Source organism: Pseudomonas sp. PvP089, assembly GCF_017875165.1.
In the GTDB taxonomy this organism is placed as follows: Bacteria; Pseudomonadota; Gammaproteobacteria; order Pseudomonadales; family Pseudomonadaceae; genus Aquipseudomonas; species Aquipseudomonas fortuita.
The window spans coordinates 3,867,001-4,097,686 of record NZ_JAGGME010000001.1; the positions used below are offsets into that span (position 1 = coordinate 3,867,001).

Below are 230,686 nucleotides of genomic sequence, written 5' to 3' on the forward strand. Positions count from 1 at the left end.
TAGGTCTTGCTGCTCGAAACACTCAGACAGATGACGGGCGGCTTGTCGAAGTGCGCCTTGTACGTGCTTGAATTGATGAAGCACTTGAACAGCTTGCCATGCAGCTCACCAAAATGGTCTGGCGTACTGAATACAGCCTGGTTTGCATTATGCTCACGCAACAGCACACTAAAATCGTAATCCCGCACGTAGGAAGAAAAGTTATTCCCCACCATGCCCGCAAAGCGCTCGCCGGTGGGTCGGTCAATAATGCTTGTTTTCAACATTTCAATCAGGGGTAGCGCCTGATTGCCGCCTTCAGCCTCAATACCCATCTCGACAGAAATAATATCAAGCTCAACAGTGTAACGGTCGCCCTTGGGGTTATCCCAATGCGCCAATGCATTGAAGCGGTTATCGATCATCTGCAAGGTGCTGCGCAAGTTCTCTTGCCGGCTCACACCCCTCGCCAGGTTGGCGAAGTTGGTAGTGAGGCGCGTCTTTTCGGAGGGTTGATAATGCTCGTCAAAGCGGATGCTCTTGATGAAAAAATTGAAGTCGTTACTGGTCATGGCGGGGCGCCCACTCAAATATCCATATGTTCTATAATTGGCCCGTAGTTTAAGTTGGGGTACTGGGCGATGGAACTGAATTGATTTCACAGAACCTTTAGCCACGCTCATGACAAGGCACCCACCTTGAACGGGCTGTACACGCTTCGCTATCCGCCCATTGCAGCCCTCGGTGAACGATAGCTGTCGATCCAGGCAGCACGCGCGTATCATGAGGCTTGCCCTGAACATATGGTAATGCGTATATTCGATTATCCATATGTCCTGGTACAGCCATGATTACCCCGCCCGATGTCTTCAAGAGCCTCTCTGACGAAACCCGCGCTCGCGCCACCCTGCTCATCGCCAGCCTGGGAGAACTCTGTGTTTGCGAGCTGATGTGCGCGCTGGGCGAAAGCCAGCCGAAGATCAGTCGCCATCTGGCGCAACTGCGCAGCAATGGCATGTTGCTGGACCGGCGCCAGGGTCAGTGGGTGTATTACCGCCTTAACCCGGCGCTACCGGCCTGGGTTCACGAGATGCTGCAGGTCACCTTGCAGGCCAATTCGCACTGGCTGGCCGACAACACACGTCGGCTCACGTGCATGGACGACCGCCCCGTGCGCGATGCCGCCTGCTGCTGAATCACCCTTTCGGCTCTGGCCCAAGCGCCGGCGCCTCTGACGTCCGCCACAAGGCGGAGGAGCCCTCCATGCGAGTCCTGTTCATGTGCACGGCCAACAGTTGCCGAAGCATCCTGTGCGAAGCACTTTTCAACCACTTGGCCCCTGCCGGTTTCGAGGCAGTCAGCTCCGGGAGCGTCCCCAAGGGGCAGGTTTTGCCCCGTAGCCTGAGCACGCTGGAGCAGGCCGGTATTTCGGCTGCTGGCCTGAGCAGCAAGGGCAACGACGCATTCGAAAACAGCCCGCCGGACGTCGTTATTACGGTCTGCGACAAGGCCGCCGGCGAAGCCTGCCCGGTCTATTTCGGCCCCGCGCTGAAATCGCATTGGGGGTTGCAGGACCCGTCCGATGTCGTGGGTGACGAGGCGCAAGTCGACGCGGCTTTCCACGCCACGCTGGCCCACATCGCATCGCGCTGCCGCGCTTTCTTCGCCCTTCCCTTCGATCGCCTCGACCGTGATCAGCTCAAGCACGAGCTGGATCGCATCGGCACGCAATAAGCAGGAGTCAAAAATGTCCGAGCATCTCCCTAACCTCGACCTCGCATTGTTCGAGCTGCCCCCAACGGCAACCGTGGCAAGCGAGCACAAACCACGCATCCTGCTGTTGTATGGGTCTACCCGCGAACGCTCTTTCAGCCGCTTGCTGGTGGAGGAAGCCGCGCGTCTGCTGGAACACTTCGGCGCCGAAGCACGAACCTTCGACCCTTCGGGCCTGCCGCTGCCTGACGATGCGCCGGTTGAGCACCCCAAGGTGCAGGAATTGCGTGAACTTGTGCAATGGTCGGAAGGCCAGGTCTGGTGCTCGCCAGAGCGCCATGGGGCGATGTCTGCAGTGTTCAAGGCGCAGATCGACTGGGTTCCCCTGGCGCTGGGCGCCGTGCGCCCCACCCAAGGCAAGACCCTGGCGGTGATGCAGGTGTGTGGCGGCTCGCAGTCGTTCAACGTGGTCAACCAGTTGCGTGTGCTTGGCCGCTGGATGAGGATGTTCACGGTGCCGAACCAGTCCTCGGTACCCAAGGCTTACCTTGAATTCGATGATGCCGGCCGGATGAAGCCTTCGCCGTACTATGACCGCGTTGTTGATGTGATGGAGGAACTGGTGAAATTCACCGTGCTGCTGCGTGATCGTCAGGATTACCTGGTGGATCGCTATTCAGAGCGCAAGGAAACCGCCGAACAGCTATCTGCACGCGTCAATCAGCGCTCAATCTGAAGCCGCCATGCGGCCCGCTTGCACCAGGATGGCTTGCCCACCCTGGTGCGCATCAGCAATGATCAGCGGTCCTGTTCGCCCTGCGGGTTATCGCGTTGCGATTGCTGACCCATGCGGTCTTTATCCGCCGGGTTCTCCTTGTCAGTCATGCTGTCTTCCTGCCGACCGCCCTTGCTTCCGGTATCGCGGCCCCAGTCTTTGTTCATTTTGTCCTCGGGCTTCTGCCCCGGCTGGTTCTGACCTTGTTGCGGGTGGTTGGGCATGCCACCGCCCGAGCCTTGACCACCCTGCTGGCCGGTACCCGCCGTGTTGTTCCCGGCGCCTGCACTGGCATTGCCCTGGTTGGCGCCCTTGTCTTGGTTATTAGCCATGATCGCTTACCTCAAGTCAGACACAGAAAGGCCTGTGTGTTCGTACGACTGCGGCTTGCCTGACGTGGATGTATTTATTCACAGCCTTTCGGATGAGCGATACCAAATGCAGGGGCCTGATACTGAGCTGCGCTAAATACCGATATGCCACAGCATCCGGAATAAGCCGGCATCCTGATGAATGGGGATGCCTCGGCCAGGAAAATTGGCACAATTCATCTGTTTAAGCTGATCTGTGGCGCTGCATGGCATATCCTTATGCCTCGCAATCAACTTCGAAGCAGTGAATTGAACAATGGGTTTTGAACAACTAGCTGAGCTACGTGACCGTCTGCGGGCGGAAAAAGTGCAGGAAAAGGCCGATAGCCCGAAACAACCCAAGCGCAAGTCCCCGCCACAGGCAAAGCCTCGTGAGCAGGACCCGGCGGTGGCAGCGATCTGGCCATTGCAAAAGCACTTTCCATTGGCCTTCCCTGTCAATCCGGCCCCCAAGGTTCCGCTCAAAGAGGGCATTTTCAAGGATGCCGAGCAGCACCTTGAGCTGCTCGGCATCACCCGTGAACAGCTCAAGCTGGGCATTTCTACCTGGTGCCGGGGTACCCGGTACTGGGCAAGCATGGTGGAGAATGCGCCGCGCCTGGACTTGAATGGTCAAGTCGCTGGCACAGTGACAGCGACTCAGGCGATCCATGCCAAGCAACAAGCTGCGCGGCATCGCAGCCAGGAACGTCGCAATCGTGCTAAGGCAAAAGCGCCTGTTGCGGCCCCCGCCGCCGAGATCACGGCGGCGCAGACTCCGGACTGAATTCAATCGCGCTCCCACAGGAAGGTCATCAGCCACCGAGGCCTGCGCTATACCTGTGGGAGCCGGGCTCGCCGGTTCCGGGTGCCTGCTTCGGACACACGGCGGCAGGGCTTCAGCGCAATCAGCCCCAATCTGTCTTGTCATTTGCCAAGGCTTCGGGCAGGGTCGATACCACTGACATCTCTGCCTAGGAGTCGCCCATGTCTACGCTTTATCCCAGTAATGATCCTGAGGGGCTGATCGAGTACTCGGTGGTCTACACCGACCGCTCGCTCAATCACATGTCACAAACCTTTCAAGGCGTGATGCGGAACATTTCCAGCACGCTGAAACAGGTCTATGGCGCCCAGGCTGTTGCGGTAGTGCCGGGCAGCGGTACATTCGGCATGGAATCGGTAGCGCGACAGTTTGCCACCGCTCAGCAATGCCTGGTGATACGCAACGGCTGGTTCAGTTATCGCTGGAGCCAGATCCTTGATATGGGCAACATCCCGGCGGCCACCACGGTACTCAAAGCCCGCCCGGTCGACACAGGGCACCAGGCTGCCTACGCGCCCCCGCCGCTGGAGGAAGTGCTGGCAAGCATCCAGGCGCACAAGCCTCAGATCGTCTTCGCCCCCCACGTTGAAACCTCATCCGGGATCATCCTGCCCGACGATTACCTGCGGGCCGTCGGTGACGCCGTGCATGCGGTGGGTGGCCTGTTCGTGCTGGACTGCATCGCCTCTGGCACGCTGTGGGTTGATATGGAAAAGTGCGCAGTCGACCTGCTGATCAGTGCACCGCAAAAAGGCTGGAGCGCTTCCCCTTGCTGCGCCTTGGTGATGCTCAGCGCCTTGGCCCTGGAGCGCATCGAGCACACGCAGAGCAGCAGCTTTGCCTGCGACCTGAAGAAGTGGCTGCAGATCATGCAGGCCTACGAACAGGGCGGACATGCCTACCATGCAACCATGCCCAGCGATTCGCTTGCCCGCTTCAACGACGTGTTGAACGAGATGCAAGCCTACGGTTTCGACAAGGTGCGCAGCGAACAACAGGCGCTGGGTGATCGGGTGCGCGCCATGTTGACCGCCAAAGGTATCAAGAGCGTGGCCGCAGCCGGCTTTCAGGCCCCAGGCGTCGTGGTGAGCTATACCGATGATGCCGACATCAAGACCGGCAAGAAATTTGCCGATCACGGCCTGCAGATTGCGGCCGGCGTACCGTTGCAATGCGACGAGCCAGCCGACTTCCAGACCTTCCGCATCGGTCTGTTCGGGCTCGAAAAACTGCACAATATCGAGCGTACGGTCAGCACCCTGGAGCAGGCAATCGATGAAGTGATGACGGACTGAGCCGTCATCCCATTACAGCAAGGTCGGGCGCGTTACCCGTGAAACGGGCAGCGCGCTGATGCCACGGGTGGACAACTCATCAGTTATCCAGTTGATCCTTGATGATCTTGCCGTCATGGGGATCGACCTGGAATTCGTACTGTTTGCCGTCAGCTTTCATCCCCTCACCTTCCCAATGCCCATCATCGGCCTCGATCTTGGTGATCTGCGTGTAGCCGGCACCTTTGAGGGTGGCTTCGGCCTGATCCTTGTTCACCTTCCAGTCAGCGCCCGGTTGATCTGCCCAAGCTGTAGTGCTTGCCAATGCGCCAGCCATGGCCAGGCCGGTGAACAGTCGAGTCATCGCTTTCATCGCTAACATCCTTTTTCATGAGGTTAAACGCTCTGACTGGCGCGCCAATGCCACCGTTCAGTTTTTTTCGATTGCAGCCGCGCTCAGCGGTCACACGGTGTGGCCACCTGCATCGGTCAACGCCCGTAACCGCTAGCGGGCTCCTCCCCAAAAGCTTTGGTCGTGGTGGTAATCAGCGCCAGTAAGGGCATTCCGTTCGTCAGTACCGACGCACAATTGGCTGCACGCGCAGGACGAAGAAGAAGTGACCAACGCAAAGAGGTGATTGCACATGAACATCATCAAGCCCCATTCATTGCTGCTCGCCCTGTGCCTCGGTGCCAGCACACCGTTGGTGTTGGCAGCCACCGACATGAACGACCAACGCGCCCCTGGGGCGCAGACACAGGACAACGGCCCGTTGGATGGCACTGGCTCCGGCACGCCTGGGGATGGCATGGGAACCGGGTCTGGCGGTACGGGTACCAATGGCACCGACAATACCGGGGGTGACGGCACCGACAACGCCTCGGGCACGGGCACAGGCGCCGGTAACGGTACGGGTGGCGCCGCAGGGAGCGGCACTGGCCCGGGCGCCGGCAGCGGAGGCTCGGGCGGTTCCGGTTCCGGCGCTGGCGCTGGCGCTGGCGGTAGTGGCGGTGGTTCAGGCGGTTGACCCAACCCATCCAAGTCTGCGTGCGAGCAGCTCAAACTCCGAAAGCTAGCGAGCGCCCTGTGGGTGCGGGCATGCCCGCCCTCATAGAACAACGTATTGAGTTGGCTTCAACTTGTGGGAGCGGGCTTGCCCAGCGAACACCGGCAAAGCCGGTGCCATACACAGCGTTGCCTGCTTCGCGGGACAAGCCCGCTCCCACACCAGCCATTGTTCTCTGCGTGACAGCGCAGCCCACAGGGATGAGTAGCCTCCCACAGGGACTGCGCAAGCTTCGAGACAAGGCACGGGCGGTTTTTGGCCAGTTCGGCTGAACGTTTGCACAGCCGGCCCGGTCGCACCACAGAGATGCAGTCAAGTGCAAGACCGACCGTGAGGACCTCCCATGAGCGCAACAGCCCCCGAGGGTGTCGTAGAACACCCCATCCACCTGACCCTGAATGGTCAGCCTCGATCACTGCAGGTGCAGCCCTGGACCACATTGCTCGACCTGCTGCGTGAGCAGCTAGACCTGATAGGCACCAAAAAGGGCTGCGACCATGGCCAGTGCGGGGCCTGCACCGTGTTGCGCGACGGCAAACGTATCAACGCCTGCCTCACGCTGGCCATCATGTGCGACGGGGCCGAACTGGTGACCATCGAAGGGCTGGCCAGCGACGGTGAACTTCACCCACTGCAGCGCGCCTTCATTCGCCATGATGCGTTCCAATGCGGCTATTGCACACCAGGGCAGATCTGCTCCGCAGTCGGTCTTGTACACGAAGGGCATGCCGACTCCCGTGAGGCCATTCGCGAGCAGATGAGCGGTAACCTCTGCCGCTGTGGTGCCTACGGCAACATTGTCGCCGCAGTAGAGGAAGCCATGCCGTTGATGAAGGACGTGCCCCGGCAGCAAGGCAGGACGACCCCATGACGCCATTCAGTTACCACAAGCCCGCATCAGTCAGCGAAGCCATCAACCTGGCAGATGCCAGCTCGCGCTTCATTGCCGGCGGTACCAACCTCGTCGACCTGATGAAGGAAAACGTGGTCCGCCCCAACCGCCTGATCGACATCTCCGGCCTTGGGCTGAACGGCATTCGGGCCACCTCCGACGGCGGCGTGCTGATCGGTGCGTTGGTGAGCAATGCCGACCTCGCCTGGGACCCGATCATCCAACAGCATTATCCGCTGCTGTCCGAAGCCATTCTGGCCGGGGCATCGCCTCAGTTGCGGAACATGGCCAGCACCGGCGGCAACCTGCTGCAACGCACCCGTTGCTACTACTTCTACGACACCGGCACACCCTGCAACAAGCGCGAACCGGGCAGCGGCTGCCCCGCGCGTACGGGCTTGAACCGTATCCATGCGATTCTCGGCGCCAGCGATGCCTGCGTCGCCACCCACCCCTCGGACATGTGCGTGGCGTTGGCGGCGCTCGAAGCGGTAGTACATGTACAGGGGCCTGCCGCTGAACGCCAGATACCCTTCGCGGCCTTCCACCGCCTGCCCGGCGATGCCCCGGAGCGCGACAATCAACTGGCAACTGATGAACTGGTGGTCGCCATCGAGTTGCCGCCCCCTGCATTCGAACAGCATTACCGTTATCTGAAGATCCGCGACCGCGCCTCCTATGCGTTCGCGCTGGTGTCCGTCGCCGCGGCCTTGAACCTTGATGGCGGCGTGATCCAGCAGGCTCGACTGGCGCTGGGTGGCGTTGCCCACAAGCCTTGGCGGGACACGGCGGTAGAAGGGATGCTGGCCGGCCAGGCGCCTTCGCAAGCGCTTTTCACCCAGGCCGCGCACACCGTGCTGCAAGGGGCCCAACCCCTGAGCCACAACGGTTTCAAGGTAGCACTCGCGCAGCGTGCAATCGTTCGGGCATTGAGCGAGGCAGTGCTCGGTGCCTCAGCCAGAGGGGCAAGACCATGATCGACACCACACCCATTGTCGGCACGCCCCTGGACCGCGTGGACGGCGTCGCCAAGGTCACCGGGCAGGCGCGCTACGCAGGTGAATACCCTCAAGCCGGGCTGCTACACGGCAGCGTCGTGTGCAGTACTATCGCCCGTGGTCGAGTGCTCGCCATCGACAGTACACAGGCAATGCGCGTGCCCGGGGTCATCGCTGTGCTCGACCATGGCCATCGGCCGCACATTTCCAGTTATGACGACGATTACAGTGACGCCGACTCGGCCGAGGGGTCGCCGTTTCGCCCCTTGTTCAACGACCGCGTGCTTTATAGCGGCCAACCGTTGGCCCTGGTGGTCGCCCAAACCCTCGAACTGGCGCGGTACGCAGGTTCGCTGATCAGAATCGACTATGCCGAGCAGGCCCACCAGACAGACCTGGGTGCTACCCGGCAGTCGCATGAGGCCCCCGCCGAAACACCGGCACCACGTGGCGATTTTGCCGGGCAGTTTGCCGCCGCGCCGGTGCAGGTAGATGCCACCTACCTGACGGCCAACGAGCATCACAACCCGATGGAGCCGCATGCTTCCACCGTGCACTACAAGGCCGACGGCAGCCTCGAAATCCACGACAAGACCCAAGGCACGCAAAATTGCCAGGACTACCTGCACAAAGTGTTTGGCCTGCCCAAGGCCAACATACGCGTGCACGCGGCGTTCGTGGGTGGCGCCTTCGGCTCGGGCTTGCGCCCGCAGTACCAGTTACCGCTGGCCGTGATGGCGGCGCTGCATTTACAACGTTCGGTGCGCGTCACACTGACCCGCCAGCAGATGTTCACCTTCGGCTACCGGCCCCGTACCGAGCAGCGCCTGCGCCTGGGTGCGGACGCAAGCGGGCGGTTGCTGGCGATCGCCCACGATGCGCTGGGCCAGACATCACGCTTCGAGGACTTTACCGAACACCTGGTCGAATGGAGCGGCATGCTCTACCAGTGTGACAACGTTGCGCTCAGCTATCACTTGGCGCCGCTCGATGTCTTTACCCCACTGGACATGCGCGCCCCCGGGGCCGCGTCAGGCATGATCGCCCTCGAATGCGCCATGGATGAGCTCGCCTGTGCAGCGCAGATCGACCCGCTCGACCTGCGCCGGCGCAACTTCGCCGCTAACAATGGCAACGAGGGCAAGCCCTACTCCAGCAAGGAGCTGCTGGCGTGCTACCAGCAAGGTGCCGAGCGTTTCGGCTGGCATAACCGCGACCCGCAACCGCGCAGCATGCGCAATGGCCACCAGCTGATCGGCTGGGGAATGGCTGGCGGCGTCTGGGAGGCCCTGCAAATGAAGGCCAGCGCCAAGGCGCACATCGATGCCCAAGGGCGCCTGACCGTCAGCAGCGCCACCACCGATATCGGTACCGGCACCTACACCGTCATGACCCAGATAGCAGCGGATGCGGTGGGCGCCAGGGTTCAGGATGTCACCTTCCTGCTGGGGGACTCCTCCCTGCCGACAGCACCGCTGCAGGGTGGCTCTTTCACAGTGTCGTCGGTGGGCTCGGCCGTGCGCCAGGCCTGCCTGGTGCTGCGCAGCAAGCTGCTGGAACATGCGCGCAAGTCGTACCCTGAAGTGGCCAGCACCCCGACAGAGCAGATTGTCTTCGCCGATGGCTACCTGCATGCGGGCAACCATCGCCTGGCCCTGGCCGAGATCGTCGCCAGCACCCCGGGGCGAAATGTTGAAGCGCAGATAGAAGCCGAGCCAGGTGCCAAACGCCAACCCTTCTCCACCGCCACACATTCGGCGGTTTTTGTGGAGGTGCATGTTGACGAAGACCTTGGCACGATCAAGGTCACCCGTGTGGTCAGCGCCGTGGCAGCCGGACGGGTAGTCAACCCGAAAACCGCGCGTAGCCAGATTCTGGGGGGCGTGGTGTGGGGCGTGGGCATGGCCCTGCACGAAGAAGCATTGACCGATCACCAGTTGGGCCGCATCGTCAACCACAACCTGGCGGAGTATCACATTCCGGTGAACGCCGACAGCGGCGATATCGAGGTGATTTTCGTTGAAGAGAACGATGACATCGTCAACGAGCTGGGCTCCAAGGGGGTGGGCGAGATCGGCGTGGTCGGGGTGGCAGCAGCAGTGGCGAACGCTGTCTACCATGCCACTGGCAAGCGTGTGAGAGCGTTTCCGATCACCCTCGACAAGGTGCTGTAAACGGGCAGCTCAGCGCCTTTGCAAGCAGGCCTCGGTAACCAGCGCGTCGCCCGGGGCCGCTGCGATTGCGGTGTTTCATTTTCCCCGGCAGGGGGCTCATTTGCAGCGTTACGCGGCGCGCTTGAACGCGGTAGAAATCAACTCCTCGTTTTACCGTGCTCATCGATCGCAAACTCATGCCCGGTGGGCCGCGTCGGTGCCTGAGCACTTTCGTTTTTCCGTCAAGTTACCCAACGCCATCACCCATGAGCACCGCTTGCAAGGCTGTGCGGGCCTGCTCGAGCCGTTTCTCGATGAGTGCGGGCATCGCTTGGTCCTCACTCTCTTGGTCGAGGCTCGGGTACCGCGACAGGTTCACGCGCAGCACACCGGCGGTCACCTTGCGCCACTGAAGCCCTCGACCTGAACTTTACAGCGCCCCACGCATTCCCCTGCTTACTCGATGCCTTTGTCCACAACGAAGGTTGAACGCTAGCTGACACACTTCAAAAGGGGTTCTGCACCATGATTGATCAAGCGACAGGCATGAAACCAGGCGAACGCTACTGCGTGGAGAACATCGAACGCGCCCATCAATTTCCCGGTTTCTTTCAGGACGGCAAATATTACCTGGGCCCGGAACTGCTGACTGCAGTCGGCTGGCTCGAAGGCACCAGATTCATCTATGACAGCCTGGATGCGGAGGGCGAGCCCGTGTACGCTGACAGGGTAGCGGGCACTGTCGAGGGCCTGAAACTGGTGCTGGTCGACGGCACCGCCCTTGAACTCTCGATGATAGAAGCCAGCGCCACCCTTGCGCCTGCGCCAGAGGACTTCACGCCACCCCAGGCTGCCGAGCCTGCCCCGCCGGCCGCCGCTGTATCAACACAAGGCCCGTTGCGCGGCAAGGTCGTGGTCATCACTGGCGCTTCAAGTGGCATAGGCAGGGCCGCTGCGCATGCCTTTGCCTGCAAAGGCGCTCGGCTGGTGCTTGCTGCGCGAGATGAGGAAGCGTTGTTCGATGTGCTGGACGAGTGCACTGATTGCGGTACGGACGCCGTAGCAATCGCTACCGATGTCAGCCGCAGCGATCAGGTGCAGGCGCTGGCCGCGCAGGCTGCCGAATTTGGCCATGGGCGAATCGATATCTGGGTCAATAACGCTGGCGTCGGCGCGGTCGGCAATTTTGAGGACACGCCACTGGAGGCGCACGAGCAAGTCATCCAAACCGACCTGATCGGTTACCTTCGTGGCGCCTACGTCGCCCTTCCCTATTTCAAGGCGCAGCGCAGCGGCATCCTGATCAACACGTTGTCACTCGGAAGCTGGATCGCGCAACCCTATGCAGCGGCCTATTCGGCGAGCAAATTCGGCCTGCGTGGCCTGACCGACGCCCTGCGCGGAGAACTGACGGCGTTCCCCGACATTCATGTCTGCGATATCTATCCTGCGGTCATGGACACCCCTGGTTTCAGGGATGGTGGCAACTACACTGGCCACACGCTGACGCCCCCCGGGCCAGTCTATGACCCGGAGTGGGTGGCCAAGGCCATGGTGGCTTGCGCCATCTCCCCGCGCGCGCGCACTACGGTCGGGGCAACCGCTCGCCTTGCACACTTGGCCAGCTACCTCGTGCCGGGGCTACCGCTGCTTTCAGGATGGCTGACCCGTTGGGGCTTGAGCCGTAGCCCAAGCGCCGCAACATCACCGGGGAACCTGTTTGAACCACCGAGTGACCGGCGCAGTGTGGACGGTGGCTGGAGAGCCCGAAAAGACAAGACACTGGTGTTGGTGAGCGCCGCCGTGCTCGGCGCCATTGCCGGGTTTGCGATCACTCACTTGCAGCGCCAGCGCCGCCGAAGCGTTGACCGCTGAGCATCGAAGACAAAGGGCTTGAAGCGCCCTCATGACGTCCGCTGCTTCCACGCTTCGTATCGGGCAAGCAGCGGCTGAACGCTCAACCCATGCAGCAGTATGCTCAACGCCACCACTGACAACACCAGGTTGGTGCTCTGGGCCGCATGACCAGGAGGCAGCCCGTGGTTAAGGGCGTAGAAGAGGTAGTAAAAACTCCCGATACCCCGGATGCCAAACCATCCAAGCAGCCCACGTTCTCGAATACCCAGCATCCCCCGAATCGGAAACAGCAAAATGCTCAAGGGACGAATCACCAGAAACAGTGCTCCGCCGACCAGCAATGCCCGCCAGTCCCAATGCTCCATCAACACCACCCCGAGCAAGGTCACGAGAAAAACCTCCATTGCCCGCTCGATCAAGCTGCCGAAGGCCAGCATGTCCCCGAGCATGATCCCTGCTGCAACCTGGGAATCGTCCAGCCCGCGAACATCACCTTTGACGGCCTGTTCCGGCGCCACATGCTGGTGGCCCACTACCGGCTGCACCAGATGTTCGGCAGCCGGCTGCCCAGGGCTGCTGGAGGTACTGGCCTCCGCCTGGCGCAAGCCCAGCCCAGCGGCGAATACCGCGAGAAACCCATAGGCCTGGATCGTTTCGGCAAACACATAGGCCAGCGCGATCAGTGCCAAGGCCAGGTAATCGTTGGGCGATACAGTGCTGTCGTCGTTGCGCAGGCGCAGGAACAGAGTGAGTTTGCCCAGCCCGCGCCCCATCCAGTAGCCAAGCAGCAGACCCGCACTCACTGCCCAGAGCATGTCCTTGATCAACCAGTCGCCGAGCCAGGCATGCCCGCTGTTCTGTTGCAACAACAGCCCAAGGATGACGAAGGGAAAGGCCACTCCGTCGTTCAGGCCAGCCTCACCGGACAAGCTGAAGCGCACAGGATCATCGTCCTGGGCATCAGCCACCTGCACCAGTGTTGCAAGCACGGGATCTGTGGGTGCAAGAATTGCCCCGATCAGTACTGCAATACCCCATTCAAGGTCCAGGCCGTAGTGCAATAGCAGCGTGACGCCACCTATGCAGAGCATCATCACAGGCCCCGCCAGGTAAAACGCGCTCCCCCATCGGCGGTCGTGCAAGGGCAAGCGCAGTTTCAAGCCGCTGAAGAACAGCGAAAACAACACCGCCACCTCGGTCAGGTGCTCCATCCATCCCTTGGAACCGCTGACATCCAGGTGGAGAAGACCCAACCCGGACGCTCCCAGGCCGATGCCCAAGACCAGACAAACCACCGAGGAAGTCACCGGAATCCAGCGTAAATAGGAGGAAGAGAGCGCCAGCAGCAGCAAGACTGCGCCCAGCATGGCGAACCAGACGATGAAGGTCATCTGCGCAGCAGCCTTGGTAAAGTGCTCGATGATGGTTTGACGTTCAGTGGCGACGGGTCGTTCAGCTGCGATAACCGATTCCCTGTAAACAACCTGTGGAAGCGGGCTTGCGCCCGAAGCAGGCTGCGCGGTGGTTGGCACGGGCTACGCCCGTGTTCGCGGGGCAAGCCCGCTCCCACATGGACCGCATTGCGTGCAACTCATGCGCCGTACCTGTGGGAGCGGGCTTGCCCCGCGAACCCCGGCGCAGCCGGGGCCATATTGACCGGCCTTATGCAGGCAGTTGCTGCAAAGTGCACCTCATGTCGCATGACCCAGTGCCCGGCGTATCTTGACGAGCAGCTCGCTGATCTGGAACGGCTTGATCAGTAGGTCCATCCCGCTGCCCAGGAACGCCTGGCGGTCCAGAGCGGTTTCCGCGTAGCCCGTCATGAACAGTACCGGCAGACCTGGCCGGTAGATCCGCGCCATATCGGCCAGCTCGCGGCCGCTTATGCCTGGCAGGCCAACGTCGGTCAGCAACAACTGAATGCCGCTATCTCCACGCAGATGATCGAGTGCCTGCTCGATGGTTTGGGCCAGGATGCAACGATATCCTGCATCGGTCAGTACTTCTGCCACTGACAGGCGCACCGACGCCATGTCCTCGACCACCAGCACATATTCACCGGCACCTTGCTGGTCGACTTGCGGCCTGTGCGCCTCGCAAGCCTCCTGCTCGTCGCTGGCAGGCAACATCAGGGTGACTTCGGTGCCCACCCCCGGCGCGCTGTGGATCGACACGTGCCCGCCCGACTGGCGGGCAAAACCGTAGATGGTCGATAGCCCAAGACCGGTACCTTGTCCTACCGGCTTGGTAGTAAAAAATGGATCGAAGACCTTTTCCAGCAGCTCCGGCGCGATACCACAGCCATCATCGCGCACCGTCACCGCCACATAAGGGCCATCGCGCAGGTTGGGGTCGCCGAGTGAGAAGGTCGCCGCCGTATTCACCCAGATATGCCCGCCCTTGGCCAAGGCGTCGCGGGCGTTGATCACCAGGTTGAGTACCGCGCTCTCCAGCTGGATCGGGTCGACCAGCGCGGTGGTGGGCTCGCGTGACAGCTGCAGTTGCAGCACGATTCGCTCACCAATGGTGCGATTGATCAGTTCCTCCAGTGAACGAACCCGCTCGTTGATGTCCACTGGCCGCGTGTCCAGAGGTTGCTGCCGTGCGAAGGCGAGCAGACGGTGAGTCAGCGAGGCGGCGCTCATGGCAGAGGTCAAGGCCGCGTCGGCGTAGGCAGGGACCTTTTCGGTCCGGTTCTCTGCTACCCGTTTGCGGATCAGCTCCAGGCTGGTGATGATGCCGGTCAACAGGTTGTTGAAGTCATGGGCAATACCGCCTGTCAGGCTGCCCAGCGCATCCATCTTCTGCAGCTGCAACAGTTGCGCCTCGGTCTGCTCACGCTGGGCCGTCTCCCGCGCCAACTGGGTGTTGGCGTCCTCCAGTCGCGCCAGATGCGAGCGCTCGCGGTGGCGATGCTCGGTGACGACCTCGACAAACACCAGGCACAATCCCGGCTTCCGGTAGGGCGATAGCTGCCATTCGGTATCCCGGGGCATGCCGCCAACGTGCATGGCTAACGTGCCACGCCAGCGCTGCCCCGCAAGCAGGTGCTGACGCAAATCGGCGATGGCGGTCTGCTGGTCATCGGCGAAGCATTCCTGCAACGCATCGGGGTTGCGATTATCCTGGATCAACTGCTCGAAGGCATGGTTGCATTCATGCACCTTCAGCCCTGCATCAACCACGGCGATCGGGGCTGACACATTGGTGAAGATTTCCCGAAAACGGGCCTCGCTTTCCCGCAAGGCCCGTTCGGTGTCCCTCACCCGTAGCAGGGTGCCGAGGGTGGCCACCAGCACATCAGCGTCCACAGGGTGGACCAGATAAGCGTCCGCGCCTGCATCGAGCCCGGTAATGATGTCACCCGTCTGGATCGACGCTGCCGATACATGGATCACCGGCAGCAAGGCCGTTTCCGGCCTGGCACGCAGCAGCCGGACGATGTCGAAGCCGCTCATGTCCGGCAGGTTGACATCCAGGATCAGCGCATCGAACTGCCCGCTGCCGATCAACGCCAGCCCCTCGCCACCGGTGCCTGCCTCCGTCACCGTGTACCCATGCAGTGCCAGGCGGCGGCGCAGCGCATAGCGTGTGGCAACGTTGTCGTCGACGATCAGCAGGCGGATGTCAGCGTTCATCAGCGCTCTCCGGGGCCAGCGCCATCGGCAGGATGACAAAAAAACACGACCCGCTGCCAGGCGTGCTTTCCACCCCTACCTTGCCGCCCAGCAGCGCGGCAAAACGCTTGCACAGCGACAGCCCCAGCCCAGTGCCGCGCAAGCGCTTCTGCAGCGGCGAATCGACCTGGGCAAAGTCTTCGAACAAGCTGCCGAGCAGCTCAGGGGCGATACCGATACCTGTATCGCTCACGGCAAAACGGACCTGGTCAGTACCCAGAAGTTGCGCCGACACGCGTACTTCGCCGCGGGTGGTGAACTTCAAGGCGTTGGAGATGAAGTTGCGAAGGATCTGCGCCAGCTTCTTGTCATCCGTGTACATCTTCGGCAGGCCCTGGGGCTCTTCGAAGATCAAATCCACCGCGCCGGTGTCGACGATCGGGCGGAACATGCCGCGCAAGGCCGCGAACAGGTCGAGCATATCGAACCAGGCCGGCGATATGGTGATGCGGCCGGCCTCGATCTTGGCAAGGTCCAGCAGGTCGTCGACCATGTCGCCCAGCTCACGCGTTGCGGTATTGATAAACGCCACCTGCAACTGCTGCTCCTTGCTCAACGGCCCGTCCACCTCGTCGGCGAGCAGGCTGGTGATGCTCAGGATCGAACCCAGCGGCGTGCGGAACTCGTGGCTCATGTAGGACATAAAGCGGCTTTTCAGGTCCGACGCCTGGCGCAGCTGCTCAGCCTGGCTGTCCAGCTCGGCATACAGTGCCAGCACCCCTTGGTTGGTGTCCTCCAGTTCAGCGCACAACGCCTGGTTTTCGGCCTGCAAGCGGGCGATCAGGTCGGCCTGCTCGACGCTGTTGTTCGATGAGGGTTCAGCCATGCACAGTCTCCAGGTCGATGACCAACACCGTCACATCATCCCGCCCACGGCAGAAATCGCGATGCAATATGGCAGCGATGACCGCCGGGTGGCGGTGAACAAGCCCGGGGTAGGTTTGCAGATTCCAACGGGACTGCAGGCCGTCACTGAACATGATCAACAGATTTCCTTTCACGTGAGCGTAGTCGAACACCTGGCCCTTGCGGTATTGCCCGCCGACGATGCCCGGGTGTGAGGCAAGGCCGCGAGGCCGGTCTGTACCGACCAGGGTTGCGCCGATATTGCCAATACCGATAAACGACAGACGGTCACCCGCGCCGTCGTACTGGGCAATGGCAGCCGCACCGCCACGGGTTCCGGCCATGGCATGGTGCATTTCGCCAAGCACGTGCTCCGGCGCGCTGAATGGCGCCAAAGCAAAAGCCTGGATACCCGCCTTGGCCGCACGCTCGGCCTCTTCGCCATGGCCGAGGCCATCGATCATCACGGCGCTGAAACGCTGCTCGGCAAGCGTCACGTGCCAACTGTCTCCGCAGGCGGGGTCATCGTGCAGCGAATGCTGGGACACGCCGATGCGTATATCCCCGGCCGTATGCTCTTGCCGGTAAATACGCGCGAGTACCACAGCGCCTTTCGCGTCGGCGTGCACGTCAAACACTTGTGCCAGCCGGCTGACCGCCCCTAGCCCGATGCCCTGGGTACCGCCGGTGGAATAACCATCAGCCAGGCAACTGGCCAGGTCGAACCCCTGGGCACGGTCCACCGCCACCAGCTCCATACCCGGGTGGGCGCCATGCGCAAGCACGCGAAGGTGCAATTCGCCACGCTCGGCGTGCTTGAGCACATTGCTGGCAAGCTCGGTGGCAACAATAGCTGCCCGGCCAGCGTCGGCGGCAGAGAAACCCAGCTGCTCGGCCAGTTTCTGGACCACACGCCGGGCATGGCCGACCTGGCTGGCCTCATCAATGTGCAGCACCTGCGTCAAACTCGCTGCCAGGTTCAGGCCCATCGGGTGATCGTTACCCGGGTGCCTTGCCCGGGAGTGGTGTCCAGATCAAATTCGTCTACCAGCCGGCGAGCGCCGGTCAAGCCCAGGCCAAGCCCGCCACCCGACGTCCAGCCATCGGTGAGGGCCAGTTTGACATCGGCGATGCCCGGCCCCTCGTCACGAAACAACAGGCGCAGGCCTACGCGCCCGGCTTCTTCGATGACCGCCCAGTCCATATCCCCGCCCCCCCCCGTATACCACGGTGTTGCGTGCCAGCTCACTGACAGCCGTGACCAGTTTGGTCAGGTCGACCAGCCGCATGCCGCAGTCGGTGGCGAGCTTGCGGGTCAGTTGCCGGGCCAGTACCACGTCCTGCTCCACGCGCACCGGCTGGCTGCCACTCTGGCGGATGCTCATGAGTGGCCTACCCGCTGCCGCAACAGATGCATGCCGCGGTCGACATTCAATGCCGTGCTTACCCCGGGCAAGGTCAGGCCAAGCTCCACGAGGGTGATGGCCACCGCAGGTTGCATGCCGACCAGCACGGTCTCGGCATCCATTATCCGCGAAAGGCCAGAAATACTGGCGATCATGCGGCCAATGAACGAATCGACCATATCCAGCGCGGAAATATCGATCAGCACGCCGCGGGCCGAAGTATGGTCTAAACGCTCAGTAAGATCGTCCTGCAGGCGCAGCGCCAGTTGGTCGTGCATGTCGACCTGGATGGTTACCAGCAGGAATTCACCCATTTGCAGAATGGGAATACGCTCCATCGCCTCACACCTTCTCGCCAGTACTGGTACCCAGACGCGAAAGCGCCAGCTTCAAGGCGTCAGCAAGGTTGGACTTGGTAGTCAGCGTGCCCAGATCGAGGCCCAGGTGCACGATAGTCTGGGCGATCTGCGGACGAATACCGCTGATGATGCAATCGGCGCCCATCAGGCGGATAGCCGTTACCGTCTTGAGCAGGTGTTGCGCGACCAAGGTGTCGACTGTAGGCACCCCGGTAATGTCGATGATGACAATCTCGGAGCCGGTATCAACAATGCGTTGCAGCAGCTACTCCATCACTGTCTGGCTGCGTTGCGAATCCAGTGTGCCGATCAACGGCAGTGCCAGTACACCCTCCCAGAGTTTGACCACCGGGGTGGAAAGCTCGAGCAACTCTTCCTGCTGGCGCTTGATGACGCCTTCGCGGTTTTTCTGATAGGTGCGGATGGTGTGCAGGCCAAATGCATCGAACAGCTGGGAGATTTCCCACAGTTGTTCGGCCAACAGCGCAGGGTGCTCTGCGTAATGGGCTTGCAACAGTCTGAATAGCGGCCCCTTGAGGGCGAAAATGAAATAGGCCGTTTGGTGCGACTCCTGCCCCACCTGGGCACGGCTGGCAGAGAGTTTTTCGAGGAAACGTCGGGCCTCCTCCCAACCTTCTGCGCCAATGTGCGTACCCGCCTCTTTGCGCAGCCCGTCGATCACCAACTGCAGGAAGTCACGGGTTTCCTGGCGCAAGTCATGTTCACGAATGTTGCGCGTCGCGCCGTTGGCCTCCAGGGCGCTGAGCCACTCCGCCAACAACTGCCCCTGACCACCGACAATTGCTTCCAACGTGCTGTTCTGCAGTGCTGCCATATGCGCTTCGCTCCTGAAAAATGCCTGGCCGGCTGAACGACGTTCGTACCGGCGTTGAAAATGACATCTACCGGTGAAAATAGTTGTGCGGCCGGTCAATAATTTCATTGCGCCATCTTTTGTGACGCTAACTGTAGCCAATTTAGCAGGGGGCGTTGCTACCTCATGCAGCTTGCTCGCCATGGCTGGATGACCCGCCGAGCATCTAGCAGGAACTTTGCTCGCTGTTTGTGGGCCCTTATGGAAGGCCTATCAGTACGAGGAAACATATGATGAGTGCACAACTTAACGGCAAGCGCGTGGCCTTTCTGGTCACCGATGGCTTCGAGCAGGTAGAACTGACCGGCCCGCGTGAGGCGCTGCAAAACAGTGGCGCGGTGGTGGATATCCTGGGCGAAAAGGAAGGCACCGTACGGGGCTGGAACCATGACAAACCCGCCGACGAATTCAACGTGGATGCTACCTTCGACAGCGCGCAGCTTGACCTCTACGACGCCCTGGTGCTGCCCGGCGGCGTGCAGAACTCCGACACGATTCGCCTGATCCCCGGCGCGCAAAAGCTGGTAAAAAGCCATGATGCGGCGGGCAAGCCGCTGGCCGTCATCTGTCACGGCGCGTGGCTGTTGGTGTCGAGCGGGTTGGCCAAAGGCAAGCGAATGACCAGCTACAAGACCTTGCAGGACGATATTCGCAATGCCGGCGGCACGTGGGTGGACGAACAGGTGGTCGTGGATGGCAACCTGATCACCAGCCGCCAGCCGGATGATATTCCTGCCTTCAATGAACAATTGATCAAGGCGCTGGCAGGCTGAGTCTGATCATCGTCAGCCCGTCTCCTGGTCGCACCGGTTGCCGACCAGGAGGCGCTGGTCACGCCAGCTGGATGAAAACCGAATAGCTGCCCAGCAAGATCCAGAACCCGAGAAAAATCCAGGGCGTACGCAAGGAAAACAGCAACGACTTGCGGTGGCCCGCCTGAGAAGTTTCAGCCTCGCAGAACAGCGGCGATTCATCATAAGCCAACCCCATCATTGGCTCGCTGCGCAGTAAGTGGCTTTGCTTCAACTGCCAGTGCTCGATGATGCGGAACGCCGCGCGAATGCCTGGCCAGGCGTTCAGTGTACTGAGCACTCCGAGCAGTGCCAGAAAAGCCGGCACCATCAAGGTGAACATCTCGCCCCAGCCCTGGTTCAGGTTATTCATCGCCGAGACGTACGCGATGACCAGAAACGACTGCGCCGTGAGATAGGCATCAGTGCGGTTGGCCAGGATGCTGGTCTCGTACTGAATTTCGCGTCGATAGAAGTCCAGCCGCTCTTTCGGCGTACCGAACATCCTTGCATTTTGCTGATCGATCTCATGTTCAGGTGTGCTGGGCGTGATGATTCGAGGCACTGGGGTACTCCTTGAATGCGTGAGCCTTGCCCGTGACAGCGCAAGACCGGTCAGCGGTAGAGCTGTCCAGGCAACGAAAATTCATTGGCAATGCATGGGACAACCGCCCGTCGCACAAAGCCAGTATCCACTTCAACACCGGCAGCGCTGCCCCCTCGAACGGTAACGAACGTTTCCGACTGCTGGAGTGACCACCATGAGCGACTACCCTACCCCTCCCTTCCCATCCCAACCGCAAAGCGTCCCCGGTTCACAACGCAAGATGGAGCCGTATCCGGACTGTGGCGAGCAGACCTACACCGGCAACAACCGGCTCGAAGGCAAGATCGCCCTGATTACCGGAGCCGACAGCGGCATCGGGCGCGCGGTGGCAATCGCCTATGCGCGTGAGGGTGCTGACGTGGCCATTGCCTATCTGAATGAACACGAAGATGCGCAGGAAACGGCGCGCTGGGTCGAGGCCGCTGGCCGCCAATGCTTGCTGCTACCCGGCGACCTGGCACAGAAACAGCACTGCTACGACATTGTCGACAAGACCGTGGCACAGTTCGGGCGCATCGATATCCTGGTCAACAACGCCGCGTTCCAGATGGCCCACGAGAGCCTGGCCGACATTGACGACGATGAATGGGTGATGACGTTCGACACCAACATCACTGCCATTTTCCGCATTTGCCAGCGCGCTCTGCCCTCCATGCCCAAAGGCGGTTCGATCATCAACACCAGCTCGGTCAACTCCGACGACCCGTCACCCAGCCTGTTGGCCTATGCCGCCACCAAAGGGGCTATTGCCAATTTCACCGCTGGCCTCGCCCAGTTGCTGGGCAAGCAAGGGATTCGAGTGAACAGCGTGGCCCCCGGCCCTATCTGGACACCACTGATCCCGGCCACCATGCCTGATGAAGCGGTGAAGAACTTCGGTTCAGGTTACCCCATGGGGCGGCCGGGGCAACCGGTCGAGGTGGCGCCGATCTATGTATTGCTGGGCTCGGATGAGGCCAGCTACATCTCGGGTTCGCGCTACGGCGTTACAGGGGGCAAACCTATCCTTTGAACCGCACGACGGCCCCAGTTGCTCAAGAGCACAGGTGATAACGCATCGCGCCTGTGCTACCAGACATCAACATCGTTGAACCCTGCCCGCCACTGCCACTCAACACCAAGGAAGCCATTATCCATTCGCCCGCAACGAGGTGACACCATGAATGCTATCGATCTGCTGATTCAAGACCACAAACTGGTCAAGAAGCTGTTGGAAGAGCTCTCCTCGACCACTGAGCGTGCCGTAAAGAAGCGCGCCGATCTGCTCCACCGCATCGAGCAGGAATTGCAGGTTCACACGGCCCTTGAGGAAGACATCCTCTACCCCGCCATCAAGCAGGCCGGTGGCAAGGAGGAAGCCAAGATGTATTACGAAGCCAAGGAAGAACACCGGACTGTCGATGCCCTGGTGCTCCCTGATCTGCTCCATACGGACACCGGCACCCTTGAATTCGCCGGTCGGGTGAAGGTGATGAAGGAGCTGCTCGAACATCACATCGAGGAAGAGGAAGAGGCGCTTTTCCCCACGGCGAAAAAGCTTCTTGGGAAAGACCAACTGGACGAACTGGGGGCTGCCATGGAAGCCCAGAAAAAACTGCTCAAGGGTGAGCAGCGGGCTGCATGAGGAGAAGGCGCCTCGCCAGATCGGGCGCGACCGGAGAAAGGCACAGGGTGGCGCTGATGCCACGTCTTGCAGACCGCTCACTGCAGTGTGCACACCGTTGAAACTTTATCGACGCGTGCCAAGTCCAGACACCTATCAATCACGGAACGGGAGCAGGCAATGACCGGCACGGTAGGCGACTTTATGGTGGAGCGTTTGTATCAATGGGGCGTGCGGCGCATCTTCGGTTACCCCGGCGACGGCATCAACGGCGTGTTCGGCGCGCTGAGCCGGGCCAACGGCAAGATTGAATTCATCCAGGCCCGCCACGAGGAAATGGCCGCCTTCATGGCCAGCGCCCATGCCAAGTTCACCGGCGAGCTCGGTGTTTGCATGGCCACCTCCGGCCCGGGCGCTTCGCACCTGCTTACTGGCCTGTACGATGCGCGTATGGACCATCAGCCGGTGCTGGCCATCGTCGGCCAACAGGCCCGTGCGGCCCTGGGCGGGCATTACCAGCAGGAACTTGACCTGGTGTCCATGTTCAAGGACGTCGCTGGCGCGTTCGTGCAACAGGCTTCGACCCCGGAGCAGGTGCGCCACCTGCTCGACCGCGCGGTGCGTACGGCCGTCGGCGAACGCCGCGTCACCGCCGTGATCCTGCCCAACGACCTGCAGGACCTGCCCTACCACGAACCACCGAGGGCTCACGGTACCGTGCATTCCGGCATCGGCTACAGCAAGCCCCGGGTGTTGCCGTTCGATGAAGACCTGCAGCGCGCCGCCGATGTGCTCAATGCCGGGCGCAAGGTGGCAATCCTGGTGGGCGCTGGCGCCCTGCAGGCGACTGATGAGGTTATTGCGGTGGCCGAAACACTCGGCGCTGGCGTGGCCAAGGCACTGCTGGGCAAGGCTGTTCTACCAGACGACCTGCCGTGGGTTACCGGGTCGATCGGCCTGCTGGGCACCGAACCCAGTTATCAGCTGATGACCGAATGCGACACGTTGCTGATGATCGGCTCCGGCTTCCCCTATTCCGAGTTTTTACCCAAGGAAGGCCAGGCGCGCGGTGTGCAGATCGACCTGCAGCCCGACATGCTCAGCCTGCGCTACCCGATGGAGGTCAACCTGGTCGGCGATGCCAGTGAAACTTTGCGCGCACTGCTGCCACTGCTCGAACACAAGACCGAACGGCGCTGGCGGGACAAGGTCGAGACCTGGCGTGCGCAGTGGGACAAGACCGTGGCCAAACGTGCCCTGGTCAAGGCTGACCCGATCAACCCACAACGCGTGGTCCATGAACTGTCCCCGCGCCTGCCCGAGCACGCCATCATCACCAGCGATTCTGGCTCCTGCGCCAACTGGTTTGCCCGCGACCTGCAGATCCGCCAGGGCATGCAGTGCTCGCTGTCCGGTGGGCTGGCCTGCATGGGCGCGGCCGTGCCCTATGCGATCGCGGCAAAGTTCGCCCACCCGCAGCGCGCGGTGGTTGCCCTGGTAGGTGATGGGGCCATGCAGATGAACAACCTGGCTGAATTGATCACGGTGGCCAAGTACTGGCAGCAGTGGGACAACCCGCAGTGGATCTGCGCAGTGTTCAACAACGAAGACCTCAACCAGGTCACTTGGGAGCAACGGGTGATGGAGGGCGACCCCAAGTTCGAGGCTTCGCAATCCATCCCTGACGTTCCCTACCATTTATTCGCCATTTCCATTGGCCTGCAAGGGATCTACGTAGACCGCGAAGAGGACGTCGCCGAAGCGTGGGAGCGCGCACTGGCCGCTGATCGGCCGGTACTGATCGAGTTCAAGACCGACCCGAACGTGCCACCTCTGCCACCTCACATCAAGCTGGAGCAGGCAAAGAAGTTCGCCAGCACCTTGCTCAAGGGTGACCCGAACCAGGCCGGGGTCATTGTGCAGACGGCCAAGCAAGTGCTCAGCTCAGTGCTGCCCGGCAAAAAATGACGCCCGAACAGAGCCCGCGCAGCTGCGCGGGCCAGGCGTTTTCACACGTTCTTTGATCGGGCGCGACGTGCACCCAGCGCTATCCAGGCGGGTGCATGATCGCTGGCCTTGACCTCGTTGCGCACCCAGGCATCCACCCCCGCCTGCTTCAGGTAGGGGGCCAGTTCGGCGTTCAGCAACAGGTGGTCGATGCGTAACCCGGCATTGCGCGGCCAGTGGTTTCGGAAATAGTCCCAAAAGGTGTAGACACGCTCGTCCGGGTACAGATGGCGTATGGCATCGACCCAGCCCTGGTCCAGCAGTTGCTGGTAACACGCGCGCGACTCAGGCTGGAGCAAGGCGTCCTTCAGCCAGGAGCGGGGGTTGTAGATATCCATGTCGGTGGGCACGACATTGAAATCACCGGCCAGCAGCGTGGGGTGGCCGCTTTGATACAGGCTATGCGCATGCTTGATCAGGCATTCGAACCAGCGCAGCTTGTAATCGAACTTGGGCCCTGGCTGCGGGTTGCCGTTCGGCAAGTAGAGGCACGCTACCAGCACCCCGTGTACCGCCGCTTCCAGATAGCGGCTCTGGCTGTCATCCTCCATGCCTGGCACGCCGCGCCGAACCTCCAGCGGATCGCTGCCCCGCGCCAGGATGGCCACCCCGTTCCAGGAGGGTTGCCCTTGGTAAAGGCAGCCATAACCTGCCGCCTCCAACTGCGCACGAGGGAACTGCTGGTCGGTCGCCTTCAGCTCCTGCAGGCAGGCGATATCGGGCTGCTCGCGCTCCAGCCAGGCCAGCAGCGCAGGCAAGCGGCTGCGGATGCCATTGATATTGAAGGTGGCAATTTTCATCGCTTTCATGCGTCAGGGTCGCTGACATGGGCCTGCACGGCATCTTCCAGGGCGCGGATATGCGCCTCATCGGCCAGCGCCTTGAGCGCCAGCCAGTCATCCCAGTCGATGGTGCCATCGTCGCGCAGGGCCTCTGCGGTACGAACCAGTTCATGGTGGTAGGCATCCGGTGACTCGCGCCGGTAACTGATGTCATCGTACTGGGCGTACCAGGCTTTCAGTTCGGGAATGCTGCGCTCGATGCTCATGAAGGTGGCCTCGCTGTACCCTTTGCTTGTGAGAGCCCTGGCGTGGCGGGACGTTCAATTGCTGTAGCACGTGGCAGGGTTGGCTGCTGTGGGAGCGGCGTGCCCGCGAAGCAGGCTGCGCGCTGGATGGCACGGGCTTCGCCCGTGTTCGCGGGGCAAGCCCGCTCCCACAGTGATCGCGCCAGCTTTTAGAAGTTGAGCAAGACAGTTGCTCCCACCGTGATCGCGCAAGCTTTCAGGCGCTGTGCAAAACAGCTGCTACCACAGGGTGAAGCAGCGCTCGCAGGGGCTGTGGGGGCCGTGGCCCCCCGACAACGGCATCAACGCAGGTAGTCCTGCACCCACTTTACCCAACAATCGGCGCCGATTTTCACCAACGCATCATTGAAATCGTAGTGCGGGTTATGCACCGAGCACCCATGGAACTCGCCTGTACCATTCCCCAGCATGAAGTAACAGCCAGGTCGCGCCTGCAACATGTAGGCAAAGTCTTCGGTGCCCATGACCTTCTTCGGCATCTTGTCCAGTAACGAGCCGTCGGCGAACAATGGCCTCAGGCTTTCACGCAGCAACGCACTTTCGTGATCACTGTTGCACAACGCGGGCGCCAGTTGAGTGAATTGCACATCGATCTCCACGCCAAAGCTTTCGGCATGCCCCCTGGCCAGGGCGTCAATGCGGCTGTTGATCTTTTGCTGGGTCTCGGCCGTGTCGGTGCGCACGCTCAGCAGCATGCTGGCCTCGTCAGGAATGATGTTGTAGACGGTACCGGCCTGGATCATGCCGATGCTGATGACGGCATAGTCCTCGACGCTCAGGTTGCGCGACTTGATGGTCTGGATGCCACTGATCAGGCTGTTCAACGCCATTACCGGGTCCACCGACAGTTCCGGCATCGCCCCGTGGCCACCTTTGCCAGTGATACGAATGCTGACGCGCTCGGAGGACGCCATGGTTGGGCCGGTTTGCACCACGCAGGTGCCCACCGGCATGCCGGGCATGTTGTGCAGCGCGTACACCGAGTCACACGGGAAGCGCTCGAACAGGCCGTCGTCGATCATCGCCCTGGCCCCGGCCAGGCCCTCTTCGTCCGGCTGAAAGATCACGTTCAACGTGCCGTTGAAATTGCGTGTTGCCGCCAGCTGTGCTGCAGCTGCCAACAGGATCGCGGTGTGCCCGTCATGCCCACAGGCATGCATGCGGCCGGGGATTTTGCTGGCATGCGCAAAGGGGTTCTTCTCACTCATGGGCAGTGCGTCCATGTCAGCTCGCAGGCCAATGCTGCGGGGGCTTTCCCCTACCTGCAACACCCCGACAACCCCATGCCCGCCCACGTTGCGATGCACCTCATAACCCCAGGCCTGCAACTTGTCGGCCACCAGCGCCGCCGTGTCAGGCGTGTCGCCACCAAGCTCCGGCGCGGCGTGAATCTGCCGGCGGATCACGACGAACTCATCCAGCTCTGCTGCCGGGGCCTGAGGTTGATCATTCTGGAAGACCGTCATGTTCAAAGTGCCCATGTCATTCGCATCCTGTGTTTTCGGGGAAGTATTTGAGGCAGGCCAGGCTGAGAACGCCGCCAGCCAGCAGGAAGTAGGCCGGCGCCAACGGGGTGCCGAGCGCCGCAATCAGCCAGGTCGCCACCAGCGGCGAAAACCCGCCGAAGATGGTCACCCCCAGGCTGTAGCTGACCGAGGTACCGAAGGAGCGCTGCGCTTTGGGGAAGCCCTCCATCATCAGCGCAAAGAACGCACCGGCACCGATGCAGGTAGGCAAGATCAGCACCGCTACGCACATCATGGCCAGGCCCATGTGTTGCACCTGCCCCAGCAGGTAGAACACCGGCAGGGTCAGCACCACTGGCGTGGCTACCGTCCACGCCAGCAGGCGTTTGCGCAGCTGGTACCTGTCAGCGAACTTGCCCGCCAGCGGGCAGATGATCGCCATGCAGCCGCTGCTGATACAGGCAATGGCCATTGCGCTGCCTGGCGGGTAGTGCAAGGCCGTGGTCAGGTAGGTGGGCATGTAGAACACGAACAGGTACATGCCGATGGTCGAGCTGGCCATCAGGCCGATGCCCTGGGCGATACGTTTGAGCACCTCGGCGTCCAGCGCCGGCTCGGCCTTGTGCGCTGCGGCGGCCTCGTGGGTTTCCGGCAAGCGCGTGCGTATGTACCAACCGACCGGGCCGATCAGCAGGCCAAAGATGAACGGTATGCGCCAGCCCCAGCTTTCCAGGGCAGCGGGGTCGAGCAACTGGCTGAGCGCAAAGCCGAAGCCGGCGCCCAGCAGGGCGGCGTAGCCCTGGCTGGCGGCCTGCCAGCTGACGTTCTGGCAACGCTTGCCAACCGCGCTGGACTCCATCAGGAACACTGACGCAGTACCCACCTCCCCGCCTGCCGACATACCCTGGATGAGCCGGCCGACCACCAGCAGCACCGTGGCAAAAATGCCGATCTGCGAGTAGGTGGGCGCAAACGCGATCAGCGCTGTGCCCAAGGTCATCAGCCCGATGGTAAGGCTAAGCGCCGCCTTGCGCCCGCGCCGGTCGGCATAGCGACCGATGACCATCGCCCCCACCGGGCGCATCAGGAAACCGACGCCGAAGGTGGCCAGCGACATCAACAACGATGCCATTGCCGACTCGGAGGGGAAGAAATGCCTGCCGATCAGCACAGCGAAGAAGCTGTAGATCGTGAAGTCGTACATTTCCAGTGCATTGCCCAGCGAGCAGGCAATCAAGGTTTTACGTGAGGAAGATGCCTGCGCGGCTGAATGCGCGCCCGTCTGCATAAGGGGCGGTGCGGGTAGCGGTGTGGTCATTGTTATCTCCGATGGCAATTCGCGGCGTGCAGCGAATATCGGCCAATCGGGCACCCAACACACTTGCAGTTTCGGCATGTGGCTAACCGATGGTTAATTGACCGACCCGGTCATTGACCAAATTGCCCTAAACTGGCGCGCAGATTGCCCTGCCTCTGCGCGCTGCCCCATCAGTGCTCACTCAACCGGGCAGCAAGCGCGGCCTCGCGCGTGTTCGAAGCCTGTCTAGCGCAGACGTTCTCGCCAACCGTAACGCCCCGCAGGGCCTTGATTAACCATACGGCATGACATGGCCGAATAAGCAATCACGCTGCAACGTGCTGTTCACCGACGCTACAGCCACCACATCACTGTGCTGGCCTGGAGTCGTGAATGAACACTCGCACTACGTCGTTGTTGTTGATGATCCAAGGGGCATGCCTTGCCGTGCAGGCACAGGCCGAGGGCTTTCCGACGCTCGGCCGGATTGCACCGGGTTTTGGCTATTACGGGGTGGATTACGGTTTCGATGACAAGCTCAAGGTCTACGGCACCGTGGATGCATTCGCCAGCTATCACGACTCGCAGCACCACTCGGGCTTTCGCCTGGCCGGCGGCGGCGCCTGGACCAACAAGGTCGGGCTGTATGCCCGCAAGGGGCTTACCCCTGACACCGTACTGGAACTGGACGTCGAGGAAGGCTTCAACGTCAATGGCAAAGCCCTGGAGGGCACCTGGGACACCATTGGCACCCTGCGCCTGGCAACGCTAGCCCTGCGCTCGCGCACCCTGGGCAAGCTTGAGTTCGGCAAGACCTACAGCATGGGCACGCCCACCTACGCCGACCCGTTCCTGGCCACATATGGCTCGCCCTACACCTACCTGGCCCTGCCTGCCGCCGGCAAGGGCGCCTATTACCTGGACCTGCGCCCCAAGCACACCCTGGCCTACACCAGCCCGAACCTGAACGGTTTCAGCATCGGCACCGCGCTAAGCTTCGGCTTCGACGATGCCGCCAGCCAGGGGCGCACCGTGCGCGGTGGTGGCGCCCGGCTGCAGTATCGTAACAGCCGGGTGATGCTGCTGGCCTCCTACAACCTGTACTACAGCGACCCCTGGGACGACGCTGGCACCTCGCGTCAGACCGCCAACTACTACAAGAGCCTGTCGGCGTTTTACGATTTCGGCCCACTGGCCACCAGCCTGACCTGGCAACGCCAGGACGTAGACCAGGCCGGCACGCCCAGTACCACGCTGTACACCTTCGGGGTGATGGCGCCGGTCGGCGAGCGGGACGTGCTGCGCCTGGCCGTGATGCAGCGCCAGGTTACCGCCCGCGACAAGGACGCAGCAGGCGTGATGATTGGCTATGACCATTTCATCAACCCACGCTGGGCCATCTATGGCCGGCTGGGCCTGATTGCCAACCAGCGTGCGTCGTCGGTCACCTACGCTGGCACCCCGGTGGATCAGGTTGGCGACAACCCCAGCAATGTCTCGCTAGGCATGTACTACCACTTCTGAGGCCACGGGACGGGTTTGCCTGAGCACCTGCCCGCGCAAGCTGTGAAACAGCTCCTGGGCAGGCGCTGTAAGGCTGTGGCGGTCGATACAGACCAGGTTGATGGGGTAGTCCGGAATCAACTCCTGCACGGCCATGACCACGTACTCGCCATCCACACTAAAGGTAAACCCTTGGTCCACCGCCAGCTCGCTGATGGTCATCAACGATTCGGTATTCTTCAGCAGCTTGAGCGCCATCATCACCGAGGTGCATTCAACGGTGTTCTGCGGCACCTGGAGGCCGTTGACCTCGAACAGCTGGTGAAACTGCGAAGCCTGGTCCGACAGCTCATCCAGGCTGATCCAGTGGCCGTACTGCAAGGTGCGCAAAGACTTGGAAAACTTTTGTGCATTGGACGCGTGGCAAATCACCCTGCCCTTGATGCTGCCGAGCGCCTCCCAGTCCAGGCTCAGCCGGCTCAGGGGTTGCTGCGAGGTAATGGCAAAGTCCAGGCTGCCGTCGCGCAGGCGTTGCAGGATCTGGCTGGGACGCAAGTCGGTGATGGTGATCTTCACCCGCGGGTACTTGCGCCGGAAGGCCAGGATGCTTTCATCGACACCATCGAGCATCGCCGTCAGCGAGGTCACCCCGATCGACACCGCGCCCAGCGCGGCATCCTGAATGCTCGCCGCTTCGATCTGCAGGCGACGGATGCTCTCCACCACGAGGTTGGCGTGGCGGATGACGCGCTTGCCTTCCTCGGTAAGGGCCATGCCTTTGTGCGACCGCTGCAACAGGCTGAAGCCGACTTCCCGTTCCAGCTCCTTGATCGAACGGCTCAGCGCAGGCTGGGTAATGTGCATGAGCTTGGAAGCCTCAAGGATGCTGCCTGCGTTGTGGATGGCGACCAACGCCTTGAGTTGGTGAAGTTTCAACCGGGTATACCTTGTTGTTATCGGGTCGGATTGAACATATTCTTCGGCGCCCCTGACAGTCCTTGACTGAAAGGCCTGGTGCTTACAACTGACGCAACGCCGCCAGCACGCTCGCTGCATCACTGACCTCGAACTGGCCAGGCGCTTCGACAGCAACGTGCTTGACCACCAGGTTGTCGACAACCATGGCATAACGCAGGGAACGGCGCCCCAATCCACGCGCGGACAGGTCCTGGATCAAGCCCAGTGCGTCGCTGAATTCGCCGTTGCCATCGCCAATCATCCTTACCTTTTCGCCCACCTGCAGGCTGTTGCCCCAGGCATTCATGACAAACGCATCGTTCACGGACACGCAGAGGATTTCGTCAACGCCCGCGGCGAACAACGCTTGTGCCTCAGCCACATAACCTGGGACGTGGCGTTCGGAACAGGTAGGCGTGAACGCGCCGGGCAAACCGAAAACAACCACTTTTTTATGCTTGCAGCGCTCGTGAACGGAAAAGGCATTCGGCCCGATCGCGCAGGCGCCTTCGTCATTGTTGTACGCGTACAGCGTAACGTCGGGCAATAGATCGCCAGTGTTGATCATCGTGGTCTCCTGGGTGCGTTGATGGCCGGGCACGCTATGATGCCGCAGTCCACCAAGCCAGGTACACCATGCCCGCGGCTACATGCGTTCAACGCGCCAATATTGCCTGGGTATGATCGATGGAAGGAACAGGCACCAGCACGCGCCGAGCCGCCAGCCATTCCCGCATGCGCGCCGTATCGAAAATCTGCCCCTCTTCCATCATCACCAGGATGAGCGCTTGTGACATTCGGTAACATCCACACTGGGAGCAATGCCGCTCTTCCCATCCATGGGTGCATTCAACGGATTGCGCCTGCCCTGCGCAAATCAGACAACTCATGTAAGCCCCCTGTTGTTTTTGTCCATGGAGGGTGAACGCAAGGTTACGAAAATCGCATGCCAAGCGCTGTACATGAGATTTTCATGCCAACTTTGAATTCCCTCCCTTTTTTTACCGCGATCAGCGCACAACGCTCAACCGGCAACGACCCGTTCCGCTCACTGCACCTGCTGGTCAGCATGGTAGGACGAACGCACCAGTGGCCCGGACGCCACGTTTCTGAACCCCATTGCCAAGCCCTGCTCGACAAACCAGGCAAAGGTGTCCGGGTGCACAAAGCGCTGCACCGGCAGGTGGCTGCGTGACGGCTGCAAGTACTGCCCCAACGTCAGCATGTCGACCTGATGCTCACGCATGCGCTGCATCACTTCGATCACTTCTTCATCAGTTTCGCCCAGGCCGAGCATCAGCCCGGACTTGGTCGGCACCCTCGGTACCTGTTGCTTGAAGCGCTCCAGCAGGTCCAGCGACCACTCGAAATCCGAGCCCGGCCGGGCCGCCTTGTACAGGCGCGGCACGGTTTCGAGGTTGTGGTTGAACACGTCTGGCGGTTCCTGCCCGGTGATGGCCAGGGCCACCTCCATGCGCCCGCGGTAATCGGGCACCAGGGTTTCCAGCTGAATGCCCGGCGACAGCCTGCGGATCTCGCGCAGGCAATCGGCAAAATGCCCGGCGCCGCCATCGCGCAGGTCGTCACGGTCCACCGAAGTGATCACCACGTACTTCAGGCCCAGGTCGGCGATGGCGATGGCCAGGTTCTTCGGCTCGTCGACGTCCAGCGGCCTGGGCCGACCATGGCCGACGTCGCAGAACGGGCACCGCCGGGTGCAGATGTCGCCCATGATCATGAATGTCGCCGTGCCGCCAGAGAAGCACTCGCCCAGGTTCGGGCAGGCGGCTTCCTCGCACACGCTGTGCAGCTTGTGCTTGCGCAGCAGGGCCTTGACCCGCGCTACCTCAGGCGTGGTAGGGATGGCCACGCGGATCCAGTCGGGCTTGCGTGGCACATCCTCGGTGGGGAGGATTTTCACCGGGATACGCGCCACCTTTTCGGCGCCGCGCAGTTTTACCCCGGCCTGCAACGGCTGCGGGCGCGGTGGTGCGTGTTGCAGTTGTTCGGTTGACATGGCTGGCTCCTGGCTCTGGGCTGATATTGACCGACAGCATCACAGGGGCTGCTTTGCAGCCTTCGCGGGCAAGCCCGCGAAGGGCCGCAGAGCGGCCCCATTTGCTAGGCCGGATATACCGGGAACAGCTTGCACAATTCAGAGACCTGGCCCGCCACATGGGCCTCGACGTCAGCATCACCGAGGTGGTCGAGGATGTCGCAGATCCAGCTCGCCAGGGCACGGCACTCCGCTTCCTTAAAGCCACGGGTCGTCACCGCCGGGGTGCCGATGCGCAGGCCCGAGGTCACGAACGGCGACTGCGGGTCGTTGGGCACGGCGTTCTTGTTCACCGTGATGTGCGCACGCCCCAGCGCAGCATCGGCGTCCTTGCCGGTAATGCCCTGGCGGATCAGGCTGACCAGGAACAGGTGGTTGTCGGTGCCGCCTGAAACCACGTCGAAGCCCCGCTGCATGAACACCTGTGCCATGGCCTGGGCGTTGCTGATGACCTGGCGCTGGTAGTCCCTGAAGCCAGGCTCCAAAGCTTCCTTGAAGCACACCGCCTTGGCCGCGATCACGTGCATCAGCGGCCCGCCCTGCCCGCCCGGGAACACCGCCGAATTGAGCTTTTTCTCAAGCTCCGGGTCCGCCTTGGCCAGAATCAGGCCACCACGTGGCCCGCGCAGGGTCTTGTGGGTGGTGGTGGTGACCACGTCGGCATACGGCAGCGGGTTGGGGTACAACCCCGCCGCTACCAGCCCGGCGACGTGGGCCATGTCGACGAACAGGTAGGCCCCGACCTTGTCGGCGATCTGCCGAAAACGCGGGAAGTCGAGGGTTTTCGAATAGGCCGAGAAGCCCGCCACAATCATCTTCGGCTGGTGCTCGACGGCCAGGCGCTCGACGTCGTCGTAGTCGATCAGGCCGTTGGCATCGATGCCATATTGCACAGCGTTGTACAGCTTGCCCGAGGACGACACCTTGGCACCGTGGGTCAGGTGGCCGCCATGCGCCAGGCTCATGCCCAACAGGGTGTCGCCGGCTTGCAGCAAGGCCAGGTAGACCGCAGCGTTGGCCTGGGAGCCAGAATGCGGCTGGACGTTGGCATAACCCGCACCGAACAGTTGTTTTGCGCGGTCGATGGCCAACTGCTCGACCACGTCGACATGCTCGCAGCCACCGTAATAACGCTTGCCGGGGTAGCCTTCGGCGTACTTGTTGGTCAGTTCGGTCCCTTGGGCCTGCATCACCTGCGGGCTGGTGTAGTTTTCCGAAGCGATCAGCTCGATGTGGTCTTCCTGGCGTTGCACTTCGCGGCGGATGGCCCCGGACAGCGCAGGGTCGAAATCGGACAGGGTCAGGCTTTTATGGAACATGGGTGTGATTCCTTGATTGTCTGGTCGGCAAATATGGCCCGGAGCGGCTCCGGGTCAGCAGGGTCAGGCGTCTTGATAGCTCGACAGCGGCGGGCAGGCGCAGGCCAGGTTGCGGTCGCCGTAAACGTTGTCCACGCGCCCCACCGGCGGCCAATACTTGCTCTCGCGCACGTCGGCAAGCGGGTACACCGCCAGTTCCCGGCTATAGCTGTGGGCCCATTCACCGACCAGTTCGCTGGCAGTGTGCGGGGCGTTCTTCAACGGGTTGTCGAGCGCGTCCAGGGTGCCGTTTTCCACCGCGCGAATTTCTTCTCGGATGCAGATCATCGCGGCGCAGAAGCGGTCAAGTTCCTCCTTGGACTCGCTCTCGGTCGGCTCGACCATCAGCGTGCCGGCCACCGGGAAGGACATGGTCGGGGCATGGAAGCCAAAGTCGATCAGCCGTTTGGCCACATCCTCGACGCCAATGCCGCTGCTGTCCTTGAGCGGGCGCAGGTCAAGAATGCACTCGTGGGCCACCAGGCCGTTCTCGCCGGTGTACAGCACCGGGTAGTGCTCTTCCAGGCGCCGGGCAATGTAGTTGGCACTGAGGATCGCCAGCTGCGAGGCACGCTTGAGCCCTGCCCCGCCCATCATGCGGATGTACATCCAGGTGATCGGCAAGATACTGGCACTGCCATACGGCGCCGCGCTGACCGCACCCTGCTGCTTGGGCAGGTGGCCGTGCCCCGGCAGAAACGGCGCCAGGTGTGCCTTGACGCCGATCGGACCGACGCCGGGGCCGCCGCCACCGTGGGGAATGCAGAAGGTCTTGTGCAGGTTCAGGTGCGACACATCGCCACCGAACTTGCCGGGCGCACACAGCCCGACCATGGCGTTCATGTTCGCGCCGTCCAGGTACACCTGGCCGCCACACGCATGGATGATGTCGCAGATTCGCGTGATGCCGTCTTCGAACACACCATGGGTCGAGGGGTAGGTAATCATCAGGGCCGCCAGCTTGGCCTTGTGTTGCTCGGCCTTGTGCTGCAGGTCGGTCACATCGACATTGCCGCGCTCATCGCAGTTGACCACCACCACCTGCATGCCGGCCATCTGCGCCGTGGCCGGGTTGGTGCCATGGGCCGACGACGGGATCAGGCACACATCACGCCCGGCCTCGCCACGGCTGGCGTGGTAGGCGCGTATGGCCAGCAGGCCGGCGTACTCGCCCTGGGACCCGGCATTGGGCTGCAACGACATGGCGTCATACCCGGTGGCCGCACACAGCATGGCCTCCAGCTCATCGGTCAGTTGGCGGTAGCCCAGCGATTGGCTGGCCGGGGCGAACGGGTGCAGGGCGCCGAACTCGGGCCAGGTTATCGGGATCATCTCGCTGGCAGCGTTGAGCTTCATGGTGCATGAGCCCAGGGCGATCATGCTGCGGTCCAGGGCCAGGTCCTTGTCGCCCAGGCGACGCAGGTAGCGCATCAGCCCGGTTTCAGAGTGATGACGGTTGAACACCGGGTGCTGCAGGTAATGCGTGTCACGCAGCAGCACCGACGGCAGGCAATCGGCACCGTCGGCAGCCAAAGCGGCGAACTCCGGAAGCGCCTGCCCGGCGCCCGCGAACACCTGCCACAGGGCCTCGACGCTCTCCTGCTCGCAGGTTTCATCCAGCGCGACGCCAACCCGAACGTCGTCGATCAGGCGCAGGTTCAGCCGGGCAGCGTTGGCCGCCGCCAGCACATCGGCCAACGGCCTGGCGGTTACCACGCTGACGGTGTCGAAGAAGTGCGCCTGTTCGACATGATGCCCAAGCTGGCGCAACCCCTGCACCAGGATCGCCGTCAGGCGATGCACCCGCCGGGCGATCTGTGCCAGGCCTCGGGGGCCGTGGTAAACCGCATACATGCTGGCGATGTTGGCCAGCAGCACTTGTGCGGTGCAGATGTTGCTGGTGGCTTTCTCGCGGCGGATATGTTGCTCGCGCGTCTGCATGGCCAGGCGCAGTGCCGGTTTGCCGAAGCGGTCGATGGACACGCCGACCAGGCGGCCGGGCATGTCGCGCTTGAACGCATCGCGGGTGGCAAAGTACGCCGCATGCGGGCCACCGAAACCCAGTGGCACACCAAAGCGCTGGGCACTGCCGATGACCACGTCTGCGCCCCACTCCCCCGGGGGCGCCAGCAACGTCAGGGCCAGCAGGTCTGCGGATACCGAAACCAGCGCGCCCGCTGCATGGGCGCGTTGCACCAGGGCGCGGTGATCGACAATTGCACCGGTACTGGCCGGGTACTGCAACAGCAGGCCGAAATAGCCGTCCAGGGGTTGGCCCTCCAGCGCCGCCTCATCACCGATGACCACCTCGATACCCAGTGGCCGCGCACGGGTAAGCAACACATCGAGGGTTTGCGGGTGGCAATGGCGGGAGGCGAAGAACGCCGGGGCTTTGTTCTTCGCCAGGCGCTTGCAGAAGGTCATGGCCTCGGCGGCAGCGGTGGCTTCATCGAGCAACGAGGCGTTGGCGATTTCCATACCGGTCAGGTCGCTGATCAGGGTCTGGAAGTTCAGCAGTGCTTCCAGGCGGCCTTGGGAAATTTCCGGCTGGTACGGGGTATACGCGGTGTACCAGGCCGGGTTCTCCAGCAGGTTGCGCAGAATCGGAGCCGGGGTATGGCAAGGGTAATAGCCCTGGCCGATGTGGTTGCGATACAGCTGGTTGTTCGCGGCAATCGCCTTGAGTGCGGCCAGCGTCTCTGCCTCGCCCTGCCCCGGGGTCAGCGTGAGCACACTGCTGCCTTTTATGCTGGCGGGGATGACGCTGTCGACCAGCGCGTCGAGCGAATCATGGCCGGTCAGCGCCAGCATGGCCGCGATATCGCCTTCGCGCGGGCCAATGTGACGGGCAACAAATTCATCAAGCGTGCCCAGCGGGATACACGGGTTGTTCATGGCGGCCACCCCGGTTCAGGCGTTGTCGGCCAGGAAGCGGTCGTAGCCGTCCTGGTCCATCAGGCTATCGAGGTCAGCAGGGTTGCTGGCCTGGATACGGAAGAACCAGCCGTCCTGCATGGGCGAGGCGTTGATCAGCTCAGGGTCGTCGGCCAGTGCCTGGTTAACCGCCACCACCGTGCCTTTCACCGGCATGGTGATGTTGCTGGCGGCCTTTACCGACTCGAGCACCGCGACTTCATTGCCTTCCCCGTACTCGCCAGGCTCCGGCAGTTGCACGAACACCACGTCACCCAGCGCCTGCTGGGCATAGCTGGTGATGCCGACGGTCAGCTCGCCGGTCGCTTCCAGACGCAGCCATTCGTGTTCGGGCGTAAAACGCAGAGTGCTCATGGACGTTCCTCTCTTGTTATCGGGTGGGTCCCTGTGCGGGACTGCCAGATACAAGAGCAAGGGCGATGCCAACTCAGTATTTTCTATATTTATCAGTAGCTTGGAGCATGCGATCGAACGTTTCGAAGTACCTGCAGCGGAGCGTATTCGCTCCACCGCCAGCGCCCGGCAATCATCGATTGTGGGGGCCGCCACTGGATGCGGGCTCCACAGCAAAACGGAGCGCAATCACTCCAGTGGAGCGCATTCGAACCGGGTCAGCTACGAGACCCGGCTGGCGATGCCGTACTTGCGCAGGCGCTGACCGATGGCCGTGTGGGAAGTCTGCAGCCGCACGGCCAGTTGCCGGGTCGAGGGGTAGCTCTGGTACAAGTTCTCCAGCAAGGCCTTTTCAAAGGCCTGCACGGCGGCCTCCAGGCTGACGATTTCCGCCCCCTCGGCCTGCTGACTGCTCAATGCGGTGCCGGCCAGTTCCAGGTCGTCGCAGTCGATCACCTCGCCTTCGCTGATGGCTGCTGCGCGGAAAATCACGTTCTGCAACTGGCGCACATTGCCTGACCAGCGATTGCCCAACAGCAGCGGATGGGTGGCCAACGCCAGGCGGCAGGGTGAGCGCTGTATCTGCGCACAGGCCTGGCGCAGGAAATGTTCGGCCAGCAGCAGAATGTCCTTGCCGCGCTCGCGCAGGGGCGGCACCTTCAGGTTGAGCACGTTCAGCCGGTAGTACAGGTCTTCGCGAAAACTGCCCTCCATCACCATGTTTTCCAGGTTACGGTGGGTGGCACAGACCACCCGCACATTCACCCGCACCTCGTTGCCACCCCCCACCCGGCGAAAACTGCCGTCGTTGAGAAAGCGCAGCAGCTTGGCCTGCAGGTAGGGCGACATCTCGCCCACTTCATCGAGAAACACCGTACCGCCATCGGCCAGCTCCAACAGGCCCGGCTTGCCACCGCGCTGGGCGCCGGTGAAGGCGCCGGCGGCGTAGCCGAACAGCTCGCTTTCGGCCAGGCTTTCGGGCAGCGCTGCGCAGTTCAGCGCCAGGAATGACGTATCGCGCCGGGCACTGAGCGCATGGCAGGCACGGGCCACCAGCTCCTTGCCCGTACCGGTCTCGCCCTGGATCAGCAACGGCGCCTCCAGGCTCGCCACTTTGTGCAAGCGCGCCTTGAGCGCCTGCAGCGCGGCCGATTCCCCCAGCAACGCCCCAAGCCCTTCACCGTTGTCATGCAGCAGCGAGGCCAGGCGCTCGCCGATGCGGCTGGGTGGGTACAGGGTCAGCAAGCCCCCCACCAGGCCTTCGGCGCCGCCGCTGATGGGCGTGGCCTCCAGCAGCAGGGACTGGTCCTGAAAGCTCACCTCGCACATGGGCAGGCGAAAACCCTTGTCGATCAGGTTCTGCGCCAGGTTCGGCTCGGCAAACAGCTTGCTCAACGGCTCACCCGCCGGCTCGTGGCCCACCAGGCTGACCAGCGTCGGGTTGGCCAGCAGCACATGGCCAGTGGGGTCCACTGCCAGCACCGGGTCGCTCATGGCGGCCAGCAAGGCCTCCAGCTGCAAGCGCCGGCGGTGGCCGGGCAGGAAGTCGACCAGCGACACCTCCTGCACACCGTCCACCCCCAACAAGGCGGCATACAGTTCATCCAGCACGACCGGGGACAGCGTCGGGGCATCGATGTAGACATTCGGCGGAATCATTTCCACCGCGTCCAGGTTGAGGTTGCGCGCCCCGAGCAGCGACAGGATTTCCTGGGTGATGCCGACACGGTCGACAAAATTGACGTGGATTCTCATCTAAGCTCCTCAGCCAAAATCCGTGTTTGGCAACAAGACAACAAGGGGACAGCGCAGCGCGCCGTCCCCTTGGGCAACACATGAATGGGCCGGTCAATCAGCGTCAAACGACAACTGCGCCGTCGCCTGTTTTTTCTGGCGGATGGACCGGTACGCCAGGCCCAGCACGGCAAACCACACCGGCACCAGGTACAACGCCATGCGGGTGTCGGCCTCCAATGCCAGCAATGCCAGGATGCAGGCGAAGAACGCCAGGCATACCCGGCACATCACGGTGCCGCCCGGCATCTTGTACTTCGACGCCTGGTGCAACGGGTCGCGCTGCTTGCGGTACGCCAGGTACGACAGCAGGATGATCGACCAGACAAACATGAACAGCAGTGCCGATACCGTGGTAATCAGGGTGAAGGCATCGAGCATGTTCGGCACCAGGTAGATCACCAGCGCCCCGCCGGTCAGGCACATACACGAGAAGATCAGGCCATTGGAGGGCACGGCACGGCACGGCGGGACAGTGCGCCGAACTTGCCAGGCGCATCACCGTCCATCGCCAGGCCGTAAAGCATGCGGCTGGTCGAGAACACGCCGCTGTTGGCCGACGACATGGCCGAGGTCAGTACCACGAAGTTGATGATGCCTGCGGCTGCCGGCAGGCCGGCCAGCACGAACAACTCGACGAAGGGGATCTTGTTGGCCACCACTTCACGCCACGGGGTAACGGCCATGATGGCGATCAGCGCCAGCACATAGAACACGATGATGCGCACCGGAATCGAGTTGATCGCCCGCGGCAGGTTGCGCTCCGGGTTCTTGGTTTCGGCCGCGGTCGTACCCACCAGCTCGATGCCGACGAAGGCAAACACCGCTATCTGAAAGCCCGCGAAAAAGCCCATGGCGCCGTGGGGGAACATCCCGCCGTCGTTCCACAGGTTGGCCAGCGCTGCGGCATGCCCGGCCGGCGACTGATAGGCCGCCGCCACCATGTAGAAGCCGGTGCAGACCAGCGCGCAAATGGCCACGATCTTGATCATGGCGAACCAGAACTCCATTTCCCCGAACATCTTGACGGTCATCAGGTTCAACGTCAGCAATAGCCCCACGCAGGTCAGCGCCGGTATCCACAATGGCATGTCGGGGAACCAGAATTGTGTATAGGCAGAAATGGCAATCACATCGGCAATGCCGGTGACAATCCAGCAGAACCAGTAGGTCCAGCCGGTAAAGAACCCCGCCCACGGCCCTAGCAGGTCAGCAGCAAAGTCGATGAACGATTTGTATTGCAAGTTGGACAGCAACAGCTCGCCCATTGCGCGCATGACGAAGAACAGCATGAAGCCGATGATCATGTAGACAAAGATGATGGAAGGCCCAGCCAGGCTGATGGTCTTGCCAGAACCCATGAACAGGCCGGTGCCGATGGCACCGCCGATGGCGATCAGCTGGATATGGCGGTTGGACAGGTTGCGTTTGAGTGCGTGTGCGTCACCTTCAGGCGGGCAGTGACCGTGCGGCAAGTTAGTCATTGTTATGTACCTTGCTGGTTTAATTGTTTTTATAACGTCACAAGTTCAACCCTCGGGACCGGATGAACAACGTTCAGTGCCGAGCGAGTGCAAGGTGGGGGAGCAAGGTCTGTGCCAAGCGCAAATACTGCGAGTTAGAGGGGTTCTGGCGAAAAGGGCTGGACCGGCTGTAAAGAAGTCACTCCATCTATTTGCGTCAATCAGGCCGTTGTGCTGCCCCAGGCATCGCCAGCGCTGTACTTGCACCCCCTGTATCGAAATCATTCCAATGGAGCGCATTCAGTCCAATCTCATGGCCTGGACTGGCCTCTGTGGGAGCGGCCTTGTGTCGCGAAAGGGCTGCAAAGCAGCCCCAGCAATTTGTGCTTCTGCGCTGAAATCCTGGGGCTGCTTTGCAGCCCTTTCGCGACACAAGGCCGCTCCCACATTGACCGCGTCAACCGGTAGTTTAACGGACAGGCATCTCGCGCACCGGCTTGCGGCTACGCTGCTCTTCTTCCCAGCCCCCCACCAGCCCAACCGGCACATCAGCCGGTGCCAGCGGCTGGCGCCCGCGCACCAGGTCGGCGGCGCGCTCGGCCAGCATGATGGTCGGGGCGTTGAGGTTGCCATTGGGCTCGCTCGGGAACACCGAGGAGTCGATCACCCGCAGCCCCTGCAAGCCGTGTACACGCAACGCAGAGTCCACCACTGCCATGTCATCCTCGCCCATGCGGCACGAGCCGCACGGGTGCATGGTGCTTTCCATGTTGGCGCGCACGAAGGCGTCGATTTCTTCGTCGGTCTGCACCTGCGGCCCCGGCGCCAGCTCTTCGCCGCGGTAGCGGTCCATGGCCGGCTGGGCGATGATCTCGCGGGTCAGCCGCACACAGCGGCGGAAGCCCTCGCGGTCCTCTTCGCTCGCCAGGTAGTTGAAGCGGATTTGCGGGTGCTGGTAAGGGTCGGCCGACAACGCCCGCACATGGCCCCGGCTCTTGGGCTTGTTGGGCCCGGTCAGCACCATGAAACCATGCCCCTTGAAGGGCTTGTCGCCGTCGTAGCGCATCGCCGCTGGCAGGAAGTGAAACTGGATGTCCGGCCAGCGCAGGCCCTTGGACGAACGGATGAAGCCGCCCGCCTCGAAGTGGTTGCTGGCCCCCAGGCCGTCTTTGAACAGCAACCAGCGCAAGCCGATCAGGGCCTTGCCCAACAGGTTCATCTTGCCGTTGAGGGTTACCGGCTCCTTGCACGCATACTGGATGTAGATTTCCGAGTGGTCCTGCAGGTTCTCGCCCACCCCAGGCAAGTCGTGGCGCACCTCGATACCGGCGTTTTTCAGCACCGCAGCCGGGCCGATGCCGGAGCGCTGCAGCAAGTGCGGCGAACCGATCGGGCCAGACGCCACCAGCACCTCGCGGTTGCACATGACTTTGTGCGTCTGCCCGCCCTGGTCGTACTCCACGCCCACCGCCCGCTTGCCCTCCAGCAAGATGCGCCGGGTCATGGCATGGGTGATCACGGTCAGGTTCGGCCGGCTCATGGCCGGGCGCAGGTAGGCATTGGCGGTGGACCAGCGCACGCCATCCTTCACCGTCATGTGCATGGCACCAAAGCCTTCCTGCATGTAGCCGTTGCAGTCGTCGGTTTTGATGTAGCCGGCCTCGGCACCGGCTTCGATCCAGGCACCGTACAGCGGGTTTTTCATGTTGTTGCCGTTGTTGGTCGACAGCGGCCCCGCCCCGCCCCGGTAGTCGTCACCACCGAATTTGTATTGCTCGGCACGTTTGAAATACGGCAGGCAATTGCGGTAGCTCCAGTTTTTCGCGCCCAGGCTTTCCCACTCATCGAAGTCACAGGCATGGCCCCGGATGTACACCAGGCCATTGATCGACGACGAACCGCCCAGCACCTTGCCCCGTGGGCAGTGCAGGCGCCGGTTGTCGAGGTGCGGCTCGGCCACGGTCTCGTAGTGCCAGTTGTATTTTTTGGTGTTCATCGGCAAGGAGAACGCACTGGGCATCTGGATCAGCACGCTGCGGTCGCTGCCGCCGAACTCCAGTACCAGTACCGAAGTCCCGGCGTCTTCGCTGAGGCGGTTGGCCAACACGCAGCCGGCCGAGCCCGCACCGATGATGATGTAGTCGTATCGCTTGGTCATTGTTCTAGTCCTGTGCGCGAAGGCCTACGGCCTCGATATTGCGTGCGTTACGCTTTGGGTAGCCGCCCCAACCCAGGCGTGCTGCCAGCAGTCGGGTCAGGCCGTAGTGCACCAGCCCGGCCAGCAGGCAGGACGGTAGCGAGGCCGTGGCGAAGGTGAAGAAGTCGGTATGGGCCAGGGTTTGCGGGTTGAACACCACCACGTAGACCGCAAAGCCCGCCACCAGCGCCACCAGCGCGACGGGGTTGAAGCCTTTGCAGTAGCGCAAGGGCGACACGCTCTGTTCGGCGTAGATATGCCGCAGGTTCAGGCGTTGCTTGCGCAGGAAGAAGTAATCGGCGATGCCGATACCGGCCAGGGCGCTGTTAAGGGCGGAGGTCCACACCAGGAAGATGAAGAAGCCATCGTAGATCCCCGGCAGCAATACCACGATAACCACCGGGATGATGCAGAACAGCGCGATCAACACCCCCCAACCCACACTGCGCAGGCGTTCGCCTGCCAGCTGGCGCAAGCCGATCACTGCGGTGTAGAGGATGTTGACCATGCCGGTCAGGTTCGCCAGCGCCAGGAAACTCAAGGCGATGATACCGAAGCCCATGCCACCGGCCAGGCGCATCCACGCCGTGGGGTCGCTGCTGCCCAGGGTGGTGGCCGCGAACAGGCTGACCGACTCACCCAGCGAAGCGGCGCCGAAGATGCCCACCAGGTTGGGCCAGAAGGCCGTACGCTGGTTGCTGCACAGGCGCGACAGGTTGCCGATGTAGGGCCACCACGAAAAGCCCGCAGCAATGTTGATTTCCACCGCGACCATGAAGTTGACGTGCGGGTTCTCGAAGGGTGGCTGCAAGGGCGGCATGGCCAGCAGTTCGTCGAGGCTGTAGCGCCGGGAAATGAAGTACATCAGTGCCAGCATGATCAGGATCAGGCTGGGTGCGATCACCGCACTCAGGCGGCGGATCATGTCCGGCCCGCGCATGGCAACCAGGGCCGCCAGCACAATGGCCAGCAAAGCCCCGGCGGTTACCAGCCAACCGTCTGCGCCGGGCTGGCGCTGTTGCACCAGGGTCTCGAGGTTGTCCAGCGCCCGCCCGCACATCAGCCCAAGCACCGCCAGCCACCCCATGGTCAGCACCACCACCGAGAGGAAGTAGACCAGGCGGCTGCCATTGAGGCCGAACATGCTGCGCAGGAAGGTGAACTGCTCGACGCCGTACTTGCCACAGGGCAGACAGGTGGACGAGGCAGCCAGCACCACGCCGATAATGTTGCCGATGATGATCGCCGCAATCCCTTGCAAGGGCCCGACGAACAGCGCCGTGGCGCCGCCGATCAGGAACACCCAGGTGGCCACCGCCAGCGCCGAGTTGGCGTAGGCAAAGCCCCAGAAGCCCCAAACCCGCTCACCGGGTAGCAAGGGGGTGTCGCCACGTTCCGCACCCAGGCGAAACTCCTGCTCGCGGGAGGCGCTCATGGCTGGCCTCCCAGGTAGTACGCGCCAGCAATCATCACCAGCACCAGCAGGGTAAGTGCAACCACGTCAGCCGCCGTCAAGGCGCCCGGCCACTGCACACGCTTCTCCAATTCCTCGTAGGCGCACAGGCGCCTTTCCAGGTCCTGCGCACGCTCTACATCCACTTGGCTGTTCATCGGCATCACCTCGACAGGTTCTTGTTCTTGAAATTCGATGCTTGATTGAACCTGCGTCGCTCGCCAAACCTCAGCGACGCAGACAGGCCCTGAACCTCAGGGCAAGGTGATCCAGACCGCCTTGGTCTCCAGCAGAAACTCCAGTTGTTCCGCGCCCAGGTCCTTGCCATAGCCCGACTGCTTGTAGCCACCGAACGGCATGGCCGGGTCGAGGGTGCTGTGGGCGTTGACGTACACGGTACCGGCCCGCAACTGCGGGATCAGCCCGTGCACCCTGCCCAGGTCGTTGGAGTAGATCGCCGCGGCCAGGCCGAACAGCGAGTCGTTGGCCAGGGCCAGGGCCTGCTCCTGGGTATCGAACGGCTGGGTGACCAGCACCGGGCCAAAGATTTCCTCGCTGACGATGCGCATGTCGTTGCGGCAGTGGGCGAAGATTGTCGGCTGCACGTAAAAGCCCGGGCCGTCCAGCGGCTCGCCGCCATAGTGCACCTGCGCGCCTTCAGCCTTGCCCAGAGCAATGTAATCCAGCACCCGCTGCTGCTGTTGCTGCGACACCATGGGGCTGATGAAACACTCAGGGTCGAGCCCCGGGGCGATCTTCAACGTCGCGGTGTAGCGCGCCAGCGCTTCGAGAAATGCCGGGTAGACACTGCGCTCGATGTAAGCACGGGTACCGGCGTCGCACACTTGCCCGGAATTGAAGAATACGCCGTTGGCCAAGGCTTGCGCCGCCGCCTCGATGTCCGCGTCGGCAAACACGATCACTGGCGACTTGCCGCCCAGTTCGAGGGTGAGGCGCTTCATCTGGTCCATCGCCGTCTTGCCCACTGTACAACCCACCGGGGTAGAGCCGGTAAAGCTCAGCTTGTCGATGCCCGGGTGGCTGGACATCGCCTGGCCGACCACGCTGCCGCGCCCGGTCACGATGTTAACCACCCCGTCGGGAATTCCTGCCGCCTGTACCAGTTCGGCAAAGCGCAGTGCCGACAGCGAGGTCAGCTCCGCCGGCTTGACCACCACGGTGCAGCCGGTGGCCAGCGCTGCGCCCAGTTTCCAGGCCATGGTTTGCAGCGGGAAATTCCACGGCACGATGGCGCCGACCACCCCTACCGCTTCCTTGCGGGTGTATGCCAGGTAATTGCCTGGTAGCGAAGGCTCGACGGTGCGGCCATGAATCTTGCTGGCCCAACCGGCGAAATAGCGCAGGGTGTCGACCGTGCCCTGAATGTCGACAGCACGCGCCTGCACCACCGACTTGCCCATGTCGATGGCTTCGATCTGCGCCAGTTCGTCGCCGTGGGTTTCGATCAGGTCGGCCAGGCGATGGATCAGGCGTTCGCGCTCCAGCGGTTTCAGCTGGCTCCAGGCGCCACCGTCGAACTGCGCACGCGCGGCGCGCACCGCACGGTCAAGGTCATCTGCGGTACCCATGGGGATGCGCGTCAGTACCCCTTCGGTAGAGGGCTCGACCACCTCGGCGCTGCCACCGTCGCTGGCTTCCAGCCAGGCACCCCCAATGAACATGCGCTGCGGCTTGCTGAGAAAGCGCTGGGTCGCCTCGCTAACACCAAAGGCCTGCAAATAGGCTTTTACCTTGTTGTCCACAGTACAGTCTCCGGGTCAGCGGGCTTTGGCGCGCGCGTGGAAAATGAAGCCGATGCTGTTCATCAGCAGTTGCGCGGCAAGGATCGAGGTCATGCCGGTGGGGTCGTAGGCCGGGGCCACTTCGACCAGGTCCATACCGACAATGCGGCCGTGGCTGCGCTTGGCCAGCGCCTGGATGATTTCCAGTACTTCGTAGTAAAGGAACCCGCCATGGCTCGGCGTGCCGGTGCCAGGGGCAATGGAGGGGTCGAAGCCGTCGATGTCGATGGTGATGTAGTAGTTGCGCCCTTCCGGGATTTTCGCCAGCACCCCCTCGCAGCCCAGGCGGCGTACGTCACGTACCGAAAGAATCTGCGAGCCGGCCTCGCGAGCGGCGTCGTAGTCGTCGCGGTTGGATGACGACACGTTGCGGATACCCATCTGGGTCATGCCGACGATGTGATCCAGCTCCGAGGCGCGGCGCAGTGGGCTGCCGTGGCCATAGCGCACGCCATGGCGCTCGTCGACGAAGTCCAGGTGGGCATCGAAATGCACGATGTGGATCGGCCCGTGGCCTTCGAACGCCTTGATCACCGGGGCATGCACCGAATGGTCACCGCCCAGTACCACCGGCATGGCGCCGGCTGCGAGGATCTGCCTGACGGCCGCCTCGATGTTTGCGTTGCTGCTGACCATGTCGGTGTGCACGATGTCGGCATCGCCCACATCGACCATGCGCACCTGGTCTTCGGTCAGGTAGGTGGCGTCATCCTCGAAGTCGTAGGCACCGGCATGGCCGAAGGAAAACAGGGTGGATGCCTCGCGAATGCCACGCGGCCCGAAACGCGCCCCTGAACGCCACTGGGTGCCCATGTCGTTGGGCGCGCCCAAAATCGCCACGTCGGCGTCGATAGCCTCCCAGTCGGTGCATACCGGCGCCTTGGCGAACGTGCAATGGCCCACGAAGGGCAGGTTCAGGCGGCCGGACTCATAACCGTGTTTTGCCATGTTCTGGTTTCTCCACTTCTTGTTGTATGTCAGGAGACGGGGCGACTGCTCGACCACCGTTGCAGCCACTATGGCAACCACCGGGGCAGGGAAAAATGCGCAAGTGCAGATACATACATCGCCCCTTCCGATGTAACCGAAGGCAATGCGGGCGGGCAACGCCAGGCATTGCAGCGGCCTGGCACTCATGGTTAGCTTGCGCAACAAGAACAATGCACGGGCGCTCATATCAGCACGGGCGATGTGAGGCCCGGCCGGGAGGCTACGGTGATCCAGCTCCACGATGTCGACCTGAAGCTGCTCAGGGTATTCACCACTATCGTCCGGTGCGGCGGCTTTTCTGCCGCGCAGGCGGCACTCAATGCCGGCCAGTCGACCATCAGCGAACAGATGACGCACCTGGAAACCCGCCTGGGGGTCAAGCTGTGCCAACGCGGGCGCAGCGGCTTTCGCCTGACCGAGCAAGGGGTGGCGATCCATGAGGCAACCTTGCGCTTGCTCAGTGCCGTGGAGAGCTTTTGCCTGGACGCCGACGTGCTCAAGCAGCACATCAGCGGCAAGCTCAACCTGGGCATCATCGACTCCACCCTGACCGACCCCGTCTCGCCGCTACCGCGCACCACCCAGCGCTTTGTTTCACGCGGGCACGATGCCCACCTGCACATCTACATCGGTGCCCCGGCAGAACTCGAAGAGCGCGTGCTGGATGGCAGGCTGCACCTGGCCATCGGCCATTTCCCGCTACGGGTGGCTGGCTTGTCCTACCTGCCGCTGTATGACGAGGCCCTGGGGCTTTACTGTGGCCGGCGCCACCCGTTGTTCGCCAGCAATGCAGCCAACGGCCGGCTGATGGAAGACGTGCGCCAGAGCCGTATCGTGGTGCGTGGCTACATGCAGCAGTACGACCTGGAGCAACTGGGCATCGCCAAGGCCGACGCAACGGTGGAGAACATCGAGGCAGCGGCGATCCTGATCATTTCCGGGGCCTACATCGGTTTTTTGCCCGAGCACTTTGCCGAGCAGTGGGTCAAGACGGGCGAAATGCGTCGCCTGGGGGCCAGCACGCTGAACCTCAGCTCACCCTTCGAAGTGGTGACCCGGCGCGGAGTGTCGCGCCCGCCCATCCTGCAGGCCTTTCTGGAGGACCTGGCGGCCTGCACCAGCCAGCCTGGGGTGCCATGAGCCGCAGGCTCAGCCGGATTGGGCCAGCTGCACCTGCAGAAACGCCATCAATGCCCCTGCCGCAGGTGACAAGCTGCGCCCCTTGCGGGTGAGCATGCCGATATGCCGCTCGACCTTGGGCTCCACAAGCGGTACGAACGCCAGCTTTTCGTTCTCCTGCGGAAAGGCGAGGTACGGCAGCGTGCTGATCCCCACCCCCTCCTCCAGCATGGCGATCAACGAAATCATGTTGGAAATGAACAGCCGGCTGTGCGTCAGCAACCCCTCGGCCTCGGTGCCGGCCAGCAGTTGCGAGGTGCCATTGCGAATCATCGGCTCGCCCTGCAACTGCGCCCAGTGCAGGGCATCACCCGCCTGCGCCAACGGGTGGTCACTGCGGCACACGACGCCCACCTGATCATTCACGATCGGGGCGAATTCGAGCTGCTCATCGTCCACCCACAGGCTGCTGATGCCGAAATCCACCTGCCCTTGGGCCAGCAACTGCTGCACACGTTCGGCCGTGCCATCCTGGATGCTGACCTGTACGTTCGGGTGCGCGGCCACGAAGCGGGCCAGCGGCCCTGGCAGCATGCGGCTGGCCACTGAAGGCACGGTGGCGATGCTGACCTGGCCGATTTCATGCCGGGCAAGCAGCGTGGCTTCACGGGCAATGCGGTCATGGTGCTCGATCAAGCCGCGAAACAACGGCAGGCAATGCTCGCCGAATGGCGTCAGCTCTACCCGCCCCCCACCCTTCTCGACCAGTGCCTGCCCCAGCTTTTGCTCCAGCTCACGCACGGCCAGGGATATCGCCGGCTGGGTGCGAAAGGCCTGTCGGGCGGCCGCATGGAAGCTCTTGAGTTCAGCGACCAGTACGAAGTAGCGCAACTGGGCGATCTTCAGCTCGGGCAACATGGTTAGCATTCCTTATCAAAGCATTTTTTTTATTAATTTTTATTTGCTGCATATTGCTCGCATCATGAATGCCATGCAAACAGAGGCGTTCATCCATGTCACACAAGCCCTACAACAACTACATTGATGGCCAGTGGTGCGAAGGCCACACCACCCTGGGCAACTACAGCCCCTCGGACACCGGCGACCTGATCGGGCAGTATCAGCAGGCCAGCGCCGAACAGGTCCGCCAGGCCATCCAGGCCGCCCGTGCCGCACAGCCCCTGTGGGCCGCCAGCGGCCTGGAAGCCCGCCAGCAAGTGCTGATGGCCATCGGCGATGAACTGATTGCGCGCAAGCAGGAGCTCGGCGAGCTGCTCTCGCGAGAAGAAGGCAAGCCCCTGGCCGAAGGCATCGGCGAGGTCAACCGCAGCGGCCAGTTCTTCCATTACTACGCCGCCGAAGTACTGCGCCAGATGGGCGAGACCGCCGCCTCGGTGCGCGCCGGGATCGACATCGAAGTGCATCGCGAACCGGTGGGTGTGGTGGGCATCATTACCCCGTGGAACTTCCCCATGGCCACCGCCGCCTGGAAAATCGCCCCGGCCCTGGCCTTCGGCAACGCCGTGGTGTTCAAGCCGGCCAACCTGGTGCCGGCCAGCGCCTGGGCACTCACCGAGATCATCAGCCGCCAGAGCCTGCCCAGCGGCACCTTCAACCTGGTGATGGGCAGCGGCGCCGACGTCGGCGAGGCGCTGGTGCAGTCCGCTGACATCGATGCCCTGACGTTCACCGGTTCGCTGCAGACTGGCCGGCGCGTGGCGGTCGCCACCGCAGGTAACCTGGTGCGCTGCCAGCTGGAAATGGGCAGCAAGAATGCCTTGGTGGTCATGGATGACGCCGACCTCGAACTGGCCGTGGAATGCGCCCTCAACGGCGCCTTCTTCGGCACCGGGCAGAAGTGCACCGCGTCTTCACGGCTGATCGTGTGCGACGCCATCCACGACCGTTTCGTCGAGGCCCTGCGCCAGCGCATGCGCCAGCTCAAGGTCGGCCATGCCCTGGAGGCCGGCGTGCAGATCGGCCCGGTTGCCGACGCGCGCCAGCTGGAACAGAACCTGGCCTACCTGCAGCTGGCGCAGGCCGAAGGCGCCACCCTGATCGAAGGTGGCGAACGCCTGCAACTGGAGAGCGACGGCTACTACATGCGCCCGGCGCTGTTCATCGACAGCCGCAACGACATGCGCATCAACCGCGAGGAGGTGTTCGGCCCCATCGCCTGCGTGATCCGCGTACGTGACTTCGAAGAGGCGCTGGCCACGCTCAACGACACCGAATACGGCCTTACCGCCGGCATCATCACCCAGTCGCTGCGCCACGCCAGCCACTTCAAGCGCCGTGCCCAGACCGGCTGCGTGATGGTCAATCTCCCGACCGCCGGTACCGACTACCACGTGCCGTTCGGCGGCCGCAAAGCTTCGAGTTTCGGCCCACGGGAGCAGGGCCAGTACGCCCGTGACTTCTACACCTTGGTCAAGACCACCTACCTGCGGCCCTGAAGGAGTACACGCCATGCATGACCTTTTGATGATCGACGGCCTGCAGTACTCCAACTGGAGCCCGGAAATTTTCCAGCAGATGCAGGCCGGTGGCCTGAGCGCGGTACACGCCACCATCGCCTACCACGAAAACGCCCGCGAAACCCTGTCACGCCTGGGTGAATGGAACCGCCGCTTCGAGACCTGGCCCGAGCTGATCCGCCCGGTGCGCACGGCCAGCGACATCCGCCTGGCGCACGAGGAAGGCCGGGTGGGGATTTTCTTCGGTTTCCAGAACTGCTCGCCGATCGAGGACGACATCGCCCTGGTGGAGGTCTTCCGCCAGCTCGGGGTGTTTGTCATGCAACTGACCTACAACAACCAGAGCCTGCTGGCCAGCGGCTGCTATGAGCGCGAAGACAACGGCATCAGCCGCTTTGGCCGCCAGGTGATCGCCGAAATGAACCGGGTCGGCATGCTCATCGACATGTCCCACAGCGCCGAGCGCAGCACCCTGGAGGCCATCGAGCTGTCCAGCCGACCGGTGATCATCTCCCACGCCAACCCGGCCAGCTTCCACGCCGCCAAACGCAACAAGTCCGATGCGGTGCTGCGCGGGATCGCAGCATCAGGTGGGCTGCTGGGCTTCAGCACCTACCCGTTCCACCTCAAGGGTGCTTCGCAGTGCAGCCTGGAAAGCTTCTGCGACATGGTCGCGCGCACCGCCGACCTGATGGGCGTGGAGCATATCGGCATCGGCACCGACTTGTGCCAGGCGCAACCGCTGGCCGTGCTGGAATGGATGCGCAACGGCCGCTGGAGCAAGGACAAGGACTACGGCGAAGGCTCCAAGGACAACGCCAACTGGCCGGCGCCCTTGCAGTGGTTCCGCGACAGCCGCGATTTCGGCAACATCGCCCAGGGCCTGCGCGCCCGTGGCTTTGCCGAACAGGACGTGGCCAACATCATGGGGCTGAACTGGTTGCGCCTGCTGGAAACCGCCACCACGGCACAGGCCTGAGCCCCTTGCACGGACAGCATCAACAATAACAACAATCGCAGGTTCCGGAGGCTTCATGAAAAACCCAACCACCCTGCAGGCTGAAGGCCAGGCCATGGGCCTGCCAATGGCACGCGACATCGACTGGCCATTGTTCCTGATCAGCGGCGGCTTCCTCGGCGCCTTCCTGCTGGCGGCGCTGATCGATATCGACAGCGTGTCGGCGCTGGTCAACACGCTGTTCGCCTGGTCGACCAGGTTCTTTGGCCTCTACTGGCAAGTGCTGATGCTGGCAACCTTCGCCGTCAGCCTGTTCATCGGCTTTTCCAGAAGCGGGCGCGTACGCCTGGGCGGCGTTACCCAACGCCCCGACATCAGCACCTTCAACTGGATCGCCGTCATCATGTGCGCCCTGCTGGCAGGTGGCGGCGCCTTCTGGGCCGCTGCCGAACCCTTGATGCACTTTGCCAGCCCGCCGCCCTTCTTCGCCGGCCTGCAGCCGCACAGCGAAGCTGCAGCGACCGCGGCACTGGCGCAATCGTTCGTGCACTGGGGCTTTCTGGCCTGGGCCGTGCTGGGCAGTCTGCTGGCGATCGTGCTGATGCACCTGCACTACGACAAAGGCCTGCCGCTGGCGCCGCGCACCCTGCTTTACCCGCTGTTCGGCGAGCGGGCGCTCAAAGGCCCGATCGGCACCCTGGCCGACGCCAGCTCGATCATCGCCGTGGTGGCCGGCACCATCGGCCCGATCGGCTTTCTCGGCCTGCAGATCAGCAGCGCCATGCATGCGGTGTGGGGCTTGCCTAACGATATCGTCACCCAGTCGCTGACCATTGTGCTGGTCACGGCCATGTACACCGTCTCGTGCCTGGTGGGCCTCAAAGGCATCCGCTTTGTCAGCGAGATCAACGTCTGGCTGATGATCGGCCTGGCGCTGTTCATGGTGGTGTTCGGGCCGACGCTGTTCATCCTCGGCGGTTTCCCGGCGGCCTTTGCCCTGCATGTGGAACACTTCCTGCCGATGGCAATGTTCCGCGCCGACCCCAAGTGGCTGGACTGGTGGACGGTGTTCTACTGGGGCTGGTTCATCGGCTACGCGCCTATGGTGGCACTGTACGTCGCGCGGATCTCGCGCGGCCGCACCATTCGCGAGATCATCATGACACTGTCGATCATCGCGCCGCTGGTGACCATGTTCTGGTTCACCGTGGTCGGCGGCACCGGTATCGGCCTGGAGCTGCAAACGCCAGGCATCGTCACCGCCCATGGCGCCCAGCCCGAAGACCTGCTGCTGGGGGTGACGCAGAACCTGCCACTGGGAGGCCTGATCAGCGCGTTGTTCCTGTTCCTGAGCTTCATCTCGGTGGCCACCAATGGCGACGCCATGGCCTTCACCGTGGCGCTGGCGATGTCCAGCAACGATAAACCCAAGAAATGGCTGTGCGGTTTCTGGGCCATCGGCATGGGCCTGGCGGCGGTGGTACTGATCACCATCGGCGCAGGCGGTGTGACGGCCCTGCAGTCCTTCATTGTCATTACCGCAGTGCCGGTGTCGCTGGTGATCCTGCCAGCGTTGTGGGATGCAGTGCGCATCGCCCGGCACATGGCCCGCGAACAAGGCGTCTGAACATGATCCATCCAGGTACAACAACAATGTCCGCCAACGTGCCTGCAATACCGGTGTTGCGCCCTGCCAGCCAGGTCATGGACCTGGCCCGGCTGGGCAGCCACTTCCAGAGCCCGCTGAGCTTCGTGCGCAGCAGCATGCGCCGGATGATGCAGCAGCACTGGCGCATCCAGCGCTGTTGCTTCGACCTTGACGGCCAAGGCTTCGGCACCGCGATCTACCGCATCGACACGCCGAATGGCCATTACCACTGCGTGATCTTCTCGGCCTACCTGCCGCCAGAAAAGCGCAGCGACCGGGTGATCGCCGACCAGTGGGACGTCACCTTCGTGCTGGTCAATGGCGATGTCGATGCGGCGCAACTGGCCGACCTGCAGCGCAACGTGCCGCTGCAGGAGGCTGGCCGCTTCGATGCCCGCGTGCTGGTGCTGTCACGGGCCAACCGTAGCTTGCGCAATTTCGACCGGTTTCTGACGGCGCTGGCGCAAGGCCGCCAGCCCGACCCACAGCAACTGGCTGAAGTCGGCTACCTGTATCGCACCACTGCGGTTTACGGCAACGGCAAGTTCGGCATCGCCGACTTTGGCTGCCTGCAAGACAACCCGGACTTCAACCAGCCGTTCAGCGCGCAGATGTTCACGGTCTACCTGTTGCGCCACTTCAGCATCGAGCAGATCAACCACATGGCCCAGGCACTCGACCCACAGCGGGCAGTGCAACTGGCGCCGGCCCTGCAACGCTACCTGGGGGTCGGCAACGCGACCGGGCTGGGCATGGCACCGTTCCTGATCAACCACCCGCAACTGGTGGAACGCTGGATCCACACGCGGGAAACGGCACTGGCCGTGGTGTTGGCGCAGGCGGCCGAACCTGACCAGCTGGCGCGCCTGCAGGGCTTGCTGGCGCGGGCCCGCGTGCACGTGATCCAGACTCAGACCGAAGACCAGCGCCAGCAGGAGCAAAACCGGCAAACCGTGACCGAGCTTGCGTTGGTGGCCACCTGGCTAGACGCGCAAGCCGCCGGCGAGGGCCTTTGGCCGCGTTTGCAGGCCTGGGCGCAGGCGCACACCGGGGTGGGCTGCCAGGAGCTGCTGGCAAGCTTGCTGCTGGAGCTGTACCCGGCGCAGGTCACGCCCCTGGCCGAGCACATGGGTGTCAACGAAAGCTGGCAGCTGGATGCCCAGATGCCCCTTGAGCAACTGCGCCAGCTGATAGAGCAGCAGTACGGCTGGGCGCTGGGCTACGACTTCGGTGCGGTGGATGCCGAGCACTTCTTCTGGTACCGCTCGGCCGAAAAAGAGGAGCCGCGCCTGGGCATGCGCGCCGAGGAACCGGGGGCCGACAAAGAAATGCAGCTGGGCATTGCCCGCAATCTCCAGCAGTGCCATGCCGCGCTGCTGCAACACCTGCTGCTAGAGCCTCAGGCATTGACCGCGCACTTCCTGATCGCGCAACCGGCGTTCAAAGGCACAGTGCGCCGCCTGCAAGGCATGGCACAGACTGCCTACGGTGAAATCCGCGCCAACCTGTTGGCCCGGGACATGCTGCCGATTCACCTGTTGCGCTGCAAACTGGCGTTTTTCGGCGCGGGCAAGTTCGACCCCAAGTCCAGCCGCTGGGTACGTATTACCCTGTTCCAAGGCGCACCGTTGGTGAGTGACATCGGCCAGCCGTTCGCAGACGACTGGAATTTTGCGGTCATGCCGCAAGGGGAGCTTTGACCATGCGCGTATCGCTGAACGAAATACAGGTGATGTGCCGCAAGGCATTCGAAGGCATGGGCTTTGCCGCTGGCGACTGCGAGGATGCCGCCGAGCTGGTGGGCTGGCTGCAACTGCAGGGTCTGGATGGCGTCGGTGCGCTGGAAAAAGCCCTGCTCTACCTGCAAGCCGAAGCTGCCCAGCCGTACACCCTGTGCCATGAGGATAGCGCCCTGCTGGTAATCGACGCCAAAGGCCAGAGCGTGCTGCGCTGCGCTGCGACAGTGGTGGAGCTGGCGGCAGCCAAGGCCATGCGCTGTGGTCAGGCCGAACTGCGCATCCGGCACTGCCACAACCGCTTGCTGCTGCTGGGGTACCTGAGCCGGGCAGCGGTGCTGGGGCTGCACGTGCAAGCCCGCTGGGAAGACGCCCGTCAGTGCCACATGGCCGACTTTACCGCCGGCGTCCAGCGCCCGGACCTGCGCAGCGAAGGCCGGCCCGGCGCCATGGATGCGGCCGAGCAAAGCGTCACGGTGCTGTTCAGCCGGCCTGGCCAGACCGCACCGGCGTGCGCCCCTGCGCAGAGCACCTTGCAGCAAGGCTTTACAGTCAACGAACACACCTGGCAACGGCTCAAGCAGCTGGCCGAAAACATCCTCGTCGAAAGCACCGATACCTCGCGCCGCCATGGCGCAGGCGGCGGCAGCGATGCTGACTGAAGCGGTTCAACACTCAGGAAACCACCCCATGAAAACTGCAATCAAGACCGAGCTGTTCGCCTCCAGAGCCCCTCTGGAATGGGCAGTGGTGGGCAATGGCACGCTCTACACCGCCCAGATACCCATCGATGCACAGGGGCAAGTCGTGGAAGGCGGCATCGAGGCGCAGGCCCGCCAGACACTGGACAACCTGCGCCATACCCTGGAAGCCGCCGGTAGCTCGCTGGATGCCGTGACCCAGGTGCTGATCTACGTGACCGACCGTAAATACCTGGCTACCGTCAACAGCCTGTATACCGACTATTTCCAGGCCCCCTACCCTAACCGCGCGGCGATCGTGGTGGCAGGGTTGGCCCGCGAAGAAATGCTGGTGGAACTGGTGGTTTACGCCTGCCTTTGACGGCGTTGAGATTTTCAGCGTCTGTACGATCGAGCGCCGCGCGGGCGGCGCTCGATATACGCATCACATAAACCCCAAGACATGCATCCGGAACTCTTCCTTTTTTCCCCGCCAGGCACCGGCCCGTGCCCCATCTTGGTTCAAAACCCTCTCCCTGATCAAAACCGCCCTTTTTTGATGCATCGGCCAGAGCCCCCCGACAGCGCCGGTCCGCAATGCCCCTCGCATTTCCCGCATTCCCGGCACTGCCAAGCGTTTTCGGCACTGTCATTGCAAAGGCTGTTTGTGCGCAAGGCACAGGCAATCAAACGCAACAGAGGCTCACACGAGACACAGCGCCCATCAACCAGCAAGGCCACACCCAGAAGACCGCTAGAGAAACGCAATGAGCTGCCGGCGACGGCGGCAAGGAGTGGGTATGTCCCGGGCTTTTTTCAATGAAATGTACGAAGCGAACGGCAGTTGCCGCCCGCATTACCAGGAGTTCGCCCGCTGGCTGGCCAACACCCCGCTGGAGCTGCTGGAACAGCGCCGGCGCGAGGCCGACCTGCTGTTTCACCGTGCAGGTATCACCTTCACTTTGTACGGCGATAGCCAGGACACCGAGCGCCTGATCCCCTTCGATATCATCCCGCGCAGCATCCGCGCCAGCGAGTGGCGCACGGTCGAGCGTGGCTGTATCCAGCGAGTGCAGGCCCTTAACCTGTTCCTGCAGGACATCTACCACGACCAGCGCATCCTCAAGGCCGGCATCATCCCGCCTGAGCAGGTACTGGCCAACGAGGGCTACCAGATCGCCATGCAGGGCCTGGACCTGCACCGTGGGCTGTATGCCCATATCGCCGGTGTCGACCTGGTGCGTGACGGCGATGGCAGCTACTTCGTGCTGGAAGACAACCTGCGGACCCCCAGCGGCGTCAGCTACATGCTCGAAGACCGCAAGATGATGATGCGCCTGTTCCCCGAACTGTTTGCCGCCCAGCGTATCGCGCCCATCGACCACTACCCCAACCTGCTGCTGGACACGCTCAAGAGCGCCAGCCCGCTGGACAACCCCACTGCCGTGCTGCTCACCCCCGGCCGTTTCAACAGCGCCTACTTCGAGCATGCGTTCCTGGCCCGGGAAATGGGCATCGAGCTGGTCGAAGGTGCAGACCTGTTCGTGCGTGACGAGCATGTCTACATGCGCACCACGGCCGGCCCCCAGCAGGTGGACGTGATCTACCGCCGGCTGGACGACGACTACCTCGACCCGCTGTCCTTCAACCCTGACTCGACGCTGGGCGTACCGGGCCTTATCTCGGTTTACCGCGCCGGCAATGTGGTGCTGGCCAACGCCGTCGGCACGGGCGTGGCCGACGACAAGTCGATCTACCCGTATGTGGACGACATGATCCGTTTCTACCTGAGCGAAGAGCCGATCCTCAACAACGTGCCGACCTGGCAGTGCCGCAAACCCGCAGACCTGTCCCATGTGCTGGCCCACCTGCCCGAGCTGGTGGTCAAGGAAACCCAGGGCTCCGGCGGCTATGGCATGTTGGTGGGGCCAGCATCGACCAGCGCCCAGATCGAGGATTTCCGCGCGCGGATCAAAGCCCGCCCGCACGCCTATATCGCGCAACCCACCTTGTGCCTGTCGACCTGCCCCACCTTCGTCGACAGCGGCATCGCGCCGCGCCACATCGACCTGCGCCCGTTCGTGCTGTCGGGCAGCGAAACCCGCCTGGTGCCCGGCGGGCTGACCCGCGTGGCCTTGCAGGAAGGCTCGCTGGTGGTCAACTCGTCGCAGGGCGGCGGCACCAAGGACACCTGGGTGGTGGAGGACTGAACCATGCTTTCGCGAACCGCTTCCGACCTGTACTGGATGTCCCGCTACCTGGAACGTGCAGAAAACCTCGCGCGCATGCTTGAGGTCAGTTATTCGCTGTCACTGATGCCCCAGGCCGGGCGTAGCGACGGCCATGCCGAGCTGGCGATGTCGCTGCTGGCTTCTGGCACGCTGGACGACTACATCCGCCGCCACACCGAGCTCGACACCGAGCGCATGCTGCACTTCTTCGCCCTGGATGCGACCAACCCCAGCAGCATCTATTGCTGCCTGCAGGCCGCCAGGACCAACGCCCATGCGGTGCGTGGCCGGATCACCGCCGACATGTGGGAGAACATCAACGCCACCTGGATCGAAATGCGCAACATCGCCAGCAATGGGCTTGGCCGCTACGGCATCAGCCAGTTCTGCGACTGGGTCAAGGAACGCTCGCACCTGTTCCGCGGCGCGACATCCGGCACCATCATGCGCAACGACGCCTACAGCTTCATTCGCCTGGGCACCTTCCTGGAGCGCGCGGACAACACCCTGCGCCTGCTCGATGCGCGCTACGAAATGTTCGGCGAGGCCTCCGAAGAGGTCAGCGACAGCTCCGCCCGCGGCTACTACCAGTGGAGCGCCTTGCTGCGCGCGCTGACCTCGTACGAAGCCTTCAACGAGCTTTACCGCGCCGCGCCCAGTGCCCGGCCGGTGTCCGAGCTGCTGTTGCTGAGGGTGGACGTGCCGCGTTCACTGCATGCCTGCATCGAGGAGCTGGACCTGATCCTGGCCGGCCTGCCGGGCAGCAGCGGCCGCGCCGCCCAACGCATGGCCGCCGAGCTGAACGCGCGCCTGCGCTACACCGCCATCGACGAAATACTCGACGCAGGCCTCCACCCTTGGCTGAGCGACTTCATCGGCCGCATCAACCAGTTGGGCCAGGCCGTCCATCACTCCTACCTGGAGGTCGTATGAAACTGTCCATCCGCCACGACACCACCTACAGCTACGCCAGCGATGTGAGCAACAGCATTCAGTTTCTGCGCCTGACCCCGCGTAGCAGTGAACGCCAGCGCATCAATGATTGGCAACTGGACCTGCCTTGCAAGGTCAGGAGCCAGATCGACCCCTATGGCAACATCCTGCATGTACTGACCCTGGACAAACCCCATGGCCACCTGGCGCTGACTGCCCGCGGCCAGGTCGAGATCGACCCGGACTGCGAACACGAAGCCGAACAGCAGTCCCCCCTGCCCTTCCTGCGCGGCAGCCACCTGACCCAGGCCGATGGCGCGCTCATCGCATTTGCCGCCAGGCAATGCGGCAGCCACCGCGACCGGGCAGCGCTGATCGGGCTGATGCAAGGCCTGGCCGAGCACATGCCCTACAGCCCTGGGGCGACTTCGGTGGGCACCACGGCCATCGAAGCATTCAGCGGTGGCGCCGGTGTGTGCCAGGATCACACCCACGCCTTCCTGGCCTGCGCCCGCAGCCTTGGGGTACCGGCACGCTATGTGTCTGGTTACCTGTGCACCGAGGACGAACAGCACCTGGCCAGCCATGCCTGGGCCGAAGCCTGGGTTGACCAGGCCTGGTACAGCTTCGACATCACCAACCGCCTGACACGCCCAGAACGTCACCTGAAACTGGCAGTGGGCCTGGACTACCTGGACGCCTGCCCGGTCAGGGGCGTACGCCGCGGCGGTGGCGCCGAAGCGATGCAGGCCAGCGTCCACGTGCACCGCCAGTGACGGGTTTGCTGCAGGCCGATCTTGCCGCGCGTTTGCGGCAAGATCACCCCACACGCAACACAAGGGAAACCCCATGACTTACTGTGTCGCCATGCACCTGGAGGACGGGCTTGTCTTCATCAGCGACTCACGCACCAATGCCGGCATCGACCAGATCTCCACCTTTGCCAAATTGTTCATCTTCAGCGTACCGGGCGAGCGGCTGATCGTGCTGCAGACCGCCGGCAACCTCGCAACCTCGCAATCGGTGGTGAACCTGCTGCGCCAGCGCACCCAAGGCAGCGGCCCCCACCTGCAGAACGTTGCCACGCTGTACGATGCAACGGTGCTGGTTGCCGACACCCTGCGTGAAGTGGTCAGCCGAGACCGCAGCAAGCTGACGGCCGACATCGACCTGAGCAGCTCATTCATTGTCGGCGGCCAGATAGCCGGTGGGCCCATGGCCATCTACAACGTCTACGCGCAAGGCAACTTCTTCCAGGCCACGCCGGATACGCCGTTCCTGCAGCTGGGTGAAAGCAAGTACGGCAGGCCAATACTGGACCGTAACCTGGATTACCGCACGCCGCTTGATGAAGCGCTGCGCTGCGGCCTGATTTCGTTCGACTCCACCATCCGCAGCAACCTGTCGGTGGGCATGCCGCTGGACTTGCTGGTGTACCGCACTAACAGCCTGGAAAGCATGACGCCCAAGCGCATTACCAGCGACGATGCCTATTACCAGCAGATTCGCAGGCAGTGGAGTGACGGTCTGAAAAACCTGCTGGCCGAACTGCCAGCGCCGCCTTATGGCTGAATGAGCAAACTGTTCAGATCCTCTGGTGCCTGTACCGGCCTCTTCGCGGGCTCGCCCGCCCCCACAGGATCATCACAATCTTGAATATTTGCACAGTACCTGTGGGAGCGGGCAAGCCCGCGAAGAGGCCATTACAGGCAACACGTCAGTGAAGCCAATGTGCAATATTCGAGACGCTGTGGGTTATCCTGCCCCCCTCACCCCTGTCACGAGGCTGTCATGTCGTCCGCTGCCACACCGGTGCAAACCCACCGTGCCGACCAAGACTCCCGCAATGCCGCCCAGGTGCTCAGCCTGTGCCTGCCCAGTGACGTTCTGCTCTACCTGCTGCTGCCGATGTACGCAGCCGATTTCGGCGTGACCCTGGCCGAGGCTGGCATTCTGCTGGCGGCCAACCGCCTGGTGCGCATCATCGGCTACGGCTGGGTTGTGCGCTTCTACGCTCGCCATGGTGACCGCGCGGCGTGCAGCCTTGCCGCCTTCGCCGCCGCCGTGTGTGCATTGGGCAATGCGGTGCTGACCGGTTTCGCCGCGCTGCTGGTGCTGCGCCTGGTCTGGGGCCTGTGCTTTGCCACCTTCAACCTCAGCACCCAGACCCTCGCCACCGCTGAAGCACAAGGCGCGGCGCGGCGCGCCGGGCGTTCACGGGCGAGCATTTCCATCGGGCCAATGCTGGCCTTGCCGCTAGGCGCGCTGATGGCTCAGGCCTATGGCCCGCGCAGTGTGTTCTTTGTGCTCTGCATCAGTGCCCTGTTCGGGCTGTGGCGTGCGCGTGCCCTGCCCAGCACCGGCCACCCGGTTGCCAGCCGGGGTGGCCGACGCCTGCGCCTGCCAGACAGCATTGCCACCTGGTCCTTCATCGAAGGGGTGACCCTGGACGGCCTGTTCATTTTTGGCCTTTCGCTGTACGCACAAACCCACCTGGGTGAGTCCGGCGTGCTGGCAGCGGGTGTGCTGATGGCGGTGCGCTACCTGAGCGAAATGCTCTTCAGCCCCTTCGGTGGGCGCCTGGCCGACCGCTTCGGGCCGCTGCGCATGCTGGTAGTGCTGTCACTGGCCACGTCGATGGCGCTGCTGCTGTTTGGCAGCCACTGGCTGTTTATCGGCGCCTTCTTCGTACTGGTGCTGCGTGCCCTGCAACTGCCGCTGGTGATGACACTGGTCGCCCTGCGCAACCCGCAACAACGCATCCAGGCCTTGGCCGGCAATGCCATATGGCGCGACATCGGCGCCGGGCTCGGGCCGATGCTTGCGGGGGTATTGCTGCCCCAGGTACCGGCGATCTGGGCCTATGCCGGGGCGGCACTGGCGGTTGCGGTGGCAGCGTTGAATTGTGGCTTGTCGGCACGGCATTGAGTGCCGGCGCCATGCATGACATGGGCTCACCTATGGGGTGAGGAGTGATCGTTTGAGTCGATCAAATCGCTGAAATCTAATGGGTGCAAACCAACAAGAAGCTCGCACGGAAGCGATCAGCGATAGAGATAACCACACGATGACTCCAACGTGCTCATTACTCGTCCTGGGCACTGCGATACTCCTGATCGTGGTCATGATCAGCAAGCTTAAAGTACACCCCTTTCTGGCCTTGATGGCCGCCAGCCTGGTAGTGGGTGTCGGCACCGGCATGGCACCCACGGCAATCGTGGCCGCCTTCGAGAAAGGCATGGGCAGCACGCTGGGTTTTCTTGCCGGCATCATCGGCCTGGGCAGTATCCTCGGCAAATTGCTGGAGGAATCCGGAGGCGCCAGGCGCATCGCCACCACGCTATTGAACAGGCTGGGTGAACGCAATGCTTCATGGGCAATGATGCTCGTCGGCTTCATCGCCGGCATCCCGGTGTTCTTCGAGGTCGGCTTTGTCCTGCTGATTCCGTTGATCTACGTGGTCGCACGGCAAACCCGCATCAGCATGCTGTACCTCGGCGTGCCGCTGGCCACCTCGCTGATGGTGGTGCACTGCATTCTCCCGCCACACCCGGCCGCCACGGCCATCACCGGCATGCTCAATGCGGATATCGGTACTGTCATCCTGTACGGCCTGATCGTTGGCCTTCCAACCGCTATCATCGCGGGCCCGGTGTGGGTTCGCTTTACCTGTAGACGCGAAGCCAGCGACTCCCAGCAGGCCTTTTTGTCTGCACGCACGGTGACCCCAGCAGAAGAACAGGCAATGCCCGCGTTCGGCATCACACTCACCACCGTACTGCTGCCGCTGGTGTTGATGGTGGGCAAAACATTGGCCGTCACGGTCCTGGACAAGGGCGCTGCACTGTACGAGTGGGTGGCCTTTTTGGGCAGCCCACTGATTGCCCTGACGTTGTCAGTGGTGTTTGCCTACTGGGCCCTGGGCTTGCGTCGCGGCCTTGATATGGCAGACCTGCTGAGCCTGACCCAGCGCTGTTTCCCTCCCCTGGCCGGCATTCTGCTGATCATCGGTGCAGGCGGTGCCTTCAATGACATGCTCGTGGGCAGCGGCATCGGCAAGGCACTGGCCGATGTGCTCAACCAGACGCAGCTCAACCCGATCATCCTCGCCTGGTTGATCGCCGGGATCATGCACTTTGCCGTTGGCTCGGCCACCGTCGCGATGATCAGCGCGGCCGGCATGGTCATGCCGATCCTTGGCCAGCACCCGGAATACAACCGGGAAATCCTGGTGATCGCCATCGGTGCCGGCGCCATAGGCTGGACCCACATCACCGACTCGGCGTTCTGGGTGGTGAAGGAATACCTGGGCCTTTCCCTGAGTGATGCATTGAAAAAATTCACTGCCGCGACAGTGCTGGCCTCGGTAGTCGCCTTGTGCCTGACCCTGCTCCTTTCAAAGATTGTCTGATCTACTCTGCACATACCGCACTACAGGTGAAATCATGATTCACGGAAAAACCCTGGAAGCCTGGCAACAAAGCCACCCGATCATCGCCGAGCTGGTTGCCCTGAAACAAACCAGCTGGTTCAACCCTGGCATCGCCAAGGCAGCAGAAGCCCTGCACGATGTGGGCCTTACAGCGGCCGACGTGCAAGCCACCAGCGCGCGGCTGCAACGGTTCGCGCCTTACCTGGCCACCGTGTTCCCCGAGACGGCAGCGGCCGGCGGGGTCATCGAGTCGCACATTACCCCGCTGCCACAGCTGCGCCAGCTGCTTGTCGAGGAAGGATCGCTGCAGAACGCAGGCAGCCTGTGGCTCAAGGCGGACAGCGACTTGCCGATCTCCGGTTCGATCAAAGCCCGGGGCGGCATCCATGAAGTGCTCAAGCACGCCGAGGACCTGGCCCTGGCTGCCGGCCTGATCACGCCAGCGGATGACTACACGAAACTGGCAAGCGACCAGGCCCGCGCATTCTTCAGCCAGTACAAGATCGCCGTAGGGTCGACCGGCAACCTGGGGCTATCGATTGGCATCATGAGCGCCAAACTGGGCTTCCAGGTGAGCGTGCACATGTCGTCTGACGCCAGGCAATGGAAAAAGGACAAGCTGCGTGCCAACGGCGTCACGGTGGTCGAACACGCCTGCGACTACAGCGTGGCGGTCGAGCAAGGCCGCCAGCAGGCGGCATCAGACCCCAGCTGTTACTTTGTCGACGACGAAAACTCCCCGCAGCTGTTTCTCGGCTATGCCGTGGCCGCCGAACGGTTGGCGCGGCAATTCGAGCAGGCGGGTATCCAGGTGAACGCAGATCACCCGTTGTTCGTGTACCTGCCGTGCGGCGTAGGGGGCGGCCCAGGCGGTGTCGCATTCGGCCTGAAGCTGGTGTTCGGCGATGCGGTGCACTGCGTCTTTGCCGAACCCACCCACTCCCCTTGCATGCTGCTGGGGGTGTACACCGGCCTGCATGATGAAACCAGCGTGCAGGACTTCGGCATCGACAACATCACCGCCGCCGACGGCCTGGCGGTCGGACGCCCATCAGGGTTTGTCGGCAAGGCCATGCAGCGGCTTATCGATGGTTACTACACCGTGACTGACGAAGCCCTGTACCGCTTGATGGTAATTGCCCATGAGCAGGACAAGGTCAAACTCGAACCCTCTGCCCTGGCAGGCGTACCCGGTATGCTACGGGTGCTGCAAGCAGGCGAGTACCTGGCTCGCCAGGGCTTCACGCCAGCCCAGCTGCAGCAGGCTACCCACCTCGTCTGGGGAACGGGTGGCAGCATGGTGCCGGAGGAGGAATTCAACGCTTATCTGGCGAAAGGGCGCAGCACGCAGGCTAGCCTGTAACCGCAATCAGTAAACTGCGCAGGAAGGATTGAACAATGAAAAAGCCCGGCGGCGGCGCCGTGAAACTCAATGGCTCGCACCTGGGCAGCCTGCATGTCTTTCTGGTGGCCGCACGGCACTTGAGCTTCTCACGCGCCGCCGATGAGCTATGCCTGACGGCCAGTGCCGTCAGCCATCGCATCAATCGCCTGGAAGATGAGCTGGCGCTCAAGCTGTTCCACCGCATGCCGCGCAAGGTCCGCCTTAGCGAAGACGGCGAGCGCCTGTTCGCGGTCATGCAGCGGACCATGGATGAGCTCAGCGAGGCCGTGCAGGAACGCGCTCACGCCGAGATCGCCGGCCAGCTGACGTTTTACGTTCGCCCCTCAGTAGCACAGTGCTGGCTGGTGCCGCGGCTGGCGCAGTTCACCGCCCGCTACTCTGATATTCAGCTGGATATCAGGGTGGGCAACGAGAGCATCGATTACCGCACACGCAAGATCGACCTGGTCCTGTGTTATTCGGATGGCCATCATCCCGGCCTGCAGAGCATTCACTTGATGAACGAGCGGATCGCCCCGGTGTGCTCCCCCCGTTACGCAGAAACCCATGCATTGAACGGCGACCTGCAACCGCTGGATCACTGCACCACCCTGCATGACGTAGCAGCCTGGGACAACGCTGCATTCGATGCAGAATGGCAACTCTGGGCGGACACCACAGGCGCTGGCGTCAGCCTTGCGCGCCGGTTCCTCACATTCGATCGCTCCGACCTCTGCACGCTCGCCGCCCTGAATCACGTAGGCATCGCCATCGGCCGGGAACAACTGGTCAAGGATCGCATTGCACGAGGTGAGCTGGTCTTGCCGTTCGGGGGGTTCGTCGACACCCCCCACTATGGCTATTACCTGGTCTACCCGCATCATGACCCGATGCCCAGACGCCTGCAGGTATTGATCGACTGGCTGGTGAAAGAGGCATGCACTGAACTTTAGGCGTGGCCCTGTCGCAATAAAAGGCCGCTCCCGCAAAGCACCAAGCAGGCCTGTGCCATGCCGCATGGGTTTACCCCAGCAACTGGCTCAATACCGCGCGCAATTTCCCAGGCTTGACCGGTTTGTTCAAAAGCGGCGCGCCCAGTTTCTGCAAGCCCCGCCGGCATTGATCGCTGCGGTCGGCGGTGATGATCACCGCAGGTATGGCGGTGGCAAAATACTCACGCAAATACCTGACCACCTCGCAACCCACCACGCCATGGTCCAGGTGGTAGTCGGCCAGGATCAGTTCCGGGGCCTGCCCCTGCAAGGCCAGCAAGGCACCGGCCTGGTCGGTCGCGGTCACCACTTCGCAGCCCCACTGCCCAAGCAGCGCGCCCATGCTCTCGAGGATGCTCACTTCGTTGTCCAGTACCAACAGGCGGCGGCCCGGTAACGGGTTGCCGACGCTTGGCAGCGGCACAGCCTGGTGAGCGGCCAGCGGCACCTCTTTACCCAGCGGGACCTCGATGCTGAACACCGAGCCACGCCCCGGCCACGAACGTACCTCAATCCGGTAGCCGAGAATCTTGGCAATCCGCTCGACGATGGCCAACCCCAGCCCCACGCCCTTGCGATCCGCTGCGCGGCCGACGTCCAGTTGGTTGAACTCAAGGAAGATCGCCTGTAACCGGTCTTCGGCAATACCCCGCCCGGTATCCCACACTTCCAGCCGCAAATGGCCACCCCGGCGCCTTGCCCCCAGCAAGATCCGGCCTTCGTCGGTGTAGCGGCAGGCGTTACTGAGGAAGTTGCGCAGGATACGTGTCATCAGCCGCAGGTCAGTGCTGATGGCGCAGTCCGGGATGCGCGCATGCAGCTTGAGGCCTTGCGCATCGGCCACCGAGCGGAACTCCGAGACCAGGGGTGCGAACAACTCGTCGAGGCGGTACACGGCCACGTCCGGCTTCACCGCTGCCTGGTCGAGCCGGGAAATGTCCAGCAGGTCGGTCAGCAAGTCTTCGGCGCCCTCAAGAGCCTGGTGGGTACGCTCCACCAGCACATGCTCGGCCTCTGGCAATGGCCGCTCGCGCAACGTGGAGATCAGCAGGCGAGCGGCGTTCAGCGGTTGCAGCAGGTCATGGCTGGCGGCAGCGAGGTATTTGTCCTTGCTGCGGTTGGCAGCTTCTGCAGCATCGCGGGCCTCCAGCAATTCATCGGTACGCGCAGCAACCCGTTGCTCCAGCTCGTCATTGAGCTGTTGCAGGCGTTGCTGCGCCAGCTTGCGTTCGGTGATGTCGGCGACAAAACCCTCCACCAGGCCCTCCTGCCCAGGCTTGAGCAGCAGGTTCATCAGCACATCAAGGTGGCTGCCGTCCTTGCGCCGCAAGCGTGTTTCGTAACCGTGCAGGCTGCGCTCACGGGCGAGAACCGCAGTAATCGCCTGCAACTCTTCGGCACCGCCGTCAAACAGGTTGGCGGCCAGGTCGGTCAGGGAAAACAGCACCGCTTGCGGGTCGTCGTAACCGAGCATACGCGCCAGCGCCGGGTTGGCGGCACGCATACCGTCCTGCAGGCTGGCCTGGAAAATCCCGTGCACGGCGTTTTCGAACAGCCATTTGTAACGGTTGCGTTCGGCTTCCAGTTCGTCAAGGCGGGCCGCCAGCTCCGGGTAATGGCTTTTGCGTGCCGAATGGTCACCCAGCCCCAACAGCCCGGCCAGCGCGCGCTGCTGTTCTTCAGAGGGCCTCGCCATAAACCACCTCGACATCACGCTGGCTCGACGCACGGGGGTTGGTCAGGATGCACGGGTCGCCCATCGCATGTTGCGACAGGAACGGAATGTCCGCAGTGCGCACGCCGTGCAGCCCCAGGGTTTCATGGAAACCGATGGCGTGTTTCAGCGCAATCAGGTGCTCCACCAGGCGCCCGCAGATCTGCCGGTGGTTAAGGCCGCGGCAATCAATGCCGAATACCTCGGCAATCACTTTGAAGCGCTCCGGCGCCGAGCTGTAGTTGAACGCCACCACGTGCTCCACCAGCACCGCGTTGCACAAGCCATGAGGCAAGTCGAGGAAGCCGCCCAGGCTGTGGGACATGGCGTGAACCGCACCCAGAATCGCGTTGGAAAACGCCAGCCCCGCCTGCATGCTGCCCAGCATGATCTTCTCGCGCAGGCCGATATCGGCCGGGTTGGCGATCATCTCTACCAGGTTGCCATTGATCAGGCGCATGGCTTCCAGCGCGTGGGGGTCGGTCAGCGGGCCGTGGCCGGTGGAAACAAAGGCTTCGATGGCATGCACCAGCGCATCGATACCGGTGCAGGCCGACAGGAACGGGTCCATGCTCAGGGTGGTTTGCGGGTCAATCAGTGAGACGTCCGGCACCACCGCCTTGCTGACGATGGAGAACTTCATGCGCTCCTGCTGGTTGGAGATGATCACGAACTGCGACACATCCGCCGAGGTGCCGGCCGTGGTCGGGATCAGGATCAGCGGCGGGCTGGGCACGCGAATCATGTCCACGCCTTCGAATTCGAGGATGCTGCGCCCGTGGGCAACCACGATGCCGATGGCCTTGCCGCAATCCATCGGGCTGCCGCCGCCGACGGCGACGATCACGTCACAGTGGTTCTGCCGGTAGATCTCGGCGCCGAGCATCACCTCTTCGACCCGCGGGTTGGGCGACACGGCGGTATACAGGCAGTAATCAATGCCCTGGGCCTGCAAGCTGGCCTCCACGTCCGCCACCCAGCCGGCGGCGATAACGCCCGGGTCACTGACCACCAGCACCTTGCGGGCACCGAAGGTTTTCGCGTAATTGGCGACGTTATGCCGGCAGCCGGCACCAAAGATGATTTCAGGCGATACGAACTTGCGAAGCGGGCTGAAACTCTGGCTCATTGGCAAGCCTGTTCTTATTGTTCTGGAAGGTAACCGCCAGCGTAAAGCATCCCGCAGCGAAAGCAACCAGACCAATGAGCAGCACTGGCTCAGCCACGGGCAGTCAGAGGAACCGGCCACCGTAGTGGCCGGGTGGCACATCAGCGATTGGCGAAGTACATCGTCACTTCAAAGCCGATGCGCAGGTCGGTAAAGGCGGGTTTATTCCACATGGGCAGTCCTCTTGTTGTGCCGGGGGAGTCCGGTAGATGCATTAATGCACGGGGGGCGCCAGGGCCGAATGCTACTTTGGAAGGAGCTTGCGGGGTGCGTTGGTAGGGGAGTTTGTCTCCTGTGCCGGCCTCTTCGCGGGCATGCCCGCGAAGAGGCCGCGACGCGGTCTAGAAAAAGCCCAGCGGGTTGATGTCGTAGCTTACCAACAGGTTCTTGGTCTGCTGGTAGTGATCGAGCATCATCTTGTGGGTTTCACGGCCCACGCCAGACTTCTTGTAGCCGCCAAACGCTGCATGCGCCGGGTACAGGTGGTAGCAGTTGGTCCACACGCGGCCGGCCTTGATGCCGCGCCCCATGCGGTAGGCGCGGTTGATGTCGCGGGTCCACAGGCCGGCGCCCAGGCCAAACTCGGTGTCGTTGGCAATTGCCAGCGCTTCGGCTTCGTCCTTGAAGGTGGTCACGCCCACCACCGGGCCGAAGATTTCTTCCTGGAACACACGCATCTTGTTGTTGCCTTTGAGCAGGGTCGGCTGGATGTAGTAACCGCTGCCCAGGTCGCCCTGCAGCTGCTCGGCACCGCCGCCGGCGAGCAGCTGCGCGCCTTCCTCCTTGGCAATCTGCAGATAGGACAGAATCTTGTCGTATTGCTGCTCCGAGGCCTGGGCACCCACCATGGTTTCGGTGTCCAGCGGGTTGCCCCGCGTTATCTTGGCGATCTTCTTCATCACCTCGGCCATGAATGGCTGGTAGATCGATTCCTGGATCAGCGCCCGGGACGGGCAGGTGCACACTTCGCCCTGGTTGAAGAACGCCAGCACCAGGCCCTCGGCGGCCTTCTCGATGAACGCGGGCTCGGCCTGCATGATGTCTTCGAAGAAGATGTTCGGCGACTTGCCGCCCAGTTCGACGGTGGACGGGATGATGTTCTCGGCCGCGCACTTCATGATGTGCGACCCCACAGGCGTAGAGCCGGTAAAGGCGATCTTGGCGATGCGCTTGCTGGTGGCCAGCGCTTCGCCGGCCTCACGGCCGAAGCCCTGGACGATGTTCAACACGCCCGCCGGCAGCAGGTCGGCGACCAGCTCGGCAAAAATGGTGATCGACAGAGGCGTCTGCTCGGCCGGCTTGAGCACCACACAGTTGCCGGCGGCCAGGGCCGGGGCAAGCTTCCAGGCAGCCATCAGCAGCGGGAAGTTCCAGGGGATGATCTGCCCGACCACGCCCAGCGGCTCATGGATGTGATAAGCCACGGTGCCCTCGTTGATTTCGGCCGCGCCGCCCTCCTGGGCTCGGATGCAACCGGCAAAATAGCGGAAGTGGTCCGCTGCCAGCGGCACGTCGGCATTGAGCGTTTCGCGCACCGCCTTGCCGTTGTCCCAGCTTTCGGTGACGGCCAGCACTTCCAGGTTCTGTTCGATACGGTCGGCAATCTTCAGCAGCACCAGGGCGCGGTCTTGCACCGAGGTCTTGCCCCAGGCTTCGGCGGCTGCGTGCGCGGCGTCCAGGGCGCGGTCGACGTCCTGGGCAGTGGAACGCGGGAACTCGGCAATCGGCTGGCCATTGACCGGCGAGCTGTTGGTGAAGTACTGGCCAGCCAACGGCTGCACGAACTCGCCATTGATGAAGTTGCCATAACGTGGCTTGAAGGACACGACGGCGCCTGGGGTTCCGGGTTGTGCGTAGATCATGCTGAGCCTCTGCGGGTCGATGCCTGTCCCACGACAGGCGATGGACCGATGGTAAAAAGCCCCGCGTGCCAGGCGAATGCATCGTTGGCAGCGGGGCTCTCGTCATTTGGTAGTAGGGCCGCTTGCCTCAGGCCACTGCTCTACGGCTTGGCGCTTGCCGTTTGCTGCAGCTGCCTGGGCAGCTTGAAGGTCCAGAGCATGCCGCCTTGGTTGAAGTCCTTGACCCGCTTGGCCACTTCGCCCCCCCACAGCGGTACCGCGCCCCCCCAGCCAGAGACCACCGACACGTATTGCTCGCCGTCCATTTCCCAGGTCACGGGCGAACCGAGCACGCCGGAGCCCGTCTGGAATTCCCAGACCTTGTCGCCGGTCTTGGCGTTGAAGGCCTGCAGGAAGCCCTCCGGCGTGCCGGTGAACACCAGGTTGCCCTTGGTGGTCAGCACCCCGCCCCACAGCGGCGCGTAGTTCTTGTGCCGCCACACTTCCTTGCCACTGATCGGGTCGATGGCACGCAGTACGCCGATATAGTCTTCGTTGAGCGGCTTGATGGTGAAGCCGGCGCCGAGGAACGCTGCGCCTTTCTTGTAGGCAATGCCTTCGTTCCAGATGTCCATGCCCCACTCGTTGGAAGGCACGTAGAACAGCCCGGTGTCCTTGTTGTAGGCCATCGGCATCCAGTTCTTGGCGCCAAGGAAGGCCGGGGCGACGAACACCGAACTGCCCTTGGCTTCGCTGCCGGGTGCGCCTGGGCGGCTGGCGTCGTTGTAGATCGGCCGGCCGTCCTTGTCCAGGCCGGTGGCCCAGGTGATCTTGTCGACGAAGGGGAAGCCGCGAATGAACTTGCCGTTGGTGCGGTCCAGCACGTAGAAGAAACCGTTGCGGTCGGCCGTGGCGGCAGCCTTGACCTCCTTGCCGCCGTCCTTGTAGTTGAACGAAATCAGTTCGTTGACGCCGTCGAAGTCCCAGCCGTCATGCGGCGTGCTCTGGAAGTGCCACTTGATGGTGCCGTCGTCAGGGTTCAGCGCCAGGCGCGACGAGGAATACAGGTTGTCACCGGGGCGCAGGTGCGAGTTCCACGGTGCCGGGTTGCCGGTGCCGAACAGGATCAGGTTGGTTTCCGGGTCGTAGTAACCGCCCAGCCAGGGCGCAGCGCCGCCGGTTTTCCACAAATCGCCGGGCCAGGTCTTGCCCGCCTCGCCGCCGGAAATACCGTTTTCGATTGCCTTGCCGTCCTTGTACACATAGCCCATGTGCCCTTCGACGGTGGGGCGCATCCACAGCAGCTCGCCGTTCTCGGGGTTGTAGGCCTGGATCTTGCCCACCACGCCGAACTCGCCACCGGCAACGCCGGTGATCAGCTTGCCGTTGACGATCATGGGCGCGGCGCTGATGGAATAGCCTTCCTTGTGGTCGGCCACCTTCTTGCTCCACACCACCTTGCCGGTGTCCTTGTTCAGGGCGACCAGTTTGGCGTCCAGGGTGCCGAAGAACACCAGGTCACCGTACAGCGCCACGCCGCGGTTGATCACGTCGCAGCAAGGGCGGATGTCATCCGGCAGCCGTGCATCGTATTGCCACAGTTTTTTGCCAGTGCGGGCATCCACGGCGAACACCCGCGAGTAGGAACCGGTCAGGTACATCACCCCGTCCTTGATCAGCGGCTGTGCCTGCTGGCCGCGCTGCTTCTCACCGCCGAAGGAGAATGCCCAGACCGGCCGCAGCTCCTTGACGTTGTTGGCATTGAGCATGTCCAGCGGGCTGTAGCGCTGGCCCTGGACGCCCAGGCCATTGGTCACGATCTGCTGCGGGTTCTTCGGGTCCTGGAGGATTTCTTCATTGCTGACAGCGGCGTGAGCCGCGCCGGCAAGCAGCATGGCGCTGAGCACCAGGCTCACGGCAAACAAGGGGCGACGCGGGGATCGGGTCATGACGGCTACCTTTGGTTTTTTTGTTGTGCCCGGGAAAATTTCCCGGTGTGCCGGGAATTCTTGGTCCCGACCCGGTTGCCAACAATTACCCGCAGTGCGGAGTTTTCTAGTTCCTTGGTACGGGGCCGCATCCCCTCGACTTGCGCTCCTGCAGGGGAATGCGTCAGGGGTTGGCGTCGACGCGCTGCAGTTGTTGGCGTTCGTAGCGGGGATACAGATGGCTGACACTGCGGATCAGCTCATAACGGGTCAGGTTGATCCCGGCAAAGCGTTCGGGGATGGGGCTGCGGATCATCTCGGCCATGTCGTCGCCACGCGCCGCGCCGTCGCGCATCAACCCATCCAGCCAGCCCAGGTAATCACGCATCTGTGCAAACGGCCGGGCATCGCTGGCCAGCGGCCCGTGGCCGGGCACAAGCTGCTTCCAGGGCAAGGCTTGCAGGGTGTCCAAGTCCTTTTGCCACACCTGAAGCCCCGGGCTGTTGGGGGTGGTCAGGGCACGCTCGTAGAACACCAGATCGCCCGCGAACAGCACGCCGGTCTTCTCATCCAGAATGGCCAGGTCGGCGCCGGTATGCCCGCTCAACTCCAGCAACCGCAGGCGGTGCCCGCCCACCTCGTGGATACCAGGCTGCAGCACCCGGGTCGGCAGCACCACTTCGGTGCCGCGCATCCAGTCGCCGACCAGCCGGTACATGTTCTCGGCCATGGCCTCGCCCTGCTGACGCAGCAAGTCGCCGGTACCGGCCAAAGCGCCGACAGGTACATCGGCAAACGCCTGGTTACCCAGTACATGGTCAGGGTGATGATGAGTCAGCAGCACTTCAAGCACCGGCTTGTCGGTGGTGGCTGCAATGGCCTGACGCAATGCTTCGCCGTAGCGTTTGGACGGCCCGCTGTCGATCACCACCACGCCGCTGTCGGTGACGATGAACGCGGTATTGACGATATTGCCGCCATTGGCCTTGGCGAAGTTGTCGGTGCTGCCCTCCAGCAGCCAGGTGCCCTCGGCGATCTGCCGAGGCGTGAGACGGTAGTCCAGGTCTGCCCAGGCCGGTAGCCCCAGGCATAGCAGCAACAGCATCATCCAACGCATGAAGGGTGCCTCTGGTCAGGGGTAAAGTGCGGCAGCGCGGTCAGGGCACCGCCGCCTCGAACTGGTTGCCGCTGTTGTCCTGCAACAGCAGCCGGGTCGGCCCGGCACCCTGGATATCGAAGCCCAGGTTGGGGTTTTCGCTGACCGCCGGGTACAGCTCGAGGCTGGCCAGGCGCTGGCCGTTCGCGTCCAGCAACTCGGCATGGTTGAGGAAGAACTCGGGAATACCGCTGACCAGGCCATTGTCCATCGGGTGGGCCACCTGCAGGCGCAAGCGGCTGCTGTCGCCACGCGGGTAGCGCCCGCCCAGCACCTCTCCGAGGTGGTCTTCCCAACCGGGTTGGGTGCGCACCACGCTGGGCGCGGTACATCCGCCACCGGCGGCATCGATCAGGGTTGAGCCGACGTGCCACAGGCCATCGCGTGTCAGCACGGCGGCGCGCAGCGGGGTGGCCTGTTCGATACGGATACGGATCGACAACCAGGGCAACACGCGCTCGCCGGGCTGAAAGTCGACAATGCGCGGCAGCGGGTTGAGTTCGGCCCAGGCAATTATCCGCACCACCTCGCCAGCGAATGCCCGGGCGTCGATCTCCAGCGGGACCTGCCGTGCGTCCTCGGCAAAGGGCGGCGCCAGCAGCTTTACGCGGTCATCGAAGACGAACGCGGCCTGGCCCAGCAGCTGCTTGTGGTAGAAGTCCCACATCACCGAGGGCACCGGGTCCGTCTGGGGGGCTGGGGTGGCAGCTTGGGCTGCACAAGGCATCCAGCAGGCCAGCAGGAAAGTCGCTCGCCAGTTCATGGCCTGCTCCTGATTGAACAACACATAAGCCACTGATTCAGCGAGGCCCTGTGGGAGCGGGCAAGCCCGCGAACACCGGCGAAGCCGGTGCCAGACACCGCGTTGCATTCTTCGCGGGCATGCCCGCTCCCACAGGGAAGGTGTGTGCCCCGCTATTGATACATCTCCGGGACCTCGTAGCGCAGGCCGTAAGCGGCATACATGGCCTTGAGCCGGCCATCGCGGATCATCGCCTCCAGGGCTTCCTCCACGGCATAGGCCAACTGCCGGTTGCTTTCGTGCACGGCCATGCCGATTTCCCAGGCCTGCTTGCCCAGGTTGGGGTAGGCGTTTTCCCCGAGGGCCAGTTGCGGGTCTGCGGCCTGGTGCAACTGCCAGTCAACTTCGCCGCGCATCGCCATCACCGCGTCCACCTGGCCGGCCTGCATGGCGCTGAACGCCTGCTGCACGCCGGGGTAGTGGTGGGTTTTGGCACTGAGCATGCCGTTGAACACCGAAGTGAGGTAGAACGACGGCACGCTGTCCACCTCGACCCCGATCGGGTGCTGCTGGAACACCGCCACACTGGCCACCGCCGTCAGGCGGCGCTGGTCGTAGGCAACTTGCCAGCGCTCTTGCTGATAAGGGCCGAACATCACCACCTGAGCGTTTTCCAGCTCGCCCAGATCGTTGCGCTTTTGCGCGTAGGCCTGGTCGTAAGGCACACGCATCATCAGGTCGGCCAACTGCTGGTGGCGCAGCGGGCTGCCGCGCCAGATGTAGTCACGCAGGTCGTCATCAAGCTTTTCCCCGGGCGGTGCCCAGATCAGTTGCAAACGTACCCCCAAGGCCGAGGCCAACGCCTGCGCCAGTTCAACATCGACGCCGCGGGGCTTGCCGTGGTCTTCGAAACTGTAAGGTGGGAAATCCTTGTACACCGCCACTTTCAGCTCACCGGCGGCGATGATCGCGTCGTAGTTGCGCACCTGCGCCTGGGCCGTCGCGCACCACAGCAGCAGGCTACAAAACAGCACGGCAAACAGACGCATGGCCGTCACTCCTCGACGTGCACGCTGTCCAGGTAGGTGCGCACCGCCCACAGGGCTTCCTGGCTGAGGTAGTCGGCCATCTTCGGCATGTACACACGGCCATCGCGGACCGCGCCATGGCGTACCCGTTCGACAAACCATTCATCCCCGGCGTCACCGGCATCGAGCATGCGCAGGTCTGGGGCGATACCGCCGGACTTGGCCTCCAGGCCATGGCAGGCAGCGCAGTTCTGGTTGTAGGCCGAGGCGCCGATTTCCACGGCCTTGTCGTGCTCGGGCGAGCTGCGGTAAGGGTTTACTGCAGCCCACCCGTCGCCGTCCAGGCTTACGCCGGCGTCCTTGATCGGGGTCAGGCCCTTGGTCTCCACCGCCTGGGGCACCACGTTGCCATGAGCCCAGGCCGTACCGGTCAGCACCGCTGCGGCCAGCAGCCCTGCAGCAAGCAACACATTGCGTTTTGTTGTCATTGTTATGCCCTCACCATTGCACGCAAAGCCTCAACCACAGAGGCCGTGCCGCCATCTTAGAAACAGCCTGCGGACGCTCGAATGCTGCTTTGGTGGCCGGGCCTTACTCCCTTGGTAGTAGGGCTTGTGGCGAAGGGCCAATTGAGGTGCCGTTCGGGAAGTCTTCCCGGCAAGGGCGGGACTTTTTCCGTATCCCGCGACAGCGCCCCCGCCCCACCCTGTGCAGGCCAAAACCTCCACTGGGAACTGCAACCATGACAATAAGATCGCTACCTGCCCTTTCCCCTCTGGCCCTGAGCGTGCGCGTCCTGCTACTGGCCGGTAGCCTGGCCCTGGGCAATGTGGCAACAGCGGCCACCGCACCTGCTGCACCTGCCGGCAAAAGCGTCACCTGGGAAGACATCGCCAACGACCACCTGACCACCCAGGACGTGCTGCAGTACGGCATGGGCACCAATGCCCAGCGCTGGAGCCCGCTGGCCCAGGTCAATGACCAGAACGTGTTCAAGCTGACCCCGGCCTGGTCTTATTCCTTCGGCGACGAAAAGCAGCGCGGCCAGGAATCCCAGGCCATCGTCAGCGACGGCGTGGTCTACGTCACGGGCTCGTACTCGCGGGTATTTGCCCTCGATGCCAAGACCGGCAAACGCCTGTGGACCTACAACCACCGCCTGCCCGACAACATTCGCCCGTGCTGCGACGTGGTCAACCGCGGGGCGGCAATCTACGGCGACAAGATCTACTTCGGCACCCTGGACGCGCGGCTCATCGCCCTCGACAAAAATACCGGCAAGGTGGTGTGGAACAAGAAGTTCGGCGACCACAGCGCCGGCTACACCATGACCGGCGCCCCGGTGCTGATCAAAGACAAGACCAGCGGCAAGGTGCTGTTGATTCACGGCAGCTCCGGCGACGAGTTCGGCGTGGTCGGCCAGCTGTTCGCCCGCGACCCGGACACTGGCGAAGAGGTATGGATGCGGCCCTTCGTCGAAGGCCACATGGGCCGCCTGAACGGCAAGGACAGCACCCCGACCGGCGACGTCAAGGCGCCGTCCTGGCCAGACGACCCGACCACCGAAACCGGCAAGGTCGAAGCCTGGAGCCACGGCGGCGGCGCCCCTTGGCAAAGCGCCAGTTTTGATGCCGAGACCAACACCATCATCGTTGGCGCTGGCAACCCCGGCCCCTGGAACACTTGGGCGCGCACCTCCAAGGATGGCAACCCCCACGACTACGACAGCCTCTACACCTCAGGCCAGGTCGGTGTCGACCCCAGCACCGGCGAGGTGAAGTGGTTCTACCAGCACACGCCAAACGATGCCTGGGACTTCTCCGGCAACAACGAGCTGGTGCTGTTCGACTACAAGGACAAGGACGGCAAGGTGGTCAAGGCCACCGGGCACGCCGACCGCAACGGCTTCTTCTACGTGGTGGACCGCAACAACGGCAAGCTGCAGAACGCCTTCCCCTTCGTCGACAACATCACCTGGGCCAGCCATATCGACCTGAAGACCGGGCGCCCGGTGGAAAACCCCGGCCAACGCCCGGCCAAACCGCTGCCCGGTGAAACCAAGGGCAAGCCGGTGGAAGTCTCGCCGCCGTTCCTGGGTGGCAAAAACTGGAACCCCATGGCCTACAGCCAGGACACCGGCCTGTTCTACATCCCGGGCAACCAGTGGAAAGAGGAATACTGGACCGAGGAAGTGAACTACAAGAAGGGCTCGGCTTACCTGGGCATGGGCTTCCGTATCAAGCGCATGTACGACGACCATGTCGGCACCCTGCGGGCAATGGACCCCACCACCGGCAAGCTGGTGTGGGAGCACAAGGAGCACCTGCCGCTGTGGGCGGGCGTGCTGGCAACCAAGGGCAACCTGGTGTTCACCGGCACTGGCGACGGCTTCTTCAAGGCCTTCGACGCCAAGACGGGCAAGGAGCTGTGGAAGTTCCAGACCGGCAGCGGCATCGTCTCGCCGCCCATCACCTGGGAGCAGGACGGCGAGCAGTACATCGGCGTGACCGTGGGCTACGGCGGCGCGGTGCCGCTGTGGGGCGGCGACATGGCCGAGCTGACCAAGCCGGTGGCTCAGGGCGGCTCGTTCTGGGTGTTCAAGATCCCGAGCTGGGACAACAAGACTGCGCAGCGTTGACTGCCTGAGGTAAAGCGTTATGGGGCCGCGTTGCGGCCCCATAACGCTTATCCCGAATGCATTCAGGTCCGCCCCACAACTGCCCTGTTCCAACTGAGAGCCTTTCACCATGAACTACCTGCCATTTGCCTTGCTGTTGGTACTGTCCCCTGCCTTGGCCGTGAGCGCCGACGACGATGGCAACGATGCCCTGTTGACCATCAACGGCTGCGTCATTGCCGAAGCCAGCCAATGCCCGGGGGCCAACCTGCGCGGTGCCAACCTGGCCAACCAGGACCTGCGCAAGATGAACCTGGCCGGCGCCGACCTGCGTGATGCCGACCTGCGCCATGCCCGGCTCGACCTGGCCAACCTGGAAAAAGCCCGCCTGCAGGGCGCCAACCTGACCCGTGCCAGCCTGCAACAGAGCAACCTGCGTGTGGCGGACCTGAGCAACAGCAAGCTGGTGGCCATTCAGGGCTGGGGCTTGTTCGCCCAAGGGGCACAGTTTGAAAAGGCCGACCTCAGTGCTGCCTTCTTGCAGTTCGCCAGGTTGTCCGGGGCGAAGCTGCAGCAGGCCAACTTGCAGGCGGCGGACCTGGAGATGGCCTGGCTGAGCAAGGCTGATCTGCAAGGGGCCAACCTCAGCGATGCCAACCTGCAGGAGGCCAAGTTTGGCCAGAGCAACCTGGCGCGTGCGGATTTGCGCGGGGCGCGGCAGCATTACGGGAACTTCCAGGAGGCCAACATGGAGGGGTGCAAGGGATGCCCGGATACATGGGACAAATGAGTTCAGTTAGCAGGGGCCGCTTTGCGGCCCATCGCGACACAAGGCCGCTCCCACAATGACCGCGTACATACCAACTGCTGTGTGTACGCGGTCATTGTGGGAGCGGCCTTGTGTCGCGATGGGCTGCGAAGCAGCCCCAGCAAGCGCAGCTGACACACCTCACCCCGCCACCCGCACCACCCCCAGGTTGATGCCCAGGTGCACCAGCTCGGCATGCGAACTGACCTGCAACTTGCTCTTGAGCAAGGTCAAATGATTGGACACAGTCTTGGCGCTGATGCACAGCTGCTCGGCAATCACCCGCATCGGCGTACCTTTGGCCAGCATCGTGAAAATCTCCAGTTCACGCTGGGTCATGCGCTGCAAGCGGGGGTCACTGCTGCCTTGCTGTGACGTGCACGCCAACTGCGTAGCCAAGGGCTGTTCGATGTAGGCATGCCCGGCCAACACCCGCTGCACCGCCTCGATCAACACCTGGGGCGCCGAGTTCTTGGTCAGGTAGCCCGAAGCCCCCGCCTCCAGCGCCTGGCGCACCAGCGGCAGCTCGTCGTGCATGCTGAAAAACAGCACCCGCAGCTGAGGCAGGCGCTGGCGCAGGCGGCGGGTGGTTTCCAGGCCGCTGATACCGGGCAGGCCGAAGTCCATGACCACCAGGTTCGGCACTTGCTCCTGCACACGGGTCAAGGCCTCTTCTCCACTGGCCGCCTCTCGTACCTGCATCGCCGGCAACACCGTCCGCAGCAGGCTGGCATAGCCCTGGCGGACCACGGCATGGTCATCGACCAACAGGATATTCATCACACCTCCTTGGGAATGTTCAGGGCCAGTGCCCAGCCGCTACCCGGCCGGCTCAAGATGCGCAGCTCCCCGCCAAGGCTACGGGCGCGTTCGGCCATCGAGTGCAGGCCTACCCCTGGGCGCTGGGGCGGGTGCGCCCCGCGGCCATTGTCGCGAATGAACAGGCGCAAACCCTTGGCACTGCGCTGCAGGCGCACCCGCACCTGGCTTGCGCCGGCATGCCGAGCGACGTTGGTCAGTGCCTCTTGCAGCAAGCGGTACAAGTGCGTTCTGCTCGCCCCGGGGAGCGCCGGCAAGTGCTCGCCAACCCGCAGCCGGCATTCGATACCCTGGCTGGCCTGCCACTGGCTCACCAGCAGGCCGAAAGCCTCGGCCAGCGGCATGTAGTGCAGCGCCACCGGGTACAGGTTGTGCACCAGCGCGCGAAAGCCTTGCTGGAGGCGCTCGCAATTGAGTTCGAGGTCGTGCGCCGTCTGTGTCACCACCGCAGGCTGCTCAGCCACCATACGCAACAGACAGAGCTGGGCACGAATACCGGCCAGGTATTGCCCAAGGTCGTCGTGCAGGGTCTGCGCCAGCTGGGTGCGCTCTTGCTCCTGCGCCGCCAGCAGGGCCTGGGTCAGTCGGGCGTTGTCGGCCCGAGCCTGCTCCAGCGTCGCGGTCATGTGGTTGAAGTAGGTAGCCAGCTGGCGTGCCTCCGGCAGGCCAGCCTCGCGCAAGCGCGCAGTCAACTGCCCGCCCGAAACCTGACGCAAGGCGCACAGCAGTTCATCCAGCAGGCCCATGGCCCGCCGTACCGCCCAGCGGATGGTCAGCAGGCTCAACAGCCAGGCCACGCCACACAAACCCAGCAGTTGCTGCAGGGAGTCCCAGACTTCATCGATCTCATCCCGTGGATCGACAGCAATCAACACCCGGCGCCCGTCATTCAGGTCCAGCAGCCGGCGGCTGCTGTGGCGCTCGTCAAACAGCTGGCGGCCCAACCAGGCATCCAGGCCACTCTGCGCCGGTCGCCGCAGCGCTTCTCCCGCCGCTAGCCAGTGCACCCGCACATGGCGCAGGCTCTGGGTCAGCCGGGGTTGCAGGCTTGCCGGGTCGCGTTCGGCAGTGTCACCGAGGTACGCCACCACCGCTTCGGCAGACTGCAATTCACGCTCGACATCCGCCACCGCCTGGTGCAACAGCGCGCCGGCACAGGCCAGCGTCACCAGGGCGAAGCAGCACGTGACCCACAGGTTGATCCGCCACAGGGCCGACAGGTTGACAAGGCGCACAGGCGATTCTCCTCGGGGCGTTGTGGCCCATCGTAAAACCGCAACAGCCGCGCCGAATTACTACCTTGGTACCGGCCTGGCGCTACTTTCTGCATATTTCCCCCTCACGGTGGGCTTCCTATGCTGGCGCCATCTGCCGTGGAGTGTGTTATGCGCCAGCCTGCCCACCTTGCCCTGACCTGCCTGCTGGCCCTGGCCGCGACCTTGGCTGCGCCCCTGGCGCCCGCCGCTGAGCCCACAGACGCGCTAAACGTACGCATCGGCTACCTGGGCTATCGCCCCGATCCCGGCCCGCTGCTGTCCAACATCATTCCTGAGCCTGCCGATGCCGGGCGCCAGGGCGCCGAGCTGGCGGTTGTCGACAGCAACAGCACCGGGCGCTTCCTGAAGCAGCAATTCCAGCTGACCCCCGCCACAGTTGACAGCCCCGAGGCCTTGTTGCAGGCAGCCAGGGCGCAGCACGACCAAGGCCTGCGGCTGTTCGTGGTGAATGCCCCGGCCGCCAGCCTGCGCGCGTTGTCTGCCGCCCTCCCCGACAGCCTGTTGTTCAACGCCGGCAGCCCCGACGACGGCCTGCGCAGCAGCCAGTGCCTGGGCAATGTGCTGCACAGCTTGCCGGGGCGCGCCATGCTGGCCGATGCGCTGGTGCAATTCCTGGTGCTGCGCAAGTGGCAGCGGGCGCTGCTGGTGGCCGGCCAGACCGAAGACGACCAGGCCTACGCCGCAGCCCTGCGCCGCTCAATGAAACGCTTTGGCCTGCAACTGGTCGCGGAAAAGACCTGGACTTTCGACAACGACCAGCGCCGCAGCGCCCAGGCCGACATGCCGCTGTTCACCCAAACCGCCGAATACGACGTTGTACTGGTGGCCGACGAGCGCGGCGACTTTGGCGAGTACCTGCCCTACCAGACCTGGTACCCCCGCCCCGTGGCCGGCACCCAGGGTCTCACCCCCACCGGCTGGCACAAGACCGTGGAAACCTTTGGCGCCGCGCAGCTGCAAAAACGCTTCGAAGCCCAGGCCGGGCGCTGGATGAATGACCGTGACTTTGCTGCCTGGATGGCCGTGCGCAGCATTGCCAGCGCGGCCAGCAAGCTGCGCCAGGCCGAACCCCGCGCGCTACAACAACTGCTGCTCAGCGAACAGTTGCCACTGGATGGTTTCAAGGGCCGCAAGCTCAGCTACCGCCCGTGGAACGGCGAACTGCGCCAGCCAATCGCGCTGGTGCAGCCGCGCGCCCTGGTCAGCACGTCGCCGCAGGAGGGCTTCCTGCACCCTTTCAACGAAATGGACAGCCTGGGCTACGACAAACCCGAAGTGACCTGCAGCTACCCCTGACCCGATAACCACAACAATAAGGAATTCGCCATGCGCCGCCCCCTCTTCCACCGGGCCCTGCTTTACCCCAGCCTGCTGTCGGGCGCCCTGGCGCTGGCCAGCGGGCACGCCATGGCCGCCACTGCCTGGGTGTCCAACGAGAAGGACAACAGCCTCAGCCTGATCGACATGCAAACCCTTGAAGTCACCGAGACCCTGCCGGTGGGCCAGCGCCCGCGCGGCCTGCTGCTGTCACACGACAACAAGCTACTGTACATCTGCGCCAGCGACTCGGACCGCGTACAGGTGATGGACGTGGCCACCCGCAAGATCATCAAGGAGCTGCCCTCCGGCAAGGACCCCGAGCAGTTTGCCCTGCACCCCAACGACCGCTGGCTGTATGTGTCCAACGAGGACGACGCACTGGTGACGGTGATCGACACCGTCACCGACAAGGTGCTGGGGCAGATCGACGTCGGTATCGAACCCGAAGGCATGGCGGTGAGCCCCGACGGCAAGTGGGCAGTCAATACCAGTGAGACCACCAACATGCTGCACTGGATCGACACCAGCACCCAGACCTTGGCCGACAGCACCCTGGTCGATCAGCGGCCGCGTTTCGTCGAGTTCAACAAGGACGGTTCGCGGTTGTGGGCCTCGGCGGAAATTGGTGGCACGGTGACCATTCTCGACGTGGCCACGCGCCAGGTGCTGAAAACCCTGAATTTCCAGATCAAGGGTGTTCACCCGGACAAGGTGCAACCAGTGGGCATCAAGCTCAGCGCCGACGGCAAGTACGCGTTCGTCGCCCTGGGGCCGGCCAACCATGTGGCGGTGGTCGATGCCACGACCTTTGATGTGCTCGATTACCTGCTGGTCGGGCGGCGGGTCTGGCAGCTGGCGTTCACCCCGGACCAGAGCCAGTTGCTGGCCACCAACGGGGTCAGTGGCGACGTTTCGGTGATCGACGCGAAGAACCTCAAGGTACTCAAGTCGGTGAAGGTCGGGCGCTACCCCTGGGGCGTGGTGGTAACACCATGAATGCCCTCGACGTCATTGATGTGAGCTTCGCCTACGGCCAGCGCGAAGCGCTCAAACAGGTGGCTTTCAGCCTGGCGCCCGGGCGCTTCGCCGCGCTGCTGGGCCCCAATGGCGCCGGCAAGTCCACCTTGATCGCCCTGCTTACCCGGCTGTACGACCTGCAACACGGCGACATCCGCGTGTGCGGCTGCTCGCTGCGCAACGCTGCACGCCCGGCTTTGCGTCAGCTGGGCGTGGTGTTTCAGCAAAGCACCCTGGACCTGGACCTGAGCGTTGAACAGAACCTGCGCTACCACGCCGCGCTGCATGGCCTGTCGCGGCGCCAGAGCAACCTGCGGGTCGAAGCCGAACTGGCCCGCCAGGGGCTTGGCGAACGCCGTCGCGATCGTGTGCGCGAGCTGAACATCGGCCATCGCCGCCGGGTGGAAATTGCCCGCGCACTGCTGCATGAACCCCGCGTGCTGCTGCTCGACGAAGCCAGCGTCGGCCTCGATCCGGCCAGCCGCCTGGCGCTCAACCAGCACCTGCGCCGGTTATGCCGCGAGCAACAGCTCAGTGTGCTGTGGACCACCCACCTGCTGGACGAAGTGCAGCCCACCGATGACCTGCTGATTCTGCATCACGGGCGCCTGGTAGCCCGTGGTACCGCCGATGCGCTGAGCCTGGAGCACGGCGGCGACCTCGACAACGCCTTTGTCCGCCTGACCAGCGCCCACTCAGGAGCCGACGCCCGATGAACGCTTACTGGCAATGTTTCAACGGCATCATGCTGCGCGAATGGCTGCGCTTCGTGTTGCAGCGCACGCGCTTGCTCAGTGCCCTGGTGCGCCCGCTGCTGTGGTTGCTGGTGTTCGCCGCCGGGTTTCGCGCGGCGCTGGGCATTGCCATCATCGAGCCTTACGACACCTATATTCCTTACGAGGTGTACATCATTCCGGGACTGGCCTGCATGATTCTGCTGTTCAACGGCATGCAGGGCTCGCTGTCGATGGTCTATGACCGGGAGATGGGCAGCATGCGCGTGTTACTGACCAGCCCATTGCCGCGGCCGTTCCTGCTGGGCAGCAAGCTGTTGGCGACCTCGTTGATTTCCCTGCTGCAAGTGTATGCCTTTCTCGCCATCGCCTGGCTCTACGGCGTGCAGCCACCTGCCGCGGGCTTGCTGCTGGCGCTGCCGGCATTGCTGCTGGTGGCGTTCATGCTCAGCGCCCTGGGCCTGTTGCTGTCGAACGCGATCCGCCAGCTGGAGAACTTTGCCGGGGTGATGAATTTCGTGATCTTTCCACTGTTTTTCCTGTCGTCGGCGTTGTACCCGCTGTGGAAGATGCGCGAGGCCAGCCAGTGGTTGTACTGGCTGTGTGCTGTTAACCCGTTTACCCATGCCGTGGAACTGGTGAGGTTTGCGCTTTATGAGCGGTTGAACCTGCTGGCGCTGGCGGTGTGCCTGGGGTTGACCGCCTTGTTTACCCTGCTGGCGGTACTCACCTTCAACCCCCAGCATGCGGCGCTGCGCAAGCCCCGCTGAGCTTCTGTTGCTTGCTCTGTGCAGGAGCGTCAGGGCTGAAGTGGCATCTCTCTTTTTAACCGCAAGCTACTACTTTAGTACTGCCTTTGCTGTCTAATCGTCGCATTCACAAAGCACCGCCACTGGCATGTAATGGGCCTATAACAAAAAGGAAAATCCCCATGCCACGTGCCCTGCGCCCCTTGCTGGCTGCCCTTTCGCTGTGTCTGTCATTGGGTATTGCCCAGGCCGACACCACCCCACTGTTCTCCGCCGAAGGCTATCGCACCACGCTCTACCGCAGCCCCACCCCGCAACAGGTCGAAGGTGGCCAGGTCATCGACACCGCCACGCTGCAACGCCTGCTAGGCCAGGCCCCCAGGCCGGTGCTGGTGGACGTCTATCGCCGCCAATGGCTGCAAGGCCGCTTCATCGAAGACGAGCCGCACAGCAACCTCCCCGGCAGCCTGTGGTTGGCCAACACCGGCGACGGTGAACTGAGCCCGGCCTGGCAGGACTACTTCATGCGTAACCTGCAAAAAGCCACCGCCGGGCAGCCAGAGCAACCGCTGGTCTTCTACTGCCGCTCCGATTGCTGGTTAAGCTGGAACGCGGTAAAACGCGCCAAGGCCCTGGGCTATAACAACCTGTACTGGTACCGCGACGGCCTGGACGCCTGGCAACAGGCCAACTTGCCGCTGCAGCCGGCGCAACCCGTGCCCTTTCCCTGAATCACTTGCCTGCGAACGCGTGCCCATCCAATAAAAACAAGGTGAAAAGGCCATGTACAAAATTCTGATTGCCGACGATCACCCGCTGTTTCGCGAAGCCATCCACAACGTCATCAGCGATGGTTTTGAAGGCAGCGAGGTCATGGAGACGGCCGACCTGGACAGCGCCCTGGCATTGACCCAGGCGCACGACGACCTCGACCTGATCCTGCTCGACCTGAACATGCCCGGCATGCACGGCCTCAACGGCCTGATCACCCTGCGCAACGAGGCGCCGACCACGCCGGTCGTGATCGTTTCAGCCGAGCAGGAAAAGCAGATCGTGCTGCAGGCCATCACCTACGGTGCCGTGGGTTTCATCACCAAGTCTTCGCCGCGCTCGCAGATGATCGAAGCGATCGAGCAGATCCTCAATGGCAATGTCTACCTGCCACCCGACATCATCCGCGCGCAAAAAAGCAGTACCAGCCGGCGCCACAACGATACCCCGAGCTTCCCGCCGGAAATGCTCCAGGCCCTGACCCGCAAGCAGCTGCTGGTGCTCGAGCGCATGACCAAGGGCGAATCGAACAAGCAGATCGCCTACACGCTGGATATCGCCGAAACCACGGTCAAGGCGCACGTCTCGGCGATCTTGCGCAAGTTGAACGTGCATAATCGGGTGCAGGCGATCCTGAGTGCCGGCGATATCGATTTTGCCGATTACTTGAGGCGTTGACCTGTAACGGCCTCTTCGCGGGTGAACCCGCTCCCACAGAAGCCTGCGAAAAGGCCAGCGGCTATGTCAGGCTGCTGGCCAATAAGTGGCTCATCGCCGTCTTGAGCTTCATCGGCCGCACCGGTTTATGCATCAGGGTGTGCCCCAGCTCGCGGATCTGCTGCTTGAGGTCGTTGCTGTAGTTGGCGGTGATCATCAGCGCCGGTAGCGGCTGGGCGCGGCGGGCATTGATCCGCGCCACGGCGTCGACACCGTTGCAGTCGTTGTCCAGGTGATAGTCGGCGATCAGCAGGTCGGCCTCGGCGTGGTAATTGTCCACCTGCCGCGCCAGGTCTTCTTCCGACAGCGCAGTGACCACCTGGCAGCCCCAGCCCTCCAGCAAGGTGCGCATGCCTGCGCAGATCGCCGCATCGTTATCCAGCACCCACACCCGCGCCCCACCCAGGCGGTCAAGCATCGGCTCGCAGATCATCTGGCTTGGCTGGGGCTTGGGCGCGGTGGCGCTCAGCGGCACTTCGACGGCGAACACCGAGCCCTTGCCGAGCCATGAGCGCACCCGGATCCGGTGGCCGAGGATGCCGGCGATCTTATCCACGATCGCCAGACCCAGGCCTAAGCCACGGTCCTGGTCCGGCCGCTGGACGTCGCCGCGCTTGAACTCCTGGAACATGTCTTCCAGGTGTTCTTCGGCAATGCCGATACCGCTGTCCCACACTTCGATCCGCAGGCCGCCACGTTGGCGCCGACAGCCCAGCACCACGCGCCCGCTGCGGGTGTAGCGGATGGCATTGCTGAGCAGGTTGCGCAGGATCCGCGCCAGCAGCTGGGTGTCACTGCGCACCACCGCCGAACAACCTACAAAATGCAGTTCAAGCCCTTCGCTGCGCGCCACTTGGGCGTATTCGGCGGCAAGGTTGTCCATCAGCTCGCTGAGGGCGAACGGGGCCACATCGGCCTTGATCACCCCGGCATCGAGCTTGGAAATGTCCACCAGGGTGCCTAGCAGGTTTTCTACATCTTCCAGCGAGTTGCTGACATTTCGAACCAGGTGGGCACTGTCTTGCAGCTCGCGGCGCTCGAGCAACGCGCTGGTGAACAGCCGCGCCGCGTTCAGCGGTTGCAGCAGGTCGTGGCTGACCGCAGCGAGGAATTTGGTTTTCGACAGGTTGGCCTGCTCGGCCTCGCGCTTGGCCTCCCGCAGGCGCGACTCGGCCCGGCTGCGCTCCTCGATCTCACGCAGTAGCTGGTCGTTGAGGCTGGTCAGTTCCGCGGTGCGTTCGCGCACACGTTGCTCCAGGTGCTGATAGGCCTGGTGCAGCGCCTGAGCGGTATTGCGGCGCTCGGTAATGTCGCGGATCAACACGAAAATGCCCACCACCTCGCCATTGGCCAGGCGGTTCGGTACGTAGGAGCGCAGCATGTAGCGCTCCTGGCCATTGATGTTGGTTTCGGCAAATTCGAAGGTGACGCTTTCACCCGCCAGCGCCCGCGCCACGTAGGCTTCCAGCCGCTGGTAATGCTGCTCGCTGTGGGCTTCTCGCAGGCTCTGGCCGAGCATCACGCCGTGCGGCCAGCAATACCATTCTTCATAAACCTTGTTGGTGAATTCGTAGACCAGATCGGCATTCAGGTAAGCGATCAGCGCCGGGACATTGTCGGTGATCAGGCGAATCTGGTGCTGGTGGGCGGTCTCGGCCCGCTGTCGGGCCTCGCTGAGCAGGCGGTTGACGGCCTTGAGCTCAGCCATGGCCTGGTTCAGGGCGTCAGTGCGTTCACGTACCTGCTCGGCCAGCACCACCGAATGCTGGAACGCCGCATAGGGGTCGTTACCCCGCGTTACCCCCGACTCGATGCGTTCAATCAACGCGCCGTTGATTCGCTGCAACTTGTGGTTTTCGTGCTGCAGCCGGATGACCTCGGCCTGCAGTTCAGCGCCCGACAGGAGGCCGGTTGCGGGCAATGGCGACCCCGGTGAAGGTCTGGTTGATATGCATGCCATTGAACTGTTCTCCGTAGGTGTTGAAGCCGATCACCCGCTGCTCGCGCAAGAACGCACCGACCGGCTCCAGGCCGTGCCGGTCTTCCAGCTCCAGGCGCCGCAGAAAGCAATCGCAACCGATGGTCAGCAGCGGCGGGCCAAGGCGCTGCTGCAAGCCGTCGAACAGCTGGTGCAGGTTCGGCAACAGCGGGCCTGGAGTCATGGCGGTAAGCACGATGCCGTTTTCCACCGCGCAGTAGAAACTCAGGCTCAGGTCCGGGTGCACCTGCTGGATCGCCCGCACGTAATACTGATCATGAATGCGCACGGCCAGCGGATGGGCAGCGAATACCCGGTAGTCGAGCGCTGCCACCGGCACGCCGATGTGGCGGGCGTACTCCTCCGCAGCAGGCTCGGCATTCAGCTCGAAGACGCGACGCTGGCCGCTGTCGGCGCCGGTTACCACCAGTTTTTCCTCACGTGGGAGGATGTGGTGCGTGGTGAACACTTCGAAATCCAGCCAGGTGTTGACCAGCACCACCACAGCGGCACCGTTGTGGAACACGCCACCGAAGTACACATGGGTGCGGGTCAGGTAGTTGTCGTCGCCTGCCGAACCACCAAAATGCGGGATGTCCCCCAAGGCTGCGCTGAGGGCGGCCAGCACCATCTCCTCCCGGCTGGACAGGCCGTCGAGCAGGGTCAGGGCAAAGCTGTGGCCCTTGATCGGTGCCAGGGTGTTGCTGCGACAGGTGCCGACCAGGCGCTCGACCATCTGCTGCGCGTCGATCAGGCTGAAGTGCTCCATTTCATCGATCAATTCGGTGGCAATCGAAAAGTGCCGGTGATCGAAGCCCACCGCCGTCACGCAATTGCGGCCGTAGCCCAGCGGGGTGATTTCGCCAGCGCTGGTGCAGCCGACCAGGCGGATGCCGCCGAAATCCTGCTCCAATGCTTCGCCCAGGGCCTGCAAGTCGTATTCGGCGGAACAGAAGAACAGCACGAAACCCAGGTGCGGGTGCAGCAACTGGCGCGCCAGGTCCTGGGCGGCCTGCCGTGCGTCGTTAGCCTGGGACATGGCGCGGACCACACCGTCGTTTTGAGCCTGCTGCATCGTGGTCTCCGGCGCGGGGTGGCTGAGGGGTCAGTGTACGAAGGTGAGCAAGGGGGACGAATGCTACTTGGGTAGCGGGTGGGCGGTTCCATGGGCGTAATAGCCCGCATCATTTGGGGCCGCCTTGCGGCCCCAGGGATTCACCAGGTCAACACCGCACCCACCGCAAAGGTATCGGTGTCTTCGTTCTGCGCACGGGTGTCATGCCCGTCGATGGAAAACTGGTTGTACTCAGCCACCAGCTTCAGGTTGTCGTTCACATCATGGAACAGCGCCACGCCGCGGGTTTCATAGTCTGCCCCGCTGCCCACCGCGCCATTGCCATCGTCCTTGGTCTTGCCATAGGACAGCGCCACGCGGTTCTTGCCGAACGTGTACGAGCCCTGCAGCAGGTAGCCGTCACTGTCGACATTGCGCAACACCGGTTCGCCAGCGTTGTTGGTGAAGAACGGGTTGATACCCTTTGCCTGGAACCCCGAGCCGGTCAGCGACCAGCCCCCCATCTTGGCCTGCACGCCATAGCCGACACCTTTGGAGGTGACGGACTCCACCGTCGAATCGGTATTGTCCGAGGTCTGGTAGCTGCCGTTGACCCAGCTGTAGATCTGCGCCCCGCCCAGGTCGAACTGGTAGGTGATCTCGCTTTCGGTGCGCGGGTTTTCCTGGTAGGCCTTGCCGGTCGGGCTGCTGTCGTTGGTGTCTACCGGGTCCATGATGCCCACTGCTACTCGCAGGCCGTCCATCACCGGGGTGCGGTAGGTGATCTGCGAGGTGGGGAACGGGTACGGGTAACCACTGCCGATGTTGCCGAACGACACCCCGCCGCCGTCCACCAGCCCCAGCGTGTCGCTGACCTGGCCATACCCTGCCAGCAGCTCGTCCAGCAGGATGTTGGAGCGGGCAAACAGCCCGAAGTCCTTGCCGATCAACACCTCGCCCCACGCGGGGTTGGCCACGGTGCCGTAGAACTGCCGCACGTCGATGGCGGTGTCGGTGCCGTTGGTTTCACTGTCGTTGATGGTTACCCAGAACGAGGCACGCGCGCCGAGCTTCAGGTCATCCACCTGCTTGCCCATGTTGAAGCCCAGGTAGTTAGGCAAGAAGCCCATTTTCACCCGCGACTGGCGGCGGTCGAACTGTTCGCCCTCACGGTCGACCTTGCTGTTGACGTAGAAGGCATTGATGTAACCGTCGGTGGAAAACGTTGTCTGGTCCTTGTCGTACAGCATGATCTCGGCCTCGGCGACGCCGCTCAGGCCCAGGGCAGAAAAGCTGGCGATGGCGGCTGCGAGGAAACGAGGCGGCAGGTGCTTATTGTTGTTGTGCATGGCGCGCTCCAAACGGGGACAGGATGTCGGAGGCGATTATCGGAAGTGGCCAAATGGCCAGATACGCTGCTTTCGGGCGAGCGGGTAGCGGCCTTGGGCTGGCGAATGCGGCGTGATGATTTGGTCGCGGTACCAGGTCTGGCCAGGAGGCAAGACTTAGGGTGTACGCATGAATAGCAGGCGGGTATCAGTACATCTGTACGAACTGGGGCCGCCCTGCGGCCCCGTTGTTGCGCTGACCACTGCCCTCAGGAAGCAAGCGCCTGCGAGCGCTGGCGCTCGGGCATCTCATAGCGGTGCGGTTGCTGCCAGGCCAGCCGTGCTTGCACGTCGACCGCCGCGTCCATCACCTTCTGGGCCCAGTTTTCGTCTTTCGGGCACACCACCACTACGCGAAAACCATGGTCGACGCCCTCAAGCCGCACGCCTTCGGAATCATCGACATGCAGATCGATGTCGAACGCCGATGGCAACTTCGAAGGCGAATGCTCAAGGCCGTTCTGGGCCAGGATATGCTGGTGCCGGTCACTGTTGACCACACCATCGACATGGATGCCATAAAGCATCAGCCAGCGCCGGATGTAGGCCGGGGTGCGCCCCGACGAGGTATAGATCCAGATGCTGCAGCCCTGGCGGCGCAGGTCGCGGATCAGCGAGCGGGTGCCACTGCGCAGGGGCTCGCCCAACCAGCGATGGACGAAATTCGGCAGCTTGCTGTCTTCGGCGGCAGCGTGTTCGGGCAGGCAGGCGAGCGTGTCGTCGATATCGAACGAAATGCGTACCTGGCCACGCTTGAGCTTGCGTTCAAGGGCTTGGCGCCCGCGTGCGAACATGGAGTAACGTTGCATCAGCGGCGCCCCTCACAGACAGGCACAGGCGTGCCGCTCAGGAAGAACTTGCCGGGCTCAGGCGCCTTCTCTTCGAGGAAAGCGGCGTACTTTTTCTTGATCTTGGGGAGTTCGTACAAAGCCTTGACACCGTGTTTAGCGGAGTTGCGTATGACCGAGGACGGGTTGAAGTAACCCTCGGCGTTGTCCAGCGACAGCACGAAAGGCGGCAAGCCGGCACGCATCAGCAGGTAGCTGACAATGAGCGAACCTGTGCGGTTGTTGCCTTCGATGAACAACTGCGGCTTGCTGAGGATTCGTACATAAACACCGGCTGCCCGCTTCCAGATCGAATCGCTGCGGTACGAGCAGTACCAGTTGTACAAGTCCTTGATGCCACCTTCGACGTTGTTGAAAAAGTGCGCCTCGGTTGCGGCGAGGTGCGGGGCATATTCCAGGCGACGGGCCGGGTCGCTGCCGCACAGCACAGTGGCGTTGATTTCCAGCATCAGGTTCAGCTGCTGCAGGTCGAACAGGTCGATACCGCGAGCGACATAGTCGTCAATCAGTGCATAGCCTTCAAGTACGTTCAGCAGCACCTCGTCGGTAAACGGATCCCGCGGTTCGGTGAAATGCCGGCTGAGTTCGGCAAAGCGGCCTTGCACCTCGCGCAGTGCGCGCTCTACCGCTGAAAGATCAAGACGACGCGTTGCTCGCATTGGAAATCCCGGGTAACACTTTAACGGAAGGTAACGCGGCCGGTTGCTGCAACCTCCCTGGCTGCAACACCCGGCCACCTTGGCGTGCCTGACTCAGCTGAACTTGCCGCTGATGTAGTCGCTGGTCAGTTGCTCGCGTGGGTTCTGGAAAATCTGCGCCGTAGGGCCCATCTCGACCAGGTAACCGGTGCGGCTGCCCTGGGAAATATCGACCGAGAAGAACGCCGTGGTGTCCGCCACACGAATCGCCTGCTGCATGTTGTGGGTGACCAGGGCAATGGTGTAGTCCTTCTTCAGCTCGACCATCAGCTCTTCCACGCGACGGGTGGCAATCGGGTCGAGTGCCGAGCAGGGTTCGTCCAGCAGCAGCACTTCCGGTTCGGTGGCGATGGCGCGGGCAATGCATAGACGCTGCTGCTGGCCGCCGGACAGCGACAGGCCGCTGACCTTGAGCTTGTCCTTCACTTCGTCCCACAGCGCGGCGCCTTGCAAGGCGTGCTTCACGCGGTCACCCAGGTCGCCCTTGTAGCGGTTCAGGCGCAGGCCGAAGGCGACGTTGTCGAAGATGCTCATCGAGAACGGGTTGGGCTGCTGGAATACCATGCCGATGTAGCGGCGCACGACCACCGGGTCAACACCCTTGCCGTAGACATCCTGGCCCAGGAAGTGCACATGGCCTTCAAACCGGAAGCCCTTCACCAGGTCGTTCATGCGGTTGAGGCTACGCAGCACGGTACTCTTGCCGCAGCCCGACGGCCCGATGAAGCCGGTGATCTCGTTCTTCCTGATCGGCACATGGCTGTCACGCACGGCCATGAAGTTGCCGTAGAAAATCTTGTCCAGCTTGCAGTCCATGACGATCGGGGTGGCTTCATTGACCATGGGAGCGGCTCTTTGCGCAGTGGATACGTTCAAGTTGGATGCTCCCTTTCTCAATACTTGGGCTTGCCGAAGACTCGGCTCAGAATGTTGATGACCAGCACGATCATGACCAGCACCAGCGAGGCCGCCCAGGCGAGCTCGAGCTGGTTGTCGAATGGCATGCCGGAGAAGTTGTAAATCAGTACGGCGAGCGAAGCCGTAGGGTTCATGACCGCCAGGCTGCCGTCATGGTAGATCCAGTAGTTGCTGAACAATGCGGTGAACAGCAGCGGCGCGGTTTCGCCAGCGGCGCGGGCCACGGCCAGCATGACGCCGGTGAGGATGGCCGGCAGGCCGGTGGGCAGGACGATTTTCCAGATCACCTGAGCACGGGTGCAGCCCATGCCGTAAGCGGCGTCTTTCATGATCTTGGGCACCATCTTCATCGACTCTTCAGCAGTCAGCACCACGATCGGCAGCATCAGTACTGCCAAGGCCACACCGCCAGCCGGCGCCGAGTAGGTTCCGGTGGTCATCACCACCAGGGCGTAGGCAAACACCCCGGCCAGGATCGACGGCAGGCCGGTGAGCATCTTGGCGGCAAAGCGCGCGGCGTTGGCCAGCTTGCTGTCGGGGCCGAGTTCGGCCAGGAACACTGCTGCCAGGATACCGACCGGTACCGCGATGGCGGCGGCAATGCCGACCATGACGAAGGTACCGGCCATGGCGTTACCAAAACCGCCACCCATCTCGAAGCCGGTCGGCGGCAGCTCGGTGAACACTTCCAGACTCAGGCGTGCACCGCCGCGGGTGATCAGCATGTACAGCACGGAAATCAGCGGCACGCTGGCCACCAGCGCCGCGAGCCATGCCAGGGTGGTCAAAAGCACGCTGCGCAGGGCACGGCCTTCCAGCTTGCGTTGCAGGCTGGGCAATGCGGCTACAGGGGTCGTCAAGTCAGTCATTGTTTGTTACCACGCTGGGCGTAGAGCATGATCATCGAGCCGAGCACGTTCACCAGCAGAGTGATGAACATCAGGACCAGTGCCGCGTACATCAGCACTTCGACCTCGTTCGGGCCGGCTTCCGGGAAGTTCAGCGCCAGCAGCGCCGCCAGGGTGTTGGCCGGGGCGAACAAGGAAAGGGAAATGGTGTTGGCGTTGCCGACCAGCATGGCCAGTGCCATGGTTTCACCGAGCGCGCGGCCCAGGCCCAGTACCAGCGAACCAAAGATGCCAGTAGCAGCCGATGGCACCATCACCTTGAGGATGGCTTCCCAGTGGGTAGTGCCCATGCCGTAGGCAGCCTGCTTGGTTTTCATCGGTACGCTGGTCAGCGCATCCTGGGAAACGGCAGCGATGGTCGGCAGGATCATGATCGCCAGTACCAGCGCAGCAGGCAGCAGGCCGGGCCCGCTCAGGGAGGTGCCGAAAAACGGGATCCAGCCCAGCTCGCTGTTCAACCAGGCGGTCAGCGGGCGAATCGCCGGGATGACAACGTAGATGCCCCACAGGCCGTAGACCACGCTGGGGATGGCGGCGAGCAGTTCGACGATGGTGCGGAACACTGCGGCGAGCTTGGCCGGAAGGAAATCCTGGGTGAGGAAAATGGCCATGCTGACGCCGAAGAAACCGGCGATCAACAGGGCGATGAAGGCACTGTAAAGCGTGCCCCAGATCGCTGGCAGAATACCGTACTTGCCTTGGTTGACGTCCCAGACGCTGCCGAACAGCACGTCAAAGCCATGCTTTTCGATGCCGGGCAGTGCCTTGCGGCCCACTTCGTAGACCAGCGCGAAGACCAGCGCCAGTACCAGCACCACACCAATGCGTGCAAGCGCACGGAAGGTGCGATCGACCAGGAAGTCTTTCGCAGACGGTGGCTGGCACGCGGAATCGGGGTTATCCGGTATGGCAAAGGGTGTGTTCATGGGCAAGTTCCGGGACAAGGGACAAACACCCCCGGCATGGCTTCATGCCGATACCGGGAGCGCCTGGGTATTACTGGATGTTGGCAGACGCTTTACGCACCTGGTCGACAACCGACGCAGGCAGCGGGATGTAACCCATCGAGTCGGCGATGGTCTGGCCTTTGGTCAGGCTGTACTCGACCATTTCACGCATGGCCTTGGCTTTTGCCGGGTTGCCGTTGTCCTTGCGGAAGATCATCCAGGTGTAGGAAGTGATCGGGTAGGACTTGGCACCGTCCGGGTCAGGCAGCCAGGCCACCAGGTTTTCCGGCATGTTTACCGCAGCCAGTGCTTCGGCACCGCTCTCTGCGTTTGGCACGACGTATTGGCCAGCTTTGTTCTGCAGCACGGCGAAGTCGACCTTGGCCAGCTTGGCGAAGCCGTATTCGATGTAGCCGATGGCGCCCGGGGTCTGGCGGACGGTGGCGGTTACGCCATCGTTCTTCGGCGATTTGATGAACTTGTCGGTGGCCGGCCAGTTGACGGTGTTGCCCTCACCCAGCCCTTGCTTGAAGTCAGCGTTGATGGCCGACAGGTGCTTGGTGAAGACCGCAGTGGTACCGCTGGAGTCGGCACGCACGACCACAGTGATCGGGGTAGCTGGCAGTTTCAGCTCAGGGTTGGCCGCGGCGATTTGCGGGTCGTTCCACTGGGTGATCTTGCCCAGGAAGATGTTGGAGTACACCTCGCGCGGCAGCTTCAGCCCTTTAGGGTTGCCCGGCAGGTTGTAGGCCAGGACGATTTCACCGGCGGTCATTGGCAGCAACTGCACGCCTTCGCCAACCTTGGCAATGTCTGCTTCGCTCATGGCCGAGTCGCTGGCGGCGAAGTCGACGGTCTTGTTCAGGAAGTCCTGAACGCCCGCCCCGCTGCCCTTGGACTGGTAGTCAACGGTGACGCCAGCAGTGTTCTTGCTGAAGTCCTTGAACCAGGTCAGGTAGATCGGTGCAGGGAAGCTGGCGCCGGAACCTGTCAGGCGAACGTTTTCTGCAGCAAAGGCTGCCGAAGTGGCGCAAAGGGAGACCGCAACGGCGAGTGCAGCAGACTTCATCAGGCGTTTCATCAAAAAGTGCTCCTTGTGATGGCCGGCACACTTTGCATCAGCTGTGTTACAGCTTTGTGACTGTTGAGTGGCAGGCCGCACGGTAGAGCTTTTTGCCTGTGCCATGACGCACCGCTCGTCCATGGTCCGGCACTCTCGATGGACGCCTGGCCTCAACCGTGCAGGCAAATCCAGCAGGAGTGAACACCATGCCACGCGGTGACAAGGACAAATACACAGACAAACAGAAGCGCAAGGCCGAGCATATAGAGGAGAGTTACGAAGACAGGGGATTGTCGAAAGCAGAGGCCGAAGCCCGTGCCTGGGCCACCGTCAACAAACAGTCCGGAGGTGGCGACAAGAAGGGTGGCTCGGGGAGCCACACGGCTGCCAGCGAGAAGAAGACAGCCCGCTCCGACTCAGCCAAACGCGCGGCCAAGTCACGCCAGGGTCATTCGCGCAGTTCGGGTGTTTCTCTGGAAAGCCAGAGCAAGCAAAGCCTGATGAAGGAAGCGCGCAGCAAAGACATCAAGGGCCGCTCCACCATGACCAAGGCAGAGTTGGTAGAAGCGCTGCGCAAACAAGGTTGAGGGCTCGATGGCTGGCACCGGCTGCGCCGGTGCCATCATTAAAGCTATCCCGTCCCTTATCTGGGCTTCACCGAATCAGCCAATACCGACAATACCCGCTTCATCGCCTTCCTGGCTGCGGTTGCGGCACGCACACTCGAACTCGGCTTGGGCCCGTGTGACAAAGTTGAGGCTCAAGCGCATCTTTTCCTGGGTGTCGTAAAGGTCATAACCCTCTCCCAGGGCGGCGGGAAAGCCAAGACGCCGAGGGTAAACCTCTCGCTTTACTGGCACTGCGGGCACCACAACGAAGCGCGTCTGCATGATCGTCCCTCTTCGGCAGTGCTTAAGTATTAGTAGCCTTATGTCAAAGCATCAAGATGACTCATGCAATATTTTGGTTCATTTACCTACGCTCGCGGTAATGAGTGCGCAGAAACCCAACAGGCAGACAGCCCCGATGGCATCCACAGCGCATAAACACTCAAGGCATTGCTCATGGCTGACGCACCCCGGCAACGCCTCTGTTGACGAGATACAACAGCGGCCCCGCCGAAACGAACACAGCCGTCAGCAACAGGTAGGGCAGCAACGATATCCCCTTCCCGCCCCGCATACGGTTGTCCCTCACCATCCAGACGCAGGCCAGCCCCGCCATCAGATACAGGTCAATGACCACCTGAGCAGTGTCTGGCCGCGACAGCAGCGTTAGCCCGAACGCCAGCAGCGACTGCTCGGCAATCTGCATCGTCCAGCCGGTATACAGCGAAAACAGCACCAGCAACGCCAGCGCGCAGATACGCAAGCCCATCGTCCTTTCCTCTGTAGGGTTTGCCGGCACAGTAGTGATAGGGTTGCCTGCGCTCAATGACCTGTGAGGTCATGGACGCTGCAATCAAGGACGATAAGGATCAAGGCATGAGTCATCATCTGTTCCATCGCAAAAGCCCTGCGCCGGATACTTCGGCAGGCCAGCATCTGCGTCACTTGCGCCAGCAGGCCGGGCTCAGCCAGCTGGCGCTTTCGCTATTGGCTGGCGTATCGCAGCGCCACCTGAGCTGCCTGGAAACCGGGCGCGCCAAGGCCAGCCCTGGCACCTTGCATGCCCTGCTTTCGGCCCTTGGCGCGCCACTGGAGCACTGCAACGAAGTGTTCATTGCCGCCGGGTACGCGCCCCGCTACGCGGCCTCGCCGCTCGACGCGCCTGAACTGGCATTGGTGCATGCCGCCATCGAACACATCCTGCAGGCGAACAACCCTGCACCTGCAATCGTCATCGACAGCAACTGGCAGGTCATCGCTGCCAATGCCAGTACCGGCCTGCTGTTGGCGATGGTGGGTGTTGCGGCGCAGGCGGCGCCTGGCCTTAACCTTCTGGATACACTGCTGCGCCCTGGCGGCCTGGGCGATCATCTGGCCAATGCGCAGGAAATTCGTGCCGTTGCCTGGCAACGTGCATCCAGGGAGGCAGTGGGCAACCCGACGCTGGCAGAACACTTGCGCAATCTTCCAACCCCGGCCAACCCAGAACAGGCGGCAGGTATCGCGCCCGTGTTGCTGACCCGCGTGAGCACCCCCTATGGCGAGCTCAGGTTCCTGTCGACCTTCACCACCTTCGGCATGCCGCTGGATATCACCGTGGAATCACTGCGGATCGAGCACCTGATCCCCGCCGACCCACAAACCCGGCAGAGGATGCAGGCGGCGTTTGATCAATGGTCGGCGGTTACAGCGTGAACGACAGCGCCTGGCCAAGGAACCTGGCGCTAACCTGATGGCCTGTTTGATTCAGGTCGAACGGCTGGCACATGGCCCCCGTGGTCACCACATCACCTGCCTTCAATGTCTGGCCGCGTTCGGCAGCATGGGCATACAGGTGGGCCAGCGACACCAGCGGGTCGGTCGCAGCATCGCCAGACAAGCCGCGGGCGCGTAACTCGCCATCTACGTACACCTCGGTGGTCTCGGCCAGGTCTGCAAGCAAGGGTACGTTGATGCCTGCCCCAAGGCTGTTGCCCACGACCAACGCTTCAAAGCCCACGTTGTCCGCCACGAAGCTTGGCCAGCCGACGCGCTTGCGGTCGACGAAGCGTGAGCGCACCACCTCGAAAGTGACGCAGGTTGCGCGAATATCCTCGCTGGCCGGCAGGCGTCCCGCTTGCGGGGGGATATCGCGGTCAAGCACGAAGGCGATCTCGCATTCGATGGTCACAGGGGTCACGGCCGGCAGTTCGATGTGCACGCCATCCGCGTGGCAGCGCTTTGCTTCCAGTTGGCCAATCAGCGGCCGGGACAGGTTGGCCGCACGCATGCCTGCGGGGCTGCCGACACCCAGCTTCCACCCGGCACGCTGACCAGCGGCGGCGGCGAAGAACTGATCCTGGCTGTCATAGCCTTGTTTCAAGGTTTCGGGCCTGAGGCTGGCAGGCAGTTCCGTCAGCAATTCACCGCTGCGCCAGTGCTGCAGCAACAGGGCCGCGGTACGTTGGGGTACGAAAAGCGAACTGTTCATCAAGACCTCATGGAAATGGGCGATGCCGGGCAACCGATGCTAGGGCCTGGAATTGATAAGGATAAATATATTGTCATGATGCCTGGCATCACAAACCTTTATGAAACGACTTCTGGAAGCTGATGCGATCCTTGTGGGAGCGGCCTTGTGTCGCGATTGGGCCGCAACGCGGCCCCACCGGTCTCGACGGTCCTGCAAGGATCCTGGGGCCGCTCTTCGGCCCAATCGCGACACAAGGCCGCTCCCACAGGGATTGCACAGGCCTGACGATCACTGGTCAGCAGAAACCGGCTGCTTCAGCAGCAGCACATAAGCCATCGCTGCCACCGCCGCCACCGCAGCACTGATCAGGAACGCCGAGGCAAACGACCCGGTCTGCTGGATGCTGAACCCGGTCACGATCGGTGCCACCGAGCCTGCCAGGTAGCCACCAAAGTTCTGGATCGAGCCAAACGAGGCCACGCGCTGGCTATCGACCACAGTGTTGGCAATCATCCAGGCAGTCGAGCTGGCCATATTCACGCTGAACAGCGCGCAGCACAGCAGCGCCACGCTGAGCATGAAGCCGCTGCCGAACGACAGGGGAACGGTGAATGCCGCCGCCGCGAACAACGCCGTCACCACTACCCGCTTGCGGCTACCCAACACGCTGGCGCCGTTCTTCACCAGGCGGTCGCAGATGCGGCCCGCGACAATGGTGCCCAACGCGCCGAATACATAGGCCAGCGATACCACCCAGGCCGTCTGGTACAAGCTCAAGCCATGCTCACGTTCGAAGTAGCCCGGCAGCCAGGTAAGGTGCAGCCACAGCATGTAGATCACCCCCATGAAGCCCAGTACGGCGCCCCAGGTGCTCTTGTGGCGAAACAGCTCGGTCCAGGCCGCCAGTTGTGCCCGCAGGCTCGGCCTGGCGCTTGCCACCGGCTGTTTATGGGCCTGTGTCGCCAGCAGCCGCTCACGTTCCTCTGCAGGCAGCTCGGCCAGGTAACGCGCCTTGCTCTTGTAGAAGGCAAACCAGCAGGCGGCGACCAGGATGCCGAATACCCCGGTGACAATGAACATGCCGCGCCAGCCCCAGGTGATCATCAGCAGGGTCAGCAACGGTGGCGCCAGGCATGGCCCGATGCAGGTCGATGACAGCACGATGCCCGTCGGTGTGCCGCGCTTTTCGGCCTCGAACCACTCCGCCAGGGCTTTCGCGGCCGACGGGAACATCGGTGCTTCGCCAATCCCCAGCACCACCCTCAGGCCGATGAATGCGGAAAAACTGTTGATCAGGCCTGAGGCCGTCTGCGCCACTGACCAGCCCAGCAGTGCCGCCCCCAGCGAGATCTTGCTGCCCAGGCGGTCGATGATCATGCCCAGCGGCAGCTGCGAGAAGGCATACGCCAGGGAAAACGCTGACAGCAAAATGCCCATCTGCGACGGCGTGATGCCCATGTCGCGCTGGATAGACGTATTGGCGATCGACAGCGCACTGCGGTCGACGTAGTTGATGATGCCGATCACCAGCAACAGGCTGACGGTGATGACCTGGTACTTTTTGAACGGGTTCGGGCTGGCGACCGCTTCCCCCGAGGGGGCAAGCTCGGCTTGCGCATACTTGGTATTCATGGGCGTTCACTTTTGTTGTTATTGATTGAACAGCGGATTGGCGCCTTACATCGACGCTTCAAGCAACCCCTGGTAGTCCTCGGCAGACGCCTCACGCGGGTTGGTCCGATGGCTGTGATCGGCCAACGCGCCCTGGATTATGCGTGGGTACTGCTCTTCGCTGACACCCAGTTCGCGCAGGCCGGTCGGCAGGCCCAACGCGCGGGTCATGTCGCGGATGGCCTGTTCGATCTGGTTTTCGTCTGCCAGCCCCATCGCCTGGGCGATACGCGCCATCTTGTGCTCGTTCAGCACAGTTGCGGCCTTGCGGTTGAAGGTGATGACAGCAGGCAGGAAAATCGCGTTGAGGGTGCCATGGTGCAGGCGCGGGTTGATCCCGCCCAATGCATGGCTAAGGCTGTGCACGCAGCCCAGGCCCTTCTGGAAGGCCAGTGCACCTTGCAGCGAAGCGCTCATCATGTTGATACGGCCTTCTGGGTTCTGCGGGTCTCGGGTAGCGCTTTGGATAAAGCGCCAAGCGCGCCACAGGCCGTCCAGGGCGATGCCGTCTGCAGGTGGGTTGAATGCAGGCGCCATGAACGTTTCCAGGCAGTGAGCAATCGCATCCATCCCGGTGGCAGCGGTGAGTTGTGCAGGCAGGCCAAGGGTCAGCGCCGGGTCGCAGATGGCGGCCTTGGGCACCACATGGGGCGAAATCACGCCCACCTTGCGCCCGTCGTCGAGAATAAGGATGGCGCCCCGCCCTACCTCGCTGCCCGTCCCTGCCGTGGTTGGCACGGCAATCACCGGCGCGGTTGCCGGCGTGATTCGCGCCAGGCCACCCTCGATCACCGCAAAGTTTTTCAATGGCCCATCGTGCCTGGCACACACGGCCACACCTTTGGCCAGGTCGATCGCCGAGCCGCCGCCGATGGCGATGATGCCGTCACAGCCACACTCCTTGAACATGGCCACGGCTTCGCGCACCGCGGTCTCGTTGGGGTTGGGTGGGGTACCGTCATAGATCGGCAGTTGGGCAGCGCTGTCGGCAAAGGTGTTCAACGCCGTATCGACGATACCGGCAGCGCGCACGCCACGGTCGGTCACGATCAAAGGCTTGGTTATACCAATGCGCTCACATTCCGCAGGCAAAAGGGCAATGGCGCCGATATCGAACTGGATCTGGGTGATGTAGTTGATCAGGGACATAAGGCTCAGCAGGCTCCTGGCTTTGTTTTTCTGGGCGGTTTAGCCGCACTGGATGCGACACTGTGCAGCGCCAGTATAGGAATGCGCGCCTGGCCATGGTATTGAGAACAATCCATATCGGTATAACCAGGACGCATACCAGATGACCCCGTCACTCAATTCGATCATGTCCAGGCTGCACGCCCGTCACCTGCGCCTGCTCATCGAGCTGGACGAGCACCGCTCGCTGCTGGGTGCGGCTGGCAGCGTCGGGCTTACCCAGCCCGGTGCCAGCAAGGCGCTGCAGGAAATCGAAACCACCTTCGGCACGGTGCTGTTCAACCGCACCAACCGCGGGCTGGAGCCCACTGCCGCCGGGCACTGCGCCATCCGCTACGCGCGCGTGGTGCAAACCGATATTTCCAACCTGCGCCATGACCTGGATGCCATCCTGCGCGGTGTGGGCGGCCGGCTGGCGGTGGGCGCCATCATGGGCGCCGTGCCCTTGCTGATGCGGGCCGTATCACAGCTGGCCAGTATCCAGCCGCAGATGTCGTTCGAGATCATCGAAGACACCAGCCAGTCGCTGCTGGCACAGATCGAAAGCGGCCGGCTGGACATGGCCCTGTGCCGCACCAGTGTCAGCAACGCGCCGCAGCTGTTTGCCAGCACCTTTGTCCATGATGAGACGCTGGCGGTCATCGCCAATGTCGACCACCCGCTCAAACACGCCCAAACCGTCAGCCTTGCCGAGTTGGCCGAAAGCCGCTGGATCGTATACCGGGCCAACATGCCGATGCGCGTGCAACTGGAGCGTGAATTCCACGACGCCGGGCTGCGCTTCCCGCTGCACCTGGTTGAAACCACCTCGATCCTGGCGACCTTGTCGCTGCTGCAGGACCGCCCCGACTTTGTGGCGTTGGTGTCGATTGACGTGGCCCGGCAATGCGCGATGAACCAGCAAGTACGCATGCTGCCCCTGGCCATGGGCTCGGTCAGCGACCCTTACGAGTTGGTCACTCGCAAAGGCAGCCAAGCGACACCGGCCATGGACAAACTTAGCGAGCTGCTTTTGCAGGGCGGACAGCCCAGTAGCAGTTAGGCGTGTTGCAGAACGCGCCAGGCGAGCCTGAGCCAAAGCACGACTACACCGGCAGCTCGGTGGTCAGCTTGATCTTTTCCATCGGCACTTCGGTCTTGACGTTCTGCACCACGCTCAGGCTGGTCAGGTGCTTGATCTGGAAGCGTCGATAGGCTTCCAGGTCTGCCGCCACCACCTGCAACAGCAAGTCGCAATCGCCCGCCATCACATGGCACTCCACCACTTCGGGTAACTGGCGCACGGCTTCGACGAACGCGTCGGTGGTGTCCTGGTCCTGGCGCTTGAGCCACACCCGCACGAACAGGGTGAGGCCCAGCGCGACCTTGGCCGGGTCCTAGCGCTCCATTGGAATAATTTACCTCCACTGGAGGTGACCATGAATACCCTTGAACCTGTACTGAACGATCCCCCTGCCACCACGCCGCAAAGCGAACTGCGCCGTGGTGCCGTTGCCGCCCTGCCGGTGCTGCTGGGGTTCATCCCTTGTGCCCTGGTACTCGGCGCGCAGGCTTCCCAGCACCAGCTGGCAGCAGGCGAAGTGGCTCTGATGACAGGCCTTAACTTCGGTGGCGGCTCGGAGTTTGCCGCTGTCGAGCTGTGGACCTCACCGCCGGCAATATGGGTGATTATCGCCATGACCCTGCTGGTCAACAGCCGCCACCTGCTGATGGGCGCAACCCTGGCGCCGTACATGCGCCACCTGCCGCTGCCAAAGGCATTGGGGGCGCTGTTCTTCATGTGTGACGAAAGCTGGGCCATGGGCCTGGCCGATGCGCGCCAGCGCGGCGGGTTCAGCCTGCGCTATTTCATGGGTGTGTCGCTGTGCCTGTGGGCCACCTGGGTCACGTTCACCAGCCTCGGCGCGCAGGTTGGGCCGCTGCTCGGCGACCTGCGCAGCTATGGCTTCGACATGGCCTTTGCCGCGGTCTTCCTGGTGCTGCTCAAGGGCATGTGGAAAGGCGTACACGCCGCCGTGCCCTGGCTGTTCAGCCTGCTCACCGCCGCACTGTTCTACCTGCTGATTCCCGGTGGCTGGTACGTGCTCGCGGGCACCGTGGCCGGCCTGGTCACTGCTTACCTATGGGCCAAACCATGATTGACCTTCCTACACTGGTCACCCTCGTGGGCATGGCCGTGGTCACCTACCTGACCCGTGCGCTGGGCTTTTTACTGCTGCGCAACCGCACCCTTGGGCCGCAACTGACGCAGGCGCTGAACGCCGCGCCCGGCTGCGTGCTGATTGCCGTAATCGCACCCAAGTTCGTTTCCGGGCACCCGGCCGACCTGATTGCGCTGGGGCTTACGGTGTACGCAGCAACGCGGTTTTCCCTCTTGCCGGTGGTGGTATTTACCATCGTGATGACGGGGGGGCTGCGCCTGTTGCTGCCGGCATGATCCGCTGCGGCATCTACGCTCCATTGACTCAAATCAAGCCCTCGCGCCGGGTTCGCGCGACGATGGCTGCAAGCAAGGAATGACTCAAGCACCGCCAGGCGCACAGTGCACAACCGTCGAACACTGCGCGCGGCCATGGACAAGGAGCCCCACATGAACCCGCTGAAACACATACTGGTAGCCACCGACCTGTCCCCCCATGCCCGCAACGCGGCAGAGCGCGCTGCCTACCTGAGCAACGCGCAACAGGCCTCACTGGACCTGCTCTACGTTGCCAACCCGGCCCCCTTCAAGCGCCTCAAGCAGTTGGTGGCGCCTGATGACGACCTGTTGAAGCGGGTACTGGACAGCGCCGGCGAAAAAACCCGCGCACTGGCAGCCCTGCTGTTCCAGCGCTACAACATTTCCGCGGGTGTGCAGGTCGCCAGCGGGTCGGTGATCACGGAAATCACCCGGGTGGTGCAGGACAAACACAGCGACCTGCTGGTATGCGGCGCCAAGGGCCAGAGCGTGGCGCGGCGCCTGCTGCTGGGTTCGACCGTGCAGAAAATGCTCAACCACATGCCCTGCCCTTTGCTGGTGGTCAAGCCGGCGCCTCGTGATGCCTATCGCACTGTGCTGGTGCCGGTCGATTTCTCTCCCGCTTCGCTGCGCGCCATCAAACTGGCCAGGGCCATTGCCCCACAGGCCGAAATCATTCTGCTCCATGTGTACGAAGCCCCGTTCGAAGGCAGCGTGCGTTTCGCCCATATCGACTACGACACCCTCACCCACTACCGCAATGTCATCCGCAAGGACGCACAGGCACAACTCGCTGCATTGAGTGAGGCCGCGGGCATTGCCGATGCACGGCAGATTCTGGAGCACGGTGACCCTGGCTGGCGCATTGCCGAGCAGGAACAGGCGCTGGAGTGCGACCTGATCGTAGTCGGCAAGCAGGGTGCGAGCGCGCTGGAGGAGCTGTTGGTTGGCAGCGTTACCAAGCATGTACTGAACGAATCGCAGTGTGATGTGCTGGTCACGCCCTAGCACGCAAGACCAGGCGGGCCGCCCCCCTCAGGGGGCTGCCCGGCCTGCGTGCAGCATCACCAAGTCCCGATGTACATCCGCCCCGCACTGGAACGTGGTTTCACCCACCACTGCAAAGCCGTTGCGCAAGTAGAAAGCAATAGCCCGGCTGTTGCTGTCATTGACCGTCAACCGCAGAGCCCCCACAACGCCCTGCAGCACATCAGCCATCAGCCGCTGGGCCACACCCGCCCCGTGGTATTCGGGCAGCACGTAGCATTTGCTGAGCTCGGCGATGCCATCGGCAGCCGGAATGCCCAGGGGCTCTGGGGCAAGGTTGACCAGGCTGTAGCCGACGACCGTACGGCGCATCAGGCCTACCGACAGGCGCATTTCCGGTTCCCGGTTCAAGCGTTCAAAGTCGGCTGGCATCAACGCGCCTTGGATGTAGGCGCTAATTTCCGTCGCAGGCGTATTCGCCGGGCAAGCCAGCGCAAAAGTGCGTGCCGCGACCTGGCTGATCGCATCACAATCCGCGGCCGTCGCCTGCCTGATCAAAAAATGCATGAGTTTGGCCCTGGTGTATAAATGGCAGCCTTGCAACGGCTGAAGAAAAGCATAACACTCGCTATATACTTTTCTATACATCGATTCTCAAAAAGCCCAGATGAAACCGTGATGTACGCCCAACCCGACCTGCCACACACGACCAGCGAGGGTGCTGACGCCACTTTCGGCTCGGTCGACCACGCGCTGGGCAACCCCGGTATCCGGCGCAAGAATCACAAGCTTATTCTGCAGGCGGCCAGCGAAGCGTTTGCCGTCACCGGCTTCACCGCCACCCATTCGCACGAAATTGCCGAGCGCGCCGGGTTGCCCAAGGCCAATCTCTATTACTACTTCCAGACAAAAGAGAATTTGTACGTCCAGGTGCTGATGAGCTTCATCGAGCCGCTGGTCAGGGCCTCGGCAGCGTTGCGAAAAAGCGACGACCCGATAGTGGGCCTGCGGGCCTATGTCAAAGCCCGGATACGCATCATTCGAGAGCACCCGTTCAGCGCCGCCGTGTTCAGCCAGGAGTTGCTCTCAGGCGGCAAACGCCTACCTGAGGTGTGCAAGAGCATGCTGCAGGAGGAAGCCAGGCGCAACGTCGCCTGCCTGCGCAACTGGATCGAGGATGGCCGGCTGGCGCCCTGTGACCCTGAACACCTGATGATTTTCATCTGGTCGGCAACGCGTACCTATACCAATCTTGCCTGGCAAATGTCGCAGCTCAGAGGCGTGGCTATACCTGACAAGTTGGACTTTGATCGCGCCACCCGCACGGTCACCCAGATGGTGCTGGGCGGTGTCTTACCGGTGAAGCAAACGGCTGTGACACCGCCCTGAAACTGGCTTCGTGGCCCCACAACGCAATAGTTTCCGCTCTAAACCAGGGGTTTCATCGATTACGCTGATGATGACTATCAAGCGGCCTGCCTGTCGGCCTGGCAAGGCCATCCCTATAATCGCCTGCAAATCCCTCCGCTCCTGCGCCTGCTACAGGCGCCATCCCTCATGGAACCGACCCCCATGCCAAGCAACCGCCAGGCCCCTCGCGGCCTTCCCGAACATAATCAGCAGAGCGTCACACAGCAATGGCTGGCAATCCTCTCGGTCGCCGTGGGTGCCTTCGCCCTGGTCACCAGCGAGTTCCTCCCGGTGGGGGTGCTCAACGATGTGGCCAGTGACCTCGGCATCAGTGCAGGCCTTGCCGGCCTGATGGTGACTTTGCCCGGTATCATGGCCGCGCTGGCCGCGCCGTTGATTTCCGTGGGGGTCGGCGCGCTGGACCGGCGCTACCTGCTGATCGGCCTGACGCTGATCATGATCATCGCCAACACCATCGTGGCCTACGCCGTCGACTTCAATTTGCTGTTGGTCGGCCGCGTGCTGCTGGGTGTCAGTATCGGTGGTTTCTGGGCAACCGCCATCGCCCTCAGCGGCCGCCTGGCCCCCGACGGCATGGGCGTAGCCAAGGCCAACTCGATCATCATGGCCGGCGTAACCCTGGCGACCGTAGTGGGCGTGCCCGTGGGCACCTGGCTGAGCGGCCTGATGGGCTGGCGCATGACGTTCCTGGTCACCGCACTGGTGGGCATACCTGTGCTGCTGGCGCAGGTATTCCTGCTGCCGCGGCTGCTGCCGGAAAAGGCCATTCGCATCAGCGACCTGCCGGCCTTGTTCATCAACCCACAAGCGCGGGTCGGGCTGATTGCCGTGCTGCTGATCGGCCTGGCGCACTTTGCCGCGTACACCTATGTTGCCCCGTTCTTCAAACAGAATGCCGGCTTTGACGGGCCTACGATTGGATCGCTGTTGCTGCTGTATGGCGTCGCCGGGTTCATGGGTAACATTTTCGCGGGCTACGCTGCCAACCGCAGCGTGCGGCATACCCTGATGCTGGTTGCGCTGATGATTGCTGTCAGCACCGCCCTGTTCCCGCACTTCGCCACCGGCATGACGGGCGCTGCCATGCTGATCGCGCTGTGGGGCTTCGCTTTCGGTGCGTTCCCGGCCTGCGCCAACATCTGGATGTTCGTGGTGGCACCTAAGGATGTTGAACGTGGCATGCCGCTGTTCGTAGCCATGTTCCAGGTGATCATTGCGCTGGGCTCTTTCTTCGGCGGGCAGGTGGTCGACCATATGGGCACGGCGGTGCTGCTGAGCCTGGCTACCGCGTTGGTGGGCTGTGGTTTTGTCACCGTGCTGGTGCTGGGGCGCAACGTGAGCAATAACCTTGCTGCGCAGCCGGGCTGAGCAGCTCGGCACCGAGGCGCCGCAAGTACAGCGCCGGCTTCGGCCCACGCTGTACTTGTACCAGCGACTGTCTCGCAAAAAACGTGAAACCTAGCGCGGTCATTGTGGGCGCAACTGTCTTGCTCAACTTCTAAAAGCTGGCGCGATCCCTGTGGGAGCGGGCTTGCCCCGCGAACACGGGCGAAGCCCGTGCCATCCACGGCGGTGTCTTCTTCGCGGGTGAACCCGCTCCCACAGGACTGGTGGCAGGCAGGCTTATCCCACGCCAGGTTCATCCCGCTCGGGCCGCCGTGGTTGCCTGCCGCAAATCACCGGAACCTCCGCGCCGCGAGCCCTGGCCAGCAGTTCCTCTGTGTCATCGCCCCCGGGCAGGGCAAGCAACAGATCAGGGCGACTGTCGTTAAGCATGAACAGGTTGCGCAGGCGTTCGGCCTGCTTGCCGTGCAACTGCCAGTTCGGCGGGTAGCGCACCAGATCGGCACCGTGCTCACGTGCCCAGCTTTCGATCTCGCCGCCCAGGAACTGGCTGCCACCGTGGATCAACACCCGGATCGGCCGCTGGCGCTGAACGTCATCCAGGGCCTGGCGGCAGCGCCGGGTGTCGGCATAGTTGCGTCCCGCACAGATCAGTACTCGCATGCTCTGCTCTCCTCGCCTGGCTCAGAACCACTGCCCGAAGCGGCGGATGTAAAGGGTCTTCATCCCTTGCGCGACCACGCAGTAGCCCAGCAGGGTAGCAACCAGCCAAGGGAAGTATGCCCATGGCAGCGGCACCAGGCCCACCATCGCGCCCACCGGCGAGAACGGGATGTAGATACCCAATGCCATCACCAGCCCCGTTGCCAGCACCACCGGCAGCGCAGCGGTGCTTTGGAAGAACGGCACCTTGCGGGTGCGCAGCATGTGCACCACCAAGGTCTGTGACAGCAACCCTTCGATGAACCAGCCAGACTGGAACAGCGCCTGCATCTCGACGCTATTGGCGGCGAACACAAACCACATCAGGGCAAAGGTGGTGATGTCGAAGATCGACGAAGTAGGGCCGATCCACAGCATGAAGCGGCCGATGTTGCGGGCGTCCCATTTGCGGGGCTTGCTGAGAAACTCCTTGTCCATGCGGTCCCACGGCAGCGACAGCTGGGAGAAGTCGTACATCAGGTTCTGCAGCAGCAGGTGGATCGCCAGCATCGGCAGGAACGGAATGAACGCACTGGCCACCAGGACCGAGAACACGTTGCCAAAGTTGGAACTGGCAGTCATGCACAGGTACTTCATGATGTTGCCGAAGGTTTCGCGGCCTTTGAGCACCCCCTCCTCCAGTACCATCAGGCTTTTTTCCAGCAAGATGATATCGGCCGACTCCTTGGCGATGTCGGTGCCGCTGTCCACCGAGATACCGACGTCGGCATCGCGCAGGGCGGCGGCGTCGTTGATACCGTCGCCGAGGAAACCGACCGTGTGACCATTGGCCTGCAGGGCCTTGAGCACGCGTGATTTCTGCAGCGGGGTGAGCTTGGCGAAGACAGTGCGTTCCTCGACCTGAAGCTTCAGGGTGGTGTCGTCCATGCGCTCGATGTCCTGGCCGAGCAGTGGCAGGCCTGGCTCCAGGCCCACCTCACGGCAGACCTTACAGGTCACCACCGGGTTGTCGCCGGTCAGCACCTTCACCCGCACCCCCATGTCACGCAGGGCGGCAATGGCCGGGCCGGCAGTTTCCTTGGGTGGGTCGAGGAAAGTCAGGAAGCCCTGGATCACCAAGTCGCGCTCATCGTCGGTGTGGTACTGCGCCTTGCCTTCGGCCGACGGGATCTCGCGGGTGGCGACCACCAGCACGCGGAAGCCGTCCTGGTTGTAGGCATCGGCGCTGGCCAGAAGCTGCTGGCGGCGGAGCGGGTCCAGGGTAACGACACGGTCGCCCTCCTGCACATGGGTGGCGATGGCGAGCATTTCCTCGACCGCCCCCTTGCTTACCAGCAGGTGATCGCCAAGTGCATTTTTCACTACCACGGACAGGCGACGGCGGATGAAGTCGAACGGTAGTTCGTCTACCTTTGCGTAAGCGTAAGGCACCTGGAACTGGCTGTCCTGGCCAGCAAAATGCAGCACGGCCTGGTCCATCAGGTTGCGGATGCCGCTTTGGTGGTGGCTGTTGAGCCAGGCCAGTTCAAGGATATGCCGATCGCGCTGGCCATCGAAGCGCACGTGGTGTTCGAGGATGATCCGGTCCTGGGTGAGCGTGCCGGTCTTGTCTGTGCACAGTACGTCCATGGAGCCCAGGTTCTGGATGGCGTTCAGGCGCTTGACCACCACCTTGCGCCGGGCCATGGCCACAGCGCCCTTGGCCAGGTTGGCACTGACGATCATTGGCAGCATTTCAGGGGTCAGGCCCACTGCCACGGCAAGCGCGAAGAGGAAGGCATCCCCCCAGTCGCCCTTGACCACACCGTTGATCATGAACACCACCGGTACCATCACCAGCATGAAGCGGATCAGCAGGCTGCTGACGCTGTTCACGCCGCGATCGAAGGCGGTCTGGCTGCGGGAACCGGCGATGGCCTTGGCCAGCGAGCCGAAATAGGTACGTCGGCCGGTGGCGACCACCACAGCGCGCGCGCGGCCGCTGACGACGTTGGTGCCCATGAAGCAGATGTTTGGCAGCTCGAGCAGGTTGTCCGGGTTGGCGCCATGCCCGGTGGCGGACTTCTGGGCGACATTGCCCAAGGTGTCGTACTTCTCGACCGGCAGCGCTTCGCCAGTGAGCACCGCCTGGCTGATAAACAGGTCGCGCGATTCAAGCAGGCGGATATCGGCCGGGATCATGTCGCCTGCAGATAGCTGCACGATGTCGCCGGCCACCAGTTTGTCCATGGGCACTTCGCGCAGGCGCGGGGCCTGCCCGACCTGCTCGCGGCGTAGCACGGTTGCGGTAGTGCGCACCATTGCCTTGAGCGCGTCGGCGGCCTTGTTCGAGCGGTATTCCTGCCAGAAGCGCAGCAGGCTGCTAAGGCTGACCATGGTCATGATGATGATGACCTTGGTCAGGTCGGCGTCGTCCGTTTCGCCTGCGCTGACCGGCAGCCAGTAGTCGGTGACGAAGCTGATCCCGGCCAGAATCAGCAGTACATAGATGAACGGGTTATGCAGGGCCTTGAGCAATTGCACCAAGGCGTGGGGTTGCGGATCGTGGGCAACCTGGTTGGCCCCATCGCGCTCCAGGCGCTTGGCAGCTTCGTGCTCGGTCAGGCCCTGCTCGCTGGCATCGAGGTTGGCGAGGGTAACGGCCAGGCCATTGCGCGCTTCACGGGCGGCGCGGGTAGACAGGCGAGTTTCGCGTTCGGCCTTGGCCGATGAGGTGTTGCGGTGTTTGACAGTCATGTTGCTGTGCTCCTGCCGCTGCGGCGGCACGACACACAGACGTTTCACTCAGCCAGTGAACGAAGGCATGTCGGGTCGCAGAAAAATGCTGGGTTTTTCCGACAGTTGTCTGTCCGCTGCCGAGGGTCGGAAGTTGTGTCGGCAGCGAACTTTCTACTCGCGCAGTCCATGGATTGATTCCTTTTCATAAACACGGGGCAATAGTTACCCGGCAAACTTTCAACTTAGTAAGTTCGGGAGGGAAGATACCGCTGAATATCTTTTATTCAGTGAGAAGTCTGGGGGCTCAAGCGGGCATGAAGACGCGCCAGCGGCCCGCATCTACTTGGGGGCTCCTGGCTGTCGTCAGGGTACCCGTGCAGGCGGCACGGCCGGGCACGGGCCAGCTGCGGCGCAAGGCCGGCGAACAGGCGGTGTGAAGCGAATGAAGTGAGGTTCATGAGCTTGCCTCCAACCGGCAGACACCGGTGGCGGCAAGTCACGACGGAGCATCAGGCTCTGGCGCGGCTTGCCCGACCAGGGTGTCGGGACCGGTGTTCCGGTTCAAGTGCCTGACCAGGCCATACGGCAGGGGTCAGGCAGCGACTAGATACTGTGTCCATTGAATTCTTCAGTGAATGGAAAAAAGGCCCTTTCTCGGGGCGATCGAACTTTATTCAAGGGTAGTATCGAAGTCAACCCGCAAGGGGAACTTTAAATAAGTTTCACCCACTTTTAATGTAACAATGATCAGGTGCGAGTTTTACGCCCGTCGCCCGGCTACCCTTACACCCTGAACCGCCCCACCAATGCCGTCATCTCCCCCACCAGCCCCGACAGCGCCTTGCTCGCCTCGCTGGTCTGCTGCGCTCCTGTCGCCGAGTTGATCGACAGCTCGCGAATGTTCAGCAGGTTGCGGTCCACTTCCCGCGCCACCTGAGCTTGCTCTTCGGCCGCACTGGCGATGACCAGGTTGCGCTCGTTGATTTCGCCAATCGCACTGTAGATACCTTCCAGCACCTGCCCCGAGGCCAAGGTCACGTCCAGTGTCGACTGGGCGCGGTTGGTGCTGGCCTGCATCGACGCCACCGCCGCCTCGGTGCCCGCCTGCACGCGGCCGATCATCTGTTCGATTTCCTGGGTCGATTGTTGCGTGCGGTAGGCCAGCGTGCGTACCTCATCTGCCACCACCGCAAAGCCGCGCCCGGCCTCACCGGCGCGGGCCGCCTCGATGGCAGCATTGAGTGCCAGCAGGTTGGTTTGCTCGGACACCGAGCGGATCACTTCCAGTACTTTGCCGATATCCCGGACCTGCCCCACCAATTGCTCCAGGTGCGCACTGCTGGTCTGGATCTCGCGGGTCATGGCCTCGGTGCCATCGATGTTGTCGCTGACTTGCTGGCGGCTTTGTGCGGCCAGCTGGTTGGACTCGCTGGTGGTTTGCGATGTAGTGATAGCGTTGCGCGCAACTTCCTCCACGGCCGTGGTCATTTCGGTCACAGCAGTAGCTGCCTGCTCCAGCTCCTGCCCCTGCTGACGCAGGTTGCTGGCGCTTTCCTCGGTAACCGCGTTCAACGCAGTGGCGGCTGCGTCCAGCTGCCGGGCACAGTGGTTGATCTGCCCCAGGGTGTCGCGCTGGCTCTGCTGCATGCGCTGCAGTTCATGGAACAGCTGGCCGATCTCGTTGTTGCCCTGCCCTTGCACCGGCACGCTCAGGTCGCCACCGGCAATGCGCTGGAAGTGCCGACCGGCTTCACGCAGCGGATGCAGCACTCGCTGGGCAATGAAGGCCCAGCACAGTGCAGCCAGCAGCAAGGTCACCCCTAGCAGCCCCAGGCTCAGCATTTGTGCACGCGCCAGACGACGGTCTGACTCCAGCATGATCTGCTGGCCACGTTCGCTCAGTACGCCAACCAGCTGCTGGCGTAGCGCTTGCAGTCGGCCCATGGCATTGCCGGCATCGATGTTGACCTTGAAGTACTGCTCCAGCGAACGCTGGCGGGTCGCTTCGCGCTGCCCGGCTACCGCCTTGGCGTATTCGGCAAAGGTAGCCTGCAGCTCGGTTGCCAGCGTGCGAAGGGCTGGCTCGCGGACATTTTCAACGAACTCGTCGACCAGCTTCTGGCTCTTGTCGTTCAGCTCGACTGACAGCGCCATGCGCTTGCCTGCACTCTCGTCATGGCCGCCCAACTGCTCGATGAAGCCCGAGGACACATTGGCGCTGGAACGGATTGCCATCAATAACGCATTGTTCAACCGGTCCGACTGGTGTGCGGTCTGGTCCAGTTCGGTGATCTGCTGACCGCTGCCCACTGCTGCCCGCCATGCACTGACGGTGGAAAACAGCAGGGTCAGGCTGAACAACGACAGCACCCAGAACATTCCGGTACGTATCTTGAGGTTGGCAAGCATGCGGGCAGTACTCCTTATTGGCACCACTTCTGGTCGAAATTCGACGGTGGGTGTGCTGCTATCGGAGGTACCGGCGCAGGCTTGAGGCGCAGGAAGCAGGTTATGGGCGATAACCGAACAGATGTTGCCGGGCGCAGGCTGCGCCGCGGCCAACCTCAGCGATCGAGGAAATTGACTACCGTCTGCGCGAAGGCCTGCTGTTGGTCCAGCATGACGAAGTGGAAGCTGCCATCGATACGTTTGAAGCTGATGTTTCGCGTCCCGGCATAGGCGTTTGCGAAGGTTGCATCGACGCTGGTAGCGGGTATGCCATACAAGGGGTCATAGGCATAGACGACCTGCACCGGCGCCTGGATATCGCCAAGCTCCGGGCGCAGGTCGGTGGTCATCAGTTCATAGGTAGCGTCGGCTACCGCCTTGCGGTCCGAGCGCAGCGCGGCCTCTACCAATGCGGGCCTGGCCGCAGCGGTCTTGGCCAGCCGGTCAATGGCCGCACGCTGCATGGCTTCGGCCTGCGCTGCCGGGGCCAGCAGCATCCCATCACGGAATGTGGCAGCCTGGGGTGCAGCCGTTTCGGCAGTGGCCGTGGGGTCCATCAATAACGTGTAAAACGGCAGCGCATCGACAACCATCAGCCGCCCGACCTGCTCCGGGTGGCGTGCGCCAAGCATCAGCGCCACCTCACCGCCCAGCGAATGGCCAATGATGGCCGGCGCCTCAAGGCGCTGGCTACGGATATAGTCAGCAACCGCCTCGGCTACAGGAGCGGCCACGCGCCCGTCCACAGCGGGCACGGCAGGCGAGCCGGCAAAGCCTGCAACCTGCACAAGGTGCAGGCGATGCTGCTGGCGCAGTGTGCTGGCGAGCCCCGCCCAAACCTCACGGGAAGAGGCCAGCCCGGGGATCAGGATGACGTCCGGCCCGGTGCCCTCGATCTTTACCGAAATACGTTCGCCCGCTACAGGCACTGGCTGGCTTGGCGCAGCCAATGCCGAGCCCAGCGACAAGCTGGTCCCGATTGCTGCAAGCAGGGTGCGTATGCGCATGGTCGCCATTCCTTTGACTTCAACGGAGAAAAGCCCGCCACTATAAAGCGCACGGCAACCCATGGGAAAACTATCATTTGCAACCCGCTGCGCTACACCGTTAAAGTCGGGGCCTGGGCGCCGGCTGCGCCTGCGGTCCGCGCAAAGGGGTTGCCCGAGCCATGCTTCACTCCATTTCCATACCAGCTCCCGGCTTGTCGGCGGACCGAGCCCCAAAGGAGTTGGCATGCCCGCCATCAATGCTTCCCGCCACCACGGCTTGCTCGACCTGCCCGCCTTGCGCAAACGCGCCAAGCGCTTGCTGACCGAACTGAAAACCCACCAAGCCGACGACACCCGCGAGCAATTGCGCACGCTTGGCCTGCCCGGCCCCGACTACCGGCTTGCCGATACCCAATGGCTGGTGGCCCGCGAGGCCGGTTTTGCCAGCTGGCCCAAGCTCAAGGCCCATGCCGATGCCGTGGCTTTTGCAGCACGCCACCCCGGTTTTTCTGCCGATGACGAGGCTAACGTGCAGCACTGGCGCTGCGGCAACGACATCGCCCACAGCTTGCGCACCGCCGGGTTTGCCGGCGCTTTCCAGATGTTCGACGACCCCATGGTGATGGGGCCTGTACCGGCACTGCCTGATGAGCAGTACTGGCAGGTTCGCAGCGCCTACGTTCAACAAGCGTTCCGGCTGAGCCCCCAAGACCTTGAACAGCGCCAGGCAGCACAACGTAGCGCATTGGCAGGGCTTAACCGCGACAGCGAAATTGTGCTGTGGTGCGAGGCCGACGCTTACGACCAGCTGTTCCTGATTCGCGTACTCGCCAGCCTGCCTGGCCTGCCGCGTCGGCTGGAGCTGATCGAAATTGACCAGGTGCCCGGCATCGAGCGCTTTATCGGCATCGGGCAACTGGCCCCCGACCTGCTGGCTTGGTTGTGGCCGCAACGTCGCGCGCTGGGTGAGGATGCACTCGCCCTGGCCCGCGAGGCATGGGCGGCCTACACCGCACCCAATCCAAAAGGCTGGGCGAGCCTCGCTGGCCACGCACACCCGGCCTTGCCGTTGCTGGGCGGGGCATTGGCGCGCCAGCTGCAGGAGCTACCGGGGGCACATGACGGTTTGAGCCTTACCGAACGCCTGCTGCTGCGCGTGCTGGCTTCACGCGGCGCGCTACCGGCCGGCCGCGTGTTTGGCCAGTTGATGATGCAGGATGACCCGCTGCCTTACCTCGGTGACCAGATGTTCCATGTGCTGCTGCAGCCGTTGATCCACGCGCCACACCCGCTGCTGGTTGAAGGCCCGGGAGAAGCTTGGGCGCAGCGACTGCTGCGGCTGACGCCGCTTGCCGAGCAAGTGCTTGCAGGCAAGGCCCACTGGCTGGATCACAACCCTGCGCAGCGCTGGGTTGGCGGGGTGCTGGTGGATGCGGCTGACAGGCCTTGGGTAGTGACCGAACAAGGCGAGGTGTGGCAACGCCGATAACCTGCTCAACCGCAGGGCCGCTGTGCGGCCCATCGCCGGCAAGCCAGCTCCCACCTGGACCGCATTGACCTCAAGTCTTGCAGGAATGCTGTGGGGGGTGGCTTGCCGGCGATGAGGCCAGTCCAGGCGGCACCAGACAATTGAATCCCCGTGGTCGTGACATCACCTTTCTGCTGCCTGCGCCAGGCGCTGGGTGGCCTGCCGGAGCTCATCGACATCCAGCGAAGCAAAACCCAGGCGCAAGGCATTCTCGGCATGACCAAACGGCGAGAACTGGCGACCGCTGCGCACCACCAGGTCCAGCTCCAGTGCCTTGTCGACCAACTGATCCACATTGATCGTGTCGGCAAACCGCACCCACAGCGCCAGCCCACCTTCCGGCTCCTGCACGGTAATCTGCTCGCCAAACGCATCGTGCAGGCAAGCCAACAGGGTCTGCCGACGCCGACGGTACTCGCGGTTGACCCGGCGCAAGTGCTTCTTCAGCTCGCCATCATTGATCAAGTCCGCCAGCATCCGCTGCATCACCGCATCGCCCTGCCCCAGGGTCAGCGTCGCCCTGCGCTCCAGCACTGCCGTTACCTCCACCGGTGCGACGATATAACTGCAACGGAACGTGCTGCCCAAGGGCTTGGACAGTGTGCCGATGTAAATCACATGCCGCTGCTGCCGGTCGCTGGCCAAAGGCAGATAGGGCCGCCCGGAAAAGTGGTACTCGTAATCGTAGTCTTCCTCGACCACGCAGAAATCGTGCAGCCGCGCCAGCTCCAGCAACTGCTGCCGGCGCCCGGCTGGCAAGCTGACCGTGGTCGGAAACTGGTGATGGGGCGTCAAATACATCATCCGCACCTTGTGCTGCCGGCACAGGGCATCGATCTGGTCCACCCGGCAACCCTCATGGTCCAGGTCCACGGTCACCAGTCGGGCCCCCAGCTGGCGGAAAATCTCCCACGCCGGCGGATAACTCAGGCGCTCGACCAGCACCGCATCCCCCGGCTTGAGCAACACGCTGGCCAACAGTGATAGTGACATCTGCACACCCTGGGTCAGGCAGATATGCTCGGCGCCAACGTTCAGGCTGCGGTTGTGCCTGAGCATGTCGGCCAAGGCGGCGCGCAGGTAGAGGCTGCTGCAATCACTGCCGTGGCGCACGCTGTTGCTGGCAAAGCTGTTGCGCAGGGCATTGCGGTAATAGCGATGCAGAACAGCCTGGGGCAGCAGGCGATGGTCACAGGCACCGTTGTCGAAGAACAAGGCCTCTGGCCGCCCCTGCTGCGCTGCCGCCCGTTCGTTTGCCTCGAAATAGGCAACGGCGGGCTCCTCTGGCAGCGCCAAGGCGAAGGAGCGCGAGGCGGCGGGCGCCGTGATTGTGCCAGTCGCCAGCTGCTGGCTGACGAAGGTACCCCGGCGCTGCACGCTCTGCAGCCAGCCTTTGGTTTCGGCTTCCTCATAGGCAAGGATCACCGTTTTGCGGTTGACGTTCAGCAGTTGCGCCATCTCCCGCGTGCCCGGCAACGGCGTGCCAGGGCGCAGACGGCCCTCGCTGATCGCGGCCACCAGGCCTTCGACGATCTGCCGGTATGAAGCCTGCGCGCCATCGAGCCTGAGCAGTGGCTGCCATTTGCGAAGCTGGACCATGTGAATTATCCAAAACTGGAGGTTCTGCTGGTCCTGGACTATAGCAACAATCGAACCTTCAATTGCCCCGAGGTGTTCATGCAAAACCGCCACGTCATCGAATTGTCGCCCTCGGGCAAAACCTTCGAAACCCGCCAGGAACTGCTGCTCGACGCCATGCTCGCCAGCGGCCTGCCGGTACCGTTCTCCTGCCGCCGCGGCGCCTGCGGGTCCTGCAAGGTCAAAGTCGTGTCGGGGCGGTATCAGGCCAAGCAGCGAGATGCGGACACCCCCGCGCCCTCCTACCCCCTGGCCGCCGATGAGATGCTGCTGTGCCAGAGCCACGCCTGCAGCGACATGCGCCTGGAGATCCCCGGCTGGTCGCTGGACGCCCCGTCGCTGGCGTTTCACGCACAGGTTCACAGCAAGCGCGAACTCAGTGCAGATATCGTCGAACTGGTGCTGCAACCGGCTCAACCACTGGAAGTGCGGGCCGGCCAATACGTGAGATTTCGGCTCGACAACGGTGACAGCCGCTGCTTCTCCATCGCCAACCTGCCCGCTCAGGATCAGGGGCAACTGGTGTTTCACATCCGTAAGGTCAGCGGCGGCGTGTTCACCGAAGGCCTGCTGCCCACCCTGCAAGCAGGCGCTGTACTGAAGCTTGAGGGGCCGGTGGGCGCCTGTACCTGGCAGCATGAAGACCAACGCCCGCTGGTGCTGTTCGCCACCGGCACAGGTTACGCCGGCATCAAGCCATTACTGCTGACGGCCATGGCCCACGCTGCCGAGGTCACGCTGTACTGGGGTGGTTCATCGACGGCGGACTTCTATGACCGCGCGTTTCTCGAACAGGCCAGCCTTGAATACCCCCACTTTCGCTGGCACCCGGTGCTCTCGGCTGAGGCACGCGTGCAGCAGGTGGCGCTGGGCCAGGCGCATCGGTGGGCCGACACCCAGGTCTACGCGTGCGGTAATGCCACGATGATCAGCCAGGCCCGCGAGCAATGCCTCGCCGCAGGCGTGCCACCCCACCGTTTTGTCGCGGAGGCCTTTGTCGCCAGCGGCGCACTGGCGCCCCAGCTTTCAACCGCCAACACACTGCACCCAGAGCTGGAAAAGGTCGGCCCGCGTTACTCACTGGATGGCATGCTCGCTGCCCGCGAGCAGTCAGTACGGGCCGTGGCCGCGATCGCCAGCCAATTGCACGTCGGCATGACCACCGCCCAGGCACTGGAGATGGCGGCGCAAACACTGCAGGCAATGGGCGCGTCCCACACCTGGCACCCCACCTACATCCGCTTTGGCGACGACACCGTACGTACACCGCGCCAAGGCATCGACCCGGATCGTGTATTACGTACTACGGACATTGTCGTGGTCGATGTCGGCCCGGTTTGGGATGGCTACGAAGGCGACTATGGCGACACCTTCGTGTTTGGCCAGCACGAGCTGCACCACGCCTGCGTCAAGGCACTGCACGCGGTGTTCGACGAAACCCGCCTGGCGTGGGGCCGTGGGTTGACCGGACGCGAGCTCTATGACTTCGCCGAACGCAGTGCCCAGGCCAAGGGCTGGCAGCTGGAACGCAACCTGGCCGGGCATCGCGTCGCCGACTTCCCGCACGTACTGTATGGCCAGGACAAGCTGGCCGAGGTGGAAATCGTCCCGAGCGAAGTGGTGTGGGTACTGGAAATACAGTTGTGCCACCCCACCGAACCGATCGGGGCGTTTTTCGAAGACATCCTGATTACGTTTACAGACATGGACGAGCAATATGCAAATACGCAACCTCACCCCCGATGACCTCCCCCATGTCAGCGCCTTGTGCCTGGACGCCTTCACGCAGGCGGTCGCACCCTCGCTGTCTGCGCAGGGTGTCGAAACCTTCACCAGGGTGGCAGCGCCACAAGCCTTTGCCGAGCGCATGCAAGGTGACAACCTGATGCTCGCCTGTGTCGCGCAGGGCGCTATCGCGGGGCTGATCGAGCTCAAGGAAGGCCGCCACGTTGCGATGCTGTTCATTGCTCCGGGCTGGCAACGCCAGGGCATCGGCACGCGCCTGATGAATGCAGCGCTGGAACATGCCCGGGTTGACGTGGTGACGGTCAAGGCGTCGTTGTCTTCGGTGCCGGCCTACCAACGCTACGGTTTCACCCTGGCAGGCGAAGTGGGCGAGTTTGCGGGGCTGGTCTACCAGCCAATGGAAAAGCGCCTGCCGACAGTGTAGGCGCGCCCGTGTGGCGCAGGGGTGCCTGGCTTTCAGCTGATGCGGGCATTGCTGCCCCTGCCGGATGGGCAGGCATGAAAGCACCGCGCGCCATGGCAAAACGGTGCAGGGATTGCGGGGATTCAGCATAGGCGCAGCGCCGTGGCGGGTCTGTTCGCTAACGTACAGACGCTGCCAGGGCAACCGCCGCAGACTGAGTGCTGAAAGGCCAGATCGGCAACCCGGCACACCATGGACAATCCTTGGCTACGCGCACGCAGCTACCTTCGACGCCTGTACGCCCACGCGGGGCGCTGGCGTTCACCCCGGCATACCTTCACCTATGAAAGCCTGCTGCGCTCGGAGCTGTACAACGCCGACCAGATGGCCGAGCACGGCCTGCGGCTGGCCCAGCAGCACCACTTGAGCCTGCGGCCGGCCAACGACGCCCTGCTGGACCGCCTGGCCGACAACGAACGCATGCTCTCTGCCAGTTGCACTGCCCTCGCAGGCGCCCTGCCCAGCTCCCGGCCAGCGTTACCGGCCGCGCAGTGGTTGCTCGACAACTTTTACCTGGTCGAAACCCATATCCGCATTGCCAAGCACGACCTGCCGGCCAACTACAGCCTGCAGTTGCCACAACTGGACAACGGCCCTTCGACCGGCCTGCCGCGTGTCTACGACATTGCCCTGGAAACCATTTCCCACGGTGACGGGCGCATCGACGCGGAAAGCTTCAGTCGTTTCGTCGAGGCTTATCAGCAGGCCTGCACCCTGACCCTGGGTGAGCTCTGGGCCATCCCGATCATGCTGCGCCTGGCCCTGATAGAAAACCTGCGCCGTGTGGCGGCCCGGGTCATGGCCAACTGGGCTGACCGCGACCTGGCCAATGTCTGGGCCGACCGGCTTGGCGAAACCGCCGAGCGCGACGCCAAGAGCGTGGTACTGGTGGTCGCCGACATGGCCCGCTCGCAACCGCCGATGACCGCTGCCTTCGTCGCCGAACTGGCCAGGCGGCTACAGGGCCACAGTGCCTCTCTGACCCAGCCGCTGCTGTGGGTGGAGCTCGAATCGGCGACTTCATGTTTTCGATACTCCTATGGTGTTGGCCATGGGAGGACGGACGAAATTCGAAAACACGAAATGATTATTGAAACTATTTCCGCCCCACCTCGGGCTTCAGGGTTACCCGGGTTATCCAAGGGGTGTACTGGCTGACCTGGATCGGCAAGGTGCGTTGCAGCAGCCGCAATGCCTGGCGCGGATCATCCAGCGGCAGCATCACCGTCACCTGTAGCCCTGCGAGGGCAGCATGATCGGCCCACAGCAGGCCTGGGTAGTGGCGCGACAAGCGCGTCAGCACATCGCTCAGTGGCTCATCTTCGGCCAGCAACTTGTGCTTGTGCCAAGCCTGTTCAAGGGCATCTGCCCGTACCTGTTCGACGTTGCCTGGGCCTTGTGCGCCAAGACGTACGCGCTGGTTGGCCGTCAGCTTCAGTGAGTGGCCGGCACTGCTGATGGCGGTGGTCGACTCGATCATGGTCACTTGCGTCGAGTCGCCTTGCCGCGCCACCGTGAAGCGCGTGCCAAGCGCCCGCACACTGCCATGTGCAGTCACTACCAGGAATGGGCGAGGGTCCTTGGCCACATCGACCAACACTTCGCCACGCAGCAGCTCGACCCGACGTTCACCTGCATCAAAATGCACGTTCACGGCCGAGTCCCCGTCCAGATGGATTTCGCTGTCATCGTCTAGTCGGCGATCAAGCCAAGCGCCCCCTGAGGTGCTCAGGTCTGCCAGCAGATATCCCTGTTGCCAGCAAGTCGTGGTGATCCAGGCCATGGGAAGCAGGGCCAGCGTCAAGGCCAGGGCCTGCATCTTGCTGGCCTGGGGCGCGCGTGGTGCGTGGCGGAGGGCTTTTCCGGCAGCCTGGCGGGGTAGTTGCTGCAACGAACTCAGACGCCCTTGCAAGCGCGCGACCGCTGCCGCATGTTCAGGGGCCGCGCTGATCCATGCCTGGAATTGCGCCTGTAACTGAACGTCGGCCTCGTCGTCGAGTAGCACCAGCCAGCGCGCAGCCTCGCGCAGGACCGAATCGGCAGTCTGGTCAGGCATCGCTCACCTCCATGGCAGCGTCGCAAGCCAGCATGGCCTCGACTAAATCGGCCTGTACAGTCCTCACCGAAATGTCGTGATGGCGTGCGATGTCATCCTGGGACAAGCCTTCAAGGTGACGGAGGATAAAGGTTTCACGAACTCTGTGCTTCATGCGTGACAGCGCTCGGTCGATACGTTCCAGCAGCTCTATGGCCTGCAGGATTTGCTCGGGCGAGAACGCCTGCTCCATATGCTCGACACTGGCCTCAAGCGCCTCCCTGTATGCCTGCTCCAGGCGCAAGCGGCGGCCGTTGTCGATCAGGATACGGCGCGCAATGGTCGCAAGAAATGCACGAGGCTCACGAGGGGAAGCATACTGCCCGGCGGTGAGTACACGGTAGAACGTGTCCTGGGCGAAGTCCGAAGCCTGATGCGGACATTGCAGGCGCCGCCGCAGCCACGCCACCAACCAGGGGTGGTGCCCCGCATACAGCTCGCCAATGGGATCGGAAGAAGGTGATCGAGGTCGGTCCATGACAATTGGCTGCAAATGAGAATTAATCTAAGTTATCACTTATGCAGGAGCCTCGCCATATCCTTGTCAACCGCTGGCGGATGACGATTGTCGACCTCATCTGGTCAAATACCGGCCTCATCGCCTGAAAGCCGGCTCCGACAAGAATTGCACCAAAACCTCCAGGGCTACGCAACACTGACGGAAGCTGAACTTGTCGCCAGTGACTCGCGAAACGGCCCCTCCACCTCGGATAGTTGTCTGTTCCAAGTCTTGAAGAAGCCAGCCAATATCAGAGACGTCAACTTAGATCCAGACGTCATTCACAGCCGTTCGCTCCCCGCCTTCATGACCGGTATTCAACACACCTCGCGGCTCGATCATCATGAGTTTCGTCTCCGTCTCTGCCGCTGTTCTGTGCTCTACCCCACGCGGCACCACATACAGCTCGCCCGGCTTCACATGCACGCAGCCCTCTGGGAGATCGATGCGCAAGAGGCCTTCGAGTACCAGAAACGCTTCATCGGTCTCGGGGTGCGAGTGCCAAATGAATTCACCTTCGATGCGAACCACCTTGAATTGGTAGTCGTTCATTTCCGCGACCACCCGTGGACTCCACTGTTGCTCGATAAGCGAAGCTTTTTGAGTCAGGTTCACAGGCTGCGGTACGCATTGCTGATGTATGCCGGACATGGCCGATCCTCTCTAGTTGGAGCGACCAGCCTATCGAATGGGAAACACGGCTTTCTTGTACGATCCTGCAACTCAGCGAACAGCACGCAAGCGTTCCAACCAACGCAATGGCGGTACGCCGTAGGTGCGAGTGAAGTGCCGGGTCATGTGGCTCTGATCGTGAAAGCCTGCGGCGAGGGCGGCATCGACCAGGGTGAAGCCGTCCAGGATCAGCCTGCGAAAACAGTCCAGGCGCCGTAGCGTGACAAACCGGTAAGGGCTGGTGCCGTAGAGGGCGCAAAAGTCCCGCGACAAGCTCCATTGCTCACGCCCGCTGGCCTGTTCGAGCATCTCCAGCGTGATGCCTACGTGCAGATGCTCCATGATGAACGCTCTGGCGCGCTCGGCGCTGCGGTAGTCCAGGCGTTTGCGGCCACGTGGCTTACCACCGACGGCACGCAGCGCCATGGCCAGGTCATACACGGCGTCCTGCTCCTCCAGTGTTTCCAGAGGATGGTCCAAGGCTTGTACGAACGCCTCGCTGGCGCGGTACAAACGCGGGTCGCAGGAGAGCCCGCCGGCGATGAAAGGCAACGGTTCGCCCCCGAGCACGTTCTGGATCAACGACGGGTCGATGTAGGCCATACGGTATCGAAAGCCCACCTCCGTGCCGGCCATGCCGTCATGTACTTCATCCGGGTGCAGGACAAGGGTATTGCCTGGCACGCCGTGGCACAGCGCCCCCTTGTAGTGAAAACTCTGTACCCCGGCAAGGGTACGGCCTATCGAGTATGTGTCATGACGATGCGGGTCGTAGCCATGGCCACCAAACCAGGCTTCGATGCGCTCCACGCTGCCAGGCGTAGTGCTGCGTATGACCCAGTCAGGGGTGGATGACGGGTTTGCTTTTCGGTCCATGAGTATGCTTGCTGCTAGTGAGGCATCTGGGATGGGTGGTTGACCCCTTGTGCTTCAGGATTCCCACCCGCGGCGGCGTTTCTCAATCTTGCGCCTCAGGCGCACGGAAGGCCTTGCTGTAGTAACCAGACGGGTCGAAACAGCAAACGTGCTTCTTGCCGGAGGCAAGCATATCGCATGCATTGGCGATTCGTTTTGCGCGCGTCTGGGCCTGCTTGGCTGACGTGATCCAGTGTATCCAGTCTACTCGTGCGAGGGTCGTCGTATTGGTCCAGACCAGACGAGCCTCAGGCGTGGCTGCCAGTGCCTCCTGAAAATCGGGAGGGATGCCAGGTTCGGGCTCCTTCGGCACAGGGCTCACCTCCAGTGTAACGATGTCGCCAATGGCAGCATTTGCAGCGTCGAGTAACGTAGAGCTGATCTGCAGCCAATGGCTCAGTTGACCATCCGGTTCAAGGGTTGCCTGGAAAGGGTATCCATTCAATGTGCCTTCAACTGTCGTCCTTCCGCGCCTGGGAAGCTGTGCACTCGCCTCTTTTGGCAGTACCACGAATGCCCATGACGAATCATCCCCAGGGTTTGCCGGACGAAGAAGCGTTGCTTCGAAGCGGGCTTTAACAACGGTCTTTGTCATTGCAACGCCTCCAGTCACGATGCCAGCTTCAGTCGCAGTAAAGACACTTTAACCCGGCAGGGCCGCCAGCACCGCACCCACCCTACTGTTGAACGCAGCGGGGGAGTCCACGACGCGCGCAGGGGCTTTTACCTCGCCGTCGGCACGCGTGGCGCGCCGGGCCTGAAGGCCTTGTTCGGCTTCAAGGCCTCCTCGCAGCAAAAAGGCTACTCCTACAGGGCTCCGGGTAGCGCCAGCACCGCCAGCAATTTGTCTCTGGTTGGTTGAGTGCAAGGCTGCATCGGTTCGCGCAGCTCGTCGGTCATCAAGCCCTGTAACTGCAATGCCGCCTTGACCACAGCCGGGTTGGGCTCGGCAAAGGCCATCCTGATCCAGGGCAGCAGCTGGTAGAACGTGCCACGCGCAGCCGCCCAGTCACTGCTATCGACCTGCCGCAGCATGCGCACGTAAAGGTGCGTATGCACATGGGCCGAGGCCGAAATGGCCCCTGCACCGCCCAGGCACAGGTTGTTGAATATCTGCAGGTCTTCACCGGCCAGCACCTGGGCATGGCCGTCCTGGATCAAGGCCATCGTGGTTTCGCTGTCGCCGCTGCAGTCCTTGACTGCCGCGATGCGCGGATGGCGCACAATCCGGCGCAAGGTTTCGCGCTCGATGCGCACGCCGGTGCGGTAAGGGATGTCGTACACGATAAGCGGCACGCTGGCGGCATCGGCTACCGTGTTGAAGAAGGCTTCGATACCGGCCTGCGAAGGGCGGATGTAGCAAGGCGCCGGTACCAGAAGCCCAGCAATGTTGCGCCGCTGGATCTCGGCCTGGAAGGCCAGCAATTCACGCAAGTTGTAACCCGACAGGCCCATGACCACCTTGTCTGGCGCCACCCAGGCCAGCACGGCGTCCAGCACAGCCAGTTGCTCGGCCTTGGACAGTGCCGCCGCCTCCCCCGTGGTACCGCACACCACAAAACCGGCCACGCCTTCTTCGAGCAGCTTCTTCACCAGCTTTTCAAGGGCGGCGAAGTCAACTTCATTGGCGCGCAGGGGTGTGACAAGGGCGATCCAGATACCACGAAAATTCGACATGCATAAACTCCTGATGTTGACCGAAAGTCAGCGTCAGCGGGTGAAGAGTCGAAGTGGTCTGGCAGGGATACCTGGCGCCTTCTGTCTCGTCAGCCCACCTGACGAGACAGCGCGCCTCGGTCAGATGAGCGGCTGTTTCTTGGATTTCTTGGCAACGGCAACGCACGCACCTGCCTGAGCAATGAAGCCCGAAGCGGAAATGGCGTGGTTGGACATGGACATGCTGGCAAACCCGTTGCGTAGGTATGGCTGGATAATGCTCGGGCGGCGGACAAGCTGTCAACCTGCTGTAGCGCAGGTCGAACATGCCGATGTGCGGTATGGTTACCTGTCAGGCAGATGCTGATTTACCGGAGACACGCATGCTTCGCATTTTTGAACGCTGGCTAGACCCCTTCCCCCCCGACGAGGTACCGCCGCCGCCAGTTGGCCTGCTGCGCTTCATGTGGGCCTGCACCCGGGGCGCCCGCGGCTACATTCTTGCCCTGGCACTGCTCAGTGCCGGGGTGTCGATTTACGAAGCCTGGCTGTTTGCCTTTCTCGGCCAAGTGGTCGACCTGCTCTCGGCCTGGCAGGCCGGTGGCGCGGCAAGCACACAGGAAAGCCACGTACTGTGGGGGATTGGCATCGTTCTGGTGACCAGCATCGGGCTGGTGGCCCTGCGCACCCTGGTGCAGCACCAGGTGCTGGCAATCAATCTGCCGTTGCGTCTGCGCTGGGACTTCCATCGCCTGATGCTGCGCCAGAGCCTGTCGTTCTTCTCCGACGAGTTCTCTGGCCGGGTTACCACCAAGGTGATGCAAACGGCGCTGGCGGTGCGCGAGGTCTTGTTCACGCTCATCGAAATCCTGCCCGGCATCGGTGTGTACTTCATTGCAATCATCGCCCTGGCCGGTGGCTTTGCCTTGAAGCTGATGCTGCCGTTCATTGCCTGGCTCGTGCTGTTCGGGCTGGCCATGCTGTATTTCGTGCCCCGCCTGGGCAAGGTCGGGCAAGAACAGGCCAACGCACGGTCGTCGATGACCGGGCGAATTTCCGACGCCTACACCAACATCACCACGGTAAAGCTGTTCTCGCACTCCAAACGCGAAGCGCACTTTGCCCGCGCGGCCATGGAGGACTTCAAGCAGACCGGCTTTCGCCAGATGCGCCTGGTCAGCCAGTTCGAGATCGTCAACCAGGCACTGGTGGTGGGCTTGATCTTTGGTGCCGGCGGCTACGCGCTGTGGCTGTGGCACCAGGGCCAGGTCGGCACTGGGGCAGTCGCGGCCATTACCGCCATGGCCCTGCGTATCAATGGCATGTCGCACTGGATCATGTGGCAAATGACCTCGCTGTTCGAGAACATCGGCACCGTGCAGGACGGCATGGCCACCCTCACCCGCGGTCCCAAGGTACAGGATGCGCCAGGTGCCACCGAGCTGGTAACCCGCGGCGGCGCGGTGAGCTTTGACAAGGTCAGTTTCAACTACAACGGCGAGCGCCAGGTGCTCAACGACTTGAGCCTGCACATTCACCCAGGCGAAAAGGTCGGGCTGGTCGGCCGCTCTGGCGCCGGCAAGTCCACCTTGATCAACCTGCTGCTGCGCTTCTACGACGTGGACAGTGGCGAAATCCGCATCGATGGGCAGAACGTCGCCAAGGTCACGCAAGACAGCCTGCGCAGCGCCATCGGCATGGTCACCCAGGACACCTCGCTGTTGCACCGCTCGATTCGGGATAACATCGCCTATGGGCGCCCGGACGCAACCGACGCCCAAATCCGCGCCGCTGCAGCCAATGCACAAGCGGATGGTTTTATCAGCCAGCTCAGCGACCGCCAGGGCCACAACGGTTACGACACCTTGGTGGGCGAGCGCGGTATCAAGCTGTCCGGCGGCCAGCGCCAGCGCATCGCCATTGCCCGGGTAATGCTGAAGAACGCGCCGATCCTGCTGCTGGACGAAGCCACCAGTGCGCTGGACTCGGAAGTGGAAGTGGCCATTCAGGAAAGCCTGGACGAAATGATGCAAGGCAAGACCGTCATCGCCATCGCCCACCGGCTGTCGACAATTGCCGCCATGGACCGGCTGATCGTGATGGATGAAGGGCGCATCATCGAGCAAGGTACACACGCCGAACTGCTGGCGAAGAATGGCACCTATGCCCGGCTGTGGCAGCACCAGAGTGGTGGGTTCCTGGGTGAAGACCAGGGCGTGGCCGAGGTGGTTGAATAGGCTCAGCTGAAGCTGACGCGGACAGTGTGGGAGCAGGCGACGCGAAGGATGGCACCGGCTGCGCCGGTGTTCGCGGGCATGCCCGCTCCCACAGTGGTCGCGCGTGCGCCAGGCCAGCTATCGCAGCTCGGATCGCAGCGGGCTACCTGCGGTATGAACGCCTCAATCCAGCACCGGCCGCAACAGCGCCTGCGCCTCATAAAGCGGTGGCAGATAGCGCAAACGGATTTCATCAACACTCAACCGCGAAGCGTGGGTTGTGATGGTCAGCGTCGCTTTCAACTGACCGGCCCGGTCCAGCAACGGTACACCCAGCACCCGCATGCCGATTTCAAATTCCTGATCAACGATACAGAAACCCTGCCCCTTCACCCGCTGCAACTCCGCGTCCAGCTGCGCCCGGTCTGTCAGCGTATAAGGCGTCAACGGCCGCAGGGGGTTGCGTGCAAAGTACGCCTCCCGTTCCCCCTCACCCAGCCAGGCCAGCCAGATCCGCCCCCCGGCCGTGCAATACATCGGCACCCGCGAGCCGGGCCTGATCGACAACGAAGCCACATGGCTATAACGGCTGCGCACCAGGTGGATGATTTCGTCCCCATCGCGGGTACCCACCGACACATGTTCCTGGGTCTGGCGCGCCACCTGCTCGATGATCGGCCGCAGCATGCGCGGCAGTTGCGCCGAGTCCACATACGCCTGGCCAATACGCAAAGCCTTGGGTGTCAGCCAGTATTCGCGGCTGTCGGTTTCGGCAAATCCCTCGTGCACCAAGGTCAGCAAAAACCGCCGTGTGGCGCTGGGGGTAAGGCCAGACAACCTGGCCGCCTGCGGCACGCTGAGGCGTGGCTGCTCGGCGCTGAACAATTGCATGAGGGCCAGGCCTTTCTGCAACCCGGCGATCAGGTCCCGGGAGTGGATGACGGACGTGTTCATTGTTTTGGCTCATAACGGGTTGCAAAACTGCCGTTCACTGCGATAACCGGCTCATGATTTCGATTATCGCACTAAAAGCCCGATCAGCGCATTGTTGACGCCCCCGCCCGTGCAGCACGCTTGCCTCCACAACAAAACAATAAGGAGGTCAGCATGATTCGTGGTTCCACTGAACTCGTCGCAATCGTCGGTTCGCCCATCGCCCAGGTGAAGTCCCCCGAGAACTTCAACACCTGGTTCGCCAGCAACAACTGCAACATCGCCATGCTGCCCATCGACCTGCACGAAGCAGCGCTGGGCAGCTTTGCAGACAGCCTGCGCGGCTGGCAGAACCTGCGTGGTTGCGTGGTCACTGTGCCCTACAAACAAGCCCTGGCCAACTGCCTGGACGGCCTGAGCGCGCGCGCGGCCGCCCTGGGGTCGGTCAATGTGATTCGCCGCGAGCCTGGCGGGCGCTTGCTGGGCGACAACGTGGACGGCGCCGGCTTCCTGGGGGCTGCGCGCAAGCATGGCTTCGAGCCGGCGGGCAAGCGGGCCTTGGTGGTTGGTTGCGGCGGAGTCGGCAGTGCCATCAGCTATGCACTGGGTGAGGCCGGTATTGCCAGCATCACCCTCCATGACCCCAGTGCTGCACGCTTGGGCGCGCTATGCGAACTGCTTGGCAGGGCCTTCCCCGGGCTCGGCATCAGCACGCAGGTCAGCGGGCTTGAAGACTTCGACCTTGTGGCCAATGCCTCCCCCGTCGGTATGGGTACAAGCGCAGAGCTGCCATTGTCTGCCGCGCTGCTGGCAACCCTGCAGCCCGACACCCTGGTCGCCGACGTGGTCACCTCGCCCGAGATCACCCCGCTGTTGCACCGGGCTCGGCAGGTTGGCTGTGCGATCCAGACTGGCCCGGAAATGGCCTTCGCCCAACTGGGCCACCTCGGCGCCTTCATGGGCGTGACGCCACTGGAGATCTGAGGCCATGGCCACTATCGAAAACACACAGCAGCGCTTTGACCTTATTGTGCTGGGCAGCGGCGCCGGAGGTTTTGCCGCTGCAGCCACGGCAGCGCGGCGCGGGCTGAAGGTGCTGGTGGTGGAAAAGGCCGAGCACTTCGGCGGCACGTCGGCGATATCCGGCGGGGCGGTGTGGCTGTATGGCACCGACCAGGCCCGCGCCGCCGGTGCCAAAGACTCCCCCGAGGCCATGCGCACCTACCTCAGGCACGTTATCGGCGATGGCTACGAGCCTGCATTGGCAGACGCCTTCATCGAGCAGGGCCACCAGGCGCTGCGCTGGCTGGAACAGCACACCGAGCTGCGCTACGCCCTGCGCCCGCACTCACCGGATTATTACCCCGATGCGCCCGGCGCCACCCAGTTTGGTCGGGCGCTGGAAATGGTCGAATACGACGGCAAGCACCTCGGCCCGCGCTTCAAGGACCTGCAGATGCCACCGCCCGGGATGCTGCTGTTCGGCGGCATGATGGTCAACCGCGTGGATATCCAGCATTTTCTCAGCATACGCCGCTCACCCAGGTCGCTGTGGCACTGCCTGAAACTGATGGCGCGTTACGCTCGGGACCGCCTGCAGCACCCACGTGGCACCCGACTGACTACCGGCAACGCCCTAATCGCACGCCTGGCCACCAGTGCCTTCGCCCATGGCACCCAACTGTGGTTGCGCAGCGAGGCCCTGGAGCTGATCGTTGAACAGGGCGTGGTCACGGGCGTGGTGGTACAACACGAGGGGCGCCGTGTGCGGGTACTGGCGCGTGGCGGTGTGGTGTGCGCCATGGGTGGGTTCGCGGCGGGCGCGCTCGCCGCTGGCTACCGGCCCGCCCAGCCAACACCGCACCTGACCATGTCGCCCGCTGCCAACGACGGCGCTGCCCTGCGCCTTGGCCAGGCTGTGTCGGCAGCCCAGGGCGAGGGCCTGGCGGCCAACTTCTTCTGGGCGCCGGTTTCCGAACTGCGCCATGCCAGTGGCGAGCGTGAACGCTTCCCGCACCTGGTCACCGACCGCGCCAAGCCTGGCGTGATCGCGGTAGACCCGACCGGGCGGCGCTTCGTCAACGAGTCGGACTCTTACCACCACTTCGTGCAGACCATGTTCGCCAACGGAATTGCCAGCTGCTGGCTGGTCTGCGATGCCGAGGCCATGAACCGCTACGGCCTGGGCCTGGCGCGGCCTAAACCGGTAAACAACCAGGCGCTGATCGACGCCGGCTACCTGTACCAGGCCGCAACACCAGAGGCCCTGGCCCAGGCCATCGGCGTTGACCCACAGGTGCTTGCGCAAACCCTCGAGCAGTTCAACGCAGATGCCCGCAATGGCATCGACCGCGCGTTCGGCAAAGGCGGCAACAGCTACAACCGCTACATGGGCGACCCGCAACACACCCCTAACCCGTGCCTGGCGCCACTGGCAAGCGGGCCGTTCTACGCCATTCGCATTCACACCGGCGACCTTGGGTCGGCCTGCGGCCTGGTGACCAACGCCGATGCCAATGTACTGAACCGCAGCGGCCAGCCGATTGCCGGGCTGTACGCGGTCGGCAATGACATGAACTCACTGATGAAAGGCACTTACCCCGGCCCCGGCATCACCCTGGGCCCTGCGCTCACCTTCGGCTGGCTCGCTGCCAACCACATCACCGCGCGCCTGCAGGCGCCGGCCACCCAAACGGAGACCTCTGCATGTACTACGAATTGAGAACCTACACCCTCGACCCCCTGAAAATGGCCGACTGGCTGGCCCTGTACCAAAGCCATGCGCTGGAAGTGCAAAGCGAACACCTGGGTAACCTGGTGGGCTTTTTTACCAGCGAGTTTGGCGACGTGAACCAGGTGGTGCACATCTGGGGCTATACCAGCCTCGATGAGCGCATCGCGCGCCGCGCCGCGATGGCAGCAGACCCGCGCTGGGCAGAATTCTCGCGGCGCAACCGCGAACTGGGTGCGGTAGTACGCCTGCAATCGCGACTGATGCGGCCCACCGGCTTTTCGCCGCTGAAGTAAACCGTAAGCGACCTTCTATCAACCCCTGAGCGGAACCCCTGCATGCAACCCCTCGAATGTGACGTACTCGTCATCGGCTCCGGTGCTTCTGGCCTGGCAGCCGCCGTTACCGCTGCGCATCACGGCCTGCGCGTGATCGTTGCGGAAAAAGCCAGCCAGCTGGGCGGCACCAGCGCCTGGTCGGGGGGCTGGCTATGGGTACCGCGCAACCCGCTGGCCATTGCCGAAGGCATCGTCGAAACCGACGATGCCCCAGAACGCTACCTGCGTGCGCAAACCCACACCCACGAGCTGGACCCACGTCAGCGGGCATTCCTGCGCTACGGCCCTGAGATGGTGGCGTTTTTCCAGCAGCACACTGCTGTGCAGTTTCAGTCCGGCAGCCGCATGCCCGACATGCGCGAAGGTGACGGCAGCGTACACGGCGGCCGTTCACTGTGCGCACTGCCCTACGACGGCCGCCTGCTAGGGCCCTGGCTGCACAGGCTGCGCCCACCGCTGGACATCGTCAGCCTGGCCGGCATGGGCATTGCCGGCGGCACCGACATGGCCGCCTTTTTCAATGCCACGCGCTCGTTCAAGGCAGCGTTGCATGTAGGTAAGCGCCTGCTGCGCCACGGGCGCGACCTGCTGCTACACCGACGCGGCCAGCAACTGGTCAATGGCAACGCACTCGTGGCACGCCTGCTGCGCAGCGCCCTGGACCTGGGTGTGACGCTGCTGACCGACAAGCCGGCCAGCCGCCTGTTGGGAGAAGGCCGGGTCAGCGGCGCGCTGTTTGCCGATGGCCAGGCGATTCACGCACGCCGGGGTGTGGTGCTGGCCTGTGGCGGCTTCCCGCACGACCGCCAGCGCATCGCTCAATTGATGGCGCATGCGCCGGATGGCACCCGGCATTACTCTGCCGCGCCCAAAGAAAACAGCGGCGACGGCCTGCGCCTGGGCGAACAGGCCGGTGGCCTGGTAAGCACCGAGCTGGCCCAAGCCGGCGCTTGGGCACCGGTTTCGCGGGTACCACGCAAAGATGGAACCTTCGGCCATTTCCCGCACCTGATCGACCGCGCCAAACCCGGCTTCATTGCCGTGCGCCGCGATAGCCGACGCTTCGTCAACGAAGCCGATTGCTACCATGACTTCATGAACACACTGTTCGCTGCCACGCCGCAAGGCGAGCCGCCTGAAGCCTGGCTGATCTGCGACCACGCGGCGCAGCGCCGCTACGGCATCGGCTGGGCCAAACCGTTTCCCTTCCCTACCCGCTTTTACCAACGCTGTGGCTACCTGCACAGCGGCGCTACGCTGGCACAGCTGGCGAAGCGCTGCGGGATCGATGCCGGGCAGTTGCAGCGCACTGTGGACGGTTTCAACCACTTTGCGGCACAGGGTGAAGACCCGACCTTCCAGCGCGGCACGTCGGCCTACAACAGGGCTCAGGGTGAACCGCAGCAGGCACCCAACCCGTCGCTTCGGCCCTTGCTGGAGGGGCCGTTTTATGCGGTTAAACTGCTGCCAGGCAGCCTTGGCACCTTCGCCGGCCTGGGCACCGACGCCTCGGCCCGGGTGCTGGACCACGCGGGGCAGCCGATACCCGGGCTGTTTGCGGTGGGTAATGACATGCACAGCGTGATGGGCGGGTATTACCCGAGTGGTGGTATTACCCTTGGCCCGGGGATGACCTTTGGGTATCTGGCCGGTAGAGCGTTAAGTGGCCTGCGTTCACAGTGAACACCGCAAGGGCTGGTTTTCATAAAGGCTGCCCATGCGCCTGCTCTACCTGAGCCACCTTGGGCGGCTGTTGCAACAACCCTCGCGGCAACCGGAAGCTTTTGAACGGTTGCTGGGTGATGGGATTGAAGGCTTTTTCAGCATTCAGTCGATAGCGCATCACGCCATCACCGGTCCGGAAGCTCAGGTCTACGCTGGTTGGCGTCCGCCCATTGAGTGAGCCGCGGCTGAGCAAGCGGAACATCGACCACGGCCCGCGGTACTCCAGGCTGCTGCTGTTACCGTTCTGCCTCAGCAAGGTAAGGTTGCTGCGCACCTGCTGCCCCAAAGTATTGGGCCAGACGATCCCGGTGATCTGGCTCGGCCCATGGGTGTAGGAAATCAGCTGACCATCGAGGTCCAGCAGACTGGTGCGCTGGTTAGCGCTGAGCCCCAACGGCTCGATGCTGAACTGCACACTCAACTTGCCGCGCTGGTCAAAGAAGGTTTCGCGGATGCGATCCGCCAGCTCGAGTTGCTCGATCACGTCGGCGCGAATCAAGGATTGCCCGTGCTGAGCGGATTGCAAGGCCTCAAGGTTCTCCTTCAGGAAGACCTCCAGGTATTGATCATGAAACTGCTGCAGCCTCCCTTTCGGCCCGAAGAACGCCTCGAAGTCATCGAGTGAAGCATCGGGTGCCTTCACCATAAAGGGATAGCGGCCTGCCAGACGTTGCTGGAAGAAACTGTAAACCTCAGCATCCCAACGCCGCTCCAGTTCGCGCAGTGCTTCAACGTTCAGCACCTGGGCGGTCTGGTCGGCGAGCTTTCTGACCTGGTGGTTGATGGGCTCCGGCAAGCCTGTGGCAATACGTTGAAGGGTGCCTATCGGGTCATGCCCGGTCATCGCAAAGCGCTGATGCACAGCTTGCAGTGCGGCCTTGCCGCGGTCCGGGCTGTCCTGTACGGCCTTGGCGTAGTCCAGCACGGCCGCAACAGCGCCGAGGGTTTCATCGTAGTAGCTCGGCTTTTCTCCTGTGGCCTGCAGCATCGCGCCCAAGCCTGCAAACGCCCGCTGGATGGCCAAGGCTTGCTGTTGCTCGGGTTTGCGCGTTGCTGAGCGCAGCGTATTCAGTTCACCCGTTATTTCAACACCAGCCGGGGAAGCGAGTGAGGTGTTATCCCTCACCGTATCCAGCAGCCGCTGCAAAGGTGCTGCTGGGCCGGTCAACTGCTGCAGGACCGTGACACCATGGTCCAGATCACGGAAGTCGGCGACGGTGAATGCATTCAAGGCGCGTCGCCAGCTGTCAATGTAATCGGCGCTGTAGAGGTTATGCAGCCGTTCGGTCAACGCATTGCGGTCGACGTCCGAATAGTCGAGTTGGCTGCGCTCGCCCAAGGCCCACTGATCGACCATCGCCATTTCAGCGAACCGCTGGCTGCGCGGCTCGAAGTATTCCCTGAAGCCTTTGGCGGTAAGCATGGCGGCCAGCAGTACCTCCTCCTCCCCATGCCTGGCCCCGGAAGACGGCTGGTACACCACATCGAACGCAGGCCCTACCTGGTGGCGCAGGTCCAGACCGCTGTGCAACTGCTCTTGCGCCTGTTGCTTCAGCCCTGCATAGACCCGCTGTGGCAACGGCAATTTGCGCAATGCCTGCTGCACTTCGCTGACACGCTGGCGGTACTGCGGCAAATCCGTGTCTGCATAGGCCAAGGCGTACTTCAAATGCTGCATGAGGTCACGCTGCAGTTGCCCTTGCCCAGGAAATGCCCGTTGCCAATGACGGGCCATCCAGTCCTCGACCCATTCGGGCCGGCGGCTGTCGCGGTCCTCGATCATCCGGTAAACCCTGAGCGCGGCCATTTGCTGCTCGCTGCCAGAAGGTGCTGCGTTCATGGCATCGATCACCCCACTGGCCAACGCCGGCAAGAAACGCCTGGACAACAAGCTCAGGTACGCCTCATCAACCAGGGGGCCAATGTTGCGCCCTTGATACAGACCAAAATCGGCAACACCCAGCCACGCCGCGCGATAGTCGCCAAACACCGCCACCGCATCGCGAATCTGGTCCAGTGGCTCCAGCAGGTTGCGCCCGGTCGGATCAAGCCGCAGATCGACTTCGTGACGGCTGTACTCCTGGCTTTTGGCGAACACACTGGCAGCCTTGGAGCTATTGATATCGAAGTAGCGCTGCCAGCTGGCGATGGCGATACTGAACGCCAGGAGGCCTACGCCAGAACCAATCCACAGCAATTGGCGCTTGCTGCGCGCTACCCGGACGTTGTCGCCCGCCAGGCCGGCCTCCTGATAGATAACCCGCCTGAATGCTTGCTGGATGAAATAGACCAACGCCTTGCCCTGTGCCTTGCCCTCACGCAGGGGAAGTTTCGTCTTGTAGGGCTGTGCCGCTTCACGGACAAATGCATTGCTCATGTCGCCGTGCTGCACCACTGACGACCAATACACACCACGTACCAACGGTGGCGTGGTGAAACGGTCACTTGCCAAGGCTTCGCGCAGAAATGCCAGCAGTATGGGTCGCAACCCGACCAGTTGGGCTTGCAGTGAGAACAGGCGCCCGCGCGGCGCTGTTTTGCCCAGTACGTCCAGGCGATCGATCACCTGCTCGTTCAATGTGGCGAGAAGCTGTCCGTAGTGCTCGTCATACTCATCCAGCCAGGCATCGAACGCCTCAACTGCATCCAGCTTGAACGTGAATCCCAACAGGCTTTCACGCTTGGCGGCGGGAAGCTTGCCGTAGAACTGATCGAAGCCGTCCAGCAGATCGAATTTGGTCAGTACCACGTACAGTGGCAGGCGCGACCCCAGCTGGGTGCTGACTTCGTACAGGCGTGTGCGCAACCCATGGGCCAGCGCGACGCGTTGGTCGGGCTTGCCATTCAACAGCGCCGGCAAGTCGACGACCAGCAACACACCATTAAGCGCCCGCTGGCTTCGATTACGCACAAGCCAGCTCAACAAGTGCTCCCACAACCGGGCCTCGGTACCGAGCGTCGCGAAGGGTTCAGACTCGGAGGGGTCGTTGGCGGCCGAACCAGCCGGGGGCTTTTGACTGATGAAGATACCGGGCGGATCAATGATCACGGCATCGTCGCTGACCCACCAACCGACCGGGTAGGCCAGTGCTTCAGCCTGTCGACCCCGTGCCTGGGCCTGGTCGATTCGCGTCAGGGTAAAGCGCTGATCGGTGCGGTCGATGAAGCTGGTTTTACCCGATTTTTCATCGCCCAACACCAGGTACCAGGGCAGCCGGTACAGGGCGCGTCGCCCACCGGCATTGTCGAGGTATCGCTCAAGCCCTTGGCTCAACGCCTTCTCTTGCGCCTGCATGAACGGTAGCGTGCCATCCAGTTCGACGGCGCGTGCCTGCCGGCGTTCTGCTTGCAGGCGGCGTAAGCGCCGGCGCACCACCACAAGCCAGCACAAAAGCGGCACCAGCACGAGTACCAGGCTTGCCACGCTGCGATGAGCCACACTTGCCAGCGGCTGTTGCTCACGCCACATCCATTGCGGGCCAAGCCACCAGATAGCGACCAGCATCAGCAAGGCGCCAAGCCCAAGCAGCAGCGGCAGCGCCAGGCCAATGCGCGTTACCCACGGCAAGCCCCAACGTTTGAGTTGCGTCCATATTTGATTCATCGAGGCTCCTGTTCCTTGTCTTGAACTGCCAGCGATGGGGATGTCGCGTACTGCTGAAGCCGCTGGAACACTTCTGGCTCCCACGCGCTGGCGGTGGTTTGCTGCATCGTTTGGGCAACGCTGGCGCACAGGTTCTGGGCCAGCCACGACACCCCCCGCGCGGCCAGCAGGTCGGCAGCGATCACGGTGGCGTGGCAGCGCTCACGGGGAGCACGAAAGCCCGCTTGCAGCCCTTGCAGCCTGAGGAGCACCGGCTCTACACCAGTGGTTTCCAGCTGGCTGACCAGCTCCTCGCGCAGGCCGCCAAACTCGTGGGAGGTTGAACTTTGCTCGGAGGGCCCTTGCATGCCTTTGAGCCAGGCCAGGCATTGGTCGTCGACAAACACCGTGCCGTCACTGAAGCACAACTGCTGCAGCGCCGGCATTCGCTGTACAAACCGGGCAGTCGCACAACGGATGGCTTCAGCCACCTCGCCCATCGCCAGCCGTGCGGCAACGGTCGCAGCCAGAAAGCTGCCACGAATCCAGTAGGGGCAAGCCGTCACGCTTTTTTCAATACGCTGAAGCAGTGCAGGGTCAAATGCCGTACTAGCAATGGCCTCTTCATAGACCCGCGTGATATCCAGCGGAACCGCCATCAATTCCGTACGGTTGCCCTGCCTGGCCGGGGGAGCAGCCTGAATGTGCGCCCACAACCCAAAACGCCGTAACTGGTAGCCAGTAGCGTCATAAGGGTCCTGCTGGTTGATGAGCTCGGCCATGGCGAGCACAGCCCGCCGTGTCTCACGCTCATTGCCCATCGACAGGTGTGACGCGGGTGTGGCGATGACGTCGGCCAGCGGCGCAGGTTTCACGCTCGCCGCCGGTGGCTTGGGTATCGCACCCTCGCCGACACCGTTGGCGAGCTCTATGTGCTTTCGCAGCAGGCGCCCCAATTCGTCGAGAACAGCTGCCTCCAGCTGTGCCGTGCCCTGTTGCTGCAGGTGGTTGAACGCCGCCTGCGCCGCCGCTGCATGAGTAGGACTAAAGGTGAAACGGTCAAGACGCGGTAGCGCCTCGACCAAGCGGCTGACCACCAGGCCAACCAACTTGCGCTTGCCCAGAAAGCCTTTCGGCCCAGGCTTGGGATGAGCAGTTTCCCAGTAGCACTCGATCATGCCGGCCAACAGCGCCAAGCTGAATCCCCAACGCTGCCAGCAGCCGCTACGCAGCCATGCGGCACTCAGGTGCGCAACAATTCGCAAATGCTTGCATTGCTGGCTCAGGTACTGTCGGGACGCTTCTTCGATGTAGACCCAGTCGATCGAGGCGTCCTGCAGCCCACCCAGCTTGACCATTTCCTGGTCTATGGCCTGGTAGGTTTCGTCCTCGACATCGAACAGCCCGGCAGGCACCGCTGGATCAATCGGTGCGAGCAGCCGAGCGACTTCGGCCGCGGATACCTGCGCTACCACCGGCATGTGCTTCGCGCCTGGCTGATCAGCGGATCCAGGCCTTGAGCATCGAAGGTCAGCCCGTCGACCTCGCCGTGCTCACTCACAACCTCGATACGCTGGGCACCGATCAGCTTCCTGATCTGCTCGATGGCTGGCAGGCCCCGCCCGGCATCGAGCACCTGCCCGTTCTCCATCACCTGCCAGGACGTCTCACGGGTAGACCAGCCCTCCCCGGTCAGCCGTACCTTGACCCAACTTGCATCGATCGGGCGCCTGGCAATCAGCTGTAGCCGGGAGATGGCCTGGATGCAACTGATCGCCATGTAGGTACGTTCATCACCCGATGCAATGGCGGGTGCCGAAATCACGAGCGCTGGTGCGCCTGGGCTGTCCTGCGTCTGGCTGCCGATGCGAAACGTCAGGTCATCCGGTGCCCGTGCAGCTTCATTTGCCATCACGCGCAACACACTGGGGGCCTGCTGCTCCGGTGCTGACCACTGTCGCTTTGGTGTGTACGCAGGCGTGCCCGCGGCCTGATCGAAACAGGCCAGTCGCTCGACGTTGGACACAATCCGGGGGCAGTCCCGCGTGGGCCCCGCCAGCACCGATTGCAGACAAAACAGCAACGAGAGACCAGCGCCATATGCACAGCGGTTAATCATCCTGAACTTACTCTCTGAAATAGTACAAACGGCCTATATTATTACGGCGCGAAATTTCCTACAAAAAAATGCCAATGCACATATGCGCATGCCGCCAACTCGAACACATCCAGCGGAAGCCTAGTACAGAGTTCCGAATGCACACAAACAAATATTTACTTACATCTTCACGCTCGACCACCGGACACTTTTCCATGCATGGTTTTTATAGAAGGCGGGCAGCCAGCCCGACCAATTAAACATATGCAGGAAACTTCCTACAAGATCACAACAACATTAAACACAACTTGATTCTAAATCTCCTACAACTCAACAGGGAGTTACGTACTGATGTCTAAAAGCACGGGATCCGTCGCACCTAAAGAACGCGTCAATATCAAGTATGTCCCCGCGACGAGCAATGAGCAGGCTGAGGTGGAGCTGCCCCACAAGATGCTGGTTCTGGGCGACTTTGGCCTGGATGACAGCCGTGCGCTTGAGGACCGCCAGGTCGTGCGCATTGATAAACACACATTCAATAGCGTGTTGAACGACGCCGACGTGAGCCTGGACGTGTCTGTGCCCTCCAGGCTCAGCACCGCCCCGGATGCCGAGCTGGCGGTCCACCTGCAGTTCAGGTCCATCAACGACTTCGGACCGGACCGGATCGCGCGCCAGGTGCCTGAGCTGAACAAGCTGCTGGAGCTGCGTGAAGCGCTGGTCGCCCTGAAAGGCCCGCTGGGCAACGTCCCCGCCTTCCGCAAGCAACTGCAGCACCTGCTTAACAACGAGCAGACCCGTAAACAACTCGCCCAAGAACTGGACCTGGTGCTTGAAGCACCCGACAAAGACTGAGACAACGGAGCGTCCCCATGCCTAAGCCAAGCAACACCACCATCACCACTGACGCAACGACCGACACGTTGGGCAGTACCTCCTTGCTGGACCAGATCATGGCAGAAACCAAATTGGTACCTGCTCAAGAGGGCTACCAGGTTGCCAGGCAGGGCGTATCTGCGTTCATTGCCCAAATCCTCAAAAGCAATGACCCGGATCAACTGATCAACAAGCACCGGGCCGACCAGATGATTGCCGAAATCGACCGGGTACTCGGCAAACAGATGGATGCCATTCTGCATCAGCCTGAGTTCCAGCAGCTCGAATCATCATGGCGCAGCCTGAAACTTCTGGTCGACCGCACGGACTTCAGGGAAAACATCAAGCTCGAAATCTTGCATGCCAGTAAAGAGGACCTGCTGGACGACTTCGAAAATGCTGCGGACATTACCTGCAGCGGTATCTACAAACATGTTTACACCGCAGGTTACGGCCAATTCGGGGGAGAGCCGGTTGCGGCCATGGTTGGCAACTACAACTTCGGCCCCTCTTCCCCTGATATCAAGCTGCTGAGTTACATGGCCTCCGTTGGCGCCATGTCCCATGCTCCATTTCTTGCCGCACCTGCCCCCGAGTTCTTCAACTTGAGCAGTTTCGAGGAGCTGCCCAACCTCAAGGAAATAAAAGACCTCTTCGCCGGCCCACGGCATGCCAAGTGGCGTGCATTTCGTGAAAGCGAAGACGCCCGCCACGTCGCCTTGGCCGGGCCTCGCTTCATGCTTCGTTCCGCTTACCACCCGCAGGAACAACCGATCCAGAGCTTCAACTACGACGAAGATATCGCCGGGCAGCACGACAACTACCTGTGGGGCAATTCTGCGTTTCTGTTGGCCAGCTGCATCAATGACAGCTTCGCCCGCTACCGCTGGTGCCCGAACATCATCGGCCCACAATCGGGCGGCGCCGTCGAAGACTTACCGGTTCACCTGTACGAATCCCTCGGCCAGTTGCAGGCCAAGATTCCTACCGAGGTGCTGATATCCGACCGCAAGGAATTCGAACTGGCCGAAGAGGGCCTCATCGCCCTGACCATGCGCAAAGACAGCGACAACGCGGCGTTTTTCTCGGCCAACTCGGTGCAAAAGCCCAAGAACTTCCCGAAAACCCCCGAGGGTCTGGAGGCTCAGACCAACTACAAGCTGGGTACCCAGTTGCCCTACCTGTTCATCGTCAACCGGCTGGCTCACTACATCAAGGTGTTACAGCGCGAGCAGATCGGTAGCTGGAAGGAGCGCCGTGACCTTGAGTCCGAGTTGAACAAATGGATCAAACAGTACGTCGCCGACCAGGAGAATCCATCTGCCGACGTTCGCAGCCGCCGGCCACTGCGAGCCGCCAGAATCGAGGTCTCGGATGTTGCCGGTGACCCAGGCTGGTACCAGGTTTCGCTCGCCGTGCGCCCGCACTTCAAGTACATGGGCGCGAATTTCGAAATCTCCCTGGTCGGGCGGCTCGATACGCAATGAGTGGTCTTTTTGATCGTTTGATGCGGGATCAGGATACCAGCCGGGAGCCTTCCCGACGGGAGAGCGCTTCCCACAAGTTCGCCGCCATCAAGTGCCACCTCGAAACGCTGCTGAATGCCCGCCTGGGGTGCTCCCAGAGCAGCCCTGAGCTGGGCCTGCGCGACTTCAACGGGCATGACGTGAACAACGGCGACCTGCTTGTACAGGTGAGCGCGGATATCCGCCGCACCCTACAGCGCTTCGAGCCACGCATACAGATACGCACGCTCAAAGCAGTGCCCGATGCTCATACGCCGCTAGAGCTGCATTTCAGGCTGGATTGCCTGGTCCAGGTCAACAACCACGCAGAGCACCTGCAGCTCGAGCTGATGGTCAACGGGCACAACCGCTACACCCGAGTGAGGTGACCGATGTCACTGAAAGACAGTTTCAGCGAAGAACTGCGTTACCTGCACGAACTCGGCAACGACTTCGCCAAAGACAACCCACAACTTGCCCGGTTGCTTGGCAAAGGTGCCAGCGACCCCGATGTCGAACGCCTGATGGAAGCCTTTGCGTTCCTCACCGCCAAGCTACGGCTGAAGCTGGAAGACGACTTGCCAGAGCTGACCCATCCCATGCTGCAGCTGTTGTGGCCGAACTATTTGCGGCCCCTGCCCAGCGCGACAATCATCCAGTTCAGCCCGGTCAGGCAATCCCTCAGCCAGTCACAGCGCATCCCAAGAGGGTCGCGGCTGTTCTCGAAACGGGTGGACGGTGTGGCCTGCGAGTTTCGCACCTGCACAGCGGTCAACATTCATCCGTTCGAGATCGACACGGTGGGCGCCACCCAGACACTCGACAGTTCCGTGGTCTGCATCGGCCTTCAAACACTGGTCGAGCGGCCGTTGAACAGCCTGGGCTGTACCAGCCTCGACTTTTACCTCAGTGGCGATACCCTCAGCGCGCGCACGCTTTACCTGTGGGTTTCTCAATACCTCAAGCATGTCAGCGTGACCATCAATGGCGAGGTTCGCCGGCTGCCGGCAAACAGCATCGCATTCCCGGGGTTCAGCCCCGACGACGCCTTGCTGCCTTACCCGCAGAACGTCTTTGATGGCTACCGGATCCTGCAGGAATACTTCGCCTTCCCCCAACGTTTCCATTTTTTCAGCGTGACCGGGCTGGAAAAAATCTGGCCAGCTCACTACAGCCAGCAGGTAAGCCTCGAATTTCACTTCACCCGCCAGCTACCCGACACGCTGCGTGTCGGCAGAGCAGATTTCAACCTGTTCTGCGCACCTGCGGTCAACCTGTTCCAGCACAGCGCCGAGCCCATCGACCTGTCCGGCCAGGAGGCCCTTGTTCCACTGAAGCCCAAGGGCACAGAGCCGCACGGCTACGAAATCTTCAGTGTCGACCAGGTCATCAGCACCCGAACGACGACTGACGGGAACACCGGTGAGCAGCTGCGAACCTTCCGCCCCTTCGAGTCGTTCGCCCATGAAATCGAGCAGGTTCAGGGGCGCACAGCGCTGTACTACCGCTGCCAGCTGGAAGAGTCTCTGCGCGGCGATGGCGTCACGCATCGAATCGCCTTCGTCCGCGCCGATGCCAACAGCTACATAGGCGAACTGGAAACCGCGTCCATCGACCTGACCTGCACCAATCGGGACCTGCCGCTGGCGCTGGGCATCGATGACATCAACGTCCTGACCGAACTGACGCCCCCGCTGGCCACCTACACCAATCTCTGTAAGCCCACCCGCCCCTGTCGGCCGGTGCTGGACGGCCAGTTGCAGTGGGCATTGATCTCCAACATGTCGCTCAACTACCTGTCCCTGCTCTCGGTAGAGCCGTTGAAAGCCGTGATCCGCGCCTACGACTTCATGGCCCTGCACGACATCCAGCAGGCCCGCACCACCCGTAAACGCCTGGCCGGCATGCGCGACATTCATACACAGCCCATGGATTGGCTGATCAAGGGGCAGCCCATTCGCGGCCTGCACACCCGTCTGAAACTGGACCAGACCGCCTTCCTCTGCGAAGGCGACTTGTACCTGTTCAGCTGCGTGCTGGCCCACTTCTTCGCCCTGTACGCCAGCATCAACTCCTTCCATCAGCTGGAAGTGATCAACACCACCAATAACGAGCACTACACATGGCCAATACAGACCGGCAAGCAACCGCTGATCTAGCCGACAAGCTGCTCTCGGAGGCGCATCAGTACAACTTCTTCCAGTTGCTGGAGCGGCTACACGGGCTGCATGGCGATGACCTCGAACCCCGTTGGCCAGACGAAGTCACCCGGCGGCGGGTGCGCCTGGCCTGCGACCCACGGCTGAGCTTCCCGGTGTCGGACGTGTACAAAGCCCAGAGGATGCCCGCTGAGCAAGAACGCTACCGCGTCGTTGCCACGTTTCTGGGCTTGCATGGCACCGATTCGCCACTGCCCACCTACTACCTGGAACAGGTGGCCTATGAACATGCGCAGGGCATCGGTGTACGCCCGGCCTTCTTCGACTTTTTCAACCACTACCTGCTCAGCCTGTTGCACCGTATATGGCGCAAGTACCGCTACTACATCCGTTTCCAGCCGGGTGCCAGTGACGGGTTTTCGCAGTATGTGTTTGCCCTGCTGGGGCTTAACGACGCGCAGTTGCGAGGGGACACGGCGCTGCCCTGGAGCCGCCTGCTCAGTTTCGCCGGGGTGATCGCCAGCCGCAGCCGTGCGCCGGGCACTGTGGCCGGCATCATTGCGCACTGCTTCGACCTCAAGCATGTGCAAATCCGCGAGTTCGAGACGCGCTCAGTCACCACCACATCCAGGCAGCTTGTAACCCTGGGGCGTGCCAACGGGCAGTTGGGCAGCACGTTCATGGTCGGCAGCCGCACGCGCACCCGCAGCAGCAAGTTCACCATCGTGATCAGCGAGCTCGACCAGGCGCAGCTGCGGGACTTGTTGCCCAGCGGCATCAACTTCGGCCGTTTGCGCGCACTGATCGACTTTCTGCTGCGTGACGGTCTGGCCTACGACCTGGAGCTGCGATTGAAACAGAACGCGTTGTCACCCTTCTGCTTGCACCGCAGCCAGGGCGCTTACCTGGGCTGGACCAGCTTCGTCGATGATCGGCATGGCCAGATCAGCCCGATTGTACGCTTCCGGGGACGTTCATGAATTCAGTGACCTTGAGCATCACCAACCTCGACCAACTGCAGCACGACGTTACTGCCCGGCACCGGTTCGATTGCAAGGGCGGCACCATCGGCAGCGAACGGGCAAGCTGGCGGATCAATGACCGTGCTCAGACCGTTGCGCCCCTGCACTGCGAAATACGCTGGCTCGAAGGCAGCTTCTGCGTGATCGACCACTGCCACCGCACCTACCTTAATGACAGCTCCACCAGCCTGGAAACGCTTGCACCCAGGCGTCTTGTTGAAGGTGACCAGCTTCGCATTGGTGCTTACCGGCTACAGGTTCAGTACGCCCAGGATCAAGCCTGCACACGCTCGCTGGAGGACCTGTTCAACCCGGACCAAAGGGTGCTCGACCGCCTGATAGCCGAAGAGCCTGCCACCCCTTGGCCAAAAAATCCTTCTGCCCCTCAACCAGCGGTCGAGATCTGCTCGGTCTTCAAGGCAGCCGTGGGCAATGACCCTCTGGCAGCGCTGGACGCAGCGGCTGATGCCGAGGCATTCGGAGAATGCCCACTGCAGCGCCTGATTGCAGGAGAACACCCATGACGCGTCATCCACTACTGATCGCGCCGCTGCTGCTTGCGTTGGTCGGGCTCACCGGCTGCACCTCTTTGAGCAGAGCGAGCCAGGTCGTCATGGACCCTTCGTTGCCCATCGGGCCGCCCAAGGATCATGCGACCCAGGTCGCGTTCAGCATCAATGCCAGCCCTACCCTCAACGGCAATCCGAATAGCCTTGACGTAGCGGACGAACAGGAGCCGGCCCTGGAACCCAGCCCCTACGCAGTGACCCTGAGTGCCGGGGACCCCTATGCGCTGACCGAAAAAATCGGGACCCTGTTCGAATACCTGCAGGTGCAATTTCCTGCGATGTCCCCGGTCGAAATGCACGACGAAGACGAAAGCGACCCGGCACGCTCGCCCCTGGAAGAAGGCGCACCTGGCAGCTACGACGACCCTGCCGTGGTGCTGACCTTGCCGCGCACCACGGCCGTTACCTCAGAGCCTGTGGCCACGCCTATCGCCATCAAGATCCTGCAACTGCGCGACGACTCACTGCTGCGCAACACGGTGTACCAGCTGCTGGACCAGGACCCGGCCAAGGCACTGCGCAGTACCTACATCCGTGGTGACGACTACCTGCTGCGCCCTGGCCAGTTCAAGTACATCCCGTTCGAGCCCATCCACGCCGAAACGCGCTTCGTCGCGGTGATTGGCGACTACCGAGGCCATGAAAACGCCACCTGGCGGCAAGTGCTGCGCATTCCGCCGCGCGGCCGCCAGATCATGCTGTCGGTGCTGGTCAACGACACGCACATCCTGCTCAAGGAAGAAGACTGATGGCGCCTCGACACCCTTTGCCCTTACTGCTTACGCACGCTGACACGGAGCGCCCATGAGTTCACGTAACCCCGTCCTCTGGCCCGAAGGCCTGTTCGTCAAACCACAACATTTCCAGCAGGCGGCCAGGGCCAGCGAAGCAGCCCTGCACCAGCGCCTCGCCAGCCTCAATGCAGCCTTCTACGGCTTCAGCGAACTTCAGCTGAACGACGAATACCTGAGCCTGGGCAAGATCGCCATCACCCGGGCGCGGGGCGTCATGCCGGACGGGACGGTGTTCGATATTCCCGCCGACCTGCCTCCACCGCCGCCACTGGAAATCGACGACGACGCCTGTAAAGACAGCGAGGTGTATCTGTGCCTGCCGCTGCGCACCAATGGCGGCCGCGAAGTGAGCTGGCCCGACAATGCCGCCAACTTCCGCTACACCGCCCAGGCACAGGAAATCAAGGATACCCACACCGCTGACGGTGACCTGGTACAGGTAGACCTTGCCGTGCCCAACCTGCAGCTCAGACGCACCACCGAAGACAGCAGCGCCTACACCCGCCTCGCCCTGGCACGTATTCTGGGACGACGCCCCGACGGCAGCGTGCAACTGGACGAAGCGTTCTACCCCACCAGCGTGTCGGTGCGGGCGGTGCCGGCACTGCAACGGTTCCTTGACGAAATCACCAACACGTTGCGCGAGCGGGCGCGCGGCCTTGCCACGCGTATAGGCGCTTCGGGCCAGTCCGGTATCGCCGACATCCGCGACTTCAACCTGCTGCAGGCAATGAACCGTTGGTGGCCGTGTTTCCAGCATCTGGCCAGGCAAGCGCAAACGCACCCCGAGCAGCTGTACCTGTGCATGAGCCAAGCCTGTGGCGAATTCGTCACCTTCACCGACCAGAACAGGCTGCCGCAAGAGTACCCCGCGTACCACCACACTGCGCTGCGCGCCTCGTTCAAGCCCCTGGAAGACACCCTGCGCCGGTCCCTGAGCACCGTGTTGCAGCCACGCGCTGTTTCACTGCCGCTGGAAAGCGAACAATTCGGCGTGATGACGACCACGCTACAAGACCGTCGGCTGATCGACGAAGCCGACTTCATCCTCGCCGTGCGCGCCGACCTGCCACCGCAAACGTTGCGCCAGATGTTCATCCAGAAAGCCAAGATCACCTCGCTTGAGTCACTGAGCAACCTGGTGCCGCTGCAACTGCCGGGTATCCCTCTGTTGCCATTACCGGTGGCGCCACGCGACCTGCCCTTCCATGCGGGCTTCAGTTACTTCGAGCTGGACCGGCGCGACCCCGCCTGGGCATGCATGGCCAAGGCGAATGGCTTCGGCATCCATATTGCGGGCGATTTCCCAGGGCTTGAACTGCAGTTCTGGGCGATCAGGAGTGAGTGAAATGGGAGAAGACAATAAAACGCCCATCGATGACAAAAACGCTGAAGTCAGCCCGCTTGATCCAACCCTTAAAAAGCCGGCATCCAGCGCCCAGGCCACGGCAACCAATGCGCAAGCATCCACGGCAACCCCTGAACCAGAGCCCGCCTCGGAAGGCTACCCCGCCGACCCGGAATTTCAGCTGCGGGGCGGCTTCGCCAACCTGATGCTGGATGCCGCGTCACCGTTGTTCGGCTTGGTCATACGCCTGCGCACGCTGGACGAACTGCCAAACATCAAGGATGTGCACCAGCAAGTACGTAACCAGATCGACAATATTCAGGAAGAAATGCGCCAGCACGGTTACGAGCCCGCTCAGTTGCTGGCGTATTCCTACGGCCTGTGCCTGTTCATAGACGAGGCCGTCATGGAACGATCCTGGGGCAAGAGCAGTTGCTGGAGCCAGGAGCCACTGCTGAGCATCTTCCACGACGAAACCTGGGGCGGGGAAAAAATCTTCACCGTGATTACCCGCCTGATGCAGGAGCCCACGCGTTATCAGGACGTACTGGAGTTCATGTACTACGCCCTGTGCCTTGGGCTGAAAGGCAAGTATGCGCTCGCGCCAAAAGGCGAAGAAACACTCAACGCACTGATTCACCAACTGCACGAAATCATCCGCGAACTGCGCGGCCCCACGCCAGAAGAAGTCTGCGACCCCTACACCAACGTGGCCCCACGCAATTTCCGCATGAACCGGCAGTGGCCCTGGTGGAGTCCTTTGGTGATCTCGGCCATCGCCATGGCGGTCGCTTACGGCATCTACAGCTATCGCCTGCACCTGATTACCACCGAGGTACTGGAGTCGCTCAACGGCATCTTGCAGCAGTAAGCCGCGGTTATCCAGGCCAACAGAAATCAACGAATTGATGAGGCTTCGGCCTTGTTGAAAAGCCCATCGTTTCCGATGGCCACGCCACTGTTGTGCGCGTGTCAATCCACATGGACGCAGGAGAAACTGCCATGCCAACACCCGCTTACATCGCCATCGAAGGCAAGACCCAAGGCAACATCACCAAAGGCGCCTTCACCGCCGACTCAGTCGGCAACATCTACGTAGAAGGTCACGAAGACCAGATCCTGGTGCAGGAAGTCAATCACCGCATCACCGTGCCCACAGATCCGCAAAGCGGGCAGCCGGCCGGCCAACGGGTACACGGGCCGTTGATTTTCACCTGTGCCCTGAACAAGGCGGTACCGCTGCTTTACAGCGCGCTGTCCAGCGGAGAAATGCTGCCCAATGTCGAGCTCAGCTGGTATCGGACCTCGGTTGAAGGCACCCAGGAACGCTTTTTTACGACCAAGCTGATCGACGCTGTGATCATCGATATCGACCTCGAAATGCCACACGTGCAGGACAAGGACAACAGCGACTTCACCCAGTTCTTCAAAGTCTCGATGGCCTACCGCGGCATTGAGTGGGAGCACATTACGGCAAGTACCGCAGGTGCAGACGACTGGCGCAAGCCCAAAGAAACAGCTGTGTGATCTAGCTGCGGAGCCGGGCAGGCTTGCCTGCCCGGACTTCTGATACTTCAGACGGCGGACAAGGACTGCTTATGCCTACCCAATCTGATTTGCGATACAGCTTCCAGCCCGTGGTCGGAAAAACTGAATTCGAAGTGGTGTCGTTCGAGCTCAAGGAGGAACTCAGCCAACCGTTCAAGTTGACCCTGAAACTCATCAGCTTCGAACACGATGTCGACTTCGGCCACCTGCTCGACAAGCCCGTGCTGTTCACCATCTGCGATGGTGAACGCCCCGTCCGCTACGTGCACGGCTTGGTCAGCAGTTTCAGCCAGGGCGAGAGCGGCTTCCACCGCACTTACTATCACGCATTGGTCGAGCCGCAACTGGCCCGCGCCAGACTGCGCTCGAACTGGCGCATCTTCCAGCACAAGACCGCGCCGCAAATTCTCGAAATGATGCTGAAACGACAAGGCATCACCCAGTATCACTTCGGAACTGGCTTCAACTATCACCCGCGGGAATTCTGCGTACAGGCCGGCGAAACCGATCTCGACTTTTTTGCGCGCATCGCTGCTGAAGAAGGTTTGGTCTATCGGTTCGAGCACACTGAAAAGCATCACAAGCTGATCATCACCGACCGACTGCTGACATTGGGACACATCGAGTGCAACGCAGCTAAAGCAAAGATCATCGATGAAGGGTTTGTCGATGGCGATGAATCAACCAAACCCTACACAGTGCTGTACCACGCCAACAGAGGCGGCGACCAGCCCCAACCCTGCCTGCGGCGCTTGCGCTACAGCGAACAGGTGCGTCCCGCACGGCAGGTTCAACGCGACTACACCTTCACCCACCCCGCCTACCGCCAGGAACACAGGGCCTCAGGCCCCTATCTGAAGCACCAGTCCGCCGACTATGAGTGCTTCGACTACCCAGGCCGCTACAAACGCGATGCCGTTGGCAAGCCGTTCACCGAAAACCGCATCACCGCCTTGCGCCACGACGTGCGCATTGCCGAGGTGCAAGGCGACGATATACGCCTGCAACCGGGCCTGAGCTTCACCCTGACCGGCCACCCGCGCGAAGACCTGAATGTGCACTGGCGAGTGAGCACAGTCAGCCACGAAGGCAGCCAGTTCACCAGCCTGCAGGAAGAAGCTGCCGGGGCTGACCAGAGCACACGATACGAGCAAAAGGCGGTACTGGTGCCGGGCAGAACCGAGTGGCGCCCGGCACCGTTGCCCAAACCACGCGTTGACGGCCCGCACATGGCCACTGTGGTCGGGCCACCCGGTGAAGAGATCTACTGCGACGAATGGGGCCGGGTCAAGGTCAGCTTCCCCTGGGACCGCGAAAGCCAGGACAACGAATTCAGTTCCTGCTGGATTCGGGTATCCCAGGGCTGGGCCGGCGGCAGCTGGGGCTCGATGGCCATCCCGCGCATCGGCCAGGACGTGATCATCCATTACGTCAATGGCGACCCCGATCAGCCGATGATCACCGGCCGTACCTACTGCGGCAACCAGCTGCCGCCGTATGACCTTCCCCGCCACAAGACCCGCATGACCATCAAGAGCCAGACCCACAAGGGCGATGGCTTCAATGAGCTGCGCTTTGAGGACGAACTGGGTCAGGAGGAAGTGTTCATTCATGCCCAGAAGGACCAGAACAATGTGGTCAGGCACGATGAGAATACGCAGGTAGGCAATGACCGCAAAGAACAGGTCAATAACGACGAATCAATCCTGATCGGCCACGACCGTAATGAAACGGTTGGCAACGATGAGCACGTCACCATCGGGCATGACGCCACGCTCGACATCGGTCAAAACCACACAATCAAGATCGCCAAGGATCGTGTGGAAACCATCGGCAATCACCGCCACGACCAGATCACAGCCAATCACCACACCCGCATTGGCGGCAACCTTGAGCAGCAGGTCGAAGGGCATGCCGAGCTTGAAGCCCGAGGGGAAATCCGCAGACGTACTCGCCGTTATGAACTTCGAGCATCGGAAGCAGTGGTCATCCAAGGCCCTGGGGGCTCCATTCGAATCGATGAAACCGGCATCACACTGGACAGCCCGACGATTCGCATCACCGGCCAGATGCTCAAGTCGGCAGATGGGGCAAGCAACCTCTTTTCCATCAGCGGCGCGCCGGTCAATGGGAAGCCCCTGGAGCGCCAGTGCGGACGCCGGCCCGATGGCACCTGCACTTTGCCCGACTGCCGCTGCATCAGAGGGCCAGGCCAATGAAAACAGCCATTTCAAATGCGCGGCCAGACGAGCACTTCGCAAATAACGCTCGGTTCATGTTGCTGTTGACCCGCGTGCTCGAGCACTGGGCCTACCGACCAATACCTCAAGAGGGCGAACGGGTCCCGGCCTATGCCCCTTCGGTACTCGAGCTCATCAATGAAATCAGCCGAAATACCCAGCACGCCTGGCTGTGGAGGCGCAGCACCCTGGACGACCGTCACGACTTTGGACCATTGCTGGTAGACGTGTCAGAAGCGCCCGAACTGCTTGCCCATGCAATATCGACCTGGATGCCCATTGGCGGTGCCATCGCGCTGGATGCCGAGATCGGCCTTGCCCCGTTGGCAGACCACTTCACCAGCCTTGTGCAGATCGCGCTTCCAGACCAGGGGCTGGCCACTTACCAATTCAAACCTGACCACCTTGCGGCCTGGCTGGATGCACTGGATGAAGACCATGCAGCTACGTGGCTTGGCCCTGTGACGTCGCTGGCCTGGCGAATCAACTGGGGGCCGGTGCACGCGTGGAAAAAGCTCGAGCGCAGCCCGACCACTGCCCGCTCTTATCAGGAACCTGCATTACCCCTTCGCCAGCTTGAACTTGAGCGGCTGCAAGCAGGCATGCACGAGCACTTCGTGCTCACGTTGGCGCATGAGGTGTTAGCACTGCCACAACACGCCACCCACACATTGGCCGACATCCGGCAATGGATCGAACGCCTGCTGCCGCAACTGAAAGCCCTCAACTTTGGCGATGAGGAAGTCACTGGGGAATTCATCAGGCTGGTTGCCAGGCACAGGTGGCTCATGACCGATGACCACGCGGGGAAGATCTACACCAACCTTGAGGAGTCACCCCAAGGCCGCCTCCGCGAGCTGCATGCACTGATCGAAAGCAAGGAACCCACCCATGAATGACGCCAGTGTCAGCAGTGCCACCTCCGGCCCTGCCTGCAGCGCACGCATCCCCATCCTGCCGGTGCGCTATGCCATCGTGCCACGCACCGGCGACACACCCGCCTGCCGCTATGCCAGTGCGGGTTTCAATTTGGAACAAAGCTTCCCCCCGCTGCAACACTCTGCCTACACCCTGCGCGCTTTGCGCCCGGGTTATGTCTACGTGTTCATGAAAGGTCCGAAGGGCGAACAGCTGGTCATCCATGAGTACGTTGGCGCGGGTCTTTACAAAGAACTGAGTTACAAAGGGCTGGAAAACTACCACCTGCGTGATCGCTATCTCTCCAGCCGGAGCATGGGCTGGGTGTGGGCCGATACCTGCCCCGATACCGCCAGGCAAGTGTGGATCGGCTACAGCCCCCACCTGTGGACCAACGCCGTGACCGCCCGCATCACCGGTTCATCAGCCCTGCGCAAACGGCATATGCGCCAGCTGGACATGGCCGAACTGATCGCCAGCAGCCAGGCGCCATCCACCCAGCCCCATGTGTTGCCGGTCAGTGCCCTGCAAACCTGGGTCGAAGACTTCAAGCCAACCGAACGGCGCATGCCGCTGACCTGGAGCAGCGACCCGATCACCGAAACCTTGCCTATCGGCAACTTGGTCGCCGTGGCGCGTCACTACCCTTGGACCCAACCGAAGGTACCGGTGGTGATAGCACTCGCCGACGCCGAAGGCATGGCCCTGGACCTGAGCCTGTCGGTCTCGGCCTACCAGCATCAAATGCGCGACCTGATGCCCGCCGAGCAACTGGCACACACAAAACCCGCGCAACCTCCCGAGCAGGAACCCGTGCCGGCGTGCTACCGCCTGGATGCCGAGCAACTGAGCGTGCACAGCCGCGATTTTCACCATCGCAACCTGGTGGGCATGCTGCTGAACAAGACGCTGGAAAGCATGTACCCGGCCGATGCGCCTTCACCGGAACTGGCCGCGTTCAGGCTGGGCACGGAGCGGCGTGGCCCTGCGCTGTCTGCGGCCGAGTCACATTTCCAGGCCCTCACCCATGAGGATTACTCCCCCAACGGCGCGCGCCTGGCAAAGCGCATCGATATCGCCAAATACCGGCGTTTCCTTGCCGAACGCGATGAGCTGGAACGGCGTATTGCAGCCCTGCGCAACCTGGCGTTGCAAGCCAGCAATGATCATGACGCCTGGCTGGCCACTGCCGAATCGCAACATATCGACAACCCCCACAGCCTGGCAGCCGCCCTGGCGTGTTACGACCGCGACGAACGCACCTCCGCCCGCGGCCTGGAAATCTCGCTGGCTTTGCTGATTCACCCGATGGGCCAACCGACACCCGGCACCGAAGAGCATGACCGACGCTTCAAACGCCTGGAGCAATGGTTGGACCAGCACGACAGCCCGCTTTACACCGCCTTGGCGCCGTTCAATCCGTTCAAGGACAAAGCGGATTCGACCGGCTCTTTGTTCGGTGCCAGCGACAACGTGATCGAAGGATTGGTGGGTCGCTTCCCGGCCATGGCCGACATCACCGACCTTACCGCCCAGGCGGTCAATACCGTAGTGCTCAAGCGCCTGCGCGGGCAAACCCGCTGGGATGCCAGTCATGGCCTGCGTCAGCAGGTGCTGTTGGCGGCGCGGGAGGCGAATGCCGAGAAGGCGTTGGGGCTGTTGGCGGCGCGCTACCGGATCACCGAGCAGGCCATCACGGAAAATCCATTCAGCCAGGAGGCACAGAAGTATTTGAAGAGCGGCATGGCGCAGGTTGAGGAAATGAAACAACTGCGGATCTCGGGTAGCCGGACAATATCGATAGAACTGACCACCACTGCGCGAGTGAAGCCCAACTTTCTCGGGTTGCTCACCTCGGGCGGCGGGGGTGGTTTGAATGCGGGGATGCTGTGGTTCAACATCTTATCGCTGAAGACGGCCTATAACAGCCTGCAGAAGAACGATGCACCGGAATACACCTTGGGCTTTGCTTCATCGATTTTTGGGGTGATCGGTGCAGCGGCGGCGACGATGGTCAGCGTGCGAGCAACGCAGAAGGCCGTGATGTTGAGATTGAGTCCGACCGCACCAGGCATGGCCTTTGGTAACGGGATTGTCAAGTTCTTGAGTAGCAATCTATTTGCGCGTTTAGCAGGTTACCCAGCGATAGCATTTAGCCTGTCTTCTGACTTCGCCAAGATGAGGCGCCAGAGAGCGAACGGCAATCTGGCAGCTGCCGGATACACGATGACTGGTGGCTTAACTATGGCTATTGGTTCTGCTGTCGTCCTTGAAGCCGGACTTGCCGTTGCGGGTGCTACATCGGTTGTGCCGTTTGCCGGATGGGCCGCAGCTGCCCTTGTCCTCGTAGGCGTAGCCATCGTTGCAGGAGGCCTCTATCTACACGCAAAGGCACATGAGCACCTTCATAGCCCAATTGAGCTGTGGGCAGCACGCACCGTCTTCGGCAATCGTATTAATGATGGAGAGTCGCACCCTGGCATCACCTTGGATTTTGAAAATAAACTTCCTGCCTTCGCCTCGCTACAAACTGAAATCAAAGCCTGGCACAACGAGCATTACGGACCAAAACTACTAACGGCCGAACAGGCCCTGTCACTCGGCATAACTAAAGTTGACACTAAATGGCATCGGAACGATCACTGGTCTCCGCCCAACTGGATTGCCATCACCCATAACGAAGTACCCACACCTCAACCAACCGTTGAGTTCGCGGTGCTGCTGCCTGGCTTTGTACTCGGGATAAGCGAGTGGTCAGGAAGCTTGAGCACTCTCCGTGACGTTCAAGGAATGGACGTATTCCCAATCGCCCCGACCGGCCACATCGTAGGTGCTGGTTTGGTTCTGCATTTCGAGAACACGCTAGCCAACCAAAATAACATCTCACTGCATCTCGCTTACAGCGCCAATCAAGGGTTAGACGAAGACAATGAGACCCATACAATTTTTCGTCTGGAGCGCTGATCATGACAACCACCTGGATATTTAGCCCAACCTCAGACTCCCGAACTAAGCCGGCCATTGGCGGGCAGCTTCTAAGCTTATACGGAGACACTTTATGCCTGCGAAACCCATGGGTAACAGATTCCGTATTCATGGGAAAACTGTACTGCGCATTGATAATAGTATTGATAATTTTCCTCTACCCTGACTTGCTATCCAACGAAGCTTGGGAACCATACACTTTCAGCCCAATTTTGCTCATTGGAACGGCAACAGGCCCTTTCATTTTCCTTCCATTTCTAATTTACCGAATATATTTCATTAAACACTTATCAAGTTTCTGCCTCAATCGCTCAACTCAAAAAATCTACTACCGACGCTTGAGCAAGGTATTAGTCTTTGAGTGGAGCAACACCGGAGGTGGTATTTTCAAGCGTACCGAATACGGCGGTTCATCATTCAGCACCGGTTACGCCCTCGCATTCGCCCCTCGCCGGGAGGATGGCAGCCTCCACCAAAAAGACTGTCTCTGGGTCGACAGCAACGAACCCACCGAACCCGGCGTCAAACACGTCGCTGAAGTCTGGGAATACCTTCGCCATTTCATGGATCACGGCCCGGACAATCTGCCCCCGCCCGGCGAACCCAACTGGTGGCACAAACCGCTGCACGCCATCTGCCTGACGCCGGCAGATGCCTGGCAACACTACGCGCCCTGGCGAACAGGCGAGCCCGGTGAAATGCAGGGCAAAAAGAACTGGCAACTGCCGTTCTGGGCCGTGCTGTTCCCCTACAACCTCACCGTTGCCATCTGCTGGTACTTCATCTGCAAACTTTTCAACGTCCGAGCAGCACCACCGCCACCAGAAGCATTTGAGGACGCCCCAGCGCATTCGACCCAAAGGAAGCGGAGATGACCGACGCCTCCGTCAGCAGCGCCACCTCCGGCCCTGCCTGCAGCGCTCGCGTGCCGATCCTGCCGGTGCGCTATGCCATCGTGCCACGCACCGGCGACACGCCCGCCTGCCGCTATGCCAGTGCGGGTTTCAATTTGGAACAAAGCTTCCCCCCGCTGCAACACTCTGCCTACACCCTGCGCGCTTTGCGCCCGGGTTATGTCTACGTGTTCATGAAAGGTCCGAAGGGCGAAAAGCTGGTCATCCATGAGTACGTTGGCGCGGGTCTTTACAAGGAACTGAGTTACAAAGGGCTGGAAAACTACCACCTGCGTGATCGCTATCTCTCCAGCCGCAGCATGGGCTGGGTGTGGGCCGATACCTGCCCCGATACCGCCAGGCAAGTGTGGATCGGCTACAGCCCCCACCTGTGGACCAACGCCGTGACCGCCCGCATCACCGGTTCATCAGCCCTGCGCAAACGGCATATGCGCCAGCTGGACATGGCCGAACTGATCGCCGGCAGCCAGGCGCCATCCACCCAGCCCCATGTGTTGCCGGTCAGTGCCCTGCAAACCTGGGTCGAAGACTTCAAGCCAACCGAACGGCGCATGCCGCTGACCTGGAGCAGCGACCCGATCACCGAAACCTTGCCTATCGGCAACCTGGTCGCCGTGGCACGTCACTACCCCTGGACCCAACCGAAGGTACCGGTGGTAGTAGCACTCGCCGACGCCGAAGGCATGGCCCTGGACCTGAGCCTGTCGGTCTCGGCCTACCAGCATCAAATGCGCGACCTGATGCCCGCCGAACAACTGGCACACACAAAACCCGCGCAACCTCCCGAGCAGGAACCCGTGCCGGCGTGCTACCGCCTGGATGCCGAGCAACTGAGCGTGCACAGCCGCGATTTTCACCATCGCAACCTGGTGGGCATGCTGCTGAACAAGACGCTGGAAAGCATGTACCCGGCCGATGCGCCTTCACCGGAACTGGCCGCGTTCAGGCTGGGCACGGAGCGGCGTGGCCCTGCGCTGTCTGCGGCCGAGTCACATTTCCAGGCCCTCACCCATGAGGATTACTCCCCCAACGGCGCGCGCCTGGCAAAGCGCATCGATATCGCCAAATACCGGCGTTTACTTGCCGAACGCGACGAGCTCGAACGGCGTATGGCAGTCCTGCGCAACCTGGCGTTGCAAGCCAGCAATGATCATGACGCCTGGCTGGCCACTGCCGAATCGCAACATATCGACAACCCCCACAGCCTGGCCGCCGCCCTGGCGTGTTACGACCGCGACGAGCGCACCTCCGCCCGCGGCCTGGAAATCTCGCTGGCTTTGCTGATTCACCCGATGGGCCAACCGACACCCGGCACCGAAGAGCATGACCGACGCTTCAAACGCCTGGAGCAATGGTTGGACCAGCACGACAGCCCGCTTTACACCGCCTTGGCGCCGTTCAATCCGTTCAAGGACAAGGCGGATTCGACCGGCTCTTTGTTCGGTGCCAGCGACAACGTGATCGAAGGATTGGTGGGTCGCTTCCCGGCCATGGCCGACATCACCGACCTTACCGCCCAGGCGGTCAATACCGTAGTGCTCAAGCGCCTGCGCGGGCAAACCCGCTGGGATGCCAGTCATGGCCTGCGTCAGCAGGTGCTGTTGGCGGCGCGGGAGGCGAATGCCGAGAAGGCGTTGGGGCTGTTGGCAGCGCGCTATCGAATCAGCGAACAGGCCATCACGGAAAATCCATTCAGCCAGGAGGCACAGAAGTATTTGAAGAGCGGCATGGCGCAGGTTGAGGAAATGAAACAACTGCGCATCTCGGGTAGCCGGACAATATCGATAGAACTGACCACCACTGCGCGAGTGAAGCCCAACTTTCTCGGGTTGCTCACCTCGGGCGGTGGGGGTGGTTTGAACGCGGGGATGCTGTGGTTCAACATCTTATCGCTGAAGACGGCCTATAACAGCCTGCAAAAGAACGATGCACCGGAATACACCTTGGGCTTTGCTTCATCGATTTTTGGGGTGATCGGTGCAGCGGCGGCGACGATGGTCAGCGTGCGGGCAACGCAGAAGGCTGTAATGCTTAGGTTAAGTTCGACTGCACCAGGGATGGGATTTGGCAATGGAATCATCAAATTTCTAAGCAGTAATCTGTTTGCGCGTTTGGCTGGTTATCCGGCAATAGCATTTAGTTTTTTCGCGGACAGTGCTAAGGCGCTGCGACAGCATAACAACGGTAACCTAACTGCAGCCAGTTACACGATGGCTGGTGGATTCACCATGGCTATTGGTTCCGCTGTCGCCCTTGAAGCAGGACTGGCCGTTGCTGGCGTGACATCAGTTGTGCCATTTGCCGGATGGGCGGCAGCGGCTCTTGTTCTAGTAGGCGTGGCCATCATTGCTGGAGGCCTTTACCTACACGCCAAGGCCCATGAGCACCTGCACAGCCCTATTGAGTTGTGGGCAGCACGCAGCGTCTTCGGTAATCGAATCAATGATGGGGAAGTGCACCCTGACATTACCTTGGACTATGAGCAGAAACTTCCTGCTTTCGTGTCGCTACAAACTGAAGTCAAAGCTTGGCACAACGAGCATTACGGACCAAAACTACTATCCGCCGAGCAGGCCCTGTCACTTGGTATAACTAAAGTCGACACTAAATGGCATCGGAATGACCACTGGTCTCCGCCCAACTGGACTGCCATCACCCATAACGAAGTGGCCACACCTCAACCCACCGTTGAGTTCACCGTGCTGCTGCCTGGCTTTGTGCCTGGGGTAAGCGAATGGTCAGGAAGTTTGAGCACCCTACATGACGACCAAGGAATGCACGTATTCCCAGCCGCCCCGACCGGCCATATCGTAGGTGGTGGTTTGGTTCTTCATTTCGAGAACACACTGGCCAACCAAAGTCATGTCTCACTGCATTTATCTTACAGCGCCAATCAAGGTTTGGACGAAGATAATGAGACCCAATCAGTCTTTCATCTGAAGCGTTAATTATGGCAACCACCTGGATATTCAATTCAACGTCAGACTCTGGACACAAACCTGCAATTGGGGGACAGCTGGCAAACGCATCCGAAAATATCTTATGCCTGCGAAACCCATGGGTAACAGACTCCGTATTCATGGGAAAACTGTACTGCGCAATAACAGTCATATCACTCATCGGATTTTACCCTCAAATCCTCCCAATCACCTTAGACCTCTACAATAAAAATGCTGCATTAATGCTTTTGTTCTTAATCTCTCCATTTCCTTTCGTTCCATTTCTAATTTATCGTATCTATTTTATAAAAAACCTATCAAACTTTTGCCTCAACCGCTCAACCCAAAAAATCTACTACCAACGCTTGAGCAAAGTATTAGTCTTCGAGTGGAGCAATACCGGAGGGGGCATATTCAAACGCACCGAATACGGCGGCTCATCCTTCAGCACCAGCTATGCCCTCGCCTTCGCCCCTCGCCGAGCGGATGGCAGTCTCCACCAAAAAGACTGCCTCTGGATCGACAGCAACGAACCCACCGAACCCGGCGTAAAGCACGTCGCTGAAGTCTGGGAATACCTCCGACACTTCATGGCCCACGGCCCGGACAAACTCCCCCCACCCGGCGAACCCAACTGGTGGTACAAACCGCTGCACGCCATCTGCCTGACGCCGGCAGAAGCCTGGCAACACTACGCCCCCTGGCGAACCGGCGAGCCCGGTGAAATGCAGGGCAAAAAGAACTGGCAACTGCCGTTCTGGGCCGTGCTGTTCCCCTACAACCTCACCGTTGCCATCTGCTGGTACTTCATCTGCAAACTTTTCAACGTCCGAGCAGCACCACCGCCCCCAGCAGCCTTCGAAGAACCCCCCGTTCAACTCCGCAAAAGGAAGCGCAAATGAAACCCATCGTACTGGTAGGCCATCGCCATAGCTGCCCGCTCCATGGCGAAGGCACTGTGGAAACCGGCGCAAGCGCAACATTCGTGGATGGCAGGGCCGTCGCACGCGTGGGCGACCGCATCAGTTGTGGCGCAGTCATCGAAACCGGCGCTGCATGCACGATTATCGAGGGCCAACCCGCAGCGAGGGAGGGAGACACTACCAGCCACGGAGGGGCTCTGATCGAGGGGGACCAGGGTTGGCTCATTGATTGAAAGCAAATACCGGCACTGAGCCGAATGCGGTAAACCCCAGCGTTAAAACCAAACCTCTCCCTCGGTTTTGAAGCCGGTCAATCAATTGATTGGGCCGTTCTTCGGTCCAAATAACGAGGATGCGCTCACAGGCACAGTACCCCATGGTAATTGATGATATTATAATAGCCTCCAGCGTGGGAATATTCTTACACAGGGCACTTAGAACTAAACAGCCCACGCTCAACACAGCCCCATGGGTTATCAAGAAAAATCCATCAAATTATTTCACCGCTTGCATTTACGCCCGACAACCACTAACACTTATCTCATCGCCCGATGGAGATAAGCCATGTCCCGCCTCGCCGAATTCCGTGCCCTCGAACGACTGCTTACGGCAAAGCCCGAACTTTCCTTCATTAAAATCGACCCCAACCTCATCCGTGACTTCGAATTTGAAAGCAAACTTCACATGCTGCTTGCCGAATATCAATTCAATCTGTCCCATGTCCTGGCCATCATCGAGAGCGAATGCACGACCAACATTGACGAGGTCTATCAGCAATGCCGTCCTGTCGCACCGCCCCGACTTTATAGAGCCCGGCAAAGCAAATACTATATAAACCCACACACAGGGCAGGAAGTTGAAGCAAAGAGCACCCTGCACAAAACCGTGCGGTTGTGGATTCAGCAGTACGGCCGGGAGGAGGTCGAAAGCTGGGCAACTGCATGGTCTGTGTACACGCCCAAATCTGACCAGTAGCCCCCCTGACCCTGCCAGGCACGACCACCACAGCCTGTCCTTCCCTTCTGGACCTGCGCCCCATCAGGCAACCAGGTTGAAAGCCTTCTACCCTTTATTGGCGTGAATCCCTGCCGCGCCCGCAAGCCAACGCAACCGTTCGGTAACCGAACAGTAGCCCGTCTCTTGAATTGACGCTGCCGCCTTCACTGCTCACCATGCACCGGCCTTGCGTGCCCCCCTGCCTGGGACTTGGTCACGTACCGTAGCACCGCAGCTGAATACAATTTCAAGAAACGAGCAGTTTATGAACCACACCAAGACCACCCCCGCCGCGCCCCGGATGCACCAGGGTTCGATTGGCGACAAGCTTCGCGGCGCCTTCGGCGTCGGCAAGACCCGCTGGGGCATGCTCGCCCTGGTGTTCTTCGCCACCACCCTGAACTACATCGACCGCGCCGCCCTTGGCATCATGCAGCCCGTGCTGGCCAAGGAGATGAGCTGGACGGCGATGGACTACGCCAACATCAACTTCTGGTTCCAGGTTGGCTATGCCATCGGCTTTCTGCTGCAGGGCCGGCTGATCGACAAGGTTGGCGTAAAACGCGCCTTCTTCTTCGCCGTGCTGCTGTGGAGCCTGGCCACCGGCGCCCATGGCCTGGCCACTTCAGCAGCCGGCTTCATGGTCTGCCGGTTCATCCTGGGCCTGACCGAGGCCGCCAACTACCCGGCCTGCGTGAAGACCGTGCGGTTGTGGTTCCCGGCGGGTGAGCGGGCGATCGCTACCGGCCTGTTCAACGCCGGCACCAACGTCGGCGCCATGGTCACGCCGGCCCTGCTGCCGCTGATCCTCGCCGTGTGGGGCTGGCAGGCCGCGTTTATCGCCATGGGCTGCCTGGGCCTGGTGTGGGTGGTGCTGTGGGTGTTGAAGTACTACAACCCTGAAGACCATCCCAGCGTGCGCCCCAGCGAGGTGCAGTACATCCAGCAGGATGACGAGCCAGAGCCGACCCGCGTGCCGTTCAGCCGTATTCTGCGCCTGCGCGGCACCTGGGCTTTTGCGGTGGCCTATGCGATTACGGCGCCGGTGTTCTGGTTCTACCTGTACTGGCTGCCGCCGTTTCTCAACCAGCAATACAGCCTGGGCATCAACGTGACCCAGATGGGCATCCCGCTGATCATCATCTGGCTGACGGCGGACTTCGGCAGCATCGGTGGCGGCATCCTGTCGTCCTGGCTGATTGGCCGAGGCGTGCGGGCCACCACCGCGCGACTGGTGTCGATGCTGATCTTTGCCTGCACCATGGTCAGCGTCGTCTTTGCCGCCAACGCCAGTGGCCTGTGGGTCGCCGTGGCGGCCATCTCGCTGGCGGTAGGCGCGCATCAGGCGTGGACAGCGAATATCTGGAGCTTGGTGATGGACTACACACCCAAGCACCTGGTGAGCACGGTATTCGGCTTCGGCAGCATGTGCGCGGCGATTGGCGGGATGTTCATGACGCAGATCGTCGGCAGCGTGCTGACCGCCACCAACAACAACTATGCCGTGTTGTTCACGATGATCCCGGCCATGTATTTCCTGGCGCTGGTGTGGATGTACTTCATGGCACCACGCAAGGTCGAGAGCGCCTGAGGGCGCTAGCCACTTACCTCTACGGGGCCCTTGCGGGCCCTTTTTTTTCGGTGATCACACGGAGAATGGCACCGGCTCCGCCGGTGTTCGCGGGGCAAGCCCGCTCCCACAGTGACCGCGCTAGCTCTCGGGTGTTGTGCAAGACAGTTGTCACCACAGGTACTGCATAAGCCTGAAGCCTGCTCGGTACCTGTGGAAGCGGGCGTGCCCGCGAAGAATCCAACACGGTGAATGGCACCGGCTCCGCCGGTTTTCGCGGGGCAAGCCCGCTCCCACAATGATCACGCTAGCTCTCAGGTGTTGTGCAAGACAGTTGTCACCACAAGTACTGCATATGCCTGAAGCCTGCGCGATTACCTGTGGGAGCGGGCGTGCCCGCGAAGAATCCAGCGCGGTGGATGGCACCGGCTTTGCCGGTGTTCGCAGGGCAAGCCCGCTCCCACAGTGATCGCGCTAGCTCTCGGGTGTTGTGCAAGACAGTTGTCACCACAGGTACTGCATAAGCCTGAAGCCTGCTCGGTACCTGTGGAAGCGGGCGTGCCCGCGAAGAATCCAACACGGTGAATGGCACCGGCTCCGCCGGAGTTCGCGGGGCAAGCCCGCTCCCACAGTGATCGCGCTAGCTCTCGGGTGTTGCGCAATACAGTTGTCACCACAGGTACTGCATAAGCCTGAAGCCTGCGCGATTACCCGCGAAGAATCCAACACGGTGAATGGCACCGGCTCCGCCGGTGTTCGCGGGTAAGCCCGGTCCCCCTGTGATCGTGCAAACTTCATCGTGTGAGCAAGACGGTTGCTCCCGCAAAGCCACATTGCCGGTCGAATCAGGCTGTGGCCAATACCGCCATGGCTTTCTCCAGCGCCATACGCGCGCGCTGTTCGCCGCTGATGCCCTGCTCAAGCAACTGCCGAGTGGGGATTTCCAGGCTTAGCGGCACGGTTGGCGGCAAGCCGCGCAACAAGCTGACCAGGTCGGCATCGCCGTCACCAGGGAAGCGCCGCTCGTTACGCGCCTGGCGCAGGATTTCGTCCATGTCGGCCGGTACCGGGCCGGCGACGTCGCACAGCTGGGCGTAGCGCATGCGCTGCGGCGCCAGTTGTGCCAGGTCGTCCAGCGAAGACCGGGAGCGATTGAAGTGGAAGGCATCCACCAGTACGCAGCCATTGCTGCGGTCGGCGTTGGCCACCACCCGCATGGCCTGGCTCAGGTCGCGCACATCAGTCCAGGGCATGAACTCCAGATGCGGGTAAATGCCATACCCCGCTGCCAGGTCACACAACGCGGCAAAGCGCTCGGTCAGACGGGCTTCATCCGGGTCGTTGCCAGCCACCAGCAGCTCTGTGCCACCCAGCTCGGCGCCTACCGCCAGAATAGGCTCGAAATCGGCCACGCAGGTTTCGGGCTTCAGGCGCAGTATCTCCAGGTCGAGCACCTTGATACCGGTGTCGCGCAGGCGCGCCTGGGTGTGCCGGCGCAGGTCGGCGTCGGCCACCAGCGGGAAATGCTGCTCCTGTTCGGTGGCCGGCACCAGGCGAAGGCCAACGTGGCTGTAACCGGCGCGGGCAGCTGCCTCGACCATGTCCGGCGGGGACAGTTCGAGCACCGTCAGGGCAGCGAGGGAGAAAATTCGATCAGTCATTGTTGGTCACCAGAAAATTAGTCAACGTCGGCTTAGGCGATTTGCTCGGGGGCACAGGCCCGGCCGCTTTCCGCCGCCTGCCGAATCGCTTCGATCAGCGCCAGGGTACGGCCACCGTCGGCAGCGTCGATCAGCGGCGCCTGCTCACCCCGGGCTACCCGCACGAAATGCTGTAACTGAAGGGTCAACGCCTCGCCGTCAGGAATGGTTTCTTCGCTCTGCAGCAGCGGCGTGTGCCAGCCCGCCCCCGCCTCGGCGTAGTGCCAGCGCTTGAGCTGGGGGATGCTGAGCGCCCCTTGGGTGCCGGCCAGCAGGTAGCATGGCTGGCCATCCTGGCGCGGGTACATCGGGCTTTCGCCAGAGTCCAGCTCCCAGCTCCAGGGCGCGGCTACCGCATCGGAGCCGGTGAGGCTGCCCAGCGCACCGTTGGCGAACTGCAAAAGCACCGCCGCGCTGTCTTCGTTGGCAAAACCGCGTACGTCGTTACGGGTGAATGCCTGCACCTGCACCACCTCGCCGCACAGATGGCGCAGCAGGTCGAGGTCATGGATCAGGTTGGTCAGCAAGAAGCCAGCCCCCGGCTCGCGACGCCATGGGGTGTCGAAGTAGCTGTCAGGTTTTTGCAGCTGCCACAGTGCGGTAACGTTGATCAGCCGGCCCAGCTTGCCGTCGGCAATCACCTGGTGCGCCTTGGTGATCAGTGGATTGTGCCGCCGGTGATGGCCAACCAGCACCGGTACACCCCGGCTGCGCGATGCCTCTACCAACGCACGGACTTCATCCAGGTGCACACCCACCGGTTTCTCGACCAGCACTGGCACGCCAGCCTCGATGCAATCCAGCGCGGTCGCCACATGCAGGTTGTTCGGGTTGGCAACGATCACTGCCTCGGGGCGCACACGCTCCAGCATCTGTCGGTGGTCGGCAAAACAGGGCACACCCCATTCGGCGGCAAAAACTTCGGCCTGCGGACCGGGGTCGGCTATCGCACACAGTTGGGCTTGCGGCACATTACGCAAGTGCTGGTAGTGCTGGCGGCCCATGATGCCGGCGCCGATCAGGGCAATACGAAGGGGTGCGTTCAACAGCCTGTCCTCTTGTGATTGTTGTTGTGCTGATTCTGAAACCAGATTCCAGAATCAGTACTCGACAATTTAGAACCATGTTCAGTTTTTCAAAAGAACCGGCAGAACAGACTGTGCGGTAATCGACCAGTAATGTGCCTTCAGGCGAATAATTCGCTTGCCCGGCTAGCAGCGGACAGCTCTTGCGCCGCCGCCAGCAACAGAGGCGCCAGTTCTGCCAGGCGGCTTTGCGCCATCCGTGCGCTGGGGCCGGCAATGCTTAATACGCCGATCACCTCGTCAGTTTGCGGGCGACGCACCACCGCCGCCAAGGCCGAGGTCCCGACGGCCGAGGTTTCCTCCACCCAGGCATATCCCAGCTCCCGGGCACGGTGCAGGTAGGCGAGCAGCGCGTCGGTGGAGCGTGGCGCGTTCGGGCCGAACTGTGAAGGGTCGGCAATGCCCTGGCGCAACACCATCTGCAGCGCCTGCTCATCGTCCAGGCTGGCCAGCCAGGCGTGCCCGGAGGCGGTGTAGAACAGCGGCGCATCGCGGCCCATGTCCGGGTCGTAGCGCAGCCCGGAGCGGGCGCCTTGGGACTTGGCGATCCAGGTCTGCCGGGCACCGTCGATCACCCCAAGGCGCACCAGCTCACCGCTGTCCTGGGCCAGGCGGTCGAGAATCGGCTGGATGATGTCGGCGCCGTTGCTGGACAGATAACGAAACCCAAGCGCCACCAGCTTTGCCGTTAACTGGTAGCGGCTGTTGTCGCGGTTCTGCCGCACATAGCCCAGCCGCACCAGCTCGGTGAGCATGCGGTGGGCTGCGCTCTTGGGAATGTCCAGGCGCTCGGCCAGGGTTTGCAATGGCAGCCCCTGAGGTTCACCGGTAAGGCTTTCTACAAGACTGAAGGCGCGTTCGATCTGACTACCAGCCATGACACAGGTCCCTGAATTTTTTGCGGATTCTAGAAGATGATTCCACATCAGCGGTAGAGGGCGCAGCCAGGACGCGGTGAAATGTCCGGTTATCGCCCAGTAGTTGCCTTACCAAGCGGCTATGCCCTTGCAGGCACAGGCGCTGCGGACAAAAATATGGAACCTTGTTCTAATAACAAAACAGGAACGCCGCAATGCCTTCTGCTGCTCTTGATACCGAATACGATGTACTGGTCATAGGCTCCGGCGCCGCCGGGCTGGCTGCGGCCGTGACGGCTGCGTGGCATGGGCAGAAGGTGATTGTGCTAGAGAAGGAGCCCGTGTTTGGCGGTGCCACCGCCTGGTCTGGCGGCTGGGCATGGGTGCCACGCAACCCCTTGGCACAGCGGGCGGGCATTGTGGAAGACATCGAGCAGCCACGCACCTACCTGCGCAATGAGCTGGGGGCGTATTACAACGCCGAGCGCGTGGATGCCTTCCTCGAGGCCTGCCCGCATATGGTGGCGTTCTTCGAGAAGCACACAGCCCTGCAGTTTGCCGACGGCAACGGTATTCCGGACATGCATGGCGACACGCCAGGTGCCGCCCAGGGCGGGCACCAGGTGATCGCTGCGCCGTACGATGCCCGCCAGGTTGGCGCCTTGCTGCCACGCCTGCGCAAGACCCTTCGCGAAACCTCGTTCATGGGCATGCCGATCATGGCCGGCGCCGACCTTGCCGCCTTCCTCAACATGACCCGGTCGCCCAAGGCCTTGCTGCACGTGTGCAAACGTTTTGGCCGGCACCTGTATCACCTGGCCCGGTATGGCCGGGCGATGCACCTGGTCAATGGTGTGGCGCTGGTGGCGCGCCTGGCCAAGTCGGCACAAGACCTGGGCGTGCACCTGCAGGAATCGGCGCCGGCCAAACGCCTGCTGGTCGAAGATGGCCAGGTGCGAGGGGTGCTGGTGATCACACCGAAAGGTGATCGGCAGATCCGGGCCAGGGCCGTGGTACTCGCGGCAGGTGGCTTCCCCAACGACAACGTCCGGCGCCGGCAGCTTTTCCCGCGTGATGCCAGCGGCTACGACAACCTCGCCCTGCCGCCACAGGGTTGTTCCGGTGACGGGCTGCGCCTGGGTGAGTCGGCCGGTGGCGTGGTCGCCACCGACCTCAAATCGCCTGTGGCCTGGGCACCGGTTTCGCAAGTGCCGCACCGCGATGGCAGCGTCGGCCACTTCCCGCACATCATCGAGCGCGGCAAGCCCGGCATCATAGGCGTGTTGGCCAACGGCAAGCGTTTTGTCAATGAAGCGCATGGCTATTACGACTATGTGTCTGCCATGGTCGCAGCGGTGCCGCCGGATGAGGAAGTGTGCTCATGGCTGGTCTGCGACCATCGCTTCTTGCGCCGCTATGGCCTGGGCCATGCCCGCCCGGCACCGCTGCCGGTATGGCCGCATGTGCGCAATGGCTACCTCAAACGTGGCGCCACGCTGGAACAACTTGCCCAGGCCTGTGGCATCGACCCGTCCGGGTTACGCGCCACGGTGGATGACTTCAACACCCATGCCCGCAAAGGCCAGGACCCGGCATTTGGCCGTGGCTCTACACCGTTCAACCGCAAACAGGGCGACCCGCTGTACAAAGGGCCCAACCCTTGTGTAGCGCCCATCGAGCATGGTCCGTTCTATGCGGTGAAGGTGAAGCCTGGCTGCTTTGGCACCTTTGCCGGGCTGCGCACCGATGGCAGTGCCCGCGTGCTGGATGAGGCCGGGCAGCCGATCCCGGGGCTGTATGCGGCGGGTACAGACATGGCCAGCGTGTTTGGTGGCTGGTACCCGTCGGGTGGCATCAACCTGGGCCCGGCGCTTACCTTTGGTTATGTGGCCGGACGGCACATTGCCGGGGTGCAAGGGTACGAGTGAGGTACGCCGAAAGGTTTGCAGCGTTTGCAAGATCGAGCGCCGCGCGGGCGGCGCTCGATCTCACAGGCGCTGAAACTGCTGCGGCGGACATAACTGTCAGCCTGATCTGATTTTTTGTCGCCCGATGCTTGCATCAGGTGGCAGGCATTCCTGCGCTCGAAGTTGTCGGCAATCGCCATCACCCGTTCGGCAATGCCGGGTGCTCTGCGAACCTCAGCCGCGCAACTGGTACCAGGTAGTCTTTAGCTGCGAATACTTGTCGAACGAATGCAGCGACAGGTCGCGCCCGAACCCCGACTGCTTGCCACCGCCGAAGGGCACCGTCACATCCAGCGCATCGACCGTGTTCACCGACACGGTGCCGGCTTTCAACGCCCTCGCTACCCGGTGCACCTGGTTGAAGTCATCGCTCCACACCGATGCCGCCAGCCCATAGATGCTGTCGTTGGCCAGGCGCACCGCTTCTTCTTCCGTGTCGAAGGCGCTGACTGCCAGCACTGGCCCGAACACTTCCTCCTGCGCCAGGCTGATGCGGGCATCCACACCAGCAAAAATGGTCGGCTCGATGTAGTTGTCAGAGCCTTCGATGCTCAGGCGCCGACCGCCACACACCAACCGTGCGCCCTCTTGCCCGGCGCGCGCAATGGCGGCTTCGATGCGGCCGGTTTGTTCGGCATCGACAATGGCACCAGCACGGCTCGCCGGGTCCAGCGGGTTGCCGGGCAACCACTGGCGGGCTTTGGCTTGCAGGCGCTCGACAAATTCGTCATGGATGGAGCGCTGCACGTACAGCCGTGAGTTGGCCGAACACACCTCGCCCTGGTTGAAGAAAATACCGAATGCGGCCTTTTCCGCCGCCAGGTCCAGGTCCTGGCAGTTTTCGAACACCAGGTTGGGGCTCTTGCCGCCGCACTCCAGCCACACCTGCTTGAGGTTGGACTGCGCCGAGTACTGCATGAAGTACTTGCCCACCTGGGTGGAACCGGTGAACACCAGGCAGTCCACATCCGGGTGCAGGCCCAGCGCCTGCCCGGCCTGCTCGCCCAGGCCCGGCACCACGTTCAGCACCCCTTCCGGCACGCCGGCTTCCAGCGCCAGCTGGGCCAGGCGCAGCGCCGAGAATGGTGATTGTTCGGCAGGTTTGAGCACCACGCTGTTGCCAGCTGCCAGCGCCGGAGCAAGCTTCCAGGCGGCCATGTCGAGCGGGAAGTTCCATGGCACCACGGCGGCAACCACGCCGAGTGCTTCCCGGGTGATGGTGGCGAGTGCATTGGGCGCAGTGGGTGCCACCTGATCGTAGAGCTTGTCCAGTGCCTCGCCGTACCAGGCAAACACATGGGCCGAGCCCGGCACGTCGATGTTGTAGGCGTCCATCACCGGCTTGCCCATGTTCAGCGAGTCCAGCAACGCCAGTTCTTCGCGATGGGCCATGATCAGCTCGGCCAGGCGCAGCAGCACCTTCTTGCGCTCGCCGGGGGCCATGCGCGGCCAGGGGCCATGTTCGAACGCGCGCCGGGCGCTGGCCACTGCAAGATCGACCTCGGCCTGGCCGCAGGCGGCGACCTGGGCCAGTACGGTGTTGGTGGCGGGGTTGATGGCGGCGAAGGTGTTGCGATCCTGTGCGTCGACGGGTTTGCCATTGATCAGCGCTTTGGATGGCAGGTAGAGGTCAGAGGCACGTTGTTGCCAGCATTCGAGGGTGTACATTTGTACTCCAGGCGACCGCAGTGGCGATCATTTTGCGGAAGTAACAGGTACCGCACAGTCCGCAAGCGCGCCGCGCTCCCCCTTGTGGGAGCGGGCGTGCCCGCGAATCAGGCGACACGGAGGATGGCACCGGCTTGGCCGGTGTTCGCGGGCATGCCCGCTCCCACAGGGGAAACCAGTTGCCCTTGGCAACGGCTTAGAGCTTGCCAACCAACCGAGCGGTGCGGTCCACGGCAATGCGGGTTTTCTCCACCAGCTCATCCAGCTCGCTGTGGTTGGCGATCAGGGCCGGCGCCATGATCATCCGGCCCAAGGTTGAGCGAATGATCACCCCCTCCTCGAAACCAAAGGTGCGACATTGCCAGGCCAGGTCATTCTCGTTGGCAAAGCGTTTGCGCGTCGGTTTGTGCTCGGCGAATTGCAACGCCGCGACCAAGCCGGCGCCCTGTACCTGGCCAATCAATGGATGGTCGGCGAACACTTCGCGCAGGATGCGCTGCAGGTACGGCCCGGTGTCATCCTTCACCTGGGCCACGATGCCTTCGTCGCGCAGCGCCTTCAGGTTGGCAATCGCCACCGCCGCCGCCACCGGGTGGCCGGAATAGGTCAGGCCGTGGGCAAACACCCCGCCGCGTTCCACCAGTGCCTCGGCAATGCGCTTGCTCAGCACCAGGCCACCCATCGGCACATAGCCGCTGGTCAGACCCTTGGCAATCGACAGGGTGTCGGGCTCGAACCCGAAGTATTCGTGTGCGAACCACTCCCCGGTGCGGCCAAAGCCGCCAATCACCTCATCGGCGCACAACAGCACATCGTACTGGCGGCAGATGCGCTGGATTTCCGGCCAGTAGCTTTCCGGCGGGAAAATCATGCCGCCTGCGCCCTGGAACGGCTCGGCGATAAAGCCGGCGACATTCTCGGCCCCCAGTTCCAGGATCTTTTCTTCCAGCTGCAAGGCACAGCGGCGGCCGAACTCGGAAGGGGTCAGCTCGCCACCCTCTGCGTACCAGTACGGCTCATCGATGTGCGCAACATCCGGGATCAGCCCGCCCATTTCGTGCATGAACTTCATGCCGCCCAGCGCCGTAGCCGCCAGGGTCGAGCCGTGGTAACCGTTCCAGCGGCCGATCATGACCTTCTTGTTCGGCTGGCCGACCACCTGCCAATAGCGGCGCACCGTGCGGATCAGCACTTCGTTGGCCTCGGAGCCGGAGTTGGTGTAAATGGCGTGGCTGTAGTGCCCGGGCAGCAGGCTGAACAGCAGCTCGGACAGTTCGATCACCGCCGGGTGGGTGGTGTGGAAGAACATGTTGTAGTAGGCCAGCTGGTCCATCTGCGTGGCCGCGGCGACAGTCAGGTCGCGACGGCCATAGCCGAGCTGGGTGCACCACAGGCCAGACATGCCATCCAGGTAGCGCTTGCCCTCGCTGTCCCACAGGTGCAGGCGTTCGCCACCGACGATCACCCGCGGCCCTTCGGCATTCAGCGCTTTCTGGTCGAGGAAGGCATGGATATGGTGCGCGGCATCGGCTGCCTGGTAGTCGCGGGTCTGGCGTTGCGGGGCGAAAGGCGCATTCATTGTTGGTTTTCCTTTGCGGTGGGGTTGCAGGGTGGCTGGCGCTCAGCGCAGCTTGCCCATGTAGCTTTCCAGCGGGTCCTTGCCCAGCACGCCCTGGGCATTGGCCAGCGCGTCGATGAACAGGGAGAACAGCTCGGACTGGGTGCCGATGTCGAGCTTGGCGTAGACGTTCTTGCGGTGCGACTTGATGGTGTCTTCCGACACCCCCAGGCGCTCGGCCAGCGACCTGGTCGAGTGGCCACGCAGGATCAGCTGGGCGATACGGCACTCACGCTCGGTCAGCAGCGAGCTGCCGAAGTTGTTCAGCGCGGCGTGGATGCGTTGTTCGAGGATGTTCTCGAAGCGCCCGGTACGGCTGTCCAGGCCGGCGAAGTGCTTGCTCAGCACCGCCAGCACCCAGGGCGTGATACGCCCGAACAGCTCGCGGGTGTGCGCATCCAGCTTGTCGGTAAACGCCAGCGACACCGCCAGGCTCTGCCCCGGCGCGACCTGCAAGATGTAGTTGAGCTCATCCTCCAGGTGCGAGTGGCGGTAGAACGACTGGTAGTACTCGCTGACCTCGAAATGGTCGGGTGCCACTTCGAACAACCCATAGCACCCCGACGCTACCTGCTCCACACAGGCACCGTAGAACGGGTCGAGCAAGTAAAAGCCAGACAAGTAGCGGCTGACATTGCCCTCGGGCTGCCAGGGTGCCTTGTCGTCCTGCTCGAACAGCGCACAAGGCATGCCGTCGTGCGGGTACAGGTACACCGTGGTCGCCTGAATCGGCCGGATCACGCCAAGTGCGGCAAACAGGTTGGCGGCAAAGCCCGGCCGGCCGATTGCCTCGGTGACCTTGGCCAGGTGCTCGAACCACTGTTCTGAAAGCAATTGATTAGTCACTGTGGGCCTGCCGTTCCTATTCAGTGACACCGCCGCCAGTGCGGTGCGTTGTTGACCAGATACTCCCACGCCACCGCCGCCGCCGAAATCACCCTTTGGGGTGAGCCGGGCAAGGGCTGTTCCCGCTCACCCCAAAGGGTGATTCCGGGTACCTGCAGGGTGTGGGAGCATCAACCCGCCCCAGCGCTGCGAGCCTTCCGCTCGACCTCCTTGCACTTCACCCACCGGTAACGAGCCTGCTCGCGTACTGCGGTGTCCTGCATCCTTTTCCAGGAGTTAGCAATGCATACAACAACAAGTACAGCCCATAGCCCCGCCCATGACCCCGCCGCGCACCCCGGCGCCAATACCGGCCGTTTCCGCAAGTCCATGGGGCTGACTGCCCTGGTACTGTTCGGCCTGGCCTACATGGTGCCCCTGGCCGTATTCACCACGTACGGGCTGGTCACCCAGATGACCAAAGGGCACCTGCCCACCGCCTACCTGCTCACCCTTGCCGCCATGCTGCTGACCGCCTACAGCTATGGCCGCATGGTCCAGGCCCACCCCTACTCCGGCTCGGTCTACACCTACACGCGCAAGGCCTTCGGCAGCCATATCGGCTTCATTACCGGCTGGACACTGCTGCTCGACTATATATTCCTGCCGCTGCTCAGCTACCTGCTGATCGGCATCTACATGTCGGAGTACTTTCCGGCCATTCACGCCTGGGTGTGGGTGGCAGGCTCCATCGCCCTGGTCACTTTCCTCAACCTGATCGGCATCGAGTCCATCACCCGGGTGAACTGGATCCTGGTGGTCATGCAACTGGTGTTCATCATTGTGTTTGTCGCCCTGTCCATTCTGAAGCTCAGCGGACAGGCGGAGCCGGTATCGCTGCTGGCGCCCTTCCACCACGAAGGCTTCAGCGCGCCGCTGATCATGACCGGCGCCGCGGTGCTGTGCCTGTCTTTCCTGGGGTTCGACGCCGTCTCGACCATGGCCGAAGAAACGACCAACCCGACCTACCGCATACCGGTGGCGATCCTGGCCGTTTCGCTGATCGGTGGCTTGCTGTTCCTGGTGGTGTCGTACTGCGCGCAGATGGTGTTCCCAGACTGGGGCAGCTTCGTTGACCCGGATTCGGCCTCTGTGGATGTGATGCGCCGTGTCGGCGGCGAACTGCTGGTAACCGCTTTCACTGCCACCTACGTGGCCGGCTGCTTCGCCTCGGCCATGGTGTCCCAGGCCAGCGTGTCACGCGTGCTGTTCGCCATGGGCCGCGACGGCGCATTGCCGCGGGCGTTCGGCCAACTGATGACGAAAAAGCGCGTGCCGGCCACCGCCATCCTGGTGGTCAGCCTGCTGTCGCTGATCGCCTTGGTGATCACCCTCGACACCGTGGCCAACATGATCAGCTTTGGCGCGCTGTTCGCCTTCTCGGCGGTGAACCTGGCGGTGGTCAAGCACTATCTGGTCGACCAGAAACTGCGCGGTGGCCGCAACTACCTGCTATATGGTGCCATTCCTGGTCTGGGCTTTCTCAGCACGCTGTGGCTGTGGAGCAGCCTGACCAGCCTGTCGTTCACTATCGGCCTGTGCTGGATGGGCATGGGCCTGGTGGTGCTGATGGGGCTGACTCGCGCGTTCCGGGTGAAGCTGCCGGAGTTGCAGATGGCGGAGTGACGCAAAACTCGGGGTGATAACTGGTCGTTATCACCCGATCCGCATTAATCATTATTCAGCCCCCCGTTCGCGCCCTACAGTCTCAGCGCAACGACTGTCATTGCCAACGGGAAACGAAATGTCCATCGAACATCGCCTAAACCATATCGCCGGCCAACTCAGCGGCAACGGTGACGTACTGCTGAACAGCGTCGACGCCCGCACCGGTGAGCCGCTGCCATACGCCTTCCACCAGGCGACCGGCGACGAAGTAGAGGCCGCCGTGCAGGCCGCCGAGGCCGCCTACCCGGCTTACCGCAGCACCAGCCCGGCCCAGCGTTCCGCCTTCCTCGACGCCATTGCCAACGAGCTGGACGCACTGGGTGACGATTTCATCCAGCATGTGATGCGCGAAACCGCGCTGCCCGAAGCCCGCATCCGTGGCGAACGCAGCCGCACCAGCAACCAGCTGCGGCTGTTTGCCGAGGTGGTTCGCCGTGGCGATTTCTACGCCGCACGCATCGACCGTGCCCTGCCCCAGCGTACCCCGCTGCCGCGCCCGGACTTGCGCCAGTACCGAATCGGCGTGGGCCCGGTGGCCGTGTTCGGCGCTAGCAACTTCCCGCTGGCGTTCTCCACCGCTGGCGGTGACACCGCCTCGGCGCTGGCCGCTGGCTGCCCGGTGGTATTCAAGGCACACAGCGGGCACATGCTCACTGCCGCCCATGTGGCTGCCGCCATTGACCGCGCAGTAGCCAGCAGCGGCGTGCCGGCAGGCGTGTTCAACCTGATCTACGGTGCCGGTGTGGGCGAGGCGCTGGTCAAGCACCCGGCCATTCAGGCGGTCGGTTTTACCGGCTCGCTGCGCGGTGGCCGCGCCCTGTGCGACATGGCGGCAGCACGCCCGCAGCCAATTCCGGTGTTTGCCGAAATGAGCAGCATCAACCCGGTGATCGTACTGCCCCAGGCGCTGCAAGCCCGTGGCGAGCAAATAGCCGGCGAACTGGCCGCCTCGGTGGTGATGGGCTGCGGGCAGTTCTGCACCAACCCAGGCCTGGTGGTGGGCATCCGGTCGCCGCGGTTCGAGCATTTCGTGCAAACGCTGGCTGCACGCATGGCCGACCAAGGCCCGCAGACCATGCTCAACGCCGGCACCCTGCGCAGCTACCAGAACGGTGTACAGCATCTGCTGGCGCACCCGGGTATCCAGCACCTGGCCGGGCAGCCACACACCGGCAACCAGGCCCAGCCGCAGCTGTTCAAGGCAGACGTAAGCCTGCTGCTGAACGGCGACCCGCTGCTGCAGGAAGAAGTGTTCGGCCCCACCACCGTAGTGGTGGAGGTCGCCGATGCCAAGCAACTGGCCGAAGCGCTGAACCACCTGCAGGGCCAGCTGACCGCCACCCTGATTGCCGAGCCTGACGACCTGGCGGCCTATGCCTCGCTGGTGCCGCTGCTGGAGCGCAAGGCCGGGCGCCTGCTGCTCAACGGCTACCCGACCGGGGTGGAGGTGTCGGATGCGATGGTGCATGGCGGGCCTTACCCGGCCACCTCCGACGCACGCGGCACCTCGGTCGGTACCTTGGCCATCGACCGCTTCCTGCGCCCGGTGTGCTTCCAGAACTACCCCGATGCACTGCTGCCGGATGCGTTGAAAAACGGTAACCCGCTGGGGATTGCGCGCTTGCTCGATGGCGTGAACAGCCGCGACGCGGTGTGACACGGCGGATGCTGAGCAGGCACGGTGCAACCTAGCCGTGCCAGGCTTGCAGGCAACGCTGAAACGACGCAATGACCTGGCTGCACTGCCGATCCGCCAGGCAATACAGGTAAGTCTCTGTGTACACCGGGTCGTGCGCAATGCGGATCACCTTCAAGCGCGGGTCGGCAATGTATTCCGCCTCGGACACCGCACCAATGCCGATGCCACGGATCACCGCCTCGCGCAGCGCCTCGCGGCTGCCGATTTCCATGGCGATGCGCGGTGTTACCTGCGCCGCTTCCAGCGCGTTGTCCAGCGCCAGCCGCGTAGTCGAACCCTGCTCACGGCGCAGCAACGGCTGCCCCTGCAGCGCTTGCAGCGGCACCTGATCGTGGCGGGCGAAGGGGTGATCGGCGCGGGCGAACAGGATGACCGGGTGCCTGGCATAACGTTGTGCGACAAACGCCGGGTCATGGTGCAGCCCCGCCAACACACCGATATCGGTCACATAGCCCTGCAGGTCGGCCAGCACTGACGCCGAGTTGCCCACGCGGATGGACACGTCGATCTGTGGGTACGCCTGCCGGTAGCGGTCGACCATTTCGATCACATGAAACGGCCCCACTGCACCGATCTTCAGCTCACCCCGGTTGAGCTGGCCACTGTCGCGCAGCAGGCTGGTCGCCTCGGCTTCGAGCATCGACATCTGCTGGGCAATGGGCAGCAAGGCACGGCCAACTGCGGTCAGCTCGATGCGCCGACCGCGGCGGTGGAACAACTCGACATCAAATTCGCGTTCCAGCCCCTGGATCTGGTTGGTCGCGGTCGGCTGGCTGAGGCCGATGGCCCTGGCCCCAGCGCTGAAGCTGGCGTGCCGGGCCACGGCAAGAAAGGTGCGCAGGCGAGCGGTAGACATCCATAGATCCTTTGAATGGTTGGCTGGCCAAACGCATATTGAATTGATGCTGTGACTGTCACATGACAGCCCTAACGTTGGCGCTACCGACAACAACCACTCCGGTACTGCCATGACGCCCTTCCCGAAACTGTTGCGCTGTGCCCGCCTCGCCCTGCTGCCACTGCTGCTCGCCCCCGCCGTGCAGGCGCAGCAGGTGCTGACCGTCGGCCTGATCCCGTCGGAAGACTCCCAGGCCATGATCAAGAGCAGCCAGCAGGTGCTCGACCAGTTGCAGGCGCGCCTGGGCATGCCGGTCAAGCCATTCGTCGCGACTGACTACAACGGGGTGATCGAAGCCCTGCGCGCCGGCAAGCTGGACGTCGCCTATTTCGGCCCGTTTTCCTACGTACTGGCCAACCAGGTCGCGGGGGCCGAAGCCTTTGCCGTGGCGGTGACCAAAAAGACCGCCAGCAGCGCCTACCACAGCCTGATCATCGCCCGCCGGGACAGCGGCATTCGTACGCTCGACGACCTCAAGGGCCACACCTTCGCCTTCGTCGACCCCAGCTCGGCCTCCGGCCACCTGTTCCCCAAGGCCGGCCTGGAGCACGCTGGCCATGATCCGAAAACCCTGTTCTCACGGGTGATCTTCTCCGGCTCGCACGATGCCAGCATTCTCGCCGTGGCAAACCGCAAAGTTGATGCGGCGGCCGTGGCCGACCGTATCCTGGCCGGGGCTGTGAACAACGGGCAGGTTCAGCAACAGGACTTCCAGGTGGTGTGGACCTCACCGGACATTCCCGAGTCACCGATGGTCTGGCGCAACAACCTCGACCCCGAACTGCAGGCCAAACTGCGCACCGCCTTTGCCGGGATCAAGGACGTGCCATGGGGCGACCAAGGCATGCTCAATGGCTTCCAGCCGACCACTGACGCGGCCTACAACGTGGTTCGTGACACCGCCAAAGTGCTCGACCTCGACCTGCGGAGCCTGAAATGATCCGCATCCGCCAGCTGACCAAGGGCTACGCCGACAACCCGGTACTGCGCGGCATCGATCTGGATGTTCAGGCCGGTGAATTCGTGGTGATCCTCGGCCAGTCCGGCGCCGGCAAGTCGACCCTGCTGCGCTGCATGAACCGGCTGGCCCAGGCCGACACCGGGGAGCTGCAAGTGGCCGGGGTAAACGCCATGCGTGCAGCCGACCAACGCGCGCTGCGCCGGCAGGTCGCGATGATCTTCCAGCATCACAACGTGGTGCCGCGGCTGTCGGTGCTCAAGAACGTGCTGACCGGCCGTCTTGGCCACTGCAGCACCCTCGCCTCGCTGTTGCAGCTGTTCCGCCGTGACGACGTGACACTGGCCCTTGATTGCCTGCGCCGGGTCGAGCTTGAGCACAAGGCCGGGTCGCGCACCGATGCGCTGTCTGGCGGGCAGATGCAGCGGGTGGGTATCGCCCGTGCGCTCGCCCAGCGACCACAGGTGATTTTGGCCGACGAACCGGTGGCCAGCCTCGACCCGAACACCGCACATGTGGTGATGCAGTACCTGCGCGAAACCAGCCGCACGCTCGGCATTACCGTGGTGTGCAACCTGCACCAGGTGGAACTGGCGCGGGCATTCGCCGACCGCATCGTCGGCCTGGCCAACGGGCGCCTGGTATTCGACGGCCAACCCGGTCAGTTGGACGAAGCCGCACTGCAGCACATCTATCACACCCCATCAGCCAATGAGCCTGCGCAGGCAATGGCTGCACCACGGCCAATGCTGGCCACGGGCACAGGAGCCTCGGCATGAACACGCAGAGCCATCAATGGCTGGTCAACACACCCACTCGCGCCCGTGGCTGGCTGGGCACTGGCGCGCTGTTAGTGGCGATCGTCCTGGTGCTGCAGTGGAGCGCTGAAGGGGCACAGCTAAGCTGGGGCGAGCTGGCCAACGGGCTGCCACAGATCGGGGATTTCCTTGGCCGCTCGCTGCCGCCAGACCTGAGCATAATGCCCAGTCTGTGGCGCCCGGCCCTGGAAACCCTGCAGATCGCGCTGTGGGGCACCCTGCTGGGGATCGTGCTCGCCGTGCCGCTGGGCTTTCTGGCCGCGCGTAACCTGCATGGCAACCGCTGGCTGTACCAGGGCACCCGGCAGCTGCTGAACGTGATTCGCAGCATCAACGAGCTGATCCTGGCCCTGGTGTTTGTCTCGGCGGTAGGCCTGGGACCCTTTCCTGGCGTGCTGGCCCTGGCGCTGCATGGTGTGGGCATGCTCGGCAAGTTCTTTGCCGAAAGCATCGAGGAAATCGACCAAGGGCCCATTGAAGCGCTACAGGCCACCGGTGCGCGGCCACTGCAGGTGATCGCCTTTGGCGTGCTGCCGCAAGTGATCACCGCCTGGATCGCCGTGGTGCTGTATCGCTTCGAGGTGAACCTGCGTTCGGCTACGGTGCTGGGCATGGTCGGTGCCGGTGGCCTGGGCTTCGAACTGGTCAGCAGCCTGAAGCTGTTCAAGTACCAGGAAACCGCCACTTGCATCTTGGTCATCACCCTGATGGTGGTGCTCGCCGATCTGCTCTCCAACCGCCTGCGGCACGCCATTCAGGGCAACGCCCGCCACTGACGCGTCGCCCAACCACCCCTTGCCGCGTGCGCCCGGTTGGCGCGCGACGGGCAGACCATGCCTGGAGTTCAAGCCCATGCCCCTTGCACCAGCTATCGGCTCAACCGATAGCCCCCTGCAATCAATCGATTGGATCGAAACCTGCCCGCCGACGAGCATGGCTGCACCTTCCAACAACAATAAGGAACTGCCCATGCCTGCCTGCTTCCACAACCCGGTCACCACCATTTTTGGCGGTGGCAGCCTGGATCAGATCGCCCAACACTGCCCCGGCAAGGTCGCCCTGGTCACCTTCCCCGAGGCCGAACAGCTCGGACTGGTCGCGCGGGTACGCAGCCTGCTGGGCGAGCGACTGGTGTGTGTGATCGACAAGGTGCAACCCAACCCGGATGTCGCCTGGCTGCGGGGTGTGCACGAAGCGTTCTGGGCACGGCACGGCGACTGCGATACGGTGCTGGCGCTGGGCGGAGGCAGCGCCATCGATACCGCAAAGGCGCTGATCGTCGGTACCGCTTCTGGCCACTTCGATGAACTGCTCGAGCTGCTGGCCAGCGGCAAACCGTTCACCCCGGCGCGACACAAGACCCTGGTAGCAGCACCCACCACCGCTGGCACCGGCAGCGAGGTGACGCCATGGGCCACCTTGTGGGACGCCGGCCAGCAGAAGAAGTACTCGCTGCACCTGACCTGTACATGGCCCAGCGTGGCGCTGATCGACCCGGAACTGATGCTCAGCGTCCCGGCCGGGGTGACGGTATCCACCGGGCTGGATGCCTTGTCCCACGCGCTGGAATCGATCTGGAACCACAACGCCAATCCGCTTTCCGACACCTTCGCCCTGTCGGCCATCGACGATATTCTCGACTGCCTGCCACGCCTGCAGCAGGACCTGGGCAACCGCGAGCTGCGGGCACGCATGGCGTTGGCTGCACTGAAGGCCGGGCTAGCCTTTTCCAACACCAAGACCGCTTTGGCTCACTCCATTTCCTACGAAATGACCTTGCGCCATGGCCTGCCCCACGGCATCGCCTGCTCCTTCACCCTGCCGTTGGTGCTGGGCCTGGCCTGGGGCCGTGATGCCGAGCGTGACCAGACCTTGCAGAAGGCCTTCGGCCGCGACCTGGCAGCGGCCCAACAGCGCTTGCGAGCATTTCTCCATCAGCTGGGCGTGCGCACTGAATTTGCAGACTATGGCGTGACAGCCGCCGAGGCCGAGGCGATGATCGACGCCGCAATGCAGGGCGCCCGCGGGCGCAATTTCATCGGCGCGCAAGCCGCCGGACATTTCGCGTTTTTCCTGTAGCACCTTTCAAGAGTGCCGACTCGCCGTGCCCCGTGGGCCGGCGCCAGAGAACAAAAGGAAACCGTCATGAACCGTGCACAAACCCTGACTGGCGCGCTGCACAGCACAATGCCGTTTCGCCTCGCGCAATGGCGCGCTACCCGCAAATCGAACTGGAGACGTCGTTCGGCAGCGAAGCCGGGACACTGGAGCGGGTGTACAACTTCGACATCGACTTGGCCATCTTGGCCCTGTTGGAGTTCGACCAGCGCCTGAGCACCCGGCTTTACCGCAACTACCCGATTCTGGCCGTGGTTAACCGGGCTGGCGCGTGGAGAAATGCCGCAGGGCAGTTGAACCTGACGGCATGGCCCGGTTTGCCTGCGAACAACGCGTCATCTGTTTCGCGGGCAAACCTGCTGCTGCACGAAGGGCTGATACACATACGCCATTGATGAAATTTCCTTGTCAGCATTCAATATGCTCCACTGACAATGGAAATAAATTCATCAAAAAGGCCGGTCATGCACTCCTCCGAACGCCTCAAAGGCATTGATGTATTCGTTGCCGTCGCTGATCTGGGCAGCTTCACGGCAGCCGCAGAGCGGCTCAGCCTCACCAGTTCGGCCATCAGCAAAAGCGTGGCCCGGCTCGAGGCCCGCCTGGGGGCACGCCTGTTCAACCGCACCACACGCACCTTGTCGCTCAGCGAGGCTGGCGTCATCTTCTACCGCACCTGCACCTCGGTCCTGGCCGACCTGGAAGAGGTCGAGCACGCGCTGGTCAACCGCGACAACGAACCCCATGGCAAAGTCCGCATAGAACTGCCAGCCTCATACGGCCGCCTGCATGTGCTGCCGCTGATCCTTGACTTCATTCGCCTGCACCCTTTGCTGCAGCCGCACGTGTCGTTTTCTGACCGCTTTGTCGACCCGGTACACGAGGGCATCGATATCGTGGTGCGCATCGGTGGCCCGGATGCCTGGCCGGCGGCGCTCGGCCACCAGTATTTTGGCGCCCAGCGCCTGATGTTCTGTGCCGCACCCGCCTACCTGGAAAAGCACGGCGTACCGCAAGACGAACGCGACCTTGAACACCACCACTGCGTCGGCTACGGGCATACCGACGGCAGGGTCAGCCCCTGGTTCTTCAAGGGCCGCCAAGCTGGCGAAATGGAACGCCGCACCGTACAGCCGCGCATCGCGGTAGGCGACGGCGAAGGGGAAGTTGCAGCGGTGCTGGCCGGTCATGGCATTGGCCAGCTACCTACCTGGCTGACCCAGCAACACCTCGATCAAGGGCGCCTGGTCGAAGTGTTGCCCGCGCTGGCCACCGACGGCCTGCCGATGAACCTGGTGTGGCTCAAAAGCCGCGAGGGGCTACCCAAGGTCCGCGCGCTGCTGGACTACCTGCTGCCTCGGCTGACGCCTCATGGTACGCGGGCAAGCGATGCGCGCTGATGCGCAAGGCTGGCGACCAGCGGCACAAGCCCCAGCGCTACCAGCGCCACGCCTGCGGCAACATAGCCCAGGTATTCGATACCCAGGCCAGGGATGGTCAAGCCACCGAGTACAGCGCCCAAGCCAATCCCCGCATTGGCCGCGGACACATTGGTGCTACCGGCCAAGGCTTGGGCATGCGTTACAGCACCCATCACCCGCACCTGGCTGACGGGGTACAGCGCCGTGTTGGCCACACCCCACACCCCCAGTGCCAGGCAGAACACCAGACCTGCATGGGCCAACGGCACGATTGCCGCCATGCCGATGGCCAGCAGCACCAGAAACAGCGCCGTCGCCCTGAGCGGTGAACGGTCCACGGCCCGCCCACCCATCCAGTTGCCGAGCAGGCCCACCGCGCCAAAGCCCATCAGCCACCAACCGGTGTGCGCGGGTGGTACACCCGCCACCCGCTGCAGCAGCTCGGCCAGGTAGCTGTAGCCTGTGAACATCGCGGTGAACACCACCACCGAAAGCAGCACATTGGCGAGGAAAAAGCGCTCTTTGAAAATACGTGCCTGCTGCATGAAGTCGACTTTTGCCGCGCGTGCAACGTGCGGCATCCACACCCACATGGCCAGTGCCATCAGCAACGACAGGGCGGCCAGTACCCAGAATGCGCCACGCCAACCCACGACATTGGACGCCACGGTGCCCAGCGGAATACCCAGCAACATCGCCGCCGAGATGCCCAGGTACACCTTGGAAATGGCTTGCCCTGCTTTATCAGGCTCGGCCAACTGGCCGGCCGTTTCACTGGCCGTGCCCCAGAACACCGGCAACGCCAGTGCCGGCACGACCCGCGCGATGGCCAGCACCCAGAAACTGGTCGAGGCCGCAGCCAATGCATTGGCTGCGGCAAATACCAGCAGAATGGTGATGAATAACCGCTTGCGGTCCAGGTGCGCCAATGCCGCCGTCAGGAATGGGCCGGCTAGCATCACAGTAAAGGCAAACAGCGTGACCAACTGGCCCGCCATCGAAATGGAAACCCCCAGGTCCTGGCTGAGCGCGGGCAACAAGCCGACAATCAGGAACTCGGTGGTGACGATCAAAAAGGCCGAAAAGGCAAGGATCGCGACGCTGATTGCAGCAGTACGGCCAGTGGCAGTAGCCCCAAGGCGGGGTTCAAAAGCAGACATCAAAACAGGCTCCAGAAAAGATGCTGCCAGTCTATTGGTAAATAAAATTCCTATTTTTGGTTATTTTTCACGAATTGAATGAATCAAGATCATCAATTGCAGTTGAATGTATACAACTTACAGGTTTCCTGATTACATTATCCCTCGCCTACGACCTCGGTAATCGCCAAGGCGTATTGCAACGGGCTTAAGCCATGTTATCTGCAACCGGTAAGAAAACCCTCCTCGTCAAAAACGCCGCACTTCTGGTCACCATGGACGGCGAACGCCGCGAGATCAAGAATGGCGGCCTGTACATCGAAGACAACCTGATCACCCAGGTCGGCCCCACCGACACCCTGCCACAACAGGCCGACGTGGTCCTCGACATGGCCGGCAAAGTGGTCATCCCAGGCCTGGTCAACACCCACCACCACATGTATCAGAGCCTCACTCGCGTGGTGCCGGCAGCCCAGGACGGTGAGCTGTTCAACTGGCTGACCAACCTGTACCCGATCTGGGCGCGCCTGACCCCTGAGATGATCGCGGTGTCGACCCAGACCGCCATGGCCGAACTGATCCTGTCGGGCTGCACCACCTCCAGCGACCACCTGTACATCTACCCCAACGGCTGCAAGCTGGACGACAGCATCCACGCCGCCGCCGAGATCGGCATGCGCTTCCACGCCGCGCGCGGCAGCATGAGCGTGGGCCAGAGCCAGGGCGGCCTGCCGCCGGACGCGGTGGTGGAAAAGGAAGCTGACATCCTCAAGGAATCCCAACGCCTGATCGAGGACTACCACGATGCCAGCCACGGCTCGATGCGCCGCATCGTGGTAGCACCCTGCTCACCCTTCTCGGTCAGCCGTGACCTGATGCGCGAAGCCGCCGTGCTGGCACGCCACTATGGCGTGTCGCTGCACACTCACTTGGCTGAGAACGTGAACGACATCGCCTACAGCCGCGAAAAGTTCGGCATGACCCCTGCCGAGTACGCCGAGGACCTCGGCTGGGTCGGTCACGACGTATGGCATGCCCACTGCGTGCAGCTCGACCAGCACGGCATCGAGCTGTTCGCCCGCACCGGCACCGGCGTCGCCCACTGCCCATGCTCGAACATGCGCCTGGCCTCGGGCATTGCCCCGATACGCAAGATGCGCGACCACGGCGTACCGGTGGGCCTTGGGGTCGACGGCTCTGCCTCCAACGACGGCGCCAGCATGATCGGTGAAGTGCGCCAGGCCCTGCTGCTGCAGCGGGTAGGCTTCGGCCCCGACGCCATGACCGCCCGCGAAGCACTGGAAATCGCCACCCTCGGCGGCGCCAAGGTGCTCAACCGCAACGACATCGGCGCCCTGGCCCCGGGCATGGTCGCCGACTTCGTCGCCTTCGACCTCGGCCACGTCGCCTATGCCGGTGGCCACCACGACCCGCTGGCGGCACTGGTGTTCTGCACCCCGACCCAGGTGCACACCAGCGTGATCAACGGCCGCGTCGTGGTGAAAGACGGCCAGTTGGCCACCGTCGACCTGCCACGCGTGCTGGAGCGCCACAACCAGCTTGCACACCAGTTGGTCAGCGGCAACTGATGGACCCGGGCTGCTGCGGCCAAGACCGGTTGCAGTAGCCCACGCCTCCCACTCAAAACTCAACGAATGCGACTGAGACCGTGCTGTTAGACGCATAAAACAATAAAGCGAGCTACTCACCATGACTTCTCCCGCTTCCCCTCGTCCCGAAGACGAGAACCTCGGCGTGGGCGCCAACCTGGCCTATGGCCTGCAACATGTGCTGACCATGTACGGCGGCATGATCGCCGTACCGCTGATCATCGGCCAGGCCGCAGGCCTCAGCGCTAACGATGTCGGCCTGCTGATTGCAGCCTCGTTGTTCGCCGGTGGCCTGGCGACATTGCTGCAGACCTTGGGCATTCCCTTCTTCGGCTGCCGCTTGCCGCTGGTGCAGGGGGTTTCCTTTGCCAGCGTCGCCACCATGGTTGCGATCATCGGCAATGACGGCACCGGCGGCATGCAGGTGGTGTTCGGCGCGGTAATCGTGTCATCACTGGTCGGCCTGCTGATCACGCCGCTGTTCTCGCGCATCATCAAGTACTTCCCACCGCTGGTGACAGGCATCGTCATCACCACCATCGGCCTGACCCTGATGCCGGTTACCGCGCGCTGGGCCATGGGCGGCAACAGCCAGGCCGCCGACTTCGGCAGCCCGGCAAACATCGGCCTGGCGGCGTTCACCCTGGCCTCGGTACTGCTGCTGAGCAAGCTGGGCAGTGCCAGCCTGTCGCGCCTGTCGATCTTGCTGGCAATCGTGATCGGCACGCTGGTCGCGATGGCCACCGGCATGGCCGATTTCTCCCAGGCGCTGCAAGGGCCGTGGGTGGCCATGCCCGAAGTGCTGCACTTTGGCGCCCCGCAGTTCCAGGTAGCAGCGATACTGTCGATGCTTATCGTCATTGTGGTGACCATGGTGGAGACTTCGGCAGACATCCTGGCCGTAGGTGAAATCATCGGCACCCCGGTGGACTCCAAGCGGCTGGGCAATGGCCTGCGGGCCGACATGATCTCCAGCGCCTTGGCACCGTTGTTCGGCTCGTTCACGCAAAGTGCCTTCGCGCAGAACGTCGGCCTGGTCGCCGTGACAGGGGTCAAGAGCCGCTACGTGGTGGCCAGCGCCGGCCTGATCCTGGTCACGCTGGGGCTGCTGCCGGTCATGGGCAGACTGGTGGCCGCGGTACCTACCGCCGTACTCGGTGGTGCCGGGCTGGTGCTGTTCGGCACGGTCGCAGCCAGCGGCATCCGCACCCTGGCCCAGGTGGACTACCGCAACAACATGAACCTGATCATTGTCGCCACCTCGATCGGCTTTGGCATGATCCCGATCGCGGCGCCGGGCTTCTATCACCACTTCCCGACCTGGTTCGAGACCATTTTCCACTCCGGCATCAGCTCGGCGGCGATCATGGCGATTCTGCTCAACTTGCTGTTCAACCACCTGCGCGCCGGCAACTCCGACCAACAGTCGGTCTTTGTCGCTGCCAGCGAACGCACCCTGCGCTACCGGGATATCGCCGGGCTGAATGAAGGTGATGTGTTTCGTGATGGCAAGCTGTATGACCGCCATGGCAACGAGGTGCCGATCATGGAGCCTGATGAGGGGCATTTGAAACCGGTCAAGGTGCCAGTGGCGCACATGCACTGACAGCACATCTCTAAAGCCTGGCGCGGCCTTATGTCGCGATCGGGCCAGTCATTGCTGCTGGCGGGTAGCGCACACCACGATTTCGCGGATGCACACGGACTGCGGCTGGCCATAGGCGAAACCGATGGTCTCGGCAATGGTCTCGGCCGTGAGCACCCCGCCCATCTCCTGCTTCCAGTCGTTGTAGCCTGCCTTGATGGCGGCATCGGTCGTGTGGCTGAGCAGTTCGGTGTCGACTGCGCCCGGCTCGATGGTGATTACCCGCACGTTGCTCGGGGCCAGTTCTTCACGCAGGTTTTCCGACAGGCCGGTTACGGCGAACTTGGTCCCGACGTAGGCGACATGGTTGGGGAAGGCCTTGCGCCCGGCCACGGAACTCACGTTGATGATGGTGCCCTGCCTGCGCTCGACCATGCCACTGGCGACCGCATGGATCCCGTTGAGCAGGCCACGCACGTTGACGTCGAGCATACGGTCCCACTGCTCTGGGTCCTGGGTAGCGATATTGCCCAGCAGCATCACGCCGGCATTGTTGATGATCGCGTCTACCGGGCCGAAGCGCGTCTCGGCTTCAGCAACGGCTGCCAGCACAGCCGCGCGGTCGGTGACATCGACCGCCAGCGCCAGGCTGTTGGGCAGCTGCAGTTGTTGCATGGGTGCCAGACGGCGGGACAGCAGCAACAGGGCGTGGCCACGGCTGGACAGCAGCTTGGCGGTGGCCAGGCCGATGCCGGAGCTGGCACCGGTAATGACTACCAAAGGTTTATGGGTGTGGGTCATGGTCGCCATCCTGTTATCCGATTTGCCTATGGGTTAGAAGTAGAGCAAGTATAAAAGCTGCTTTTTCTTGCGAAAAATGGGAAATTCTTTTCGCAGCCATCGGCATCACTTATGGGTACCTCATGGATTATCGCCAGCTTCGCGCCTTCATCGCCGTGTTCGAAGAACGCAACATCACCGCCGCCGCGCGTTCGATACACCTCAGCCAACCGGCGCTTTCCGGTAGCATCAGGGCACTGGAGCAGGCGCTGGGCACCACGCTGTTCGTGCGCCAGGCCCGCGGCGTCGAGGTGACCGAGGATGCCCGCGCGCTGTACCCCGAAGCGCAGCGCATGGTCGCCGACGCCAACCGCCTGCTCGGCCGTTTCAAAGGCGATCGTGAACGTGCGCCGTTGCAGATCGGTGTGGAGCAGGACGTGAGTGCCGCTGTGCTGGGCCAGGTGGTGCTGGCAGCGGCGGGCATTCAGCCCCCGGTGCGCCTGCAACTGGTGAGCGGCTGCATGGGCGAGGTGCGGCTGGCCAGCGAAGAACTGCGCTGTGAAGATGAGTTGTTTCTGCCGCTGCACAGCGACCCGTTCGTGCTCGCGGTTGCGCACCAAACAACAACTACTCAAGCGCGCTGGGTCACCTGCCCTGCACAGCCCAGCCATCAGCGCCTGCAACCTTTCTACAGCGGTATTCTGGTCGCAGAAGCAGACACCTTTGCCCTGGCTTTGGAGCTGGTTGCCGCAGGCGTGGGTGCCGCGATCGTGCCGGAGTCACTTGCCACCGAACACCGCGGTGTGCGCATCGAGCCAATGCCGCAGCTCGACCTGCGCCGGCGTATCGGCCTGTGCTACTCGGCCCAGGCGCTGACGCTTGACGGCGTCATTCAGTTGCGCGATGCCTTGCAGGGTTGAGTGACCGGTACCGGCCCTGTCGCTGGTCTCAGGTGCGCAGCACCTGTTCCCCGGCGTTGCGCGGCAAGCGAATGGCATCGGCCAACGCCACACAGGCAATCAAGGCAACGCCAATCAACGCCCAGTGGAAGTCGCTGACCGTCAACCCGCCTTCGCCGCCCCGCACCATCATCGCCACACGCAGCAGCAATGCCACCACCGCAACACCCAACGCCATCGCCAGCTGGAAGCACATGCTGAATAACGTCGACGCCTCGCCCATCTGCTGCTTGGGCACTTCGGCAAAGCCGACGGCGTTGTAGGTGGTGAACTGCATCGAGCGCGAAAGCCCGCCCACGAACAACACCACAGCCATCCCGTACCACGGCATGCCTTGCTGCAAGCCCAGGCAAGCCAGAATGCAACCAACGCCAATCAGCCCGTTGACCAGCAACACGCGGCGGAAACCATAGCGGCGCAGCAAGCCGGTGGTAAACGGCTTCATCGCCAGGTTGCCAGCGAAGATCGCCAGTACTAGCAGCCCGGCATCCACCGGCGACAAGCCGAAACCAATCTGCAGCAGCAACGGGATAAGGAACGGCAAGGCACTGATCGAGAGGCGGAACAAGGTCCCACCCACGATGCTGACCCTGAACGTGGGGATAGACAAGGTATCCAGTGGCAAAAGCGGCGATGGATGCCGCTGACAATGGCGAATCGCCAACCAGGTAAGCAAGCCGCCCAGCGACACCAGTGCCAGCCCGGCGCCCAGGCTACCCCCCGCCAGAGAGCCAAGCATTTCCAGGCCGACCAGCCACGCTGCACATGCCGACGCCAGGCAAACGAACCCCAGCGTGTCGAAGCGGCGCTTTTCAGCTGACCGCGCATCAGGAATCAGTAGCCAGGCCGCCGCAATGGCCAGCAACCCGAGGGGGATGTTCAGGTAAAAGATCCAGGGCCACGACCAATGCGTGACGATCAGGCCGCCAAGCGGTGGGCCCAATACTGGCGCCACCAGGCCAGGCCAGGTGATTACCGCGAGCATTCTCACCAGGTCTTTTTTCTCGGTTGTGCGCAGCACCACCAACCGGCCCACCGGCACCATCAGCGCACCTCCAATGCCCTGCAGTACCCGAGCCCCGACAAAGGTTTCCAGGCTGGGGGCCATACCGCACAGCAACGAAGCCACGGTAAACAGCCCGATGGCGCCAGCAAAAACCCGTCGCGGGCCATAACGGTCGGCCACCCAGCCACTGAGTGGGATGAACACCGCAACGGCCAGCAAGTAGGCACTGATGCCGATATTCAGGCTGACCGCGCTTTCACCGAAGTCACTGGCCATTTGCGGCAGTGCCGTGGCAATCACGGTGGCGTCGAGGTTTTCCATGAAGAAGGTGATAGCGACCAGCAAGGCAATGCAGGTAGCGTGGCGGGAGGTATTGGTCACTGCCGGGCTAGACACGGTAGAGCTCCTTCGGGTCGGTGATGCATCATGGGCTTTTGAGCGCACCCTGTGGGCACGGACATGCCCACGCCCACAAAAGTCGATGCCTTGGCTCAAAGCATGCGCATGGCCGCACGCAACGCCAGCAGGTAGGTCTCTACGCCAAAGCCACAGATCTGCCCCCGCACCACGTCGGCAAACACCGAATGGTGCCGGAACGGCTCCCTGGCATGGATATTGGACATATGTACTTCTACCACCGGCGCTTCGAGAATGGCCAGTGCGTCGCGAATACCATAGCTGTAATGCGTCCACGCCCCGGCATTGATCAGCACCGCATCCACCCGTTCTTCAAACGCCTGGTGGATTCGCTCGCACATGGCGCCTTCAAAGTTGGTCTGGAAGCTCTCGACCCGCGCCCCCAGTTCCTCGCCCAGCGCACGCAAGGCCTGGTCGATATCGGCCAGCGTGGCCGTACCGTACTGGCGCGGGTCGCGTTTGCCGAACATGTTGTGGTTGATGCCGTGCAGCATCAGGACATTGGCGACCATGCCTTACTCCAGCGGGATCGTCAGGCGATCAATCACCGCACGCGTATCGGGCCGCACCCCGCGCCACCAGGCAAACGCTTCTGCCGCCTGTTCGACCAGCATGCCCACGCCGTCGGCCAGGTGCGTCACACCCCGCTCCCCGGCCAGGCGCAGGAAAGGCGTGAGGCCTTTGCCATACGCCAGTTCGTAGGCCAGCCGCGTGCCGCCAAGTACCCCGCCAGGTAACGGCGGCTGTTCACCGACAAGGCTGGCAGAAGTGGCATTGATCACGATGTCGAACGTTTGCCCTTCCAGCGCTTCGTAACGGCTGATACGCAACCTTGGGTGATCCAGCTCGTTGCGCAGCACCAAGGCTTTGCTCATGTCGCGATTGGCAAGTACCAGCTCGCTGGGCCCAGCCTGCAGGAAGGGCAGTAACGCGCCACGAACCGCACCACCGGCGCCGAGCATCAGCACCCGACGGTTGCGCAGCGGCTCACCGAGGTTCTCTTCGATATCCCGCAGCAAGCCGATGCCATCGAAGTTCTCGGCGAAGATATGGCCATCCTCGAACTTTAGCGCATTGGCCGCCCGCGCCAGCTCAGCCCGCTCGCTGCGCCGGTCGGCAAGCTCGAAGGCGCGCAGCTTGAATGGCGCTGTGATATTCATGCCCCGCCCGCCAGCACTGCAAAATTGCAGCACCTGGGTCTCGAAACCCTCGAGCTCGCCCTCGATCGCGCCGTACTCCAGGGTCTGACCGCTGGCCTGGGCAAACAGGCCGTGGATCAACGGGGATTTAGTGTGGTTGATCGGTCGGCCAATCACTGCATAGCGGTCGCTCATCGTGCATCTCCGTGGGTGAACAGCACACCGGCCGCTTGCATGGCGGTGATTTCTTCGGGACTGAAGCCAAGCCCCGCAGCGACCTCGGCATTGTGCTGGCCAAGGTCCGGGGCAACCTGATGGATCGTGGTATCGCAGTCAGAAAAGCGGAACGGCAGATTGGGCAGGCGCAAGGTGCCGTAGCGCGGGTGCTGCTGTTCGATGACCATGTTGCGAGCCTGAATCTGCGGATCGGCCAGCACTTCATCAATGCGTTGCACTTTGGCGCTGGGAATGTCGATGCCATCGAGCAGTTGCAAGATGTCGGCGACCCGACGCACGCCGACCCAATCCCGGACTACCGCCAGAATCGCCTCGCGATGTGCATTGCGGCCATTGAGCTTATGGTAGCGGCCATCGCTACCGAACCCAGGCGGGCCGCCATTGGCCTCGACCATGGCGGCGAAGCGCTGCCAGGCGTCGTCGACCTGAGCGGCGATGACCAGGTCGCCATCGGCTGCGCGGAAGACGCCATACAGGGTCGAGGTCGGCATGTCATGGCCGGTCTGCTCGGGTAGCACTGTGCCCTGCGACAACGTGTAGCACTGCACCGCATACTCGTGCATCGACACCAGCGTGTCGTACAGGGCCATGTCGATATGTTGTCCGCGTCCAGAGCTGACCCTGCCCAGCAGCGCCGCGTTGATCGCCGCTACAGCATGGATACCGGTGTACATGTCGCCAAGGGAAATGCGCAGCAACGGCGGCGCTTCGCCCGGCACGCCAACCATCTGCATGATGCCGCTCTTGGCTTCGGCGATCAGCCCGAAGCCGGCGCGGTGGGCATCAGGCCCGGTGTGGCCGTAGGCGGAGATCGAGCAGTAAACCAGACGCGGGTTACGCGCCGACAGCTCGGCATAACCAAGGCCAAGCTTGTCCAGGGCACCTGGACGATAGTTCTCGATGAACACGTCGGCCGAATCGGTCAGGCGTTGCATGAAGGCTTTGCCACGCGGGTCCTTCATGTTGACGCTGACGCCCTGCTTGCCCATGTTCAACTGCAGGAAGTAGCCGCTCTGCTGCTCGTCCAGGGTAAACGCATGCTGGCGCCCGGCATCGCCGCTGCCCGGCCGTTCGACCTTGATCACCTCGGCACCCAGCGCGGCCAGGCAGCGGCCCACATAAGGGCCGGCGAGGAAGTGGCTGTAGTCGATGACGCGGATACCCGCCAAAGGCAACGCCTGGCTCATGCTTCTGCCCTCCTTGGCACCATCAGGCGGTGCTCACCGCGCTGCACGACCTCGCCATTCTGGTTGATCAGCTCCGACGGCAGAACCACGATGCCCCAGCCCGGGCGACTTTTGCTGGGACGCATCGACCCCACGCGCATGCGTACCTGCAGCACATCGTTGACCTTGATCGGCAGTACGAAATCCCACATCCAACCCAGCGACATGCCTGGCACGAAGCGGTATTGGCATTGGGTCTTCAAGCCATCGGCGATCGACAACCCGAACAAGCCGTGGGCGACCAGGCAGCCGAAATGGCTGGCATTGGCGTATTCCTCATCGACATGGACCGGGGTGTGGTCGCCGGTAAGGGCGGCGTAAGCCAGGATGCGCTCGCGGGTTACCGTGTAGGTGGGGCTGAGGCATTCATCGCCTTCGCGGGCATCGTCCCAGAATTTCTCCACTACGCTCATGCCGATACCTCCGCACGCGGGTCGATGGCCAGTGCCTGGGCGACGCAAGTGGCCGGCGAGGCCTGGATGAACTCAACCGCCAGACCGTCCGGCAGGCGCAGCCAGTTGCGGCCCTGAGGCATTTCGCTGACGCCGAAGCGCTGGGCTGCGGCAAGGGCGGCTTCGAGGTCCTCGCACATGATGCCCAGGTGGGCCATGCGCCCCTCCGGCCCGGCGAAGTCAGGCTGGTGAATGAACTGCAGGCCGCCCAGCGTCCAGTATTGCGTGGGCTGCTCGACATCGCCCTGCGCTTCTCGCAGGGCCATACCGCACACTTCGTTGAAGAAACGGATATGCCACTGAATGTCGCGCACCCAGAAGGCAACGTGTTCGAGGTAGGCTTTCGGCTGGCTCATGGGTTATCCCTTTTCTGGTGATCGGCCATCGCGCGTTCAATGCCCTTGATACAGGCCACCAAGGTCGCGTTGACGGGGGTGGCAACGCCATGGCGCTGGCCCCAGCGCACGACGGAGCCGTTGATGAAGTCGATTTCGGTGATCGAGCCTTTTTCCAGGCTCTGCAGCATCGAGGTACGGAAGCTTGCCGGCAGGCCCTCGGCGGCCAGTGCCCATGCCGCATCTGGGCTGGTAAGGCCCAGCCTGATACCGGCCCGTTGTGCAACGGCCATTGCCTCGGCCACGGCAGCCTTGGCGGTGCTCTCGAGCAACGGTTCGCTGTACAGCTGGCCATAACTGAGCATGGTGATACCGCTGAGCGCGCCGGTTGCGACATTCACCAGTAACTTGTCCCACATGGTGCCGAGGATATTGTCACTGACCGTGGTGGCCAGCCCCGCAGCATTGAAGGCCTCGGCGATGGCCTGCACGCGAGGCGTCAGTTGCCCGTCCAGTTCACCGATGTAAGTGTGCTTACCCGCCACGCCAGCTCGGATCGAACCCGGTGCCAACAACACACCGCCGACATAGGTTTTGCCCGCCAGTACTCGCGCTCTACCGACGACCTCGGCCAGAATGTCTTCATGCCCGAGGCCGTTCTGCAGCGACAGTACCAGCGTCTGCGGCCCGAGCAGGGCCGTGGCACCACCCATCGCTTCAGCGGTGTGGAACGACTTCACCAACACTACGACCAGGTCAACCACGCCCACGTCGTTGGCAGCGGTGGTGGCATTGACACGTACTTGCCGCTCGCCGTGTTCGTCCTGTACTTGCAAACCGTGCAGGTTGATGGCTTCGACATGCTCACGGCCACGGTTGAGCAGCCAGGTTTGGTGCCCGGCCTCACTCAACGCCGCGTCAATAGCGCAGCCCAGGGCACCGGCACCCAGAATGCAGATTTTCAAATCGCAGACCTCCTGTGGTTTGCGATTACCTTATGCAGCGTCTCCCGATCGGGCTATACAATGGCCTCAATACACCTATTGAGAATTGCAATAATGAGTGCCGCCGATGCCCTGCCCGAGCCCAAGTTGCTGCAACTGTTCGACCTGCTGTATCACTGCCGCAGCGTTACGCGTGCCGCAGAGCAGCTGGGCCAAAGCCAGCCAACCATCAGCATCTGGCTGGCCCGCCTGCGTCAGCAACTGAACGACCCGTTATTTGTCCGCACCCCCGGTGGCATGGCCCCGACTCCGCGCGCCGACCAGTTGATCGGGCCCTGCCGCGAAGTACTCGAATCGCTGCGTCGGCTGACGGCGTGGGAACCGCAATTCACACCCGCCACCGCGCAAAGACACTTTCGCCTGTGTGTCAGCGATGCCAGCCATATCACCTTGCTGCCGAGCATCCTCAACTACCTGCGCAGCCATGCCCCCGGCATTCGCCTGGAGGCGGCGCGCATCGACGGCAATAGCGAAAGTGCCCTGGAGTCGGGCGAGGCCGACCTGGCCATTGGTTTTGTGCCCTGGCTGGGAGGCGGGATGTATCAGCAGGTATTGTTCGATCAGGACTGGGTGTGCCTGAGCAATCGCCAGCACCCGCGCCTCGCCCATGGCATGAACGTGGCCCGCTACCAAGCCGAAGGCCATGTACAGATCAGCGCAGGCACCGGCCAGAAGTTGCTGGAGGCGGGGCTGGCCCGGGCGGGTATAGAGCGCCGGATCGTGCTGGATCTACCGGCGTTCCTGGGGCTGGGGATGATCGTTGGCAGCACCGACCTGGTCGCCACCCTACCAAGGCATATCGGCCAGACCCTTGCCGACATGCACGACCTGCAAGTGCACGACTGCCCATTCGCTGTGGAGGGCTTCACCGTGAAACAGCACTGGCATGCGCGCTATCACCAAGACAGTGGCAACCGCTGGCTCAGGGAAGTGATCCACGGTCTTTTCGGTCGATCGGCCTGATCCTGGCCCATGGATTACAGCGCGAGGATCATTTCATGCCAGGCCATGCCGCCATGGTCCGAAGGCGACGGTTTGACGTACTGATATCCCATCTTCTGGTACAGCGCCACATGCTGCTGCTTGCACATCAGGTGAATGGTCTGTTTGCCTGACGCCTTCATGCGGGCGATGAATTCGTCCATCAACCGCTTGGCGTAACCGTTGCCCTGGTGCGCAGGGTCCACCACCACCGACATGATCACCACGTTCGGTGCTGCCGGGTCATGGCCGACCAGTTCCTTGAAGTCTTCATCAGACATGACCACTTCGTAGGCGCAACCGCTATTGATGAAGCCGACGATTTCACCCATGTTTTCCAGGATGAGGAAGCCGTGCGGATACTGCGCGATGCGGGTGCGGATTTTTTCCAGCGTGGCCGCTTCATCTCCTTCATAGGCGCCGATTTCAATGGCGTAGCAGCGCTCGGCGTCTGCAACGGTGGGGGTACGGAACTGTAGGGTACTCATGACTGGCTCCTGGGGAACTTGAATGCGTCAGCCATGTTAAATCAGTCGCGGGCAAGCCGCTCCTATAGCCCAAGGGCTGGTGTTTTTTCGACCCACCGACGTGCGGGGCTCTCGCTCGCGCTTGCCGCCTACCCTTGCTGGCAAGCATGATTGACACATTGCCTTCTTGCCACGGATACACCCATGACAGCTGTACACTCCGACCTCTTGCAGCCGAGCCGCTGCCAACGCCTGAAAGCGGCTAGCAGCCGGGACCATGACAGCGTTGATCAACTGGTAATGGCGGCCCGGCCCTTCGAGAGCCACGAGCGTTATGGCCGCTTTCTGCAGGTGCAGCACCGTTTTCATGGCAGCCTAGTGGCGCTTTACCAGGATGACCAACTCAACCAGCGCCTGCCGGGCCTGGTGGCGCTGTCACGCTTCGCGGCAGTAGAGGACGACTTGCGTGACCTGGGCCTGTCGCTGCCAGCGCCGCCTCGACAAGTCAGCGCCAGCCCGGCCCAGGCGCTGGGATGGCTGTATTGCAGTGAAGGCTCGAACCTGGGGGCGGCGTTCCTGTTCAAGCAAACCCAGCGCCTGGGCCTGGATGGCGATCAGGGTGCCCGCCACCTGGCACCGCACCCCGATGGGCGCGCGTTGCACTGGCGCGAGTTCGTGGCCAGGCTTGATGGCCTGGTGCTGACTGACGAGCAAGAGGCCGAGGTCATTGTGGGTACGATTGCCGCGTTCGACAGTTACCGGGCACACCTGCGAGAAGTGTTCGCAAGCCAATGAACAGTAGATCGCTGCACGCGCACAGTCAGGCTTGTGGAACGTAGTGACCAGGCATCATAAATTTCTACAAGTTGTTGCTGTAGCGAACTTTTTCCCGTTTGCCGGTCTATGTGGGAGGCACAGAAAGGTAGCGGAACGCGAGACAAGGTTCGTCCACACCTGCTGGCCAGATGGCTCAATTGTTATCAGAGGTTGGCTTCGCTCATGAAAATACATGTCGCAAGGTTGGTGCTGCTCGGCCTGTTCTCGTTCGCGGCGGTGGGCACGGCATCCGCAACTCAAATGAAAGCACCGGTGGCGATGGCGCCTGCGGTTCAGTCACCGTTACAGCCTGCCGCCAACCCCTGGTCGAGGGTGGCCAGTGTAGCCAATGCACAGCCGGCCACGCTGCTGGCTCACGACGACGACCGCTGGCATGACCACAGAAGCGACTGGCGCCGTGAGCAGTGGCGGCGGGAGCAAGCCCGGCGGGACTGGGAGCGGCGGCGTGACTGGGAACGGCGCCGTGATTGGGAGCGCCGCCATGAGCGGGCCATGCACCAGCGCCACCATGGCGACTACCGTTATTACCGCCGTTGACCATCACGCCTGATGCGGGTCGCACGCTCTGCGGGACAGCTGTCTGGTGCTGCTTGATCTGGCCTCATCGCCGCCTGGCCAGCGCCCACAGGTACAGCGCAAGCTTCAGACTTATGCAGTACCTGTGAAAGCAGCCCCGGCAAGGGTTGCCGTGACGTTGAAATCTGGGGCCGCTATGCGGCCCTATCGCGACGCAAGGCCGCTCCCACAGGGTAAGTTTCCAATTCCGCTATCAGCTTTGCGCTCCATCAGGGGTATCCCCCGCCGCCTCTGCTTCCATCTTCAAGCGGTCTGCCTTGCAGATGTACTTGGGCTTGCGCGGCGCCAGTTTGGCATTGGCCTTCTTGGCATGCGCCTCCAATAGCTGCTTGATTTTCTTTCGACGATTCATAATCCACAGGGCCTGTCAGTGCGGTTTAGCAGACCACATAGTACCTGTGTGGTCTGCGTATTGCGCCAGTAAACATGGCGCCGGGTAACCGGCCAGCCCCTGTCAGTCGCCACGTTGACGTTATTTTCACACGCCGCACATTAGCGTCACGCCCTTTAAGGTCACGGGCACATCCGCTGGCCGTCAAGGTACGACGAGGCATACGTGTCACACACTACATCCCCCACCGTGCGCACGCGCGTGGACTGGGCCGGCCTGGGCTGGCTGCTGCTGTTCTTCTGGTACTTCTCTGGCGTCACCCAGGCATTGCTGCTGTTCAGCGGTACTACCGGCTTCGCCGGTTTTCGCGATGCGTTCTTCCTCAGCAGCCTGTGGCTGGCCCCGGTGTTGCTGCTGCCCCGCTTCACCCGTGCCACGGCGGCCGTCATCGGCCTGGTGCTGTGGGCTGCATCGCTGGTGGGCTTGAGCTACTTCGGCATCTATCGCCAGGAGTTCTCGCAAAGCGTCATCTTCGTGATGTTCGAATCCAATACCGCCGAGGCCGGTGAATACTTCAGCCAGTACTTCAGTGTGTGGCTGGGCCTGGCACTGCTGCTGTACACGCTGGGTGCGGTACTGCTGTGGAAGCGCGTGCGCCCGGTCAGCCTGCCCCTGCGCAGCCGCCTGCCGGTGGTGGCCCTGTTGCTGGTGGCCAACCTGGTGTACCCGTTCTACAAGCAGATGGTCACCCAGGAGCGCAACTTCGCCGATGCCGCCGAGAAGGTGCAGCAGCGCATGGAGCCCGCCGTGCCCTGGCAACTGCTGGTGGGCTACCGTCAGTACCGCCAGCAACTGGACAACATGCAGGAGTTGCTGGCGCAGAATGCCGCGTTACCGCCTCTGCAAAACCTGCGTGACAGCAGCGGTACGGCGCCACGCACCTTGGTGCTGGTGCTGGGCGAGTCCACCACCCGCGAGCACATGCACCTGTACGGCTACAACCGCGACACCACACCCAACCTCGACGCACTGGCGGCCAGCGACAAGGGCCTGACGGTGTTCCGCGACGTGGTATCCCCACGCCCGTACACCATTGAGGTGATGCAGCAGATCCTCACCTTTGGCAACGAGCAAAACCCGGACCGCTTCCTTACCGATCCCTCGCTGATCAACCTGATGAAACAGGCAGGCTACAAGACCTTCTGGATCACCAACCAGCAGACCATGACCAAGCGCAACACCATGCTGACCACCTTCTCGCAGCAGACCGACGCGCCGGTCTACCTGAACAACCAGCGCAACCAGAACGCCAGCCAGTACGATGACGTGGTGCTGGCGCCGTTCGAGAAGGCCCTGCAAGACCCGGCGCCAAACAAGTTCATCATTGTGCACCTGCTGGGCACGCACATGGACTATCGCTTCCGCTACCCGAACGACTACGCGCACTTCACCGATGGCCAAGGCGTACCGAAAGTGCTGACGCCAGACCAGGTAGAAACCTACAACTTCTACGACAACGCGGTGCGCTACAACGACTACGTGGTTTCGAGCCTGATCAAGCGTTATGCGGCCGGCAGCCCCAATGGCTTCCTGCTGTACCTGTCTGACCACGGCGAAGACGTGTACAGCTCCGGTAACCACGACCGCCTGGGGCGCAACGAAGGCGCACCGACCCGGCCGATGTACACCATCCCGTTCCTGCTGTGGACCTCGCCACGCTGGCAGGCCGAGCACCCCCGCGACCTGCAGGCGATGGCCAGCCGCCCTTACAGCAGTTCGCACCTGATCCATACCCTGTCCGACCTGGCCGGGCTGAGCTACGACCGCTTTGAGCCGGCCAAGAGCCTGGTGAGCACGGAATTTGTCGTGGCACCACGCTGGATTGGTGACCCGTACCGCAAGGATGGCTTGCGCGAGTTCGACCACCTGCCACTGGACAAGCCCGGGCAAGTGCAGGAAACGGCCAGTAATCACCAGTAGATCGTCACGTGTAGGGGCAGCCTTGTGCTGCGAAGAGGCCGGTATTGGAGGCATACAGATGCGTGGCCTGTACCGGCCGCTTCGCAGCACAAGGCTGCTCCTACAAGAATCGCGATAGGCCGTTTGCCGTATAAATTAAATTTAAATTGATTTTAGATTAAGTCTCAGCCACGCTCTGCCCACATTCCTGGTTTGCAGAGTACCCACCATGTCCGCAGCCCCCCGCGAACCCCGCAAGGACGGCGCCGTCACCCGTACGCGCATCCTCGAAGCCGCCGGCGAACTGTTCGCCGCACTGGGTTACGCCGAAACCAGCAACAAGGCCGTCGCGGCCAAGGCCGAGGTCGACCTGGCGTCGATCAATTACCATTTTGGCAGCCGCAATGGCCTGTACCTGGCCGTGCTCGACGAGGCCCGCCAACGCTTCCTCGACCTCAGCGACCTGCAACGCATCACCCAAGGCAGCCAGACACCGGCCGAAAAGCTGCGCGTGCTGGTGGAACTGGTGGTGTACAAGGCCACGCAGGCCCGGGACAACTGGCACTTGCGGGTACTGGCCGCAGAAATCCTCGCCCCCAGCCCTCATGGCCAGGCGCATCTGCAGGCGGCCGCCCCCCTGCGCCTGTCACTGCTCAAGGGGCTGTTCAGCGAGGTCAGCACCATCCCCGTCGACGAACCGGCCCTGACCCGCTGCATCCTGTGCGTCACAGCGCCGTGGGCAATGCTGCTGATCGGCCCGCGCGGCGGCTCCGGGGCGCTGCACGAAATTCTGCAGATGCCCAGCGAGGCCGTTGCTGCGCAGCTTTACCGCTTTGCCCTTGCAGGCCTGCAGGACGCTGGCCAGCAGCATGCCCAGGCCAACGCCACACCCAGCTGAGGTAAGCACCGTGCAACCTGTATCCAATGATACCTCCCCCGCCGCAACGGACGCGCAAACCTCCATTCCACTGCTGCTGGCAGCGCTGATGCTGGTGATGTTCCTGGCCGCCCTCGACCAGACCATCGTCTCGACCGCACTGCCAACCATCGTCAGCGACCTCGGTGGGCTGCGCTGGCTGTCGTGGGTGGTCACCGCCTACCTGCTGGCCTCCACGGTAGTGGTGCCGCTGTATGGCAAGTTCGGTGACCAGTTCGGCCGCAAGCGCGTGCTGCAGGTGGCCATCGTGCTGTTCCTGCTGGGCTCGGCCTTGTGTGGCGCAGCACAGGACATGGCCCAGCTGATCGTCTTCCGTACCCTGCAAGGACTGGGTGGCGGCGGCTTGATGGTGGTGGCGATGGCCGCCATCGGTGATGTCATCCCGCCTGCCGAACGTGGCCGCTACCAGGGCCTGTTCGGTGGCGTGTTCGGCCTGGCCACCGTGGTAGGGCCGCTGATCGGCGGTTTTCTGGTCGAGCAGCTGTCGTGGCACTGGATCTTCTACATCAACCTGCCCCTGGGCCTGCTGGCGCTGCTGGTTATCGGCAGTGTTTTCCGCCCGCACGTGGCCCTGGTACGGCATACGGTGGACTACATCGGCGCGTTCTTTCTTACCGTGGCATTGGCGGCCCTTGTACTCATCACCAGCCTGGGCGGCAGCTTGCTGGCGTGGCAGTCGCTGGACATGCTTTGCCTTTCGCTGTTCGCCCTGATTGGCCTGGTCGGCTTCGTCCTGGAACAACGCCGCGCCGCCGAGCCCATCATGCCGCTGCACCTGTTCCGTCACCGTACCTTCGTGCTGGCCGGGCTGATAGGTTTCATCGTCGGGGTGTCGCTGTTCGGCGCGGTCACCTTCCTGCCGCTGTACATGCAGGTAGTCAAGAACGCCACGCCCACCAGCGCCGGGCTGCAGATGCTGCCGCTGATGGGTGGCCTGCTGGTGGTGTCGGCGATTACCGGGCGGCTGATCAGCCGCTGGGGGCGTTACCGGGTGTTCCCGATCCTCGGCACGTTGCTGCAAGCCATTGCCCTGGGCCTGCTCAGCCGGCTGGAGCTGGATACCCCCATGGCGCTGATGAACCTGTACATGGGCTTGCTGGGTGCCGGCCTGGGGATGGTCATGCAGGTGCTGATCCTGGCCGTGCAGAACAGCGTCGAGTTGCGCCACATGGGCGTGGCGACCTCAGGGGCCACCTTGTTCCGCTCGATTGGCGGCGCCATTGGCGTGTCGTTGTTCGGCGCCCTGTTCTCGCATGCCTTGCTGGGTGGCCTGGGCAGTGACTTCGCCGCCAGTGCCGGGGGAGCCGCAAGCCTTTCGCCAGCTGCCGTGCATGCCCTGCCCACCGCCCTGCAGCACAGCTACCTGCAGGCATTTTCCGGGGCGATGCATGGCGTGTTCCTGCTGGCCGCAGCGATCACCAGCGTGGCTTTCGCACTGTCCTGGCTGCTGCGTGAGGTGCCGCTACGCAAAGCGACGCAGGGTTGACGACAGGCCTTCAGGCAGCTTGCAAGCAGCTACCCCGACCGGCACTGCCCCGCACCGCCTCGGCCAGCTTGCGCAGGTTGGCCTGATGCGCATTCACCAGGCTGGTGATGCTGTTGTCAGCCACCGTCTGCACCGAGGTGCGGCAGGTCAGCTCAGCCTGCCCTACCCGCTTCAGCCGCCACACAGCGTCCAGCGAGGCATAGCGCCCCGGCACCGTATCGAAGCGCTGTACGTCCACCCGCAGTGCCGCAGTGCCGCCACCCGCTGGCCCACCCAGCTGGCAACGAAGATCATCAGCGCGATGTCCCAGGCGCCGGCCTCCCAGAACTCCAGCACGCCACCACCAATGGTGCTTTCACTGCCACTGCCAAGCATTTGGGTGTGTATCACCGGCAGTAGGTTGGCAGGGATATAGAACACCAACGCCGCCAGCAGAAACGCCCAGCCCCGAGTGATGGCATTGGCCTTGCGTCGGTGGATGGCTGCACCGCAGCGGGTGCATCTGTGAGCGCCGCTACTCAGCTCACAGGCCTGGCCGCAGCCATAGCACAGGCACAGGCCCAGCTCGTCGGCGTTGGCCGGGTCATTCATACCTGCACCCACAAGTCGCGAATATCCTTGCCGGCGATATGGATGATCAGCATGCTCAACGCGGCCAAGGCCAGCAGGCCGATACCGGGGATCGCCGGCAAAGGGCGCGCTCGTGCTTGAGCAGTGGCGCACGCTGGTACACCGTGTCGCAGTACTCACAGATGATCAGATCCTGGCGCTGCTAGTGCGTGCCGCACGGCATGCCCGCCTCAGAACTTCGCCAGTTCTTCCCGGCAAAACTCCACAAACAACTGTGCAGGCTTGGTCAGTTGCACCCGCTTCAACCACGCCGCCGCCAGCCCCGACAACGCCACCGGCTCGGCGATATCCAGGATGGCCAGACGCTGGCCGTCGTAGGTGAATTCCGAATGCGGCCGGGTCACCAGCAGCGAAAAACCGAAGCCCTGCCCGACCATGCCACGCACCATCTCGATCGACGGCGAGCTGAAGACGATGTTCGGCGTCAGGCCCATCTCGTTGAACAGGCTGACGAAGTAGGTGCGGCTGGGGGCCACGTCCAGCAGGATCATCGGCTCCGGGCACAGGTCGCGGAGCGACACGTGGGCCTGGCCGGCAAAGCGGTGGTTTTCCGGCAGCAGCACGTAGGGCTTTTGCGGCGGCATCAACGGCTCGGCTTCGATGGTGCCGTCCAGGTCATGATCATAAAGAAACGCCAGATCGAACGTGCCGGCGGTCAAGCCCTGGATCAGCTCCTGCTGCTCGCCGTCGCGCAGGCGGATATCCACGCCGGGGTAACGCTGGCGAAAGCCGGCGATCAGCCGCGGCAGATACAGCGGTGCGACGGTTTCGAAACAGCCAATGTCGATCTGCCCCGCCACGGTGTCGTTGTCGGCCAGGGCGTTCTGCTCGAATTCATGGGCCATCTGCAGCAGCGACCGGGTCTTGGCGTAGAAGCGCTTGCCGCTGGGCGTCAGTGATACGCCTTGGGCGTGGTGGCGGATGAACAACTGCACACCAAAGCTTTCTTCCAGGCTCTTGATGGCCGTGGAAATGGACGGCTGGGCAATGTACAGCTGGCGCGAGGCCTCAGCCACGCTGCCGGCCTCCACGGTGGTGACGAAGTACTTCAGTTGTCGCAAGGTATAGGCAGCCACAGGGTACCTCTCTGACGCTGGTCTGGGCAGACTGGGATCATGCCTGACACTTTACCCCTGACCAGCGGCGAGTGGGTGCTGAGAGCGGAAGGATTTACCTATGCCTTGCACAGGTTTTTTGTATGGGCCGAGTTGCCCCGGCCCGTTGCTTCACTCGAATTCCGGGTTCTCCGGAACGCAGTCCTCCCCAATCTGCTTGTACCCCGACTCACAGCCCATTGCGCAAACCGGGGCCACGCTACGCTTGCGCCGGGACAGCGTTGCAGACGGCTTGGCGGCATCCGCCTGATCCTCATCACGGGTGTCTGGCAGGTCTTTCATCGGTTCATCTTGCACGCATTGCACTCCTTGGTGGGTTAGGTAAGGCCAGGCCAACGATAGGTCGCGCATCCACTGCCACGCAGCGGGAAAAAAGCCCCACAGGCAATGCAGCCACTGGTCAAAAACGCCCTAACGTCTTTACTGATAGTCATCGGCCCCAGGTAAACGGTGTGCGCTTATGAAGATCGTGGTCACCAGCATTCTCGTCGACGACCAGGCCAAGGCCCTGGCCTTCTACCACTACGTACTCGGTTTCGAACCCAGACATGACATTCCCATGGGCCGGCACCGCTGGCTGACCCTGACCTCCCCCAACGATCCCAGTGGCGTCGAACTGCTGCTCGAGCCCGACGCGCACCCGGCGGCCAAGGTGTACAAGGCCGCCTTAAAGCAGGACGGGATCCCCGCCACTTCGTTTGGCGTACGTGATATCCAGGCCGAATACACACGGCTGTGTGCAGCGGGCGTGCAGTTCACCCGGCCGCCCACCGACATGGGCCCCATCACCGTGGCCGTATTCGATGACACCTGTGGCAACCTGATCCAGATCGCCCAGAAACACTGACACCCCAACGCGCACCAATAAGGAAAACAGATGCGCCACGAATTCAGCGAAGTACTCAATGACCTGGTCGATTACTTTCTGCTTGGCGATATCCAGCTGCTCGAGCGCTTCAAGCAAGAGCATGAGCTTGCAGATGACCTGGCCTACGCCTTCACCCATGACGACAGCGGCGACAAGGCGGTGCGCGAAGGCATCGTGCTGCCGCTGGCCGGGGTCGACAACCTGCCTTACCGCATCCTGTTCACGCTCGATGGCCATACCCCGGCCCTGCGCGAAGCCGGCAGCCGGCTCAAGCACCGGCGCAATGGCTATGTGCTGCGCGTGGAGCATGGGGCGCTGATGCTGTACACCTGGCGCATCCTACAGCACTTCACGCCCAAGACCCTGGGTGACCTGATTGCCCGCTACCAGGTGCCGGGGCGGCCCATCATCGAGCTGGACAACGGCTGGTATGACGTGGAAGTGCTGGCGGGGGCACTGGTGCGCGACGGGCTGTACGAGCCGGCGTTCGAATTCGTGTTGAAAAAGCGCTGGAGCCGGGGTGAGCCAGTTGACGTGGATACGGGGTATACCTTCGGCTTGCGAGGGTACTTCGACTGATTGACTGCCTGTGCCGGCCGCTTCGCGGGTAAACCCGCTCCCACATGTACAACACAGTCTGTGAGAGCGGGTTTGCCCGCAAAGCGGCCGGCACAGCTGCCCCATCAGTTGATATCCCGGTCCTTGGTCTCTGGCAGGAACAGTATCCCCAACACCGCCGTCATTACCGCGATCACGATCGGGTACCACAAGCCGTAATAGATATCCCCGGTAGCCGCCACCATGGCAAACGCAACCGTGGGCAAGAAGCCGCCGAACCAGCCATTACCGATGTGATAAGGCAGCGACATCGAGGTGTAGCGGATACGCGCCGGGAACAGCTCCACCAGCCAGGCAGCGATTGGCCCGTAGACCATGGTCACGTAGATCACCAGGATGGTCAGCAACAGCAGCACCATCGGGTAGTGGATCTTCGCGGGGTCGGCCTTTTCCGGGTAGCCTGCTTCTTTCAACGCACCACTCAAGGTGGCGGTAAACGCCTCGTTCTGCACTTTGAAATCCGCTGCGGCCATGCTGCTGCCTTCAAAGCTTGGCAGTACCCGCTCACCGATACGAATCTGCGCCACGCTGCCAGGTTCGGCCGCCTGGTTGGTGTAAGGAATGGCGCGCTTGGCCAGCAGGCTCTTGGCAATGTCGCAGGAGCTGGTGAATTTGGCCTTGCCCACCGGGTCGAACTGGAACGCGCACTGGCCAGGGTCAGCCACCACCACGACCGGGTTCTGCTCCTGGGCGACGAACACGTCCGGGTTGCCGTACTCGGTCAGCGCCTTGAAGATCGGGAAATAGGTCAGCGCAGCGATGATGCAGCCGGCCATGATGATTTTCTTGCGGCCAATGCGGTCGGACAGGCTGCCGAAGAATATGAAGAACGGCGTGCCGATCAGCAACGAGCCAGCAATCAGCAGGTTGGCCGTCTGCGGCTCGATCTTGAGCATCTGCAACAGGAAGAACAGTGCATAGAACTGCCCGGTGTACCAGACCACGGCCTGCCCGGCGGTGCCGCCCAGCAGCGACATGATCACCACCTTGAGGTTGTCCCAGCGGGCGAACGACTCGGTCAGCGGTGCCTTGGATGCCTTGCCCTCGGCCTTCATCTTAAGGAACACCGGCGACTCGTTGAGCTGCATGCGGATGTACACCGAGATTGCCAGCAGCAGGATCGACAGCAGGAACGGTACCCGCCAGCCCCAGGCCTCGAACACCTCGGTACCCATGACCGTGCGGCAGGTCATGATGACCAGCAGCGACAGGAACAGCCCCAAGGTCGCGGTGGTCTGGATCCAGGCGGTAAAGAAGCCGCGTCGGCCCTTCGGCGCATGTTCAGCCACATAGGTGGCCGCCCCGCCGTACTCGCCACCGAGGGCCAGGCCCTGCAGCAAGCGCAAGGTCACGAGGATGATCGGCGCTGCCACGCCGATCGCGCTGTAGCTCGGTAGCAGGCCCACCAGTGCCGTGGACAGGCCCATGATCACAATGGTGATGAGGAAGGTGTGCTTGCGCCCGATCATGTCGCCCAGGCGACCGAACACGATAGCCCCGAATGGCCGTACCGCAAAACCGGCGGCAAAGGCCATCAAGGCGAAGATGAACGAGGTGGTTTCATTGACACCGGCAAAGAAGTGCTTGGCGATGATCGCGGCCAGTGAACCATACAGGTAGAAGTCGTACCATTCGAACACCGTGCCCAGAGACGAGGCGAAGATGACCTTGCGCTCCTCCTTGGTAATGCCGCGTTGGGGCGCGCTACTGCCCGTGGATGCGCTGTCGATAACCGCCATGGGTTGCCTCCGTCTTGTCGTCATGCAGGCCGGAGCACCTCACAGGGAGTGAGTCACATCCCTTTCACCGTCGCACCCAGGCCCTAGGGCTTGCTTTGGTTGCGCGAAGCACGACGAGGCGGGCCGCCTCGGATCGCAGCAAGGTAAATGAAGCATAATCGGCTTTGCCGGGATATCCACCCGCCTGGCGCTACACAAGAGGGCGGCATGAACGACAAGGCAACACCGGGCTGGCAGGGCGACATCTGGTTGGCTGACGATTACTGCCTGCTGCGGTCTACGCTCGGCAAGACCGACAGCCACGTGCACTACGCGCATCAGATACTTGTCGGCCTCGGTGCGGATGTCGAGGTGCGCCTGGGCGAGCAGATCTGCAGCGGCCCGCAGGTGCTGATCGCGTCGCGGCAACCCCATGCCATCCTCAGTCATGGCGTACCCTGCCTTACCCTGTTCGCCGAACCGCTGGCGTTCGACCTGGCAGGCCTTGCCCAGGCCTGCGAGCAAGCCGGCAACAGCGCAGAGCTTCTGGCTGAGAGCCTGGGGCGCTGGCCGCGTCGCCCGCTCGACCCGCGACTGGAAAAAGCCCTCGAGCGAATTCGCGCACTCGACCACAAGACATTGCCGGCCCAGGAACTGGCCAGCACTGCAGCGCTGTCGATCAGCCAGCTGGAACGCCTGTTCAGCGGCTCACTGAAACTGTCAGTGCGCCGGCTGGTGCTGTGGCAGCGCTTGCGCGTGGCCCTGCAACGGGCGCTGGGCGGCGCCAGCCTGACCGAAGCGGCATTGGCGGCGGGGTTTGCCGACTCGGCGCATTTCACCCGCAGCGTTCGCCACCAGTTCGGCCTCAGCCCCGGGTCAGTTTTGCGTCACTTGCGCCTCCGTACGCTCGGCTAAAGCCTGGCGCAGTCCGACCGGCAATAGCGCAGGTGGGTGAAACTCCCCGCTCACCCACGGCTCACGCAATTGCGCCAGGTACGCCTGCGGGTAGTCAGGCCGATCACCGATGCCCATGTCGTCATCCGCCAGCGCATAGCCTGGCAAGTACAGTAGCGTGCCAAGCAGGCGGTCCCAGAGCGGAAAGAACAGCGCAAAGTTGACGTCGCCGGTGCGGCCGTACTTCAGGTGATGCAGGCGATGCACCGGCGCCCAGGCAAACACATGGCGCAAGCCGCCGATGCGCATGTCCACATTACTGTGCTGTAACAACAGCTGGATAGACACACTGAATGCCAGCAACGCTGCCACATCCACGGGTAAGCCGAGCAGTAGCAGCGGCAAGGTGCCGCCCAAGGTTTCGAGCAACTGGTGAAGAGGGTGTTTCATCAACCCATTGAAGCCGTACAAGCGGGTGACACTGTGGTGCACCGCATGCAGCCGCCACAGCAGCGGGCTACGGTGGCTGGCGTAATGCACCAGGGTGATGCCCAGGTCGGCCAACGCAATGGCCAGCAGCAACTGCAAGGCCAACGGCCACTGATCAGGCCAAAACCCTGCTCCCGGCAGCCAGTGGGCAAGTAGCGGGATGCCCGCCACACTGCAGAGGGTCAGGCATTCGTTAATCAGTGCGTGGCAAAGGTCGCGGCGGCCATCGCCTTGTGTCTGGTTCCAGGCGGCCTTGTAGGGGATGAGTCGTTCGCAGGTGAATGACAGCAACACCGCACTGGCCAGCAGTGGCAGCAGCCACAACGGGTGGTCTGCCAATGACAGTGCCGCGGCAATGTAACCGAAGAAAAATAGCGGGGCGTAGAGGGTGCGCATGGGTGACTCCAGGTTGTCAGGAGCCACCAGTGTCGGGCCTGAGGCCAGGTAGGCGCTTGAAAGAACGGCGCATGCACAGCCGCTGAATCGGGGATGAATGCCCCCTTGGGTTCTGCTGCCACACAGAGACAGTGGTCTTGTGGGAGCGGGCTTTGCCGGTGTTCGCGGGCCAAGCCTGTTTCCACAGGGGCCGCGTCAAAGTCGAGAAAACCGTTCGATCCAGTGCTCGCGAATGCACAGGTCGCTCATATCGCCTCCGCGACTGGCCCCTTCAACTCCACCTGGTTGCCATCCGGGTCGTAGCAGTACAGGGACGGCCCCTCGCCTTCGGCGCCATAACGCTTTTCTGCGGGCTCGACCTTTACCCCGGCGGCTTCCAGGTAGGCGGTCAATGCGGCCTCGTCGAACGGCTCGATCCGCAGGCAGAAATGGTGCAGGTTGCGCCCCTCCACCCCCGGTGCCGCCCCGCCTGGCCGCCCCAACGGGCCGTCCAGGGTTACCAGGTCGATCATCGCCGTACCCGTGCCCAGGTGCACCATGCCCAGGTCTTCCCGTACGCGGCTCACATGGCAGCCGAGCAACCCGGTGTAGAAAGCAACGCTGCGCGGCAGGTCGCTGACGCGCAACACAAGGTGATCGATGTGCTTGATGGTGAACGGTCGCATGCCTGGGCTCCCTTTGGCGTTTTACGCAATGACGTTGGCCACCTTAGCCCAGGTCGCTGGAGCGTGACCAGAATCAGCTACTCATTCACCAACCGTTGCAGCACGCCGCCTTCATGCTGCGCGAGTATTCGCAACAGTTGGTCGACCAGCGCCCGGTCCGGGGCATCCAGGTGGAAGTGGTGCCCGCCCGGGTGCCAGGAGACCTTCGCCTGGCTGGGCAAGGCCGCCTGACGCCGGGTAAAAGCCTCACCGGTGAATGCACCCTGCCGGCCGAACAGCAGGTACAACGGGCAGCGGATCTGGTTGAGCAGGTCGCAGGCGTCGCGCTCGGTCAGCGGCATGGGTTCGGGCAATACCAGGCGCGGGTCGTGGCGCCAGCAATAGCCATCACCCAGTTGCAGCAGGTCGCGCAATGCCAGCAGCCGTGCGGCACCTTCCGACAGTTCGGTGTCGAGGCGCTCGCGGCGTTGCGCCAGGGCAATGTCCAGGTCTTCGAAGCGGCCAACGTCCGGCTCGGCGAAACCCGGCAGCTGGCTGCGCTGCACCATGCGCTTGAGCCGATAGGCCCGCGCCAGGTGCTGCACGCGGTCATCCTCGGCCACCGTGAACGGTGCACCCATGCCGTCGAGGAAGGTCATGCTGACGATGCCACTGGTCATGGCCGCCAGCAACGATGCAACACCGGTGCCCATGCCATGGGCCAGCACATGAAACTGTGACAGGCCCAGGCTGTCGGTCACCGCCAACATATCTTCGGCGTGCTCCCACAGGTAGTAGCCGCTGTCATGCCGACGATGGTCCGAACGGCCATGACCGACCAGGTCGGGGGCCACAACGAAGCAGCCGTCCAGCATCGGTGCCAGGCGTTCGAACGAGGCAGCGTTGTCCAGCCAGCCATGCAAGGCCAGCACCGGGATACCGTCTTCGGCCCCCCAGGTACGCACCGCTATTTCAATACCATCGAGGTCAAGCAGATGATCTTTCGGACTGCACAGCGAACGCATTGCAATTCTCCTTGGCTGAAGCCTGCGCCATGGCCTGCTTCACCCTCTCGCAGATGCCCCCTCGCTGCTAGCCCCTCACCGACCCGTGCATGCGCAGGACCGACCGGTGCCGACATCTATCTACCGCACCATGGCGCCTTCATCAGCGTGGACTATTCACCCCCCAACGCAAGAGATCGTTGCCATGACCCACCCCACGCCCTTACATCAAAGCCAGATAACCCGAACACTGCCGAAATGGAGCAAGGCGCTGCACCCCGCGCATACGCATACCGTGCTGCAAAGCCTGCGCAAGGAATACCTGGCTGAAGATGGCACCCCTTACTCGTGGTACGCCACTGCCGATGAGCAAGCGCGTGAGCAGTTGCACAGCGCTATCGAAACGCGGAACAAATACCTGGCGCAAGTCCGGCAGGCCTTGGCGGGTTTCAAGGACATCATCGACTTCTGCACCCCTCTGCTGACCCGGCAGTTGCAGGTAAGCGTGCCCGTAGACAGGGCGCAATATGTCTTCCAGCCCTTCGAACCCACAGCCAACATCTGGGTCGGCGTACCCGCTGTAGAAACGCCCTTGGTCCCGGACCTTGAGGTGGACGTCCTTGCCACTCGCCCCGTGGGCGAGCCGCAAACCCGCAGTTTGCTGGAGGCTGCCCTGCACAACTTCGAGGGCCTGGACGAAGTCGGTGCGTACAGCAGGCTCACCAGCGCTGCTGGCAGCGATACGCCCCTGCCTGGCCTGACGATGGCGGACTTCGTCAACCATTGTCGGGCGCTGGACCTTGGCGAACGCTATCAAGCGCATTTGCTTGCCACCCACGAGGGCGCCAATCGCGCCGAAATCCAGCACCTGTCGATAGCAGCAAATCGCGAATCCCTCAGGGTCCAGGCACTGATGGCAAAGCTCAAAGGCCTGTTGAGCAGACCTGGGCTCGAGGCGCTTATGCAACTGTGCAACGGCCAGCCTCAGCCCACCTATGAAAACCAGCCATTGCATTGCTGGAACTTCAGCCTGTTCGAGATCCCCGTTCACGACGTGCTGTTCATGGGGCCAGACGATCCGGACCGGCAAAACCCCTGTATCGTGTACATACCTGGCGACAGCGAGCACCCGGTAAGGGAGTTTGCTTCTCGTCAGGACGCGGGCAAGCACCTGCGCAGCCGGCTATTGCAAAGCGGGTTTCGCCGAGCCCTGGTGCAATGCGCCTACAAGGACAGGCAAAAGGAACTGGCCGAAGCACTGGAACATGCGCTGTTCGAACAGGATGAAGCCGGCAGACGCACACCCAGAAGCACCCCCGTCCTCCGTTTCACGCCCTCGCCCATCCGAACCGACCCTTGGACGACCTTGTACAACGCACACCTTGCGCGCATGAAGGCCGACGCAAAAACCATTGCAGTCCCTACCGCCGAGGTCGACGCCAGAGCCCGTGACAAGCGCCTGAAGTACTGGCTCGACTGGGGTATGAATGTACTCAACGTCGCCGCCTTTTTTGTGCCGGGGTTGAACACGGTCATGCTGGGCGTTTGCGCATACGATCTGATGAGCTCGGTGTTCACCGGGTTCGAGGCGTGGGAAGAAGGTGATACCCGGCAAGCACTGGCGCAACTGGAATCGTTGGCCGTCAATGCGGCAGTGATTGCCGGCTTTGCCACGGGTGCCAAGATCGTCCAGGCATCAGGCTTTGTCGATGCGCTGACCAGTGTGTGGCATGAAGACAAAGAAGTGCTCTGGCACCCCGACATGAAGCCATACGCGAGCACAGCGCCCATCCCTGATCAGGCTCAACCCGATTCGCTCGGCCATGTGCACGTCGGTGGGAAGACCTTTCTCAAACTGGACGGCACGCTGTACGAAGTGTTTCAGGACGCAGCACAACAATGGCGCGTTCGCCACCCCGATGACGCGCAGGCCTATGCCCCACCCCTGCTGCATCATGGTAACGCTCGCTGGCAACTGGCGCATGAACAGCCTCTGGAATGGGACGGCGCACAACTCATGCGCCGCCTCGGCAGCTATAGCACAGGCCTGGACGACAGCGAACTGGAAAACGCCATGCGCATTACCGGTACTGATCAAACCGTGTTGCGCCGCACCCACGCTGCCGGCGTGCGTCCACCTGCCTTGTTGCTCGACACGCTACTGCGCCTGCAACTGGATAACCAGGCACAACACATCATCACCCGCGTACGCCATGGGCTACCGCTGGCTGCGCACGAGAACTTTGCCTTACCCGAGTTGCTGCGCCTGCCGGGCTGGCCTGAGGGGAACGTGATCAAGGTTTACCAAGGGCCAGAACCTTGGGGCGAATCGGTGCGCTACGGCGCTATCGACACGGTTGGCCAGGTAGAAATCGAGGTTACCCGTAGTGATCTGGACAATGGCCAGCTGAGCCAGACAGTGTTGGCTCAGCTGGATGAAGAAGCCATTCTGCAGTTGCTCGGTGACACGCCGAACGAGCACAGATCATCTACCCTGAACCATAAACTCGCACAACGCCTTGAACAACATCGTGGGGCTCTGCTGAGCAGCCTGCAACAACGTCACCGGCCCACCCTTCCCCCAACAGCACAACCTCTTGCCCGGCAGTTTCCCGGCCTGCCGGACAGCGCGCTCGAAGCATTGCTGGCCAACATCAGCACCGTGGAGCAGGAACGCCTGGCAAACGGACGTGTGCCTCTTCGCATTGCCGAGGAAGCCCGCCTTCTGCAAGCACGGGGGCGGCTTGACCGCGCCATCCTTGGCATCTTCAGGCCCAGCCTGGCTAATGACGACAGCCAGCGCCTGATACAAGCGCTGCAAGCTGAGCACCCACAGGCCGACTCGGCCCAGTTGCTGCAACTCGCCCTGGGCGATCGCCAGCACTGCGCCTCACTGCTCGGCCAGCAACCGATCAACCCCAGATTCCGCTCCCCCTTGCGATTGGCCAGCGGCCAGCTTGGCTATCCCCTGAGCGGCCGAGGCTCCCAAGGGCGCGCCTTGCCAGCCGCGCGCCGGCTTCGGGCACTGTACCCCGAGCTCAGCGGCCAGCAGATCAGCGCACTGCAAACCGAACTTGCCTTTGGAGGCGACCTGGGCAGCGTGATCAGTCGGCTTGAAGTAGAGCAACGCACCCTCAACCGAGATCTCAATCGCTGGATTAACACCTCAGCCACCCTTGACGAACGCTTTGATCGGCAGCGGTGCACGGCGCGACTGCTGAGTGCTTCGCGCCGAGAAGGCGGCACGCAACGCGCAGCACTTGTGCTGAACCATATGCACATGGAAGCGCTGCCACCGTTCACTGCCCCTATGCCGCATATCCGGCAACTGGTAGTTGATGGGCTGCAGATGCGGCGCCTGGAAAGCGGTTTTTTGCCAAACTTCCCTAACCTGGAAACCCTGGAAATCATCGGCAACCCGGATATGGACGCCGAAACATTGTTCGAGGCACTCAAGTCTGTGCCACGGCTACGCGAACTGGCCCTGACAGACAATGGCTTGACCAGCCTTTCAGCCACTGCCCGACAGGCCATCGGGGCGATGCCCGGCCTGAGGGTACTGATCCTCAGCCGTAATGGGCTACGGCTCGATACTGCCAGCCTGGCCTTCCTGACGCGTTTGCCCCTGGATGGACTTGGCCTGAGCAGCAACCAGATCACACTTGATGAAAGCCTGGCCGTCCAGTTTCAGGACATGATCCACCCCAGGGTGTTACACCTGTCGGGCAACCCCCTGCGGCTGGCGCCAGACCTGCGCTTCATGGCCCGCCTGAGCCATCTGGACCTCGAGGGTTGCCAACTGCAGCAGTGGCCGCACAGCCTGACAATCCTGATGAGCCAGCCGCAGTATCAGCTGCGCTATCTGAACCTCTCCTTCAACCGCATTCGTACCCTGACAGATTTGCCAGGCGTGCTGCGAACCCCGTTCGCCCGCGATGTCGCGGCGCGCTTGCCGGAGCGCCGCTGGCTGTTCAACTACAACACCTTGGAAGCCCAAACACGCGAACGCCTGGGCAGCAGTGGCGTCAACGTATTCGAGCACGCAGGCGACATGCCGCAGTGGCAAGGCCTGTACCGTGGCCAGGCGAGCAGTGCCGAAGAGCAACTGTGGCGCGACCTGTTCGACCAAGGTGAGAATGCGGCGGTGCTTGGGGTGCTGGAGCGGCTTGCCCAGTCGGCAGAAGCGCGGCGCGATGCCGTGGCGTTGAGGGAGCGTGTCTGGAGCTTGCTGGAGAACGCTGCCCAGGACACCGTGCTGCGCGAACGCCTGGCCACAGTGGCCGGCGATTTCCCGCCAACCTGTGGCGATGCAGGTGCCGACGCTTTCAGTGCCTTGGAGATAGAAGTGCTGGCCCACGAAGCTGCAGGCCAGGCCGGTAGCCGAGCGGCCGATCTGCTGAACCTGTATTGCAAGTTGTATCGACGCGATCAGGTCAACCAACTGGCCGACCGTATCAGCTTGAAAAGGTCCGTGCGCAAACAGGCACTGCTCGATGGCGTCTTTAACGGCGACCTCCCCCCATACGACGAGCTCGACGACCCCTCAGCCTTTCCAGACATCGACCTTGAAACGGGGCTGGTGGACGATATCGAGCTGCGCCTGGCCTTGCGCCAGTCCTTGGCGACTGCGCTGGATTACCCTGAGCCGAGCCGAGGCATGCTGTATCGCGACACGGCCAGGGTCAACCAGACAATCATCAACCGTGTGAAAGCAGCAGTCGTGGCACTTGATACAGACGCCACAGCCCGGGAGCAATGGTTGAACCAGCAGCCGGGCTGGGTGGAGTACCTGAAACGGGAACATGCGGCACAGTTCAGCCTGATAACCGATTTTTGGCGGCCAGGCTTGGACTACCTCTACTACTGCCTGGATGAAACCGCCGACCCGGTAACGTCCCTGGACAACTCTGTGCGACGAGCATTGACCAGCGTCATGCCGGAAAACCCCTTGGATGCTCGGGGTGTTCTGCATCGCGTGGCGATCACCGAGCAGCAGTACCGTCAAGGCGTGGACTTGCTGACTGCCGAGCAGCAGCAGGTGGAACACGGCCTGCTGACAAGCCTCACCCGCCAGACGCAGACAATGGGCAGTTAACCCGCAGTCATTGGCCGCGCAAGCCTTCAAGTAAGGCCTGCCGGCCACCTGCCTGACAGAACGCACGCAACACCCGCATACGCATGAGCGCCCTGGGCAGGCAATTATCTACCGCACAGTGCGCCCGCGTATGCGGCCCCATAGCGGCTCCCGTACACGGAGTGCCGACATGAGCCACACCCCTTATCACCACGCGCAAATGGCGCGTACCCTGCCCGGCTGGAGCAAGGCATTGCATGGCGAGCATGCCCGCCAGATCACGGCGCGCTTGCACAAGGACTACCAGGACGGCCAGGGCAATACCTACGCCTGGTATCAACAGGCAGACGAAGCTACCCGCCAAGCCCTGCAGCGCGCCATCGCCAAACGCGATGCAAGCAGCAGGGCCTTGCAGGCAGCGCTCGGCAACTTGCAGGGCGTCACCGAGTTCTGCGCCCCTTTGCTGCAAAAGCAGCTGAACATCGACACCCCGGTCACCCAGGCGCAATACGTTTATCAAGCGACCACGGTCAAGCAACCCGTCGGGCTGCCCACGGGCCCGGCAGTGCCCCATGAGCAGGGCGAGATCGTTTCCAAGGGGGCCCCGCAGTACCGCAGCCTGCTCGAAGCGGCCCTGCACAACTTCGAAGGCACTGCCGACACCACGCGGTTCAGTCGCCTGCAGCACAGCCGGCAGGACATCAGGGCCATGACTGGTCTGACGTTGACAGGCTTCATTGAGCAATGCCGGGCGCTTAACCTGGGTCAGCGCTACCAGCTGCACCTTGACCAAATCTTCGCCGGGCCAAACAGGACCGAACTGCAAGCGCTGGCCATCAACGCACGGCGTGACGAGTTTCGTGTGCAAACCCGTATCGCTGGCTGCAAAGGCCACCTCAGCGCCCCCGGCGCTCTCGCGTTGCATGGCCTGTGTGCCGAACGCGCCGACCCCACCTATCAAGGGCGTCCCCTGCGTTGCTGGCAGTTGCAGCTGTTTGGCATCCCGATCCATGAGCTGCTGTTCATTGCCCCCCTGCAAAACCGCAAGCACGACCCGGTATTTCTCTACAACCCGATGGATGTCGATGCGCTCAGGGAGTTCGCCTCGCTGGGCGAAGCACGCAAGTATTTGCGCCAACAGCTGATGCAGGACGACTACCGCAAGCGCTTCGTCGCCCTGGCATTGCAGTCACAGCAGGCTACCTTGAGCAAGCGGCTCGAGCGCGCCCTCTACAGCAACGCCGACCAGGAAGAAGGGGCGCAGCTGAAACCCCGCAAGTCGGTACACCTGGAATCCATCGACAGAAGCTTGCCCGATGCCCCTTGGGGCCTACTGGAGTCCAGCCACCTTGCGCGCCTGAGAGCGGATGCTCGCAGGGTCGCGGTTCCCACCGAAGATGTTGACGCCAGGGTACGCTTGCAGAACATCGAATACTGGCTGGACCTGGGTATGACCGTGCTGAATGTCGCAGCGATGGTCGTGCCATGCCTGAACCCGATCATGTTGACCCTCGGCGCCGCGCAAATCATGGGCAGTGTATTCGAGGGCATCTCGGCCTGGGAGGAAGGTGACAATGAAGAGGCTGCAGCCCAGCTTGAGTCGGTGCTGCTGAACATTGTCACGGTCGCTGCCGTAGGTGGCGGTGCCGTGGCGCTGAAGGCTTCCGGCTTTGTCGACGCCATGCAGAGCATCGTCAAGGATGGCAAGGACTACCTGTGGAACGCCACGTTGAAGGACCATGCAAGCCCCGTGTCGATTGGCGAAGACCTTGAACCCGATGTGCAGGGCCGTTACACGGTTGACGGGCGTCACTACATACGTATCGAGGGTGTTGTGTACGAACAGTTGCAGGAACGCGGCCAATGGCGGATCCCCCACCCGCAAGACCCGCAGGCCTATCGGCCAGTGATTCGGGACAATGGCGCAGGCGCGTGGCGCGCGGCACACGAAGTGCCTCTGGAGTGGGATGACCTGCAGCTCTTGCGGCGTTTGGGGCCGATCAGTGAGGGCCTGACTGACAGCGAGTTGCAGGCCGCGCTGGAGTGCTCAGGGGTGCAAGGTGATGAACTGCGCCACACCCAGGTGGCCGCACAGTATCCGCCCACCTTGCTGGCCGACGCACTCGAGCGGTTGAAAGCGCCAAACCCGCCCAGGCTACCCGAAGAGGCCGGGCCGCTGGGCAGGCAATTCCCAGGCCTGCCGCAGCATGCCATCGAGCAGATCATGGCCAGGACCTGTGCCCGTGAACGCCTGCTGATGGCCCAAGGCAGGGTGCCCTTGCGCGTTGCCGAAGAGGCCCGGGCCCTGCAGGCACACACCCGCCTGAGCAGGGCCTTGCTGGGGCTGTATCGCACTGATCTGGCCACCGCCGACAGTGAGGTACTGGACCTTGCGCTGCAAGCAGAACACCCTGATCTCGATGCGCGCCAACGGTATCACGTGGCCATCGCCGACCGGGGGCATGCGGCCAGCCTGATCGGGCAACAGCCCATCAGGCCTGGTTACCGTTCGCCAATGCGCCTGGCCGATGGGCGCGTTGGCTACCCACTCAGCGGGAGGCTGCCTTGGCCCAATACTGCAGATCGACGTTTGCGTGCGCTCTACCCCGGCCTGAACGCAAGCGCACGCAATACATTGCGGGGCCAGCTACGCCAGCGCGGTAGCGTCTCGGCACAGCTCAGGGCACTGGAAATCGAGCGCGACACCCTTGACGACTCGCTGCGTGACTGGGCGAACCAAGGCAGTGAAAGCCAGCGCAACGCGCGCACCGTGGTGCGTGAACTGTTCAATGCCGCCTGGCGCCGTGACGACCCGTACAGCCTGACACTGCAAGACCTGGAACTCGACACCCTGCCATCACTGCCAGCGCGCTTCGATCACATCACCACCTTGAACATCCGCGCCATTGGCATCCGCCAGATACCGTCAGACTTTTTCCAGAGCTTCCCCTCGCTGCGCGTCCTGCGCCTGACGCAAAACCCAGAACTCGACTTCGAAGGGCTGTTCCAGGCACTGGCGGCCACCCCGCAACTCGAAGTACTGGATCTGGGCAACAACCAGTTGAACAGCCTGACTGAGGTAATGCGTCACCGGCTGGGTGGCCTTACCCGCCTGCGCCGGCTGAGCTTGCGTTTGAACAGGTTGCAGCTTGCCGAAGCCGACCTGCAGACCCTTGCACGGTTACCCCTCGAATACCTTGACCTGGAGAACAACCACATTGCGTTGAGTGAAGCCCTGGCAGCGCGTTTCGCCGACCTGCGCAGCCTGCGCCATCTGCGCCTGACCAACAACCCGCTGGGGCAGGCGCCTGACGTGACCGGCCTGACATTCCTGGCCAACCTGCAACTGCGCAACTGCGGCCTGCGTGAATGGCCACGTGGCCTCACCTCGCTGATGACGCCGACCGCCCCGCAATTGCGTCACCTCAGCCTGAGCTACAACCCGATCGGCGAGGTGCCGGACCTCGATCAGGTACTGGCCAGCCCCTTTGCCGAAGCCTTGCGTACGCCTGGACGCGATAGCTTCTGGGACTTCAATGAAAACAACCTGGATGCCGCCAGCAACCGCCGGCTGCGCACGGCAGGGGTCGAAGTGCACGGCGCCGATCAGCTGTCGGATATCAGCGAGGACTTCTGGCTGGTGGATGCCAGCCCGGAACAGGCGCAGCTCTGGGACGCGCTGTTCGAGGGTGATGCAAACCGCCATTTGCGCGAAGTGGTCGAACGCGTGGCACGCTCGCAGCAAGCCGAGCGCAACCTGCGAGCGCTGACCCAGCAGGTTTGGCAGCTGCTTGAACAGGCCGGACGTGACGAGGCGTTGCGCACCCATCTGGACAATGTCGCGCAAGATTACCCACCTACCTGTGGCGACGCCGGCACCGATGCATTCAGTGCCCTGGAGCTCGAAGCCCAGGTGTTCAGGCAAGTGGCCGAGGAAGCGGAGCGCCCTGCCTACCTGTTCACCTTTTTCAGAAACCTCTATCGCCGCGAAATGGTCAACGCGCTGGCCGAACGGATTCAGCTTGCCCGCCTGGCCCGCCAGGCGCGCCTGCTGGAGCTGGAACGGCTGCCCGCCCAGGCTCAGCCCGCAAGGCTTGACGTACCTGAACTGGACCCCCTGGACGAACTGAGTGACGACGCCCTGCTCACCGGCGGCACTGACCTGATCGAAATACGCCTGGCCTTGCGCCAGTCACTGGCAGAACCGCTCAATTTCCCGGAAACCAGCCAAGGCATGCTGTATCGCCAAGAAGCGATGATCTCGGCACGTGTGGCCAGCAATGTCGAACGCGCTGTCCTGCAGCTCGACGATACTGTTGCCGAACGCAGGGCCTGGGTTGCCCGGCAGCCCAGCTGGCAACGCTACCTTGCCCAGCGCTTCGCCAGCCGCTTCGCCGCGCTGGATGAGCGTTGGTACCACGGCATGCAGTACCTGGATTATTGCCTGGATGGCGAAAGCGAAGCCGTCACCTTATTGGATGGCGCGGTGCTGCAAACCCTCACCGAGGTACTGCCCGCGCCACCGCTGGATGTAAACGGTCAATTGCACAGGATGGACTTGGGTAGCCAGGCTTACGACCTGGCCAGTCGGCGCCTGAATGCCGGGCGTGACCAGCAGCGCGAGGCATTGTTCGAAACGCTGACCCACGCGCAAGACCCGAACCGCTGAGCCTCTCATTTGAACAGGTTCACCTGAAGCCTCTCAGTCACGCCATTTGGGGCCGCTTTGCGGCCCTTCGCGGGCACGCCCGCTCCCACAGGGACTGCACATTTGGGAAGCTGTGGGACCGGGCGTGCCCGCGAGGGGCTGCAAAGCAGGCCCAGGAGTGCTTAGGCTTTGGCCTACTGCCCACGCAGGTCTTCGAAAAAGGCCTGCCTGCCATCCACCTGGCTGGACGCCCGCGGGGCAGCGGCCGCATCACCATTGGCGGCCTCGACATGCCAATAGCAGTGCTGCACTGCGCGTGTCACCGCCACGTAGGCCAGGCGTTGCACTTCGTCCTTCTGCGCCGTATCGAACGGCTGGGCGTCACCGGCCTTGCCCAGACCGGCCTGGCGATACACCTGGTTCTTGTAAGGCGAGCTGGTCAGGTACTGGCAGTCGCCCAACATGAACACCGCATCGGCCTGCAAGCCCTTGGCACTGTGGTAGGTCAGCTGTCGCAGCCGGCGCTGCTCGGCCGGCAATGCTGCCTCGGCGTGCAGCACGCTTTGCAGGTGCTCGCTCATCAAGGCCCTGTCACCGCCCTTGCGGTACAGCATCATGACCGTCTCGCCCCGTTGGTAGTGCTCGATCAGCGTCTCGCCCAGGGCAGCCTCGTCACGGTCGAACACCTTGACCGGCGAGCAGGGCAAGCCGGCTGCCGGGCCGCTGGCGCGGGCTTTCTTGCCGGCAATTGCCGGGGTCCCTTTGACCAGGTGCTCAGCCGCGTCGATCACCTGCTGCTGGCAGCGGTAGTTGTCGACCAGCATCACCCGCGTGCTGGCCGGTGACGGGAAGGCTTTGCTGAACTCCATGAAATACTTGGGCGAACTGCCACGCCAGCCATAGATCGACTGCCAGTCGTCACCCACACAAAGCAGTGACGAGTGCTGTGCATGGCGCCCGGTGTGCATGGCGGGGCCACGCCGGCGGATTTCTGCAAGGCTGGCACGCAACCAGCTGACGATCTGCGGCGACACGTCCTGGAACTCATCGATCATCAGGTGAGCCAAAGGCCGCAACAACGGGTCGGGCAGCAGTTGAAGGTTTTCCGGGTTGTTCTCGCCGAACAGGGCGAACATGCGGTTGTAGCTCATCACCGGCGGCGACTGGTCCAGCAGGTGTGCCTCCAGTGCCTTCCAGTACAGCGCCAGGGCCTCGAAGAACAAGGCATCGCTGTCGCCGGAAGGAAAGCTCATTGCCGCCACCGCGTTGTTCACGTCCAGGCCAAGGTTCTCGATGAAGTTGGCCGCACCGACAAAGGCATCCAGCAACGGCGCCGGGGCCAGTTCACCCTTGACCTTGTACTCGAACCCGGGGCCGGCCACAGCATCGCCAGCCAGCGAAGCCGCCAGGCGCCGGGCCATGGCGTAGTTGTCGAGCCAGATCAGCGGCCGATCACAAAAGGCCTGCAACAGCGTGCGCTTGACCGCCCACTCGGCACGCACTGCCAGCTTGGCCCCGGGGCGCTGGTACTGCGCGCTCTCGGCAGGGTCGAAGCCCAGCACGACCAGAGGCCCTTGGCCAGCCAGGCGGCCATGCACATGGAAGCGGCTGCCCCGGATATCCACGGTTTCGCGGCAAGGCTCTATGCCCTTGATCGGCCAGGCGCCGGCGGCGAACCACAGGTCTTCGATCACGTCGCACAGTTCTTCGTCGCGCTGGGCCGCCAATTGGGTCACCTGTGCACGCTTCTGTACGTCGGGGTTGTTCGGGTCCAGTGGTTTCAGCTGCAAGGCTTCGCTGCGCAACAGGCCTACCAGCTCGGCAAAACGCGGGCTCTCGCCCAGCAAGCCGCTGTAGCACTGGTTAAGTTGCTGGCGCTGGGCATCGTTAAGGCGCAGGTCGAACGGGTTACTGTCAGCCTCGGCTTCGCGCCCGGCAGGCATCTCGTTGCCCAAGGTTTCGAATGCGCGTACCTGGCCGAAACCCGGCAGGCTGCGCACCAGCGGCAGGATGCGTGAATGGAAGGTACGCACCAGCTCGCGCGCCTGTGCCGGCTGCAGGTTGATCTGCCACAGGGCGAACACCTGCAGCAGGCGCTTGATGAAGTCCTTGCGCGACTCGCGGGTGAACGTGACCACGGTCATCGCGTCCAGTTCGTAACCCAGATAATGGCGCAGCAGCAGAATGCGTAACACCAGCGACGTGGACTTGCCTGCCCCGGCGCCGGCCACTACACAGGTAGACGGGGTGTCACTGAAGATCAGCTTCCACTGCGCGGCGCTGGGCTGCGCCTCGGCGGGCAGGCGCTGGGCGACATCGGCCTTGAAGCGTTTCTTCAGCTCGGCCGTCAGCGGCAGGCGCCAGTCGTCGAACAGGTTGTCGTCCCGGCCGGGTACCGCAGCGGTGTCAGGGCGCGAATCGCGAATCACCAGTACCTGGCGCCCAGCCTCATAGCCCTCCAGCCGACCGCGCTCGAACCCCTCACGCACACCGTCGGCATGCCCAGTGCGCTGGCCCGTGGCGTGGCCGAGGAACCAGGAGTCACGATGCTGGGCTTGCAGGCGGGTCAGGCCACGCCCCAGCAGGCGGGCGGCCAGGCGGCGAAACCAGGGCAGTTGTGCAGGCGGCGTAAGGTCGGCGGGGGCCTGGGGTTGCTCGTGGGCCACGGTCACTCCGTTGAAAAACAAAAACAGCCGGCATGTTCGCCGCATCGACGGAAAATCGCCAGCGAATGCTTGCAGATCAGTGGATTAGGCGATGAAGCGAGTCAAACATTGCAAAAACAATATCGACCAATATGATTGTTTTGAGCCGATATTTACGCTTATTTTCGATGTTTCTTTAGCGCATCATGGCGTCATTCCACTGATTCAAGGAGCACGACCATGCTGCAACTGCGACCCTTCGAAGGCCTTGGCCACGCCAACCACGGCTGGCTCGATGCCCATCACCATTTCTCGTTCGCCGAGTACCACGACGCGCAGCGCATGCACTGGGGCAACCTGCGTGTATGGAACGACGACCTGATCGCGGCTGGCAGTGGCTTCCCGCCGCACCCGCACCGCGACATGGAAATCATCACCTATGTGCGTGAAGGCGCGATCAGCCATCAGGACAGCCTGGGTAACAAAGGCCGCACCGAGGCCGGTGACGTGCAGGTGATGAGTGCCGGTAGCGGTATCGTGCACAGCGAGTACAACCTGGAAGACGTCGACACGCGTATTTTCCAGATCTGGATTGTGCCTGAGCGCACGGGTGAAGCACCGCAGTGGGGTAGCCGGCCGTTCCCCAAAGGCGAGCGTGGCGAAGGCTTCGTCACCCTGGCCAGCGGCCGTGCCGGTGATGAAGACAGCCTGCAGATTCGTACCGATGCCCGACTGGTAGCTGCCACCTTGCGTGCAGGTGAAACCGCCGAGTATCGCTTTGAGGCCGCACGCCGGGGTTACCTGGTGCCGGCCAAGGGGCTGGTGGAAATCAATGGGCTGCGGGCCAAGGCGCGCGATGGTGTGGCGATCGAGCAGGAAGAAGTGCTGCGGGTCACCGCCGTCGAGGATAGCGAGATCGTGCTGGTGGATGTGGCCTGAAATCGCAGCGGACAGGGCTCCCACAGAGTCCCTGCCAGATCAATGAGTCATGGTTTGTTCAATGAGAGCGGGCTTGTGGCGCGATTGGGGCGCACAGCGCACCCGACTGTCGACAAGCCTCGCCCAATCCCGCTGAACATTGGCGCCATCGGCCACCCTGCACTAGCGTTGTGCTACCAGCCAGCCCCAACGTTCATGCGGAGCCCTCACCCATCATGCCGGACCTGCGCCCGAACCCGACGCTGTGCCTGGAGTACCGTGCCGACCAGCCGATTCATTACGCCTTCCTCGAACAGGCCGGCCGCTGCCCGGGTGCCACCGCCATCCTGGCCCGGCACACCACCTGCAACTATGCCCAACTGGCGCAGATCAGCCAGGGCATTGCCGCCTGTCTGCTGGAACAATCTGCCAGTGGCGCCGATCGTGTGGTTATCGTCGCCAGCCGGGGCGCGGGTCTGGTGTACGCCATGCTCGGCTGCCTGCGCGCCGGCCTGGCCTTCACCGTGGCCGACGCCGCCTACCCGCCCGCGCGCATCGGGCAGATCATCCGCACACTGACGCCGGCTGTGGTCTTGCGCTGTGGCGAGGCATCCGTCGACACCGACGGCCCCCTTGTCATCACGGTGCCGGAAACCACCGCCGAGGCACTACAAGCCTTCCCTTGCCACTGCGTCGCGCTGCCCAGTGTGAGCCCCGAGCAACCGGCTTACATCACCTTCACCTCGGGCAGCACCGGTGAACCCAAGGGTATCGTTACCCATCACGCGCCCCTGGTGCATTTCATCGACTGGCATGTGCGCCAGCATGGCTTCACCCAGGCCGACACCTTCTCTCTACTTTCCGGTCTGGGCCATGACCCGGTGTACCGCGACGTGTTCACGCCCCTGTCAATTGGCGCAACCCTCGCCTGCCCCGCCCAGTCGACCCTGACCGACCCGGCACGGCTGGCAGGCTGGATTCACCAGCACGGCGTGAGCGTGATCCACCTCACCCCGCCGCTGGGCAAGCTGATCGAAACCGGCGCACACCTGAATGGCCAGCTACTCGATCAACTGCGCTACCTGTTCTGGGGTGGCGATGCACTCAGCCCGGCGCTGTACCAGCACATCCGCGCCATTGCGCCCAATGCTGTCAATGTGAACTTCTACGGCACCACGGAAACGCCACAAGCCATGGCCTTCCATACCCTCGACCCTGATTCGGACGGTGCCCGGGTGCCCTTGGGCAAAGGCATCGCCAATGCGCAGCTGCTGGTGGTCGACTCGACCAACCAGTTGGTCAGCGCAGGCGAAACCGGTGAAATCCTGATCCGCAGCCCCTACCTGTCGCAGGGTTACTGGGGCGACCCGGCGCTGACCGAGGCCAAGTTCATCGCCAACCCGTTCACCGGCGCCGCAGGCGACCGCTGTTATCGCACCGGTGACCTGGGCACCTACCTGGCCGATGGCAGCGCCAGTTTCCTGGGGCGCGGTGACAGCCAGGTCAAAATCCGTGGCCATCGCATCGAGCTGGCGGAAATCGAGAACGCCATGACCCGTCACCCGCTCATCGGCCAATGCGTGGTGGTGGCCAACCGCGACAGTGCGTCGCCCCGGCTGGTTGCCTATTGCGTTGGGCAAAAACCCATACCCGCCGATGACCTGCGCCAGGCGCTCACACGCCAGTTGCCGGACTACATGGTGCCAGCGCTATTCGTGTTCCTCGACGCCCTGCCGCTCACCCCTAACGGCAAGGTGGACAAACGCGCCCTGCCTGCGCCATTTGACGACAGTGCCCACCCACCTTTGTCCCCTCTGGCCGAAAAACTGAGCTCGGCCTGGGCTCGCATTCTGCAGGTGCCACGCCTGGACGCCAGGTTGAGCTTTGTCGAACTGGGGGGCGACTCGTTGTCATTCGTGCAGGCCTCGCGGGTGCTGGAGGAGCTGATCGGCCACCTGCCGCAGCGCTGGGAAACGCTGCCGGTGTGCCAGCTGGCCGAGCTGAGTGCGCCCCCCAAAGGCGCGTTGCGGTCGATGGAAATGCCGGTGTTCGTGCGCATGCTCGCCATCATCCTGATCGTGGTCGGCCACCTGAGCGAGTTCGACCACTGGCTGATCGTCGGCGAAACGTCTGTGCTGTTCCTGGTGTCCGGCATCAGCCTGGCGCGGTTCCAGCTCAAGGCAATCGACGAACGCGGCGATGCCCGCACGCTGCTCAGGTCGCTGGCGGCCATTGTGGTGCCGACGCTGTTGTACACCGCGCTGATCCAGTTGGTGTTCGACCGGTTGCACTGGCAATCACTGCTGCTGGTGTCCAACTGGTTCCCGGCCAATGAGGTGAGCCTGTTCAATTACTGGTACATCGAAGTGCTGGTACAGATGATCGTGATCATCGGTATCGTGCTGTCGATCAGGCGCGTACGTCGGGTCGTCCTCGCCGACCCGTTCCGCTGCCTGATCATTGCAACCTGTGCGCTGGTGGCGCTGGATGTGCTGCTCAACCGCTTCGTGTTCGACGCCAGTGCGCTGCTCAACCGGGTACCGCAGCACTTCCTGGCGGTCATGGTGCTGGGCATGGCCGTGCACCATGCCGACACCACAGCGCGCAAGTAGGTAGCCAGCGCGGTGGCCGTGCTGGTGGTCGCCGAGCTGGATTTGATGGCGGTTGCCGGCGTTGGCTGGGAGGCTTTCTCGCGCTATGTCGATATCGCCCTGCCAGCAATCCTGGCCCTTATCTGGTTCCGCTCGGTGCCAGTGCCTGCCCTGGTCGCACGGGCAGGTGCGGTCATCGCATCGTCAACCTTGTTTATCTACCTGACGCATTTCCAGTTCCAGTCGCTGGCAGACCATGTTTTAAGGCACCCGTTGTTCGAGGTAGCCCTGGCACTCGCCGGAGGGGTGCTGGTGGGTTACTGCTGGAACACCCTGTTGCGTCTGCTGTTTGCGCGCAGGCACAAGCAGAACCAGGCGCGTGAGGCTGATTCGGCCAGGCGTGCTACCTCTGCCTGAGCTGAATTGCCGGCACGGGATCTGTGATTGCAAACCCTGAAACACTCTGCCTAAAATGCGAACAATTAACATTTGCAAGCATTTTCAGGCGGCACGGATGAGCATCCCGGATGTAGCGTTCACTTCTCAAGTCAGCCAGCTGTACCGGGCCCAGAGCAAATGGTTGCATAACTGGCTGAAACCGCGGGTGAACTGCAGCCACCTGGCAGCAGACCTGGTCCAGGATGTGTTCGTGCGTGTCATGTCTGCCGCCGACGCCGCCGTCAAGCTCGCCGCCGTACGCGAACCCAAAGGCTACCTGGCGACCATCGCTCGCCGCCTGATGATCGATCACCTGCGCCGGGTGCACCTGGAAAGGGCCTGGCTTCAGGTGCTCGCCGAGCAACCCGAAGCACTGGACATCTCACCAGAGCAACGTTTGGCCTTGCTGCAAACCTTGTTCGAACTCGACGCCATGCTGGCTTCGCTCGGGCCCAAGGTACGTGAAGCATTTCTGCTTTCGCAGATCGACGGCATGCCCTACAAGCACATCGCCATCCAGCTGGGTGTTTCCGAAGTCAGCGTGCGCCGCTACATTGCCAAGGCCGCCGAGCACTGCATGATCTACAGCCTTGGCCATGGCCAGTGAGCATGAACCTGAACGCCGAGCAACTGGCCTCGCTACGCCAGGCCGCGCACTGGTTCAGCCAGCTCAACAGCGGTGAGGTGCAGGCCAGTGATTACTCGGCCTGGAAACTGTGGCTGAATGCAGCGCCCGTCAATGCCTGGGCCTGGCAGCAGGCCGAGCGCCTGCAAACGCGCATGGCAGCAAGCGAAAACCCGGCATCGGCACGGGTGTTGGCGCTGGCAGCGCATGACCGCAACGCCAGCCGTCGGCGGGTGGTCAAGGCAGGCTTGCTGCTGCTGGGCGGCGGCGCGCTGGGCCTGGGGGGGTACCGCGAGGTCAAGCAGTCTGCAGTGTTGGCAGACCTGCGCACCGGGGTGGGCGAACAGCGCTCGCTGATGCTGAACAATGGCACCGCGCTGATGCTCAATACCGCCTCTGCGGTCGATGTGGATGACGCGCTCGACCCTGCGCGCTTGCGCCTGCGCCAAGGTGAAGTCATGGTCGCTGTGCCGGCGCGCCAGCACTGCAGGGTCAGCATCCGAAACGGCACGGTCGAAGCCGGCGAAAGCCGCTTTGCCCTGCGGCTGTTCGATGACGGCAGCAGCCTGGAGGTATTTGCCCGGCAGGCCCGTGTAACCCTGAGCTCGGGCCAGACCCTGCTGGTAAACAGTGGCGAGCGTTGTCGCTTCAATGAGCAAGGCTTCGCCGCGCTGGAACCCGTCCCCCTGGCCGCAGATGCCTGGGGCCGCGGGTTGCTGATTGCCAATGATCAGCGCCTCGACGCCTTCATCAGCAACCTTTCACGCTACCGCCCGGGCTGGCTGCGCTGCGCGCCAGCCGTGGCAGGGCTGCGTATCAGCGGCACCTACCGGCTCGACGATACCGACCAGATCCTGCGCGCGCTGACCACGTCGCTGCCGGTGCAGGTACAGGTGCGTACGCGTTTCTGGGTCACCATCACGGCGGCGTAAAAAAATGCTGGGCGCCTGATCACTTTGCCAGGGCTTATCCGACTCATAGGTATCCCGACTTTTACCTATCAGAGAAACGCGACGATGACCTGCCGCTTCAAACCCAGGCCTTTCACTGCGCCAGGCCTGCGCACCTGCCTGCTACTGACTGCACTGCTCGCGGGGCCTGGCGCTGCCAGCGCTGCGCAAGCCCATGACTACCACCTGCCACAGGGCGACCTTGGCGAAACGCTGACCCAGTTCGCTGCCGAGTCTGGCATCGTGCTGTCGTTCGACACCCACTGGACGCGCGGTAAACGTTCGCCTGCGCTTGAGGGGCGCTATGACGTCGACCAAGCCTTGCAGATCCTGCTCAGTGGCACCGGGTTGCAGGCCACCCGGGAAAGCGACGGGCGCTACTCGCTGCTGTTGAGCACCCAACAGGGGGATGTGCTTGAGTTGGCCCCCAGCCGCGTCGATGCGCTGGGGCTGGGTAACGTCACCGAGGGTACCGGCGCCTACACCACCGGCGGTTCTACCAGCGCAACCAAACTGCCACTGACCCTGCGCGAAACGCCGCAGTCGGTCAGCGTGATCACCCGCCAGGTTATCGACGACCACGGCTCGCAAGACATCGGCGACGTGCTGCGCAACACGCCCGGGGTTTCGGTCCAGGCGTACGACAGCGAACGCATGGAGTACTCCGCACGCGGGTTTGCCATCACCAACTACCAGTACGATGGCATCAATACCATTTACGACGGCGTTTACGATGAGGGCGTGACCCACGTCGACATGGCGCCCTACGACCGCATCGAAGTGATCAAGGGTGCCACCGGCCTGATGACCGGCTCTGGCGACCCCTCGGCGACGGTCAACCTGGTGCGCAAGAAGCCCACTCAAGACTTCAAGGCGTCGATCACCGCCAGCGCGGGGTCCTGGGACAACTACCGTACCGAAGGTGATATTTCGGGTTCGCTCAACGACAGCGGTAGCGTACGTGGCCGCCTGGTGGGGGCCTACCAGGACCGCAAGTCGTACCTGGACCACTACAAGCAGAAAAAGGATGTTTACTACGGCATTCTTGAAGCCGACCTGACACCCGACACCCTGCTCACCTTCGGCATCGACAACCAGACCACGACTCCGCGTGGGTCGTCGTGGACCGGTAACCCGACTTACTTTTCCGACGGCAGCCGCACCGATTTCTCGCGTTCGCACAACCCGGCGGCAGACTGGAGCCGTCGCGACTTCGAGTCAACCACGTACTTCACCTCGCTGGAGCAGGCCCTGGCCAACGACTGGAAGGTCAAGCTCAGCCTCAACCACATGATCAGCGACCATGATACGCGCCTGGCGTCTGCCAGCGGCGGCAACCCAAACCCGGCAACCGGCGAGGGCATGTTCCTGTACTGGGGGCGTTGGGAAGGTCACCGCGTGCAAAACACCGCAGACGTGAATATATCCGGCCCGTTCACCCTGTTCGGCCGTGAGAACGACCTGGTGGCAGGCTTCATGACCTCGCATTCGAAGCAGACCGGCGATACCTACGACGCCAGCGCGTTCGCCATGGTGCCCGGCTCCATCTTCGACTGGAACGGCAAACTGCCGGAGCAGAACTTCCCGAAAAACGGCGACTACACCACCACGCAAAGCCAGAATGGCGCCTATGTGGCCACCCGCCTGAGGCCGACCGACAAGCTCTCGGTCATTCTCGGCACCCGGGTCAGCACCTTCAAGTACAACGATGATCAGGACTATTACCCAACGTCTTCGTTGAGCGACACCCACGCAAGCTACAAGGAACACGGTGTGGTCACCCCCTATGCGGGCGTGGTCTATGACCTGGACGACACCTACTCGGTGTATGCCAGCTACACGTCGATCTATCAGCCGCAGGTTTACAAGGACATCAACGGCGCCACCCTCGCACCCGTCGAAGGCGACGGCTATGAAGCCGGGCTGAAGGCTGCCTGGTACGACGGCAGGCTGAACGGCACCCTGGCGTTCTTCCGCATCGAGCAAGACAACGTCGCTTCCAATATCGGCACCAATCCGGTGACCAACGAAGGCATCTACAAAGCCATCGACGGCGCCACCACCAAGGGCGTCGAACTGGAGCTGGCCGGCGAACTGGCACCCGGCTGGAACGTCACCGCCGGCTACACCTACGCCCGTACCCGCGATGCCGACGACCAACGGATTTTCGGCTTCCCACTGGCAACCACCAAGCCCGAGCACGTGGTACGGCTGTTCAATACTTACCGCCTGCCTGGCGCATTCGACCAGCTGACCGTGGGCGGTGGGCTGCGCTGGCAGAGCGGCTTCTACGGGAATATCTACAGCCCGATCGCCAACGACTATACCCGCATCAAGCAAGGCGGCTACACACTGGTGGACCTGATGGCCCGCTATCAGTACAGCGAGCACTTGAGCTTCACGGTCAATGCCAACAACGTGTTCGACAAGGTTTACCTGACCGGGCTTGGAAACTTCGATACCACGTACTACGGCGAACCACGCAACCTGATGGTCACGACCCGCTGGGACTTCTGACAGGGCGGTGAACCAGCGCCCAGCCATTGTGGGAGCGGGCTTGTCCCGCGAGGGGGACCGTGCGCTGCATGGCACCGGCTTTGCCGGTGTTCGCGGGGCAAGCCCGCTCCCACAGGACTGACAGACTAGCCTGCCTGCACGATGATCTGGCACTGCAGGTCTTAGCGTTGTCCCGCCAGTTCGGCCAGCACTTCAGCCGAGGTCGTGACGTGGCGAAAGTGATGCTGCCACAGCTGGATCCCCAGCTTGGCCGACCGGTCCAGTGAAGACCCAACCGTCATGTCCGTCACCAGGGTGGGCGTCAGCCCCGCATCGAACAGGGCAAAGCCGGCGGCCAGCACACAGGTTTCGGTCTGCAGCCCACACACCAGCACGCGCTC

General features: G+C 62.5%; 193 protein-coding genes and 11 pseudogenes (2 of these 204 running past the window's edge). 103 read left to right on the forward strand and 101 right to left on the reverse strand.

Annotated elements, in window-relative coordinates; genetic code table 11:
• Positions 1–551, reverse strand: the 5' portion of a protein-coding gene (locus J3A71_RS17735) for a DUF1852 domain-containing protein (RefSeq protein WP_096425967.1). The gene continues 436 nt to the left of window position 1, outside the view; 551 of the gene's 987 nt are visible here — the first part of the coding sequence; its start codon is at positions 549–551; its stop codon lies off the left edge, out of view.
• A gap of 275 nt (positions 552–826) precedes the next feature.
• Here J3A71_RS17735 and J3A71_RS17740 point away from each other — a divergent pair, with 275 nt between their 5' ends.
• The 3 genes from J3A71_RS17740 (at position 827) to arsH (ending at position 2,428) form a co-directional block, all read left to right on the forward strand.
• Positions 827–1,174, forward strand: a complete 348-nt coding sequence (locus tag J3A71_RS17740; protein WP_016486251.1) for a metalloregulator ArsR/SmtB family transcription factor — start codon at positions 827–829, stop codon at positions 1,172–1,174.
• A 68-nt stretch (positions 1,175–1,242) separates the two neighbouring features.
• A complete protein-coding gene (locus J3A71_RS17745; protein WP_096425966.1) occupies positions 1,243–1,713 on the forward strand; it encodes an arsenate reductase ArsC in 471 nt (156 codons plus the stop codon).
• 13 nt (positions 1,714–1,726) lie between these two features.
• Positions 1,727–2,428, forward strand: a complete 702-nt coding sequence (gene arsH / locus J3A71_RS17750; RefSeq protein WP_060516711.1) for an arsenical resistance protein ArsH — start codon at positions 1,727–1,729, stop codon at positions 2,426–2,428.
• A 62-nt stretch (positions 2,429–2,490) separates the two neighbouring features.
• Here the strand turns inward: arsH and J3A71_RS17755 are convergent, their stop codons facing one another.
• Positions 2,491–2,799 carry a hypothetical protein gene (locus J3A71_RS17755; protein ID WP_096425965.1) on the reverse strand — a complete coding sequence of 103 codons (309 nt, stop codon included), beginning with the start codon at positions 2,797–2,799 and terminating at the stop codon, positions 2,491–2,493.
• Between the two features lie 295 nt (positions 2,800–3,094).
• Between J3A71_RS17755 and J3A71_RS17760 the strand changes: the two genes are divergently transcribed.
• Positions 3,095–3,604: a ProQ/FinO family protein gene (locus tag J3A71_RS17760; protein ID WP_016486247.1), complete on the forward strand. Its 510-nt coding sequence runs from the start codon at positions 3,095–3,097 to the stop codon at positions 3,602–3,604.
• A gap of 200 nt (positions 3,605–3,804) precedes the next feature.
• A complete protein-coding gene (locus J3A71_RS17765) occupies positions 3,805–4,938 on the forward strand; it encodes an aminotransferase class V-fold PLP-dependent enzyme (protein ID WP_023049283.1) in 1,134 nt (377 codons plus the stop codon).
• A gap of 79 nt (positions 4,939–5,017) precedes the next feature.
• Here J3A71_RS17765 and J3A71_RS17770 read toward each other — a convergent pair whose 3' ends face one another.
• Positions 5,018–5,290: a PepSY domain-containing protein gene (locus J3A71_RS17770; protein ID WP_016486245.1), complete on the reverse strand. Its 273-nt coding sequence runs from the start codon at positions 5,288–5,290 to the stop codon at positions 5,018–5,020.
• Between the two features lie 271 nt (positions 5,291–5,561).
• Between J3A71_RS17770 and J3A71_RS17775 the strand changes: the two genes are divergently transcribed.
• The 6 genes and pseudogenes from J3A71_RS17775 to J3A71_RS17800 all read left to right on the forward strand — a co-directional run bounded on the left by J3A71_RS17775 (position 5,562) and on the right by J3A71_RS17800 (position 11,902).
• Positions 5,562–5,945: a hypothetical protein gene (locus J3A71_RS17775; RefSeq protein WP_096425964.1), complete on the forward strand. Its 384-nt coding sequence runs from the start codon at positions 5,562–5,564 to the stop codon at positions 5,943–5,945.
• A 382-nt stretch (positions 5,946–6,327) separates the two neighbouring features.
• Positions 6,328–6,855: a (2Fe-2S)-binding protein gene (locus J3A71_RS17780; RefSeq protein WP_060516717.1), complete on the forward strand. Its 528-nt coding sequence runs from the start codon at positions 6,328–6,330 to the stop codon at positions 6,853–6,855.
• Positions 6,852–7,853 carry a xanthine dehydrogenase family protein subunit M gene (locus J3A71_RS17785; RefSeq protein ID WP_016486242.1) on the forward strand — a complete coding sequence of 334 codons (1,002 nt, stop codon included), beginning with the start codon at positions 6,852–6,854 and terminating at the stop codon, positions 7,851–7,853. The genes J3A71_RS17780 and J3A71_RS17785 overlap by 4 nt, the downstream gene beginning before the upstream one ends.
• On the forward strand, positions 7,850–10,048 hold the full coding sequence (locus J3A71_RS17790; RefSeq protein WP_096425963.1) for a xanthine dehydrogenase family protein molybdopterin-binding subunit: 2,199 nt from the start codon (positions 7,850–7,852) through the stop codon (positions 10,046–10,048). Before J3A71_RS17785 ends, J3A71_RS17790 begins: the two co-directional genes overlap by 4 nt.
• 64 nt (positions 10,049–10,112) lie before the next feature.
• Positions 10,113–10,349, forward strand: a pseudogene (locus J3A71_RS17795) (DUF72 domain-containing protein); the annotation flags it as partial.
• 203 nt (positions 10,350–10,552) lie between these two features.
• Complete coding sequence (locus J3A71_RS17800) at positions 10,553–11,902, forward strand: SDR family oxidoreductase (RefSeq protein WP_031312415.1); 1,350 nt, start codon at positions 10,553–10,555, stop codon at positions 11,900–11,902.
• Between the two features lie 29 nt (positions 11,903–11,931).
• Here the strand turns inward: J3A71_RS17800 and J3A71_RS17805 are convergent, their stop codons facing one another.
• From J3A71_RS17805 to J3A71_RS17835, 7 genes and pseudogenes are all read right to left on the reverse strand, one after another.
• Positions 11,932–13,275 carry a cation:proton antiporter gene (locus J3A71_RS17805; RefSeq protein ID WP_023048986.1) on the reverse strand — a complete coding sequence of 448 codons (1,344 nt, stop codon included), beginning with the start codon at positions 13,273–13,275 and terminating at the stop codon, positions 11,932–11,934.
• Positions 13,276–13,575: 300 nt separating this feature from the next.
• Entirely contained in the window at positions 13,576–15,522 is a 1,947-nt protein-coding gene (locus J3A71_RS17810) for a response regulator (protein WP_209953075.1), read from the reverse strand.
• Complete coding sequence (locus tag J3A71_RS17815) at positions 15,512–16,387, reverse strand: ATP-binding protein (protein WP_209953077.1); 876 nt, start codon at positions 16,385–16,387, stop codon at positions 15,512–15,514. The genes J3A71_RS17810 and J3A71_RS17815 overlap by 11 nt, the downstream gene beginning before the upstream one ends.
• Complete coding sequence (locus J3A71_RS17820; RefSeq protein ID WP_016486235.1) at positions 16,380–17,396, reverse strand: ATP-binding protein; 1,017 nt, start codon at positions 17,394–17,396, stop codon at positions 16,380–16,382. The genes J3A71_RS17815 and J3A71_RS17820 overlap by 8 nt, the downstream gene beginning before the upstream one ends.
• Positions 17,387–17,792: pseudogene (locus J3A71_RS17825) on the reverse strand (anti-sigma regulatory factor). Before J3A71_RS17825 ends, J3A71_RS17820 begins: the two are co-directional and overlap by 10 nt.
• Positions 17,789–18,151 (reverse strand): STAS domain-containing protein, encoded by a 363-nt coding sequence (locus J3A71_RS17830; RefSeq protein ID WP_016486233.1) that lies wholly within the window; start codon positions 18,149–18,151, stop codon positions 17,789–17,791. Before J3A71_RS17830 ends, J3A71_RS17825 begins: the two are co-directional and overlap by 4 nt.
• A gap of 4 nt (positions 18,152–18,155) precedes the next feature.
• Positions 18,156–19,007, reverse strand: a pseudogene (locus J3A71_RS17835) (STAS domain-containing protein).
• 272 nt (positions 19,008–19,279) lie between these two features.
• Between J3A71_RS17835 and J3A71_RS17840 the strand changes: the two are divergent.
• Positions 19,280–19,819 carry a type 1 glutamine amidotransferase domain-containing protein gene (locus J3A71_RS17840; RefSeq protein WP_024717794.1) on the forward strand — a complete coding sequence of 180 codons (540 nt, stop codon included), beginning with the start codon at positions 19,280–19,282 and terminating at the stop codon, positions 19,817–19,819.
• 58 nt (positions 19,820–19,877) lie between these two features.
• Here the strand turns inward: J3A71_RS17840 and J3A71_RS17845 are convergent, their stop codons facing one another.
• A complete protein-coding gene (locus J3A71_RS17845; protein WP_016486230.1) occupies positions 19,878–20,402 on the reverse strand; it encodes a hypothetical protein in 525 nt (174 codons plus the stop codon).
• Positions 20,403–20,598: 196 nt separating this feature from the next.
• On the opposite strand from J3A71_RS17845, the gene J3A71_RS17850 reads away from it, so the two are divergent.
• The 3 genes from J3A71_RS17850 to J3A71_RS17860 all read left to right on the forward strand — a co-directional run bounded on the left by J3A71_RS17850 (position 20,599) and on the right by J3A71_RS17860 (position 24,015).
• Positions 20,599–21,456, forward strand: coding sequence for a glucose 1-dehydrogenase (locus tag J3A71_RS17850; protein ID WP_016486229.1), 858 nt, complete (start codon positions 20,599–20,601; stop codon positions 21,454–21,456).
• A 147-nt stretch (positions 21,457–21,603) separates the two neighbouring features.
• A complete protein-coding gene (locus tag J3A71_RS17855) occupies positions 21,604–22,068 on the forward strand; it encodes a hemerythrin domain-containing protein (protein ID WP_023047032.1) in 465 nt (154 codons plus the stop codon).
• A 159-nt stretch (positions 22,069–22,227) separates the two neighbouring features.
• Positions 22,228–24,015, forward strand: a complete 1,788-nt coding sequence (locus J3A71_RS17860) for a thiamine pyrophosphate-requiring protein (RefSeq protein WP_096425961.1) — start codon at positions 22,228–22,230, stop codon at positions 24,013–24,015.
• Positions 24,016–24,056: 41 nt separating this feature from the next.
• Here J3A71_RS17860 and xth read toward each other — a convergent pair whose 3' ends face one another.
• The 4 genes from xth to J3A71_RS17880 form a co-directional block, all read right to left on the reverse strand.
• The gene (gene xth, locus J3A71_RS17865; protein ID WP_096425960.1) at positions 24,057–24,863 is read right to left on the reverse strand and encodes an exodeoxyribonuclease III; all 807 of its coding nucleotides are present in this window, start codon (positions 24,861–24,863) and stop codon (positions 24,057–24,059) included.
• Positions 24,860–25,102 carry a hypothetical protein gene (locus J3A71_RS17870; protein ID WP_016486225.1) on the reverse strand — a complete coding sequence of 81 codons (243 nt, stop codon included), beginning with the start codon at positions 25,100–25,102 and terminating at the stop codon, positions 24,860–24,862. Before J3A71_RS17870 ends, xth begins: the two co-directional genes overlap by 4 nt.
• A 320-nt stretch (positions 25,103–25,422) precedes the next feature.
• Positions 25,423–26,607 (reverse strand): M20 aminoacylase family protein, encoded by a 1,185-nt coding sequence (locus J3A71_RS17875; RefSeq protein ID WP_060516790.1) that lies wholly within the window; start codon positions 26,605–26,607, stop codon positions 25,423–25,425.
• Between the two features lie 16 nt (positions 26,608–26,623).
• Entirely contained in the window at positions 26,624–27,925 is a 1,302-nt protein-coding gene (locus tag J3A71_RS17880) for an MFS transporter (protein WP_231995327.1), read from the reverse strand.
• Between the two features lie 372 nt (positions 27,926–28,297).
• Here J3A71_RS17880 and J3A71_RS17885 point away from each other — a divergent pair, with 372 nt between their 5' ends.
• Positions 28,298–29,428 (forward strand): porin, encoded by a 1,131-nt coding sequence (locus J3A71_RS17885; RefSeq protein WP_016486222.1) that lies wholly within the window; start codon positions 28,298–28,300, stop codon positions 29,426–29,428.
• Here the strand turns inward: J3A71_RS17885 and J3A71_RS17890 are convergent.
• From J3A71_RS17890 to speB, 14 genes and pseudogenes are all read right to left on the reverse strand, one after another.
• Positions 29,405–30,343, reverse strand: coding sequence for a LysR family transcriptional regulator (locus J3A71_RS17890; RefSeq protein WP_016486221.1), 939 nt, complete (start codon positions 30,341–30,343; stop codon positions 29,405–29,407). The two genes, J3A71_RS17885 and J3A71_RS17890, sit on opposite strands and share 24 nt — an antisense overlap.
• A gap of 82 nt (positions 30,344–30,425) precedes the next feature.
• Positions 30,426–30,932 carry a peroxiredoxin gene (locus J3A71_RS17895; RefSeq protein ID WP_016486220.1) on the reverse strand — a complete coding sequence of 169 codons (507 nt, stop codon included), beginning with the start codon at positions 30,930–30,932 and terminating at the stop codon, positions 30,426–30,428.
• Positions 30,933–31,020: 88 nt separating this feature from the next.
• Positions 31,021–31,161 carry a hypothetical protein gene (locus J3A71_RS17900; RefSeq protein WP_016486219.1) on the reverse strand — a complete coding sequence of 47 codons (141 nt, stop codon included), beginning with the start codon at positions 31,159–31,161 and terminating at the stop codon, positions 31,021–31,023.
• Positions 31,162–31,412: 251 nt separating this feature from the next.
• On the reverse strand, positions 31,413–32,381 hold the full coding sequence (lipA, locus tag J3A71_RS17905) for a lipoyl synthase (protein WP_096425959.1): 969 nt from the start codon (positions 32,379–32,381) through the stop codon (positions 31,413–31,415).
• Between the two features lie 104 nt (positions 32,382–32,485).
• On the reverse strand, positions 32,486–33,739 hold the full coding sequence (gene glyA, locus J3A71_RS17910) for a serine hydroxymethyltransferase (protein ID WP_023047040.1): 1,254 nt from the start codon (positions 33,737–33,739) through the stop codon (positions 32,486–32,488).
• A 63-nt stretch (positions 33,740–33,802) separates the two neighbouring features.
• The gene (gene gcvP / locus J3A71_RS17915) at positions 33,803–36,673 is read right to left on the reverse strand and encodes an aminomethyl-transferring glycine dehydrogenase (RefSeq protein ID WP_096426953.1); all 2,871 of its coding nucleotides are present in this window, start codon (positions 36,671–36,673) and stop codon (positions 33,803–33,805) included.
• A gap of 15 nt (positions 36,674–36,688) precedes the next feature.
• A complete protein-coding gene (gene gcvH / locus J3A71_RS17920; protein ID WP_023047041.1) occupies positions 36,689–37,066 on the reverse strand; it encodes a glycine cleavage system protein GcvH in 378 nt (125 codons plus the stop codon).
• A 261-nt stretch (positions 37,067–37,327) separates the two neighbouring features.
• Positions 37,328–38,860 (reverse strand): sigma-54-dependent transcriptional regulator, encoded by a 1,533-nt coding sequence (locus J3A71_RS17925; protein ID WP_016486214.1) that lies wholly within the window; start codon positions 38,858–38,860, stop codon positions 37,328–37,330.
• Between the two features lie 93 nt (positions 38,861–38,953).
• Positions 38,954–40,383 (reverse strand): annotated as a pseudogene (gene cycA, locus J3A71_RS17930) (D-serine/D-alanine/glycine transporter).
• Positions 40,384–40,831: 448 nt separating this feature from the next.
• Complete coding sequence (gene betA / locus J3A71_RS17935) at positions 40,832–42,520, reverse strand: choline dehydrogenase (RefSeq protein ID WP_060516742.1); 1,689 nt, start codon at positions 42,518–42,520, stop codon at positions 40,832–40,834.
• Between the two features lie 4 nt (positions 42,521–42,524).
• Complete coding sequence (locus tag J3A71_RS17940) at positions 42,525–43,994, reverse strand: cytosine permease (RefSeq protein WP_096425958.1); 1,470 nt, start codon at positions 43,992–43,994, stop codon at positions 42,525–42,527.
• Positions 43,991–44,170, reverse strand: coding sequence for a hypothetical protein (locus J3A71_RS17945; protein WP_016500197.1), 180 nt, complete (start codon positions 44,168–44,170; stop codon positions 43,991–43,993). Before J3A71_RS17945 ends, J3A71_RS17940 begins: the two co-directional genes overlap by 4 nt.
• A 96-nt stretch (positions 44,171–44,266) precedes the next feature.
• Positions 44,267–45,775, reverse strand: coding sequence for an aldehyde dehydrogenase family protein (locus tag J3A71_RS17950; RefSeq protein ID WP_096425957.1), 1,509 nt, complete (start codon positions 45,773–45,775; stop codon positions 44,267–44,269).
• A 15-nt stretch (positions 45,776–45,790) separates the two neighbouring features.
• Complete coding sequence (gene speB / locus J3A71_RS17955; protein WP_016486208.1) at positions 45,791–46,762, reverse strand: agmatinase; 972 nt, start codon at positions 46,760–46,762, stop codon at positions 45,791–45,793.
• Positions 46,763–47,029: 267 nt separating this feature from the next.
• On the opposite strand from speB, the gene J3A71_RS17960 reads away from it, so the two are divergent.
• Positions 47,030–47,944: a LysR family transcriptional regulator gene (locus J3A71_RS17960; protein WP_095114916.1), complete on the forward strand. Its 915-nt coding sequence runs from the start codon at positions 47,030–47,032 to the stop codon at positions 47,942–47,944.
• 9 nt (positions 47,945–47,953) lie between these two features.
• Here the strand turns inward: J3A71_RS17960 and J3A71_RS17965 are convergent, their stop codons facing one another.
• Positions 47,954–48,841 carry a LysR family transcriptional regulator gene (locus J3A71_RS17965; RefSeq protein WP_060516747.1) on the reverse strand — a complete coding sequence of 296 codons (888 nt, stop codon included), beginning with the start codon at positions 48,839–48,841 and terminating at the stop codon, positions 47,954–47,956.
• Between the two features lie 95 nt (positions 48,842–48,936).
• Here J3A71_RS17965 and J3A71_RS17970 point away from each other — a divergent pair, with 95 nt between their 5' ends.
• The 14 genes from J3A71_RS17970 (at position 48,937) to dsdC (ending at position 65,355) form a co-directional block, all read left to right on the forward strand.
• The gene (locus tag J3A71_RS17970; RefSeq protein WP_096425956.1) at positions 48,937–50,379 is read left to right on the forward strand and encodes an aldehyde dehydrogenase family protein; all 1,443 of its coding nucleotides are present in this window, start codon (positions 48,937–48,939) and stop codon (positions 50,377–50,379) included.
• A gap of 13 nt (positions 50,380–50,392) precedes the next feature.
• A complete protein-coding gene (locus J3A71_RS17975; RefSeq protein WP_096425955.1) occupies positions 50,393–51,379 on the forward strand; it encodes a dipeptidase in 987 nt (328 codons plus the stop codon).
• A 55-nt stretch (positions 51,380–51,434) separates the two neighbouring features.
• Positions 51,435–52,985, forward strand: coding sequence for a BCCT family transporter (locus J3A71_RS17980; RefSeq protein ID WP_016486202.1), 1,551 nt, complete (start codon positions 51,435–51,437; stop codon positions 52,983–52,985).
• Positions 52,986–53,011: 26 nt separating this feature from the next.
• The gene (locus J3A71_RS17985; protein WP_095114913.1) at positions 53,012–54,706 is read left to right on the forward strand and encodes a hypothetical protein; all 1,695 of its coding nucleotides are present in this window, start codon (positions 53,012–53,014) and stop codon (positions 54,704–54,706) included.
• Positions 54,707–54,708: 2 nt separating this feature from the next.
• A complete protein-coding gene (locus tag J3A71_RS17990) occupies positions 54,709–55,404 on the forward strand; it encodes a DUF3726 domain-containing protein (RefSeq protein WP_095114912.1) in 696 nt (231 codons plus the stop codon).
• A 28-nt stretch (positions 55,405–55,432) separates the two neighbouring features.
• The gene (locus J3A71_RS17995; protein WP_016486199.1) at positions 55,433–55,804 is read left to right on the forward strand and encodes a RidA family protein; all 372 of its coding nucleotides are present in this window, start codon (positions 55,433–55,435) and stop codon (positions 55,802–55,804) included.
• Positions 55,805–56,222: 418 nt separating this feature from the next.
• A complete protein-coding gene (locus tag J3A71_RS18000; protein WP_016486198.1) occupies positions 56,223–57,632 on the forward strand; it encodes a circularly permuted type 2 ATP-grasp protein in 1,410 nt (469 codons plus the stop codon).
• 3 nt (positions 57,633–57,635) lie between these two features.
• Positions 57,636–58,586: an alpha-E domain-containing protein gene (locus J3A71_RS18005; protein WP_016486197.1), complete on the forward strand. Its 951-nt coding sequence runs from the start codon at positions 57,636–57,638 to the stop codon at positions 58,584–58,586.
• Positions 58,583–59,362 carry a transglutaminase family protein gene (locus J3A71_RS18010; protein WP_023049127.1) on the forward strand — a complete coding sequence of 260 codons (780 nt, stop codon included), beginning with the start codon at positions 58,583–58,585 and terminating at the stop codon, positions 59,360–59,362. The genes J3A71_RS18005 and J3A71_RS18010 overlap by 4 nt, the downstream gene beginning before the upstream one ends.
• Positions 59,363–59,435: 73 nt before the next feature.
• Positions 59,436–60,158: a peptidase gene (locus tag J3A71_RS18015; RefSeq protein ID WP_016486195.1), complete on the forward strand. Its 723-nt coding sequence runs from the start codon at positions 59,436–59,438 to the stop codon at positions 60,156–60,158.
• Positions 60,159–60,377: 219 nt separating this feature from the next.
• Entirely contained in the window at positions 60,378–61,514 is a 1,137-nt protein-coding gene (locus J3A71_RS18020; protein WP_070086342.1) for an MFS transporter, read from the forward strand.
• 139 nt (positions 61,515–61,653) lie between these two features.
• On the forward strand, positions 61,654–62,997 hold the full coding sequence (locus J3A71_RS18025; protein WP_209953079.1) for a gluconate:H+ symporter: 1,344 nt from the start codon (positions 61,654–61,656) through the stop codon (positions 62,995–62,997).
• Between the two features lie 34 nt (positions 62,998–63,031).
• Positions 63,032–64,381, forward strand: a complete 1,350-nt coding sequence (locus J3A71_RS18030) for a D-serine ammonia-lyase (protein ID WP_060516754.1) — start codon at positions 63,032–63,034, stop codon at positions 64,379–64,381.
• 35 nt (positions 64,382–64,416) lie between these two features.
• Positions 64,417–65,355, forward strand: a complete 939-nt coding sequence (gene dsdC / locus J3A71_RS18035) for a DNA-binding transcriptional regulator DsdC (protein ID WP_096425954.1) — start codon at positions 64,417–64,419, stop codon at positions 65,353–65,355.
• 70 nt (positions 65,356–65,425) lie between these two features.
• Here the strand turns inward: dsdC and J3A71_RS18040 are convergent, their stop codons facing one another.
• The 9 genes from J3A71_RS18040 to pedF form a co-directional block, all read right to left on the reverse strand.
• The gene (locus J3A71_RS18040) at positions 65,426–67,090 is read right to left on the reverse strand and encodes a NahK/ErcS family hybrid sensor histidine kinase/response regulator (RefSeq protein ID WP_096425953.1); all 1,665 of its coding nucleotides are present in this window, start codon (positions 67,088–67,090) and stop codon (positions 65,426–65,428) included.
• Positions 67,074–68,237: an alcohol dehydrogenase-like regulatory protein ErcA gene (gene ercA / locus J3A71_RS18045; protein WP_016486189.1), complete on the reverse strand. Its 1,164-nt coding sequence runs from the start codon at positions 68,235–68,237 to the stop codon at positions 67,074–67,076. The genes J3A71_RS18040 and ercA overlap by 17 nt, the downstream gene beginning before the upstream one ends.
• A 140-nt stretch (positions 68,238–68,377) precedes the next feature.
• Positions 68,378–68,449: a pyrroloquinoline quinone precursor peptide PqqA gene (gene pqqA, locus J3A71_RS18050; protein WP_010455123.1), complete on the reverse strand. Its 72-nt coding sequence runs from the start codon at positions 68,447–68,449 to the stop codon at positions 68,378–68,380.
• A gap of 168 nt (positions 68,450–68,617) precedes the next feature.
• The gene (locus tag J3A71_RS18055) at positions 68,618–70,138 is read right to left on the reverse strand and encodes an aldehyde dehydrogenase family protein (protein WP_096425952.1); all 1,521 of its coding nucleotides are present in this window, start codon (positions 70,136–70,138) and stop codon (positions 68,618–68,620) included.
• A 140-nt stretch (positions 70,139–70,278) separates the two neighbouring features.
• Positions 70,279–72,066 (reverse strand): PQQ-dependent alcohol dehydrogenase PedH, encoded by a 1,788-nt coding sequence (gene pedH, locus J3A71_RS18060; protein ID WP_016486187.1) that lies wholly within the window; start codon positions 72,064–72,066, stop codon positions 70,279–70,281.
• Between the two features lie 163 nt (positions 72,067–72,229).
• On the reverse strand, positions 72,230–73,162 hold the full coding sequence (locus J3A71_RS18065; RefSeq protein WP_016486186.1) for a quinoprotein relay system zinc metallohydrolase 1: 933 nt from the start codon (positions 73,160–73,162) through the stop codon (positions 72,230–72,232).
• A 40-nt stretch (positions 73,163–73,202) separates the two neighbouring features.
• Entirely contained in the window at positions 73,203–73,964 is a 762-nt protein-coding gene (locus tag J3A71_RS18070) for a quinoprotein dehydrogenase-associated SoxYZ-like carrier (protein ID WP_016486185.1), read from the reverse strand.
• 152 nt (positions 73,965–74,116) lie between these two features.
• Complete coding sequence (locus J3A71_RS18075) at positions 74,117–74,992, reverse strand: transporter substrate-binding domain-containing protein (RefSeq protein WP_096425951.1); 876 nt, start codon at positions 74,990–74,992, stop codon at positions 74,117–74,119.
• Between the two features lie 5 nt (positions 74,993–74,997).
• On the reverse strand, positions 74,998–75,459 hold the full coding sequence (gene pedF / locus J3A71_RS18080) for a cytochrome c-550 PedF (RefSeq protein ID WP_016486183.1): 462 nt from the start codon (positions 75,457–75,459) through the stop codon (positions 74,998–75,000).
• 254 nt (positions 75,460–75,713) lie between these two features.
• On the opposite strand from pedF, the gene exaA reads away from it, so the two are divergent.
• Positions 75,714–77,609: a quinoprotein ethanol dehydrogenase gene (exaA, locus tag J3A71_RS18085; RefSeq protein WP_024717797.1), complete on the forward strand. Its 1,896-nt coding sequence runs from the start codon at positions 75,714–75,716 to the stop codon at positions 77,607–77,609.
• A gap of 109 nt (positions 77,610–77,718) precedes the next feature.
• Positions 77,719–78,378: a pentapeptide repeat-containing protein gene (locus J3A71_RS18090; RefSeq protein ID WP_209953081.1), complete on the forward strand. Its 660-nt coding sequence runs from the start codon at positions 77,719–77,721 to the stop codon at positions 78,376–78,378.
• A gap of 159 nt (positions 78,379–78,537) precedes the next feature.
• Here J3A71_RS18090 and J3A71_RS18095 read toward each other — a convergent pair whose 3' ends face one another.
• Entirely contained in the window at positions 78,538–79,176 is a 639-nt protein-coding gene (locus tag J3A71_RS18095) for a response regulator transcription factor (protein ID WP_023046938.1), read from the reverse strand.
• Positions 79,176–80,450 (reverse strand): sensor histidine kinase, encoded by a 1,275-nt coding sequence (locus tag J3A71_RS18100; RefSeq protein WP_096425950.1) that lies wholly within the window; start codon positions 80,448–80,450, stop codon positions 79,176–79,178. Before J3A71_RS18100 ends, J3A71_RS18095 begins: the two co-directional genes overlap by 1 nt.
• Before the next feature lie 150 nt (positions 80,451–80,600).
• On the opposite strand from J3A71_RS18100, the gene J3A71_RS18105 reads away from it, so the two are divergent.
• The 6 genes from J3A71_RS18105 (at position 80,601) to J3A71_RS18130 (ending at position 85,761) form a co-directional block, all read left to right on the forward strand.
• Positions 80,601–81,788, forward strand: coding sequence for an ABC transporter substrate-binding protein (locus J3A71_RS18105; RefSeq protein WP_096425949.1), 1,188 nt, complete (start codon positions 80,601–80,603; stop codon positions 81,786–81,788).
• A 30-nt stretch (positions 81,789–81,818) separates the two neighbouring features.
• Complete coding sequence (locus J3A71_RS18110) at positions 81,819–82,808, forward strand: YVTN family beta-propeller repeat protein (RefSeq protein WP_016486177.1); 990 nt, start codon at positions 81,819–81,821, stop codon at positions 82,806–82,808.
• Positions 82,805–83,545, forward strand: coding sequence for an ABC transporter ATP-binding protein (locus tag J3A71_RS18115; RefSeq protein ID WP_016486176.1), 741 nt, complete (start codon positions 82,805–82,807; stop codon positions 83,543–83,545). Before J3A71_RS18110 ends, J3A71_RS18115 begins: the two co-directional genes overlap by 4 nt.
• Entirely contained in the window at positions 83,542–84,333 is a 792-nt protein-coding gene (locus J3A71_RS18120; RefSeq protein ID WP_016486175.1) for an ABC transporter permease, read from the forward strand. The genes J3A71_RS18115 and J3A71_RS18120 overlap by 4 nt, the downstream gene beginning before the upstream one ends.
• A 161-nt stretch (positions 84,334–84,494) precedes the next feature.
• The gene (locus tag J3A71_RS18125) at positions 84,495–85,043 is read left to right on the forward strand and encodes a PQQ-dependent catabolism-associated CXXCW motif protein (RefSeq protein ID WP_016486174.1); all 549 of its coding nucleotides are present in this window, start codon (positions 84,495–84,497) and stop codon (positions 85,041–85,043) included.
• A gap of 52 nt (positions 85,044–85,095) precedes the next feature.
• Positions 85,096–85,761, forward strand: a complete 666-nt coding sequence (locus J3A71_RS18130; RefSeq protein WP_060516772.1) for a response regulator transcription factor — start codon at positions 85,096–85,098, stop codon at positions 85,759–85,761.
• A 61-nt stretch (positions 85,762–85,822) separates the two neighbouring features.
• Here J3A71_RS18130 and J3A71_RS18135 read toward each other — a convergent pair whose 3' ends face one another.
• From J3A71_RS18135 to pstS, 9 genes are all read right to left on the reverse strand, one after another.
• On the reverse strand, positions 85,823–87,721 hold the full coding sequence (locus tag J3A71_RS18135; RefSeq protein ID WP_102667659.1) for a NahK/ErcS family hybrid sensor histidine kinase/response regulator: 1,899 nt from the start codon (positions 87,719–87,721) through the stop codon (positions 85,823–85,825).
• Positions 87,690–88,853, reverse strand: coding sequence for a nitric oxide-sensing protein NosP (gene nosP / locus J3A71_RS18140; RefSeq protein ID WP_016486171.1), 1,164 nt, complete (start codon positions 88,851–88,853; stop codon positions 87,690–87,692). Before nosP ends, J3A71_RS18135 begins: the two co-directional genes overlap by 32 nt.
• Before the next feature lie 140 nt (positions 88,854–88,993).
• Positions 88,994–90,181 carry a porin gene (locus J3A71_RS18145; protein WP_096425947.1) on the reverse strand — a complete coding sequence of 396 codons (1,188 nt, stop codon included), beginning with the start codon at positions 90,179–90,181 and terminating at the stop codon, positions 88,994–88,996.
• Between the two features lie 248 nt (positions 90,182–90,429).
• Positions 90,430–91,029 (reverse strand): hypothetical protein, encoded by a 600-nt coding sequence (locus tag J3A71_RS18150; RefSeq protein ID WP_016486169.1) that lies wholly within the window; start codon positions 91,027–91,029, stop codon positions 90,430–90,432.
• Positions 91,029–91,727: a hypothetical protein gene (locus tag J3A71_RS18155; protein WP_016486168.1), complete on the reverse strand. Its 699-nt coding sequence runs from the start codon at positions 91,725–91,727 to the stop codon at positions 91,029–91,031. The genes J3A71_RS18150 and J3A71_RS18155 overlap by 1 nt, the downstream gene beginning before the upstream one ends.
• A gap of 93 nt (positions 91,728–91,820) precedes the next feature.
• A complete protein-coding gene (gene pstB, locus J3A71_RS18160) occupies positions 91,821–92,609 on the reverse strand; it encodes a phosphate ABC transporter ATP-binding protein PstB (RefSeq protein WP_016486167.1) in 789 nt (262 codons plus the stop codon).
• A gap of 50 nt (positions 92,610–92,659) precedes the next feature.
• Positions 92,660–93,553 carry a phosphate ABC transporter permease PstA gene (pstA, locus tag J3A71_RS18165; protein ID WP_016486166.1) on the reverse strand — a complete coding sequence of 298 codons (894 nt, stop codon included), beginning with the start codon at positions 93,551–93,553 and terminating at the stop codon, positions 92,660–92,662.
• A complete protein-coding gene (gene pstC / locus J3A71_RS18170; RefSeq protein ID WP_016486165.1) occupies positions 93,550–94,518 on the reverse strand; it encodes a phosphate ABC transporter permease subunit PstC in 969 nt (322 codons plus the stop codon). Before pstC ends, pstA begins: the two co-directional genes overlap by 4 nt.
• A gap of 70 nt (positions 94,519–94,588) precedes the next feature.
• A complete protein-coding gene (gene pstS, locus J3A71_RS18175; RefSeq protein WP_016486164.1) occupies positions 94,589–95,620 on the reverse strand; it encodes a phosphate ABC transporter substrate-binding protein PstS in 1,032 nt (343 codons plus the stop codon).
• A 188-nt stretch (positions 95,621–95,808) separates the two neighbouring features.
• Here pstS and J3A71_RS18180 point away from each other — a divergent pair, with 188 nt between their 5' ends.
• A complete protein-coding gene (locus tag J3A71_RS18180) occupies positions 95,809–96,189 on the forward strand; it encodes a hypothetical protein (RefSeq protein WP_060516778.1) in 381 nt (126 codons plus the stop codon).
• Between the two features lie 75 nt (positions 96,190–96,264).
• On the opposite strand, the gene J3A71_RS18185 is transcribed toward J3A71_RS18180, so the two are convergent.
• Complete coding sequence (locus tag J3A71_RS18185; protein WP_016486162.1) at positions 96,265–96,492, reverse strand: hypothetical protein; 228 nt, start codon at positions 96,490–96,492, stop codon at positions 96,265–96,267.
• A 172-nt stretch (positions 96,493–96,664) separates the two neighbouring features.
• Entirely contained in the window at positions 96,665–96,979 is a 315-nt protein-coding gene (locus tag J3A71_RS18190) for a DUF2834 domain-containing protein (RefSeq protein ID WP_016486161.1), read from the reverse strand.
• Positions 96,980–97,086: 107 nt separating this feature from the next.
• Between J3A71_RS18190 and J3A71_RS18195 the strand changes: the two genes are divergently transcribed.
• Positions 97,087–97,905, forward strand: coding sequence for a helix-turn-helix domain-containing protein (locus J3A71_RS18195; protein WP_024717800.1), 819 nt, complete (start codon positions 97,087–97,089; stop codon positions 97,903–97,905).
• Here J3A71_RS18195 and J3A71_RS18200 read toward each other — a convergent pair.
• The 3 genes from J3A71_RS18200 to J3A71_RS18210 form a co-directional block, all read right to left on the reverse strand.
• Positions 97,895–98,680: a fumarylacetoacetate hydrolase family protein gene (locus J3A71_RS18200; protein ID WP_016486159.1), complete on the reverse strand. Its 786-nt coding sequence runs from the start codon at positions 98,678–98,680 to the stop codon at positions 97,895–97,897. The two genes, J3A71_RS18195 and J3A71_RS18200, sit on opposite strands and share 11 nt — an antisense overlap.
• Positions 98,681–98,950: 270 nt before the next feature.
• Positions 98,951–100,294, reverse strand: a complete 1,344-nt coding sequence (locus tag J3A71_RS18205; RefSeq protein WP_016486158.1) for an MFS transporter — start codon at positions 100,292–100,294, stop codon at positions 98,951–98,953.
• 45 nt (positions 100,295–100,339) lie between these two features.
• Positions 100,340–101,482, reverse strand: a complete 1,143-nt coding sequence (locus tag J3A71_RS18210; protein ID WP_096425946.1) for an iron-containing alcohol dehydrogenase — start codon at positions 101,480–101,482, stop codon at positions 100,340–100,342.
• Positions 101,483–101,624: 142 nt separating this feature from the next.
• Between J3A71_RS18210 and J3A71_RS18215 the strand changes: the two genes are divergently transcribed.
• Entirely contained in the window at positions 101,625–102,563 is a 939-nt protein-coding gene (locus tag J3A71_RS18215) for a LysR family transcriptional regulator (RefSeq protein ID WP_096425945.1), read from the forward strand.
• Positions 102,564–102,606: 43 nt separating this feature from the next.
• Here the strand turns inward: J3A71_RS18215 and J3A71_RS18220 are convergent.
• Positions 102,607–102,897: pseudogene (locus J3A71_RS18220) on the reverse strand (Lrp/AsnC family transcriptional regulator); the annotation flags it as partial.
• Between the two features lie 42 nt (positions 102,898–102,939).
• Between J3A71_RS18220 and J3A71_RS18225 the strand changes: the two are divergent.
• The 3 genes from J3A71_RS18225 to J3A71_RS18235 all read left to right on the forward strand — a co-directional run bounded on the left by J3A71_RS18225 (position 102,940) and on the right by J3A71_RS18235 (position 104,987).
• Complete coding sequence (locus J3A71_RS18225; RefSeq protein ID WP_096425944.1) at positions 102,940–103,659, forward strand: AzlC family ABC transporter permease; 720 nt, start codon at positions 102,940–102,942, stop codon at positions 103,657–103,659.
• Positions 103,656–103,958 (forward strand): AzlD family protein, encoded by a 303-nt coding sequence (locus J3A71_RS18230; protein ID WP_096426952.1) that lies wholly within the window; start codon positions 103,656–103,658, stop codon positions 103,956–103,958. The genes J3A71_RS18225 and J3A71_RS18230 overlap by 4 nt, the downstream gene beginning before the upstream one ends.
• Before the next feature lie 153 nt (positions 103,959–104,111).
• Positions 104,112–104,987, forward strand: coding sequence for a universal stress protein (locus tag J3A71_RS18235; protein WP_096425943.1), 876 nt, complete (start codon positions 104,112–104,114; stop codon positions 104,985–104,987).
• A gap of 27 nt (positions 104,988–105,014) precedes the next feature.
• Here J3A71_RS18235 and J3A71_RS18240 read toward each other — a convergent pair whose 3' ends face one another.
• A complete protein-coding gene (locus tag J3A71_RS18240) occupies positions 105,015–105,398 on the reverse strand; it encodes a GNAT family N-acetyltransferase (RefSeq protein WP_231995325.1) in 384 nt (127 codons plus the stop codon).
• Between the two features lie 246 nt (positions 105,399–105,644).
• On the opposite strand from J3A71_RS18240, the gene J3A71_RS18245 reads away from it, so the two are divergent.
• The gene (locus J3A71_RS18245; protein ID WP_096425942.1) at positions 105,645–106,355 is read left to right on the forward strand and encodes a TetR/AcrR family transcriptional regulator; all 711 of its coding nucleotides are present in this window, start codon (positions 105,645–105,647) and stop codon (positions 106,353–106,355) included.
• A gap of 183 nt (positions 106,356–106,538) precedes the next feature.
• Positions 106,539–107,765, forward strand: a complete 1,227-nt coding sequence (locus tag J3A71_RS18250; RefSeq protein ID WP_024717803.1) for an MFS transporter — start codon at positions 106,539–106,541, stop codon at positions 107,763–107,765.
• 255 nt (positions 107,766–108,020) lie between these two features.
• Here J3A71_RS18250 and J3A71_RS18255 read toward each other — a convergent pair whose 3' ends face one another.
• The 4 genes from J3A71_RS18255 to J3A71_RS18270 all read right to left on the reverse strand — a co-directional run bounded on the left by J3A71_RS18255 (position 108,021) and on the right by J3A71_RS18270 (position 114,577).
• A complete protein-coding gene (locus J3A71_RS18255; protein ID WP_016486148.1) occupies positions 108,021–108,404 on the reverse strand; it encodes a DUF2493 domain-containing protein in 384 nt (127 codons plus the stop codon).
• A gap of 21 nt (positions 108,405–108,425) precedes the next feature.
• A complete protein-coding gene (mgtA, locus tag J3A71_RS18260; protein ID WP_096425941.1) occupies positions 108,426–111,140 on the reverse strand; it encodes a magnesium-translocating P-type ATPase in 2,715 nt (904 codons plus the stop codon).
• A 765-nt stretch (positions 111,141–111,905) separates the two neighbouring features.
• Complete coding sequence (locus J3A71_RS18265; RefSeq protein ID WP_016486146.1) at positions 111,906–113,531, reverse strand: methyl-accepting chemotaxis protein; 1,626 nt, start codon at positions 113,529–113,531, stop codon at positions 111,906–111,908.
• A 155-nt stretch (positions 113,532–113,686) separates the two neighbouring features.
• Positions 113,687–114,577, reverse strand: a complete 891-nt coding sequence (locus J3A71_RS18270; RefSeq protein WP_096425940.1) for an alpha/beta hydrolase — start codon at positions 114,575–114,577, stop codon at positions 113,687–113,689.
• A 226-nt stretch (positions 114,578–114,803) separates the two neighbouring features.
• On the opposite strand from J3A71_RS18270, the gene J3A71_RS18275 reads away from it, so the two are divergent.
• Positions 114,804–116,048, forward strand: coding sequence for a DUF1835 domain-containing protein (locus tag J3A71_RS18275; RefSeq protein ID WP_016486144.1), 1,245 nt, complete (start codon positions 114,804–114,806; stop codon positions 116,046–116,048).
• A 162-nt stretch (positions 116,049–116,210) separates the two neighbouring features.
• Here J3A71_RS18275 and J3A71_RS18280 read toward each other — a convergent pair whose 3' ends face one another.
• Positions 116,211–117,686: a PLP-dependent aminotransferase family protein gene (locus J3A71_RS18280; RefSeq protein WP_016486143.1), complete on the reverse strand. Its 1,476-nt coding sequence runs from the start codon at positions 117,684–117,686 to the stop codon at positions 116,211–116,213.
• Here J3A71_RS18280 and J3A71_RS18285 point away from each other — a divergent pair, their 5' ends adjacent.
• The 3 genes and pseudogenes from J3A71_RS18285 to J3A71_RS18295 all read left to right on the forward strand — a co-directional run.
• Positions 117,687–119,471 carry an NAD(P)H dependent flavin oxidoreductase family protein gene (locus tag J3A71_RS18285; RefSeq protein ID WP_095114893.1) on the forward strand — a complete coding sequence of 595 codons (1,785 nt, stop codon included), beginning with the start codon at positions 117,687–117,689 and terminating at the stop codon, positions 119,469–119,471.
• The gene (locus J3A71_RS18290; protein WP_016486141.1) at positions 119,443–119,895 is read left to right on the forward strand and encodes a GNAT family N-acetyltransferase; all 453 of its coding nucleotides are present in this window, start codon (positions 119,443–119,445) and stop codon (positions 119,893–119,895) included. The genes J3A71_RS18285 and J3A71_RS18290 overlap by 29 nt, the downstream gene beginning before the upstream one ends.
• A 231-nt stretch (positions 119,896–120,126) precedes the next feature.
• A pseudogene (locus J3A71_RS18295) lies at positions 120,127–120,939 on the forward strand (hypothetical protein); the annotation flags it as partial.
• A gap of 91 nt (positions 120,940–121,030) precedes the next feature.
• On the opposite strand, the gene J3A71_RS18300 reads toward J3A71_RS18295, so the two are convergent.
• From J3A71_RS18300 to dapA, 6 genes are all read right to left on the reverse strand, one after another.
• The gene (locus J3A71_RS18300; protein WP_209953082.1) at positions 121,031–121,990 is read right to left on the reverse strand and encodes a FecR domain-containing protein; all 960 of its coding nucleotides are present in this window, start codon (positions 121,988–121,990) and stop codon (positions 121,031–121,033) included.
• Positions 121,983–122,507: a sigma-70 family RNA polymerase sigma factor gene (locus tag J3A71_RS18305; protein WP_016486136.1), complete on the reverse strand. Its 525-nt coding sequence runs from the start codon at positions 122,505–122,507 to the stop codon at positions 121,983–121,985. The genes J3A71_RS18300 and J3A71_RS18305 overlap by 8 nt, the downstream gene beginning before the upstream one ends.
• Before the next feature lie 285 nt (positions 122,508–122,792).
• The gene (locus J3A71_RS18310; RefSeq protein ID WP_016486135.1) at positions 122,793–123,179 is read right to left on the reverse strand and encodes a cupin domain-containing protein; all 387 of its coding nucleotides are present in this window, start codon (positions 123,177–123,179) and stop codon (positions 122,793–122,795) included.
• 72 nt (positions 123,180–123,251) lie between these two features.
• Positions 123,252–124,076 (reverse strand): AraC family transcriptional regulator, encoded by an 825-nt coding sequence (locus J3A71_RS18315; RefSeq protein WP_209953083.1) that lies wholly within the window; start codon positions 124,074–124,076, stop codon positions 123,252–123,254.
• A gap of 82 nt (positions 124,077–124,158) precedes the next feature.
• Positions 124,159–124,710 (reverse strand): YdeI/OmpD-associated family protein, encoded by a 552-nt coding sequence (locus J3A71_RS18320; protein WP_095114887.1) that lies wholly within the window; start codon positions 124,708–124,710, stop codon positions 124,159–124,161.
• A 212-nt stretch (positions 124,711–124,922) separates the two neighbouring features.
• Positions 124,923–125,792: a 4-hydroxy-tetrahydrodipicolinate synthase gene (gene dapA / locus J3A71_RS18325; RefSeq protein WP_016486131.1), complete on the reverse strand. Its 870-nt coding sequence runs from the start codon at positions 125,790–125,792 to the stop codon at positions 124,923–124,925.
• Positions 125,793–126,154: 362 nt separating this feature from the next.
• Here dapA and J3A71_RS18330 point away from each other — a divergent pair, with 362 nt between their 5' ends.
• A complete protein-coding gene (locus J3A71_RS18330; RefSeq protein WP_016486130.1) occupies positions 126,155–128,008 on the forward strand; it encodes an ABC transporter ATP-binding protein in 1,854 nt (617 codons plus the stop codon).
• Between the two features lie 162 nt (positions 128,009–128,170).
• Here J3A71_RS18330 and J3A71_RS18335 read toward each other — a convergent pair whose 3' ends face one another.
• Positions 128,171–128,941 (reverse strand): IclR family transcriptional regulator, encoded by a 771-nt coding sequence (locus J3A71_RS18335; protein ID WP_016486129.1) that lies wholly within the window; start codon positions 128,939–128,941, stop codon positions 128,171–128,173.
• Between the two features lie 153 nt (positions 128,942–129,094).
• Here J3A71_RS18335 and J3A71_RS18340 point away from each other — a divergent pair, with 153 nt between their 5' ends.
• From J3A71_RS18340 to J3A71_RS18355, 4 genes are read left to right on the forward strand one after another with little or no spacing between them, the layout of a single operon-like run.
• Positions 129,095–129,904 (forward strand): shikimate dehydrogenase, encoded by an 810-nt coding sequence (locus J3A71_RS18340; RefSeq protein WP_209953084.1) that lies wholly within the window; start codon positions 129,095–129,097, stop codon positions 129,902–129,904.
• Between the two features lie 4 nt (positions 129,905–129,908).
• The gene (locus J3A71_RS18345) at positions 129,909–131,642 is read left to right on the forward strand and encodes an FAD-dependent oxidoreductase (protein ID WP_016486127.1); all 1,734 of its coding nucleotides are present in this window, start codon (positions 129,909–129,911) and stop codon (positions 131,640–131,642) included.
• Positions 131,627–131,947: an NIPSNAP family protein gene (locus tag J3A71_RS18350; RefSeq protein ID WP_016486126.1), complete on the forward strand. Its 321-nt coding sequence runs from the start codon at positions 131,627–131,629 to the stop codon at positions 131,945–131,947. Before J3A71_RS18345 ends, J3A71_RS18350 begins: the two co-directional genes overlap by 16 nt.
• A 42-nt stretch (positions 131,948–131,989) precedes the next feature.
• Positions 131,990–133,672, forward strand: a complete 1,683-nt coding sequence (locus tag J3A71_RS18355) for an FAD-dependent oxidoreductase (RefSeq protein WP_096425935.1) — start codon at positions 131,990–131,992, stop codon at positions 133,670–133,672.
• A gap of 19 nt (positions 133,673–133,691) precedes the next feature.
• Here the strand turns inward: J3A71_RS18355 and tssM are convergent, their stop codons facing one another.
• Genes tssM through vasI form a run of 3 tightly spaced genes read right to left on the reverse strand, consistent with a single transcriptional unit; the run spans position 133,692 to position 139,416 of the window.
• Positions 133,692–137,318, reverse strand: coding sequence for a type VI secretion system membrane subunit TssM (gene tssM, locus J3A71_RS18360; RefSeq protein ID WP_096425934.1), 3,627 nt, complete (start codon positions 137,316–137,318; stop codon positions 133,692–133,694).
• Positions 137,315–138,778, reverse strand: coding sequence for a type VI secretion system protein TssA (gene tssA / locus J3A71_RS18365; protein ID WP_209953090.1), 1,464 nt, complete (start codon positions 138,776–138,778; stop codon positions 137,315–137,317). The genes tssM and tssA overlap by 4 nt, the downstream gene beginning before the upstream one ends.
• A complete protein-coding gene (gene vasI / locus J3A71_RS18370; RefSeq protein WP_172455913.1) occupies positions 138,766–139,416 on the reverse strand; it encodes a type VI secretion system-associated protein VasI in 651 nt (216 codons plus the stop codon). Before vasI ends, tssA begins: the two co-directional genes overlap by 13 nt.
• A 330-nt stretch (positions 139,417–139,746) precedes the next feature.
• On the opposite strand from vasI, the gene tssB reads away from it, so the two are divergent.
• The 19 genes from tssB (at position 139,747) to J3A71_RS18465 (ending at position 162,722) form a co-directional block, all read left to right on the forward strand.
• Positions 139,747–140,250: a type VI secretion system contractile sheath small subunit gene (gene tssB, locus J3A71_RS18375; protein ID WP_096425933.1), complete on the forward strand. Its 504-nt coding sequence runs from the start codon at positions 139,747–139,749 to the stop codon at positions 140,248–140,250.
• 17 nt (positions 140,251–140,267) lie between these two features.
• A complete protein-coding gene (tssC, locus tag J3A71_RS18380) occupies positions 140,268–141,758 on the forward strand; it encodes a type VI secretion system contractile sheath large subunit (RefSeq protein WP_096425932.1) in 1,491 nt (496 codons plus the stop codon).
• Positions 141,755–142,165, forward strand: coding sequence for a type VI secretion system baseplate subunit TssE (gene tssE, locus J3A71_RS18385; RefSeq protein WP_031312002.1), 411 nt, complete (start codon positions 141,755–141,757; stop codon positions 142,163–142,165). The genes tssC and tssE overlap by 4 nt, the downstream gene beginning before the upstream one ends.
• A 3-nt stretch (positions 142,166–142,168) precedes the next feature.
• Entirely contained in the window at positions 142,169–143,935 is a 1,767-nt protein-coding gene (gene tssF, locus J3A71_RS18390; RefSeq protein WP_023048043.1) for a type VI secretion system baseplate subunit TssF, read from the forward strand.
• Positions 143,899–144,915: a type VI secretion system baseplate subunit TssG gene (tssG, locus tag J3A71_RS18395; protein ID WP_096425931.1), complete on the forward strand. Its 1,017-nt coding sequence runs from the start codon at positions 143,899–143,901 to the stop codon at positions 144,913–144,915. Before tssF ends, tssG begins: the two co-directional genes overlap by 37 nt.
• On the forward strand, positions 144,912–145,481 hold the full coding sequence (locus J3A71_RS18400; protein ID WP_096425930.1) for an FHA domain-containing protein: 570 nt from the start codon (positions 144,912–144,914) through the stop codon (positions 145,479–145,481). The genes tssG and J3A71_RS18400 overlap by 4 nt, the downstream gene beginning before the upstream one ends.
• Positions 145,478–146,275, forward strand: a complete 798-nt coding sequence (tssJ, locus tag J3A71_RS18405; protein ID WP_023048046.1) for a type VI secretion system lipoprotein TssJ — start codon at positions 145,478–145,480, stop codon at positions 146,273–146,275. The genes J3A71_RS18400 and tssJ overlap by 4 nt, the downstream gene beginning before the upstream one ends.
• Before the next feature lie 55 nt (positions 146,276–146,330).
• Positions 146,331–147,668 carry a type VI secretion system baseplate subunit TssK gene (gene tssK, locus J3A71_RS18410; protein ID WP_096425929.1) on the forward strand — a complete coding sequence of 446 codons (1,338 nt, stop codon included), beginning with the start codon at positions 146,331–146,333 and terminating at the stop codon, positions 147,666–147,668.
• A 1-nt stretch (position 147,669) separates the two neighbouring features.
• Positions 147,670–148,539, forward strand: a complete 870-nt coding sequence (gene icmH / locus J3A71_RS18415; RefSeq protein WP_096425928.1) for a type IVB secretion system protein IcmH/DotU — start codon at positions 147,670–147,672, stop codon at positions 148,537–148,539.
• Positions 148,540–148,670: 131 nt separating this feature from the next.
• Positions 148,671–149,195 carry an Hcp family type VI secretion system effector gene (locus tag J3A71_RS18420; protein WP_023048048.1) on the forward strand — a complete coding sequence of 175 codons (525 nt, stop codon included), beginning with the start codon at positions 148,671–148,673 and terminating at the stop codon, positions 149,193–149,195.
• 71 nt (positions 149,196–149,266) lie between these two features.
• Positions 149,267–151,435 (forward strand): type VI secretion system tip protein TssI/VgrG, encoded by a 2,169-nt coding sequence (gene tssI / locus J3A71_RS18425; RefSeq protein WP_096425927.1) that lies wholly within the window; start codon positions 149,267–149,269, stop codon positions 151,433–151,435.
• A gap of 56 nt (positions 151,436–151,491) precedes the next feature.
• Positions 151,492–152,355 (forward strand): DUF4123 domain-containing protein, encoded by an 864-nt coding sequence (locus J3A71_RS18430; protein WP_231995324.1) that lies wholly within the window; start codon positions 151,492–151,494, stop codon positions 152,353–152,355.
• Positions 152,348–155,338 (forward strand): T6SS effector BTH_I2691 family protein, encoded by a 2,991-nt coding sequence (locus J3A71_RS18435; RefSeq protein ID WP_096425925.1) that lies wholly within the window; start codon positions 152,348–152,350, stop codon positions 155,336–155,338. Before J3A71_RS18430 ends, J3A71_RS18435 begins: the two co-directional genes overlap by 8 nt.
• Before the next feature lie 2 nt (positions 155,339–155,340).
• Positions 155,341–156,234: a hypothetical protein gene (locus J3A71_RS18440; RefSeq protein ID WP_096425924.1), complete on the forward strand. Its 894-nt coding sequence runs from the start codon at positions 155,341–155,343 to the stop codon at positions 156,232–156,234.
• The gene (locus J3A71_RS18445) at positions 156,231–159,221 is read left to right on the forward strand and encodes a T6SS effector BTH_I2691 family protein (protein WP_096425923.1); all 2,991 of its coding nucleotides are present in this window, start codon (positions 156,231–156,233) and stop codon (positions 159,219–159,221) included. Before J3A71_RS18440 ends, J3A71_RS18445 begins: the two co-directional genes overlap by 4 nt.
• Positions 159,222–159,223: 2 nt before the next feature.
• A complete protein-coding gene (locus J3A71_RS18450; protein ID WP_096425922.1) occupies positions 159,224–160,114 on the forward strand; it encodes a hypothetical protein in 891 nt (296 codons plus the stop codon).
• Entirely contained in the window at positions 160,111–160,368 is a 258-nt protein-coding gene (locus J3A71_RS18455) for a PAAR domain-containing protein (protein WP_016486118.1), read from the forward strand. The genes J3A71_RS18450 and J3A71_RS18455 overlap by 4 nt, the downstream gene beginning before the upstream one ends.
• A 331-nt stretch (positions 160,369–160,699) precedes the next feature.
• Positions 160,700–161,110, forward strand: a complete 411-nt coding sequence (locus tag J3A71_RS18460; protein ID WP_096425921.1) for a histone-like nucleoid-structuring protein, MvaT/MvaU family — start codon at positions 160,700–160,702, stop codon at positions 161,108–161,110.
• Positions 161,111–161,396: 286 nt separating this feature from the next.
• A complete protein-coding gene (locus tag J3A71_RS18465) occupies positions 161,397–162,722 on the forward strand; it encodes an MFS transporter (protein ID WP_060518613.1) in 1,326 nt (441 codons plus the stop codon).
• 824 nt (positions 162,723–163,546) lie between these two features.
• On the opposite strand, the gene J3A71_RS18470 is transcribed toward J3A71_RS18465, so the two are convergent.
• From J3A71_RS18470 to J3A71_RS18480, 3 genes are all read right to left on the reverse strand, one after another.
• The gene (locus J3A71_RS18470; RefSeq protein ID WP_016486115.1) at positions 163,547–164,362 is read right to left on the reverse strand and encodes a sugar phosphate isomerase/epimerase; all 816 of its coding nucleotides are present in this window, start codon (positions 164,360–164,362) and stop codon (positions 163,547–163,549) included.
• Positions 164,363–164,394: 32 nt separating this feature from the next.
• Positions 164,395–165,447, reverse strand: coding sequence for a Gfo/Idh/MocA family oxidoreductase (locus tag J3A71_RS18475; protein WP_096425920.1), 1,053 nt, complete (start codon positions 165,445–165,447; stop codon positions 164,395–164,397).
• 140 nt (positions 165,448–165,587) lie between these two features.
• Complete coding sequence (locus tag J3A71_RS18480) at positions 165,588–166,364, reverse strand: IclR family transcriptional regulator (protein ID WP_016486113.1); 777 nt, start codon at positions 166,362–166,364, stop codon at positions 165,588–165,590.
• Between the two features lie 194 nt (positions 166,365–166,558).
• Here J3A71_RS18480 and J3A71_RS18485 point away from each other — a divergent pair, with 194 nt between their 5' ends.
• Positions 166,559–168,271 (forward strand): FAD-dependent oxidoreductase, encoded by a 1,713-nt coding sequence (locus J3A71_RS18485; RefSeq protein ID WP_096425919.1) that lies wholly within the window; start codon positions 166,559–166,561, stop codon positions 168,269–168,271.
• Between the two features lie 213 nt (positions 168,272–168,484).
• Here the strand turns inward: J3A71_RS18485 and J3A71_RS18490 are convergent, their stop codons facing one another.
• From J3A71_RS18490 to J3A71_RS18500, 3 genes are all read right to left on the reverse strand, one after another.
• Complete coding sequence (locus tag J3A71_RS18490) at positions 168,485–169,978, reverse strand: aldehyde dehydrogenase (RefSeq protein WP_016486111.1); 1,494 nt, start codon at positions 169,976–169,978, stop codon at positions 168,485–168,487.
• A 196-nt stretch (positions 169,979–170,174) separates the two neighbouring features.
• Entirely contained in the window at positions 170,175–171,557 is a 1,383-nt protein-coding gene (locus J3A71_RS18495; protein WP_016486110.1) for an aspartate aminotransferase family protein, read from the reverse strand.
• A gap of 42 nt (positions 171,558–171,599) precedes the next feature.
• On the reverse strand, positions 171,600–172,442 hold the full coding sequence (locus J3A71_RS18500; RefSeq protein WP_016486109.1) for a helix-turn-helix transcriptional regulator: 843 nt from the start codon (positions 172,440–172,442) through the stop codon (positions 171,600–171,602).
• 282 nt (positions 172,443–172,724) lie between these two features.
• Here J3A71_RS18500 and J3A71_RS18505 point away from each other — a divergent pair, with 282 nt between their 5' ends.
• Positions 172,725–174,107 (forward strand): APC family permease, encoded by a 1,383-nt coding sequence (locus J3A71_RS18505; RefSeq protein ID WP_096425917.1) that lies wholly within the window; start codon positions 172,725–172,727, stop codon positions 174,105–174,107.
• A 118-nt stretch (positions 174,108–174,225) separates the two neighbouring features.
• Positions 174,226–175,806, forward strand: coding sequence for an aldehyde dehydrogenase (NADP(+)) (locus J3A71_RS18510; protein WP_096425916.1), 1,581 nt, complete (start codon positions 174,226–174,228; stop codon positions 175,804–175,806).
• Between the two features lie 31 nt (positions 175,807–175,837).
• On the opposite strand, the gene J3A71_RS18515 is transcribed toward J3A71_RS18510, so the two are convergent.
• Positions 175,838–176,704, reverse strand: a complete 867-nt coding sequence (locus tag J3A71_RS18515) for a LysR substrate-binding domain-containing protein (RefSeq protein ID WP_016486106.1) — start codon at positions 176,702–176,704, stop codon at positions 175,838–175,840.
• Positions 176,705–176,816: 112 nt separating this feature from the next.
• Between J3A71_RS18515 and phnD the strand changes: the two genes are divergently transcribed.
• The 6 genes and pseudogenes from phnD to J3A71_RS18545 all read left to right on the forward strand — a co-directional run bounded on the left by phnD (position 176,817) and on the right by J3A71_RS18545 (position 182,040).
• On the forward strand, positions 176,817–177,686 hold the full coding sequence (gene phnD / locus J3A71_RS18520) for a phosphonate ABC transporter substrate-binding protein (RefSeq protein WP_096425915.1): 870 nt from the start codon (positions 176,817–176,819) through the stop codon (positions 177,684–177,686).
• Positions 177,683–178,483, forward strand: coding sequence for a phosphonate ABC transporter ATP-binding protein (phnC, locus tag J3A71_RS18525; RefSeq protein ID WP_060516328.1), 801 nt, complete (start codon positions 177,683–177,685; stop codon positions 178,481–178,483). The genes phnD and phnC overlap by 4 nt, the downstream gene beginning before the upstream one ends.
• Positions 178,480–179,298, forward strand: coding sequence for a phosphonate ABC transporter, permease protein PhnE (gene phnE, locus J3A71_RS18530; protein WP_016486103.1), 819 nt, complete (start codon positions 178,480–178,482; stop codon positions 179,296–179,298). Before phnC ends, phnE begins: the two co-directional genes overlap by 4 nt.
• A 193-nt stretch (positions 179,299–179,491) precedes the next feature.
• Complete coding sequence (gene psrA, locus J3A71_RS18535; protein ID WP_023047304.1) at positions 179,492–180,601, forward strand: iron-containing alcohol dehydrogenase PsrA; 1,110 nt, start codon at positions 179,492–179,494, stop codon at positions 180,599–180,601.
• 128 nt (positions 180,602–180,729) lie between these two features.
• Positions 180,730–180,897, forward strand: a pseudogene (locus J3A71_RS18540) (LysR family transcriptional regulator); the annotation flags it as partial.
• Between the two features lie 207 nt (positions 180,898–181,104).
• The gene (locus J3A71_RS18545) at positions 181,105–182,040 is read left to right on the forward strand and encodes a LysR family transcriptional regulator (protein WP_095114875.1); all 936 of its coding nucleotides are present in this window, start codon (positions 181,105–181,107) and stop codon (positions 182,038–182,040) included.
• Here J3A71_RS18545 and J3A71_RS18550 read toward each other — a convergent pair.
• Entirely contained in the window at positions 182,010–183,221 is a 1,212-nt protein-coding gene (locus J3A71_RS18550) for an MFS transporter (protein WP_096425913.1), read from the reverse strand. The two genes, J3A71_RS18545 and J3A71_RS18550, sit on opposite strands and share 31 nt — an antisense overlap.
• A gap of 194 nt (positions 183,222–183,415) precedes the next feature.
• Between J3A71_RS18550 and J3A71_RS18555 the strand changes: the two genes are divergently transcribed.
• Together J3A71_RS18555 and J3A71_RS18560 are read left to right on the forward strand one after the other, a co-directional pair.
• On the forward strand, positions 183,416–184,789 hold the full coding sequence (locus J3A71_RS18555; RefSeq protein WP_060516334.1) for an 8-oxoguanine deaminase: 1,374 nt from the start codon (positions 183,416–183,418) through the stop codon (positions 184,787–184,789).
• Between the two features lie 121 nt (positions 184,790–184,910).
• Positions 184,911–186,416, forward strand: a complete 1,506-nt coding sequence (locus J3A71_RS18560; RefSeq protein WP_102667711.1) for a nucleobase:cation symporter-2 family protein — start codon at positions 184,911–184,913, stop codon at positions 186,414–186,416.
• Between the two features lie 48 nt (positions 186,417–186,464).
• On the opposite strand, the gene J3A71_RS18565 is transcribed toward J3A71_RS18560, so the two are convergent.
• Complete coding sequence (locus tag J3A71_RS18565) at positions 186,465–187,196, reverse strand: SDR family oxidoreductase (protein WP_060516338.1); 732 nt, start codon at positions 187,194–187,196, stop codon at positions 186,465–186,467.
• A 122-nt stretch (positions 187,197–187,318) separates the two neighbouring features.
• On the opposite strand from J3A71_RS18565, the gene J3A71_RS18570 reads away from it, so the two are divergent.
• The gene (locus J3A71_RS18570; RefSeq protein WP_016486095.1) at positions 187,319–188,095 is read left to right on the forward strand and encodes a LysR family transcriptional regulator; all 777 of its coding nucleotides are present in this window, start codon (positions 187,319–187,321) and stop codon (positions 188,093–188,095) included.
• 28 nt (positions 188,096–188,123) lie between these two features.
• On the opposite strand, the gene J3A71_RS18575 is transcribed toward J3A71_RS18570, so the two are convergent.
• The 7 genes from J3A71_RS18575 to J3A71_RS18605 form a co-directional block, all read right to left on the reverse strand.
• Complete coding sequence (locus J3A71_RS18575; RefSeq protein ID WP_024717939.1) at positions 188,124–189,536, reverse strand: MFS transporter; 1,413 nt, start codon at positions 189,534–189,536, stop codon at positions 188,124–188,126.
• A 95-nt stretch (positions 189,537–189,631) separates the two neighbouring features.
• A complete protein-coding gene (aroQ, locus tag J3A71_RS18580; RefSeq protein WP_023047298.1) occupies positions 189,632–190,069 on the reverse strand; it encodes a type II 3-dehydroquinate dehydratase in 438 nt (145 codons plus the stop codon).
• A gap of 3 nt (positions 190,070–190,072) precedes the next feature.
• Entirely contained in the window at positions 190,073–190,891 is an 819-nt protein-coding gene (gene aroE, locus J3A71_RS18585; RefSeq protein WP_023047297.1) for a shikimate dehydrogenase, read from the reverse strand.
• A complete protein-coding gene (locus tag J3A71_RS18590) occupies positions 190,888–192,120 on the reverse strand; it encodes a CoA transferase (protein WP_023047296.1) in 1,233 nt (410 codons plus the stop codon). Before J3A71_RS18590 ends, aroE begins: the two co-directional genes overlap by 4 nt.
• Entirely contained in the window at positions 192,117–192,572 is a 456-nt protein-coding gene (locus J3A71_RS18595) for a MaoC family dehydratase (RefSeq protein WP_095114868.1), read from the reverse strand. The genes J3A71_RS18590 and J3A71_RS18595 overlap by 4 nt, the downstream gene beginning before the upstream one ends.
• Positions 192,569–192,967: a VOC family protein gene (locus J3A71_RS18600; RefSeq protein WP_016486090.1), complete on the reverse strand. Its 399-nt coding sequence runs from the start codon at positions 192,965–192,967 to the stop codon at positions 192,569–192,571. Before J3A71_RS18600 ends, J3A71_RS18595 begins: the two co-directional genes overlap by 4 nt.
• Entirely contained in the window at positions 192,964–193,911 is a 948-nt protein-coding gene (locus J3A71_RS18605; RefSeq protein WP_209953092.1) for a ketopantoate reductase family protein, read from the reverse strand. The genes J3A71_RS18600 and J3A71_RS18605 overlap by 4 nt, the downstream gene beginning before the upstream one ends.
• A 93-nt stretch (positions 193,912–194,004) precedes the next feature.
• Between J3A71_RS18605 and J3A71_RS18610 the strand changes: the two genes are divergently transcribed.
• On the forward strand, positions 194,005–194,913 hold the full coding sequence (locus tag J3A71_RS18610) for a LysR family transcriptional regulator (RefSeq protein WP_016486088.1): 909 nt from the start codon (positions 194,005–194,007) through the stop codon (positions 194,911–194,913).
• Between the two features lie 14 nt (positions 194,914–194,927).
• On the opposite strand, the gene J3A71_RS18615 is transcribed toward J3A71_RS18610, so the two are convergent.
• A complete protein-coding gene (locus J3A71_RS18615; protein ID WP_016486087.1) occupies positions 194,928–195,419 on the reverse strand; it encodes a GNAT family N-acetyltransferase in 492 nt (163 codons plus the stop codon).
• A gap of 183 nt (positions 195,420–195,602) precedes the next feature.
• On the opposite strand from J3A71_RS18615, the gene J3A71_RS18620 reads away from it, so the two are divergent.
• The gene (locus tag J3A71_RS18620; RefSeq protein ID WP_016486086.1) at positions 195,603–196,193 is read left to right on the forward strand and encodes a biliverdin-producing heme oxygenase; all 591 of its coding nucleotides are present in this window, start codon (positions 195,603–195,605) and stop codon (positions 196,191–196,193) included.
• 204 nt (positions 196,194–196,397) lie between these two features.
• Positions 196,398–196,772: a hypothetical protein gene (locus J3A71_RS18625; protein WP_031311767.1), complete on the forward strand. Its 375-nt coding sequence runs from the start codon at positions 196,398–196,400 to the stop codon at positions 196,770–196,772.
• A 232-nt stretch (positions 196,773–197,004) separates the two neighbouring features.
• Here J3A71_RS18625 and J3A71_RS18630 read toward each other — a convergent pair whose 3' ends face one another.
• Entirely contained in the window at positions 197,005–197,163 is a 159-nt protein-coding gene (locus J3A71_RS18630; protein ID WP_082421970.1) for a DUF2986 domain-containing protein, read from the reverse strand.
• Positions 197,164–197,367: 204 nt separating this feature from the next.
• Here J3A71_RS18630 and J3A71_RS18635 point away from each other — a divergent pair, with 204 nt between their 5' ends.
• The 3 genes from J3A71_RS18635 (at position 197,368) to J3A71_RS18645 (ending at position 201,524) form a co-directional block, all read left to right on the forward strand.
• Entirely contained in the window at positions 197,368–199,122 is a 1,755-nt protein-coding gene (locus J3A71_RS18635; RefSeq protein ID WP_080641008.1) for a phosphoethanolamine transferase CptA, read from the forward strand.
• A gap of 208 nt (positions 199,123–199,330) precedes the next feature.
• A complete protein-coding gene (locus tag J3A71_RS18640) occupies positions 199,331–199,999 on the forward strand; it encodes a TetR/AcrR family transcriptional regulator (RefSeq protein ID WP_016486082.1) in 669 nt (222 codons plus the stop codon).
• 10 nt (positions 200,000–200,009) lie between these two features.
• Entirely contained in the window at positions 200,010–201,524 is a 1,515-nt protein-coding gene (locus tag J3A71_RS18645; protein ID WP_096425911.1) for an MDR family MFS transporter, read from the forward strand.
• Positions 201,525–201,534: 10 nt separating this feature from the next.
• Here the strand turns inward: J3A71_RS18645 and J3A71_RS18650 are convergent.
• The 5 genes and pseudogenes from J3A71_RS18650 to J3A71_RS18670 form a co-directional block, all read right to left on the reverse strand.
• A pseudogene (locus J3A71_RS18650) lies at positions 201,535–201,801 on the reverse strand (ABC-type transport auxiliary lipoprotein family protein); the annotation flags it as partial.
• Positions 201,801–202,115, reverse strand: a pseudogene (locus tag J3A71_RS18655) (paraquat-inducible protein A); the annotation flags it as partial. The pseudogenes J3A71_RS18650 and J3A71_RS18655, both read right to left, overlap by 1 nt.
• Positions 202,112–202,207 (reverse strand): annotated as a pseudogene (locus J3A71_RS18660) (paraquat-inducible protein A); the annotation flags it as partial. The pseudogenes J3A71_RS18655 and J3A71_RS18660, both read right to left, overlap by 4 nt.
• Before the next feature lie 117 nt (positions 202,208–202,324).
• On the reverse strand, positions 202,325–203,230 hold the full coding sequence (locus J3A71_RS18665) for a LysR family transcriptional regulator (RefSeq protein WP_016486077.1): 906 nt from the start codon (positions 203,228–203,230) through the stop codon (positions 202,325–202,327).
• Positions 203,231–203,380: 150 nt separating this feature from the next.
• The gene (locus J3A71_RS18670) at positions 203,381–203,566 is read right to left on the reverse strand and encodes a hypothetical protein (protein ID WP_024717937.1); all 186 of its coding nucleotides are present in this window, start codon (positions 203,564–203,566) and stop codon (positions 203,381–203,383) included.
• Between the two features lie 163 nt (positions 203,567–203,729).
• Here J3A71_RS18670 and J3A71_RS18675 point away from each other — a divergent pair, with 163 nt between their 5' ends.
• Entirely contained in the window at positions 203,730–204,116 is a 387-nt protein-coding gene (locus J3A71_RS18675; protein WP_096425910.1) for a VOC family protein, read from the forward strand.
• Between the two features lie 30 nt (positions 204,117–204,146).
• Entirely contained in the window at positions 204,147–204,716 is a 570-nt protein-coding gene (locus tag J3A71_RS18680) for a hypothetical protein (protein ID WP_016486074.1), read from the forward strand.
• A 104-nt stretch (positions 204,717–204,820) separates the two neighbouring features.
• Here J3A71_RS18680 and J3A71_RS18685 read toward each other — a convergent pair whose 3' ends face one another.
• Entirely contained in the window at positions 204,821–206,494 is a 1,674-nt protein-coding gene (locus tag J3A71_RS18685) for an MFS transporter (RefSeq protein ID WP_016486073.1), read from the reverse strand.
• A 207-nt stretch (positions 206,495–206,701) separates the two neighbouring features.
• Between J3A71_RS18685 and J3A71_RS18690 the strand changes: the two genes are divergently transcribed.
• Entirely contained in the window at positions 206,702–207,388 is a 687-nt protein-coding gene (locus J3A71_RS18690) for an AraC family transcriptional regulator (RefSeq protein WP_060516359.1), read from the forward strand.
• On the opposite strand, the gene J3A71_RS18695 is transcribed toward J3A71_RS18690, so the two are convergent.
• The 3 genes from J3A71_RS18695 to J3A71_RS18705 form a co-directional block, all read right to left on the reverse strand.
• Positions 207,350–208,252 carry a sterol desaturase family protein gene (locus J3A71_RS18695; RefSeq protein WP_095114864.1) on the reverse strand — a complete coding sequence of 301 codons (903 nt, stop codon included), beginning with the start codon at positions 208,250–208,252 and terminating at the stop codon, positions 207,350–207,352. The two genes, J3A71_RS18690 and J3A71_RS18695, sit on opposite strands and share 39 nt — an antisense overlap.
• A gap of 245 nt (positions 208,253–208,497) precedes the next feature.
• Positions 208,498–208,917 carry a VOC family protein gene (locus J3A71_RS18700; RefSeq protein WP_096425909.1) on the reverse strand — a complete coding sequence of 140 codons (420 nt, stop codon included), beginning with the start codon at positions 208,915–208,917 and terminating at the stop codon, positions 208,498–208,500.
• 77 nt (positions 208,918–208,994) lie between these two features.
• Complete coding sequence (locus J3A71_RS18705) at positions 208,995–209,921, reverse strand: alpha/beta fold hydrolase (RefSeq protein ID WP_016486069.1); 927 nt, start codon at positions 209,919–209,921, stop codon at positions 208,995–208,997.
• Between the two features lie 184 nt (positions 209,922–210,105).
• Between J3A71_RS18705 and J3A71_RS18710 the strand changes: the two genes are divergently transcribed.
• Positions 210,106–214,995, forward strand: a complete 4,890-nt coding sequence (locus J3A71_RS18710) for an NEL-type E3 ubiquitin ligase domain-containing protein (RefSeq protein WP_245353453.1) — start codon at positions 210,106–210,108, stop codon at positions 214,993–214,995.
• 169 nt (positions 214,996–215,164) lie between these two features.
• A complete protein-coding gene (locus J3A71_RS18715; RefSeq protein WP_096425907.1) occupies positions 215,165–219,643 on the forward strand; it encodes a DUF6543 domain-containing protein in 4,479 nt (1,492 codons plus the stop codon).
• 173 nt (positions 219,644–219,816) lie between these two features.
• Here the strand turns inward: J3A71_RS18715 and J3A71_RS18720 are convergent, their stop codons facing one another.
• Positions 219,817–222,333 carry a UvrD-helicase domain-containing protein gene (locus J3A71_RS18720; RefSeq protein ID WP_096425906.1) on the reverse strand — a complete coding sequence of 839 codons (2,517 nt, stop codon included), beginning with the start codon at positions 222,331–222,333 and terminating at the stop codon, positions 219,817–219,819.
• A gap of 174 nt (positions 222,334–222,507) precedes the next feature.
• On the opposite strand from J3A71_RS18720, the gene J3A71_RS18725 reads away from it, so the two are divergent.
• From J3A71_RS18725 to J3A71_RS18745, 5 genes and pseudogenes are all read left to right on the forward strand, one after another.
• On the forward strand, positions 222,508–223,206 hold the full coding sequence (locus tag J3A71_RS18725; protein ID WP_016486065.1) for a pirin family protein: 699 nt from the start codon (positions 222,508–222,510) through the stop codon (positions 223,204–223,206).
• Positions 223,207–223,421: 215 nt separating this feature from the next.
• A pseudogene (locus J3A71_RS18730) lies at positions 223,422–226,193 on the forward strand (amino acid adenylation domain-containing protein).
• A gap of 97 nt (positions 226,194–226,290) precedes the next feature.
• Positions 226,291–226,821: a sigma-70 family RNA polymerase sigma factor gene (locus tag J3A71_RS18735; RefSeq protein WP_023047927.1), complete on the forward strand. Its 531-nt coding sequence runs from the start codon at positions 226,291–226,293 to the stop codon at positions 226,819–226,821.
• Positions 226,822–226,823: 2 nt separating this feature from the next.
• Complete coding sequence (locus tag J3A71_RS18740; protein ID WP_209953094.1) at positions 226,824–227,771, forward strand: FecR domain-containing protein; 948 nt, start codon at positions 226,824–226,826, stop codon at positions 227,769–227,771.
• Between the two features lie 84 nt (positions 227,772–227,855).
• A complete protein-coding gene (locus J3A71_RS18745) occupies positions 227,856–230,306 on the forward strand; it encodes a TonB-dependent receptor (RefSeq protein WP_096425904.1) in 2,451 nt (816 codons plus the stop codon).
• 161 nt (positions 230,307–230,467) lie between these two features.
• On the opposite strand, the gene J3A71_RS18750 is transcribed toward J3A71_RS18745, so the two are convergent.
• A protein-coding gene (locus tag J3A71_RS18750) for an isochorismatase family protein (RefSeq protein ID WP_016486059.1) crosses the window boundary here: on the reverse strand, positions 230,468–230,686 show its end. Its footprint extends 267 nt past the window's final position; only the last 219 of its 486 coding nucleotides appear in the window; its start codon lies beyond the right edge, outside the window; the stop codon is at positions 230,468–230,470.

Excerpts from the sequence above, each read along its gene's own strand:
- J3A71_RS17740 (WP_016486251.1), top strand. The coding sequence starts at position 827 with ATGATTACCCCGCCCGATGTCTTCAAGAGCCTCTCTGACGAAACCCGC.
- J3A71_RS17745 (WP_096425966.1), top strand. The coding sequence starts at position 1,243 with ATGCGAGTCCTGTTCATGTGCACGGCCAACAGTTGCCGAAGCATCCTG.
- arsH (WP_060516711.1), top strand. The coding sequence starts at position 1,727 with ATGTCCGAGCATCTCCCTAACCTCGACCTCGCATTGTTCGAGCTGCCC.
- J3A71_RS17755 (WP_096425965.1), bottom strand. The coding sequence starts at position 2,799 with ATGGCTAATAACCAAGACAAGGGCGCCAACCAGGGCAATGCCAGTGCA.
- J3A71_RS17760 (WP_016486247.1), top strand. The coding sequence starts at position 3,095 with ATGGGTTTTGAACAACTAGCTGAGCTACGTGACCGTCTGCGGGCGGAA.
- J3A71_RS17765 (WP_023049283.1), top strand. The coding sequence starts at position 3,805 with ATGTCTACGCTTTATCCCAGTAATGATCCTGAGGGGCTGATCGAGTAC.
- J3A71_RS17770 (WP_016486245.1), bottom strand. The coding sequence starts at position 5,290 with ATGAAAGCGATGACTCGACTGTTCACCGGCCTGGCCATGGCTGGCGCA.
- J3A71_RS17775 (WP_096425964.1), top strand. The coding sequence starts at position 5,562 with ATGAACATCATCAAGCCCCATTCATTGCTGCTCGCCCTGTGCCTCGGT.
- J3A71_RS17780 (WP_060516717.1), top strand. The coding sequence starts at position 6,328 with ATGAGCGCAACAGCCCCCGAGGGTGTCGTAGAACACCCCATCCACCTG.
- J3A71_RS17785 (WP_016486242.1), top strand. The coding sequence starts at position 6,852 with ATGACGCCATTCAGTTACCACAAGCCCGCATCAGTCAGCGAAGCCATC.
- J3A71_RS17790 (WP_096425963.1), top strand. The coding sequence starts at position 7,850 with ATGATCGACACCACACCCATTGTCGGCACGCCCCTGGACCGCGTGGAC.
- J3A71_RS17800 (WP_031312415.1), top strand. The coding sequence starts at position 10,553 with ATGATTGATCAAGCGACAGGCATGAAACCAGGCGAACGCTACTGCGTG.
- J3A71_RS17805 (WP_023048986.1), bottom strand. The coding sequence starts at position 13,275 with ATGACCTTCATCGTCTGGTTCGCCATGCTGGGCGCAGTCTTGCTGCTG.
- J3A71_RS17810 (WP_209953075.1), bottom strand. The coding sequence starts at position 15,522 with ATGAACGCTGACATCCGCCTGCTGATCGTCGACGACAACGTTGCCACA.
- J3A71_RS17815 (WP_209953077.1), bottom strand. The coding sequence starts at position 16,387 with ATGGCTGAACCCTCATCGAACAACAGCGTCGAGCAGGCCGACCTGATC.
- J3A71_RS17820 (WP_016486235.1), bottom strand. The coding sequence starts at position 17,396 with ATGGGCCTGAACCTGGCAGCGAGTTTGACGCAGGTGCTGCACATTGAT.
- J3A71_RS17830 (WP_016486233.1), bottom strand. The coding sequence starts at position 18,151 with ATGGAGCGTATTCCCATTCTGCAAATGGGTGAATTCCTGCTGGTAACC.
- J3A71_RS17840 (WP_024717794.1), top strand. The coding sequence starts at position 19,280 with ATGAGTGCACAACTTAACGGCAAGCGCGTGGCCTTTCTGGTCACCGAT.
- J3A71_RS17850 (WP_016486229.1), top strand. The coding sequence starts at position 20,599 with ATGAGCGACTACCCTACCCCTCCCTTCCCATCCCAACCGCAAAGCGTC.
- J3A71_RS17855 (WP_023047032.1), top strand. The coding sequence starts at position 21,604 with ATGAATGCTATCGATCTGCTGATTCAAGACCACAAACTGGTCAAGAAG.
- J3A71_RS17860 (WP_096425961.1), top strand. The coding sequence starts at position 22,228 with ATGACCGGCACGGTAGGCGACTTTATGGTGGAGCGTTTGTATCAATGG.
- xth (WP_096425960.1), bottom strand. The coding sequence starts at position 24,863 with ATGAAAGCGATGAAAATTGCCACCTTCAATATCAATGGCATCCGCAGC.
- J3A71_RS17870 (WP_016486225.1), bottom strand. The coding sequence starts at position 25,102 with ATGAGCATCGAGCGCAGCATTCCCGAACTGAAAGCCTGGTACGCCCAG.
- J3A71_RS17875 (WP_060516790.1), bottom strand. The coding sequence starts at position 26,607 with ATGACGGTCTTCCAGAATGATCAACCTCAGGCCCCGGCAGCAGAGCTG.
- J3A71_RS17880 (WP_231995327.1), bottom strand. The coding sequence starts at position 27,925 with ATGACCACACCGCTACCCGCACCGCCCCTTATGCAGACGGGCGCGCAT.
- J3A71_RS17885 (WP_016486222.1), top strand. The coding sequence starts at position 28,298 with ATGAACACTCGCACTACGTCGTTGTTGTTGATGATCCAAGGGGCATGC.
- J3A71_RS17895 (WP_016486220.1), bottom strand. The coding sequence starts at position 30,932 with ATGATCAACACTGGCGATCTATTGCCCGACGTTACGCTGTACGCGTAC.
- J3A71_RS17900 (WP_016486219.1), bottom strand. The coding sequence starts at position 31,161 with ATGTCACAAGCGCTCATCCTGGTGATGATGGAAGAGGGGCAGATTTTC.
- lipA (WP_096425959.1), bottom strand. The coding sequence starts at position 32,381 with ATGTCAACCGAACAACTGCAACACGCACCACCGCGCCCGCAGCCGTTG.
- glyA (WP_023047040.1), bottom strand. The coding sequence starts at position 33,739 with ATGTTCCATAAAAGCCTGACCCTGTCCGATTTCGACCCTGCGCTGTCC.
- gcvP (WP_096426953.1), bottom strand. The coding sequence starts at position 36,673 with ATGAACAACCCGTGTATCCCGCTGGGCACGCTTGATGAATTTGTTGCC.
- gcvH (WP_023047041.1), bottom strand. The coding sequence starts at position 37,066 with ATGAGCACTCTGCGTTTTACGCCCGAACACGAATGGCTGCGTCTGGAA.
- J3A71_RS17925 (WP_016486214.1), bottom strand. The coding sequence starts at position 38,860 with ATGAGAATCCACGTCAATTTTGTCGACCGTGTCGGCATCACCCAGGAA.
- betA (WP_060516742.1), bottom strand. The coding sequence starts at position 42,520 with ATGACCAAGCGATACGACTACATCATCATCGGTGCGGGCTCGGCCGGC.
- J3A71_RS17940 (WP_096425958.1), bottom strand. The coding sequence starts at position 43,994 with ATGAGCGCCTCCCGCGAGCAGGAGTTTCGCCTGGGTGCGGAACGTGGC.
- J3A71_RS17945 (WP_016500197.1), bottom strand. The coding sequence starts at position 44,170 with ATGAACAGCCAAGTGGATGTAGAGCGTGCGCAGGACCTGGAAAGGCGC.
- speB (WP_016486208.1), bottom strand. The coding sequence starts at position 46,762 with ATGGCAAAACACGGTTATGAGTCCGGCCGCCTGAACCTGCCCTTCGTG.
- J3A71_RS17965 (WP_060516747.1), bottom strand. The coding sequence starts at position 48,841 with ATGTTGCCCGAGCTGAAGATCGCCCAGTTGCGCTACTTCGTACTGGTC.
- J3A71_RS17970 (WP_096425956.1), top strand. The coding sequence starts at position 48,937 with ATGTCACACAAGCCCTACAACAACTACATTGATGGCCAGTGGTGCGAA.
- J3A71_RS17975 (WP_096425955.1), top strand. The coding sequence starts at position 50,393 with ATGCATGACCTTTTGATGATCGACGGCCTGCAGTACTCCAACTGGAGC.
- J3A71_RS17980 (WP_016486202.1), top strand. The coding sequence starts at position 51,435 with ATGAAAAACCCAACCACCCTGCAGGCTGAAGGCCAGGCCATGGGCCTG.
- J3A71_RS17985 (WP_095114913.1), top strand. The coding sequence starts at position 53,012 with ATGTCCGCCAACGTGCCTGCAATACCGGTGTTGCGCCCTGCCAGCCAG.
- J3A71_RS17990 (WP_095114912.1), top strand. The coding sequence starts at position 54,709 with ATGCGCGTATCGCTGAACGAAATACAGGTGATGTGCCGCAAGGCATTC.
- J3A71_RS17995 (WP_016486199.1), top strand. The coding sequence starts at position 55,433 with ATGAAAACTGCAATCAAGACCGAGCTGTTCGCCTCCAGAGCCCCTCTG.
- J3A71_RS18000 (WP_016486198.1), top strand. The coding sequence starts at position 56,223 with ATGTCCCGGGCTTTTTTCAATGAAATGTACGAAGCGAACGGCAGTTGC.
- J3A71_RS18005 (WP_016486197.1), top strand. The coding sequence starts at position 57,636 with ATGCTTTCGCGAACCGCTTCCGACCTGTACTGGATGTCCCGCTACCTG.
- J3A71_RS18010 (WP_023049127.1), top strand. The coding sequence starts at position 58,583 with ATGAAACTGTCCATCCGCCACGACACCACCTACAGCTACGCCAGCGAT.
- J3A71_RS18015 (WP_016486195.1), top strand. The coding sequence starts at position 59,436 with ATGACTTACTGTGTCGCCATGCACCTGGAGGACGGGCTTGTCTTCATC.
- J3A71_RS18020 (WP_070086342.1), top strand. The coding sequence starts at position 60,378 with ATGTCGTCCGCTGCCACACCGGTGCAAACCCACCGTGCCGACCAAGAC.
- J3A71_RS18025 (WP_209953079.1), top strand. The coding sequence starts at position 61,654 with ATGACTCCAACGTGCTCATTACTCGTCCTGGGCACTGCGATACTCCTG.
- J3A71_RS18030 (WP_060516754.1), top strand. The coding sequence starts at position 63,032 with ATGATTCACGGAAAAACCCTGGAAGCCTGGCAACAAAGCCACCCGATC.
- dsdC (WP_096425954.1), top strand. The coding sequence starts at position 64,417 with ATGAAAAAGCCCGGCGGCGGCGCCGTGAAACTCAATGGCTCGCACCTG.
- J3A71_RS18040 (WP_096425953.1), bottom strand. The coding sequence starts at position 67,090 with ATGGCGAGGCCCTCTGAAGAACAGCAGCGCGCGCTGGCCGGGCTGTTG.
- ercA (WP_016486189.1), bottom strand. The coding sequence starts at position 68,237 with ATGAGCCAGAGTTTCAGCCCGCTTCGCAAGTTCGTATCGCCTGAAATC.
- J3A71_RS18055 (WP_096425952.1), bottom strand. The coding sequence starts at position 70,138 with ATGATCTACGCACAACCCGGAACCCCAGGCGCCGTCGTGTCCTTCAAG.
- pedH (WP_016486187.1), bottom strand. The coding sequence starts at position 72,066 with ATGACCCGATCCCCGCGTCGCCCCTTGTTTGCCGTGAGCCTGGTGCTC.
- J3A71_RS18065 (WP_016486186.1), bottom strand. The coding sequence starts at position 73,162 with ATGCGTTGGATGATGCTGTTGCTGCTATGCCTGGGGCTACCGGCCTGG.
- J3A71_RS18070 (WP_016486185.1), bottom strand. The coding sequence starts at position 73,964 with ATGAACTGGCGAGCGACTTTCCTGCTGGCCTGCTGGATGCCTTGTGCA.
- J3A71_RS18075 (WP_096425951.1), bottom strand. The coding sequence starts at position 74,992 with ATGCGTCTGTTTGCCGTGCTGTTTTGTAGCCTGCTGCTGTGGTGCGCG.
- pedF (WP_016486183.1), bottom strand. The coding sequence starts at position 75,459 with ATGACAACAAAACGCAATGTGTTGCTTGCTGCAGGGCTGCTGGCCGCA.
- exaA (WP_024717797.1), top strand. The coding sequence starts at position 75,714 with ATGACAATAAGATCGCTACCTGCCCTTTCCCCTCTGGCCCTGAGCGTG.
- J3A71_RS18090 (WP_209953081.1), top strand. The coding sequence starts at position 77,719 with ATGAACTACCTGCCATTTGCCTTGCTGTTGGTACTGTCCCCTGCCTTG.
- J3A71_RS18095 (WP_023046938.1), bottom strand. The coding sequence starts at position 79,176 with ATGAATATCCTGTTGGTCGATGACCATGCCGTGGTCCGCCAGGGCTAT.
- J3A71_RS18105 (WP_096425949.1), top strand. The coding sequence starts at position 80,601 with ATGCGCCAGCCTGCCCACCTTGCCCTGACCTGCCTGCTGGCCCTGGCC.
- J3A71_RS18110 (WP_016486177.1), top strand. The coding sequence starts at position 81,819 with ATGCGCCGCCCCCTCTTCCACCGGGCCCTGCTTTACCCCAGCCTGCTG.
- J3A71_RS18115 (WP_016486176.1), top strand. The coding sequence starts at position 82,805 with ATGAATGCCCTCGACGTCATTGATGTGAGCTTCGCCTACGGCCAGCGC.
- J3A71_RS18120 (WP_016486175.1), top strand. The coding sequence starts at position 83,542 with ATGAACGCTTACTGGCAATGTTTCAACGGCATCATGCTGCGCGAATGG.
- J3A71_RS18125 (WP_016486174.1), top strand. The coding sequence starts at position 84,495 with ATGCCACGTGCCCTGCGCCCCTTGCTGGCTGCCCTTTCGCTGTGTCTG.
- J3A71_RS18130 (WP_060516772.1), top strand. The coding sequence starts at position 85,096 with ATGTACAAAATTCTGATTGCCGACGATCACCCGCTGTTTCGCGAAGCC.
- nosP (WP_016486171.1), bottom strand. The coding sequence starts at position 88,853 with ATGCAGCAGGCTCAAAACGACGGTGTGGTCCGCGCCATGTCCCAGGCT.
- J3A71_RS18145 (WP_096425947.1), bottom strand. The coding sequence starts at position 90,181 with ATGCACAACAACAATAAGCACCTGCCGCCTCGTTTCCTCGCAGCCGCC.
- J3A71_RS18150 (WP_016486169.1), bottom strand. The coding sequence starts at position 91,029 with ATGCAACGTTACTCCATGTTCGCACGCGGGCGCCAAGCCCTTGAACGC.
- J3A71_RS18155 (WP_016486168.1), bottom strand. The coding sequence starts at position 91,727 with ATGCGAGCAACGCGTCGTCTTGATCTTTCAGCGGTAGAGCGCGCACTG.
- pstB (WP_016486167.1), bottom strand. The coding sequence starts at position 92,609 with ATGGTCAATGAAGCCACCCCGATCGTCATGGACTGCAAGCTGGACAAG.
- pstA (WP_016486166.1), bottom strand. The coding sequence starts at position 93,553 with ATGACTGACTTGACGACCCCTGTAGCCGCATTGCCCAGCCTGCAACGC.
- pstC (WP_016486165.1), bottom strand. The coding sequence starts at position 94,518 with ATGAACACACCCTTTGCCATACCGGATAACCCCGATTCCGCGTGCCAG.
- pstS (WP_016486164.1), bottom strand. The coding sequence starts at position 95,620 with ATGAAACGCCTGATGAAGTCTGCTGCACTCGCCGTTGCGGTCTCCCTT.
- J3A71_RS18180 (WP_060516778.1), top strand. The coding sequence starts at position 95,809 with ATGCCACGCGGTGACAAGGACAAATACACAGACAAACAGAAGCGCAAG.
- J3A71_RS18185 (WP_016486162.1), bottom strand. The coding sequence starts at position 96,492 with ATGCAGACGCGCTTCGTTGTGGTGCCCGCAGTGCCAGTAAAGCGAGAG.
- J3A71_RS18190 (WP_016486161.1), bottom strand. The coding sequence starts at position 96,979 with ATGGGCTTGCGTATCTGCGCGCTGGCGTTGCTGGTGCTGTTTTCGCTG.
- J3A71_RS18195 (WP_024717800.1), top strand. The coding sequence starts at position 97,087 with ATGAGTCATCATCTGTTCCATCGCAAAAGCCCTGCGCCGGATACTTCG.
- J3A71_RS18200 (WP_016486159.1), bottom strand. The coding sequence starts at position 98,680 with ATGAACAGTTCGCTTTTCGTACCCCAACGTACCGCGGCCCTGTTGCTG.
- J3A71_RS18205 (WP_016486158.1), bottom strand. The coding sequence starts at position 100,294 with ATGAATACCAAGTATGCGCAAGCCGAGCTTGCCCCCTCGGGGGAAGCG.
- J3A71_RS18210 (WP_096425946.1), bottom strand. The coding sequence starts at position 101,482 with ATGTCCCTGATCAACTACATCACCCAGATCCAGTTCGATATCGGCGCC.
- J3A71_RS18215 (WP_096425945.1), top strand. The coding sequence starts at position 101,625 with ATGACCCCGTCACTCAATTCGATCATGTCCAGGCTGCACGCCCGTCAC.
- J3A71_RS18225 (WP_096425944.1), top strand. The coding sequence starts at position 102,940 with ATGAATACCCTTGAACCTGTACTGAACGATCCCCCTGCCACCACGCCG.
- J3A71_RS18230 (WP_096426952.1), top strand. The coding sequence starts at position 103,656 with ATGATTGACCTTCCTACACTGGTCACCCTCGTGGGCATGGCCGTGGTC.
- J3A71_RS18235 (WP_096425943.1), top strand. The coding sequence starts at position 104,112 with ATGAACCCGCTGAAACACATACTGGTAGCCACCGACCTGTCCCCCCAT.
- J3A71_RS18240 (WP_231995325.1), bottom strand. The coding sequence starts at position 105,398 with ATGCCAGCCGACTTTGAACGCTTGAACCGGGAACCGGAAATGCGCCTG.
- J3A71_RS18245 (WP_096425942.1), top strand. The coding sequence starts at position 105,645 with ATGTACGCCCAACCCGACCTGCCACACACGACCAGCGAGGGTGCTGAC.
- J3A71_RS18250 (WP_024717803.1), top strand. The coding sequence starts at position 106,539 with ATGCCAAGCAACCGCCAGGCCCCTCGCGGCCTTCCCGAACATAATCAG.
- J3A71_RS18255 (WP_016486148.1), bottom strand. The coding sequence starts at position 108,404 with ATGCGAGTACTGATCTGTGCGGGACGCAACTATGCCGACACCCGGCGC.
- mgtA (WP_096425941.1), bottom strand. The coding sequence starts at position 111,140 with ATGACTGTCAAACACCGCAACACCTCATCGGCCAAGGCCGAACGCGAA.
- J3A71_RS18265 (WP_016486146.1), bottom strand. The coding sequence starts at position 113,531 with ATGCTTGCCAACCTCAAGATACGTACCGGAATGTTCTGGGTGCTGTCG.
- J3A71_RS18270 (WP_096425940.1), bottom strand. The coding sequence starts at position 114,577 with ATGCGCATACGCACCCTGCTTGCAGCAATCGGGACCAGCTTGTCGCTG.
- J3A71_RS18275 (WP_016486144.1), top strand. The coding sequence starts at position 114,804 with ATGCCCGCCATCAATGCTTCCCGCCACCACGGCTTGCTCGACCTGCCC.
- J3A71_RS18280 (WP_016486143.1), bottom strand. The coding sequence starts at position 117,686 with ATGGTCCAGCTTCGCAAATGGCAGCCACTGCTCAGGCTCGATGGCGCG.
- J3A71_RS18290 (WP_016486141.1), top strand. The coding sequence starts at position 119,443 with ATGCAAATACGCAACCTCACCCCCGATGACCTCCCCCATGTCAGCGCC.
- J3A71_RS18300 (WP_209953082.1), bottom strand. The coding sequence starts at position 121,990 with ATGCCTGACCAGACTGCCGATTCGGTCCTGCGCGAGGCTGCGCGCTGG.
- J3A71_RS18305 (WP_016486136.1), bottom strand. The coding sequence starts at position 122,507 with ATGGACCGACCTCGATCACCTTCTTCCGATCCCATTGGCGAGCTGTAT.
- J3A71_RS18310 (WP_016486135.1), bottom strand. The coding sequence starts at position 123,179 with ATGTCCGGCATACATCAGCAATGCGTACCGCAGCCTGTGAACCTGACT.
- J3A71_RS18315 (WP_209953083.1), bottom strand. The coding sequence starts at position 124,076 with ATGGACCGAAAAGCAAACCCGTCATCCACCCCTGACTGGGTCATACGC.
- J3A71_RS18320 (WP_095114887.1), bottom strand. The coding sequence starts at position 124,710 with ATGACAAAGACCGTTGTTAAAGCCCGCTTCGAAGCAACGCTTCTTCGT.
- dapA (WP_016486131.1), bottom strand. The coding sequence starts at position 125,792 with ATGTCGAATTTTCGTGGTATCTGGATCGCCCTTGTCACACCCCTGCGC.
- J3A71_RS18330 (WP_016486130.1), top strand. The coding sequence starts at position 126,155 with ATGCTTCGCATTTTTGAACGCTGGCTAGACCCCTTCCCCCCCGACGAG.
- J3A71_RS18335 (WP_016486129.1), bottom strand. The coding sequence starts at position 128,941 with ATGAACACGTCCGTCATCCACTCCCGGGACCTGATCGCCGGGTTGCAG.
- J3A71_RS18340 (WP_209953084.1), top strand. The coding sequence starts at position 129,095 with ATGATTCGTGGTTCCACTGAACTCGTCGCAATCGTCGGTTCGCCCATC.
- J3A71_RS18345 (WP_016486127.1), top strand. The coding sequence starts at position 129,909 with ATGGCCACTATCGAAAACACACAGCAGCGCTTTGACCTTATTGTGCTG.
- J3A71_RS18350 (WP_016486126.1), top strand. The coding sequence starts at position 131,627 with ATGTACTACGAATTGAGAACCTACACCCTCGACCCCCTGAAAATGGCC.
- J3A71_RS18355 (WP_096425935.1), top strand. The coding sequence starts at position 131,990 with ATGCAACCCCTCGAATGTGACGTACTCGTCATCGGCTCCGGTGCTTCT.
- tssM (WP_096425934.1), bottom strand. The coding sequence starts at position 137,318 with ATGAATCAAATATGGACGCAACTCAAACGTTGGGGCTTGCCGTGGGTA.
- tssA (WP_209953090.1), bottom strand. The coding sequence starts at position 138,778 with ATGCCGGTGGTAGCGCAGGTATCCGCGGCCGAAGTCGCTCGGCTGCTC.
- vasI (WP_172455913.1), bottom strand. The coding sequence starts at position 139,416 with ATGATTAACCGCTGTGCATATGGCGCTGGTCTCTCGTTGCTGTTTTGT.
- tssB (WP_096425933.1), top strand. The coding sequence starts at position 139,747 with ATGTCTAAAAGCACGGGATCCGTCGCACCTAAAGAACGCGTCAATATC.
- tssC (WP_096425932.1), top strand. The coding sequence starts at position 140,268 with ATGCCTAAGCCAAGCAACACCACCATCACCACTGACGCAACGACCGAC.
- tssE (WP_031312002.1), top strand. The coding sequence starts at position 141,755 with ATGAGTGGTCTTTTTGATCGTTTGATGCGGGATCAGGATACCAGCCGG.
- tssF (WP_023048043.1), top strand. The coding sequence starts at position 142,169 with ATGTCACTGAAAGACAGTTTCAGCGAAGAACTGCGTTACCTGCACGAA.
- tssG (WP_096425931.1), top strand. The coding sequence starts at position 143,899 with ATGGCCAATACAGACCGGCAAGCAACCGCTGATCTAGCCGACAAGCTG.
- J3A71_RS18400 (WP_096425930.1), top strand. The coding sequence starts at position 144,912 with ATGAATTCAGTGACCTTGAGCATCACCAACCTCGACCAACTGCAGCAC.
- tssJ (WP_023048046.1), top strand. The coding sequence starts at position 145,478 with ATGACGCGTCATCCACTACTGATCGCGCCGCTGCTGCTTGCGTTGGTC.
- tssK (WP_096425929.1), top strand. The coding sequence starts at position 146,331 with ATGAGTTCACGTAACCCCGTCCTCTGGCCCGAAGGCCTGTTCGTCAAA.
- icmH (WP_096425928.1), top strand. The coding sequence starts at position 147,670 with ATGGGAGAAGACAATAAAACGCCCATCGATGACAAAAACGCTGAAGTC.
- J3A71_RS18420 (WP_023048048.1), top strand. The coding sequence starts at position 148,671 with ATGCCAACACCCGCTTACATCGCCATCGAAGGCAAGACCCAAGGCAAC.
- tssI (WP_096425927.1), top strand. The coding sequence starts at position 149,267 with ATGCCTACCCAATCTGATTTGCGATACAGCTTCCAGCCCGTGGTCGGA.
- J3A71_RS18430 (WP_231995324.1), top strand. The coding sequence starts at position 151,492 with ATGTTGCTGTTGACCCGCGTGCTCGAGCACTGGGCCTACCGACCAATA.
- J3A71_RS18435 (WP_096425925.1), top strand. The coding sequence starts at position 152,348 with ATGAATGACGCCAGTGTCAGCAGTGCCACCTCCGGCCCTGCCTGCAGC.
- J3A71_RS18440 (WP_096425924.1), top strand. The coding sequence starts at position 155,341 with ATGACAACCACCTGGATATTTAGCCCAACCTCAGACTCCCGAACTAAG.
- J3A71_RS18445 (WP_096425923.1), top strand. The coding sequence starts at position 156,231 with ATGACCGACGCCTCCGTCAGCAGCGCCACCTCCGGCCCTGCCTGCAGC.
- J3A71_RS18450 (WP_096425922.1), top strand. The coding sequence starts at position 159,224 with ATGGCAACCACCTGGATATTCAATTCAACGTCAGACTCTGGACACAAA.
- J3A71_RS18455 (WP_016486118.1), top strand. The coding sequence starts at position 160,111 with ATGAAACCCATCGTACTGGTAGGCCATCGCCATAGCTGCCCGCTCCAT.
- J3A71_RS18460 (WP_096425921.1), top strand. The coding sequence starts at position 160,700 with ATGTCCCGCCTCGCCGAATTCCGTGCCCTCGAACGACTGCTTACGGCA.
- J3A71_RS18465 (WP_060518613.1), top strand. The coding sequence starts at position 161,397 with ATGAACCACACCAAGACCACCCCCGCCGCGCCCCGGATGCACCAGGGT.
- J3A71_RS18470 (WP_016486115.1), bottom strand. The coding sequence starts at position 164,362 with ATGACTGATCGAATTTTCTCCCTCGCTGCCCTGACGGTGCTCGAACTG.
- J3A71_RS18480 (WP_016486113.1), bottom strand. The coding sequence starts at position 166,364 with ATGGCTGGTAGTCAGATCGAACGCGCCTTCAGTCTTGTAGAAAGCCTT.
- J3A71_RS18485 (WP_096425919.1), top strand. The coding sequence starts at position 166,559 with ATGCCTTCTGCTGCTCTTGATACCGAATACGATGTACTGGTCATAGGC.
- J3A71_RS18490 (WP_016486111.1), bottom strand. The coding sequence starts at position 169,978 with ATGTACACCCTCGAATGCTGGCAACAACGTGCCTCTGACCTCTACCTG.
- J3A71_RS18495 (WP_016486110.1), bottom strand. The coding sequence starts at position 171,557 with ATGAATGCGCCTTTCGCCCCGCAACGCCAGACCCGCGACTACCAGGCA.
- J3A71_RS18505 (WP_096425917.1), top strand. The coding sequence starts at position 172,725 with ATGCATACAACAACAAGTACAGCCCATAGCCCCGCCCATGACCCCGCC.
- J3A71_RS18510 (WP_096425916.1), top strand. The coding sequence starts at position 174,226 with ATGTCCATCGAACATCGCCTAAACCATATCGCCGGCCAACTCAGCGGC.
- J3A71_RS18515 (WP_016486106.1), bottom strand. The coding sequence starts at position 176,704 with ATGTCTACCGCTCGCCTGCGCACCTTTCTTGCCGTGGCCCGGCACGCC.
- phnD (WP_096425915.1), top strand. The coding sequence starts at position 176,817 with ATGACGCCCTTCCCGAAACTGTTGCGCTGTGCCCGCCTCGCCCTGCTG.
- phnC (WP_060516328.1), top strand. The coding sequence starts at position 177,683 with ATGATCCGCATCCGCCAGCTGACCAAGGGCTACGCCGACAACCCGGTA.
- phnE (WP_016486103.1), top strand. The coding sequence starts at position 178,480 with ATGAACACGCAGAGCCATCAATGGCTGGTCAACACACCCACTCGCGCC.
- psrA (WP_023047304.1), top strand. The coding sequence starts at position 179,492 with ATGCCTGCCTGCTTCCACAACCCGGTCACCACCATTTTTGGCGGTGGC.
- J3A71_RS18545 (WP_095114875.1), top strand. The coding sequence starts at position 181,105 with ATGCACTCCTCCGAACGCCTCAAAGGCATTGATGTATTCGTTGCCGTC.
- J3A71_RS18550 (WP_096425913.1), bottom strand. The coding sequence starts at position 183,221 with ATGTCTGCTTTTGAACCCCGCCTTGGGGCTACTGCCACTGGCCGTACT.
- J3A71_RS18555 (WP_060516334.1), top strand. The coding sequence starts at position 183,416 with ATGTTATCTGCAACCGGTAAGAAAACCCTCCTCGTCAAAAACGCCGCA.
- J3A71_RS18560 (WP_102667711.1), top strand. The coding sequence starts at position 184,911 with ATGACTTCTCCCGCTTCCCCTCGTCCCGAAGACGAGAACCTCGGCGTG.
- J3A71_RS18565 (WP_060516338.1), bottom strand. The coding sequence starts at position 187,196 with ATGACCCACACCCATAAACCTTTGGTAGTCATTACCGGTGCCAGCTCC.
- J3A71_RS18570 (WP_016486095.1), top strand. The coding sequence starts at position 187,319 with ATGGATTATCGCCAGCTTCGCGCCTTCATCGCCGTGTTCGAAGAACGC.
- aroQ (WP_023047298.1), bottom strand. The coding sequence starts at position 190,069 with ATGGTCGCCAATGTCCTGATGCTGCACGGCATCAACCACAACATGTTC.
- aroE (WP_023047297.1), bottom strand. The coding sequence starts at position 190,891 with ATGAGCGACCGCTATGCAGTGATTGGCCGACCGATCAACCACACTAAA.
- J3A71_RS18590 (WP_023047296.1), bottom strand. The coding sequence starts at position 192,120 with ATGAGCCAGGCGTTGCCTTTGGCGGGTATCCGCGTCATCGACTACAGC.
- J3A71_RS18595 (WP_095114868.1), bottom strand. The coding sequence starts at position 192,572 with ATGAGCGTAGTGGAGAAATTCTGGGACGATGCCCGCGAAGGCGATGAA.
- J3A71_RS18600 (WP_016486090.1), bottom strand. The coding sequence starts at position 192,967 with ATGAGCCAGCCGAAAGCCTACCTCGAACACGTTGCCTTCTGGGTGCGC.
- J3A71_RS18610 (WP_016486088.1), top strand. The coding sequence starts at position 194,005 with ATGAGTGCCGCCGATGCCCTGCCCGAGCCCAAGTTGCTGCAACTGTTC.
- J3A71_RS18615 (WP_016486087.1), bottom strand. The coding sequence starts at position 195,419 with ATGAGTACCCTACAGTTCCGTACCCCCACCGTTGCAGACGCCGAGCGC.
- J3A71_RS18620 (WP_016486086.1), top strand. The coding sequence starts at position 195,603 with ATGACAGCTGTACACTCCGACCTCTTGCAGCCGAGCCGCTGCCAACGC.
- J3A71_RS18625 (WP_031311767.1), top strand. The coding sequence starts at position 196,398 with ATGAAAATACATGTCGCAAGGTTGGTGCTGCTCGGCCTGTTCTCGTTC.
- J3A71_RS18630 (WP_082421970.1), bottom strand. The coding sequence starts at position 197,163 with ATGAATCGTCGAAAGAAAATCAAGCAGCTATTGGAGGCGCATGCCAAG.
- J3A71_RS18640 (WP_016486082.1), top strand. The coding sequence starts at position 199,331 with ATGTCCGCAGCCCCCCGCGAACCCCGCAAGGACGGCGCCGTCACCCGT.
- J3A71_RS18675 (WP_096425910.1), top strand. The coding sequence starts at position 203,730 with ATGAAGATCGTGGTCACCAGCATTCTCGTCGACGACCAGGCCAAGGCC.
- J3A71_RS18680 (WP_016486074.1), top strand. The coding sequence starts at position 204,147 with ATGCGCCACGAATTCAGCGAAGTACTCAATGACCTGGTCGATTACTTT.
- J3A71_RS18685 (WP_016486073.1), bottom strand. The coding sequence starts at position 206,494 with ATGGCGGTTATCGACAGCGCATCCACGGGCAGTAGCGCGCCCCAACGC.
- J3A71_RS18690 (WP_060516359.1), top strand. The coding sequence starts at position 206,702 with ATGAACGACAAGGCAACACCGGGCTGGCAGGGCGACATCTGGTTGGCT.
- J3A71_RS18695 (WP_095114864.1), bottom strand. The coding sequence starts at position 208,252 with ATGCGCACCCTCTACGCCCCGCTATTTTTCTTCGGTTACATTGCCGCG.
- J3A71_RS18700 (WP_096425909.1), bottom strand. The coding sequence starts at position 208,917 with ATGCGACCGTTCACCATCAAGCACATCGATCACCTTGTGTTGCGCGTC.
- J3A71_RS18705 (WP_016486069.1), bottom strand. The coding sequence starts at position 209,921 with ATGCGTTCGCTGTGCAGTCCGAAAGATCATCTGCTTGACCTCGATGGT.
- J3A71_RS18710 (WP_245353453.1), top strand. The coding sequence starts at position 210,106 with ATGACCCACCCCACGCCCTTACATCAAAGCCAGATAACCCGAACACTG.
- J3A71_RS18715 (WP_096425907.1), top strand. The coding sequence starts at position 215,165 with ATGAGCCACACCCCTTATCACCACGCGCAAATGGCGCGTACCCTGCCC.
- J3A71_RS18720 (WP_096425906.1), bottom strand. The coding sequence starts at position 222,333 with ATGCGGCGAACATGCCGGCTGTTTTTGTTTTTCAACGGAGTGACCGTG.
- J3A71_RS18725 (WP_016486065.1), top strand. The coding sequence starts at position 222,508 with ATGCTGCAACTGCGACCCTTCGAAGGCCTTGGCCACGCCAACCACGGC.
- J3A71_RS18735 (WP_023047927.1), top strand. The coding sequence starts at position 226,291 with ATGAGCATCCCGGATGTAGCGTTCACTTCTCAAGTCAGCCAGCTGTAC.
- J3A71_RS18740 (WP_209953094.1), top strand. The coding sequence starts at position 226,824 with ATGAACCTGAACGCCGAGCAACTGGCCTCGCTACGCCAGGCCGCGCAC.
- J3A71_RS18745 (WP_096425904.1), top strand. The coding sequence starts at position 227,856 with ATGACCTGCCGCTTCAAACCCAGGCCTTTCACTGCGCCAGGCCTGCGC.